A 227764-nucleotide genomic window follows, 5' to 3' on the forward strand; every position below is an offset into this window, starting at 1 on the left:
GTGCGCGGACTGGTCGGTGTGCGACGTCAGCATGGTGAAGACCTTGCTGGCGTTCGAGTCCGACTTGCCGACGGTGATGGAGTCGTCCGACTTGGACTCGAAGGGCTCGGCCTGCTGGTTGTTGGCCACCTGGGCGAGGGCGCCCAGGGAGTCGAACCACGCGGCACCGGTGTTGGCGGCCATGAACTTCTGGCCGGTGGCGAAGTACTGGTCCCACGTCGCGCTCGAGCCGCCGAGCAGCGTGGCGACCTGGGCGCGGTCGGTCGGCAGGCCGGCCTTCTGGAACAGGTCCTTGCGGTAGCAGACGCCCTGCGGGCCGGAGTCGGTGCCGAGGCCGATCAGCTTGCCGGACGCGTCGGTGGCCTGAGCCATCTTCCAGTCGGGCCAGCGCTTGGCGTTGTCCGTCGTCTTGACGTCGGCGAAGAAGTCGGAGGACTTCAGCAGCTCGGGCATCCAGTCGACGTCCGCGGCGACGATGTCGTCGGTCACGGTGCTCGTCGCGATCGCGTTCTTGACCGAGGCGCGCGCGTCGTCGGACTTGGCCGCCTTGTCGCTGACGATCGTGACGTTCGGGTGGTCCTTCATGTACTCGGTGAAGAGGTCGGCGTAGCCGAACTCGTTGAAGGTCTGCACCTTCAGGGTGACCTTGCCGCCGGACGACGCCGTGCTCGCGCTGTTGCTGCTGCTGCCCGTCGAGCATCCGGTCACCGCCAGGGCGATGCCGGTCAGGCCTGCGGCCGCGGCCCACACCGTGCGTGACTTGTGCACTGCTGACTCCCTCGTCGTCTTGACGGCAGCTCTGCCGTCAACCGGTCGTCGTCCGCACCACCCGGCGCGGACGAGGGCTGATGCCCCGTGGACTCGCTCCCACCACCTTGCGGGAGCGTTCCCACGCGCTGCCGGAACCCTCTTGCGTCCCCAGGAGGCTGTCAAGCAGCGATCAGGTGACGTTGCAGTGTGGGAACGCATCCATGCAGGTCAGCGGTTTGTGATACCCAGTGACGTTACCGAATCGTTAGCCCTGCGCAGCCGCGCGGAGATCCCGCGGCCCAGCGCGTGGCACCAATTCCGTAGGAGCGCTTCCAGGATGGCGGAGGAGAGCGCTCCCAAGAGTGAGCCGCCTCGTCGGTGCGTCCGAGGACGCACCGCCCCGGGTGCCCGCGTCGCGCAGAACGAGACGCGACCGGCCCGGATGTGGATCGGCGGGCGCGCCGCGCTAGGTTCCAGACCAGGAGGGTGACCTGACCGGGACGGAGCTCGTCCCCGGCTCACCCCAGGCAGTGGAGGAGGCAGCATGGCCGATCGCCTCGTGCGCGGCGTGGATGCCGCACGCCCGGCCGTCCCCACCCTCGAGCAGGTCGCCGCGAAGGCCGGCGTCTCCCGGTCCACGGCGTCCCGGGCGATCAACGGAGGGCTGCGGGTGTCCCCCGAGGCACTGCTGGCGGTCGAGGCCGCGGTGGCGGACCTCGGGTACTCCCCCAACCGGGCCGCGCGCTCGCTGGTCACCCGACGGACGGACTCGATCGCGCTCGTCGTGCCGGAGCCGGACGAGCGGGTGCTGTCCGACCCCTTCTTCGCCGGCACCCTGAACGGACTGGCGAGCGCGCTCGCGGACACCGAGATCCAGGTGGTGCTCGTGATCGCGCGTCCCGGCCAGAACGAGCGGACCGTCCGCTACCTGCGCAACGGCCACGTCGACGGCGCCATCGTGGTGTCGCACCACCGCGACGACACCCTGGACCGGGCTCTCGTCGAGCTGCGGCTGCCGAGCGTGTTCGTCGGGCGACCGCTGTCCGCGACGCCCGAGGTGGACTCCCGGCTGCAGTACGTCGACACCGACAACGTCCAGGGCGGCCGGATGGCCACGCAGCACCTCCTGGACCGCGGCTGCCGGCGGATCGGCACGATCGCCGGACCCGAGGACATGTCCGCCGGCATCGACCGCCTCATCGGCTGGCGGCAGGCGATGACCGCCGCCGGCCAACGCGACGACGCGGTCGTGCACGGCGACTTCACCATCGTCTCCGGCGCCGAGGCGGCCCGGCGGCTGCTCGCCGAGCACCCGGACGTCGACGGCATCTTCATCGCCTCGGACCTGATGGCCGCCGGCGCGTTGCCCGTGCTGGCGGAGCTCGGCCGGGAGGTGCCCAAGGACGTCGCCGTGGTGGGCTACGACAACCTCGGGGTCGCGGCCTCCACCCAGCCGCCGCTCACCTCGGTCATCCAGCCGGTCGTCGCGATGGCGCGGGCAGCCGGCCTGCGCCTCCTGGACCAGCTGCAGGGGGCGACGCCCACGCCGCCGCTGATCTTCGCCCCCGAGCTGGTGGTGCGCGCCTCGGCGTAGGCAACCGGCCCGGCCAGCACGGGGGTGGCATCGTGGCCCCATGAACCCCTCTCCCTCTCCGCTCGCGACGGCGCGAGCGCAGCTGGCGACAGCCGTGCAGATCCTCGGCTACGACGACGGCATGCACGCCGTCCTGCGCCAACCCCGGCGCGAGCTCCACGTCGCCGTGCCGCTGCGCCGTGACGACGGCCACGTCGAGCTGCTGCACGGCTACCGCGTCCAGCACAACATCTCGCGTGGACCCGGCAAGGGCGGACTGAGGTACGCGCCCGGCGTCGACATCGACGAGGTACGGGCGCTGGCGATGTGGATGACGTGGAAGTGCGCCGTCGTCGAGCTGCCGTACGGCGGCGCCAAGGGCGGCGTCACCATCGACCCGCGCGCGTACTCGCCCTTCGAGCTGGAGCGGGTCACCCGCCGGTACACCAGCGAGATCATGCCGATGATCGGCCCGGAGCGGGACGTGATGGCCCCGGACATCGGGACCGACGAGCAGGTGATGGCCTGGGTGATGGACACCTACTCGGTCAACCGCGGGTTCACCATCCCGGCCGTCACCACCGGCAAGCCCCTGGCCGTCGGCGGGTCGCTCGGCCGCGCCACGGCCACGTCCCGCGGCGTGCTGCACGCCGCGACCGCGACCCTGCGGGACGCCGGCGTGCGGCTCGACGAGGTCAGCGCGGCGATCCAAGGCTTCGGCAAGGTGGGCGCTCCGCTGGCCCGCTTCCTGCACGAGAAGGGCTGCCGCGTCGTCGCGGTGGGCGACGAGCGTGGCGCGATCGTCCGGACCGACGGGCTGGACGTCGCAGCGCTGACCGCACACGTGGCGCGCACCGGTTCGGTGGTCGGGTTCGCCGACGCCGATCCGCTCGACCCCGCGGAGCTGCTGGCGCTCGACGTCGACGTGCTGTTCCCCGCCGCCGTGGAGGGCGTGCTCGACGAGGAGAGCGCCGCGCGGGTCAAGGCGCGGTGGGTGGTCGAGGCCGCGAACGGGCCGACGACGACGGAGGGCGACCGCGTGCTGGCCGACCGAGGGGTGGTGGTGGTGCCCGACATCCTCGCCAACGCGGGCGGCGTCGTCGTCTCCTACTTCGAGTGGGTGCAGGCCAACCAGGCGTACTGGTGGACCGAGCGGGAGATCGAGGAGCGTCTGGAGCACCGCATGCTCGAGGCGTACGCCACGGTGTCCCAGGTGTCCCGTGCCGAGGGCATCTCCCTGCGGGACGCGGCCCTGGTCATCGGCGTCCGGCGCGTGGCCGAGGCGCACCTGATCCGCGGGCTCTACCCCTGACCGAAGCGGGTCAGACGAGGCGGACCGACGGGTCGGCGCGCGCGAGCAGCGCGGTCGACCCGTCGTCGGCCGCGAGCCGCAGGCGGTCCTCGTCGACCGTCACCTGCAACGGCTCTCGGAGCAGGGCGACGAGGGCCTGCTCGGTCGCCGTCGGCCCGGGCTCGCCGGCGAGCAGCGTGGAGACGAGCGGGCCCAGCTGCAACCGGCCGTCCTCGAGCGTCCACGTGCCCCGGACGCTGTTGACGCCCGCCATCCCGTACACCTGACCGTCACCGTCGAAGGTCAGGTGCACGGGGCCTCGCGGTCCGGCGGCGGGCGACGAGTCGTCCAGCTCCACCAGCGTCCACGTGCCACGCAGGTCGATGGTCATGCGCCGATCATGGACCGGGCGGGACGGACCCGCACCGGGGCGTCTCAGCGAAGCGGTCGCTTGTCGGCCCACTCGCCGAGGGCGACGCGCGGACCGGTGAAGAACGGGATCTCCTCGCGCACGTGCAGCCGGGCGTCCACCCCGCGCAACGTGCGCATCAGGTCGACGATCCGGTGCAGCTCCGGCGCCTCGAACGCGAGCAGGAACTCGTAGTCCGACAGGGCGAACGTCGCGACGGTGTTGGCGCGCACGTCCGGGAAGGGGGCGGCGGCGCGGCCGTGCTGCGCGAGCATCCGGCTGCGCTCCTCCTCGGGGAGCACGTACCAGTCGTACGAGCGGACGAAGGGGTAGACCGACACGTAGGCCCCGGGCTCCTCACCGGCCAGGAACGCCGGCACGTGGGAGCGGTTGAACTCCGCCGGTCGGTGCAGGCCCACCACGGACCACACCGGCGTGAGCACGGAACCGAGCTCGCTGGCCCGCAGCCGCTGGTAGGCGCCCTGCACCTGCTCCACCGTCTCCGCGTGCCACCAGACCATCAGGTCGGCGTCGGCGCGCAGCCCGGACACGTCGTACCAGCCGCGGACCGTCAGCTCGGGGTCCGATGCCACGGCCTGCTCCGCGGCGGCGACGAGGGCGGCGCGCTCCTCGTCGTCCGCGGGCAGCGCGTCCTCGAGCGCGAAGACGGCCCACATCGTGTAGCGCAGGCTGGAGTTGACGGTCTCGGCGTCGACGGTGGTCACAAGGTCTCCTCGGTGAGCTGGGTCAGGGTTTCGTGGCGCGCGGCCGGACGGTCAGGACAGCGGGTCCGCCGAGCACGCGGCCGGCACGCCCGACGGCGATCCGGCGCGCTGCAGGCAGCAGCCGGGGCGGCAGATCTCGGACCAGGCGGGCAGCTCGCCGACCGCGGGTCCGGCCTCGGGCAGCCGCCCCGCCGACCGGTCCCGCTCGTGCGCGGCGCGTTCGAGCAGCAGGTCGACGAGCCCCGAGACGAACGGCGCGCGCACGCCGACCGTGTCGGCGCGGACGGCCGTCATGCCGAGCTCCGCCGCCGTCGCGAGCGCCTCGGTGTCCAGGTCGTACACGACCTCCATGTGGTCGGACACGAAGCCGATGGGCGCCAGCACCACGGCGCCGGTCCCCGCCGCGTGCAGTTCGCGCAGGTGGTCGTTCACGTCGGGCTCGAGCCAGGGCTGGTTCGGCGGCCCGGAGCGCGAGCAGAACGCGAGGTCCCAGTCGAGCGGGCGGCCCAGACGCTCGGCCGCTGCCGCGGCGACCACAGCCGCGACGTCGCGGTGCTGGTCGGTGTAGGTGGCGCCGGAGACGGCGGACGCCTCGTCCATCGTCGTCGGGACGGAGTGCGTGACGAAGACGAGGCGCGCATCGCCCGCGTCGGCGGGAAGCTGCCCGAACGCGTCGACCACCGCGTCGGCGGCCGCCTCGGCGAAGCCCGGGTGGTTGAAGTACGCCCGGATCTTGTCCACCTGCAACGGGTGGTCGGCGCCCGGGCCGGCCACCTGGGCGGCGAGCCCGTCGAGGGCCTTCCAGAGGTCCTCGCGGTACTGGCGGCAGCCGGAGTACGACGAGTACGCGCTGGTCACCACCGCCAGCACCCTGCGGGCACCGGCCGAGTACGCCTCCGTCAGCGCGTCGAGCGTGAAGGGTGCCCAGTTCCGGTTCCCCCACACCAGCGGTGTGCTCACCCCGCGCGCGTCGAGCTCGGCACGAAGGGCAGCAAGCAGGGCCTTGTTCTGACCGTTGATCGGGCTGGCGCCGCCGAAGTGGTGGTAGTGCTCGGCCACCTTCTCGAGCCGCGCGTCCGGGATGTTCTTCCCCGCGGTGACGTTCCGCAGGAACGGCATGACGTCGTCGGGACCGTCGGGCCCGCCGAAGGACAGCAGGAGCACGGCGTCGTACGGTGCGAGCGGCTGCGCGGCCGAGGCGTCGGCCTCGGACGGACGGGTCAGGTCAGGCGAGGTGGGCACCCCCCGATCATCGCATCGTCACCCTTGCGCTCCGGCCCGGGCTCTGCCGCCGCGAGATGCTCAGCCCTTGACCGCCCCGCCCAGGCCGGCGCCGCGCAGGAACATCCGCTGGAACAGCAGGAACAGCACGACCGGCAGCAGCGTGGAGATCGCCAGCGCGGCCATCAGCACGCCGAGGTCCGTGGTGGCCTGCAGCGACGGCAGCCGCACCGACAGCGGCTGCAGGTCGGGGTTGCGCAGCACCAGCAGCGGCCACAGGAAGTCCTTCCACGACGCGATGACGGCGAACACCGAGACGACGCCGAGGATCGGCTTGCTCATCGGCAGCACCACCGACCAGAACAGGCGGTACGGACCGGCCCCGTCCACCCGGGCCGCCTCGAACACCTCCCGGGGCAGGTTGTCGAAGAACCGGGTGATCAGCACGACGTTGAACGCGCTCGCGCCGGCCGGCAGCCAGACGGCCCAGAACGAGTTGACCAGCGAGTGCCCGATCAGCGGCGGGTGCAGGATCACCAGGTACAACGGCACCAGCAGCACGACGGCCGGCACGAACAGCGTCGCCAGCACCGCACCGTTGAGCGCCCGCGCCCACGCCGGCCGCAGCACGGACAGCACGTAGCCCGCCGTCGTCGCCACGACGAGCTGCGACGCCCACGACCCCGCCGCCAGCACCACCGTGTTGAGGAAGTACCGACTGACGTGGACGTCGTTCCAGGCAGCGGTGACGTTGCTCCACGCGACGCCGTGCGGGAACAGCGCGAGCGGGTGGGACAGGATGTCCTGGGTCGGCGTGACGGCGAACTTCACGAGCAGCACGAGCGGGCCGAGGCACCACAGGATGAGCAGGCCGAGCAGCACCACGTGCATCCCCTGCCACGGCAGCCGGACCCGCGGCCGGCGCCACTCGACGTCGGAGACGGCGGTGCGGGTGGTCGGCTCGGCGGTGCGGGCGCTCATGTGGTGCTCCAGCGGCGGGTCAGACGGAAGTAGACGACGGACAGCACGGCGAGGACCGCGGCCAGCATCAGCGACAGCGCCGTCGCCTCGCCGTACCGGCCGCCCAGGCTGTTGCCGAAGGCGTAGCGGTAGATCAGCAGCAGGATCGTGACCGTCGCGTTGTTGGGGCCGCCGCCGGTGAACAGGTAGGGCTCGAGGAACACCTGCGCCGTGCCGATCACCTGCAGGATCAGGGTGATGAACAGCACCCCGCGCAGCTGCGGCAGCGTGACGTGCCACACCTTGCCCCAGACGGAGGCTCCGTCGACCTCGGCGGCGTCGTAGAGCTCGGCGGGCACCGAGGTCAGCGCCGCGAGGTAGATGATCACCGTCCCGCCGGCCGCGGCCCACGTCGCCTCGAGCACCAGCGACGGCATCGCCAGCGAGATCGACTGCAGCCAGGGCACCGGGGCGATGCCGACCCAGCCCAGGACGGTGTTGAACACGCCGGTGGGCCGCGGGTCGTAGAAGAACTTCCACAGCAGGACGGCCACCACGGGCGGCACCACGACCGGCAGGTACGCCAGGGCGGAGTACAGCCCCTTGGCGCGACGGACCTCGCTCATCAGCACCGCACCGACCAGCGGTACGGGATAGCCGAACACCAGGGCGAGGAGGGCGAACCACAGGGTGTTGCGGACGGCCATCGGGAGCACCGGGTCCGTCAGCACCCGCTGGAAGTTCGCCAGGCCCACCCAGTGAGTGGTGACCAGGTTGGTCCGCTGCAGGCTCATCACGACGGCCTTGACGATCGGCATCCAGGAGAAGACACCGAACACCACGATCGCCGGCAGGCCGAACACCAGGGCGGACAGCCCGCCGCCGCGGACCCATGTCGCCGGTCCACGACGTGGTCGGCGCCCCTGGTCGGCGGGCGGGCGCGGGATGGGAGCGCGGCGGTCGTCCGTTCGGGCACCGGCCGTGCGGTCGGCCCGCCGGCCGCCGCGGGGACCCGCGGACCGGGGGCGGACCTCGACGACGTCGTCGGTGGTCATGGTGGCGTCCTTCTCGTCTGCGCCGGCCCGCAGGGCGGCGCTGCGGCGGGGGGCGGGCCGGGGGGGGGGGGGGGGGGGGGGGGCCCGGGGGGGGGGGGGCCCGAAGGGGGGCGGGGCGGCGGCGCCCGGCGGGTCGTGCGGGACCGGCCGGGCGCCCGGGCGGTCAGCTGCGGTCGAGCAGGGCCTGACCCTGCGTGTTCGCGTTGGCCAGCAGCTTGTCGATGTCCGCGTTCTTGTCGGTCAGCACGGCCTGGACCACGGGGAACAGCAGGGCGTAGGTGTCCTGCGTGGCATGGCTCGGCTCACCGACCAGCTTCTGGGTGAACATCACGTCCGTGTAGCCCTTCATGTTCTCCAGCGGGACGTTGACGTAGTCCTTGATCCAGCCGAGGGACTTCGTGTACTGGTCCTTGCTGAAGATGGGCAGCACCGGCGTGCCGACGGCCTGGCCGGAGGCCGACTGGGCCTTGGCGTCCGCGACGGCCTGGTCCTGGTCGAGCAGCTTGGACAGGTACCAGAAGTCGATCCACTTGACGGCGGCGTCCTTCTCCGCCGCTGTGGCCTGCACCTTCACCGCTGCGAGCGTGCCGCCACCCAGGGCGCCACCGCCGTTCTCCGTCGGGATGGCCGTCAGGCCGTAGCCCCAGTCCTTGGTCAGGCCCTGGTTCTGCACCAGCGCGGTGTAGATGTCCGAGCCGGACGTGTACATGGCGAGCTGTCCGCCGGCGAACGCCTGGTTGATCTCCGCCCAACCGAGCGTGACGTCGGGGAAGACGGAGTTGTCCTCCCAGCGCAGCGCCTTGAGCCACTCGAGGTGCGCCTTGACCGCCGGGTCGTTCAGCGTGGCGGTGTACTTGCCCTTGCCGTCGGTGGTCTGCACCGTCCCACCGCGCGAGTTCGCCGCCGCCACCAGCTGCCACCCGCCGGCGTTGTCGAGCGCCATCATCCCGTAGCCCGCCACGCCGGTCTTGTCGTGGATGATCTTGGCGTCCTTGCGGACCTCGTCCCAGGTGGTCGGCGGCTTGTCCGGGTCGAGGCCTGCCTTGGTGAACAGGGTGCGGTTGTAGTGCAGCGCCACGCTGTAGAACGACTTGGCGGGCACCGCGTAGAACTTGCCGTCGTCGCCCTTGGCGTTCGAGACGACCGCCTGGTTGAAGTCGTTCGCGTACGGCAGCTGCTTGACCTGGGCGTCGATGTCGGCGAGCTGGCCGTTCTGGATCAGGGTCTTGCCGTCCGTCACGGGGATCTCGAAGACGGTGGGCAGCGTCCCGCCGGCCAGCTGGGCGGCGAACGTCGTGGCGAGCCACTGGTACTCCTGCGGCTGCACGGTGATGTTCGGGTACTTCGCCTCGAACTCCTTGACGCGGGTGTTCAGCGCGTCGACGGCGTCCTGCTTGGCGCCGGGCAGCAGCCCGGCCACCGTGATGGTGACCTTCTGCGGGGCAGCACTGGTCGACGACGCCGACGTGGCGCCCCCTGCCGAGCTGCACGCGGCCAGCAGGCCGAGGCTGACCGCGCCGGCGATGCCGAGCGCGGCGGTGCGTGAGGACCTCATCGTCACTCCTTCTGGGACGGGATGGCGGGAACACGGGTGCTGCATCGGTGGTGCGGGTGGTGCGGTGGTGCGCCCGGCGCGGTGCACCGGGCCTGGTGCGTCGAGCGGTGCGTGGACCAGAGCGGCGGCCGTGGTCCCGCGGTGGTCAGACGACGACCGGAGGTGCGGTGCGCAGCCACGCGGCGGTGTCGCGCGGCAGCCGGCCCGACTCGAGCGGTTCGCTCGAGAGCAGGACGTCGGTGTGCGGCGGCAGCTCCACCGCTGCTGCCCCGAGGTTGACGACGCACGTCACGTCGCCCCGGGCGAACGCGAGCACGTCCGGCGACGACGGCAGCCACGTCAGCGGCCCGTCGCCGAGGCTCGGCTCGCCGTGCCGGAGGCGGATCACCTCGCGGTACAGGTGCAGCATCGACCGCGGGTCGGCCTCCTCCGCCTCGACCGTGAGCGCGCCCCAGTCCGCCGGCTGCGGGAGCCAGGGCTGGTGGGTGGCACCAGGTGGGCTGAACCCGTAGGGCGCCGTGGTCCCGGACCACGGCAGGGGCACCCGGCAGCCGTCGCGCCCGGGGTCGGCTCCCCCGGACCGGAAGTGCATCGGGTCCTGCAGCACCTCCGGCGGGAGGTCCTCGACCTCCGGCAGGCCCAGCTCCTCGCCCTGGTACACGTACCAGGGGCCCGGGAGCGCGGCGGCCAGCAGAGCGGCGGCGCGCGCCCGACGGCGTCCCACGCCGAGGTCCGTCGGGGTACCGAACCGCTTGGCGGCGAACGAGAAGCCGGTGTCGGCCCGTCCGTACCGGGTGACGGGCCGTGTCACGTCGTGGTTCGACAGGACCCACGTCGGTGGCGCACCGACCGAGGCGTGCGCGGCCAGCGTCGAGTCGATGGACTCGCGCAGCGCCGAGGCCTGCCAGGGCCGGGCCATGAAGTCGAAGTTGAAGGCGGTGTGCATCTCGTCGGGCCGCAGGAAGCGGGCGAACCGCTCGGGGTCCGCGAGCCACACCTCACCGACCAGCACACGCGTGTCGGGGTAGGAGTCGGCGACCGCGCGCCACCCCCGGTAGATGTCGTGCAGCTCGTCGCGGTCGACGTGCGGGTGCGCACCGGGTCCAGGGTTCAGCGGGACCTCCGGCAGAGCCGGGTCCTTGACGAGCAGGGCCGCCGAGTCGATCCGGATGCCGGCCGCACCGCGGTCGAACCAGAACCGCAGGATGTCGAGGTGCTCGGCCACCACGTCGGGGTTGGACCAGTTCAGGTCCGGCTGCTGCGGGGTGAACAGGTGCAGGTACCACTCCCCCGGGGTCCCGTCCGGCTGCGTGGTCCGTGTCCAGGTGCTGCCGGCGAAGTCCGAGCGCCAGCGCGTCGGCATGGTGTCCCCGTTCGGACCCTTGCCGGGGTGGAACCAGAACCGCGCCCGCTCGGGCGAGCCGGGCGCCGCGGCCAGCGCGGCCCGGAACCACGCGTGCTGGTCGGAGACGTGGTTGGGGACGACGTCGACGATGGTCCGGATGCCCAGCGCCCGCGCGTCGGCGATCACCTGCTCCGCCTGCTCGAGCGTGCCGAAGGCCGGGTCGATCCGGCGGTAGTCGGCCACGTCGTAGCCGCCGTCGGCCATCGGTGACGCGTACCACGGCGTCACCCAGAGCGCGTCCACCCCCAGGTCGGCCAGGTACGGCAGCCGCGCGCGCAGACCGGTGAGGTCGCCCGTGCCGTCGCCGTCACCGTCGGCAAAGCTGCGTGGGTAGACCTCGTAGATCACCGCGTCCCGCCACCACAGGGCGTCGGGGTGGTGCTGCTGCGGCACAGGGTCCTCGTCTCGTCGGACCCGTTCGGACACCGGGCGCTCGGCCCTCCGGACGGGACGTCATCGTCTCGTCACGGACCATAAATCCGTCGACCGAAATCGCGCAAGAACTCGACACCGACGCAATCAAAACGTGACAGTCCAGCGAACGGGGTGCGCCTCAGCGCGCGTGACGCCGCCGGGACGACGCCGAACGGTCAGCGGGACCGGCAGCGCAGCCGGGACGGGCGGTCAGCGCGCGAGGGCGGCAGACCGCTCGCCCGCGGCGGCCGGCGCGGTCGGGGCCGGGCCGGTGGAGCCCCGCACCACGAGCTCGGGCTCGAACAGCAGCTCGTCGTTCGCCACCGCTGCGCCGCGGATCTGGGCGACCAGCAGGTCGATCGCCGCCCGGCCCATCGCGTCGATCGGCTGCCGCACCGTGGTGAGCGGGGGCTCGGTGCAGTTCATGAACGCCGAGTCGTCGTACCCCACCACCGAGACGTCGTCGGGCACCCGTCGCCCCGACCGCCGGACCGCGCGGATCGCCCCGAGCGCGAGCGGGTCGGACGCGCAGACGATCCCCGTGACGCCGTGCCGCAGCAACCGCGTCGCGGACGCCTGACCGGCCTCGAGGGAGTAGGTCGACCGCACCACCAGGCGGTCGTCCAGGTCGACGCCCAGGCGGGCGGCCACCTCCCGCGCGGCCTGCAGCTTGCGCTCCGACGGCACGTGGTCCGCCGGTCCGAGCAGCAGACCGATCCTCGTGTGGCCCAGCGAGACGAGGTGGCCGAGCGCCTGCTCGACCGCGACCACGTCGTCGCAGGAGACCCTCGGGAACGCGAGCTCCTCGATCGACGCGTTGATTAGGACCACCGGCAGCTTTCGCCCGGACAGCAGGCGGTAGTGGTCGTGGCTCGCGTCCCGCTGGGCGTAGTGACCGCCCGCGAAGACGATGCCCGACACCTGCTGACCGAGCAGCAGGTCGACGTAGTCCTCCTCTGACACACCGCCCGCCGTCTGCGTGCAGAGTACGGGGGTGAAGCCCTGCTGAGCCAGGGCGCCGCCGACGACCTCGGCGAACGCCGGGAAGATGGGGTTCTGCAGCTCCGGCAGCACAAGGCCGACGAGCCGCGCCCGCTCTCCGCGCAGCTTGGTGGGCCGCTCGTAGCCGAGCACGTCCAGCGCCGTGAGGACGGCCTCACGCGTCTGATCCGACACGCCGGGCTTCCCGTTCAGCACCCGGCTGACCGTCGCCTCGGACACACCGACCTTGCGGGCCACCTCTGCCAGACGTCGCGACATGCCGGGATCCTACGCGGATCCGACGCAAGTGGTTTGCAATATCGCGCAAGTGGACGCAAGCCGCTCCTCGACGTGCGAGCCGACCTCGGCGCTCCTACCGTCGTGTTCCGTGACCCCTGCCCCAGGCACCCGTCTGGCGCACCGATACCTCCTGGGCCACGCGCTGGGGCACGGGGGCCAGGCGCATGTGGTCCAGGCGACCGACCTTCGGTTGCACCGACCCGTCGCCGTCAAGCTGTTCCCGCTCGACTCCGCGTCCCCGGACCAGATCCGCCGGTACGCGCAAGAGGCGCGCGTGCTCGCGGGACTGAGCCATCCGGCGCTCGTCGCGCTCCTCGACGTCGGCTCGGACGTCCTGGAGGACGGCAGCTCCGTCGCCTTCCTGGTGATGGAGCTGGTGCCCGGGCCGACGCTCCGGGACGTGCTGCGGGAGGGTGCGCTCGGCCCGACGGTCACGGCGGACGTCGGGCGCCAGCTGGCGCTCGCGCTCGCGCACGCGCACGGTGCCGGGGTGCTGCACCGGGACGTGAAGCCTGCGAACGTGCTGGTAGCGGACCCGCGGCCCGGTGGTGCCACCCACGGTCCCGAGCTACCCGTCGTCCTGGCGGACTTCGGCATCGCCGTGCCGTCGGAGCGGTCGCACAGCGAGGACTCGGCGGCCACCGCGGGCTACCAGAGCCCCGAGCAGGCACTGGGCCGACCGCTGACGGCAGCGACCGACGTCTACTCGCTCGGCCTGGTCCTCATGGAGTGCCTCACCGGCGAGCGGGCGTACCCGGGCGACCCGATCGCGAGCGGCCTCGCGCGGCTCCTTCGCGCGCCCGACGTGCCCACCCGGTTCGGCCGGGACTGGGAGCGGCTGCTGCGCGGCATGACGGAGCTCGAACCTGCGAACCGCCCACCGATCACGGCCGTCGCCGCGGAGCTCCGGGCCTTGCGGTTCGCGCCGGCGGCCGGCTGACCGAGCGGGTACGACGATCTCGACCTCCGGCAGCCGCCGCGAGGCGCCGTACGGCCGTTTGCGCCCGCCGGAACGGGCGACCGGGAGGACCCGGCTCAGACCGCGGCGTGCCGCGGCTCGTGGAGCAACGACGCGCCCTCGACGGACGGCATCGGCTCCGGGTGCGCGATCAGGTCGTCGGCCACCTCGGTAGCCCATGCCCGGACCGCACCCATGTCGCGATGATCACCCTCGCGCGCCCGAGCGCCTGCGATGGCGGCTCGCTCCGTGAACGTGAGCAACGAGCGGTCCAACCGCCCCCGGAAGCTCCTGTGACCGCGGGCCTGGAGCTGGTCCCGCAGTGCGAGGAGCTCGTGCGGCGAGTTCGCCGACGCGGCGGGCTGCACAGCCAGACCCGAGGAGAACAGCCACACCGGGCGCTTCCGCAGCTCCTGGGTCTGGCGGTCGGCGAGGTCGCGCGCCGACGGCATCCAGTGCGCCAGGTAGACCGCGGACCCCAGCACGACCGCGTCGATCCCGTCCAGCGTCGCGACGTCCTCCGGCGCGCGCGTCTCCACGTCGAGACCGCAGTCGGCGAGGACCTCGGCGATCACCTCGCCGATCTCCCACGTCGCGCCATGGCGGGACGCGACCGTAACCAGGACCCTCATCAACCCTCCCCGGGATGCGCTGCGCTTCGTGGCGAGGTGATCCATCGTCTCCTGCGGTGCCCCGCCGTGCGATGGGCCGGAGGTCCCGCGATGGGCGGCCTCACGGCCGCTCGGGCGGGGTCGTGGCGGCGCCGTGCCGCAGCCGGTCCAGCAGCACCCTGAGGGCTGCCAGCTCGTCGGCGTCCAGGGTGCCGCCCAGGAGTCGCTCGATCGACCGCACGTGCCGGCGTCCCACCGCACGCTGCACCTTCAGGCCCTCGTCCGTGAGGTGCACGCCGACCCCTCGTCCGTCGCCCGGCACGGGACGACGCTCGACGAGCCCGGCAGCCACGAGCCTGTCGACGAGGCGGGACAGGCTGGGCTGGCTGAGCAGCGACGCCTCCTGGAGGTCGCGCTGCCGCAACGTGAGGCCCGGCGCCCCCGAGAGCGCGAAGAGGACGTCGTACTCACGGAGCGAGACCTCGTCCCAGATGTCGTCGTCCTGGAGCCGACGGAGAACGGTCACCTGCGTGCGGAACAGCGACTCCCAGGCGTCGGCGACCTCGCGGGTCGTCGCCCGCCGCCCTGCGCGCTCCATCGTCGTCGCCGCTCCCGTCCGCTCCGTGCCACCGCCCACACCCACACCCACACGGGCACCGTCGCAGGCGTACCGGCGCCACGGGCGAGACCACGGAGAGGCCCGCGGCGTCCCATTGTGCCCGCTGGCTACAGTGACCGGATGAGCACGATCCCGGCCGCCGGTCCGACGACGTACCTGCTGGTCGACGGCGAGAACATCGACGCCACGCTCGGTTCGTCGATCCTCGGTGGCCGGCCCAGCCCGGACCAGCGACCGAGGTGGGAGCGCGTCCTGGCGTTCGCCGAGCAGCGCTGGGGTCAGCACGTGCGCGGCCTGTTCTTCCTCAACGCCTCCAGCGGCTCGCTGCCGATGTCGTTCGTGCAGGCGCTGCTGGCCATCGGCTTCCAGCCGATCCCGCTGGCGGGCGACGCCACCGAGAAGGTGGTCGACATCGGCATCAAGCGGATGCTCGACGCGATCGCGGAGCACGGTGGCGACGTCATGCTCGCCAGCCACGACGGCGACTTCGCGCCCGAGGTGCAGCGGCTCGTGGAGGGTGACCGCCGGGTCGGCCTGCTCGCCTTCCGCGAGTTCACCAGCACGGCGCTGGCCTCGTTGACCGCCAAGGGCCTGCAGACGTTCGACCTCGAGCTCGACGTCGCCGCCTTCAACGTGCAGCTGCCGCGCCTGCGGATCATCCCGCTCGACGAGTTCGACCCCACCCGCTACCTCTGACCGGTCGGTCGGCGCACCGGACGGGGACGCTCGCTCGGAGCGGGCGCCGGGCGAGCGCGTGGCGCACTGGCTGCCGTGACGCGCGCGCGGCACAGTGTGGACCGTGCCCGAGGTGACGGTCGCGCTGCTGCGCGCGGTGAACGTCGGCGGCCGGACGGTCCGCAGCGCCGACCTGCGCGCCGCCGCCGCCGAGCTCGGTCATCAGCGGGTGGCGACCTACGCCGCCAGCGGCAACGCGGTGCTGGTCCCGTCGTCCGACTCGAGTCCTGAGACGATCGGCCCGCGCCTGTCGCGGGCCCTGGGCCGGCTGTGCGGCTTCGCCGTGCCCGTGCTGACCAGGAGCGGGACGCAGTGGGACCGGCTGGTCGCGGACGTGCCGTTCACCGACCACGCCGCCGACGACCCCTCCCGGCTGACGGTCGTCTGCTGGGAGGGCACGCCGGACGAGGAGAGCGTCGGGACGTTCGACGCCGCCCGGTACGGCGAGGAGCAGGTCGCCTGGCACGGCGACGAGACGTACGTCTACTACCCGCACGGCATCGGACGGTCCCGGCTGACGCTGGACGTCCTCTCGCGTGCGGCCGGCCGGGTGGGCACCGCGCGCAACTGGCGCACCGTCCTGGCGCTGCAGTCGCTGGTGGACGAGCGTCGCTGACCTGCCGTCGGACGGGTCGAAGGACGGCGCTAGCGTGGGCCTCATGGCGACGCTCTTCACCCGGATCATCGACGGCGAGCTCCCCGGGCGGTTCGTCTGGGCGGACGACCAGGCCGTCGCCTTCGCGACCATCGCGCCGATCACGGACGGCCACGTCCTCGTCGTGCCACGTGCGGAGTACCCCGAGCTGACCGCCGCCCCGGACGACGCGCTGGCGCACCTCATCGCCGTGGCGAAGACCATCGGGCTCGCGCAGCAGGCGGTGTGGGGCGCTCCGCGGGCAGCCGTCCTGGTCGCCGGGTTCGAGGTGCCGCACCTGCACCTCCACGTGCTGCCGGCGTGGGACGAGCGCAGCCTCACGTTCGCCAACGCGCGGACGGACGTGCCCCCGCAGCAGCTCGACGCCTCGGCCGAGGCGCTCCGGGCAGGTCTGCGCACCGCGGGCCACGGCGCTCACGTGCCGGCTGCGCTCGGTTCGCCCGCGCTGGCACAGGCCGGTCGGGTGCCTCGCTAGCGCCCGATGCCCTCCGGGACGGGTCGGCCCCTCGCCGGACGCCGCGGAACGTGCCGGGGACGCAGCGGCGGGCTCGCGGTGCCGGCGCCGTCGGAGATGCCCCGCACCGCCTCTGCCAGGGTGGCCGCCGCGTCGTGCCCCGCCTGCCACCCGAGCTCGCGACGAGCCCGCCCGGTGTCCAGGACCGGCGCCGCGAACGCCATGTCCAGCCAGCCTGGACCGACGGGCACCAGGCGCAGGTGCCAGCCGGCCGCGACCGCTGCCCGTGCGGCGGTCCGGGAGACCTCGACCACACGGTCGGCGCCGACCAGCGGTGCGACGTCCTCCGCGTGCAGCAGCCCGGGCGCCGCCACGTTGAACGGCCCGCTCACCCTGCGGACCACGGCCTCGCGGTAGGCCGCGGCGACGTCGTCGGCGTGCACCACCTGCAGGCGCAGGCCGACCGGCCACGGCAGCACCGGCACGTGGCCCAGTGCACGCTCGGGCAGGAACGGCCCGAAGAAGTACCGGCCGATCTCGCGGCCGGACGCCCGCTGGAAGATCAGCGCGGGCCGCAGCCGGGCGACCGACAGGCTGGGCAGCCGCTGCACGGCCTCGTCCAGCATCCGCTCCACCGCCGCCTTGTCCACGCTGTACGAGGACGACCGCACGCCGTCGGTCGGCCAGTCCTCCGCACGCGGCTCGTCACCCTCGGCGGGCGAGTAGGCGCCGACGGACGACGCCACCACCAGCTGCGGGACCCCGGCGCGCCGCACGGCCTCCAGCACGCGACGCGTCCCGACGACGTTGGTGGCGCGCAGCCGCGCGCGGTCGTGGCTGGGCTGGATCGCCCAGGCCAGGTGGACGACGGCATCGGCCCCGGTGACGACGTCGGTGAGCCGGCGCACGACCGGCTCGTCCGGCCCGGGCGCCCCGAGGTCCACCCCCTGCCACGAGGCGATGTCGTACGGCGCGGGCGGGACCCGGTCAGGGACACGCCGCGCGACGCCCACGACGGAGGTGACGGTGGCATCCGTCGCGAGGCGGCGCAGCAGCGCCGTGCCGACGTTGCCGCTGGCCCCGAGGATGACGACCCTCATGAGCGCTGCCGATCGCCGACCGTGTCCACGCCGCTCCTCCCGGGCCCCGTCCGTCGCGGGCGCCTGCGGACCACGGTGGCACCGGCGGCTCCGCGTCGCATCCGGGCCGGCCACCACCAGGTGTGCCGACGCGTTCGGGACCGACACGACCGACCGCAGACGCTGTGACGCCCCGTCTCCAGCTGTGGAGACGGGGCGTCCACGGGAGGCGTCTCGCCGGCACGAGACGTGGCGCGCTCCTGCACCCTGACGGGCGGTCCGGCTCTCGCCGCGACCCTCGACCCTCGAGCAGGGCCGGCACCCGCTCCCGGCCCGTCTCCTTTCTAGCACCACCTCTGACATCGCGCATAGGGAACGTCCGCCTCGGACCAAGAGACCTTCACGCTCGCAGCGAACGGCACGGTCCTCGGCACGAGGACGGAGCGGTGCAGCACCCGGCATCGACAGAACGGTGACGGTCGGGTCACGATCAGGTCAACCGCGTCACACCGAAGGCCCTGCGGTCGTTAGCGTCTCGCCATGCGTTCGTCGACGCCACTGACCTGGCACTCCATCCTCGGCCGCACGCGATGGCACCGGCGGCGGCGCGCGGGCGGCGTCGTGGTGGCGGCGCTGGTGGTGGGGCTCGTCGGGCTGGCCGGTGGGTGCTCCGCCGACCAGCGCTCCGCGTCGAGCTCCCAGCCGAACAGCGCCGCGCAGGGCGACGCGAACAAGGCGCAGGCCGGTGGCGGCGCCGCCGCGCCCGCGGCGGGTTCGAACGCGGCCTCGGGCGTCGACCGGCAGGTGGTGCAGACGGGTGAGCTGCACCTCACGGTGACGGACCCCGTCGGCACGGTCACGCGGGTGCTCGCCGTCGTCGACCAGGCCGGGGGCCGGGTCGACGCGCACGAGGAGACGGGTCGAGGGCCGGGGACCGCCGGCAGCGCCACGCTCACCGTGCGCGTCCCGGCGGCACAGCTCGAGAAGACCGTGCAGACGCTGCGCGGCCTCGGGGACGTCACCTCCTTCACGCTGCAGGCGACCGACGTCACGGGGACCGCCGAGGACCTGGATGCCCGTATCGATGCGGCGCGGTTGTCCGTCGCCCGCATGCAGGACCTGATGTCGAAGGCCACGACCACGGCCGACCTGATCTCCACCGAGCAGGCGTTGTCGGAGCGTCAGGCAGCCCTCGAGCAGCTCCAGGGTCAGCGCGCGGTGCTGGCCGACCAGGTGGCGCTGTCGACGCTGCGGGTGGTGCTCACGTCCCCCGGGGAGGCACCAGCGCCGAGGATCCAGCTGCACAGCTTCGCCGACGGATGGTCCGCGGGTCTCAAGGCGCTCGGCGCCGTCGCCCGCGGCGCCCTCGTCGCACTCGGAGTGGTGGGCCCGTGGCTCCTCGTGGCCGCACTGGTGGCCGCGGCCGCGATCGCCGTCCGACGTGCGCTGCGTCGGCGCCGCGGAGGAACCACGGCACCGCCTCGTCCGGGCCCGCCCGGGGCGCCCTGGGGTCCCGGGGGTCCGACGAGTCCCGGTGGACCGGCTGTCCCGGCAGTCCCTGCGGCAGCGGTGGCCGGGCCGGCACCCGTGCCCGCGGCGCGTCCGACGGCGCCTGCCCCGGGAGCTCCCGGGGCCGCGCCCCCGCCGCAGGCTCGGCCGGGACAGCCGGTCCAGTAGGAGAGCCTGGACGCTGGGGTCTCAGATGCCGAGACGATCGTCGACCTCGCACAGGCCCGTGGCGCCGTCCGCAGCCTAAGGTCCCACTGGCTGCTGGCCATCCCGTCGTAACGTCCAGGCAAAGCAAGTGCCGGGCCGGGGCTTCCTCCCGGACCGCCTCGCAGCCCCGGCGCCGTGGCGGCAGCCGCCGCCGACCCGCCGGTGCCCCTTTTCGAAGAAGGAGCTGCCGTGAGCGTCACCACGTCCGCATCCCTGGCCGACGTCGCCCTGCCCGAGGGCGTCCGCGCCGCCCTCGAGGCGAGCCCGCGCCTGATCGTGCCGGAGAGCCGTGCCGAGCTCTACGAGCTGGCACTCGGCCCGGCAGGAGGCCCCAGCTTCACGGTGGAGTACGAGGTGGACGGGGCGCCCTACCCGGAGGCCACGGTCACCCGCTGCCGCAACGGCATCGCGGTCAACTACCTCGAGGACTACATGCGTCGGCGCGACCCCGACTGCATGCGCATCGCGGACGACCTGCCCACGGACAAGCCGCGCTACCGCGACGTCTTCGGCGAGGCGTTCGCGCCGGTGAAGGCCGACACCCTCGAGTGGCTCGGCACGCAGGAGCTCGTCGTCGTCCCGTTCAAGGCCGGCGGCCCGGTGTACGGGTACCCGTCCGTGGCGATCGTCCCGGCCAACGCGGCCTTCTTCGCGCTGGTGCTGGTCGACTTGCAGGGCTGGGTGACCTTCGACGAGATCGGGCCGTTCACACCCCGGTCGATCCTGTACGTCGCACCGCCGTTCCGGCACACGCAGTTCGGCGGCCGCCAGGTGGTGGTGCACGACCGCACCGACACGCTGCACGAGGTGTTCGCCTACAACCTGTACCCGGGGCCGAGCGCCAAGAAGGGCGTGTTCTCGGTGCTGCTGGACATCGGCCAGCACGAGGAGTGGATCACCGCCCACGCCTCGTCGGTGAAGGTGACCACGCCGTACGAGAACGAGACCGTGATCATGCACGAGGGCGCCTCGGGCGGCGGCAAGTCCGAGATGTGCCAGGAGATCCGGCGCGAGGACGACGGCCGCATCCTGGTGGGCACCAACGTCGTACGGAACGAGCCGTACCACATCACCCTCGGCGAGACGAGCGCCCTCGCGCCCGTGACGGACGACATGACACTGTGCCACCCGTCGATCCAGAAGGGTGACCACCGGCTGGTCGTCGCGGACGCCGAGGCCGGCTGGTTCGTCCGCGTCGACAACATGACCAGCTACGGCGAGGACCCGGCGTTCGAGCGTGCCGTGATCGAGCCCCAGGAGCCGCTGGTGTTCCTGTCGATCGACGGTGTGGCCGACGCGACCGCGCTGCCGTGGGAGCACACCCTCGACTCGAACGGCAAGCGGTGCCCCAACCCCCGCGTGGTGATCCCCCGCCAGTTCGTCAAGAACGTGGTCAGCGAGCCCAAGAGCGTGGACGTGCGGACGTTCGGCGTCCGGATGCCGCTGTGCACGCGCGAGGCGCCCACCTACGGGGTGATGGGGATGATGCACATCGTCCCGCCGTCGCTCGCCTGGGTGTGGCGGCTGATCGCGCCGCGCGGCGACAAGAACCCGTCGATCGGCGAGAGCGCCAAGGAGAAGTCGGCGATCTCGCACGGCGGGATGGTGGCCGAGGGCGTCGGGTCGTACTGGCCGTTCTCGACGGGGACCAAGGTGGGCTCGGCGAACCTGCTGCTCAAGCAGATCGTCGAGATGGACCACACACGGTACGTGCTGACGCCCAACCAGCACATCGGCGCCTACAAGGTCGGCTTCGCGGCCGAGTGGCTCACGCGTGAGTACCTCGCCCGCCGCGGTGGCGGTCGCATCGGCAAGGACCAGCTGGAGCCGGCGCGCTGCGCGCTGTTCGGCTACCGGCCCCGCGAGATCAAGATCGACGGTCAGCAGATCCGGCCGACGCTGCTCACGCCGGAGTCCCAGTCGCAGGTGGGCGTCGAGGCGTACGACGCCGGGGCGGCCATCCTCACCGGCTTCTTCAAGTCGGAGCTGGAGCAGTTCGCCACGGACGAGCTGGACCCGCTCGGCCGCCGGATCATCGACCTGGTGCTCAACGACGCCTCGGTCGCGGAGTACGAGGCCCTGACACCGCTGTACATCTGAGCTGCCGCACGCACGACGCGCGGTGGGACCGCGGACGGCCGCGCCCCCACAGGGGTGCGGCCGTCCGTCGCGTGCAGGTGCCCGGCGACGCGCCGGAGGGTGGTCCCGGGCCCTGTCGGTGGTCCGACCTACCGTGGCGAGCATGGCAACGAGCACCGTGGACACCGTCCGGTCCGCGCCCGGCCCCGCGCTCACCGTCGCGACGGCACCGGACGCGGGTGCCGTCGACCAGCTGCTGGTGGGCACCGGGTACGTGATCGAGGTGGAGCGCTGGCCCGACGAGCGCCCCGCCGGTCTGTTCCCGGACGACGACCCCGAGTTCCGGGACGCGACGGACGAGGGACTGCTGCGCTGCTACGAGGTCACGCTCGCCACGGCCTCCGGTGCGGAGCTGGCTCGCACGCTCGTCTGGTCCGCCGCCGGGGTGGTCTGCGGTCCGTACACCTCGTGCACCGCGCTGGGCGAAGCCCTCGGCGAGGAGGTCGCGCACGTGCTCGGACGTGCGCTGACGTCCGCCTGAGCGCAGGTCCGCGACCTGCACGAAGCCCTGGGCCGTAGGTCACGCCCGCTCGCAGCGCCCCGCTCCTAGCGTGGAGAACGACAGCAACGACGCTCTCCCTGGGATCGGACCGTGCGCACACTTCTGGATACCCGCACCCACCTCCACACCCCCACCGCTCCGCCCTCCGGGAGCCCCGATCCAGGCAGTCGCAGGCGGCGTCGACCGCTGCTCGGGCTCGCCGTCGGCGCACTGGTAGCGACGTCGCTGGCCGGCTGCGCCTCGTCGGGCAGCGCCGCCGCCGGTCACGGTGGTGAGGCGAGCCTCCGGCTGCCGGACCTGTCCGCTGTCACCATCGCCGGCGGCTTCTCCGGCCGGGTGCTGCTGGTCGCCGGTCTGCTCGTCTGCCTGCTCGGGCTGGCCTTCGGGCTCGTCGCGTTCCTGCAGCTGCGCAAGCTTCCTGTGCACGTGAGCATGCGGGACATCTCCGAGCTGATCTACTCGACCTGCCAGGCGTACCTGCTGCGCCAGGGACGGTTCCTGCTCACGCTCTGGGTGTTCATCGCGGCGGTCATCGTCGTGTACTACCGCGCACTCGTCGGCTTCACGTGGGGCCGCGTCGCGGTGATCATCGGGTTCAGCCTGCTCGGCATGGGCGGCTCGTACGCGGTGGCGTGGTTCGGGATCCGGGTGAACACGTTCGCCAACTCGCGGACCGCGTTCGCGGCGCTGGACGGCAAGCCGCTGCCGGTGCACCGCATCCCGATGAAGTCCGGCATGAGCATCGGCATGGTGCTGATCAGCCTCGAGCTGCTGATGATGCTGGTCATCCTGCTGTTCCTGCCGGCGGACATCGCCGGTGCCTGCTTCATCGGCTTCGCCATCGGTGAGTCGCTCGGCGCCTCCGCGCTGCGCATCGCGGGCGGCATCTTCACCAAGATCGCCGACATCGGCTCCGACCTGATGAAGATCGTCTTCAAGATCAAGGAGGACGACGCCCGCAACCCCGGCGTGATCGCGGACTGCACCGGTGACAACGCGGGCGACTCCGTCGGCCCGTCGGCCGACGGCTTCGAGACCTACGGCGTCACGGGCGTGGCCCTGGTGACGTTCATCCTGCTCGGCGTCGCCGACACCAAGGTCCAGGCGACGCTGCTGGTGTGGATCTTCGCCGTCCGGGCCGTGATGCTCGTCGCCTCGGCCGTCTCGTACCTGGTCAACGACGCGCTGGTGCGGGCGCGCTACCGCGACGCCATCCGGATGGACTTCGAGAAGCCCCTGACGTCGCTCGTGTGGCTCACCTCGGCGGTCAGCATCGTCCTGACCTTCGTCACCACGTGGTTCGTGCTCGGCGACCTGCAGGGACCTGGCGCCGGCGCCTGGTGGAAGCTGGCGACGATCATCTCCTGCGGCACCCTGGCCGGCGCGCTGATCCCCGAGCTGGTCAAGGTGTTCACCTCGACGTCCAGCCGCCACGTGCGCGAGGTGGTGAAGAGCTCCCGCGAGGGCGGTCCGTCGCTGAACATCCTGTCCGGCCTGGTGGCCGGCAACTTCTCCGGCTACTGGCTCGGCATGGCGATCGTCGCCCTGATGAGCGGCGCCTACCTGATCAGCGGGCAGGGCCTCAGCGCCCTCATGACCGCCCCTGCGGTGTTCGCCTTCGGCCTCGTGGCGTTCGGCTTCCTCGGCATGGGTCCGGTGACCATCGCGGTCGACTCCTACGGCCCCGTGACGGACAACGCGCAGAGCGTCTACGAGCTGTCCCTGATCGAAGAGGTCGAGAACGTCGACGCGGAGCTGGCCGCCGACTTCGGCATCGAGCCGAAGTGGGACAGCGCCAAGCAGATGCTGGAGGAGAACGACGGCGCCGGGAACACGTTCAAGGCGACCGCCAAGCCGGTGCTGATTGGCACGGCCGTCGTCGGCGCCACCACCATGATCTTCTCGATCATCATGGCGCTGACCGGCGGCCTGACGAAGGACGTGCAGAACCTGTCCCTGCTGCACCCGCCGTTCCTGCTCGGCCTGATCGCCGGCGGTGCGGTCATCTACTGGTTCACCGGCGCGTCCATCCAGGCCGTGACGACGGGTGCCTACCGGGCGGTCGAGTTCATCAAGAACACGATCCGGCTGGACGGCAGCACGCGTGCCAGCGTGTCCGACTCCCGCAAGGTCGTCGACATCTGCACCCAGTACGCCCAGCAGGGCATGCTCAACATGTTCCTGGCCGTCTTCTTCGTCACCCTCGCGTTCGCCTTCGTGGAGCCGTACTTCTTCATCGGCTACCTGATCTCGATCGCGATCTTCGGGCTGTACCAGGCGATCTTCATGGCCAACGCCGGTGGGGCCTGGGACAACGCCAAGAAGGTCGTCGAGGTCGACCTGCACGCCAAGGGCACCGCGCTGCACGACGCGACGATCGTCGGCGACACCGTCGGCGACCCGTACAAGGACACCTCCTCAGTGGCCCTCAACCCCGTCATCAAGTTCACGACGCTGTTCGGCCTGCTGGCCGTCGAGCTGGGTGTGAGCCTGACCGGGGACGGCAACGGCACGCTGGTGCGCATCCTCGCCGGGGTCTTCTTCCTGGTTTCGGCGTTCTTCGTGCACCGCTCGTTCTACGGGATGCGGATCCGGGCGTCGCTCGACGACGAGCAGCCTGCGGAACCGTCGGCACCGCGCGGCTCTGACGACCGGCCCGAGGCGCGGGACCTGCCGAGCACCACGCGGCCCGCACCGGCGCCGGTGGAGGCACCCGTCGCAGCGGCAGACGGTCAGCAGCTGGTCACCCCGGCCGGCAGTCCGGACGACGCCGCGCTCGCTCACGTCGGTGCGACCGAGACGGCAGGAGGCGACGCACGATGATCACCAAGGTCGCCATCAAGCACGACGCGGCGCTGGTGGACGGCAGCGGCCACGTCGTCGGGCACGACGCGGGCTCCACGCTGGTACGGCGGCTGCTGCGGGTGTTCCCCGGCTCCGAGCTGATCGGACCGGGACCGCGCAGGTGCGCCGGCTTCGACCTGATCCCGCTGGAGTTCGTCGACCCGGTCACCACCGTGGTGATCAGCATGGACGTGCTCGACTCGGTGGACGTGTGGCGGACGCTGCGCCCCGCGGGTGCCGAGCCACGGCTGATGAACTTCCTCTGGTGGCCGACCACCACGTACCCGCACCCGGTGGAGCAGGCCGCGCTGGCGCTGTCCTGCGCGCTCTTCCCCACGTTCGCCAACTCCGAGCGGACGGCGAACGAGGCGCGCGAGGTGGTGTCCCGGTGGACGGTCCAGCCGCTCGCCGAGAAGGCCCGGCTGGCATGGGTCAACCTCGGCTTCCGTCTGGAGCACGTCCGTCCTCGCCACGAGCCTCCGGTGCCGCTGGTGCTGTACCCGGCCATCTACGTCTCGGAGCGCAAGCAGCCACGGCTGTTCCTCGAGGTGGTCGAGCGCGTGCGCGAGCGCACGCCGATCCGCGTCGAGGCCCGGCTGCACGAGTCGCACCTGGTGTCCGAGCTGGCGATGCGCATGTCGGCGCGCGAGTGGATGTGGGTGGGGCCCCTGACGGCCACCCGCGACGGGTACTGGGACGCGCTGTCCCGCACCACGGCGTTCCTCGCGACGGCCACCGAGGAGTCCTACGGCCTGGAGTACGTCGAGGCGCTCGCCGCCGGCGCGGTCGGCATCTTCCCCGACCTGCCGTGGGCGCACGCGCTGCTGCCCAGCGGCTACCCGCTGTTCTACCGCTCCCCCGCCGAGGCGGAGGAGCAGCTCTACCGGGCCGTGACCGACCCGGCGGGGTGCTGGCGGGACATCGACGCCTCGGCGGGCGGCAGCCTGGCGCGGTGGCTGCGCGACCAGCACAGCGACGACCTGTTCGAGAAGGCGATCACCGATCGCGTCCACGAGTGGTTCGGCGTGGGCGCGGCGGTCTGACGGCTGCACGGCAGGGGGCGGTGGGGCCCACGACGGCCCCACCGCCCCCTATCATCGTCACGCGCCGGCCGGCCCCGTGGCCGGTACCCCGAGGAGCGTCGTGACCGATCTCGCGCCACGGGTCCGCCGTGCGCTGCTCGGCCGGCCCTGGTGGGCACAGGCGCTGCTGGTCTACCTGCTCACCCGGATGTTCACCACGGGCGTGCTGCTGATCGCCTGGGAGCAGCAGGGCTTCGGTCCGCCCCACTCCTGGCGGGTGCTGGCGCAGCCGCCGTTCGACCTGTACCTCAGCCGGTGGTGGGACGGCTGGTGGTACCACCAGGTGGCGACCACCGGGTACCCGCACACGCTCCCGCTGGACTTCCGCGGCCGGGTGGACAAGAACACGTGGGCCTTCTTCCCGCTGTACCCGATGCTGGTGCGCGGCCTGATGACGTTGACGGGCGGCAGCTGGGACCTGCTGGCACCGTTGCTGTCGCTGGTCCTCGGCTGTGCGGCTGCCGTCGTCGTGCACCGTCTGGTGACCGAGGGCGCTCCCCGGGCCGTCGCAGCGCGCCCAGGCCTGCCCGTGCTGACCGTCGCCGCCATCGGCCTCTACCCGGCGGCCACCGTGCTGCAGGCGGGCTACACCGAGTCCCTGGCGCTGCTGCTGGTGGCGGGGAGCCTGCTGCTGGTGCTGCGGCGGCAGTACCTGTGGGCCGCCCTCCCGGTCGCCGCGCTGGGCTTCACCCGAGCGGTGGCGCTGCCGATGGCGGTGGTGGTGCTGGTGCACGCGTGGCTGCGCTGGCGCGAGCAGCGCGAGGGGCGCGACCGGCTCGGCGTGCACGAGCTGGTGCGGATCGGCGTGCTGCTGGCCGTCGCGGCGGTCTCGGGGCTCGCCTGGCCGGCGATCTGCGGCTGGGTGACCGGCATCCCGGATGCGTACCTGCTGACCCAGAAGGCCTGGCGGGTGGGGCGTGGGGCCTACCCCTTCGCCGGTTGGGCGCGGCTGGGGATCATGCCGTGGCCCGTGGCGGTGGGGATCGTCCTCATCGTGCTGGGGATGTTCGCCCTGCTGGCGAGCCGCTCGGCGCGGCGGCTCGGTGCGGAGCTGTACGTCTGGAGCGCCGCGTACCTGGTCTACATCCTGTCCGTCGGCGACATCATCTTCAGCCTGGTCCGGTTCTTCCTGCTGGCGTTCCCGTTCGGCGTGGTCGCCCTCGGCGTCGAGACCGGGGACGGTCCACGCGCACGGCGCTGGCCGGTGGTGCTGCTGGGCATCTCCGCGGTGCTGCAGGTCGCCTGGATCTGGACGGTGTGGAAGTACACGCCGCACGAGTTCTCCATCGGCGCTCCCTGACGTCCGCGGCCGGCCTCACGGCACGCCCGGGCGGTACGACGAGCGGGCGCGAGAACCGGATACGCCGGCCGGGCACGACGAGGGGGCGCGACCGGGTACGGCCGCGCCCCCTCGCCCGCCGGTCAGCGCACCGCGCGCTTGACCACCGTGAGGAAGTCCTCGAGCTGGGCGGTCCAGTCGTCGACGACGAGGACCGGGCCGAACTTGGCCAGCTTGCCCGCGTCCGTCCCGCCGGTGGTGACCGCCACGAAGGCGAAGCCACCCGCGTTCGCGGCCACGCCGTCGCCCTCGGTGTCACCGACCAGCACCCCGTTGTGCACCGCACGAGCGGCCGCCCACGCGAGCGCCGCCCGGTCCGGGTAGATGGCGCCGAAGAACGAGTGACCCCAGTCGAACAGACCGAGGTCGTAGCCCGCGCTGGTCAGCTTCACGCGGGTGCGCTGCTTGGAGTTGCCCGTGATCAGCGCGTTGGTCCAGCCGTTGCCGTGCACGGCCGCGAGCGCCTCCTGGACACCCGGCACCGGGTCGCACGCGTTCGCGGGCTGGGCGTACCAGGCCTCCGACAGCTCGACGAAGCGGCGCGTCAGAGGGCCCGCGACCGTGTCCGGCTGGCCCGCGCCCCGGCGCATCTCGTCGAGGATCTGCCAGTCGACCTTGCCGTGCCGCTCCGGGACCGTGACGTCCGTCAGACCGGTGACGTCGCGCAGCGCCTGGGCGAACACGCTCTCGCCGCCCTCGGGGCTGTTGTCCAGCAGCAGGGTCCCGTCCAGGTCCCAGAGCACGATCATCGTCATCGAACCTCTTCCTCTGTCCACGCGCCGGCGGCAGCCGGTCGCGACCGATCACCTGCAGGCCCGGAGGTCAGACCGGAGTGCAGACCACTCCCCATCCGACCACCGGAGCGTGCCGCCGGACCGGGACCATGGCCGCATCTTCGACGGCCCCCGGCTCGCGGACGGCTGCCCCCGCGCCGGCTGGCACGATCGGGTGGTGCGCGCGCTGCTGATCGAGGAGCTCGGGGCCCGGCCCGCCGTCGTGGACGTCCCCGACCCGGTGTGCCCCGACGACGGCGTGGTGCTGCGGGTCGAGGCGACCGGCGTGTGCCGCAGCGACTGGCACGCCTGGCAGGGTCACGACGACTCGGTGGTGCTGCCGCACGTGCCCGGCCACGAGCTGGCCGGCACGGTGGTGACCACCGGTCCGCTGGTGCGCCGGTGGCGCGTCGGGGACCGGGTGACCGTTCCGTTCGTCTGCGCGTGCGGCGTGTGCCCGACGTGCCGCAGCGGTGAGCACCAGGTGTGCCCGCACCAGACGCAGCCCGGTTTCACCCACTGGGGCTCGTTCGCGGAGCTGGTCGCGCTCCACCACGCGGACACGAACCTGGTGCGGCTGCCGAACGGCATGGCGGCGACCACCGCCGCCGGTCTCGGCTGCCGGTTCGCCACCGCCTACCGGGCGCTGACGGTGCACGGCCGGGTGCGGGCCGACGACCAGGTGGTGGTGCTGGGGTGCGGGGGTGTGGGCCTCTCGGCGGTGATGATCGCCCGCTCGCTCGGCGCGCGGGTGGTGGGCGTGGACACCTCGGCCGGCGCGCGCAGGGCGGCTCTCGAGCTGGGGGCCGACGCCGTGCTCGATCCCGGTGACGCCATCCCCGAGGAGGTGGCGAGCCGGCTGGCGGAGCTGACCGGCGGAGGTGCGCACGTGAGCGTCGAGGCACTGGGCGACCCGCGGACCGCCGTCACGAGCGTCCTGGCGTTGCGGCGGCGTGGCCGGCACGTCCAGGTGGGGCTGCTGCTCGGTGCGCACTCGCGGCCGCCGCTGCCCATGGACCGCGTCATCGCCTGGGAGCTCGAGCTGTACGGCAGCCACGGCATGGCGGCCCACGAGTACCCGGCGATGCTGACCGCGATCGCCGACGGGCGACTCTCCCCCGACCGGCTGATCGGGGCCGTCGTGGGCCTGGACCAGGCCGCCGACGCCCTCGCGGCGCTCGGTGAGCCCGGCGCCGCGAGAGTGGGGATGACGGTGGTCGTGCCCTGAGGCGCGCCGGTCCGGGAAGGCTCGGCGGTCGCCGGCTCGGGCTCGGCCACGCGGTGGGCGTGCCGGCTCAGGGCGTTCAGAGCACGGCGGCGGCGACCGGCGGCGTGTGGTCCACCGGGGGGACGTCAGCGTGGGTGGGTGCCGGCTCCGAGCGGCCCGGGCGGACGGCTCGCAGCGCGCCGAGGATGGCGACGAGGTCCACCACCTCCTGGAGCGAGGCGCCGACCACGGCGGGGATGACCCCGAAGGCGGCGACGACCATCAGGCCGACGCTCAGCACGATGCCCATCCAGATCGACTCGAGGGCCACCCGCACGGTGCGCTGCGCGATCGCGACCGCGGACGCCACGCGGCCGAGGTCGTCGAGCATGATCACGACGTCGGCCGACTCGCTCGCGGCCGTGGCGCCCTTGGCCCCCATCGCGACGCCGACGTCCGCCGCCGCCAGCACCGGGGCGTCGTTCACGCCGTCCCCGACCATCATCACCGGGCGGTCCTGCAGGCCCACCACGGCGGAGACCTTGTCCGCCGGCAGCAGACCCGCGCGCACGTCGTCGACGCCGATCGCGGCCGCGACGTGGAGGGCGGTGGGCTCGGCGTCGCCCGTCAGCATGACGACGTGCCGGACGCCGAGGTGGTGGAGCGTCTGCAGCGTGGGTGCCGCGTTGTGGCGGATCTCGTCGGCGACGACGAGCCGGCCGGCGTGGCGGCCGTCGACACCGACGTGCACGGCCAGGCGGCCCGGCGGCAGCTCGGCCGCCAGAACCGTCGTCCCGGTGACCTGCTCGACGTGGCTCGCCTTGCCGACCACCACCTGCCGTCCGTCCACGGTGGCGGTCACACCGGCGGCGGTCGTCTCCGTCACGTCGGACGCGTCGGGGACGTCGAGCCCACGGCTCTGTGCGGCGTCGACCACGGACTGCGCGAGGACGTGCGGCGAGAACTGCTCCGCCGCCGCGGCGAACCGCACCAGGTCGTCGGACGCGGTGCCCAGCACCGGCTCGACCGACTCGACGCGCGGGTGGCCGTAGGTCAGGGTGCCGGTCTTGTCGAGGGCGACCGTGCGGATCCGCGCCATCTGCTCGAGGATCCCGCCGGACTTGATGACGACACCGTTCTTCGCGGCCCGGCTCATGCCGGCGATGAAGGCGACGGGCGCGGCGATCAGCAGGGGGCACGGCGTGGCCACCACGAGCACCTCGGCGAAACGCACCGGGCTGCCGCTCAGCCACCAGGCGACGCCGCCGAGCACCAGCGCGACGGCGGTGAACGGCACGGCGTACCGGTCGGCCAGCCGCACGATCGGCGCCTTCGAGTCGGCCGCCGCCTGCACCAGCTCGATGATCTTCTGGTACTGGCTGTCCTTCGCCTCGACGGTCGCGCGGACCATCGCCACCTGCTGGTCGCTGACCGAGCCGGACAGCACGGCCTCGCCGGCGAGGTGCTCCACCGGGAGCGACTCACCGGTCAGCGAGGACTCGTCGAACGACGCCGTGTCGCCCTCGAGCACGCCGTCCACCGGGACGGCCTCCCCCGGCTTGACCAGCAGCAGGTCGCCGACGCGGACGTCGGTCACGGCCACGTCGGTCAGCTCGCCGTCCGGGCCCACCACGTGGGCGAAGTGCGGGGCGCGGGCGAGGAGGGCGGACACCTCACGGTGCGCGCGTGCCGACGCGTAGTCCTCCAGCGCGGAGCCACCGGTCAGCATGAGGACGACGATCAGCGCCGCCCAGACGTCCCCGACGGCCACGGTGGACACGACGGCGGTGACGGCGAGCACGTCGAGGCCGAAGTTGCCCCGCAGCATGTCCCGCACCATCTGGTAGGCGTGCATCCCGGCGACGACGAGCGCGTAGCCCCCGACCACCCAGCGGGTGGCGGAGGGTGCCGTCAGCGTCAGGACGAGTCCGGCGAGGGCCACGACGAGCGTCGCGGCCACCATCGGGTAGCGGCGCAGCCAGTCCTCGATCTTGGTCATGCGTCCGTGATACCTGAACCAAGGGCAGGTGCGATAGCAAGGATCGGCTGGCCTTGGCGCCCTCCCGGGACGGCCTCCGGGCCGTCTCGCGGGGTCGTCGTGACCGCCACGGAGACGGCCGACCGCCGCACAACCGACACACAGGTGGCTCGGAGAGAACTCTGAGAACGGCTCGGGATGATCCTTGCCATGACGACCTCCACGATGACCCGGACGGCCGGTCCGGCAGCCCGAGGCAGCCGTCCGGCCGCCGCGTCGCGCAGCCGTCAGGCCGCACCCGTACGGGGGCCAGGTGCCCGGTCGGTCCGTGCCGTCATCTGGCTCGGCTCGCTCGCCGTGCTGTGGTTCTGGTGGGCCGGGACCTCGCCGTCCATGGGGAGCACACCCGGCACGGCGATCACGGCGTTCGGCGAGCTCGCCGGACTGATCGCGTCGTTCCTCGTGTGCGCCCAGGTGCTGCTGGTCGCGCGGGTGCCGTGGTTCGAGCGGGCGGTGGGGCTGGACCGGCTGGTGTCCTGGCACCGGTCGCTGGGCACCACCGTGCTGCTGCTGGTGCTGACCCACGTCGGCGCGATGATCCTCGGCGGGATGCTCAGCGACCACAAGACGCCGTGGGCCGAGCTCATGGCGCAGCTGCACACCTACTCGGACATCCTGCCGGCGATCGTGGGGACCGTCGTCTTCCTCGTCGTCGGGCTGACCAGCGCCCGGCTGCTGCGGCGCTACCTCAGCTACGAGTGGTGGTTCGGCATCCACTTCACGATCTACGGCGGGATCTTCCTGACCTTCCTGCACCAGATCTCGTCCGGGGCGCACTTCGTCGGCTCCTGGCCGGCCAAGACCGTGTGGTTCACCATGTACGCCGGCACCGCGCTGGCGATCGTCTGGTGGCGCGTCGGGCTCCCGCTGGTGCAGCACGTGCACCTCGGCCTGACGGTCGAGTCCGTGGTCAACGAGGCCAAGGGCACCACCAGCGTGTGGCTGAAGGGCAGCGGGCTCGATGCGCTGCAGGCCCGTGCCGGGCAGTTCTTCCTGGTGCGGTTCCTCACCCCGGGGCACATCTGGACCGCGCACCCCTACTCCGTGTCGGTGGTCCCGACGAACGAGCGCGTGCGGTTCACCATCGGCGCGTTGGGCGACCACTCCACGGCCGTGCGGCGCATCCGCCCCGGCACGCGGGTGCTGCTCGAGGGGCCCTTCGGGAAGTTCACCGCCGACCGCGCGCGGTCACGGCGCGTGCTGCTGGTCGCCGGCGGCGCCGGCATCGGCCCGGTGCGGGCGCTCGCCGAGGAGCTCGTCTCCCAGGGGCGTGACGTCGTGGTGGTGCACCGCGCCCACGACGCCGAGCGGCTGGCGCTGTCCCGGGAGTTCCCCGACTACGACACCCTGCACTACGTCCCGCTGCCGGGCCGCCGGCGCGACCTCGGGTACGACCCGCTGTCGCCGGCCGTGCTGGGCCGTGTGGTCCCCGACATCCGGCAGCGTGACGTGTTCGTCTGCGGCCCGGCCGCGATGACGGACACCGTCGTCAGGTCGGCACGGGCGCTCGGCGTCCCGCGTGCCGCCATCCACCACGAGGAGCTGAGCCTGTCATGAGCACCCAACCCTGGCGCGGGACCCTGATCTTCGCCGGCACGCTCGCCGCCATCGCGGCGACCGCGGCCGCCCGGTTCTCCGGGTCGGACGGTCTCGCGGCGTCCGGCGCCGTGCACACCGGCACGGGCGGCACCTCGACGGGGCAGTCCGCGGCGGGCACGACCAACGGCTCGACCGGCACGTCGTCGGGCACGTCGGGCTCCTCGAGCGCGACCGGCACCCAGTCCGGCACCACGAGCGGCACCAAGACGATCGTCGGCGCCACCGAGCAGACGCCGTACGGGCCGTTGCAGCTGTCGGTGACCTTCACCAACGGCAAGGTCTCCGCGGTGCAGGCGCTGCAGACGCCAAACCGCCACGGCGAGAGCGTGCAGATCAACGCGTACGCCGTGCCGATCCTGACGAAGGAGGCCATCGCGGCGGGCTCGGCGAACATCGACACGGTGTCCGGTGCCACGTTCACCTCGCAGGCGTACGCGCAGTCGCTGCAGTCGGCGATCGACAAGCTCGGCTGAGCGAGGTGCGTCGCGTCGAGGAGGTGATGGGCCTGCCGATGTCCGTGGACGTCCGGGGGGCCCAGGGACCGGCCGCCGAGGCGGCCCTCGATGCGGCGTTCGCGGTGCTGCACCGGGCCGACGAGCGGTTCAGCACGTACCGGCCGGACAGCGAGCTGCGCCGGCTGGAGCGGGGCGAGGTCGCGGACGACGCCCTGTCGCCGGACATGCGCGAGGTGCTGCAGATAGCGGCGCAGGCGCACGAGGACTCGGCGGGCGTGTTCGACGTGTGCACCCCCGAAGGACGGCTCGACACGAACGGCGTGGTCAAGGGCTGGGCGGCGCAGCGGGCCGCCGACGTGCTGGTCGCCGCCGGACTGCGCGACTTCTGCCTGAACGCCGGAGGCGACGTGGTGACCCGCGGCGAGCCGGAGCCGGGGCGGGCGTGGGACGTCGCGGTGCGGCACCCCGACGACCCGCAGGCGGTGCTCGCCGTGCTGTCGGTGCGCGACGGCGCCGTGGCGACCTCCGGCACCTACGAGCGCGGCGCCCACGTGTGGGACGGTCGCAGCGGCTCCCGGCAGCTGCCCCTGGTGGCGGCGACCGTGGTGGCCGCGGATCTGACGGTCGCCGACGTGCTGGCCACCACCGTGCTCGCGATGGGCGAGGACGGACCCGCGTGGGCGGTCGAGCACGGTGCCGCCACGGTGATCGCCGTGACGACCGACCGGCGCGTGATCACCGCGGCGCCCGCTGCCGTCAGCGGAGCGCCGGCAGCTCGAGCGTGACCTGAGCCCCGCGGCGCTGGTCGTCCCGGGGACCGGCCGCCACGCGGCCGCCGTGCTGCGTGGCGATCTCGGCGACCAGGGCGAGGCCGAGCCCGTAGTGCCGACGACCGTCCGCCGCCGGCCGGTGCGAGGCGAAGCGCTCGAACACCCGGGTGCCGGGGGCGATGCCGGGGCCGTCGTCGAGCACCCGGGCGCGGACCAGGTCGCCGTCCCGCACCACGTCGAGGTCGACGGCGGACTCCGCGTGGTCGAGCGCGTTGTCCACCAGGGCCGTCAGTGCACGACGGACCGACACCCCACCGGCCAGGGCGACCGCCGCCGACTCGCCGGTGGTGCGCAGCGCGATGCCGCGGGCGGAGGCGGAGGCGGCAGCGGCCGCGACGACCTTCGCCGCGACCGCGGCGACGTCCACCGGCTCGGGAGCGACCCGGCGGTCGTCGGCCGCGAGCAGCAGGTCGTCGAACAGCGCGGCGAGGGCGGCGGTGTCGCCGTGCAGACCCGTCACGTCGGCGCGCACCCGTGGTGGCACGTCGGAGACGTCGGCGTCGAGGTGGCGCCCGAGCAGCTGCACCCGCGTGCTCAGGAGCGTCAGCGGCGTCCGCAGCTCGTGGCTCGCATCGGCGACGAACCGGCGCTGGCGCGCCAGGGCGTCGGCCAGCGGGCGGACCGCCCGACGGCCGAACCAGGCACCGGCCACGCCGGCGAGCACCACGCCGGTCCCACCGGCGAAGGCCAGGGCCGTCAGCAGCCGCTCCAGCTCGTCGTGCTTCTCGTTCGGGTCGACTGCGACCTGCACGACGACGCGGTCCCGCTCGACCGTGACGACGGGAACGGGCCCCTCCCCGGTCGCGACCGTGCTGCGCACCTCGTGCCGGCCCTCGGCGACGGCGCTGAGGGCGCCGACGTCCGGCAGTCCCTGCGGAAGGCCCGGGCTCGACGTCATCGAGCCGTCGACCGTCGACATCACCGTGACCCACAGTCCGGGCGGCACGTCCCGGGTGTCGTCGATGCTGTGCGCGACCTGCTCGAGCTTCGCCTCGGCGTCCCGCGCCTGGCCGCGCAGCACCGCGACGAGCACCACGGCCGCCATCAGCACCACGCTGGCGAGCACCACGACGGCGGTCTGCCAGCCGAGGCGCCGGGCGGCACGAGCCACCTCGACGTCCTCGGGGGACCGGCGCGGGCGGGACGCACCGGGGCGGATCGCGACGCCGTCGTCGGGCGCGAGCTCGGCGTCGCTCATGAGGCACCGAGCCGGTACCCGACACCGCGGACCGTCGCGACGACGTCCCGGCTCAGCTTGCGGCGCAGGTAGTAGACGTACGTGTCGACGACGCCCACCTCCCCCGCGTCCGGGAACACGGTGTCGAGCAGCCGCTCACGGTCGTACACGCGGCCCGGGTGACGGGCCAGCACCTCGAGCAGCTCGCTCTCGCGCACCGACAGCGCCACCCGCTCTCCGTCGTCGCGCACCACCTCGTGCGTGGCCGGGTGCAGCGTGCCGCCGAGCACCGGGAGCGTCAGCGCGTCCTCCGTGTGCCTGCGGGTCAGGGCCCGGAGCCGGGCGGCGAGCTCGTCGATGTCGAACGGCTTGCCGAGGTAGTCCTCGGCACCCGCGTCCAGACCCTCCACGCGGTCGGCGGGGTTGCCGAGCGCCGAGAGCACCAGCACGGGGGTGGTGACGCCCCGGCTGCGCAGCCGGCCCAGCAGGTCCAGGCCGTCGATCGCCGGCAGGCCGCGGTCCAGCACCATCACGTCGTAGCTGCGCGTCAGCCCCAGGTGCAGACCGCGCTGCCCGTCCCGGGCGACGTCGACGGAGTAGCCCTCGCCGGTGAGCAGCTCCGCCAGCATGTCGGCCAGGTCGGCGTCGTCCTCCACGACGAGCAGCCGGCGCTCGGTGCCGGGAACGGCAGTCATCTCAGGGCCTCCGGACGGGTACGGATGGGTTGCAGCCAGTGCACCAGCAGGACGGCGGTCAGGGACCCGGCGGCCATCACGGCGGCCAGCACGACGATCTGGAAGCGGCCGGCCTGCAGCGGGGACACCCCGCCGAAGATCGCGCCGACGAACGAGCCGGGGAGCGTCACCAGCCCCGTCGTCTTCGTCTGGTCCACGGTGGGGATCATGGCCGAGTACACCGCGTCGCGGGCGAGCTGGGCGGTGGACTGCGCCGGGCGGGCGCCGAGCGCCAGCCAGCCCTCGACCTCCTCCCAGTGGTCCAGGGTGGCCTGGGTGAAGCGCCGCCCGGTCAGCGTGGCGATCGTCATCGAGTTGCCGACGACGATGCCCCCGATCGCGAGCGTGTACCTCGCGGTGAAGCCGATCGCGCCGGTGAGGAACACGACGCCGAGCGCCAGCAGGATGCCGGCGGCCATCGCGACCGCCACCTGCAGCATGCGGGCCGTGCTCCAGCCGAGCCGGCGCGTGGCCGTGGTCGCCGCGACCGAGAACATCACCAGCAGCGCCGCCGACACCCACAGGCGGCTGGTGATCACCCCGGTCAGCACCAGGCTGATCGCGGCGAGCTGCAGCGCGCCGCGGGCCACCGCTCCGGCCGGTGCCCACGGGAAGCGGACGCCGAACGTGCGCAGCACGGCCGCGGTGACGACCACCAGCAGCCCGATCCCGGCGAGCACCCGCAGGAGCTCCGCCGACGACATGGGGCGAGCCTACGGCGGCCGGCTGTGCCGGCCGTCGAGCCGCACGGCGGCAGCAGCTCACGGCACGAAGCGATAGCCCACCCCGGGCTCGGTGACCAGGTGTCGCGGCCGGGACGGTTCCCGCTCCAGCTTGCGCCGCAGCTGCGCCATGTAGACCCGCAGGTAGTTGCCCTGCTCCTCGAAGCCGTGGCCCCACACCTGCGCCAGCAGCTCCTTCTGCGTCACCAGGCGCCCGGCGTTGTGCACCAGGACCTCGAGCAGGTGCCACTCGGTGGGGGTCAGCCGCACGTCGGCGCCGTCGCGGGTGACCCGGTGGTCGGCGAGGTCGACGGTGAAGGCGTCGGTGGTCACCAGCGGCTCGGCCAGTGGCTCCGGCGTGGCGCGGCGCAGCGCGGCACGGATCCGGGCGAGCAGCTCGTCCATGCCGAACGGCTTGGTGACGTAGTCGTCGGCGCCGGCGTCGAGGGCGTCGACCTTGGCCGCCTGGGACTCGCGGGCCGAGAGCACGATGATCGGCACCTGCGACCAGCCGCGGATGCCGGCCACGACGTCGACGCCGTCGATGTCGGGCAGACCCAGGTCGAGCACGACGACGTCGACCCCGGCCGCCGCGGCGCGCAGGGCGGCGCGTCCGGTAGCGGCCTGCTCGACCTCGTACCGGCGAGCGCGCAGGTTGATCGTCAGGGCGCGCAGGAGCGTCGCGTCGTCGTCGACCACCAGCACCCTCGTCATGCCGTCTCCCCGGGGGTCGGTTCGGCCTGCGGCCCGGCCAGCGGCAGCCGCAGCGTCATGGTCAGCCCGCCGCCCGGCGTCCGCGACGGTGCGAGCGAGCCGCCCAGCGCCTCGGCGAAGCCGTGCGCGATCGCCAGCCCCAGACCGACGCCGGACGACCGGTCGTCCAGCCGGCGGAACGGCTCGAACAGGTGCTGCCACTGGCCCTCGGGCACCCCGGGACCGTGGTCCACCACGCGGAGCTGGACCGCGTCGTCGACCGCCTGGGCCTCCACCCGCACGCGTGAACCCGCGGGCGCGTACCGGCGGGCGTTGTCCACCACGTTGGCCACCACCCGCTCCGCCAGGCCGGGGTCGGTCAGCACCGGCGGCAGCCCCGCGGGCACGTCCACCTGCACCTGCTCGTCGCTGAGCGTCAGCAGCGCGCGGCCCACCACCTCGTCGAGGTCGACCGGCACCCGGTGCACCGCGAGCGCCCCGGCCTGCAGCCGGGACAGGTCCAGCAGGTTGGCCAGGAGGTCGGACAGCCGGTCGGCGCCCTGCTCGACGGCCTCCAGCAGCTCGGCGCGCTCGTCGTCCGACCACTCGACCTCCGAGGACCGCAGGCTGCTCACCGCCGCCTTGATCCCCGCCAGCGGCGTGCGCAGGTCGTGGCCGACGGCCGCGAGCAGCGCGGTGCGGACCTGCTCCCCCTCGGCCAGCTCGCGCGCCCGTGCAGCCTGCTCGGCGAGCACCTGCGCGTCCCACGCGCGCGCGGCCGCCCCGGCAAGGCCGGTGAGCAGGGACCGCTCCGCAGCGAACGGCTCCGGTCCGTAGCCGACCAGCTGCAGGTCCGAGCCGGCGTCGAGCACCAGGTCCGGAGCGCCGGTCGGCGTGGCGCCGACGCGCGCCAGCGGCGCCCCGACGCCCCGCCGCACCAGGGCCATCGTGTCCATCCCCAGCACGCGACGGGCCTCGTCCAGCACGCCGACCACGGAGGCGTCGGACACCGGCTCGGCGGACAGGCGCGAGAGCACCTGCGAGCCGAACCGACTCCGGGCGGCGGCGGCCTGCTCGCGTGCCGCCAGCTGGACGGTGAGCCCGACCACCCCGCCGACCACCACGAACACCGTGAGCTCCACCACGGCGTCCCGGCTGTCCACGGCGAAGGTGTGCCGCGGCGGCACGAAGAACCAGTTCGCCAGCAGGAAGCCGGCCGCCACGGCCAGCGCCGCGGCCTCGAGCCCCCCGACCGCGGCGGCGACCACCACCATCAGCACGTAGAGCATCAGCACGGCGCCGAGCGACAGGCCGGTACCCAGGCGCACCAGCGCCAGCGTGCCGAGCGGACCGCCGATGACCACCAGACCGATGCCGGCCAGGCGCCGGGCCCTGGTGAGCCGCATCCCCGCACGTGGCAGGGCGGACGGCACGGCGCTCATGGCGTCAGCGTGCCACGCCCACCCGGACGGTGAGGGGACCGCGGCCGCCTCCGGCGGGAGGGGTCGCGCACCGTCCGGGCGGGCGTGCTCGGGCCCTGGGGCCCGCCTACGGTGCCGTCGCGGACACCGGCTCGGGTGTCGCCTCGGGGCTGAGCACCCACGGCACGGACGTCACCATCACCCCGGGCTGCACGAGCAGCCGGGCCTTCAGCCGCAGCGCGCTCTGGTTGTGCAGCGCCTGCTGCCACCAGTGCGCCACGACGTACTCCGGCACGAACACCACCACCAGGTCCCGCGGCGAGTCCCGGCGGATGCGGGCGATGTGCTCCAGCACCGGCCGGGTCAGGTCCCGGTACGGGGAGTCGAGCACGGTCAGCGGGATGGGCACGTCACGCTCCGCCCAGTCGGCGAGCAGCGTCGCCGCCTCCTTCTCCTGCGTGCGCACCGTCAGCGCCGTCAGGGTGGACGGCCGGGTGGCCCGGGCGAAGGCGAGGGCGCGCAGCGTCGGCATGGTCAGCCGGGACACCAGGACGATGCCGTGCACCCGGCTGGGCAGCGGCACGCCGCCGGGCGGAGGCGTCAGCGCGCGGTCCACGGACGCGTAGTGCCGGTGCACGCCCTCCATCGCCAGGAAGACGACCGGCATGGCGATCACCACCAGCCACGCGCCGTGCGTGAACTTGGTGACCAGCACGATGACCAGCACGATCGCCGTCACCACGGCTCCCAGCCCGTTCACCAGCCGGGCCCGGACCATCCGCGGCACCTCGTCACGCAGCACGGTGGCGCGGATGGCCGTCGTCCAGTGCTTCACCATGCCGGCCTGGCTCAGGGTGAACGAGACGAAGACCCCGATGATGTACAGCTGGATCAGCCGGGTGGTGCTCGCGTCGAACACCCACAGCAGCAGCCCGGCCAGCAGCGCGAGGATCACGATCCCGTTGCTGAACACCAGCCGGTCGCCGCGGCGGCCGAACTGCCGCGGCAGGTAACCGTCGCCGGACAGGATCGAGGCGAGGATCGGGAACCCGTTGAACGCCGTATTGGCGGCCAGCACCAAGATCGCGGCGGTGAAGGCCTGGACCACGTAGAACGCGATGCTCGACGACCCGAACACCGCCCCGGACAGCTGCGCGATCACCGTGCCCTGGTGGTAGCCGGCCGGCGCGCCCACCAGCTGGGAGGTGTCCTCGGCGATGTGGACGTGGCTGATCATCGCCAGCGCCGTGATGCCGATGAACATCGCGATGGTCAGGCCGCCCATCGCCGCCAGGGTGCTCGCGGCGTTCCGCGGCTTGGGCTCGCGGAAGCTCGGCACGCCGTTGCTCACGGCCTCGACGCCGGTCAGCGCCGTGCACCCGGAGGCGAAGGACCGCAGCGCGATGCCCACCACCAGCAGGGGGCCGAGGGTGGCGGTGGAGTGCACGCTGATCGCCGCCGAGGCCGCGACCGGCGCGTGCCCGGCGAACGTCCTGGCCAGGCCGACACCGATCATCGCGAGCACCGCGACGACGAACCCGTACGTGGGGATCGCGAACGCCGTGCCCGACTCGCGCACACCGCGCAGGTTGATCACCGCGAGCAGCGCGACGAACCCCAGCGTGATCGGCAGCGCGGAGTGCGCCAGCCAGGGGAACGCCGAGACGATGTTGGCCACCCCGGCCGCCACGGACACCGCGACGGTCAGCACGTAGTCGACCATCAGCGCGCTGGCGGCCACCAGCGCCGGCCGCGCGCCGAGGTTGGCGCGGCTGACGGCGTAGGCGCCACCGCCCGTCGGGTACGCGTAGCAGGTCTGCCGGTAGGAGGCGACGACCACGACGAGCAGGACGATGACGGCGAGCGCGATGAACGGGGTCAGGTGCAGCAGCGACGCCCCGCCGACGGACAGCACCAGGAGGATCTCCTCCGTGGCGTAGGCGTTGGAGGAGAGCGGGTCGGAGCAGAACACCGGCAGCGCGATGCGCTTGGGCAGGAGGGTCTCCCCCATCCGCTCGTTGCGCAGCGGGTTGCCGACGAGCAGGCGCTTGGGCGCCGTGAGCAGGCTTGTCACGGCTCAATGGAACGGCGGCCGCGGTGGGCACCCACGGCGTCCTGACGCCGTCTTGACGCCGTCGCGCAGATCCTGACGCCGCCTTGACGGGCCGTGGCGCAACGGCGGGACCATCGGCCCACGGGCTCCGGTGCCATCGGATGCGGAGCGCCGGGCCTGCCAGCACACTCGTGCCACCGCCCACGTCGGACGACCGTCCAGCACCGTGCGGCGCACGAGGGAGGCACCGTGCTCACGCACGCCGTCCGGTTCGACAGCGCCGGGGAACCGCACGCACTGGACGTCGACCCGTCGCCCGACGTCGCCAGGGAGCTGAAGGAGGCACGCCGCGACGGCGGCTTCCTGTGGCTCGAGCTCTGGATGCCCGACGAGGCAGAGATGGCCTCCGTCGCCGAGCCGCTGCAGCTGGACCCGCGTGCCACCCGGGACGCGGTGACAGGCCGTCAGCAGCCGAAGATCCAGCGCTTCGGCGACCACCTCGCCGTGGTGCTGTGGACCCTGGAGCTGACCCGGACCTACCCCACGGTCACCGTCGGTGAGGTGTTCTTGTTCATCGCTCCCGGCGCCCTCGTCACGGTGCGACGCACCCGGGTGCAGGGCGATGCGGTGCGCAGCTCCGACCTGGCCGAGCCGGACGCCCGGGTCCAGGGCGGGGCCCTCGGCGCGGCGTTCGCCGTCATGGCACAGGCGGCCGGTGACTACGCCCGCCTGACCGACAGGATCGAGGACGAGCTGCAGGAGCTGGAGCGCGACGTGTTCGACGACTCCGTCCGCGAGAGCCGCGAACGGATCTACCGGCTCCGCGGGCAGATCGGCAAGGTCGACCGGGCGGTCGCCACCCTGAACGCCTCCCTGAAGGCCAGCGAGGGCCACTTCGAGGAGCTCTCGGTCGACCACGAGGACGTGGGGCCGTGGATCCGGGACCTGATGGACGACCTGGCGGGCACCGCCGTGCTGGCCAACGAGCAGAACCTCACTCTGGACGCGGTGGTGGCCAGCCACGAGAACAACGTGGCCGCCCAGCAGAACGAGGACACGCGCAAGATCTCCGCCATCGCGGCGATGCTGTCCATCCCTGCGGTGACGTCCGGGCTGTTCGGGATGAACTTCAAGGACCTGCCCCTGGTCAACACCACCGGTGCCTGGGCCTGGGTGATGGGCGCCGTGGTGCTGATCGACCTCGGGATGTACGTCGTGTTCAAGCGGCGGCACTGGCTGTAGGGGAAAGTCCGTGACCTGCCCCGGGGTCCCCGGCACGATGGGCGCGTGACCGCGCTCGACGACCCCTGGCTCTCCCCCGCCTGGCCGGAGGTGCGGCTGGTCCAGGTCCCTGCCGCGGCTCTCTCCGCCCTCGCCGCAGGCCGCGCCGACACCGCGGAACGCGCCGTGCCGGGCCTGCACATCGACCCCGAGCTGGCGACCGACCACTGCCGTCGGGTCTGGCAGGTCCGCACCGAGCAGGTCCGGGAGCGGCCCGGGGACGCGTCCTGGGTGACGCGGCTGCTGGTCGACTCCTCCCTCGTGGCCGGCACGAGCGGGGGCGCGGGGTCCGGCAGCGCGGCCGACGGCGGGGCGCCGCCCCCCCGCCCCGCCCCGCCCCGGGCCGCCGGGGGGGCGACGGCGGTCCCGCCGCCCCTGCCGGGACCGCCGTCGGCCGCGCCGGGTTCCACGGGCCGCCCGACGCGCGTGGCATGGTCGAGGTCGGCTACGAGGTGGTGCCGTGGGCGCGCCGTCGGGGTTACGCCCGCGCCGCCCTGGGCGCCCTGCTCGCGGTGGCGCAGCAGCGGGCGGACGTGCAGGTGCTGAGGGCGACGATCAGCGCGGAGAACACCGCCTCACGGGCGCTGGTCGCCTCGTTCGGGCTGGTCGAGGTGGGCGAGCAGTGGGACGACGAGGACGGGCTCGAGACGATCTTCGAGCTGCCCGTCGTCTGACGCCCGCGGCCCGGACGGCGGCCCGGACGATGGCTCAGACCGCGTCGTCCCCGCGCTCGTTGGTCCGCACCCGCACCAGCTCGTCGATGGTCTGCACCCACACCTTGCCGTCACCGATCTTGCCCGTGCGGGCGGCGGCGACGAGCGTGTCCACGACCGTGTCGACCATCTCGTCGCTGACCACCACCTCGAGCCGCACCTTCGGCACGAAGTCGATCTGGTACTCGGCGCCGCGGTACACCTCGGTGTGCCCGCCCTGGCGGCCGTACCCCTGCGCGTCGGACACGGTCAGGCCCCGGACTCCGATGGCGCCGAGCGCCTCGCGGACGTCGGAGACCTTGAACGGCTTGACGATCGCCGTGATGAGCTTCATCAGGAGGTCCTTCCGATGCTGGAGGTGGCAGTGAGCTCGTACGCGGTCTCGGCGTGCTGGCTGGAGTCGAGGCCCTCGTGCTCCTCCTCCGGCGTCACCCGCAGCCCGATGGTGGCGCGCAGCACCCACGCGATCGCGTAGGACGCCGCGAACGCGAACGCCGAGGCGGCCAGCACGCCGAGCAGCTGGCGTCCCACCTGACCGAGGCCCCCACCGAGCAGCAGGCCCTGGTGGGTCACGGCGGGGTTCACCGCGGTGGCGGCGAGCAGACCGACGGCCAGGGTGCCGATCACACCGCCGACGTAGTGCACGGCGACGACGTCGAGCGAGTCGTCGTACCGGAAGCGGAACTTCAGGCGGATGGCGAACAGGCAGACGACGCCCGCGACCACACCGATGAGGATCGCCGGGACCGGTGCGACGAAGCCGGCGGCCGGGGTGATGGCGACGAGCCCGGCAACGGCACCCGTGGCGCCGCCCAGCGTGGTGGCCTTGCCGGTGAGGCGCTTCTCGAGCGCCAGCCAGCCGATCATGCCGCCGACCCCGGACAGGTGGGTGGCCAGCGCCGCGCTCGCCGCCAGGGTGCCCGCCGTCAGCGCCGAGCCGGCGTTGAACCCGATCCAGCCGAACCAGAGCAGGCCGGCACCCAGGAGCGTCAGGGGCAGGTTGTGCGGCGCCATCATCTCCCGCGGCCAGCCCCGCCGCGGGCCCAGCACCAGCGCGAGGGCCAGGGCCGACGCGCCCGAGCAGATCTCCACGACGGTCCCGCCGGCGAAGTCCAGCAGTCCCGCGCGGTGCAGCCAGCCGGTGGGCGACCAGGCCCAGTGCGCGAGCGGCGCGTACACGACCACCGACCAGATCGCCACGAACGTCACGAACGCGCCGAACCGCATGCGGTCCGCCGACGCGCCGCTGATCAGGGCCGCCGTGATGATGGCGAACATCAGCTGGAACGCGACGAAGGCCAGCGGTGGGACGGTCAGCGGGATCCCCGGCACCGCGTCCTGGGCGTGAGCGAGGCCGACGAGGTGCAGCCCGCCGACCAGGCCGCCGCCGGCGTCCGTGTCGAACGCGAGCGAGTAGCCCACGACGACCCAGGTGATCGAGACCACCGCGATCGCGGTGAAGCTCTGCATGATCATCGCGAGCGCGTGCTTCGACCGGACCATGCCGGTGTAGAAGAACGCGAGCCCCGGCGTCATCAGCAGGACGAGCGCGGTGCAGACGATGATCCACGCCGTGTCGCCGGCGTCGACGGGTGCTGCGGTGGTGAGGAGGTGCATCGGGCCATCTCTCTCGCGTGGAGGCGGACCGGTCCGCCGCCGTGGCTACGCCGCGCGCGAGCGTACTGGCTCGCGGCCGTGGTGACGGCGGGTGTCCGTCGCGCGTCCGGGGCGGCCCGAGGACCGCTCGCAGCGACGGTCATGCTGGGGCTGGATTTGGCCGTCCTCTGGCGGTGACGTAAGGTTGTCCAGCCGACGCGGGGTGGAGCAGCTCGGTAGCTCGCTGGGCTCATAACCCAGAGGTCGCAGGTTCAAATCCTGCCCCCGCTACAAGTGAAGTTGCAGGTCAGAGGCCCTCTCGCTCAGATGAGCGAGAGGGCCTCTGACGTTCACGTACGCACCATGTACGCATACTCCCCGCGCGGGCGGTGCGGGGCACCCTGATGCGCATGGGGCTTGCCGCCTCGCATCGAACCGCGACCGTCACCTCCCGATGGTTCTTTGTCGGAATCGCCACCGCGTTCGGTACGAGGCCCAGCGTGGCGAAGTGCTGGACACCTCGCCCTCACGATCGATTCGATGAAGTCATTTCGACGAATGTGGGCAAGCAACAACGAGTCAGCCGCTTGTGGGCCCGCATTCGGGTGGACCTGCTCGCGAGGCCCTAGCGTCTCGGTATGCCTTCGAGGGACCGCCCATTGCCGGCTGCCGTGCACGTCAGCGTGGAACCGCTGCGACCTGTGGAGCAGCTGGGCCTGGCACTCGTGCGGCTGTTCTACGACCCGACGGACCGGCCGTTCTCCATCCAGGTGGACCATCTCCTGAGCTGGCGCGAAGAGCAGCTGTTCCTGCAGCCGCTGCAGGCGCCGGCCGGGCTCATGCCTGTGTCGTACGGCGGGGTGCTGGATCCTGCGGGGAGGCTCGTGCTCGCCGAGTCCCTTCGGACCGACTCCGGTGCCGTACTGAAGCCGACGGCAGCACTCGAGGGTGCCTCACTACGGCGGATCGACCTCGTGAGCGGAGCTGAGTCGCGTCTCGGGTACGCCCGCGAGCTAGGTGGTCCTGCGGCTCTGGTGCCTGCCCCGGGCCCCGATGGCTCGAGCACCGCCATCGCGGAGTCGGTTCGGCGGACGACGCAGGACGCCCGTGGATGGGCTCCCACGACGCTACTGAGTCTGGCCCAGGGGGACGCGCGACCTCAGCCCGTCTTTGAACTCGAGAACACGACCCTCGCTTCTCGGACCGACGACCTGCCGCTGCAGTGGTCACCGGACGGTCAACGGCTGGCGCTTGCCGCGCACGACCTCGACGACGTGTGGCCATCCGTCCAGATCCTCGACCTGTCTTCAGGCGTGCAGATGAAGCATCACGACATGATCTTGATGGGATCGATGTCGTGGTCCCCGGATGGGAACCTCCTGCTGCTGGCGTCCGCTCGGAACGACATCGCTCACGTCCTCCACGTCTCCTCAGGGCGCGTCGAACCGCTCGCCGCCGTTCCGCGACCACGGCCCGAGACTGGGCCCGGGCCGCGGCCCTACGGCTTCCTGACGAATGACCGACTCCTGATCGGAAGCCGTCGTGGAGGCACTCTGACGGCATCCGCTCTGCACCTCGGGACAGGCACCGTAGAGCCTCTCCTGCGCTGGACCGCAGGGCCGGATCCGATGCCGATCTTTGCGCGACACGCGTTGAGCGAGTGGCTCTCCCGTACGGGGCGTCTCCGGCCATAGCAGGAACCTCGCCGCTGCCCTCGTCACGCCATCGTCACTCCCGCAATCAGCTGAAGCGCCGGTTCCGCATGACCTGGAAGGCGTTGAGCGCCTTGTCGTCGGCGTCGTCGAGGGTATGCAGGTACTTCTGGGTGGTCGGGATCTGGGAATGGCCCATACGGGCCGCGACGGACTTGAGGTCCGCCCCCGCCGGCCAGCAGCGGACACCTCGACGATGGTCTCCTCTACCCGGATCGTCCACCACAGCAAGTCGATGTGCCCTGGGCGCAGCGCCGCCAACTCGCCCTACCGCAGCCCCGTCTCGATATGCGTCATCACCAATGCCTTGAACCGGGCTGGGACCTGCTCCGGCCGGGAGGCGAACTCTTAGGGGGTCAACGTCGGGGTCGACTTGGCCACGACCCTCGGCAGCTCGGTGGCCTCGCAGGGATTGGACGCGATCAGTCGGTCGCGTACAGCCCGGACGAAGATCGAATACAGCATCACGCGGTACTTGCCAATCGACCGCGGCGACAGGCCCTTGGCCTACTCGCCGCGCTACAGATGTGCAGGTCAGAAACCCGCTCGCTCAGACGAGCGGAAGGGCCTCTCTCGTCGATGTCGTCATGATGTCAACGAGCGCGCCGAGGCAAGCGGACGAACCTCGGTGGACGGTCGGCGCGATGAGCGCGCCTGCGTCCGGGGCGCGACGAGAGACACTACGCGAGCAGGTCGCTGATGAGACGAGCCATGTTCCCTCCGAGCTGGGCGTAGTGGTCCGTCACGTAGGTCACTCCGGAATGAGTCGACGACCACAGGCTCATGACGTTCAAGGCGAACCACTCCAGCGCGACGCACAGCTCGCCCTCACGGATGACGGCCTCGGCGGGCATCGCCGTCACGCGACCGTCGAGGACGCAACCGATGACCCCGCGCGCAAACTGCAGCGTGCGCCCGTCCGGAAGGGTGAGGACGGCGCTCGCGCCGTTGTCGCCCACCTGGAGGTCGGCTCTGAACAGAGTCGCCAAGAAGGACAGCGGGACGAAGAGATAGGTGCCACGCACGTCTCGCTCGCCACCCATGCCGTGGTACTTGGCAGCCTCCCAGGTGAATGCCTGTACCGGCATCGCGACTCGCTCGCCCGACACCCAGGCGAGCGTCCGGCCGTCTGCTACCGCTATCGCGAACGGATCGCCGACGGGCGCGAGAGCCGGTCCGACGCTCTCGATCGACCCGTCCGCCGACCGTCGGATCCCGGAGAACAGGTAGTCCCAGACCAGCTCCGCATCGTCGAACGTCTGACCGTGGTCGCGCCCGTGGACGTCGCGAAAGACGACATCGGCGTGCGCTCCGCGATAGAACGCGAAGCTGTCGACTCCGCGCACGGCGATCGCCGGTGGCTCCGTCACGCCGTTGACGCGCAACCAGTACTCACGGTTCAGCCGGTTGACCTCGGCAGCATCGTCCGAGAAGAGCGACGGGCCGTTGTCGAGGTCGAGCCGCGACTGCCAGATCGCCAGAGGTCCGCCGCGGTTGACGACGCTCCCCTGCTCGTCGAAGAGCAGCGCCGGGTCGGTGGAGCCGCCCGATCCGGCTGCGCCGGCGAGGACGTGTCCGAGGTTGCGGGCGAAGTAGGCAGTCATGGAGTCGCCGAGAGACATACCCTGCATGAAGACCCTGCTCCGGTCGATCTCGTACTCGGCGGCGAGCCTGTCGATCAGGCCGAGCAGCAGGCGGATGTCGTGGTTCACGTCCGGACTGGCCGCAGGTTCGTTCAGGTAGAGCCCGTTGCTGTTCGGGGTGGTCGCGGCGGGCAGGCTGGCCGCGGAGAGCTCGACCGTCCACAGTCGGCGTGAGCTGGCCGTGGGGAACAGCACGATGAAACCCTCACGGTCCGCGACGTTCACCCAGGACGTGTAGACCGCCTGGCCCCACCCCGTCATCAGCCCTCCGTGCAGGGCGATCACCAGCGGCGTGGGGCGGGTGGGGTCGTAGCTCGGCGGGACGTAGGTGTACCAGACGTCGGTGATCCCGTCGGCGACGACCCCCTGGTGCTCGCGCAGCAGCGCTGGGTACGGCTGCGAGTTGTTGCCGTTCTCGTTCACCACGATCTCGGAGTCCTTGAGCGACTCCGGGAGGTAGTCACGGTTGTCGTCGTCAGGGACGCCCGGCCGCAGGACGGCGGCTCCTGGCATGGTTCGCTCCTTCTGGACTGTGTGCGGCGGAGGGTCCGGCGGTCGACGGAGGGGCGCGGAGCGTCGCCTCAGACGGCGTCGAACTCGACGTCGGGCAGGCCGAAGAACTCGAAGGCCTCGCGGATCGCGAGATCCCAGAAGTCCCACTCGTGCGTGTAGCCCTCGCCGATGAAGAACGTGGCGTCGAGCCCCAGCGTCGCCGCGTGCTCGCGGAAGGGGCGCAGGTCGTTCATGACGTAGTCGTCGTCCGCACCGCTCGCGAAGAGCAACCGAGGAAGGGTTCCGGACGCGGCGCGCTCGTCGATGATGCGCCACACGTTCTCCTCGGACGCGAGGAACGCGGACATCCCTCCGGCGTTCTCGACCATGCCTGCGAAGCGGGCGGACACGGGGTTGTCGGCCGCGAGGTACTCGGGCGTGAGCGTGGCGAAGTCCCGCGGGGATGCGGAGAGGATGGCCGCGGCCCCGAACCGCTCCGGGGCGTTGACCGCGAGCTTGATCGCACCACGCCCACCCATGGAGAGCCCGGCGATGAAGTTGTCCTCCCGGCGAGCGGAGACCGGGAACCACTCGTGCACCATCGGCATGAGCTCACGGAGCACGTAGTCGTACATGTCGTAGCCCAACATGCACCGGCTCCAGTTGGAGTAGTTGCTGTTGAGCCCGCTCGGCATGACGACGGCGACGCCCTTGCGGGCCGCGTACCGCTCGACGTTCGTCTTGCGGACCCAGTCGGTGTGGTCCCCGTAGGTGCCGTGCAGGAGCCACACCACCGGGAGGTCCTGACGTTCCCGGTAGAACTCGGCAGGCTCCAGCGCCCGGGGCATGTCCGGCAGGATCATGCTGAACGCCTGGTTGGTCCGCAGGAACCGGCTCTCGGCGTTCATGGTCAGCAGGGCCATCGATCTCTCCTCGGCATCGTCATCGCTGAGCTGGAGTGCCGACCGCCAGGTCACGCCCGGGCGGCGGCGTCCAGCTGCGCCCACCCTGTCCCGCCAGAGTCGCATGCCGCAGCCGCCGTCTGGCGGCCCGACGCCTGAGGATTGCGCCACCGAGGCGGGTCAGGACCCGCGACCCCCGACGCCACGATGGACGGAAATCACCGTGGTGCGTCCCTGCGCTGCGGACACGTCGACGCCCGGGGGGCTCCATGGAACGGCGACGGGCGCCGATCTGGACGTCACAGTTCAGCACTCTCTTCGGGATCAACTTCGTCATCAACTTCGCTCAGTTCATGACGCTCGCGATGGTCCCGAAGCTGGCCGAATCACTGGGGGCGACGGCGCTCGTCGTGGGAGTCGTCGCCGGCGTGTTCGCCGTCACCTCGCTCGCGGTACGGCCCGCCGTCGGATGGGCCACCCTGAAGGTCCGGCACAACCTTCTTCTGACCGCGACGGTCTCCTTGATCGCCCTCGCCTTCGTCGCCTACGGCGCGTCGACCAGCCTCGCCGTGCTCATCGCCGCGAGGTTGCTGCACGGGGCCGCGATGGGATTCCTCGCCCCGGTCACGCTGGCGATGGCGAGCGATGCGCTGCCGCCGGAACGCATGGCGCAAGGCATCGGTGTCTTCTCCCTCGGTCAGGCCGTGGCAACCGCCCTGGGGCCGTCGGTCGGTCTGTGGCTCGCCGCCTCGCTCGGGTACCGTCCAGCCTTCCTGTGCGGCGCCGCCCTCCTCGCGCTCGCCGCTGCCCTTGCCTGGCGCTTCCCCTCGCGCCGGCCCGAGCCCACGGTCGGTCGAGGCTTCACGTGGCGGTCGTTCATCGCCCTGGAGGCGCTCATCCCCGCTGCAGTGGTCATGCTTCTGGGTGGGGCGTTCTCCGGCGTGAACTCCTTCATCGTGCTGTACGGCGAGTCGCGCCACGTCACGGGCATCGGCCTCTTCTTCACCGTCTACGCCCTGTTCATCGTGATCTCTCGGCCCTTGGCCGGCCGGGTCGGCGACACCCACGGCCTCCGGGTGGTGGTGATCCCGGGGATGGCGGCGTTCGCGCTCTCCTTCGTGGTGATCGCCCACGCGAGGACACTGGCGGGCTTCCTCGTCGCCGGGGCGGTCTCGGCCTTCGGGTACGGGATCTGCCAGCCCGCCATCCAGACGCTCTGCCTGATGTCCGTCGAACCCGGGAGGCGGGGGGTGGCCAGCAACACGAACTACATCGGCGTCGACCTCGCCTACCTCGTCATGCCGATCGTGGCGGGCTCCATCGTCACCGCCCGCGTCGACGCCGGAACCCCGCTCGCGCAGGCGTACTCGACGATGTACCTCACGCTCACCGTCCCGATCGCGCTCGGCCTCCTGGTCTTCCTCCTCTTCGGCCGCAACCTTCGTGGGTGGGGGCCGAAGCGGAGTGCCGGTGCGGAGGTGGCAGGTCTGGGCGTGCAAGACCCGCCAGGACAGCAGCCGGCGCGTGCGTTGCCCGGACCGGTCCAGGTCGCTGACGACACGGAAGGAATCCCGTCATGAGGCCCGTCGCGAACCAAGCCATGCTCATCACCTACCCGGACAGCCTGGGCGGCGACCTCCGCGGCTTGGCCCGGGCGCTGCGCACGCATCTCGCCGGCGCCTTCGGCGGGATCCACGTCCTGCCCTTCTTCCCCTCCTCGGGCGATCGCGGTTTCGCGGTGATCGAGTACGACGTGGTGGACCCGGCATTCGGCACCTGGTCGGACATCGAGGAGCTCGGCCAGGACCACTTCCTCATGGCCGACTTCATGATCAACCACGCCTCGATCCGGTCCCGCGAGTTCCTCGACTACCTGGAGCGGGGCGACGAGTCTCCGTACCGCGACATGTTCATCCACTGGGACGAGTTCTGGCCGGGCGGTGAACCGACGCCTGCCGAGATGGCCGCGCTCTACCGTCGCAAGCCCGGGGGGCCGGTGCTCGAGGTCACGCGCCGGGACGGCACGGTGGTCAGGCTCTGGAACACGTTCTTCGCCGAGCAGGTCGACATCGACCCCTGGCAGCCGGTCACCCAGGCCTACTTCGAGCGCAACCTCGCGATCCTCGCCGAACGGGTCGCGGTGGTTCGTTTCGACGCGTTCGCGTACGCCTCGAAGCGCCCGGGAACCAGCTGCTTCTTCGTGGAGCCGGAGGTCTGGGAGATCCTGGAGATCGGCATGCGACCGCTGCGAGCGCGCGGCACGCAGATGGTGCCCGAGATCCACGAGAACTACCAGATCCAGCTGAAGATGGCCGACCACGGCCATTGGGTGTACGACTTCGCCCTGCCGATGCTGACCCTGCACGCGCTGTTCACCGGTCGGTCCGACCGGCTCCGGCACTGGCTGGAGATCTGTCCTCGCAAACAGTTCACCACGCTCGACACGCATGACGGCATCGGCGTCGTCGACGTGGTGGGCCTGCTCGACGACGAGGAGATCGACCTCGTGGTCGATCGCGTCGAAGCGAACACCGAGGAGCTGCGGAGCCGTTCACCTCGTCCGCCGTCCACCATCACCAAGGGACGGCAGGGAACCCAGCGCTATCAGCTCATGACGTCGTTCTACTCCGCCCTGGGCGAAGACGACCGAGCATTCCTTCTCGCACGCGTGCTCCAGCTCTTCGCACCTGGGATCCCCCAGGTGTACTACGTCGGTGCGCTCTTCGGTGCGAACGATCTGGCGATGCTGGAGGAGGTGGGCGACCTTCGAGCGGCCAACCGCCACAACTTCACCATGGACGAGATCGCCGCCCGCGTGCAGAGGCCGTCCGTCCAGCAGTTCCTCGAGGTGCTGCGGTTCCGCAACGAGTTCCCCGCCTTCGATGGGTCGCTGACCATCGACGAAGAACGGGACGGTGTGCTGGTGCTGACGTGGACGGACGACACCAGCGAGGCGTCCCTGCGCGCCGATCTCACGACGACGTCGTTCCGCATCTGCACTCGTCGCGGCTCCGAACCGACGACCGTCGTGTTCTCCTCGTAGCGCACCGCACGTCATCGATCGCCGTCGGGGCCCTGGCCTCAGACGGGTGCGACCCGATGACGCCCGGGCCGTCAGCTCACGATCGCCGACCGCTCTCCGGAGGCCGGGGGGTGAGCCGCACCTCGCGCTCGAGGTTCGCGGGGGTCCCGAAGGTGGCGTACCGGGACGCAGCCAACGCCAGCCAGAGGTGGTACACGTGGCGCTGGTTCGCCAGGTTGAGGTTGAACTCCTGCTGCAGCCTGTCGAGCCGCTTCTGCACGGTCGAGTGATGGAGCTGCAGCAGGTCGGCGGCTCCACGCACGGACCCGGTCTGCGTCACCGCGGTGACCGTCTGGTCCAACCACGGCATGGTGTCGGAGTTGATCGCGGTCACCACGGGATCCGCGAGCAGCTCCTCGGTGCTGACGTGCAGGAACATCGGGCCCAGAACGCCTAGCCGGTCCCACCGCGTGACCTCGCCCGGTCGAGCGATCCGCAGCACGATGGCGGCCCGCTCCCACGACGTCAGCAGCCCCGCGACGTCGACCTCCGGCCCCACGCCGATCCGCGCGTTCCCGCCGCTGTTGACCTCCGTGTCGTACGGAGCGCGCCGGATGGTGGCGCCGACGGCCACCCCGCACAGGTTCGTGTACGCGTGCAGCCCTCCGGATGGCGTGGCCGGCAGGTGGGCGACGACCTGGTAGGTGCGGCTGCCGTCCAGCTTCAGGGCTGCGAGCAGCTGGTGGCGCCGCTCCGGCGGCACGGGGTCGTTCAGCAGCGCGGTCCACGCCTGCGCCGGGTCTGGCACGAGCGTCTCGATGCGGTTCATCCACCGCCGGACCCCTTGCACCACTCGCTCGAGGATCAGCTCGTGGAGCATGCTCGGTTGGTCCGTCTCCACCCAGACGCGGTCCTGGCCCTCGCCGCCGATCGCCGTCTGCGGCCAGGCTTCCGCCGGTTGGAAGTCGTCGCCCGACGGGAGCCGCTGTCCCCCGGACCCGACACGGAGCGTCAGATGGCGTTCGGGCAGACGCATGCCGGCCCCGCACGAGCTGAGCCCGGCCGCGCCTCGGAGATAGGCCTCCGGGCCGGCCGCGCCGGCATCGAGCGCGTCGAAGTAGTCGTAGACCCGCAGCGCGGCGGAGGCGTCCTCGTCGTGCAGCGCCAACCGCGCGAGCAGGTCTCTCATCGACTCCGCGCCTCCCGCGGTCCGTACCCGAACAGCCGGCCGAGCCAGTTGCGACGGGCCTCGAGCGCGGCTTGCGTCACGGCCGCGTGGGGATACGAGCCGAACCCGTGGAAGCCGCCGCTCCACACGTGCAGCTCGGCCTCTCCCCCGACCCGCCAGATCCTGGAAGCGTAGTCGATGACCTCCGAGCGGAAGATCTCGGCGGAACCCACCTCCAGAAGGGCCGGCGGCAGCCCTGCGAGCGACTGCGCCCGCGCCGGCGCGTTGACCGAAGCCTCGCGAGGGTCGACGCCGTCCAGGAGAAGACGCCAGGCCGTCGTGTTCTCGTCCCGGTTCCACGGACTGTCCGGCACCTGCCGCGCCGAGTCGCCATCGGCGTCCGGGTCGAGCATGGGTGCCAGCAGCAGCTGGCCACGCAACTGCGGACCGCGACGATCCCGGGCGAGCAGCGCCGTTGCGGCCGCGAGCCCGCCACCGGCGCTCATCCCCGCCACGACGAGCGATTCCCGGTCCACACCCAGCGCCGCCGCGTTCTCGTGCACGTACGCCAGGGCCGCGAAGCAGTCCTCGACGGGGACGGGCGCCTTCACCTGCGGGGCAAGGCGGTAGTCGACGGTCACGACGCTCACCCCGAAGTCGTCGATCCACCGGACGAAGTCGGAGGCCGAGTCCCATGGGGTGCCGAGCACCATGCCGCCGCCGTGGACGTACACGATGCACGGGCGAGGCGCGCCGGAGCTCGGCGAGAACACGTGGTGCAGCGGAACGAGATGGCCGTCAGCACCGGGCGCAGCCAGGTCGGCGACGACCAGACCCTGCGCCTCGAGCTCGGCCCGGGCGGCGTCGGAGTGCGCCCGCAGCTCCTCCTGCAAGGAGACGAGCGCCTCGCTCTCGAAGTTCAGGACGTAGACAGGGCCGGCGGCCATCAGCGAGCTCGCCAGCTCGGGGTCGTAGGGCGGCCTGAGCGGCACGTCGGGCGTCATGAGATGTCCCTCCCCGCCGTCAGGCCTTGACGGAACCCTGGAGAAGCGCCGCGCGGAACTGGCGCTGGAAGACGGCGAAGACCAGCAGGGTCGGGATCATCATGAGAAGGGCCGCCGCGCAGAGCATCACCACGTCGGTGGCATGAGCACCCTGGAAGCCCGCCAGAGCGCCACCGACGGTGCGCTTGGCCGGGTCGTCGATCATCACCAGCGTCAGGATGAAGTGGTTCCAGGTCCACAGGAAGCTGAGGATCACCATCGTGGAGATGGCCGCGCGCGCAAGCGGGACCTGGATCTGCAGGAAGGTGCGGACCGGCCCCGCACCGTCCACCTGTGCCGCCTCCTCGATCTCGGCCGGCATCCCGAGAAAGTGCGAGCGCATCCAGAAGACGCCGAAAGGCATCTGGAACGCGGTCAGGGGTAGCGCGACGCTCCACACGGTGTTGGTGAGGTGCAGCTGACTCATCGTCAGGTACAGGGGGGTGATGAGGCTCTCGGTGGGGATGGTCAGCCCGGCGAGGAAGACGACGAACAGCACACCACCGGCCGGGACCCGCAGCCAGGTCAGCGAGTAGGCGGCCATCGTCGAGCACAGCAGCACCAGAGGGACGACGACGGCGACCAAGGTGGCACTCGAGACCATCAGCGTCGGGAAGTGTGCGAGCTGGAACGCCGTCGCGAAGTTCTCCCAGTGCAGGTGGCCGGCGAAGGAGATCCCGGAAGGCAGCGTGTTCGCCGGCGCGAGCGCGACGGAGAACAGCGAGACGAACGGCATCACGGTGAAGACGACCAGCGCCAGGAGAACGACGCCGCCCGCCAGGTTCTCGGTACGGGAGATTCGCATGGCTCAGTCCTTCGCGGCGAGTCGCTGCAGGGGAATGATGACGAGCAGGACCACGCACATGAGGACGATCCCCATGGCCGCCGCGGCGCCGATCTTCTGCTGTCCGAACGCCAACAGGTAGATGTCCACGCCAGGGACCATCGTGGCCCGGTTCGGACCACCCTGCGTCGTCATGAAGACGATGTCGAAGCTGGCGAGGGCCGCGATGACCGTCAGGGTCGCGCAGACGACGAGCTCGCGCCGGATCCCGGGGAGCGTCACCGCGAAGAACTCCTGGAGGGCGTTGGCGCCGTCGATGCGTGCCGCCTCGTAGATCGACTGGTCGATCTTGCTGATGCCGGCGGTGAGCATCATCGTCACCAGGCCGAGCAGCGCCCAGGTCCCGACGAAACCCACCCCCGGCAACGCCGTGACCGGATCTGCGAGCCACGGGCGCGTGACACGGTGCAGGCCGATCGCGGAGAGGACCTGGTTGACCAGCCCCTCGCGCGAGTAGATCCAGCTCCAGCCGATGGCCGCCGCAACGATCGGGATGACCTGCGGCATGAAGAGCAGGGTCCGGGCGAGCCCGGACCCACGCCGCCGGGAGGCGCCACGGGTCAGCACGGCCGCAGCAAGACCGAGCACCAGGGTGACGCCGGTGAAGAAGACCATCAGCTCGAACGAGTGCAGCAAGGCCGTGAGCCGAGCCGGGGAGGAGAACACGTCCACGTAGTTCTTGATGCCGACGAAGGTCGCCACCCCGACGCCGTTCCAGTTGTACAGCGAGTACTGGAACGCCCGTCCGAAAGAACCCAGCACCAACCAGCCGTACAGCCCGAGCGCCGGTGCGATGAACACCAGTGCGACGAGCGCCTGCCGGCGGCGCCTCGGCGTGCCGAACACTCCTCCCCGGCCGCGCATCAGCCCGCCAGCTCCTTCTTGTAACCGGCCTGGACGTTGTCGATGAACTTCTGCGGTGTGTCGGTGCCCAGCACGAGCGCCTGGAGCTCCGGGTTGAGCGTGGAGAGCGTGAACGCCGGCGCGGAGTTGGCGATGAAGTCCACCGCACCGTCGCTGCTGAGGATCGTCTGGAACGCCTTGGTGGTCTGCTGGACCAGGGGGACGTCGGTCTGCGGAACTGGCAGGTCGACCGGGCCGCCCGGAGAGCAGCCGATGACGTCGACGATCATCTTGCGAGCCGTCTTGTCGCTCTGCACCCAGTTGAGGAAGTAGGCCACGACGTCCTTGTGGGCGGCCCCCGCCGGGATGGCGTAGTTGGTGGGAGATGCCATCGCGAACTGCCTGTCGCCGGCCTTCACCGGAGGCATCAGGAAGAAGCCGACGTCATTGCCCATGGCCTTGACCAGGCGTTGCGCCTCCCAGTCGCCCGTCGGGACGAAGAGCGCCTTACCGGCCTGGAAATCACCCATCATCGTGGGGTAGTCCACGGACACGGCGTCCTTGGAGATGATGCCGTTGTGGGTCCATTCCTGGAGCTTCGTGGCCGCCTTGAGCATCCCCGGCTGGTCGAAAGTGGCGCCTGGGCGCTCGTAGATCCAGTCGTTGATGGCCGGCGCGTCACCGTAGGAGTTCTGCAGCTCCTGCAGGAGGAAAGGTGTTCCGGCGTCCTTGGCTGCGAGCGAGATACCCATGAGACCGGCCTTCGCCGCCTTGAGCGCGTCGGCTTCGAACTCGTCGAGGGTGGCCGGGGGATCCGTGATCCCGAGCTGCGCGGCCACCTTCTTGTTGTAGAAGATGCCGGTCACGTTGTACCCGATCCCGACGGCGTAGAGGGAACCGTCGCCGCTCTTGCCGTCGGGGCTCAGCCTCGCCATGCTCAGCAGGCGTTGGGACCACGTGTCCCAGTGATAGGCCTTCGCGTAGGGATCGAGGTTCGCGAGGAGCCCGTCCTTGGCGCTCTGCGCCACGCCCGGCGAGAAGACCAGGCCGGGCGGGTCGGCGCGGGTGAGGATCCGCGACATGTTGGCGTTCAGGTTCTGGTTCGCGTCCGCGACGATGTCGAACGTCACGTTCGGGTGCTGCCGCGTGAACTCCTCGCCGAGCTGCTTGACGGCATCACCCGACTCCGTGCTGGTCATGATCTGGATCTTGACCGGTTCCGAGGGAAGGGCGGTCGACACCGCCGCGGCCGCGGTGCTCGCGCTCGCGCTGGTGCTGGCCGCTCCGGGCGGAGCGCATGCCGTGAGAGCAAGGGCTGCGATCACACCGGCACCCAGAACCAGGGAGTGACGTCGTCGTGGGCCGGACCGGCGCGCTGCCGGGCCGTTCGTGCGGCTCATCTCGTTCTCCTTGACGTCGACCTTGACGCTGACCCGAGATTCTCCCCTCGGGGCGTGCGGACCCCAGAGCCGCAACTCATCCGCACTCGCGCACCCGACGTCCGCCGTGTGGCGGTGTTGGCCTTCCCACCCTCGGGTTCCGCGGTGCACAGCAGTCTTGGCTGTGCCAAACCGGACGCCGTGGCCCGCCTCGCGGTCGACTCAGCGGCGATGTCACCTTCATCGGCGAGCCGCAGGAGAGCGTCACCACACCCAGAGCCGCTGGCGTAGCGTCGCCCCGTGGGTGAGGTCGACGCGTATCTCAGCACGGTGGACGGGGCCGATCACGACGCGCTCGAGCGCGTCATCGCCATCGCCCGAGAGGTGGTGCCCGAGGCCCGCGAGGGCGTCAGCTACGCCATGCCCGCGCTCCTCTACCGCGACAAGGGCCTCATCGCCACGGTCCGCACCAAGAAGTTCCTCTCGCTCTACCCCTACAGCGGCGCGGTCGTCGCGTCGGTCCGCGACGCTCTGAGCGGCTTCGACACCACCAGCGGGAGCATCCACTACTCCGCGCAGCACCCGCTGCCCGAGGACGTCGTCCGACGCATCGTGCAAGCGCGACGAGCGGAGATCGACGCGCGAGCGCGCTAGACGACGGGCCGCCCCGAGACCGACGTCGTGGCCGGTCTCCCCCGCCCCCTGCGGGCCCGCGCCGCCTGGGCGTGCAGCCCCGGTGACACCGCGCGGCGGTCCTGCGCGGGAGCCTCGTGCCGTGTCGGTGGGCGTCTCTAGCATCGCGACATGGACTACAAGATCGAGCTCATCGTCCTGCCCGTGTCCGACGTGGACCGCGCCAAGGAGTTCTACGCCGACAAGGTCGGCTTCGTTGTCGACCACGACCAGCGCGTGAACGACCAGCTGCGGTTCGTCCAGCTGACCCCGCCCGGGTCGGCCTGCTCGATCGCCTTCGGTGAAGGCCTCGTCGACACGCCGCCGGGGTCGGTGCACGGGCTCCAGATCGTCGTGGCCGACGCCGATGCAGCGCACGACGAGCTGTCGGCGCGCGGCGTGCCCGTCAGCGCGGTCGAGGACCTCCCCTGGGGTCGCTTCGTCTACTTCAGCGACCCCGACGGCAACGCCTGGGCCATCCAGCAGCTGCCACACTGGGCGTGATCGCGGTCGCCAGCTCGGCGAATCCGCCGCAGGGCCGTCCGGCGGAGGGCGCCGCCTGCGCCGCCCCGCTCCGCTAGACGCGGGGGACCGAGCTAGCGTCCCGCCGCAGCCTGACCCGCGCCCGCCTCGGAGGCGACCCGCTCCAGGACGCCGAGAGCACCCGACAGCGTCTCGAGCTCGTCGGCGTCCAGCACCGCGAGCAGGCGCGCCACGGCCTCCGCCTGCTCGGCGCGAGCGCTGGCGAGCAATGCGGTCCCGGCCTCCGTGATCTCCACCAGGCTGGACCGGGCGTCGTCCGGGCTCGGTCGGCGCACCACCAGACCACGGTCCTCGAGCGCCCCCACCACTCGGGCGACGGCCGGTGGTGCGAACCGCTCGATGCGCGCCAGGTCGCTGGGTCGCTGCGGTCCACGCCGGTGCAGCGTGGCCAGCGTGGAGAAGTGCCCGACGGCCAGCTCGCCGCTCGCCGGCCGCACCAGCCGGCCGATGCGCAGCAGCGCGGGCGTCAACCGGGCGGCGATCGCCGCACGTTCGTCTGGCACACCGTCCGCCCTGGCCACGTCCGCGACCTCGGGCGTCGTCGGGCGGTCAGAGGCACCGGCTGTCGGCGCAGCCGTCGTCCGGACGTTCACGGCACCCGCCGCACGGTCGCAGCAGCCGCCGCCTGGGCGCGGTCCTCGGACGTGCCGTCGGCCTGCTCGACGACACCGTCCGGCAGCACCAGCTCGTCGTGCACGAATCGCTTGCCACGCATCAGGGACGCCAGCGCCCCGATGAACGACATCACGGCGGCGACGAGGAACACGACCACGAGCCCGTCGTGGAACGGCCCGGAGATGAGGTTGGGGAAGAACTGCTGCCCGGTCAGGGCCGCGCGGTCGGCGGCCGGCAGGCGGTCGAGCACCCCGGTGGGCCCCAGCAGGCTCTGGATCGGGTTGTAGCCGAGGAAGGCCGCGAACAAGCTCCCGACGGGCGGCAGCTGGGCGATCTGCTCGGCGGCCGAGGCCGGGACGCCGTGCGCCAGCAGCCCGGTGCGCAGCGCGCTCGGCAGCGAGCCGGCGAGCCCGACGATCATCAGGGAGAAGAACACCCCGATCGACAGGGACGAGCCGGCGTTCTGGACGGTCGACGCCACCCCGGACGCAGACCCCCGCTCGGTCGCCGGGACGGAGTTCATGATCGCCGTCCGGTTCGGTGCCCCGAACATCCCCGAGCCGATGCCCGAGACCAGCGAGACCAGGGCGAACTGCCAGTACGTGAAGTTCACGGGGAGCATCAGGTACGCGACGAAGGTGGCGGCGACGACCAGCAGGCCCACGGAGGCGAAGCCGCGAGCGCCGAACTTGTCGGACAGGATGCCGGACACCGGACCGGCCACCAGGAAACCGACGGTGATGGGCAGCAGGTAGATGCCGGCCCACAGCGGGGTGTCCTCGTACCGGAACCCGTGCAGGGGCAGCCAGATGCCCTGCAACCAGATGATCAGCATGAACTGCAGCCCACCGCGGCCGATCGCGGCCAGCAGCGACGCCAGGTTCCCCGCGCTGAACGGACGGATGCGGAACAGCCGCAGGTCGAGCATGGGCGCCCGCACCCGCAGCTCGACCAGCACGAAGAGCACCAGCACCACCGCGCCGCCGACCAGTCCGGCCAGCACCCACGGGTTGGTCCAGCCGGTGGTGCGGCCGCCGTACGGCTGGATGCCGTAGGTGATCGCGGCGAGCATCGCGGTGAGCCCGACGAGGAAGGTCAGGTTCCCCGTCCAGTCGATGCGCCCGGGGTTCCGCTCCCCCGTCTCGTGCAGCGACTTGTACGCCCACACGGTGCCGATCAGGCCGATCGGCACCGAGACCAGGAACACCGCACGCCAGTGCACCACCGCGAGGACTCCACCGAGCACCAGGCCGACGAAGCTGCCCGCGATGGCGGCGACCTGGTTCACCCCCATGGCGAACCCGCGGCGGTTGGCCGGGAATGCGTCGGTGAGGATCGCGGACGAGTTGGCGAAGAGCATGGAGCCGCCGACGGCCTGCACGAGGCGCCAGACGATGAGCCACAGCGCGCCGTGCCCACCCGTGAAGGGGTCCACCGAGCACCCGATCGCCGCCACGGTGAACACGACGAAGCCGAGGTTGTAGATGCGTACCCGCCCGTACATGTCCCCGAGCCGGCCGAAGCTGACCACCAGCACCGCGGTGAGCAGCAGGTAGCCCATCAGCATCCACAGCAGGTAGCTGACGTTGCCCGGCTGCAGGGGGTCCAGGCCGATGCCCTTGAAGATGGCCGGCAGCGAGATGAGCACGATGGAGCCGCTGATGGTGGCCATCAGGGTGCCGAGGGTGGTGTTGCTCAGGGCCACCCACTTGTAGCGGGGATGGTCCGCGGCGAGGAACGGCTGACGCATACGGGGGCGATCCTCCGGGGCACGACGACGACTAGTTCACACATGGTAAGTAGTTCGTCGACGCGTCTGTTCCCGGCCCGGACGATCCTTCGCTGGCCACCCGGGGCCCTCCGTCCGGCCCGGGTCAACGAGGCCAGCTGTGGGGCGGGCGGCGGATGCCCACCCCACAGCTGGGGTCGGTCAGCTCACCGGCACGAGCTGCCAGTTCTGCCCGTAGTTGCCGTTCCCGGACACGGTGTACTGCTGGATGGCCGTCGAGTCGGCGACGCTCCCCCCGGTCAGGTCGACCCCCAGTCCGCTGGTCCGGTTGAGGATCTTGTAGTACCCGGAACCGACGGAGACGATCTGCCACTGCTGGTTCCAGTTGCCGGTCCCGCTGATCGTGTACTGCTGCAGCTGGGTTCCGTTCGTCGTCGAGCCGCCGGTGTCGTCGAGCGCCTTCCCGCTCTTGACGTTGATGATGTTGAAGTACCCGCTCCCGGCATCCACCAGCGTCCACTGCTGGTCGGCGTCGCCGTCGTCCACGTACTGGATGGCCTTGGCACCGTCGGCGGTGGATCCGCCGTCGATGCCGAACGGCTTGCCGGTCTGGCGGGACGTGATCTTGTACGTGTGGCCGGCCGTCGGCGTCCCGGAGAGCACAGGGGCTGCGCCGATCGTGCCGGTGAACGTGACGGTCGCACGGGGGGCGAGGGTGTAGGAGAAGGACCCCTTGCCGTTCCAGGTGGTGGTGAAGGTGGTCGAGGCCGAGTTGGTGTTCGTCGCCACGAGGACCTCGTCGCCACCCGGGTTCCGGAACGCCGACGTCACGATCCCGTGCGCGTTGACCGTCGAGGCGATGTGCGTCGCACCGACCTTGACGAACTTCGCCACCTGCGCGAACTGGTAGTAGAAGTTGTTCTTCGTCACCGTGGTGCCATCGATGGCGACCATGCCCTTGCACGTGGTGCACCCACCGAGGTGCGGGCCGCTGGCCGAGGTGAGGGCGATGTTCCACAGCACCGCCCCGCGGGCCCAGTTCTGCGTCGACAGCAGCGTCATGTCAGCAGTCCCGTACGCGATGATGTCGGTGGGACCGGTGTCCGGTGAGCACTCCGTCTCGTACTGGTCCTTCGAGGGATCCTGGCTGTGCAGGACCGTCATGACCGTCGGGTCGCTCGCGTTGTCGTAGCAGTGCCAGGCGAAGCCGGAGAAGTCGCCGGCGGCGCTGCTGGCGAGCAGCTGCTGCGGGTAGGTGGAGAACTCCCAGTTGTGGTCGAACCCGAGGATCTGCGGGCTGAGCCCGGCGTTCGTCAGGGTCGGCTTGAGGTAGCTGTGGACCCACGTGGCCATGTCGCCCGGCGCCCAGTACATGCCGGGATAGTCCGTCGGCGCGTACCACGGTTCGTTCTGCGGAGTGATCGCGAAGATCGGGATCCCGTTGGCCTGGTAGGCGTTGATCCACTTCACGAAGTAGTCCGCCCAGGCCTGGTCGTACTGCGGCAGGAGCGTGGCGTTCACGCCGCCGGAACTGCCGACCATGGACCCGTTGGACTTCATCCAGGCCGGTGCGCTCCACGGGCTCGCGATGATCTTCAGGTTCGGGTTGATAGCCAGCGCGTCCTTGATCACCGGGATGATGCGGCCGGTGTCCTGGCTGCTGAGCGCGAAGTACTGGGTGTAGTTCGTCGAAGGACCGGCGGTGTCGTCCGAGGTCCAGTCCACGCTCGCGGCCGTGAAGTCGCTCGCCGTCATCGGCAGCCGCCACAGCGACATGCCGAGCCCGCTGCTGGTGCTGAAGATGTCGTTCATCAGGGAGCTGTACGTGCTCGGCGCGCTGGCCTTGAGGTTGGCCAGCAGGTACGCCGAGGAGTCCGTGAACGAGGCGCCGAAGCCCGCCATGGTCTGCGAGGTGACGGCGTCGTTGACCGTCACGTTGATGCTGCCGGAGGACACCGCGCCGAGCGTGATCGCGGACTGGGGACTGAGGTTCGCACTGCCGTCGGCGTTCGTCAGGGTGACCGACAAGGTCTCCCCTGTGGCGCCGGCCGGCCCGGCGCCGGCTGCGACGCTCATGCCCAGGGCGGTCAGTGCGGCCGCGCCCAGGACGAGCAGCCGCCCTGGTCTGGCGGAGCTGTGGAGCATGGTGTGGGTCCCTTCTCGTGGTGGGAAGTCGGTCGACGTCCGCCTCGCCGACCGCGGCGCGTTCGCGCCGCCCGACCCGCACCAACCCGCGGGCCGGAGCACAGCTCGAGCCACTGCTAGGGGCGGGCGCCTCCCAGCGACGGCTCGACGAGTCCGTTCGCCCTGGCGACCTTCGCGAACCAGTGGGCGCTGTCCTTCGGGATGCGCGCCTGGGTGGCGTAGTCCACGTAGTGCATGCCGTAGCGGTAGCCGTAGCCCCACGACCACTCGAAGTCGTCCATCAGCGACCAGGGGAAGAAGCCGATCAGCGGGACGCCGTCGTCGATCGCCCGGTGGGCGGCACGGATGTGCGACTCGTAGAAGGAGACGCGTTCGGCGTCGTTGACCCGCCCGTCGGGGTCGACGTAGTCGTGCAGGGCGATGCCGGTCTCGGTCACCATCAGCGGCACGGACGTGTAGTCACGGGCGACCCGCGTGAGCACCGTGTGCAGACCTTCCGGGTGCACCCCGATGCCGACGATGGTCGGGTCCGGGTCGGGCACGCGATGCCAGCCCGGGTGGGCGCCCTCGGCGCTCGCCTGCACCGCGTGCTGCTCGTAGTAGTTGATGCCGAAGAAGTCGAGCGGCTGCGCGATCGTCGCCAGGTCGCCCGCCTGCACGAAGTCGAAGTCCGTCACGGTGCGGAAGTACTCGGCCGCGTCGGGCGGGTAGCTGCCGCGGAACAGCGGGTCGAGGAACATGCGGTTCTCGACCAGGTCGAGGCGGTGTGCGGCTGCCACGTCGTCGTCGGCATCGGATGCCGGGTAGGGCGCGGTCAGGTTGCACGTGATGCCCACCTTCCCGCCGACGCCCTGGTCGCGGAGGCGCTGCACGGCAGTGCCGTGCGCCAGCAGCAGGTGGTGCAAGGCGCGCACGGCGACCGCCTCGTCGCGCAGGCCGGGGGCGTGCAGGCCCTGCGCGTGGCCGACGAACGACGAGCAGTACGGCTCGTTGAGCGTCAGCCAGTACGGGACACGGTCGGCCAGCCGCTCGGCGACGGCGGCGACGTAGTCGCCGAAGCGGTCGGCGGTGTCGCGGTTCGCCCACCCGCCGAGGTCCTGCAGGTACTGCGGCAGGTCCCAGTGGTAGAGCGTCACCACGGGGGTGATGTCGCGGCTCAGCAGCTCGTCGACCAGCCCCTCGTAGAAGTCCAGGCCCTTGGGGTTGACGTTGCCGCCGGCTTCGGGGATCACGCGGGGCCAGGCGATGGAGAACCGGTAGGCGTTGACGCCGAGGTCGTCCAGCAGGTCGAGGTCGTCGCGCCACCGGTGGTAGTGGTCGCAGGCGACGTCTCCGTTGTCGGACCGCAGCACCGCACCCGGGGTGTGCGAGAACGTGTCCCAGATCGACGGGGTTCGGCCGTCCTCGTCGACGGCCCCCTCGATCTGGTAGGCGGCGGTCGCGGTTCCCCACAGGAAGCCGTCGGGGAATCGATTCGTGGTCATGGTTCGTCCAGTCGTGTGTGGGTGTCCGGGTTCAGTCGAAGGCACCGCGTTCGAGGCGCCGGCGACGCCCGATCGCGTCCACGACGACGGCGATCACGAGGATCACGCCGGTGGAGATGTTCTTGATCGCGGCCGGCTGGCCGAGCAGGTCCAGGCCGTTCTGGACCGATCCGACGACCAGCGCCCCGAGCAGGGCCTGGTAGACCCGTCCGCGGCCGCCGAACAGGCTGGTGCCGCCGATCACCGCGGCGGCGATGGCGTTCAGCTGCAGGGTCCCGCCCCCGAGTGCGCTGGAGGCGGAGAACTGCCGCGACGCCTCGAGCACCCCGGCCAGCGCCGCCAGGCCCGAGACGATCACGAAGACGACGACGGTGGTCCGCCGGACCGCGATGCCGGATCGTCGGGCGGCCTCCCTGTTGCCCCCGATCGCGTACACGTGCTGGCCGAACGTGGTCTGCCGCATGAGCACCGTGCCGGCGGCCAGCAGCACGACCAGGATGACGAGCATCCAGGGCACCCCGAAGTAGGAGTTCAGCAGCGCGGCACCGCCGAGAGCGACCACCGCGACGACGAGGACCGTCGTGACGGTGCTTCGCACGGGTGCGACGGCCAGGCCGTACCCGCGGCGGCGCCGCCGGTTGCCGGCGAGCGTCGCGACCGCGACGAGGATCCCCGCCGCGGCCAGGGCCCAGCCCCAGCCGGGCGCCAGGTACGTGGACGCGATCGCCTTGACCAGCGGGTCACGGATCGCGATCTCGCCGCCGGCGCCCACGACCAGCAGCTGCACCCCCTGCCAGACGAGCAGACCGGCCAGCGTGACGATGAAGGACGGGATGCCGAACGTCGTGACGACCGTGCCGTGGATCAGCCCGATGAGGCAGCCGATCAGCAGGGCCAGACCGATCGCAGCCAGTCCCGGCAGGTGCGCGTCGCGCATGGTCAGCGCCAGCACGCCGGCGCTGACGCCGGCGATGGCCCCGACCGACAGGTCGATCTCACCGAGGACGAGAACCATGACCATGCCGATCGACAGCGTCCCGAGCACGCCGATCTGCAGCACGAGGTTCGACAGGTTCCGCGCGGTGAGGAAGTGCGGGTTGAGCAGCTGGAACACCACCCAGACGACGGCCATGCCCGTCAGGACCAGGACCGGTCCGGTCAGGTGCGCAGCCCGGCGGACGGCGCCGGGGACCGTGTCGGAGCGTGCGGGCGGCGCCGCGGTGGGTACCGGCTTCGTGGTGGTCATCACGAGTCCTTCCCGGTGATCTCGGAGCTGCCCGTGATGGCGGCGACCACCTGGTCGGGGGTCGTCTGGGCGGTGACGAAGGTGCCGGCGTTGCGTCCCAGCCGCAGGACGACGATCCGGTCGGCGACGGCGAAGACGTCGGCCATGTTGTGCGAGATCACGACGACCCCGAGGCCGCGGTCGCGCAGGCTGCGCACCAGGCGGTAGACCATCGCCGTCTGGGCGACGCCCAGTGCCGCCGTCGGCTCGTCGAGCAGCACGATGCGCGATCCCCACAGCGCAGCCCGGCTGACGGCCACCGCCTGACGCTGGCCGCCCGACAGGGCCGCCACCGGGGCCTCCAGGCGGGGAAGGTGCGCGGCCAGCTCGGCGATCACCTCACCGGCCGCACGCTCCATCTCCTCGCGGTCGAGGAACGGGCTGCGGCCGCGTCTCACCTCCCGGCCCAGGTAGAGGTTGGCGACGACGTCGAGGTTGTCGCACAACGCCAGGTCCTGGTAGACGGTCTCGATGCCCAGCCGGGTCGCCGCCGCGGGTGAGGTGATCTCGGCCGGCTCACCCGCGACGAGGACGGTGCCGCCGTCGATGCGGTGCGTGCCGGCGATCGCCTTGACCAGCGTGGACTTGCCGGCCCCGTTGTCGCCGACGAGCGCGACGATCTCCCCGGCGTGGACGTCGAGGTCGACGTCGTCCAGGGCGACCACGTGCCCGTAGCGCTTGCAGATCCCCCGCATCTGCAGGACGGGCCGGGCGGCAGCCTCCGACCCGTCCTGCAGCGCCGCGGTCGTCACAGCGGGCACTTGCTCGCCGCCGCGTCGACGCAGATCTTGGCCTTGGTGGTGAAGCCGTCCTTGATGACGGTGTCCGCGATGTTGCTCTTCGTGACCGCCACCGGCTTCAGCAGCACGGACGGGATGTCCCCGGAGCCGTTGTTGACCGACTGGGTCGCGGTCGCCTTGAACGTCGCGTCGTCGCCGGTCGCCAGCGCCAGCGCCAGCTTGGCGGCGGTGGTGGCCTCGTCGTGGATCGACTTGTAGACGGTCATCGACTGGTCGCCCAGGACGATGCTGGTCAGGCCGGAGTCCGTGGCGTCCTGCCCGGTGACCAGCACCTTGCCGTTGAGCTGACGTGCGGTCAGCGCGGTGATCGCCGCGGTGGCGAGCCCGTCGTTCGGCGCCAGGACCGCGTCGACCTTGTCGTTCAGCGTCGTCAGCGCCTGCTCCATGGACCGCTGGCCCGTCGCAGGGTCGAAGCCGGCGGTGTCCGACTCGTAGCCGAGCTTGAGCTTGCCGGAGGCGAAGGCCGGGTCCAGGACCTTGTGGGCACCGGCCTTGAACGCCTTGCCCGGGGCTGAGGTGGTGTCGCCGTTGATCATGACGACGGTCGCGCCGTCCTTGAGGTTGTCCAGCAGGTACTGGCCCTGCAGCTGGCCGACCGTCTCGTTCTCGAACGAGATATACCCGTCGGGCGCGGCGCCCTCGATGTTGCCGTCGTAGGCGAGGACCTTCGCCCCGTCGGCGTGCGCCTTCTCGACGATGGACGCACCGGCCTGCGCGGTGTACGGGCTGATGACGATGACCTTGGCACCGTTGGTCAGTGCCGACTCGGCCTGCTGCAGCTGGGTGTCCGCCGAGCCCTGGGCGTTGTTCGCGATGACCGTGGCGTTCGGGTCGAGCGCCTTGACCGCATCGGTGAAGTACGGCTTGTCCTTGCCCTCGAACCGGTCCGCGCACGTGGAGCAGGGCATCAGGAAGGCGATCTTGACAGCCTGGCCACCACCTCCTGACGTGCTGCCGCCGGCGGTCGTGGGCGGCGGCTGGCTCCCCACGGCGCTGCTGCACGCGGTCAGAGCCGCGAGCGCGAGAGCGGCCACGGAGGCCGCGGCGAGGCGAGATCGCATCGTTGCGATTCCTTTCTGGGAAGGTGAGGAACTGCCGAAGGTCCTGAGCGACGGCTGGCTACAAGCCCCAGCCGTGCTCGATGAAGTGGTCGAGCGGGAGGGTCGCGGCCCCGAGCGCGGCGATCTGCGGGCCGAGCGTCGAGCGCTCGACGACGACCTCCGCCCCGGGCTGCGGCAGGGAGTAGCGGCGGACGGCCGCGCGCAGGTCCCCGAGGAACTCGCTGGCGATCCGGTCGCCGAACCACCCGGCGACAACCACCTGCTGCGGGTTGTAGAGGTTGACCAGGTTCGACAGCGCGAGGCCGAGGTGCTCCACGACGGCGTGCAGCGCCGACTGCGCGCGCTCCTCCCCGTTGCGGTACGCGGCGAAGAGCTCGTCGACACCCTCGGACTCCCGGCCGCGCCACACCTCGTCGCGCCCGCGCCAGCGCTCCAGCACGGCCGATGCGCCGACGAACGTCTCCACGCACCCCTGCGAGCCGCACCGGCACCGCACCCCGTCGAGGCTGATCTTGGTGTGGCCCCACTCCCCGGCGGAGCTGCTCGAGCCGCGGTAGAGCCGGCCGTTGGTGATGATCCCGGCGCCGGCACCGTCACCGATCAGGACGACGACACCGTGCTCGACACCCTTGGCCGAGCCGAACCAGGACTCCGCCTGCGTCGTGGTCTTCGCACCGTTGTCGATCAGCACCGGGAAGCCGAGGAGGCGCGCGAGAGGCGCGAACGTCTCGGTCTCCCACCCGACCACCTGGGCGTGGACGACCGGCTCCGACGCCGGGTCCGGCGATCCAGCGGCGCTCTCCGGGTGCTCGACGATCCCCGGGACACCCAGGCCGAGACCCAGGACCCGTCGTTCGCTGCCGTCGGCCCGCGGACCGAGCTCGGCGCGGATCGACGTCACGTACTCGTCCACCAGCTTGGTCACGTGCGCCGGTGCGATGCGACGGCCCGAGAACTGGTACTCCCGGGCGGCCAGCTTCCGCATCGTCAGGTCGAACGCCTGCACGCTGACCCGCGTCTCGCCGACGTCCGCCCCGAAGACGACCCCGGCCTCCGGGTTGACCGCGATCAGGGTCCGCGGGCGCCCCCCCGGGGAGTCGGACTGGCCGCGCTCGACGACCGTCCCCTCGTTGATCAGCTCGGCGACGAGGTTGGTCACCGTGGCAGGCGACAGCGACGTCTCCTCGCCCAGGGAGGCCCGGCTCGTCTCGCCACCGAACAGCAGGTGACGCAGCAGCAGAGCCCGGTTGGCTCGCCGCACGTCCCGGACGGAGGCCTTGCGCCGCACTGCACTCGGTTCGTTCACGAGTTATTTTTTAGTCTCAACGAACTGCGGTGTCAAGGGGCCGCGAGATCGACCTGCTCCACAACTGAGCCGGACCAGTGGCGCGCCACTCCCCACGTGTCGACCCACCACCGCTCGCAGGTGGGCCGTGGCCAGCGAATACTGCCCGTGTCAGGTCGGCTCTCGCGGCGGGAGGCAGGCAGATGACCTTCGCCGGGGTGTGGCCGTTCGACCGGAAGACGATGATCCGGTACCGGACGCGCGCAGCCGGGCCGTTCCTCCTCGGCGCCCTCGTGGTCGCCTACGCCGTCCTGTGGGGCGTCCGGCACCCGGCCGGCCCGTGGGGGACGTACCTCGGCCAGGCGATCGGCTCCGAGGGCGTGCTGCTGTTCACCCTGGCGCTGGTGCTGATGAGCTCGACCAGCTGGGTCGAGTCGCTGTTCGCCGGCCTGGACCGGGCCGCCATCTGGCACCGCACGTGCGCCATCGCCGGCACCGTGCTGATGCTCGTGCACACCGCGACCACGTCGACCGGCCAGGAGGCACCGAAGGGCAAGAGCCTCGGCGTCATCGGCGCCGTCGGGATCGTCGGACTGGTCCTGTGGGCGATGCTGCCCCGCTGGCGGCAGCTCGTGCCCCCGTTCCTTCGCGCGCCGGTCGAGCGGGTGGCGCAGAGCCCCGGGGGTCGATGGGCCCATCGGTTCCTCAACGGCTACGACCTGTGGCGCAACGTGCACCGCGTCCTCGGGCTGTTCGTCGCGGCGGGCATCGTGCACGCCGTGCTCGACGCGACCGTGTTCGGCGGCGACCCGGTGCTGCGGTGGAGCCTGATCGCCGTCGGCGGGACGGGCCTGGCCTTCTACGTGTACCGCGAGCTGTTCGCCCGGTTCTTCGTGCGGGTGCACCGGTACAAGGTCACGGCCGTCGAGCCGATCCCCGGCCGGGACGCCCAGGTGATCACCCTCGCGCCCCAGGCCAAGCCGTTGCGCTTCGTCGCCGGGCAGTGGGCGATCGTCTCCATCGAGACGAAGCAGGGCTGGTCACGCAACCCGTTCTCCATCTCCAGCTCCGACCGGGCGGGCGACCTGTCGATCACCGTCAAGGGTCTCGGCGACTTCTCCAGCAGCGTCGACGACCTGGTGCGCCCCGGGATGCCGGCGGTGGTCGACGGGCCGCACGGCCGCTTCGACCGGGCGCACGGCACGGCGGAACAGGTGTGGATCGGCGCCGGGGTGGGCATCACCCCGTTCCTGAGCTGGGCCCGTTCGCTGGACGAGCAGCTGGACGCGGACCGCGTCGACTTCTACGTCAGCTCGCGGGGCCGGTCGCCGTTCGCCGGCGAGCTGCAGGGCATCGCGGACGCGCACCAGAACCTGCACCTGCACGTGGTCGACACCGCGGTCGACGGCCACCTGACCGCCGAGCGGGTGCTCGCGCAGGTGCCCGTGCCGCCGCAGCGGCTCAGCGTGTTCCTGTGCGGGCCGCAGCGCATGGTCAAGCAGCTGACCCGCGGCTTCCGGCAGGCGGGAGTGGTACCGGTGAACATCCACCAGGAGTACTTCAGCTGGCGGTGACCGTCGCCGAGCGTCCCGGCTGTCCGGCCGAGGTCGAAGGCGTCAGCGCGCCCCGCGGGGACCCTCCGGGACCGCGGGTTGCTGCCCGAGCCATCGGTACAGGTGCTCGGGCCGACCGGCGGCGCCGTAGCGCAACGTGTAGTCGATGGTCCCGATGTCCATCAGGTAGCGCAGGTAGCGCCGCGCGACCCCCGGACTGATCGCGGCGCTCGTCGCGACCTCCCCGGCCGAGATGTTCGACCGCTCCCGCAGGACCTCCACCACGACCGCGAGCGTCGGTGCGGAGATGTTCTTCGGCAGCGAGTCCACCCCCGCCGAGCGCAGCGTGCCGTACACGCGGTCCACGTTCCGCTGGTCGGCCTCCGCCATCTGCTGCAGGCGCTGACGTGCGGCCGCGTAGGTCTCGAGCCGCTCGCGGAACGTGGCGAAGGTGAAGGGCTTGACCAGGTAGTGCGCGACGCCGAGGTGCATGGCGCGGCGCAGGATGTCGACGTCCTTCGCCGCGGTGATCGCGATGACGTCGACCTCGACACCGGTGGTCGCCCGCAGCCGTCGGAGGGTCTCGACACCGTCGACGTCGGGCAGGTAGACGTCGAGCAGCACCAGGTCGGGTCGGCACTCGGCCACCGCCGCGAGCGCCGCGGCCCCGGTGCTCGCGGTGCCGACCACCTCGAAGCCGGGCACCCGCTCGGTGAACTGGCGGTGCACCGAGACGGCCATGAAGTCGTCGTCGACGATCAGGGTGCGGATCACCCGGCCACCGCCGCCCGCTCCCGGGGACGGATCGGCAGCGTCACGGTGAAGACGGCGCCGTCGGCGTTGTCCACCGCGATGCGACCGCCGAGCCGGTGGACGGCCTGGCTGACCAGGGCGAGGCCGAGCCCCCGTCGGCGGCCGCTGCCGCGCGCCACCTTGGTGGTGAACCCGTCCCGGAAGATCTCGGCGGACACCGCCGGGTCGATCCCCGGGCCGGAGTCGTGGACGCGGAGCTGCAGCTCGGGTCCGTCGAGCCCGATCGACACCTCGACGCGGCCGCCGGGGCCACCCTGCGCCGCCGAGTCGAGGGCGTTGTCCACGAGGTTGCCGAGGATGGTCACCAGGCTCTGCGGGTCGACCAGCCCGGCGGGCACCTCCTCGAGCATGTCCACCCGCAGGGTGACGCCGCGTTCGCTGGCCACCGAAGCCTTGCCGAGCAGCAGCGCGGACACGATCGGCTCCCCGATCCGGCCGACGAGCGCGCCGGCGAGCTCCTGGTGCAGCGAGGAGCTGGCGTTGACGAACCGCACCGCCTCGGCGTAGCGCTCGAGCTCCAGCAGCCCCCCGATCACGTGGAGCCGGTTGGCGAACTCGTGCTCCTGCGCCCGGAGGGCGTCGGCCATGGTGCGGACGTCGGCGAGCTCGTCCCGCAGACCGTCGAGCTCGGTGCGGTCGCGGAGCGTGACGACGGCGCCGACGGACTTCCCGTGCACCTCGACGGGCATCCGGTTCACCACGACCACCCGGTCGCCGACCAGCACCACCTCGTCGAGCCCCTCGACCTTGCCGGTCAGCACGTCACGCAGCCGACCGGGTGCCGCCAGCTCGTCGAGCCGCAGGCCGAGCGCCGACGTGTCGATGCCGATCAGCCGCGTCGCCTCGTCGTTGACCAGCGTGACCCGGCCCGCCGGGTCGATGGTCAGGGCGCCCTCCCGGATGCTGTGCAGCATCGCCTCGCGCTGCTCGAGCAGCGCCGCGATCTCCCGCGGCTCGAGGCCGAACGTCTGCCGCTTGACGCGTCGTGCCAGCAGGAGCGCACCGAGCGCTCCCAGCCCGAGGCCGAGCAGCGGCGGCACCGACGACTCGGGCAGGCGTGCGGCCAGCTCCGAGCTGACGTGCGCCTCGAGCACCCCGACCGAGACCAGTCCGACGACGGTGCCGTCCGGCGCGACGATCGGCACCTTCGCGCGCATCGACCGACCGAGCGAGCCGGTCTCGACACCGGTGAAGGTGTTGCCCGCCAGGACGGACTGCGGGTTCTCGTCCGGGTCTGCCAGCAGCGACGTGCCGATCAGCTGGGGGTTGGGGTGCGAGTACCGGATGCCCCGGCGGTCGGCGACGACGATGAACGCAGCGCCGGTCGCGCGGCGGACCCGTTCGGCGATCGGGTCGATCACGAGGGCCGGCGACGGGCCCGCGAGCGCCGCGACGATCTCCGGCATCGAGGCCACCGTGCGCGCGATCGCGACGGACGACTCGGCCGTCCGGGCGTCGAGCACGCGTCTGGCCTGCACGAACGACACGGCGAAGCCCGCGACGACCGTCAGCAGCAGGATCACGATCTGCAGCGTGAAGATCTGCGTCGACAGCCGATGGCGTTCACCGATGAGTGCCATTGGCGGATGTTAGTCCGGTTCTCGCACTTTGCCCCCGCGACCGAAATGCTCATCAAAGCCCTCATCGATCAGTTGGTGCGATCTACCGACGCAATCTGGACCGTACGTGTGGCGCCGCTCACAGTCGTCGGACCCGGTGATCTCCCGACGAAGCGAGAGGACCGCCTGACATGTCCTTCAGACAGCCCCTTCCCCGAACCGCCGACGAGAGCGCCGCTCCGCGCTCCGTCACCCCCGGCGGGGTCTCCCCGGCCTCGGCACCCCAGGAGCGTTCCCGCATCGAGCTCGTCGGCGTCACGAAGCGATTCGTGTCGCCGACGGGGGTCGCCATGACCGCGCTGCGCGACGTCGACTTCGTCGTCGAGCCCGGTCAGTTCTGCGCCGTCGTCGGCCCGACCGGCTGCGGGAAGTCCACGACGCTCACCATGGTGGCCGGCCTCGACCGGCCCACCGCCGGTGTGGTGCGCGTCGGGGGCGCAGTGGTCGACGGCATCCCCGACCGCACCAGCTTCATGTTCCAGCACGACGCGCTGCTGCCGTGGAAGAGCGTGCTGCAGAACGTCGCGCTCGGGCCCCGGTTCCGCGGCGAGTCGAAGGCGTCCGCCCTCGGTCGCGCGCGGGAGTGGCTGCACGTGGTGGGCCTGTCCGGCTTCGAGGACCACCACCCCCACCAGCTGTCGGGCGGCATGCGCAAGCGCGCGACGCTGGCCGCATCGCTGATCAGCGAGCCGTCGATCCTGCTGATGGACGAGCCGTTCGGGGCCCTCGACGTGCAGACCAAGGCGATCATGTCGAACGAGCTGCTCACGTTGTGGGAGCGGACGAGGCCCTCGGTCATCTTCATCACGCACGACCTCGAGGAGGCCGTGGCGCTCGCCGACCGGGTGGTGGTGATGACCGCCGGTCCCGGCACCGTGAAGGCGGTCTACGACATCGACCTGCCCCGGCCGCGCGGGGCCGTGCAGGAGATCCGGTTCGACAGCCGGTTCCTCGAGCTGCACCAGCGCATCTGGGAGTCGCTGCGCGAGGAGGTCGAGCGCGCGTACGCGAGGACCGGCCGCGCCACCGGCACCGCGCCTGGCACCAGCATCAGCACCGGCACCGAGGGAGGACGGCCGTGAACGAGGCACCGACCATGGGCGACGCCCGGACGCTCGCCGCCATCCGCGCGCAGTCCGTCCAGCCCGCACCGAGCGACGAGGCGTCGATCGCCGAGGCGGCGCGCCGCCGCGTGCGCCGACGCAGGGTTCTGGTCCAGTCCGCGCGACTGGCCGTGGTCGTCGTGGTCGTCGGCGGCTGGCAGCTGTTCACCGACCGCAAGATCGTCGACCCGTTCTTCTTCGGCCAGCCGTCCGGGATCGTGCTCAAGCTGACGGACTGGGTGGAGCACGGCACGGCCTACGGCTCCCTGTGGCTGCAGATCGGCGTGACCATGAAGGAGGCCCTGCTGGGCTTCGCCTACGGCACGCTCGCGGGGATCGTCCTCGGCGTCCTGCTCGGCCAGATCCCCTTCCTGGCGGACGTGATCGGACCCTTCATCAAGGTGCTCAACGCGATCCCCCGCATCGTGCTCGGGTCGATCTTCGTCGTGTGGCTGGGGTTCGGCACCACCTCGAAGGTGCTCCTCGCGGCCGTCCTCGTCTTCTTCGTCGTGTTCTTCAACGCCTTCCAGGGCGTGCGTGAGGTCGACCGCAACCTCGTCGCCAACGTGCGGGTGCTCGGCGCCTCCCGCGCGCAGACCGTCCGGCACGTCGTGCTGCCGTCGGCCGTCGTGTGGATCATCGCGAGCCTGCACGTCGCCTTCGGGTTCGCGATCATCGGGGCGATCGTCGGCGAGTTCCTGGGCGCCCAGCAGGGGCTCGGGCTGGTGATCTCGACGGCGCAGAACAACTTCGACCCGAACGGGATCTTCGCCGCGATGCTGCTGATCGCCGTCGTCGCGCTCACCGCCGAGGGGCTGATCAGCCAGCTCGAGAAGCGCCTGCTCAGCTGGCGCCCGGGCACCCAGGCCGAGGTCGCGGGCCTCTAGCCCCTCCCCCGGCACACAGCTGGGGCGAGCCGTGCCCTGCCACGGCTCTGCCCGTCCGCCTGCCCGCGCACCCTTTCGCCTGCCCGGAACCACCCAGGAGGTGCCCACCCAGACGTGACCGACCGGACCACCTGCACATCAGCTCTCAACGAGGAGAACGAGACATGGCCACACGAGTGCACGCCCGAACGTTGACGGGATTCGTCGCTGTCGCGACGACCATGACCCTCGCCGCCTGCGGCGGCGCCGCGAGCGGGAGCGGGAGCGGGGGCACCACCGGTGCCGCTGCCAGCGCCGGCGCCGGTGGCGCCAGCGCCGCGCCGGTCACCGTCACGATGATGGTCGGCGGGATCGACAAGCAGATCTACCTGCCGTACCAGCTGGCCGAGGGCCTCGGCTACTACAAGAAGTACGGCATCGACATGAAGCTGAGCACCGAGGTGTCCGGCGGCGTCGGGGCCGAGGACGCGGTGGCGTCGGGCCAGGTGAACATGGCCGGTGCGTGGTACGTCCACACGATCGACTTCCAGCAGAAGGGCAAGGACGTCATCAGCGTCGCCCAGCTGAGCGGCGCGCCGGGCGAGCGGGAGATGTGTGCGACGGGCTCGAACATCTCCTCGCCCGCCGACTGGTCGGGCAAGACCGTGGGGGTCACCGACCTCGGCTCCGGCACCGACGACCTCACGCTGTACCTCGCCGCGAAGAGCAGCCTGACCCAGGCGCAGTTCCACCGGCAGGGTGTCGGCGCGGGCAGCACCCTGGTCGCCGCGCTGCAGCACGGCAGCGTCGTCTGCGGCATGACGACCCAGCCGACGGTCAGCGCGCTCGAGACGCAGAAGATCGCGTACTCCGCGATCGACCTGGCCACCACCGACGGGGCCGACAAGTGGCTCGGCGGCGCCTTCCCGTCCGCCGCCGTCCTGGCGAAGGCGGACTGGGTGGCCGCGAACAAGGACACCGTGCAGAAGGTGGTCGACGCGCTCGTGGCGACGATGCACTACATCGCGACCCACAGCGCGGCGGACATCGCGGACCACCTGCCGCCGAACTTCGTGTCCAACGGCCTGGTGACCAAGGACCTCTACGTCAAGGCCCTCGACCAGGACAAGGGGCAGTTCCTGCCCGACGGCATGATGCCGGCCAACGGTCCTGAGACGGTCCTCGCGGTGGAGAAGCTGGCCGGGAAGGTGACCGCACCGGTCGACCTGACGAAGACCTACACCAACGACTTCGTCGTCGCCGCCAACAAGCTGGAGGGCTTCGCCCAGTAGCGGGCGTCCTCGTCAGCGCACGGGTGCGTGCTCCACCGAGAGCTGGGGCACGCACCCGTGGCCCCGGGCGGGGTCGGACCCCGGGGCCAGGACGTCAGCTGCCGGAGTGCCGGTCCAGGAAGGCGTACACGTCGTTCTCGTCGACCCCCGGGAACGTCCCCGTCGGGAGCGGCGCCAGGATCTGCGTGTGCACCACCGCGCTGGGCCAGGAGCGGTCGGCCCACCGCTCGGCCGGCTCGCGGGCGGGCAGGCGGCAGCACCGGGGGTCGGGACAGGTGGAGCGGGTGCGCACCGTCGTCTCCCGCCCGCGGAACCACTTGGCCTGGTCGAACGGCACCCCGAACGTGATGGAGAACTCGCCGAGCGAGGTGGTGCCGGTCTGGGTGGACGCCCAGTAGGTGCCGGCGGGGGTGTCCACGTACTGGTGGTTCTCCGCGCTGCGGTCGCGCCGGCCGAAGGCGGCGCGCGCCGGCCAGTGCCGGCACACGATCTGCCCTGCTGAGGCGCCGGTGCTGTCCGTCGGCAGGGGGAAGCCGTCGTTCTCGTAGCCCTTGTACAGGGCGCCGTCCTCCCCCACCCGCATGAAGTGGACCCGCAGGTCGAGGTGCGAGGTGAGCAGGTTGGTCATCCGTTGCGCCGCCGTCTCGTGGGTCACGCCGAACGCGTCGCGCAGGTCCTCCACCGCCAGGTTCTTGGCCTTCTTGGCGCGCTCGAGGAACGGGACCGCGGCGAACTGCGGCATGAGGCACGCGGCCGCGAAGTAGTTGATCTCGATGCGCTGCCGCAGGAAGTCGGCGTAGCTGGTGGGTCGCTCGTGGCCGAGGACGCGATGGGCGATCGCCTGCAGCGCCAGGGAACGGAGCCCGTGGCCGCCGGGGATCGAGGCGGGCGGCAGGTAGATCCGGCCGTTGGCCAGGTCGGTGACGGTGCGGGTGGAGGGCGGCAGGTCCGGCGTGTGGACGAGCGTGAAGCCGAGGCTCTCGGCCATCTGCGCGACGCTGCGGTGGCTGAGCGCCCCCGTCGTGTAGCCGCTGCGGCGGACCAGGTCCCCGGCGACCTCCTCGATCGGCGGGAGCCAGTTGTCCCGCTGGCGCATCCACCGGTGCAGCACCGTGGTCGCCCGGCGGGCCTCCTCGGGGGTGGCGACCGCGGCGTCCGTCCGGCGGGCCAGCTCCTCGTGCAGGCCGACCAGCGCCTCGAGCACGTCGGTGGGCAGCGTGCGACCGGGGCGGATCTCGGGCAGGCCGAGAGCCGCGTAGGACGCCCGCCGCTGGCCCCGGTCGAGCGCGATCTCCAGCGCCGCGCGGCGTGAGGGCGGTTCGACGGACAGGAACGAGGCCGTCGGCACCCCGAGCGCCGTCGCGATCGCCTGCAGCAGCGTGACGCGGGGCTCACGCCGGCCGTTCTCGACGAGGGAGAGCTGGCTGGGGCTCACCCCCACCGCCGCGCCGAGCTGGTCCAGCGTCATGCCCCGTTCGGTCCGGACGTGCCGGATGCGACGACCCAGCGTGAGCAGGTCGTCGGCCTCCGCCGCCGCGCCCGTCGCCTCCGGCACGGCGATCACCGGGCCGGTCAGGGCGGCCTGGCTGGTCCGGTGGGTGGTGTCGATCGGCATGGCATGACGGTATCGAAAGATCCGCGTTTCTTGCGGTCGCCGGCACGGTTCCACGCGGCTCTGACGGTGCGATCGTCAAGACCGTCCGCGATGTTGCGAGAGAAGGAGCACCCGATGACGTCCCTGGCCGAACCCACCGTGACCGTGAGCGGTCAGCACCTGGCGCAGCGCAACGAGCGCCTGGGCACCTGGGTCGAGGACGTCGCCCGCCTGACCCTCCCCGACCGGGTGGTGTGGTGCGACGGGTCGGCACGGGAGTACCAGGAGCTGTGCGACCTGCTGGTCGACGCCGGGACGTTCGTGCGGCTGAGCCCCGAGCGGCGACCGCGGTCCTTCCTCGCCCGGTCGGCCCCGGGGGACGTGGCCCGGGTGGAGAGCCGGACGTTCATCTGCTCGGAACGGCAGGAGGACGCGGGCCCGACGAACAACTGGCAGGCCCCCGCGCAGATGCGCGCCGAGCTCGAGGGCGTGTTCGCCGGGTCCATGCGGGGCCGGACGATGTACGTGGTGCCGTTCTCCATGGGTCCGGTCGGCTCCCCCCTCGCCGAGATCGGCGTGGAGCTGACCGACTCCCCCTACGTCGTGGTGAGCATGCACCTGATGACCCGCGTCGGGACGGCGGTGCTGGAGCAGCTGGGCTCCGACGGGGACTTCGTGCCCGCCGTGCACAGCGTCGGGATGCCGCTGGTCGACCCCGACGGCGAGCCCCGCGCCGACGTGCCCTGGCCCTGCAACGAGACGAAGTACATCGTCCACTTCCCGGAGAGCCGCGAGATCTGGTCGTTCGGCTCGGGGTACGGCGGCAACGCCCTGCTCGGCAAGAAGTGCTTCGCGCTGCGGATCGCCTCGGTGATGGGCCGCGACGGTGGCTGGCTGGCCGAGCACATGCTCCTGCTGCGGCTGACCAGCCCCGAGGGTCGCGACTACCACCTGGCCGCGGCGTTCCCCTCCGCGTGCGGCAAGACGAACCTGGCGATGGTGCGTCCCACCCTGCCCGGCTGGTCCGCCCAGACGCTGGGCGACGACATCGTCTGGATGCGCCCCGGCCCGGACGGCAGCCTGCGCGCGATCAACCCGGAGGCGGGGTTCTTCGGCGTCGCCCCCGGAACGGGCGAGACCACCAACCCCACCGCGATCGCCATGGTCGCCAGCGACACGATCTTCACCAACGTCGCGCTCACCGACGACGGCGACGTGTGGTGGGAGGGGCTGACCGAGCGGACCCCGGAGCACCTGGTCGACTGGACGGGGCAGGACTGGACCCCCGGCTGCGGCCGGCCGGCCGCCCATCCCAACTCCCGGTTCACCGTCCGCGCGGACCGGTGCCCGGCGATCGCCCCGGACTGGGAGGACCCGGCCGGGGTGCGGGTCGACGCGATCCTGGTCGGGGGCCGGAGGGCCACCAACGTGCCGCTGGTCACTCAGGCCCGGGACTGGGCGCACGGCGTGTTCCTCGGGGCGACCATCTCCTCGGAGCAGACGGCCGCTGCCGAGGGGACGGTCGGCACCCTGCGCCGGGACCCGTTCGCCATGCTGCCGTTCTGCGGCTACCACATGGGCGACCACTGGGCCCACTGGCTCGAGGTGGGAGCCCGGCTCGGGGCCGGGGCGCCGGCGATCTTCGCCGTCAACTGGTTCCGCAAGGGCGCCGACGGCCGGTACCTGTGGCCCGGGTACGGCGAGAACTCGCGGGTGCTCGCGTGGGTCGTGGGGCGGTTGGAGGGGTCGGCGGCTGCCGTGGACTCCCCCGTCGGCCTGCTGCCCGCCCCGGGCGCTCTGGACGTCACCGGGCTCGACGTCGACCCCGACCAGGTGTCCGAGCTGCTCGACGTCGACCCGGCCGCCTGGTTGGCGGAGGCGGACGCCACCGCGCAGTGGTTCGAGACCTTCGGCGACCGGCTGCCGCAGCAGGTCGCGGCCGAGCTGACCGGGCTTCGGCAGCGCCTGGTGCAGCGCCTGTGACGGGCGCGACCCGGTCGGCGGACGGGGCGGACGTCTGACCCTGTGCTCAGTCCTGCGGCGACAGCTCCGCGGTGGCGAGGTGGTCGCGCAGCGCGCCGTCGAGGGTCTCGATGTCGCCTTGCTCGACCAGCTCCGCCAGGTGGCGGTGGTCCCGCAGGATCCGCTCGGCGTTCGGCCCGCTGGCCGCGCGCCGGGCGGTGAGCAGCACCTGCCGCGCGCGCAGCTTGTCGTAGAAGTCGAGCAGCACCGGGTTGCCGCCGGCGACGACGAAGGACCGGTGGAACTCGACGTCCACCTCGACGAACCGCGCGAGGTCGGCCCGGGCGAGCTGTTCCGCCTGGTCGTCGACCAGTGCGGTCAGGGTCGCCGCCAGCGCCCGGCGGTCCGGCTCCGGCAGCGACCGCACCGACGCGTACTCGACGGCGTGCCGCGCCTGCATCACGTGACGGGACTCCTCCGGGCCGATCTGCCGCACCAGGGCGCCGCGTTGCGGGTAGATGGTCACCCAGCCCTCGTCCTGCAGGCGCACCAACGCCGTGCGGACCGGGGTGCGGCTGACCCCCACCCGCGCGGCGAGGTCGTGCTCGCTGAGCATCGACCCCGGCGCGATCTCTCCGTTGGCGATCGCCTGGCGGATCTCCTGGAGCGCCCGCTGCGCGGCGCTCGGCGTCTGCTGCACCACCCCGTGCCCCCTCGTTCCCGCTGCCGGACCCCAGTCTCTCCCACCCGGGTCGCGGGGGTAGTCTGACTGGTATCCCAGTTGGATTCCAGTAGGACGGCGGTCGGATGTCGGAGGCGACGGTGGGCGCGGACGTGTGGACGGGTGCCGGCCCGTGGACGGGACGGGCGCGCGCCTGGACGACGGTCGCTCCGGCCGTGTTCGCGGCGGCCTGGGGCGGCAACCACTTCACGCCGCTGATGCTGATGTACCGGCAGCACGACGGGTACACGACGATGGCAGTGGACCTCGTCTTCGCCGCCTACGTCGCCGGCCTCGTGCCCGGCTTCCTGCTGTCCGGCGCGCTGTCGGACCGGTACGGCCGCAAGCGCGTGATGCTGCCGGCCGTGGTGCTGGGCATCGCCGCGAGCGCGGCCCTGGCCACGGGGGTGCACACGCTGCCGGTGATGTGCCTGGGGCGGCTGCTGTCCGGGCTGAGCGTCGCCGCGGCGATGGTGGTGGGCACCAGCTGGTTGCGGGAGCTGTCGCAGGCCCCGTGGGAGCCGGGAGCGGACGACGGTACGGGCGCCGCACGCGCCTCCGTGACGCTGACGCTGGGGTTCGGTGTGGGCGCCGGGGTGTCGGGTGCGCTCGCGCAGTGGGCGCCCGGACCGTCCGTCCTGCCGTACGTCGTGCACGTGCTGCTGTCGCTCTGGGCACTGGCCGCCCTGGTCGCCGCACCCGAGACCCGGCGGTTCGACGCCGACATCCGCTCCCTGCTGGCTGACCTGCGCGTGCCGGCGGCGTCGCGGCGTCGCTTCCTGCTGGTGCTGACCCCGCTGGCGCCCTGGGTGTTCGCCGGCGCCGCACTGGCGTACGCGGTGCTGCCCGCGCTGCTGCACCGGGCGAGCCACGGCGAGGACGTCGCGGTCGCGGCGGTCCTCGCGCTGGTGACCCTCGGCACCGGCGCGCTGGTGCAGGTGGGCCTGCGGCGGCTGCCGCCGACGCGGCGCGGGCATGCTCCGCACGTCGGCATGGGGGCGATGGCGGTCGGTGCGGCGCTGTGCGCCCGGGCGGCCGTCGCACCGACGTTGTGGCTGGCGGCGGTCGCCGCGGTGGTGCTGGGACTCGGCTACGGGATCTGCATGGTGACCGGCCTGGTGGAGGTGCAGCGGCTGACCGACGAGGAGCACCTCGCGGGGCTGACGGGGGTCTACTACAGCCTCACCTACCTGGGGTTCACGCTGCCCGTCGTGCTGGCCTGGCTGCAACCGTTCGGCGGCTACCCCGTGCTGCTGACCGCCGTCGCGGTGCTGGCCGTGGTGTGCGGGGTGGTCGTCGCCGTCGCGCGGCGGACGGTTCCGGTGCCGGTCTGGCCGGACGAGTCGGCGGCGCCGTGGCTGGAGCGGGTGGGCGCCGAATGACCAGGTCGCCGAGCGGGTCGAGCGGGTGCAGGCGGCTGAGCGGGCACAGGTGGCTGCACCGGCCGCCCGAGGTCGACGAGGCGCAGCTGCTCGCGGCGGCGCGGGACGAGCTGTGTGAGCGCGGGTACGACGGCATCACCCTCAGCGCCGTCGCCGCACGCGCGGGTGCACGCAGCAGCACGGTGCACCGGCGCTGGTGGACGCGCGCGGAGCTGGTGGTCGACGCGCTCGCCGATCCCCGACCGACTGGCGGCGCCGCAGACCTGCCGGACACGGGCTCGTTGGTCGACGACCTGCGCGCCCTGCGGGCGGGCCTGCACGAGGACGCGTTCTGGCGGGCTCTGCCCGGGCTGGTGGCCGACGCCGCCGACTCGCCCGAGCTGATGCCGGCGATCCGCGACCGGCTGGTCCAGCCGCGGGTCGCGCGGCTGCGCGCGGTGCTGCGCCGGGCGGCGGCCCGCGGCGAGCTCGGCGCCGCGGCCGACCCGGACCTGCTGGCCGACGTGCCCGCCGCGATGATCACGTACCGGCTGCTGGTCTCCCGGGAGCCGGTCGACCGCGCGTTCGTCGAGGCGGTCCACGACGGGCTTCTCGCGCGGGCCGCCACCGCGAGCTGCGCCGCACCCTGACGGCACGGGGCCCGGCGGGGCCGCCGGGTCCCGTCTGCCCGGGTCCGGGTTGGGTCCGGGGCCACGCCCGCGACGTCCGGGAACCGTCAGGATCGGCGCCCGGCGGCGACCCCGGTGGATCAATGGTCGTGACGGCCACGGTGGACGTCCGGCCCGCGGGTCGTGGACGGCGAGGGGTGCGCACGCGATGGCGGACCTGGGGTTCCTGGTGCTGACCGCCCTGTGCTTCGTGGTGCTCGGGCTGCTGGTGCGCGGGTTGGAGCGGCGGTGAACGCCGAGACGTGGGTCGCGCTGGCGATCGCCGCCGCGCTGGCCGGCTACCTGCTGTACGCGCTGCTGCACCCGGAGCGGTTCTGATGTCCGCCGGGGCGGCCGCGGTCGGCCAGATCGCGATCGTCGTCGCGGTGCTGGCGGCGGTGCACGTCCCGCTGGGGGACTACATGGCGCGGGCGCTGGAGACTCGCCGGCACCTGCGCGTCGAACGGTGGGTGTACCGGCTGTGCGGCATCGACCCGGACGCCGACCAGCGCTGGGGCGTGTACGCCCGGTCGCTGCTCGCGTTCTCCGGCGTCGGCGTGGTGCTGCTGTACGGGCTGCAGCGCCTGCAGGCGCACCTGCCGCTGTCCCTCGGCACGGGCGCCGTGAACCCCGCGACCGCGTGGAACACCGCCGTCTCGTTCGTCACCAACACCAACTGGCAGTCGTACTCGGGCGAGCAGACCATGGGCCAGCTGGTGCAGATGGCCGGGCTGGCGGTGCAGAACTTCCTGTCCGCGGCGGTGGGCCTGGCGGTGGCCGTCGCGCTGGTGCGCGGGTTCACGCGCAGCCGCACGGACCGGATCGGCAGCTTCTGGGTGGACGTGGTCCGCGCCACCGTCCGGATCCTGCTGCCCCTCGCGGTGATCGCCGCGGTGGTGCTGCTGGCCGGCGGCGTGGTGCAGAACCTCACCGGCGTGCACGACGTGACGACCCTCGCCGGCGGCACGCAGCACCTGGTCGGGGGCCCGGTGGCCTCCCAGGAGGCGATCAAGGAGCTGGGCACCAACGGCGGCGGCTACTTCAACGCCAACAGCGCCCACCCGTTCGAGAACCCGTCGGCGTGGACCGACCTGGTCGAGGTCGTGCTGCTGCTGATGATCCCGTTCTCCCTGCCGCGCACCTTCGGCACCCTGGTGCACGACCGGCGGCAGGGCGCGGCGGTCCTCGCCGTGATGGGCACGCTGTGGGGTGCCGCCGTGGCGGTCGCCACCTGGGTGGAGCTGCGCGGGCCCGGGGCGGTGCCGGCGCTGGCGGGCGCCGCGATGGAGGGCAAGGAGGTCCGGTTCGGGCCGGCCGCCTCGGCGCTGTTCGCGGCGTCGACCACCGGCACCTCGACCGGCGCGGTGAACGCCGCGCACGACTCGCTGACCGCCCTCGGCGGCGGCGTCGCGATGATGAACATGATGCTGGGCGAGGTCTCCCCCGGCGGCGTCGGCACGGGGCTGTACGGGATGCTCGTCGTCGCGGTGCTCGCCGTGTTCCTCGCGGGCCTGATGGTGGGACGCACCCCGGAGTACCTGGGCAAGAAGGTGGGCCGCCGCGAGGTGACCCTCGTCGCGCTGTCGATCCTCACCATGCCGGCGATCGTGCTGGTCGGCGGGGCACTCACGGCGGGGATCCCCGCGCTGCGGTCGGCGGCCGTCAGCGCCGGTGGTCCGCACGGGCTGAGCGAGGTCCTCTACGCCTACGCCTCCGCCGGGAACAACAACGGCTCCGCGTTCGGGGCGTTCACCGCCACCTCCACCTACCAGGAGGTCGCGCTCGGCATCGCCATGCTGATCGGCCGGTTCGTGCCGATCGTGCTGACCCTGGCGCTCGCCGGCTCGTTCGCGTCGCAGCGGACCGTGCCGCCCGGCGCGGGCACGCTGCCCACCCACACACCGGTGTTCGTCGGGCTGCTGGTGGGCGTCGTCGTCATCGTCGCCGGCCTGACCTTCTTCCCCGCGCTCGCGCTCGCACCCTTCGCCGAGGCCCTGTCATGACCGTCACCGCGCTCCCGACCCCCGCTCCCGACCTGCCCAGCACCCGCCCTCCGGCCGGGGCGTTCGAGCCGCGACAGCTGCTCGCGTCCCTGCCGCAGGCGCTGCGCAAGCTCGACCCGCGTCACCAGGTGCGCTCGCCCGTGATGTTCGTCGTGTGGGTCGGCGCCGCGTTGACCACCGTGCTGGCGGTGCTGCACCCCAGCGGCTTCGCGTGGGCCATCACCGTGTGGCTGTGGCTGACGGTGGTGTTCGCCAACCTCGCCGAGGCGGTGGCCGAGGGTCGGGGGCGGGCCCAGGCGGCGTCCCTGCGCCGCACCCGCACGTCCACCACGGCTCACCGGCTGCGCGCGGACGGCACCCTCGAGGACGTCGCCGGGGTGGCGCTGACCGTCGGTGACCGCGTCGTGGTGGCCGCCGGCGAGGTGATCCCAGGCGACGGCGACGTGGTCGAGGGCGTCGCCGCGGTCGACGAGTCCGCGGTGACAGGCGAGTCCGCACCGGTGATCCGCGAGTCCGGCGGGGACCGGTCGGCCGTCACCGGCGGCACCCGGGTGCTGTCCGACCGCATCGTCGTTCGCATCACCGCCAAGCCGGGCGAGACGTTCCTGGACCGGATGATCGCCCTGGTCGAGGGATCGGCCCGGCAACGGACGCCCAACGAGATCGCCCTCACGCTGCTGCTGGCGTCGCTGACGCTGATCTTCCTGCTGGCGGTGGTCACGCTGCAGCCGTTCGCCACGTACTCCGGCCGGCCGCAGTCGATCACCGTGCTCGTCGCCCTGCTGGTGTGCCTGATCCCCACCACCATCGGCGCGCTGCTGTCCGCGATCGGCATCGCCGGCATGGACCGGCTGGTGCAGCGCAACGTGATGGCGCTGTCGGGGCGGGCCGTCGAGGCGGCCGGGGACGTCGACGTGCTGCTGCTGGACAAGACCGGCACCATCACGCTCGGCAACCGGCAGGCGGTCGAGCTGGTGCCCGCGGACGGCGTGGCGGCGGACCGGTTGGCGGACGCCGCGCAGCTGTCGTCCCTGGCGGACGAGACGCCGGAGGGCCGCTCGATCGTCGTGCTCGCCAAGGAGGAGTTCGGGCTGCGCGAGCGGCCGGCCGGTCAGCTGGGGCGGACCACCTTCATCCCGTTCTCGGCGCAGACCCGGATGAGCGGGGTGGACGAGACCGGCCCCGACGGCACCCGGTCCATCCGCAAGGGTGCCGCGAGCGCGGTGATGGCCTGGGTGCGCGAGCACGGCGGCCACCCGACGGCCGACGTGGGCCAGGCGGTGGACGCGATCGCGGGGTCGGGCGGCACGCCGCTGGTGGTCGCCGAGCTGGTGGGCGACGGGCCGGCGCGAGCGCTGGGCGTGGTGCACCTGAAGGACGTGGTGAAGTCCGGCATGCGCGAGCGGTTCGCGCAGCTGCGGGCGATGGGCATCCGGACGGTGATGATCACCGGTGACAACCGGCTGACCGCCGCCGCGATCGCCGACGAGGCGGGGGTCGACGACTTCCTGGCCGAGGCGACCCCCGAGGACAAGCTCGCGCTGATCCGCACCCAGCAGGCCGACGGACGGCTGGTCGCGATGACCGGCGACGGCACCAACGACGCCCCGGCGCTGGCCCAGGCCGACGTGGGGGTGGCCATGAACACCGGCACCTCGGCCGCCAAGGAGGCCGGGAACATGGTCGACCTCGACTCCAACCCGACCAAGCTGATCGAGATCGTCGCGATCGGCAAGCAGCTGCTGATCACCCGCGGGGCGCTGACCACGTTCTCCATCGCCAACGACGTGGCCAAGTACTTCGCGATCATCCCGGCGATGTTCGCCGGCCTGTACCCGCAGCTGCAGGCGCTGAACGTGATGCACCTGCACTCGCCGCAGACCGCCGTGCTGTCGGCGGTGGTGTTCAACGCGCTGATCATCGTGGCGCTGGTGCCGGTGGCCCTGCGCGGGGTGCGGTACACGCCGTCCAGCGCCGCAGCCCTGCTGCGCCGCAACCTGCTGGTGTACGGCGTCGGCGGGATCGTCGTGCCGTTCCTCGGCATCAAGGCGATCGACCTGCTCGTCACGCTGCTGCCCGGCCTGTGACCGGGACGGAACGGGGAATCTGATGACCTCCTGGCTGCGTCAGCTGCTCGCCGGCCTCAAGGTGCTGCTGGTGGCGACGCTCGTGCTCGGCGTCGCCTACCCCCTGCTGGTGCTCGGCATCGGCCGGCTGATGCCCGCCCGCGCCGACGGGTCGCTGGTGCGCGTCGGCGGCACGGTGGTCGGCTCGGCCCTGATCGGCCAGCCGTCCGGCGGCGACCAGTGGTTCCAGCCCCGGCCGTCGGTCGCCGGCGACGGCTACGACCCCCTCGCATCCGGCGGCTCGAACCTCGGCCCGGACGATCCGGGACTTCTGGCCACCGTGCAGCAGCGCCGTGAGCAGGTCGCCGCCCGCGAGGGCGTCGACCCGGCCGCGGTGCCGGCGGACGCCGTGACGGCGTCGGCCTCCGGGCTGGACCCGGACATCTCCCCCGCCTACGCGCGGCTGCAGGTGGCCCGCGTCGCGCGCGTGCGCGGCCTGGACCCCGCGGTGGTGCGCACGCTGGTCGACGCGCACGTCCAGGGGCGCACCCTCGGGGTGCTCGGTGACCCGCACGTCAACGTCCTCGAGCTCAACCTGGCGCTCGCCGCGCTGCCCGCCACTGCGGCAGGGTGAGCACGTGGGCAACGCGGATCGGCGGCGTGGGACGCTGCGGGTCTTCCTCGGCGCGGCTCCCGGCGTCGGCAAGACCTACGCGATGCTCGACGAGGCGCAGCGCCGCCACGAACGGGGTGCCGACGTGGTCGTCGGCCTCGTCGAGACCCACGACCGCCCGCAGACCGCCGCCCAGCTGGCCGGGCTGGAGACTCTTCCCCGGAAGACCATCGCCTACCGCGGCACCAGCTTCGGTGAGCTGGACGTCGACGCGGTCGTGGCCCGCCACCCCGAGGTCGCGCTGATCGACGAGCTGGCGCACACCAACGTGCCCGGCAGCCGCAACGCCAAGCGCTGGCAGGACGTCGAGGAGGTGCTCGACGCCGGCATCGACGTGGTCACCACGGTGAACATCCAGCACCTGGAGTCGCTCAACGACGTGGTCGAGTCGATCACCGGCGTGCACCAGCAGGAGACCGTGCCCGACGAGGTGGTGCGCCGCGCCGACCAGATCGAGCTGGTCGACATGAGCCCGGAGGCGCTGCGCCGACGGTTGGCGCACGGCAACGTCTACCGGCTCGACAAGGTCGACGCGGCGCTGACCCACTACTTCCGCCCCGGCAACCTCACGGCCCTGCGGGAGCTGGCCCTGCTGTGGACCGCCGACCGGGTGGACGACGCCCTCGCCCGCTACCGCGAGGAGCACGACATCGCGGAGCTGTGGCCGGCCCGTGAGCGGCTGGTGGTCGCCGTCACCGGCGGTCCGGAGACGGAGACCCTGGTGCGCCGGGGGGTGCGCATCGCGTCCCGCCCGGCCGGTGGCGAGCTGCTGGTGCTGCACGTGTCCCGCGGCGACGGCCTCGCCGGTGCCGGTCCGGAGGCGCTGGCGCGGCACCGGACGTTCACCGAGAGCCTCGGCGGCACGTGGCACAACGTCGTCGGGGACGACGTCGGGGCGGCGATCCTCGACTTCGCCCGCGCGATGAACGCGACGCAGGTCCTGCTGGGCGCCACCCGCCGCCGCGGCCCCCTCGGCCGGCTGGCACCGGGCGTGGTGCCCCGGGTGATCCGCGGCGCCGGAGACATCGACGTGCTCGTCGTCACCCACGAGCGGGCCGGCGGCGGACGTCCGGTGCGGGCTCGCCGACCGGGACTGTCGGTCCGCCGCGTGGCCACCGCCTGGGCGCTCGCCGTCGCGGGACCGGTCCTGCTCGGCCTCGCCCTGCGGCAGGCCCAGGCCGCGGCGGCCTCCCTGCCGACCGTCCTCATGCTGTTCCTCGCCCTGACGGTCGGCGTCGCGATCGTGGGCGGCGTGGGCCCGGCGCTGTGCGCCGCCGTGCTCAGCGGCCTGCTCAGCAACTACCTCTTCGTCCCACCCGTCGGCACCCTCACCATCACGCAGCCCCAGAACGCCGTGGCCATCGCCGTCCTGATCGCCGTCGCCGTCGCCGTCTCGGCGGTGGTCGACCTCGCGGCCCGGCGCAGCGTGCAGGCCGTCCGTGCCCGCGGAGAGGCGGACACGCTCGGCTCCGTCTCCGCTGCCGTGCTCCGCGGCACCGACGCGGTGCCGGCCATGCTCACCTCGCTGCGCGAGGCCTTCTCCGTCGACGGCGTCACCCTGCTGACACGTCCGGACGAGACCTCCGCCTGGACGGCCGCGCACAGCACGGGACTCGCAGCGGCGGACCCGTCCGAGGCCGACGTCACCTTCGTGCCCGTGCACCCCACGCTCGCGGTCACGCTGCGGGGACGTCCGTTGTCGGCCGAGGACCTCCGGGTCGTCGCCGCGGTCGGTGTGCACGCGGCCGCAGCACTCGAGCGCGACGCCCTGCAGAGCCAGGCCAAGGCCGCGCGACTGGAACGCGAACGGACGGCGACGCGCACCGCGCTGCTCGCGGCCGTCTCCCACGACCTGCGCACCCCCCTGGCCGCGATCAAGGCCGGGGTCACCGCTCTGACCAGCAGCGGCGACATGCTCCCGCCGACCGACCGGGACGCCCTGCTGGACGACCTGACCACCAGCACCGACCGGCTGCAGGCGCTGATCGACAACCTGCTGGACATGAGCCGCCTCGACGCCGGCGCCGTCACGGTCGCCCGCACCCCCGTCGCCCTCGACGAGGTGGTGCTGACGGCGCTCGCCCCGGTCGACGACGAGCGGCTCACCATCGACGTCCCCGAGGACCTCCCCCTGGTCCGCGCCGACGCCGGGCTGCTCGAACGCGCCGTCGCCAACCTCGTGGAGAACGCGCTGCGCTACACCTCGGCCCCCGTGCGCGTCGTCGCCGGTGCGCTCTCCGACTCGGTGGTGCTGAGGGTGGTGGACCAGGGGCCCGGCGTGCCGGACGAGGACAAGCCGGCGATGTTCACCGCGTTCCAGCGCCTGGGAGACAACCCGCGCGGTCACGGCCTGGGCCTCGGGCTGGCAGTGGCCCGGGGCTTCGTCGAGGCGAACGGCGGCACGCTCGAGGCGGAGGACACCCCCGGCGGAGGACTGACGATGGTGGTCACGCTGCCCTTGGAGGCCGGATGACCCGCGTGCTGGTGGTCGAGGACGACCCGGCGCTCGCCCGTGCGCTGGCGATCACCCTGCGTGCCCATCGGTACGACGTCGCCGTCGCCCACACCGGCGCCGACGCGCTCGACGCCGCAGGCGGCGGGCACGTCGAGCTCGTCGTGCTCGATCTGGGGCTGCCCGACCTCGACGGCATGGACGTGCTGCACGCGCTGCGCGGCTGGACGAGCGTGCCGGTGGTGGTGCTGTCCGCCCGGCAGACCGCCGACGACAAGGTCGCCGCCCTGGACGCCGGCGCCGACGACTACCTGACCAAGCCGTTCACCATGGACGAGCTGCTCGCCCGGCTGCGGGTGGCCGTCCGGCACGCCGTCCCCGAGACCGCTCCCGTGGTCGAGACGGCCGCCTTCACCGTCGACATCCCGCATCACCGGGTGATCCGCGACGGCATCGACGTGCGCGTCACGCCCACCGAGTGGCACCTGCTCGAACAGCTCGCCCGCAACGTGGGCAAGGTGGTCGGCCGCCGCGAGCTGCTCACCGAGCTGCGCGGCCCTCATCTCGACCGGCAGACCCACTACCTGCGGGTGTACGTCGCCCAGCTGCGCCGCAAGCTCGAACCCGACCCCGCCCATCCTCGGCACCTGCTCACCGAACCGGGCATCGGCTACCGGCTGGTGCCCTGACCTGCCCCACACCCGGAGGAGCCCGCCGTGGACGTCGCGCTCGAGACCGCCGTGCAGGACCCCGAGGGCGCGGCGAGTCCCGGCCGAGGCCCGGGATCACGGTCCCATCCGCGCGCCGAACCCCGCCCCTAACCTGACGTCATGGGTCACGGGCGCTCGTACCTGGCCGAGCTCGTCCGGATCAACGACACGCTGATCTGGTCGCAGGACCGCACCGACTCCTTCGTCGCCGCGGTCGAGATCATCCGCGACATCATGGGCGCCCGCCTGGCCCCGACCTACCTGCAGGACGAGGCCGGCAACCTGCTGGTGCTGGTGACCGACGACCAGACGCGGGACGCGCTCGGCCCCCACTTCGCGACGATGCCGGCGCACGAGCACGTCCGCCCGCCGTGGATCAACCCGCAGGAGTGGCCGGTGTCCGCGGCCGACCACCTGGCCGACCCCGCATGGGCGCTGCTGCCCGACGACTTCAAGGCGTGGTTCGGCGAGTCCGGCGTGGTGGTGTCGATCCACGCCGACGGCCGGCACCTGGGCGCCGTGCTGCTGTGCTTCGACGGGCCGTGGGCGCTGACGACGACCCGCAAGGAGTTCCTCGCAGCGGCCGGACGCATCCTCGGAAACGCGGTGTACCGGTGGCAGGTCGCCGGACGGGAGCGCGAGCTCGGTGCGCTGGAGGAGCGGCGCCGGCTCAGCGACGAGCTGCACGTCGACCTGTCCCAGCAGCTGGCGGCGCTCGGTCTGCACGCCGGCGTGATGCAGCTGGACGCCGCCGCACGGGACGTCGACCGGCTGGTCGCGGACGTGGACCACCTCGAGCAGCTGGTCTCCACCGCCAACCGGAGCCTGCGGCACCAGATGCTCGGCCTGCGCACCGACGCCGAGATGGTCAAGGGCACCTTCGTCGCGCAGGTGCGCTGCCACCTGGACAACTTCGAGCGGCAGTTCGGCATCCCGGTCACGCTGGAGTGCACCGGCGACGCCGACCAGGTGCCGCTGGCGGTGGCGGCCCAGCTGATCCGGGTCCTGCAGGAGGCGCTGGCGAACGTGCACCTGCACGCGCACGCCGCCGCCGTGACCGTCCGGCTGCTGCCCACCTCGACGCGCATCCGCCTCGAGGTGGAGGACGACGGCAACGGGTTCGACCCGACGTCGGTGCCGGACTCCCGGCTCGGCGTCCGCATCATGTCCGAGCGGATGCAGCAGGTGGACGGTGTGGTGCAGTTCGGCCGGGGCGCCGCCGGCGGGACGCTCGTCACGGCGGAGGCGCCGCTGCGGCGCGCGGGCTCGGCGATGCCGTCCCGCGTCGGGGTGGCGTCATGACGCCCACCACCGTGCTCGTGGTGGACGACCACGCGCTGTTCCGCGACGGTCTGACGGCCCTGATCAGCCGGTGGGACGACTTCGTGGTGGTCGGCACCGCCGCGGACGGCGCCGAGGCGATCCGGCTGGCGCGCACCCTGCGGCCCGGGCTGATCCTCATGGACGTCCGGATGGAGCCGGTCGGCGGGGTCGAGGCGACCGCCGCGATCACCGCCGCCGACCCGGACGTCCGGGTGGTGATGCTCACCATGTCGAGCCTCGGCGAGGACGTCTACCAGGCGCTGCGCAACGGCGCGCACGGCTACCTGAGCAAGGACGAGCGCGCCGACCGGCTGCACGAGTACCTCGCCGGCCTGATGCGCGGCGAAGCCGCGATGTCCTCCACCATCGCGGCGCGGGTGCTCGCCGAGTTCGGCCTGCCGGGCGGCTCCGGCACGCCGGTCCCGCCGCCGCACGAGCGGCTGACCCACCGCGAGCGCGACGTGCTGCGGTTCCTGGTGGACGGGCTCTCCAACGAGGAGATCGCCCAGCAGCTGTTCCTGTCCGAGGCGACGGTGAAGAAGCACCTGGGCAGCATCATGACCAAGCTCCACGTGCGGAACCGCGTGCAGGTGGCGGTGTTCGGGGTGCGGCAGGGCATCGTCCGCTAGGGCGAGCGGTAGCCGATCGGCTACCCCGGCGTACCCGGTCGGTGCTGGTCCGGCCCTCCGCGCCCCCGGTTGACTCGAGGCAGTCACGGTGCGCGCCGACGCGTGCCGTCGGGCTCGAGCGAAGAGGCGCGGATGAGGGCAGTGGTGGTGCACGCGTGGGCACGGTCCGCCGCAGGGGCGGTGGTGCACGCGGACGGCGGGGTCGAGTGGCGCAACGCCCGGCCCGTCGCCGGTGAGGACGACCCGGCGGCGGTGACCGCGGCGCTCGCCCTGGCGGGTGCCGACGGCGAGGTGGTGGGCCTGACGCTGGGTGACGCCGATCCGAGCTGGTCGCTGGCCCGCGGTGCGGCGCGCGCGGTCCGCGTGACCGACGCCCCGATCGCCGACGACGAGGGCACGACGGCCGCCGTGATCGCCGCCGCGGTCCGGTCGGTGGCCGACGTCGACGTCGTCGTGGTCGGCGACAGCGAGGAGCACGCCGGTGTCGCGGCGGCCGTCGGCGCCGCCCTGGGCTGGCCCGTGGTGACGGGCATCGTCTCCGCCGCGCCGTCCGGCGCCGGCATCGAGGCCGTCCGGCCGTCCGGTGACGTGCAGGAGACCTTGCTGGTCCCGTGCCCGGCGGTGCTCGGCGTCGTCGCCGAGGGGGCCGAGGCACGCACGCCCGGGATGAAGGAGCAGCTGGCCGCGCGCAAGCGGCCCGTGCTCACCACCACGCTCGCCGAGCTCGGTGCGCCCGGGCTCGCGGCGCCGTCGACCGTGCAGGTGCGCGGCACCCGGCTGCCGGACCAGGCCACGACCAGGGTGTTCGAGGGCGACGCCGACGAGACGGCGCGGCAGCTGGTCGCCGCACTGCGGGCCGAGGGGGTCCTGTGATGACCGTCGACACGTGGTTGCTGGCTGCGGCCGGCACGCACCTGGACGGCGCCGTCGCCGCCGCCCGGACGCTGGGCGGACGGGTCACCGTGGTGGCCGTCGGACCGCGCACGCTGGCGGAAGCGGCCGCGGCGGCCGCGCCGGACGAGGTCCGCTGGGTGGAGACGCCGGACGGCGAGCCGGCGGAGGCGTGGGCCGCCGCCGTCGGTGCCGAGGTGGGGGCCGCGGCACCACGCGTGGTGCTGTCCCCCACCGATCCGGCCTCCCGGGCGTTGCTCGCCGCGGCGGCCGTCCCGCTCGGCGCCGCCCTGGTCAGCCGCGTGCTCGCGCTGCGCGCGGAGGACGACGCGCTCGTCGTCGACCGCGTCTCGCTCGGTGGCGCCGTGGTGGAGACGCTGGCCGTGTCCGGGCCGCTCGCGGCGGTGCTGGACGACAGCGACGACGCCGCCCCGGCAGCACCACCGGCCCCGGTGACGGCCTGGACACCCGCCGCCGCCCCGGCCGCCGTGCAGGTGAAGCGGGAGCCGGCCCCCGGAGCCGCCGCGGGCGTGCGGGACGCGGCCCGGGTGGTCTCCGTCGGTCGCGGGCTGCGGTCCAAGGACGACCTGGCCGTCGTCGAGCCGCTGCTGGCGGCCCTCGGCGCCGAGCTCGGGTGCTCGATGCCGGTCGCGGACGACCTGGGCTGGGTGCCCAAGGAGCGGTACGTCGGACGGTCCGGGCAGCACATCGCGCCGCGGCTGTACCTGGCGCTCGGCATCTCCGGGATGCCGCAGCACATGGAGGGCGTCCGCGACGCGAAGGTCGTCGCCGCGGTGAACAGCGACCCGGCGGCGCCGATCTTCCGCACCGCGGACTACGGCGTGGTCGGCGACCTCTACGAGGTGGTGCCCGCCCTGGTGCGGGCCCTGGGTGCTCCTCCCGCGTGACGCGGCTCGTCACATCGCAGGTCCCCAGAAGATCTGGAGAGAAGAGGGTCGAGATGTCAGAGCAGTTCGACGTCGAGTACGACGTGGTGGTCGTCGGTGGCGGCGGCTCGGGGCTGTCGGCAGCGGTGCAGGCGGCGCAGGACGGGCTGACGGTCGCGGTGCTGGAGAAGATGCCGCAGCTGGGCGGCAGCTCGGCCTTTGCCGAGGGGCACGCGGCGTTCGAGTCCGACGAGCAGGCCAAGCGCGGCATCCACGTCTCCAAGGACGAGGCGTTCCGCGCCTACCTGGACTACAGCCACTGGCGCGCCGACGCGGCGATCGTCTCCCGGTTCGTCGAGAACGCCGCCACCACCATCGTCAAGATGCGCGAGCTGGGGGCGGTGTACGAGGAGGTCATCGTCACCGCGGAGGACCAGCCCGGTGAGCTGGTGACGTGGCACATCCCGCGCGGTGAGGTGGCGCACGTGCTCGAGCTGATGGAGGCCCGCGCCCGCGAGCTCGGCGTGGAGATCTACCTGCAGACCGCCGCGAACAAGATCCTGATGGCGGACGGCCGCGTGGCCGGCATCGTCGTCACGGACGCCGACGGCGAGCAGGTGCGCATCGGCGCCAAGGCCGTGATCGTCGGCACCGGCGGGTACGCGAAGAACCCCGAGATGATCAACCGCTTCTCCACCTGGGACTGCGGCGACCAGATGATCAACGTCGGCGGCGAGGGCAACACCGGCGACGGCCTGAGCATGATGTTCGAGGTCGGCGCGGTGCCGTGGTCGTCGATCGGCACCATGCTGCTGTTCCCGTTCATGCGCGGGAAGACGGTCACGTCGCACACCAACACCGCGGGCTTCCAGCCGTACCTCTGGGTGAACCGCGAGGGCCGCCGCTGCACCAACGAGATCTGCGGCCTGAACTTCGGCAACGCCGGTGACGTGGTCGCAGGCCTGCCCGGCAGCATGTTCTGGACCATCATCGACACCGCCCAGGTGAACCACCTGGTCACCGACGGGTGCGAGGTGGGCCTGGGTGTCTACGTCCGCACGGGCGAGAAGCTGGTCAACCTGCCCGCCGAGCTCGAGGCCGACGTGGCCGCCGGCACGGTGTTCAAGGCCGACACGCTCGCCGAGCTCGCACCGCAGCTGGGCGTCGACCCGGAGGTGCTCACCACCGAGGTCGCGGCGTACAACCGGGCCTGCGCCGAGGGCAAGGACACCAAGTTCCACAAGGAGAAGTACCTGATCCCGGTGCAGGAGGGCCCGTTCTACGCCATCAAGATGGAGCCCGGGATCATGGTCACGATGGGCGGCATCAAGATCAACGAGAACATGCAGGTGATCGGCGAGGACGGCCAGCCCATCGAGGGCCTGTACTCGGTCGGCTGCGACGCCGGCGGCCTGTTCGGCGACTCGTACATCCTCACCGTCCCCGGCTCGGCGAACGGCTTCGCGCTGACGTCCGGCTGGCTCGCGGCCGACCACGCCGCGGAGACGATCAAGAAGCTCGTCACCGCCTGAGACGGCGGGGTGGGGCCGGTCTCGTCTTCCCCGAGCGGGCCGGCCCCGCCCCGCGCATCCCCCGTGCCCGACGAGCGAGGAGATCGACGATGGACGAGGACGCCGCCGACGTCCTGGTGGTGGGTGCCGGGATCGCCGGCTGCGTGGCCGCCTACCGGCTGGCGCAGGCCGGCCGGTCGGTGGTGCTGCTGGAGCGCGGTGCCGAGCCGGGCTCGAAGAACCTGTCCGGCGGGGTGCTGTACTGCCGGGTGCTGGAGCAGGTGTTCCCCGGGTTCGCCGACCAGGCGCCCGTGGAACGGCGGATCACCCGCAACACCCTGATGTTCCTCAACCCGACCTCCTCGGTCAGCGTCGACTACCGCGACCAGCGGCTGGCGGAGCCGGTGAACGCCGTGACGGTGCTGCGTGCGCGGCTCGACGCGTGGCTGGCCCGGCAGTGCGAGGACGCCGGCGTGATGGTGCTGCCCGGGGTCTGGGTGGACGGCCTGCTGCGCGACGGCGAGCAGGTGGTCGGCGTGCGGGCCGGTGACGACGAGCTGCGCGCGCGCATCGTCATCGCGGCGGACGGGGTGAACTCGTTCGTCGCCCGGTCGGCCGGCATCCGCGGCCCGGAACCGGCGAAGCACCTGGCCGTCGGCGTGAAGTCGGTGGTCGGGCTGCCGCGCGCGGTGATCGACGAGCGGTTCGGGGTCGGCGGTGACGAGGGCGCGGCGTACGCCGTGGTCGGCGACTGCACGCAGGGGGTCGCCGGCGGCGGGTTCCTGTACACCAACGCCGAGTCCCTGTCCGTCGGCGTGGTGCTGCGGCTGGACGACCTGGTGGCCTCCGGCCTGCAGACGTCGGCGATCCACGACGCGTTCCTGGCGCACCCGTCCATCGCCCCGCTGCTGGAGGGCGGTGAGCTGCTGGAGTACGGCTGCCACCTGACCATCGAGGACGGGCCGGCGATGGCCGCGCACGACCTGAGCCGGCCGGGGCTGATGATCGTCGGCGACGCCGCCGGCTTCACACTGAACACCGGCATGACGGTGCGCGGCATGGACCTGGCCGCCGGGTCCGCGATCGCGGCCGCCGCGGCGGCGGACCGGGCGCTGGCGGCCGACGACGTTTCGCGGGCGGCGATGGACGGGTACCTCACCGAGCTCTCCCGCTCGTTCGTCGGGGCCGACCTGGCCACCTATGCCAAGGCACCGGCGTTCCTGGACAGCGCGCTGCTGTACGAGAAGGTCGGGCCGATGCTCGCCGACGTGATGCACGGGGTGTTCGACCTGGACACGAGCCCGCGCCGGCACCTGCGGACCACGGCACGGCGTGCGGTCCGCACGTCCGGCGTTCCGCTGCGGAAGCTGGCGGGCCTGGGTGTCGCCGCGATGAGGGGGTTGTGATGCAGCTCGGCACGGTCCCGGAGCGGCTCGCCCGCAACCGGTACGACCTCGACGAGGGCACGCCGCACATCGAGGTGCACCAGGACGTGGTGCGCCGCACCGGTGCCGCGCCGCTGCTGGTGCGGATCTGCCCGGCGCACGTGTACACCGAGGAGCCGGACGGCACCGTCGGGTTCACCGCGGCGGCGTGCCTGGAGTGCGGGACGTGCCTGGCCGTCGCGCCCGACGGTGCGCTGACCTGGCACTACCCGCGAGGCGGGTTCGGGGTCGCGTACCGGCAGGGCTGACGCGCCGCAGCACGGCGCCCCGGGCCCCGGACGGGCCGCGCGTATCGCCGACGTATCGGCATCCGCATACGACCGGGCAACACGCTGCCGCCTTGACTGCCGGTCATGAGTCACCGGCACCCCGCGCTCGCCCTGGTCGACCACCCCGCACCGGCCGCGTCGCCACCGACACCTCCCGCCGCCACCGGCGTCACCGTCTACGGCTGCACGCCGGACGAGGCCGCCCTGGTCCGGGAGCTCGCGCCCGCGCTCGGCGTACGCCCGACCCTCACTCCGGAGCCCCTCTCCGAGGCGAACGTCGCGCTGGCGCACGGCAACCGGTGCGTCAGCATCGACCACCGGGCACCGGTGGCCAGCCGGACCCTCGTGGCGCTGCGCCGGGCCGGGGTGGAGCACCTGTCCACCCGCAGCATCGGGCTTGACCACGTCGACGTGGCGCGCGCCCGCAGCATCGGCCTGAACGTGCAGAACGTCACGTACGCACCGGACGGCGTCGCCGACTACACGCTGATGCTGATCCTCATGCTGGTGCGGGACGCCCGGCGCATCGTCCGACGGGTCGACGCGCAGGACTACCGGATCGTCGGCGGCCGGCACCGCGAGCTGCGGGACCTGACCGTCGGCGTGGTGGGCACCGGCCGCATCGGCACCGCGGTGGTCGACCGGTTGCGGGCCTTCGGGTGCCACGTGCTCGCCTTCGACCGGCGTCCGACGCCCGGCGTGCCCAGCGTGCGGCTGGACCAGCTGCTGCGCGCCAGCGACGTCGTCACGCTGCACACCTCCCTGACCGCGGACACCCACCACCTGCTCGACCGCGAGCGCCTGGCGCTGCTGAAGCCGGGTGCCCTGCTGGTCAACACCGGTCGCGGTGCGCTGGTCGACACCGCGGCGCTGGTCGACGCGCTCGAGTCGGGCCGGCTCGGCGGCGCCGCGCTGGACGTGCTCGAGGGCGAGGAGCGCCTGTTCTACGCCGACCACCGGGCGGACCCGGGCGGCGGCGACCCCCTGCACCGGCTGGCCGGGCTGCCGAACGTGCTGGTCAGCCCGCACACGGCCTACTACACGGACCGGGCGCTGCGCGCGACGGTCGAGCAGAGCCTGCTCGGCTGCGTGCAGGCCGAGACGGGGGTGCGGCGTGCCTAGGTTGCGGATCGGCATCCTGTTCGGCGGGATGTCCGAGGAGCACGACGTCTCCGTCCGGTCGGCGCGCGAGGTGGCCGCCGCGTTGGACACCGAGCGGTACGAGCCGGTGTGGGTCGGCATCACGCGGGGCGGCACGTGGCGGCTGTGCGCCGGGCCGGACGGCGACTGGGACCAGCGCCCGGCAAGTCCTGCGGTGCTGGTGCCGGACCGCGGCGTGCGGGGCCTGCTGGTGCTGGAGGGCGGCCGGTACCGGACGGTGCGCCTGGACGTGGTGCTGCCCGTGCTGCACGGGAGGTTCGGCGAGGACGGGTCCGTGCAGGGGCTGCTCGAGCTGTCGGGCGTGCCGTACGTCGGTTGCGACGTGGCCGGCTCGGCGCTGTGCATGGACAAGTCGCTCGCGTACGTCGTCGCGCGGGCCGCGGGCGTGGCGACGCCGGACGTCCGCACGGTCGGGCCGGACGACGACGTCGACGCGGAGGCTCTGCCGTACCCCGTCTTCGTCAAGCCGGCCCGCTCCGGCTCGTCGTTCGGCGTGAGCAAGGTCTCGCAGCCGTCGGAGCTGGCCGCCGCCGTGGCGACGGCCCGGCAGTACGACCCGAAGGTGCTGGTCGAGGCGGCGGTGATCGGTCAGGAGGTCGGCTGCGCGGTGCTCGGCACCGGTACGGACCTGGTGGTGGGCGAGGTGGACCGGATCGCGCTGTCGCACGGCTTCTTCCGCATCCACCAGGAGGACCGACCGGAGGCGGGGTCGGAGAACTCGACGCCGATCGTCCCGGCCGACATCCCGGACGAGTCGCGGGACCTGGTCCGACGGACCGCGACGACCGTGTACCGGGCCCTCGGCTGCACGGGACTGGCCCGCGTCGACCTGTTCCTCACCCCGGCCGGCACCGTCGTGCTCAACGAGGTCAACACGCTGCCGGGCCTCACGTCGTACAGCCGCTACCCCCGGATGATGGCGGCGGCCGGCCTGCCGCTCGCCGACGTGCTCGACCGGTTGGTAGACCAGGCCCTGGGGGCCGGTGCCCGATGAGGGACGACTTCGTCTTCGTCGACGAGGCGGTGCCGGGCATCCGGTGGGACGCCAAGTACGCCACCTGGGACAACTTCACCGGCCGGCCCGTCGACGGCTACCTGGCCAACCGCGTCGTCGGCACCCGCGCGCTGTGCGCGGCGCTCGCGGATGCGAAGGCCGGTGCCGCGGCGCTCGGCTTCGGGCTGCTGCTGTGGGACGGCTACCGCCCCCGCCGGGCGGTCGACTGCTTCGTCCGGTGGTCGCGCAGCCCCGAGGACGGCCGCACCAAACGACGGCACTACCCCAACCTCGAGCGGCACCAGATCCTCGAGCAGGGGTACGTCGCCGCCCGCTCGGGTCACAGCCGCGGGGCGACCGTCGACCTGACGCTGTACCAGCTGGCCACCGGCGAGCGCGCCGCGATGGGCGGCGACCACGACCTGATGGACCCGGTGTCCCACCACGGTGCGCCGGGCATCACGCCGGCCGAGGCGGAGAACCGGGAGTGCCTGTGCGCCGTGATGGAGGCCTGCGGGTTCGCGCGGAACCCCTGCGAGTGGTGGCACTACACCCTGCGGGACGAGCCGTACCCCGACACGTACTTCGACTTCCCGGTGGCCTGACGGCGCCCTGACGGAGCGCCTGGGACGGCTGGGCGGCTGGCGAGCGCTGACGGCGCCTCAGCCGGCAGGCGATGGTGCGGCCGGCAGCCGCACCTGCACGCGCAGGCCGCCCTCGGCCCGCGGCGTCAGGGTCAGCGTGCCGTCGTGCGCCCGCGCGATGCTGTCGACGATCGCCAGGCCCAGGCCGACCCCCGCCTGGTCGTCGTGCACCCGCTCGGTGCCCCGCTGGAACGGTTCGGTCAGGGTGGAGACGAGCTCGGGCGCGAGCCGCGGACCGGTGTTCTCCACCGTGAGCACCACCGAGCCGGCGCGGGCCGCCGTGCCGACCTCCACGGTGCCCCGTACGAGGCCCTGACCAGGCACGTTGTGCACGATCGCGTTGTGCAGCAGGTTGGTGACCAGCTGCAGCAGCAGGGCGTGCGAGCCGACCGTGACGGCGGCGTCGCCCGTCGTGGCGACGGTGACGCGCTGCTTCTCCGCCAGCGGCAGCAGCGTCTCGGCGGCCTCCTCGGCCAGCACCGACAGGTCGACGCGCTCGCGCGTGAACGACCGCTGGTTGGCCCGGCTGAGCACCAGCAGCGCCTCGGTCAGGTCGATCGCGCGCGCGTTGACCGTCGCCAGCCGCTCCAGCAGCCGGTCGGTGTCGCGGTCCGGGTCCTTGCGGCCCACGTCGAGGAGCGTGCGGGTGATCGCCAGCGGCGTGCGCAGCTCGTGGGAGGCGTTGGCGGCGAATCGGCGCTGCTCGGCGTCGTGCGCCTCGAGCCGCGCCAGCATCGTGTCGAACGCGTCGGCCAGCCCGTGCAGCTCGTCGTCCGAGCCGGGCAGCTGGATCCGGTGCGACAGGGAGCCGGCCGCCGCCAGCCGGGTCGCCTCGGTGATGCGGGTCAGCGGCGCGAGCATGCGCCCGGCCAGCAGCCAGCCGCCGACCAGGCCGAACACCAGCAGGAAGACGGCGGCCTCGGCCGCCCTCGGCGCGAACGCCCGCCACAGGTCGGACCGCCCGGGGATGAACAGGTTCGGCCCACCGATCCGGCCCGGCACCAGCTCCCGGGGGACGCTCACCGCGTCCGCCGGCACGTACCGGAGCAGGAACAGCAGGACCACGGCCAGCAGCAGCGCGCCGGCGATCATCAGGAAGCCGGCGTAGCTGAGCGTCAGCTTGAGCCGCACGCTCAGCCCGGGTCGCCTACCCACGCGCGTCGCCCGCCGGTGGTGCGTCGATGCGGTAGCCGACGCCCGGCACCGTCGCGATCACCCACGGCTCCCCCAGCCGCTTGCGCAGCGCCGAGACCGTGATCCGCACGGCGTTGGTGAACGGGTCGGCGTTCTCGTCCCAGGCCCGCTCCAGCAGCTCCTCGGCGCTCACCACACCACCGTCTGCCGCAAGCAGCACCTCGAGCACGGCGAACTGCTTGCGGGTCAGCGCCACGTAGCGGCCGTCCCGGTAGACCTCGCGCCGGAACGGGTCCAGCCGCAGGCCGGCGAGCTCCCGCACCGGAGGCCGCAGGTGGGCACGTCGGCGGTCGAGGGCCCGCAGCCGCAGCACCAGCTCCTGCAGCTCGAACGGCTTGGTCAGGTAGTCGTCGGCACCGAGCTCGAAACCGGTGACCTTGTCGTCCAGCCGGTCCGCCGCGGTCAGCATGAGGATCGGGGTTCCGCTGCCGGACGCGACGATGCTCGCGGCGACCTCGTCGCCGGACGGTCCCGGGATGTCCCGGTCGAGGACGGCGATGTCGTAGGAGTTGACGCTGAGCAGCTCCAGGGCGGTGTCGCCGTCGCCGGCGAGGTCCGCGGCGATCGCCTCGAGGCGCAGCCCGTCGCGGATCGCCTCGGCCATGTAGGGCTCGTCCTCGACGACCAGCACACGCACCCACCGGATGCTACGAGCCCGCACATATCGCCGGCGTATCGGCTGGCGCATACAGGGTGACAACGCGCCCGGCCCTGGACTGGCGGCATGGAACGAGTCCGAGCGGTGCGGGGAACGCGACCGGCGGTGCCGGGCACCCGGCCGGCGGTACGACGACCGCGGCGGCGCCGGGTCAGGCGGACGGTCGTCGGCGTGGCAGCCCTGGTGGTGGCGGGCGCTGCCGTGGTCGGCACGCTGGTGCACGACTCCGCCTCCGCGTCAGCCGTGCACGAGCCTGCATCGGCGTCCGCCGTCCACGACTCCCCCTCCCCGGCAGCCGTCCACGACTCGGCGTCAGCGTCGCCGACCCCCACCGGCGAGGCTGCCGCTCCGCGGGACGTGACGCAGGCCGACGGCCTGCTGCCGGCCGGCGCCACCCCGTCGGACACGCGCTACCCGGGCATCGCGAACCTGCGGCCGGACCTGCTCGCCGCCCTGCGCCGCGCGGCCGCGGACGCCGCCGCGGCCGGTGTGCGGCTCGACGTCACCAGCGGCTGGCGCTCCGCCACCTACCAGAACCGACTGCTGAGCGAAGCGGTCGCCACCTACGGCTCCCCGGCGGAGGCCGCCCGGTGGGTCGCCGGTCCGACGACGTCGTCGCACGTCTCCGGCAGCGCCGTCGACGTCGGCCCCTCCGCCGCCGCGTCGTGGCTGGCCCGGCACGGCGCCGCCTACGGGCTGTGCCAGACGTACCGCAACGAGCCCTGGCACTACGAGCTGCGCCCGGCGGCGGTCCGCACCGGGTGTCCCGCGATGTACGCCGACCCGACGCAGGACCCGCGCCTGCAGCAGTGAGCGGGGCCGGCGCGACGTCGCCCGTGCCGTCGTGCCTCAGCCGAGGGTGCGCGACGCGGTGGCGAGCATCTCCCCTGCGGCCGTCGGGTTGACCCGCACGATCATCATCGAGGCGAGCACCATCGCCGTGCAGGCCGTCGCCAGGTCCCGGGCCGCCGCGGCGTCGAGGTCGGGACGGTGGGCCGCCACCCCGGCGCCGATCGCGGCCCGCAGGTCGGCGTGGTACCGGGTCACGACGTGCTGGAGGTCGGCGTCGTGGCCCAGCGACGAGCCGGTCGCGTTCATCAGCAGGCAGCCGTTGGCGGCCAGCTCAGGCAGGCCGCCGAGCATGGCCTCGCGCAGGTCGCGCAGGTAGTCCCCCAGGGCCCCGGGGGCGACGTGGTCCGCCAGCAGGGGCGCCAGACGCGGACGGACCACCTCGTCCAGGTAGCGCTCCACCGCCGCGTCGAACAGCCCCCGCTTGCTGCCGAACGCGTGGTAGAGGCTCGAGCGGTTGAGGCCGGTGGCGTCCTCGAGCTCCGGCACGGCCGTCTCGGAGTACCCCTGCTCCCAGAAGGCACCGAGGGCCGAGCGGGTCACCGCGTCCTCGTCGAACGTGCGCGCGCGCCCCATGGCGTCCTCCCCGGCTGGCTTTTTCTGTACCGACTGTCGCAGTATATAGTGCAACGACCGGTTCAGAACGGGTCGCCCGGCCGCGAGGCCCCTCGGCCGGCCGGTACCGGACAAGGGAGAGCACCGCCATGCACGCCGTCATCCATCACACCTTCGGGGACCCCGCAGCCGTCCTCGCCGTCGAGACCGTCGCCACCCCGGAGCCCGGCCCCGGCGAAGTGCGGGTGCGCCTCCTGGCCTCCCCGATCCACAACCACGACCTGTGGACGGTGCGCGGCACCTACGGCTACAAGCCCGAGCTGCCCGCCCGCGCGGGCACCGAGGCTGTCGGCGTCGTCGACGCGCTCGGTGAGGGGGTCAGCCACCTCCAGGTCGGCCAGCGCGTCGCCACCGGTGGCACGTTCGGCGTCTGGGCCGAGCACTTCACGGCCCCGGCGGCTGGGCTGCTGCCCGTGCCGGACGGTCTGCCGGACGAGGTCGCCGCCCAGCTGGTCGCCATGCCGTTCAGCGCCATCAGCCTCATCGACTTCCTCGACCTGCACGAGGGTGACTGGATGGTGCAGAACGCCGCCAACGGCGCCGTCGGACGCCTCGTGGCCCAGCTCGGCGCCGCACGCGGCGTGCACGTGCTCGGCCTGGTGCGCCGGTCCGCCGCGGTCGACGAGCTGGCCTCCCAGGGCATCACCGACGTGGTGGCCACCGACGCACCCGACTGGCGGGAGCGGGCGGCGGCGACCATCGCCGGTGGGCGCGTCGTCGCCGGGGTCGACTCCGTGGGCGGCACGGCGGCCGGCGACGTGGCGTCGCTGCTGTCGGAGAACGCGACCCTGGCCGTCTTCGGTGCGATGTCCGACCCCACGCTGCAGATCCCGTCCGGCGACGTGATCTTCAAGCAGCTCGTCGTCAAGGGCTTCTGGGGCAGCAAGGTGAGCCGCGACATGGCCGGTGACAAGCGGGCCGCCCTCATGGGTGAGGTCGTGCGGCACGTCGTCAGCGGAGCACTCACGCTGCCCGTCTCGGCCACCTACCCGCTGGCCGAGGTCGCCGCGGCGGCCACTGCGAGCCTCGAGGCCGGCCGCATCGGCAAGGTCCTCCTGCGTCCGTGACGTCGGCACCGGCGGCGATGCGGTGAGGACGCTGCCATGCTCGTCGCGTGACCCGGACGTCGGCGCCCCTCGGTACGTCCTGCGCACCCGACCGGCTGACGGGGCGGCCGGAGCAGGCAGGACGGCGGGGGCGGCCGGGATGGCGGGGGCAGGCGGGACGGCAGGGGCAGGCACACGGCATCGCCGTGGCCGCATGACGGTCGACCTGTTCCGGGCGTCCCACCCGGGCCCCACCGTCGCGGTGTCCGCCCTGGCCGGCGTGCTGGTGGTGACCGCCGGCGCCGGCGTGCGCAGCGTGCTGATCGTCGCGGCCGTGCTCGCCGGCCAGCTGTCCGTCGGGTGGTCCAACGACTGGCTGGACGCCGTACGCGACACCACGGTGGGCCGGACCGACAAGCCTGTCGCCGCCGGGCGGCTGGCGGCCGGGACCGTGCGGGCCGCCGCGCTCAGCGCCGCCGCGGCCTGCGTCGTGCTCTCGCTGCTGCTCGGCTGGGCGGCCGGCGTGGTGCACCTGGCCGCGGTGGCGTCCGCGTGGTCGTACAACCTGCGGCTGAAGCGGACCGCCTGGTCGTGGGCCCCGTACGCCCTCTCGTTCGGCCTGCTGCCGCTCGCGCTCGCGCTGGCCCTTCCGGGCCGGCCGACGGCGGCGTGGTGGGCGGTGGGAGCCGGCGCGCTGCTCGGCACGGGCGCCCACGGGCTCAACGTGCTGCCGGACCTGCTCGACGATGCGGCGACGGGGGTGCGCGGCCTGCCGCACCGGCTCGGCGCCACCCCCACGGCGCTCGGGTCGTCCGCCGTGCTCCTGCTGGCGACGCTGCTGCTGGTGACCGCCCCGCCGGGCAGCGTCTCCACCGCCGACGTGGTGACGCTGGTGCTGGCGACCGTCGTGGTGGTTGCGGGTGCCGTCGTGCCGCTGCGGGATCCGCACAGCCGCCTGCCCTTCGTCGCCGCCATCGCCGTCGCCGCGATCGACGTGGTGCTGCTCGCCGGCTCGCCGTGGACGGTGCGCTGACCCGTCGACCGGCCGGCGGAACGCGGGGGATGTCCCCCGTACCGGCTCGGCGGCGGGCACCCTGCCCTGCGCCACCCGGGACCGGAACGCTGGGACCATGACGAGCATGAGCGTGCCGGCGTCCGCCACCCCTGACGCCGCCCGGCCGCGCGAGCAGCGCGCGGGACCGAACTTCCTCACCGCACCGTTCCACCCCCGGACCTGGCGCGAGCACGGCTACCTGTGGCTGGTGCTGCTGCTCGCGCCGTTCGCCTTCGCCTACGCGGTGCTGGTGCCGTCGCTGGCGGCCGGGCTGGTGGTGACCGTCGTCGGGCTCGGCCTGGTCGGCGCGCTGGTGCTCGCCGCACGCGGCTGGGGCGCGATGTACCGGGGGCTGGCGCGGACGCTGCTCGACCAGGAGGTCGCGGAGCCGCACCGGTTCGTCCGGCCGCGGGGCTTCTGGCGCAGCATCTGGGCGATGCTCGGGGACCTGGACGGCTGGCGGGCGCTGCTGTTCATGCTGGTCGCGTTCCCCGTCGCGATCGCCGGCTGGGTCTCGAGCATCACGTTCCTGGGCTGGGCGGCCGCCGGGCTGACCTACTGGGTGTGGTACCAGTTCCTCCCCCAGCAGCAGGCGTCCGACGGCACGTGGCACCGCGGCGCCCAGTTCGGTACCGACTGGTACGCCGACACGACGAGCCGGCTGGTTCTGGTCGCGGCCGGCGGGTTGCTGCTGCTCCTGGTGTGGCCGTGGGTGCAGCACCTGTTCGCCCTGCTGTTCCGGCTGCTGACGCAGGCTCTGCTGGGTCCGTCCCGCACCAGCGAGCGCGTGGCGGAGCTGCGGGCGTCGCGGGCGGCGTCGGTCGAGGACGCGGACGCCCGGCTGCGGCGCATCGAGCGGGACCTGCACGACGGCACGCAGGCCCGCCTGGTCGCCGTCGCGATGCAGCTCGGCGAGGCGCGCGACCAGCTCAGCTCGGGTGACGCGACCCTCGCGGCCGAGCTGCTGCAGACCGCCCACACCTCCACCAAGGAGGCCCTGACCGAGCTGCGCGAGATCGCTCGAGGCATCCACCCGCCGGCCCTGGACAGCGGCCTGTCGGTGGCGCTGGAGACGCTCGCCGCCCGGTCGCCGATGCCGGTGCAGCTGCGCGTCGACCCGGCGGTGGCCGGTGGTGCACCGCTGACGCCGGCAACCGAGTCGATCGCCTACTACACGGTCGCCGAGCTGCTGACCAACGCCGCCAAGCACTCCGCGGCGCACGTGGTGCGGGTGGACGTGGACCGGGATGCCGACCGCCTGCGGCTGCGCGTGCACGACGACGGTGACGGCGGCGCCGTGGTGGTGCCGGCGGACGGCACCGGCCTGCGCACCGGCCTCGCCGGGCTGGTCGAGCGGGTGCACGCCGTCGACGGCACGTTCGACCTCTCCAGCCCGGTGGGCGGCCCTACGGTGGTCACCGTGACCTTGCCGGCCGGTCCGCAGCGGTGACGCCCACCGACGGCCCGGTGACCACCCGGCCGCTGCGCGTGGTGCTCGCGGAGGACTCCGTGATCCTGCGCGACGGCCTGGTGGCCCTGCTCGCCCGGCGGGGGCACCAGGTGCTCGCCGCCCTCGGCGACGGCGAGACGCTGGTGCGCGAGGTCGACGCCCTGATCGCCACCGGGACGCCGCCGGACGTCGTCGTGGCCGACATCCGCATGCCCCCGAACCACACCGACGAGGGCCTGCGCGCGGCTCTGGCTCTGCGCGCCGCCCATCCGGAGCTCGGCGTGCTCCTGTTCTCGCAGTACGTGGAGACGAGGTACGCCTCGCGGCTGCTCGCCGGGGACGCCCGCGGCGTCGGCTACCTGCTGAAGGACCGCGTGGCCGACGTCGGCGACTTCGTCGACGCGCTGCGCCGCGTCGCGGACGGGCAGACCGTGCTCGACCCCGAGGTGGTCAGCCAGCTGCTCAGCTCCTCGACGGCGCGGGACGACGGCGTCGGACGGCTCACGGCGCGCGAGCGCGAGGTGCTCGAGCTGATGGCGCAGGGCCGCTCCAACGGTGCCATCGCCGAGCAGCTGTTCCTGTCCTACGGCGCCGTGGAGAAGAACGTCGCGGCGATCTTCACCAAGCTCGGCCTCGAGCCCGACGCGGCCGACCACCGGCGCGTGCTGGCGGTGCTGCGGTACCTCGGCGTCTGACCGCTGCGCACGCCCTCAGCAGCCGGGTGGGCGCGAGGCCTCGAGCCCCGCGCCCACCCGGTTCTGCTCACCTGCACGGGACCGGGGGTCGGTCCCGCCGTCCTCAGCCGCGGTGCGGCGCCCGCGTCGTCCAGAGCACCTGGCGCAGGTCCTGGTACTGCGGCTTGGGCTGCAGGTTGTCGTCGAACAGCAGCGCCGCACCCTCACCGGCGAACACCCCGGGGATCCACGAGTTGGAGTCCGCGACGCCCCACACCGTGTAGGAGATGCAGCTGCGCACCGCGAGGCACGCCTGCAGCGTCTGCTTCCAGTAGGACTCCTGCGTGGCCTGCAGCGCAGGAGTCAGCGGGACGTCGGTGTACGACCCCGGCTTGGCCGGGTCCGGCTGGACGAAGGTGCGGACGTCCACCTCGGTCAGCGCGACCTTGAGGCCCAGCGCGGCGAACCGCTGCAGGTTGTTCTGCAGGTCCGGGAACCCGTACTGGGTGTCGAGGTGGCCCTGGAAGCCCACGCCCGCGATCGGCACACCGGCCGCCTGCAGCTGCTGCACGAAGCCGTACACCGCGTTGCTCTTCGCCCCGATGAACTCGAGGTTGTAGTCGTTGTAGAACAGCAGCGCGTGCGGATCGGCCTGGTGCGCCCACCGGAAGGCGTCGGCGATGTAGTCGAGCCCGTTCATGCCGAGCGCCTGGTAGGCCTTGTAGAAGACGTCCTGGCGGGGCGTGCCGTCGTCGTTGAACGCCTCGTTCACCACGTCCCACTGCCAGATGTGGCCGCGGAAGTGGCTGACCTCGTCGACCACGTGCTTGCGCAGCAGGTCGCGCACCTGCTGCGGCGTGAACGTGGTGGTGGTGCCGTCGGTCGACAGCCAGGACGGCAGCTGGTTGTGCCACACCAGCGTGTGGCCGCGCACCAGCTGGTGGTTCTCCTGTGCGGCGGCGACGAGGCGGTCCGCGGCCGCCCAGTCGTACGTGCCCTGGGTCGGCTCGACCAGCTGCCACTTCATGACGTTCTCGGGGGTGACCGTGCTGAACTGCTGGTCGACGATGCGGGTGTAGGCCGCGTCGGACCCGTACAGGTCCATGTTGACGGCCGTGCCGACCTTCAGCCCGGACCGCATGGCGAGGATGCGCAGGCTGGGCTGGGTGCTCAGCACGCTGTGGGCGGAACGGTCGGGGGCGTCGGTGCCACGGACGTCCGATGCGGTCGCGGCGGCGGGCGTCGCGGCGAGGGCGACCGCCGCGAGGGCGGCCGCGAGCAGGGGTTGACGGATGCGCACTGCGTGCTCCTTTGCAGCAGAGGGCTGCGCCCCAGGACATGACGCAGGGGACGCCGCCGGCGTTTCGATAACGTTTTACATCCGGATGTGCCTCGACAGTAGGTGCGGTCCCGACGCCGGTCAACCGGAACGACCAGGCGAGTCATGAGCATCGTGACAGCGCTGTTCGGCGGGTCCGGGGGCGCCGGACGACCACAGGCGTTGTGACCTCAGGCGATGCCCGACAACCCTGCCCCGGCGAGCCACCGCTGCACTCCCCGGGCCGCGACCGCACCGGTGCTGAAGCACCCCTGCAGCAGGTAGCCGCCCGTCGGCGCCTCCCAGTCGAGCATCTCGCCGGCGACGAAGGTGCCCGGCAGCCGGTGCAGCATGAGCTGCTCGTCCACCTCCGACCACGCCACGCCGCCCGCGGTGGAGATCGCCCGGTCGATCGGCATGGTGCCCGTCACCACCACCGGCACGGCCTTGACCAGGGCGGCCGTCACCGCCGGGTCCGTCGGGAGCCCGCCGCCGGCCTCCCACAGCAGCGCCGTGGACACGGCGTCGAGCCCGATGCTGCGGCGCAGCCAGGACGGTGCCGAGTCCTTGGCCCGGCGGCGGGACAGCCGCTGCTCGAGCTCGGTGACCGTCAGGTCGGGCCGCAGGTCGACGTGCAGCACGCACCGCCCGTCGGCGTCCAGCGCCTCGCGGATCGGCACCCCGACGGCATACACCGGTCCACCCTCGAGCCCGGCGGCGGTGACCATCGCGTCCCCCGTTGCCGTGCCCGTCCGCCCGGCCACCGTCAGCGCCACGTGCTTGAGCGGCACGCCGGCGAATCGGTCGGCGAACACGGGCGACCACCCCACCCGCACGCCGACGTTCGCCGGCCGGAGCGCCCGGACCTGCACGCCGCGTCCGGCGAGCAGCGGAACCCAGCCGCCGTCCGAGCCGAGCCGGGGCCACGACGCACCGCCGAGCGCGAGCACGGTGGCATCGGCCCGAACCTCCGTCGGCACGCCGCCGGCGTCGACGAAGCTCAGGTCGCCGTCCCGCGTCCAGCCCGTCCACCGCTCCCGCGTCCGGACCTGCACCCCGAGCCCCGCGAGCCGCGCGAGCCAGGCGCGGACCAGCGGGACGGCCCGGAACGACGCGGGGAACACCCGCCCGCTCGACCCGACGAACGTCGGCTCGCCCAGGTCGGCGCACCACCGGCGGAGCGCGTCGGGGCCGAAGTCCGCCAGCATCGGGTCGAGGCGGTCCGCCGACGGGCCGTACCGGGTGCGGAACCGGTCGAGCGGCTCCGAATGGGTGATGTTGAGGCCTCCGTGGCCCGCCATCAGCAGCTTGCGCGCCACCGACGGCATGCGGTCGTGCACCGTGACGTCGACCCCGGCGGCCGCCAGCCGCTCGGCCGCCATCAGCCCGGCGGGTCCCCCGCCCACGACGTGGACGACCGTCACCGGCGGGGCCAGCGCGGCACGAACCGCGGCGTCCGGGCCGCGTACTCCGGGTACGCCGCGAACCGCCGGGCCAGGCGGACCTCCTCCCACCGGGCCTTCACGGTGAGCAGGACGACGAGGCCCGCGAACGCGAGCGCACGCCGGCCGCTGCCGGTGGCGACGACGTACGAGCCCGAGGCGAGCAGCAGCCCGGTGTAGATCGGGTGCCGCACCACCCGGTACAGGCCCCCGGTGCGCAGCTGCGCGTGCTCGTTGGGGATGGGCACGGCGGTCAGGCCGCGGCCGAGCGCCGTGCCGCCGAGCAGCATGACGACGACGCCCGCGAGCACCCCGAGCAGCCCCAGCAGCCGCAGCCAGGCCGGCACCGGCCAGCCCCAGCCGCCCGGCAGGAACGCGATCAGCGCCAGGAGGAGGAACTGCGCCGCGACCAGCAGCCGGGCCGTGCGCACCTCATCGGCGGAGAAGGTGTCGCCCTCGCCGGGCGGACCGCTGGTCGTCACCGGCTCATGATGCCGGAGCGCCGCGGGTCAGTGGTCCGCGACCGCGTCCTCCAGCCACAGGGCGCGGCGCGGGCACGCCCGCACGGCGCGCCGCGCCTGTCGGGTCGCGGCACCGGGCTCGAGCTGCCCGGCCAGCACCGGGTAGCCCCAGCGGTCCAGCGTGACGCTCCGGTCGGCGAGCTGCGCGCACAGGCCGACGCCGGCGCAAGCCACCGGGTCGACGCGCAGCCGCAGGGCGGTCGTGGCGGCGCGGCTCACCGGCGCACCCCCGGCACCGGGACGTCCGCCCGGGACGAGCCGTCGGTGCAGGGCCCGCCGGCGAGGTGCGCCGCCACGTCCGCCTCGAAGGTCGCGACGGCGGAGGCGACCAGCCGCGTCGCACCGTCCGGGTGGTGGCAGGCGCCGCGGCCCTCCACCGCCCAGGCGTCGTCGAGCACCGCTCCGACGCCGCCGCCACGCCCGTCGGCGAGCGCCCGGAAGGAGTCGGCGAGCGCCGGCAGACCCAGTCGGCACGGGCCGCACTGACGGGCGCTCATCGAGGCGAGGTAGTCGACCAGGTCCGCCGTCGCGCGCAGCCCGCACCGGCCCGGGGCCAAGGGCATCACCACTCCGGCGCCGAGCGTCAGCCCCTCGGCGCGCAGCGCGCGCTCGTCCAGCGGCAGGTGCGCCAGCCGCTCCCAGGGCGCCCACAGGCCTCCGTACCCGCCGAGCAGCACCGCCTCGGGTGCGGACGGCCAGCCGAGACCGCCGAGCAGCTGTCCGAACGTGGTGGACTGCTCCACCTCGACCACCACCCGCTCGGTGCCGAGCACCGAGAGCAGCCGAGTCGTGGACGGGGCGTGACCGCGGGCCAGCAGGGCCAGCCGCGCCAGGGTCTCGACGTTGTGCACCAGCGTCCGGGGTGCCCGGGGGTCGCGGGGTCGGCGGCGGACGGTCGGCAGCGCGGAGCCGCCCTGCACGGCACCGGCGATCGCGCTCGACTCACCGGCGAGGTAGTGCACCGGACCCATCAGCACGTCGACGCGGTGCCGCGCATCGCTCCACCGCCGCTCGTCGAGGGCGGCCAGGACGGCCCGACGCCCGCCGTCGTCGTCACCGTGCAGCCACACGACGGCGCGCTGGGCGCCCAGGGCCTCCGCGGTGAGCATCAGGCCGTCGAGCACCAGGTGCGGACGCTGGCGCAGCAGGGTGCCGTCCTTGCCGGCCACCGGTTCGCTCTCCGCGCCGTTGGCCACGACGGTCAGCGGTCCGACCCCGGCCGCGAGCGCCCGCCACCGCAGAGCGGCGGGCACGTGGGCGCCACCGTGCCCCGTCAGGCCCGTGCGCTCGAGCAGGTCGACGAGCCCGGGGTCGCCGAGCGGCCGGGGGCCCAGCCGGTCGAGGTGCACCGCCAGGGGTTCCGCCGCGACGGGGTGCACCGGGTCGGCAGGGCCGGAGGTGCGCAGCCGCACGTCCCGCAGCAGCAGGCGGTGCGCCCCGTCGGCGGGGGCCCCGACGGTGCCGCCCGGCAGCATCGGGAACGTCGTCAGGCCGCTCATCGCCACGGTCCGCGTCCCACCACGGGGATCTGGCGCGTCGGAGCCGTGTCCCGCGCCGGCTCGTCCCGCGGACCCGCCTCGGGCAGCACGCCGCCGCGCCGGGCGGAGGTGTCCCCCGGCGCCCCGGCAGGCCGCGGCGCCGGCACCCGCTGCAGGTCCCGCGCGAGCTCGCCGACCTCGTCCGCCGGCGTCCGGGCGGCGTAGCGGGTCACCGCGAGCGCGACGACGGCGCACCCCGTGCCGACGTAGAAGCCGCGCAGGGCGACGACGTCGGAGCCGGCCAGCACGCTGTGCGCCCAGACGAGCACGAGCAGCGCCGCCGCGACCTTGTGCACCGGCCACCACAGCCGCCCGACCCGGCCGGCGAACCGGGCGGTCAGGCCCGTGACCAGGCCGGCCCACGCCGCGATCACGCCGAGGCTGACGGGCACCGGTCGGTACCGCGCCGCCATCGGCAGCAGCGCGCCGACCCAGCCGACCTTCGCCCACGGGTCCGTGGCCAGCACCACCACGTGCAGCACGGTGAAGGCCAGGGTGAACGTGGCGATGCTCGCGTGCAGCGCCAGGCGCGTCCGGGCGGAGGGCCGGCGCAGGTGCCGGGCCCAGGGGTGGGCCAGCAGGATCCCGGTGCTCACCAGCAGGAGCAGGAGCATGTAGGACGTCAACCCGGCGGCGCGGCCGAGCACCCAGTGCGCGGTGCGGCCGCCGGCCGCGTCGAGCACCAGCCGACCGACCGCGACCAGGCTCACCGCCGTGGCCACCACCAGGGCGGCGGTGGCGACGCGCAGCAGCGCGGTGCCGGGCTCCGGCGGCCGGTTCACGCGGCGCGCCAGACGACGTAGGGCTCCATGGCCACCGACACCCGGACCTCCCCGGTGTCCGTCACCCAGGCGGCTGCGAGCTCCCGCACGTGCGCCTGCGCCTCCACCTCGACGGCGCCGGCGAGGAACAGCGTCTTGCTCCAGACCTCGGCCCACACCGGGTCGCGGTGCACAACCGTGACCGCCGCCAGGCCGGGGCCGCCCGGCCGGCCGGTACGGGGGTCGACCAGGTGGTGCACCGGCGTGCCGTCCGGCGCCGACCAGCGCCGGCGGCGGATCGAGGACGTCGCGCACGCCCGGTCGGACAGCGAGAGCACCAGCACCGGGTCCGCCCCGCCGTGCGGGTCCTCGACGCCGACCTTCCAGCCGTCGCCCTCCGGCCCGTCGCCGCCGAGCCACTCGTCGCCGCCGGCGTCCACCAGCACGGCGCTGCCGGCACCCGCGAGCGCGCGTGCGGCGCGCCGCACGGCGAACCCCTTGCCGATCCCGCCGAGGTCGATCGGGGAGCCGTCCAGGTGCACGAGCCGACGGTCGGCGCCGTCCTCTCCCGGGAGCACCGCCACCCGCCACTGGGCCGCGGTGCCGGACGTCGGGCTGATCGGCGGGACGGTGGCCGGAACGGCCGTGCCGGCCAGGCCGGTCGCCGGCTCGATCGGGGGAAGCGCCGACGGCACGGTCGTGGACGCCGCCGTCGTCGACCACTCCGGGCGACCGTCCCGCACCCCGGCGCCGGGCGCGCCGACCAGCTGGTCGAACGTGCGGTCGTAGCCCCATGCCACCAGCCGGTCGAGCACCCGCGGGTCGAACAGGCCGCCGGTCGCACGGTGCGCGCGCTCGGCCTCCTCGAGCGCCTCCGCGAGCACCCCGGGCACCAGGTGCCACGACGAGGGCTGCGCGTTGAGCCGGGACAGGGCCGACGTCGCCTCGAACCGCGTCAGGTGCGTGGCGACGGACCGGATCGCGGCGCAGGCCGCCTCGACCGCCCGCGACGCGTCCGGACCGGGGTCGACCACGCGCACCTCCACGTCGCTGGCCATCGACCGGAACGCCGCGCTCAGCTGGTGCGACCCGGCGGTCACCGTCATCAGGACGCCTTGGTGGTGGTGTGCACCGGCGGTGCGGCGACCGGCGCGGGGGCCGGGGCGGCGGGCCGCACCGGTGCCACCGGCCGCGCCGGCGCCTTGGTGGGCGCGGGGGCGGGGGCCGCGGCAGCTGCGGTGCGTGCGGCGGCCTGCTGGTCGAGGGTCGCCTGGAGCGCCACGATGCGCGCACGTGCGTCCTGGATCGCCGCGAGGGCAGCCGTGACCTGCGGGTCCACGGTCGCGGACGCCACGGGCGCCGGCGGCGAGGTCGGCACGGCGGCCGGCTCGTGGGAGGCCGCCCACGCGACGCCGCCGCCGAACCCACCCACGCCGAGCGGTACCAGGCCCAGGGCGGCCAGCCGCCGGGCCTGCCGGGCGCGGTCAGTCATCGGACCCGGAGCCCTCGTGCTCGGGCGCCTCGTGGTCGCCGCTCTCCGCCGGCTCGTGCGTCACGGTCGGGGCGTGCTCGGGCGCCTCGACGACGGCGGGCGCAGGCGCGGGCGCCTCCTCGGTCGGCGCGGGCGCCGTCGTGGCGACCGCCGGGGTCGGCGCCGGCAGCGCCGCCACCGCGGACTGCAGCCCGGCCAGCTGGTCCTGCAGGTCGTGCGCCTCCTGCGTGAGCGCCACCACCTGGGGGTCGGCGCTCGGCTGTGCCACGGCGGACGGGGCCGCCTGCGGCGACCCGGTGGCGGCGTAGGCCGCGGTGAGCACACCGGCGCCGACGAGCGCGACGCCCGCCGTGCCGGCGAGAGCGGTGCGAGCGGTCCAGCGCACGAGGGTCCTCCTTCGTCCGACGGCCCCGGTGGCCTCGTCGAGGAGCAGCGTCGGCGCCGCGCGGTGAGGTGCGCGGCAACCGGCGGCTAAGACTCGGTTAACTCCGCCGGGAGGATCAGGGCGAACCGGGCACCTCGCCCGTCGAGGCCCGGTCCGACCTCCAGCCGCCCGCCCGCGCGCTCGGCGGTGCGCCGCGCGACGTCGACCCCGAGACCCGTGGACCCCGTCCCCGAGCGCCCACGCTGCGTGAGGGCGCCGTCGGCCAGGCCCGGACCGGCGTCGGCCACGGCGACGACGACGACGCCGGGCCCGCGGTGCACCGTCAGCGCCAGCGCGGTCCCGGCGGGCGTGTGCCGCAGCACGTTGTCCACCAGCACGTCGAGCGCGGCGCCGAGCTCGCCCGGGTCCACCCCGACCGTGCTCGGGCCGGGCGGCAGGTCGACCGTCAGAGGACGCCCCTGGTGGACCGCCAGCACCCGCCAGAACGTCGCCCTGCCTTGGACCACCTCCGCGGCGTCGCAGGTCGCGGGGACACGCGGGTCGTGCGTGCGCGCCGCGTGGATGACGGTGTCCACCGCCGCGACCAGACCGTCGACGTGCGTGCCCACCCGTGCCCGCTCGGCGGGGTCGGCGAGCAGGTCGACGTCCAGGCGGAGCGCGGTGATGGGCGTGCGCAACCGGTGCGAGAGGTCGGCGACCAGCTCCCGCTCGTCGGCGAGGAGACCGGCGACGCGGTCGCCCAGTCCGTTGAGCACCGCACCCACCGACTGGATCTCGGCGGGCCCGCTGGGTACCACCCGGGCGGCCAGGTCCCCGGAGCCGAGACGCTCGGCGACGTCCGCCAGGTCCCGCACCGAGCGCGACAGCCGCGCGGCGATCCGGTCGCCGGCGAAGGCCGTGACGGCCAGCAGCGCCAGGCCGACCAGCGCGAGCACGCTCCAGGCGCGCAGCACGCCTGCGGTGAGCAGGGCGTCCGGCACGAAGGTGCGCACCACCGCGGTCCCGGCCGATCCGCCGACCGGCAGCAGCACCTCGACGCCGCCGTCGGTGCGGGCGGTCAGCGCGCGGCCGAGCCCGGCGAGGTCGACGGCCGCGCTCCGGGACGCCGGCGCACCGGCGACGCTGCCGTCGGGCAGGAACACGCTGGTGCGCCGGGCGCCCGCGTTGACCGCGAGCAGGGTCGCCTGCAGGCGGGCCGGGTCCTGCGCGACCACCCCCGCGAACATCGCGACCTGCTGCGCGTCCTGACGCGCGCCGGCCAGCGCTCGCTCGGCGGCGAGCGAGCGCGCCAGCAGCCCGAGCGGCACCAGGAAGGCGACCAGCATGACGGACGTCATCGCCAGGCCGTACCGCACCAGGAGGCCTCTCACGACGGCGGCACCAGCTTGACGCCCACCCCGCGCACCCGGTGCAGGTACACCGGCTCCTCCGCGGTCTCCCCGAGCTTGCGCCGCAGCCAGTGCAGGTGGACGTCCACGGTCTTGTCCGCCCCGCCGTAGGGCTGGTTCCACACCTTGGCCAGGAGCTCGCGCTTGGCCACCACCTCGCCGCTGCGCTCGGCGAGGTACGCGAGCAGGTCGAACTCCTTGGGGCTCAGCTCGAGCGGGGTGCCGTCGAGGGTCGCCGTCCGGGCGCGCACGTCGACCGCCAGCCCGCCCACCACCAGCGGACCCGCCGGACGGCCGTGGTCCGACCGGCGCAGCACGGCCCGGATGCGCGCCTCGAGCTGGTCCGCGGCGAACGGCTTGACGAGGTAGTCGTCGGCGCCGGCGTCGAGCACGGACACGATCCCGGCTCCGTCGTCCCGCGCGCTGATCACGATCACCGGGACGTCGGAGACCGCCCGGATCATCGCCAGCAGGGCGGCACCGTCCAGGTCCGGCAGGCCCAGGTCCAGCAGCACCACGTCCGGCGGGTGGTCCACCAGGCTCTGCAGGCCCTCCAGGGCGTTCGGCGCGGTCATCGTCGAGTGCGCGCGCGCCGACAGGGACCGCACCAGTGCCGTCCGGATCGTCGCGTCGTCCTCGATGATGAGCACGTCCGCCACACCCCGGAACCTAGGCCATCGGCGGCCGGGCACCGCCGCCCGACGCCGCCGCTGCGCGGATCTTGCGCCCTCCTTAACGTTCCCTTGGCCCGCGCGTGGGCCACCATGGACCGTGCCCCGCAGCAGCTCCGGGACCGGACGGCGTCCGGGTCCGCCGACGCCCCCGCACGCCTCCGGGCGCTCCGCGGCGCGGCGCATCGGCGCGCTCGCCGCGTCCGGGTGGCTGCTGGGCGTCGCGGTGACCGGGGTGATCGCCAGCCGTGCGGTCGCCGTGCTGGACACCGAGACCTCCCGGAGCGGCGTGCTGTCCCGCACCGAGGTGGACAGGGCCCTCGTGGCCGCCCGCGCCGCCGCGAGCGCGGCCGCCACCAGGCCCGCACCGACCGGCACCCCGACCGCCTCGCCACCGGTGGCCACCCCGGCCGCCGCACCCGAGGCCACACCCCCCACCGAACGGCCGCTCCCCCCGCCGCCGGCGTCCGCGCCGCCGCGGACGCCGGTCGCCGTGGCGCGGACGTGGACCGTGCCGGGCGGCACCGTCGCCGCCTCGTGCACCGGGGCTGCGATCTCGCTGCTCTACGCGACACCGCTCGACGGGTGGACCGTCGAGGTGGGCGCCGCCGGCCCGGACCACCTCGAGGTCGAGCTGCGGCAGTCCGGCGCGGAGACCAAGGTGACGGCGGTGTGCGGCGGCGGGGTGCCCCAGCAGACGGTCACCCAGGGCACCCCGGACGGGGCGGACGACCACTCCTCGTCCGACGGCTGAGGCCTGCTCCGCCGACGGCCGAGCCGTGCACCGCCGGAGGGGCGAGCAGCCCCGCGCCCGTCAGACGGTGAAGGCGGCGACGCGGGTGCGCAGGTCGGCCGAGAGGCGGGCCAGCTCGGCGACGGAGTCGCCCATCTGCCCCAGCACCTGGGAGGACGTGGACGCCGCGGAAGCGACCGAGGTGATGTTCTGGGCGATCTCCCCCGACCCCGTCGCAGCCTCCGTCACCCCCCGGGACATCTCGTTGGTCGTCGCGGTCTGCTCCTCCACCGCCGAGGCGATCGTCATCTGGTGATCGTTGATCGCCGCCACGATCGACCCGATCTGCCCGATCGAGGACACCGCCCCCGCCGTGTCCGCCTGGATCGTCTCCACCCGACGCGCGATGTCCTCCGTCGCCTTCGCCGTCTCCCGCGCCAGGTCCTTGACCTCCCCGGCCACCACCGCGAACCCCTTGCCCGCCTCCCCCGCCCGCGCCGCCTCGATCGTCGCGTTCAACGCCAACAAGTTCGTCTGCTCCGCGATGGACGTGATCAGCTTGACCACGTTGCCGATCTCCGCACTGGACTCCCCCAGCCGGCCCACCGACTCGTTCGCCGCCGCCGCCACCCCCGTCGCCTGCGAGGCGACCTTCGCCGCCTCCGTCGCCGACTGCGCGATCTCCCGGATGCTCGCCCCCATCTGCTCCGCACCCGCCGCCACCGCCTGCACGTTGCGCGACACCTGCTCCGCCGCCGCGGCCACCACGCCGGCCTGCACGGACGTCTCCTCCGACCCCGACGCCACCTGACCCGACGCCGCCGACAGCTCCTCCGCCGCCGCCGCCACCGCCGCCGCCGTCTCGGCCACCACGCTCAACGTCCCCCGCAACGACCCCTGCGCCGAGGTCAACGCCGCCGCCATCCGACCCACCTCGTCCCGCGAGTCCAGGTGCAGCTCCTTGGTCAGGTCACCGGCCGCCATCGCCTCCAGACCCGCCTTCACCGCATTCACCTTCGCCAGCACCCCACGCAGGACCGCCATCCCCAGGACGATCGCCAGCACGGAGGCCACACCCAGGACGATCCACATGATCCGGATCGCCGACGCCGCCTGCGCGGCCCCCGTGTCGTGCAGAGACTTGGCGAGCTTCGCCAGAGCAGCCGCCTCCGACGTGACGGCCGTGTTCGCGGCGGTGGCCTGGTCCCGCAGCCCGCCCACCGTGTAGGCGAGCGCGCCGGCGCGGTCACCGGTGGTCATCAGGTCGAACATCTTCTGGGAGTCGACCTGGTACGCGGCCATCTCCGTCTCCATGGCCTTGGCGCTCTGGGGGCTCGACGCCATCGGCTCGTACTTGGTCAGCAGCGCCTGCGTGTCCTTGAACCGGCCCTGCAGCTCGGCGATCATCCCAGTCAGATCGGCACCGCTCAGGGCGGGCACCTCCGCGTTGCGGACCCGGTCCCCGGCGAACTGCTGCTGGATGTCGACGATCGCCGTCAACGGCACCGTCGTCCTGTCGTACAGCCGCCCGGACTCCGAGCTCAGGGAGTCCATCCGCTGCACCGACAACCCCGTCAGCCCGGCGGCGACCAGGACGAGCAGGGCGAGGCACAGCCCGATCTTCAGGGCGATCGACGAGTCGGCGGTCAGCCGCTTCAGCAGCGAGCGGGGCGCCGGAGGCACGACGGTGGACATGGCGAGCTCCCTTCGGGCGGCGGACCTTCCGACACTTGGTCCACCGATCGGCGGATACCGGCCCTGGTATAGGGGTAGTCGGTGTGATCTTGGACATGTGCCCAGGTAGCACCGGGTGAAGTTGGACGCGCCCCCGGAGCGGGACGGCTCAGGCCGTCGCAGCGACCCGTCCTGCGACCATCGGCACCACCCGGTCCGCGAGCGCGCGTGCGTCCGCCGGCTCGTGGGTCACCAGCACCACCGGACGCTCACCGTCCAACGCGTGCCGGCGGACCACCTCCTGCAGCAGCGGCCGCGCGGCCTCGTCCAGAGCCGCGAACGGCTCGTCCAGCAGCAGCACGTCCGGTTCGGCGGCCAGTGTGCGAGCGAGCGCAACGGCCTGCGCCTGCCCACCGGACAGCCGGGCCGCGCTCCGGCCGGCGTGGGGCAGCATGCCGACCTGGTCGAGCCACTGCCGCGCCTGCTCCTGGGCCTGCGGACGCGGCACGCCCTGGGCGCGCAGCCCGAAGGCGACGTTCTCGAGCACCGACAGGTGCGGGAACACGCGGTGGTGCTGGAACACCAGGCCGCAGCGGCGCAGCTCGGTGGGCACGTGCACGCGGTGGGCCACGTCGTCCAGCACGTGCGACCCCAGCACGACGCGCCCGTCGTCGAGCCCGACCAGCCCGGCGACGGCCTGCAGGAACGTCGACTTGCCCGCGCCGTTGGGACCGACCAGCGCGACCGTCTCCCCCGGCTGCACGGTCAGCGCCACCTCGAGCGTGAACGCCGGCCGGCGCACCACCACGCGCGCGTCCAGCCTCATGAAGGACCGCCCGTCAGCGCCGAGAGCCATCGCGTGCGCAGGCCGATCAGCACGGCGAGCGAGACGCCGATCAGCACCAGCGACAGGGCGACGGCCTGCGCGGGGTCCTGCTCCATCGCCAGGTAGATCGCCAGCGGCATGGTGCGCGTGGTGCCCGGGTAGTTGCCGGCGAAGGTGATGGTGGCCCCGAACTCGCCGAGCGCGCGGGCGAAGCACAGCACCGCCCCCGCCAGCACGCCGGGCGCCACCAGCGGCAGCGTGATCCGCCGGAACGTGTACCAGCGGGTCGCGCCGAGCGTCGCGGCCGCCTGCTCGTACTGCTCGTCCGCGCTGCGCAGGGCGCCGTCCACCGCCAGGACCAGGAACGGCAGCGCGACGAACGCCTCGGCGATCACCACCGCCGTGGACGTGAACGGCACGGTGATCCCGAACCAGGTGTCCAGGTGCCGTCCCAGCAGGCCACGGCGGCCCAGCAACGTCAGCAGCGCCACGCCGCCGACCACCGGCGGCAGCACCAGCGGCATCGTGGTCACCGCACGCAGCAGTCCGCGGCCCGGCAGCGCGGTGCGGGCGAGCACCCAGGCGAGCGGCACGCCGAGCAGCAGGCACAGCACCGTGGCGGCCGTCGCGGTGCGCAACGACAGCCACAGCGCCTGCAGCACCGGGCCGGACGCGATCAGGCCGCCGAGCCGGCTCCACGGGGCGGTGACCAGCAGGGCGACGAAGGGTCCGACGAGGAACAGCACGCCGACGGCGGCGAGCACCAGCAGCAGCACGGGCGGACGGCTGCGTCGGCGAGGTCGGACGCGCCCCACCACCACAGGTCCCCTCTCTCTGACGGTGCCCGGCCGGCGGCGCCGACCTGCCCGAACTCTCTCAGGCCGCGTCGAACCCCGCGTCGGTGAGCACCTTCTGGCCCTGGGCGGACAGCACCAGGTCGACGAACGCCTGGGCCGCGGCATGGTTGCGGGCCCCGGCGACGGTGGCGATCGGGTAGTCGTTGCGGGCGGTGGACGCCTGCGGGAAGTCGATGCCCTGCACCTTGTCGCCCGCGGACCGCACGTCGGTCCGGTACACCAGCGCCGCGTCGACCTCGCCGAGGATCGCCTTGGTCAGCGTCGCGGTGACGTCCTTCTCGTAGGTGTCCGGCGCCGGGGTGATGCCCGCTGCGGCGAACGCGGTCGCGGCGGCCGACCCGCACGGCACCTCGACGGCGCAGAGCGCGATCTTCAGCTGCGGCTTGGCGAAGTCCGCGAGCCCCGTCACGTGACCGGGGTTGCCGGCCGGCACGACGATCTCCAGCGAGTTGTGCGCGAAGGTGACGGGCCGGTCGGTGACGGTCGAGGCCGCCTTCATCGTCGCGGGGTTGGCGGAGGCGAAGACGTCGGCCGGGGCACCCTGCTCCAGCTGCTGCGCCAACGTCGACGACGCGCCGAAGCTGAAGGTGATGTGCAGACCGGGGTTCTCCGCCATCAGCCGGTCCCCCAGCGCGGTGAAGGTCTGCTGCAGCGAGGCGGCCGCGAACACCACCAGCTGACCGGTCAGCGGGGCCCGGCTGGACGCCGACCTGGTCGGCGTCGTCGACGAGGTGCTGCCGGCCGCTCCGGCGCCCGGACCGGCGGCGCAGGCCGTCAGCAGCAGCCCGACCGCGGTGGCCACCGGAACGGCACGGCCGGCACGGACCGCGCCGCGCCGCGAGCCGGCTGCGGCCGTCGTGCCGCGTCCCGTCGTCCCTCGTCGTGCGCTCATGCCCGCCGCCTCTCGAAACCCGCAACCAGCGGGGTGTCCACCCCGGTCGGACCCGTCCGCGACGCGCCGCCCGGCGACCCGAGCGGCTGCGCCCGCCCAGGCAGAGTCTCGGCGAAGAACCGCGAGTTGTCGTCCTGGTACTGCTGCCAGTCGGCGGGCAGGTCGTCCTCGTAGTAGATCGCGAGCACGGGGCAGACGGGTTCGCAGGCGCCGCAGTCCACGCACTCGTCCGGGTGGATGTACAGCGACCGGCCCCCTTCGTAGATGCAGTCGACGGGGCACTCCGCGACGCACGCGCGGTCCTTCACGTCGATGCACGGCTCGGCGATCACGTAGACCATGTCTCTCCCACTGGCTCTGCGACGGGCTGGACGGAGCGCGCGTGCGACGGACGACGAGGTCCGAAGCGACGGGCGCACGGTCGGTCGGCGCCGCGACACGCCGGACGTGGCGCGACGACCTCCGGACACGATATTTTCACAGCCACACCCGTAGTAAGTTCCCCCCGCACAGATCGTGGCGGATCGAGGAGGATCACGTGGCTCAGCTGGCCACCTCAGGCAGAGTGCTCGAGGGCTGGAACCCGGAGGACGAGCAGCGCTGGGACAGCAAGATCGCCTGGCGGACGCTGGCGGTGAGCACGTACTCGCTGCTGATCGCGTTCTGCGTCTGGTACCTGGTCTCCGCCGTGGCGCCCAAGCTCGACGAGATCGGCTTCACGCTGACCAAGCCGCAGCTGTACTGGCTGGTGGCGATCCCCGGTCTGTCCGGCGGCCTGCTGCGGCTCGTCTACATGTTCCTGCCGCCGGTGCTGGGCACCCGCAAGCTGGTCGGCATCACCTCGCTCCTGCTGGTGATCCCGATGCTCGGGTGGTTCTCGGCGGTCGGCAACCCCAAGACCCCGTACTGGTGGTTGCTGGTGCTGGCGGCGCTCACCGGCATCGGCGGCGGCTGCTTCTCCGGCTACATGCCGTCCACCGGGTACTTCTTCCCCAAGCGGCTGGCCGGTACGGCCCTCGGCCTCCAGGCCGGCCTCGGCAACTTCGGCGTCTCGCTGATCCAGTTCCTCGGTCCCTGGGTGATGGGCTTCGGGCTGTTCGGCCTGCAGATGGTCGGCACGCAGCACGCGCGCAGCGGGCACGTGCTCAACGTGTACAACGCCGCGATCGTGCTGGTGCCGTGGACCGTGCTGGCCGCGATCCTGGCGTTCTGGCTGCTCAAGGACGTGCCGATCAAGGCCAACTTCCGCCAGCAGATCGACATCTTCGGCAACCGCAACACCTGGGTGCTCACCGCCGTCTACATCATGACCTTCGGCGCCTTCTCCGGCTTCGCCGCCCAGCTGGCGCTGATCATCAACAACACGTTCGGCAAGGACTCGCCGTTCGCCACGGGCGGGCACTACGCCGCCTCGACCCTGCCGCTGGGCGGCACGTTCGCCTTCCTGGCGCCGCTGATCGGCTCGCTGGTCCGCGCCGTGTGGGGCCCGCTGTGCGACCGGTTCGGCGGGGCGATCTGGACGTTCGTCGGCGGCGCCGGGATGGTCGTCTCCGCAGCGGTCGCCTCGATCTACCTGTCCCCGCGCACGCCGCACGACTTCTGGCCGTTCCTGTTCGCGATGCTCGTGCTCTTCTTCTTCACCGGCATCGGCAACGCGGGCACGTTCAAGCAGATGCCGATGATCCTGCCGCCCCGCCAGGCCGGCGGCGTCATCGGGTGGACCGCCGCGATCGCGTCGTTCGGACCGTTCTTCGTCGGCGTCGCCCTCACCGCCGTCACGCCGAAGTCGTTCTTCATCGGCGCGACCGTCTACTTCGCCATCTGCACCGCGCTCGTCTGGGTCTTCTACGCGCGGCCCCGGGCCCCGTTCCCCAGCTGACGCGCGCCCGCACCCCGCGTCGGCCTGCGGGCCGTCCGCACCTCACACCGCAGCTCGAGCCGCCAGTTCGGAGACCCCCCATGCCCGCAGGCCCTGCCGTGCCCGCGGCCGGCGCCACCGCCGACCCCGCCGCGCCGATCTACCGCTTCGGCTCGTTCCTGCGCCGCGGCGAGGCGTCGCCGGACGCCCGGCAGCTGTTCCTCACCGGCGGCCGCGAGGCCGACCGGTTCTACCGGGACCGGTGGAGCCACGACAAGGTGGTGCGCTCCACGCACGGCGTGAACTGCACGGGCTCCTGCTCGTGGAACGTGTACGTCAAGGACGGCGTGATCACCTGGGAGTCGCAGGCCACCGACTACCCGAGCACCGGCCCGGACCTGCCGGAGTACGAGCCCCGGGGCTGCCCGCGCGGCGCGTCCTTCTCCTGGTACACGTACTCCCCCACGCGCATCCGGTACCCGTACGTGCGCGGCGTGCTGCTCGACTTCTACCGCGAGGCGAAGGCCCGGCTCGGCGACCCGGTGCTGGCGTGGCGCGACGTGGTGGAGGACCCCGAGAAGGCGCGGGCGTACAAGTCGGCGCGCGGCAAGGGCGGCCTGGTCCGGGCGTCGTGGGACGAGGCGGCCGAGATGGCCGCGGCCGCGCACGTCTACACGATCAAGCGGTACGGGCCGGACCGGCTGGCCGGCTTCTCGGTGATCCCGGCGATGTCGATGGTGTCCTACGGCGCCGGTGCCCGGTTCTACGAGCTGCTGGGCGCCACCATGCTGTCGTTCTACGACTGGTACGCCGACCTGCCGATGGCCTCGCCGCAGGTGTTCGGCGACCAGACCGACGTGCCGGAGTCCGGCGACTGGTTCAACGCGGGCTACCTGGTGATGTGGGGCTCCAACATCCCGGTGACCCGCACACCGGACGCGCACTTCATGACGGAGGCGCGGTACCACGGCCAGAAGGTGGTGGCCGTCTCCCCCGACTACGCCGACAACACCAAGTTCGCCGACGAGTGGCTGCGGATCGCCCCCGGCACCGACGGTGCGCTGGCGGCCGCGATGGGCCACGTGATCCTGTCCGAGTTCCACGTCGGGCAGCGCACGCCGTTCTTCCTCGACTACCTGCGGAAGTTCACCGACAGCCCGTTCCTGGTGCGGCTGAAGGCGCGCGACGGCGCGTTCGTGCCCGGCAAGTTCCTGGTCGCGGCGGACGTGGTGGCCGACGGCGTCGTCGACCCGGCGTCGCCCCTGGTCCGTGACGCCGAGGTGGCCGCCACCGCGAACGCCGCCTTCCGGCCGCTGGTGTGGGACCGCGAGGGCGGCATCGCCGACCCGGGCGGCACGCTGGCGGACCACTACGGCCCCGAGGGTGCCGGTCGGTGGAACCTCGACCTGTCCGGCGTGGACCCGGTGCTCTCGGCGCAGGACCTGCCGGGCGCCGAGCCGGTGGAGCTGCTGCTGCCGCGGTTCGACCTGCCGGGCGGGCCGGGCGACGGGTCGGTCGGCGCGGGCGTGGTGCGCCGCGGCGTCCCGGCGGTGCGCGTCGCCGACGGTGAGTACGTCACCACCGTCTACGACCTGCTGCTGGCGCAGTACGCGGTGCGCCGCGACGGGCTTCCGGGTGAGTGGCCGACGGGGTACGACGACGCGTCGACGCCCGGCACGCCGGCGTGGCAGGCGGAGCTGACCGGTGTCCCGGCAGCCGCCGCCGAGCGCATCGGCCGCGAGTTCGCCCAGAACGCGATCGACACGGGCGGCCGCTCGATGATCGTGATGGGCGCCGGCACCAACCACTTCTTCCACTCCGACGAGATCTACCGGACCTTCCTGGCGCTGACGACGATGTGCGCCACGCAGGGCGTCAACGGCGGCGGCTGGGCGCACTACGTCGGCCAGGAGAAGGTCCGGCCGATCACCGGGTTCGCGCAGTACGCGTTCGCCCTGGACTGGCAGCGGCCGGCCCGGCAGATGATCTCCGCCGGGTTCTTCTACCTGCTCACGGACCAGTGGCGGTACGACGGGACGCCGGTGGCGCGCATCGGCTCACCGCTGGCGGAGGGCTCGCTCGACGGGCTGACGACGGCGGACACCCTGGTCGAGTCGATGAAGCGCGGCTGGATGCCGTCGTTCCCCACGTTCTCCCGGTCCCCGCTGCTGCTGGGGCAGGAGGCCCGCCAGGCGGGCGTCGACCCCAAGGACTGGGTGGTGTCCCAGCTCGAGTCCGGCGACCTGCGCTTCGCCTGCGAGGACCCGGACGACCCGGAGAACTTCCCGCGGGTGCTCACGTCGTGGCGCACCAACCTGCTGGGCTCGTCCGCCAAGGGCGCCGAGTTCTTCTACCGGCACGTGATCGGCTCCGACAGCGCGGTGACGGCGGCCGAGGTCCCGGAGGACCGGCGGCCTGCGCAGATGGTGTGGCGGGACGCGGCCGCCGTCGGCAAGGTCGACCTGCTGCTGACCATGGACTTCCGCAACACGTCCACCACGCTCTACTCCGACATCGTGCTGCCGGCCGCCACCTGGTACGAGAAGAACGACCTCTCGTCCACCGACATGCACCCCTTCGTGCACTCGTTCGACGCGGCGATCGACCCGCCGTGGGAGGCCCGGACCGACTACCAGGCCTTCCAGACGCTGGCGGGCCTGGTCTCCCGGATGGCCGTGCGCCATCTGGGCACGCAGACGGACGTGGTCGCGGCACCCATCTCCCACGACAGCCCGGACGAGCTGGCCAACCCCGGCGGCGTGGTCCCGGACGTCTCGGTGGTGGGTCTGGTGCCCGGCGTGACGATGCCCAAGCTGGTCACCGTCGAGCGCGACTACACCGCGATCCGCGAGAAGTTCGACGCGATCGGGCCGCTGGCGGACGGCGTCGGCATGGTGACCAAGGGGGTGCAGTACCGCCCCGACCAGGAGGTCGCCGAGCTGGGCCGTCGCAACGGCACCGCGGCCGGCGGGGTGGCTGCCGGGCGGCCGCTGGTGGACACCGACGCCAAGGCCGCGGACATGATCCTGGCGCTGTCCGGCACCACCAACGGGCGGCTGGCGGCGCAGGGGTTCGCGGACCTCGAGCGGCGCACCGGGACGGCGTTCACCGACCTGGCCGACGGGTCCAAGGACCGACGCACCACGTTCGCGGACCTGCAGCGCGGCGGACCGCAGCCGGTGGTGACGTCCCCCGAGTGGTCGGGCTCCGAGCACGGCGGGCGGCGGTACAGCGCCTTCGTGATGAACGTCGAGCGGTCCCGGCCGTTCCACACGCTCACCGGCCGGCAGCACTTCTACCTGGACCACGACTGGATGCGCGACCTGGGCGAGCAGCTGCCGATCTTCCGGCCGCCGCTGGACCTGCACCACCTGTACGGGGAGAGCGCGGTCGGTGACACCGGGACGGCGGCCGGCGGCGAGGCGCAGGTGGCGGTCCGCTACCTCACCCCGCACAACAAGTGGTCGATCCACTCCCAGTACTTCGACAACCTGCACATGCTCACGCTCGGCCGAGGCGGCCAGGTGGTGTGGATGAGCCCCGCCGACGCGGAGAAGGTCGGGGTGCGGGACAACGACTGGATCGAGGCGTTCAACCGCAACGGCGTCGTCGTCGCGCGGGCCGTCGTCTCCCACCGCATGCCCGAGGGCACCGTGTTCATGTACCACGCGCAGGAACGGACCATGGGCACCCCGCTGACCGAGACCTCCGGCAAGCGCGGCGGCATCCACAACTCCCTGACCCGCGTGCTGATCAAGCCGACGCACCTGATCGGCGGCTACGCGCAGCAGAGCTACGCGTTCAACTACATCGGCCCGACGGGCAACCAGCGCGACGAGGTCACGCTGATCCGGCGGCGGTCGCAGGAGGTGCAGTTCTGATGAGAGTCATGGCCCAGATCGCCATGGTGATGAACCTCGACAAGTGCATCGGCTGCCACACCTGCTCGGTCACGTGCAAGCAGACGTGGACCAACCGGACCGGCACCGAGTACATGTGGTTCAACAACGTCGAGACGCGCCCCGGCGTCGGCTACCCCCACACGTGGGAGGACCAGGACCGCTGGAAGGGCGGCTGGACGCGCACCCGCTCCGGCCGGCTCAAGCCCCGGTCCGGCGGCCGGGTGGCCCGGTTCGCCAACCTGTTCGCCAACCCGGACCTGCCGGAGATCGTCGACTACTACGAGCCGTGGACGTACGAGTACGACAAGCTGCTCTCGGCGCCGAAGGACTCGAAGGACTTCCCGGTGGCGCGCCCGGTCAGCCAGCTGACCGGCAAGCCGATGGACACCATCGGGTGGGGCCCCAACTGGGACGACGACCTGGGCGGCTCGCCGGAGACGATGCAGCAGGACCCGGTGCTGGCCAAGATCAACACCGAGGTCCGCGCCGAGATCGAGCAGACGTTCATGTTCTACCTGCCGCGGATCTGCGAGCACTGCCTCAACCCGAGCTGCGTCGCGGCGTGCCCGTCCGGCGCGATGTACAAGCGGGCCGAGGACGGCATCGTGCTGGTGGACCAGGACCGGTGCCGCGGCTGGCGGATGTGCGTCTCGTCGTGCCCGTACAAGAAGGTCTACTTCAACCACACCACCGGCAAGGCCGAGAAGTGCACGCTGTGCTACCCGCGCCTCGAGGTCGGGCAGCCCACGGTGTGCTCGGAGACCTGCGTCGGCCGCCTGCGCTACCTCGGCGTGCTGCTGTACGACGCGGACCGCGTCACCGAGGCCGCCTCGGTGGAGGACCCGCAAGACCTCTACATGGCCCAGCGCTCGATCCTGCTCGACCCGTACGACCCGGACGTCGTGGCGGCGGCCCGGGCCGAGGGCGTGCCGGACTCGTGGGTCAAGGCCGCCCAGGACTCCCCGATCTGGGCGCTGATCGACACCTACGAGGTCGCGCTGCCCCTGCACCCGGAGTACCGGACGCTGCCGATGGTCTGGTACGTCCCGCCGCTGTCCCCGGTGGTCGACCGCGTGACCGCCGCCGGCAACGACGGCGAGGACCACAAGGTGCTGCTCACGGCGCTGTCGACCATGCGGATCCCGCTGGAGTACCTGGCCGGCCTGCTCACCGCCGGGGACACCCGGCCGGTGGAGCGGTCGCTGCGTCGGCTGGCCGCGATGCGGTCCTACATGCGCGACCTCGACCTGGGCCGCGAGGGGAACGAGGAGATCGCGGCTGCCGTCGGCATGAGTGGCGAGCGGGTGCAGGCGATGTACCGGCTGCTGGCGATCGCCAAGTACGACGACCGGTACGTCATCCCCACCACGCACCCGGAGACGCCGCGCGGCATCGCCGAGCTGGGCGAGGACGTGACCGGCATGGTCGAGGAGCTGGTCGGCGCGGGTGCCGGGGCGCCGGAGGCGTGCTCCGTGTCGACCTTCCACGGCGGCGGGACCGGGCTGCGGATCACCTCTCGCGGTCGGGCCAGGGCGGCGGCGGACGGGCTCGCACCGACCCCGGGCCGCGTCAACCTGCTCGACTGGAGCGGCGACACCGCCCAGGCCGGGCTGTTCCCGCCGGCCGCCGCGGGGGTGGACGCCTGATGGTCGCCCGCATGGTGCACGCCCCACGGCTGCCGGAGCTCGCGCGGGTCGTCTGCACCCCCGAGCAGCTGCGGACCGTGCACATGACGGTGTCCGTGCTGCTGGACTACCCCGGCGATCGGACGGGCGCCGCACTGGGCGCCGCGCGCGAGTCGATGGCGGGGCTGCCGCCGCTGGTGCAGCAGGACGTGGAGGCCTTCTGCGAGTGGGCCGGTCGCAGCGGGCTGCGGGCCATGGCCGAGCACTACGTCGACACGTTCGACCAGCGCCGTCGCTGCGCGCTGTACCTGAGCTACTACGCCGTGGGCGACACGCGGCAGCGGGGTGCGGCGATCCTCGGGTTCAAGGCGGTGCTGCGCGCGCTCGGCTTCGAGCAGGTGCGCGACGAGCTGGCGGACTACCTGCCCCTGGTGCTGGAGCTGTCGGGGCTGACGGGCGACCGGCTGGTGCTGGAGCTGCTCGCCTCGCACCGGGAGGGCATCGAGGTGATGCGCTCGGCGCTGCGCGGGTACCGCTCCCCCTATGCGCACCTGCTCGACGCGCTGTGCCGCACGCTCCCGCCGGTGGACGCCGCGACGCACGAGCGGTACCAGCGCCTGGTCACCCAGGGACCGCCGGCCGAGATGGTCGGCACCACGTCCGCCTTCGCCGACGCGATGCCCTTCGCACCCGCATTCGCCCTCGCTGACGGGAGCGCCCGCTGATGACCACCGCCGACGTCCTGCTCTGGGTCGCCTACCCCTACATCTGCCTGACGCTGCTGGTCGGCGGCCTGGTGTGGCGGTGGCGCACCGACCAGTTCGGCTGGACCACCCGCTCGTCGCAGCTGTACGAGAAGCCGATCCTGCGGGCGGCCTCCCCGACCTTCCACCTCGGGTTCCTCGCGGTGATCGGCGGACACTTCGTCGGCCTGCTGGTGCCCAAGACGTGGACCGCGGCGGTCGGCATCCCGCAGCACGTCTACCACCTGACCGCGACCATCGGCGGGTCCGTCGCGGCGCTGGCGACCGTGCTCGGCCTGGCCGGGCTGCTGTACCGCCGGTTCGCCGTGCGATCGGTCACGCTGGCGACCACCACGCGCGACAAGGTGATGTACGCGCTGCTGGTGCTGCCGGTGGCGCTGGGCACGTGGGCGACCGTCGCCAACCAGGTGCTCGGCGGGCCGGAGGGCTACGACTACCGCGAGACGATCAGCCCCTGGCTCCGCTCGGTGCTCACGTTCTCCCCCGAGCCGCAGCTGATGACGACGGTCCCGCTGTCGTTCCGGCTGCACGTCCTGGCCGGCTTCGCGCTGTTCGCGATCTGGCCCTTCACGCGCCTGGTGCACGCCGTCACCATCCCGGTGCAGTACCCGACGCGCCCGTACATCGTCTACCGCGCCCGTCGGGCCTCGGTGTCCGCCGCGGCGGGCCGCCGGGGCTGGGCACCCGTGCAGCGGTCCGCCGACCGCGACGGCGCCCGTTCCCGCGGAGCATGAGCACAATGGAACGCACGCCGGTTCCGCGGGACGACCGATCCGCCGAGCCGAAGCCACCCCATGACAGGATCGACGTCGAGATGAGCACGCTCGCAGCGCCGGACGCGCCGGACGGCCCGGCCACCCCGCAGACGCTGATGCGCGCCCTCGAGGCGCTGTCCCCCGCCCAGCACACCCTGCTGCGCGAGGTGGCCCGGTACACCGAGCCGGTCACCGTCACCGAGCTCGCCGTCGGCATGGGCCTGCACCCCAACTCCGTGCGCGAGTCGATGGCGGCCCTGCTCGACGCCGGCCTGGTGGCCCGGGGCCGCCGCCCGGCCGTCGGTCGCGGCCGCCCGTCGTGGACGTACCGGTCGGTCGCCCCCGCCCAGCCGTCGGCGCTGGCCCGCGAGTTCGCGGACGTCTGCGCCGCCGTCGCGGACCACCTCGCCGACACGGTGCCGGACCCGGAGGCGGCGGCGCGGGACATCGGATCGCGCTGGGCCCGACGGATGATCGACGTGGCCGGACCGCCGGCGGGCAAGAACGGCCAGCCGCTGGACGAGCCGCAGCGCATCGACGTGCACGGCGGCCGGCTGCGGCTGCTGCTCAGCTCGCTGGGCTACGGCGCCCTGTCCGAGGAGACCCCCGGTCGGCTGACGCTGCACCAGTGCCCGCTGCGGATCGAGGGCCAGGTGCCCAGCCCGCTGGTCTGCCAGATGCACCGCGGGCTGATCGACGCGGTGCTGCAGCGGGTGTCGCACGGCAACGTGGAGGCCGAGCTGACCCCGTTCGCGGGGCCGGACCACTGCACGGTGGCGCTGCACCTGACCAAGCGGGACGCCGCCAGCGCCTGACGACAGGTTCCCCGGCCGTGGCCGGGGCGCGCACCGGCGGGTCGTCAGGCGGCGGGTCGTCAGGCGGCGGGTCGTCAGCCGGTGACCTGCAGGACGCCGTGCGCACCCTTCTCGGCCAGGCTCATCTCGTGGTTGACCAGGGCGTAGCGGCCCGCGGCCGGCGGCACCAGCTCGACGAACCCGCCCTCGGCCGGCAGCAGGGACAGCACCTGCGCGCCCGTGCTGCCGGTGGTGGTCCCGTCGGTGGCCGTGCCGTGGTGGACCCGGTAGGCGCCCTCCGTCCAGACGGTGTCGAACTGGGTGCCGACGACGTGGAACGACAGCGCCGCGTTGGGACCCGCGTCCAGCACCCACAGGCGCACGCGCTGGCCGACCGTGGCCGTCAGCGGGTGGGCGTCGTACTGGAAGGCGCGGCCGTTGAACGCCACGACGTCCGGCACCAGCCCGGCGATCTTGGTGGCGTCCGCCGGCTGACCGTTCGCGCCGAGGTACAGCTCGGACTGGATCACCACGTAGGAGCGGTCCACCTGCTCCAGCCCGTCCGGCTCGATGACGACCGCCCCGAACATGCCGTTGGCGATGTGGCTGGACATCGGCATGGTCGCGCAGTGGTACATCCAGATGCCGGCACGGTTCGCCGTGAACGTGTAGTCGAGGCTCTGACCAGGCTCGAGGGTGCGCATCGGCTGGTCCGGGGCCACCTCGCCGGCGTGGAAGTCGATCGAGTGGCCCATCGTCCCGTGGTTCACCAGCGTGATGTGGAACGTGTCGCCGACGCGGCCGTGCAGGATCGGGCCCGGCGTCGTGCCGTTGTACGTCCACACCTCTCGGGTGCGCCCGGCGGTCAGCGGGTCCTGCTGCTGGGTGATGGTGAAGGTGTACGAGTGGTCGGTCGACGGGTCGAGCGGTGGCAGCTGCGCGGGGTAGGCCGGCAGCGCAGCGGCCTCGGCCTGCAGGTCGGCCATGGTGGGGGCGGCGGTGGTCCCGTCGGTCGCACCCATCCCGGGCATGGCTGAGCCGGACGACGAGCCGGCCGACGAACCCGACGTACCCGGCGTCCCGACCGCGACGACGTGCACCACCATGCCCAGCTGCCGATGACCCGGCAGCGAGCACCAGCCCTCGAGGTCGCCGCTGATCATGCCGACGTCCAGCACCGCCGTGGCACCGGGCGCCAGAGGCTCCAGGGCCGCACCGTTGGCGAACACCAGGTCGTGCCGCTGGTCGCCGCTGTTGACCAGGGTGACACGCAGCCGGTCGCCGACGGGCACCTGGATGGTCGACGGGGTGAACGACATGCCGCGGACGTGCAGCGTCACCTCCGTCGTGTGACCGGTCGGGGTGACCGCCGTCGCCCCGGCGCCCGCCGCGCCCGCCGTCGCCGCCGGCGTCATCGTCATCCCACCGCCGGCCAGGCCGGTCGCAGGCCGCGCGAGCAGCACCGCCAGCGCGACGCCGACCACGATCACCACGCCGACCACGGCCATCGCCGCCCGGGACGTCGGCGTGCCCTCGCGACCCGGCAGCTGCCGGGGTCCGGTGGGACGGGACTGCTCAGACATCGGCTCCTCCGAGACTCTCCTGCGTGGCCCGTCGCGCCTTGGCCTGCCGCACCCCGGAGAGGGCGAACAGGACGACGTCGAGCGCGTACGCACCCAGCACCAGCAGCCACCAGGCGGTCCGCAGCGCACCGGCACCCGCTCCGGTCACAGCGATCAGCAGCAGGGCGCTGCTGCGCAGCACCACGCGCAGCGGCCAGACGGTCTCCAGCACGCCCATGCCCTGGCGGACGGCCTCCGGCCCACCACCCACCACCACCGGCATCAGGTAGGTCAGCGCGCCGACGAACACCTGCGCCAGCCCACCGGCCCCGAGCACCGCGAGCCACGGCAGGTCGGCGTCGCGCAGCGCGGACGCGTCGGCGGCACGGAACGCGTTCACGGCGATGGCCAGCACGGCGACCAGCGCCCAGCCGATGCCGGCGGTCATGGTCCACGTCGCATAGGCGCGCGGCGCCTTGCCCAGCGCCGCGCGCACCAGTGGCACAGCCACGCCGACCAGCAGCCCGACCAGCACCACCAGCAGCCCGATGCCGATGCCCGGCATGAGTCCGGCCGTCGCCGCCGTCGCGGCCAGCAGCACGCCGCCGGCCACCCACGGCAGCACGCCGATCGCGTCGTCCACCGCCCGGGGGTCCATGCGGGTGCGCAGCATGGTCGGACCGAGGGTGACCAGCGTCCCGGCGATCGACAGGCCCAGCCAGCCGCCCACGTTGACCAGGGCGTGCGCCAGCGTCAGGTCGTCGCGGGCGTGCAGCAGCCACGCCGGCGCCGTGCGGGCGAACATCGAGACGGTGAGGAAGCCGGCGAGCACGCAGCCGATCACCAGGAAGCCGGCGGCCACCACGTAGTACCGGATCACCACGGCGAACCGGGAGGCCAGGGCGGTGCGGCCCGCGCGCAGCAGGGCGAGCCCGTGCCAGCCGATCACCACACCGACCAGCCCCGCCGCGGTGACGGTGCCCCACGTGCTGGCCGTCCACATCGCCGCGACCAGGCCGATCAGCACCACGTTGAACGCCACGCTGCGGGCGGTGGCGTCCCGGCCGGACCGCCGGTCTTCCGGCGGCAGGTGCAGCAGCGCGCGGGTGAAGTACCAGGACCACTGCAGGATGCCGTTGGTCAGCACCCCGAGGGCGCCGACGTGGATCATGCTCCACAGCGGCTGCGGCAGCGCCGCAGGGTGCAGCAGCCCGACGGCGGTCACCGCGAGGGTGGCCAGCAGCCAGCCGGTGGTCCAGCGGTCCGTCCGGGGCCGTCGGGTCGGGCGCCGTACCGGGGTGGCCGGACGGCCCAGCCCGATGCCGCCGGTCGGTCCGGCCCCTTCGGGCGTCGCGCTCATGCGACCACCTCGCGGTCCTCGTCGGCCGCGCCGGTGCGGGCCGGGACCCGCGCTCGTCGTCCGCCCACGGTCACCAGCACCACCGTGCTGCCCAGGAACGCGAGCAGCGCCACCACGCTGAGCGAGCCGCCGAGCTGCCAGGCGCCGACCGACGTCCGGGCGTCCGCCACCAGCCGGATCGCCAGCCCGGCGTGCAGCATCGCCCACACCGCCCACATCACCGGGTGGTACGGCAGCGGCCGCCGGGCGACCGCCGGCACGATCACCGGCGCGTGCGCCACCACCATCGACATGACGAACCCGATGGTCAGCGCGTGGACCACCGCGTCGTACCCGAAGCCGGCGAACACGGGCCCGTGCACCATCCAGACGAGCGCCGGCACCATCGCCCACCCGTAGCCGGCGAGCATGCACGCGCCCATGAAGCGGGTCAGGCCGCTGCTGCGGACGGTGCGCCGGGCGACGTCGTGCAGCCCGACGTCCACCATGAGCACGCCGAGCGCCAGCCCGAGCAGCGGGTACCCCCACGTGGGGGTCACGACGGTGGCGACCAGGGCGACCAGCAGCAGGCACGACTCGGCGAGGATCCGCGGCTCGGTGGCCGACGTCATGAACGCCACCCGGGCCAGCTCCAGCCGCTCCCCGACGATGGTGAGCACCATCAATGCGGCCCACCACGGCACGATCGTCGCCACCTCGTACCCGCGCGCCCACAGGGCCACCCCGCCCAGCCCGGCGACGGCACCGACCAGCTGCACCAGCACCGCCACGGACTGCTGCCGCCGCCAGACGGTCAGGTAGATCGCCGCGAACAGGGCCATCGAGGCGACCCAGGCCCCACCGGGCAGCGCCCGGCCCCACGGGACGTGCAGCGGGGTGGACTGGGCGACGAGCAGCAGAGCACCGAGGCCGCCGGCCGCCGGGGCCGCGAACGCCCACCCGGAGCGCGGCTGGGACTGCAGGGCGACGGCCCGCTCCAGCATGATGGCGGTGCCGAGGAACCCGTAGATCATGAGGATGCCGTGGGACGACGCGAGGTGCTCCGAGTGCACGGGCGCGGTCACGCCGAGGCGCAGCAGGGCGGCGTCCAGCCCGGACAGCGCCGCGACCAGGACCAGCACCAGCACGGCGAGCCGACCGCGGGGCACGCGCCCCGTGGGAACGCCCGTCGCTCGCGCGTCCAGCCGGCTCTTTGTCACGGATCTAACCGTAGTAAGTTGACGGCCGGCCCAGTGCCGCGTCGACGGCAAGGAGACTGAGGCGATGCTCACATCCCAGCCGGCCGTGGCGCTCCCCCCGCTGGTCGAGCCCGGGCCACCCCTCGACGGGGTCGAGGTGCAGCGCACCGCCCGGCAGAGCCGGTTGCCGGAGCTCGGCGAGCTCGGTCAGCGGCGCCTCGCGGCCGCCCGCGTGCTGGTGATCGGCGCCGGCGGGCTCGGCGCACCAGCCCTGCTGTACCTCGCGGCGGCGGGCGTCGGCACCATCGGCATCGTCGACGACGACGAGGTCTCCCTGACCGACCTGCACCGCCAGGTGATCCACGCGACCGCGGCGGTCGGTGAGCCGAAGGTCGCCAGCGCCGCCCGCCGGCTGGCGGAGCTCGCCCCCGACGTCGTCGTCGAGGCCCATCGCGTGCGACTGGACGAGGCCAACGCCCGCACGCTGCTGACCGGTTACGACCTGGTGCTGGACGGCACCGACACGTTCGCCACCCGGTACCTGATCTCCGACACCTGCGCCGAGCTCGGCGTGCCGCTGGTGTGGGCGTCCGTGCTCCGCTTCGACGCCCAGGTGTCGGTGTTCTGGTCGCGGCCGCCCGCCGGCATCGCCCCCGTCACGCTGCGCGACCTGTTCCCGGAGCCACCGGCGCCGGGGTCGGTGCCGTCGTGCGCCGAGGCCGGGGTGCTCGGGGCGCTGTGCGGGATGGTCGGCTCGATGATGGCGACCGAGGCGCTCAAGCTGATCATCGGTGCGGGGCAGGTGCTGCTGGGCCGGGTGGCCGTGGTCGACGCGCTCGGCATGCGGGTGCGGGAGGTGCCGCTGCTGCCGCGGGCGGCGCGCGGGCCGGCGGATGTGGCGGGGGCGGCTGCGGGCGCGTCGCCGACGGAGGTGACCGAGCGGCTCGCCGTCGGAATGCACCCCGTGCCGTTCACCGCTGGGGCAACCGGGGACCCGCGTGGGCCCGCCACCACGCGGCCGGCCACGGTGTCCGGCGACCTGTCTCTGGAGGAGTACCGGGCGCTGGCCGGTGCCGACCCTGCCCCGGTGCTGCTCGACGTGCGGGAACCGTCCGAGTTCGCCGTGGACGCGCTTCCCGGTGCGGTCAACGTGCCGGTGTCCGCCCTGGTGCAGGCCTCGCGGCACGGGCCGGACGTGGTGCACGCGCTGCTGACCGAGGCCGGTGCCGATCCCGACGCGCTGCTGGTCGCCTACTGCGCGGTCGGCGCGCGGTCGGCACGGGCCGTCCAGCTTCTGGTGGCCACCGACCACCGGGCCCGGACGCTGGCGCCGGCCGCGGTCACGGCGATCCGCGCCGAGGTCGCTGCGGCCGGGCGGAGCTCCCGGTGAGCGGTCTGGTCCCGGTCGCCGAGCACCTGGCGCGCGTGCTGGCCGTCACCCCGACGCTGCCAGCCGAGCGCGTGCCCCTCGCGCAGGCGGCGGGGCGCCGGGTCGCCGAGGACGTGCACGCCCTCGTCCCGGTCCCGCCGTGGGACGCGTCGGCGATGGACGGCTACGCACTGCGCCACGCCGACGTCGCCGGCATGGCGGCCCAAGGCGAGGCCGGGGGTGCGGACGACGACGGCGTCACGCTCGACGTCGTCGCCGACGTGCCGGCCGGGTCGGACCTCGACCCGCACCTGGCCGCCGGCCAGGCGGTCCGCATCATGACCGGCGCGACCCTGCCGACCGACGCCGACACCGTCGTGCAGCTGGAGCACACCGACCGCACGGACACGCTCGCCGCCCTGCCGCCCACCGTCACGGTGCTGCGCGCACCGAGCAGAGGCATGCACGTGCGGCGCACCGGCGAGGACAAGGCCGTCGGCGACCTGGTGGTCCCTGCGGGGACGCTCGCGCGCGCCACCGTGCTGTCGGCGCTCGCGTCGACCGGGCACGGCAGCGTGCTGGTGACCCGGACGCCGCGCGTCGTCGTGATCGCCACCGGCAGCGAGCTCGTCGCGCCGGGCGAGCCGCTGCCGCGCGGGCACATCCCCGACTCCAACAGCCTGCTGGTGTCCGGGCTGGTGGCCGAGGCGGGCGGCGAGGTCGTCGCCGCCGCGCGGGTGCACGACGACCCGGCGGCGCTGGCGTCCGCCCTCGATCGGGCCGTCGGCCTGGAACCCGATGCGGTGATCCTGACCGGCGGCGTGAGCGCCGGGGCGTTCGACCCGGTCAAGCAGCTGTTCACCGGCTCGTCGGACGTGGAGTTCACCAAGGTCGCCATGCAGCCGGGCAAGCCGCAGGCGTTCGGCACGCTGCCGGGCGGGGCGCTGCTGCTGGCGCTGCCCGGCAACCCGGTCAGCGTGTGGGTGTCGTTCCACGTGTTCGTCCGCCCGGCGCTGCTGACCATGCAGGGTGCGGAGCCGTCGGCCGTGCAGCCGGCGCCGGTGCGCGCCCGCGCGGCGACGTCGTGGCGCACGCCGGCCGGCCGCACCCAGTACCTGCCCGTCCGGGTCGCACCGGCCGCGGAGGGCTGGTCCGTCGAGCCGGCAGCCCGGCGCGGGTCGGCATCGCACCTGGTCGGCAGCCTCGCGGCGGCCGACGGGTATGCGATCGTGCCCGCGAAGACCGAGCAGGTGCAGGCCGGTGACCTGGTGGACGTCGTGCTGACGGACCGGCGCTGAGGACCGAGATCGCTGAGGACCGAGAAGGAGCCATGGACGCACTGACCCACCTCGACGGCGCCGGCCACGCCCGGATGGTCGACGTGACGGAGAAGACGCCGACGGTCCGCTCGGCCACGGCCAGCGGATTCGTGCACTGCAGCCCGACGGTGGTTGCCGCGCTGCGCGACGATGCCGTGCCGAAGGGCGACGCGTTCGCCGTCGCCCGCATCGCCGGCATCGCCGGCGCCAAGCGCTGCGCCGAGCTGCTGCCGCTCGCGCACGTGATCGGCGTGCACGGCGCCAGCGTCGACCTCGAGCTGACCGACGAGGGCGTGCGGATCAGCGCGACCGTCCGCACGGCGGACCGCACCGGCGTGGAGATGGAGGCGTTCACCGCGGTGTCCGTGGCGGCGCTCGCGCTGGTCGACATGGTCAAGGCGCTGGACCGGGGTGTGTGGTTCGGCGACGTGCGGCTCGAGGCGAAGACCGGGGGCAAGTCCGGCGAGTGGCACCGGCAGCCGTGACCGCTCCCCTGCCGGCCGGCTCGATCCAGGCGGGCCCGATCCAGGCCGTGGTGCTGACCGGTGGCCGCGGGTCGCGGCTCGGTGGCGCCGCCAAGGCGGAGCTCGACCTCGGCGACGGCCCGCTCATCGCCCGACTGCTCGACGCCCTGGTCGCGGCGGGAGTTGGGGAGGCCGTCGTCGTCGGGCCCCCGCCGTCGCACGTGCCGGACGCCCTGCGCGTCCGCGTGACACGCGAGGACCCGCCGTTCGGCGGTCCGGCGGCGGCGGTGCAGGCGGCGATCCCCCTGCTGGACGCCCCGTGGGTGCTGCTGCTCGCCTGCGACCTGCCACGGTCCGGCGACGTGGTGCGGCTGCTGCTGGACCGCTGGGCCGGGGGCACGGGCGGGCGCGACGGCTTGGTGCTGGTGGACGACGAGCAGCAGCCGCAGTGGCTGGCCGGCGTCTACGCGCGGGAGGCGCTGGCCGCGGCGTTGCGCGCAGCGACGTCTGAGGCGACCCTCGCAGGGCGGCGCGGCGTTCGGATGGGCGACGTGGTGCGGCGCCTGCAGCTGGAGCCGGTGGCGGACCCGTCGGGAGCATCGCGCGACGTGGACACTCCGGAGGACGTGGAGTGGTGGCGGCGCCGCGCCGGCGACGGTGGGGCGGGGCCGACGACGAACGAGAGGACGACCGTGGAGCACAGCGGCAAGGCCGGACGGGTTCCGGCAGGGGCGCTCGGCGACTGGCTCGCCGAGCTGCAGGGGCTGCTCGGCATCGAGGACCGGATCAACGTGGACGCGGTGCTGGACGTGGCGCGGGACGTGGCGCATGGCGTCGCGCGGCCGGCGGCGCCGCTCAGCACCTTCGCGCTCGGCCTCGCGTTGGGTCGCTCGGCAGCGACCGGGGTGCCGGTCGACGAGGAGCTGGAGCGCCTGGCGGCCTTGGTGCAGCGCCGAGCGCTGGAGCACGCGGCCGAGCCCTCCGCCGAGCCTTCCACCGAGCAGGGCACCGAGTGAGCACCACCACGACCACGGCCACGGTCCGGCTGTTCGCCGCCGCCGCCGAGGCGGTCGGCGCCGAACAGCTCGAGATGCCGGTCGGCACCGTGCAGGACGTCGTCGACGCCCTGGTCGCGGCCGGCGGCCCCGACACCGCGACGGTCCTCGGCCGGTGCTCCTTCCTGGTCGCGGGCCTGCGCGCCGACGGTCCCCGCGTCCCCGTGCCGGCGGGCGCGGTGGTCGACGTCCTCCCGCCCTTCGCCGGGGGCTGAGTGACGGCTCGTGACGTCGGCTGACGCACACGACTAGCGGGGCAGCGACTGGCACTCTGCACGCATGGACGACGCACCACCGGCAGCGTGGGAACCGATCCGCGAGCGGGCTCGCACGCTTCCTCAAAACGCTCGTGCGGTCTTCGCGCTCGCGGTGGCCGAGCAGCTCGTACGACGCAGCCGACCCGAGCAGGACCCGCTTCGAGCCGCTCTTGCGGTCGGATGGCAGGCAGTCAAGGACGAAGGCGTGGGTTGGCAGGCGGTTCAGGAGCAGCTGGGTCAGCGCGCCGATCTCGATGAGGACGACGTAGCAGCCGTCTGGTACGCCCTCGGTGCCGTCGGCGGTTCGGCGGACGATGCCGAGTGGGCAGCTCAACGCTGCGTGGACGCAGCATTCGAACGGATCAGCTACTACCTCGAGGGCGCCACCCTGGCTCGCCCGCTCGAGGTCGACACGGCCGATCCCGTGGTCCAGGCCGAGCTCCGCTGGCAGACGATGGCGCTGGATCTACTCGAGAACGAGGGTGCAACGAGCGCTGTGGTCAGCCGTCTTCGGGCGTAGCCGGATGGTCGAGGTAGCCCAGATCGTGGGCGGTGCAGCGGTCAGCCGCCGATCGCGTTCATGCCGCGGGCCGGCTGGAGGAAGCCGGGGTCGTTGATGCCGTGGCCCGGCAGCTTGCCGTGCACGCATCGACGCAGCACCGCGTCGATCCCGTCGTCCGTGCCCTCGTCGTCGCGCCCGCCCGCACCCGGCTCGCCCCGCAGCACCGCCCGCAGGTCCAGCTCCGAGGTGGCGAACAGGCAGCTGCGCAGCTGACCGTCGGCCGTCAGCCGCAGCCGGTCGCACGCGCCGCAGAACGGTGCCGTCACGGCCGCGATCACCCCGACCCGGTCGGGACCGCCGTCCAGCAGGAACGTCTCGGCCGGCGCACCGCCACGGCCCGGCAGCGGGGTGAGCGTCCACCGCTCCCCCAGCGCCGCGAGCATCTCGTCGCGCGTCACCATGCGCCCGCGGTCCCAGGTGTGGCCGGCGTCCAGCGGCATCTGCTCGATGAACCGCATCTGGGCGCCGTGGGAGACCGCGAACTCGACCAGGTCCACCAGCTCGTCGTCGTTCACCCCGCGCATCGCCACCGCGTTGAGCTTGAGCGGCCGCAACGGGGAGGCCGCCGCTGCCGCGATCCCCTCGAGGACGTCGTCGAGCCTGTCCCGCCTGGTCAGGGCGTGGAACCGGTCGGGACGCAGCGTGTCCAGGCTGATGTTCAGCCGGTGCAGACCGGCCGCGACCAGGTCGTCGAGCACGGTGCCGAGCCGGATGCCGTTGGTGGTCATCGCCACCTGCACCGGGTCACCGGACGGCCCACGCAGGGCCGACAGCCGCGCCACCAGGTCCACCAGGTCAGGCCGCAGCAGCGGTTCACCGCCGGTCAGCCGGAACGTGGTGATCCCGTCCTGCGCGCACACGCGCGCCACCCGGACGATCTCGTCGGCCGACAGGATGCTGGGGCCGGCCAGCCAGGCCATGCCCTCGGCCGGCATGCAGTACGTGCAGCGCAGCGAGCACCGGTCGGTGAGCGAGATCCGCAGGTCGCGGTGCACGCGCCCGAACGTGTCGACCAACGGGTCACCCCGTCGTCCCGACAGCGCCCCGGGCATCGCCTCGACGGCCGGCCGCGGAGCCCCGATCGTCACCGGGACCGCCGTCCGCAACGGGCCGGTCACGTCAGATCCCCACCCACGACGTGCGACCGTCCACCTCGGACTGCCGCTTCCACACGGGCAGCTCGGCCTTGATCCGCTCCACCAGCTCGCGGGACACCTCGTACGCCTGAGCCCGGTGGGCGGTCGCGACGCAGGCCACCAGGGCGAGGTCGCCGACGGCCAGTGCGCCGATCCGATGGCTGACCGCGACCCGCGCGCCGCCGGCCTCCGCCGCCTCGGCGAGCTCGGCGAGGATGCGCTCGGCATCCGGGTGCGCGCTGTACTCGATGCCGGTCACCTCGCCCTCGGCGCCCGGGTCGTGGTCGCGCACCTGGCCGACGAAGGTCACGACGGCTCCGCACGCCGGGTCCTGCACGGCGGCCAGGTGCTCGGCGAGGTCCAGCGGGTCGCTGCTGACGCGCGCGAGCGCCGCCATCAGTGGTCGCCGCCGCGCAGCTGGTCGAGCACGTGAGGCACCAGCGGCACCAGCACCTCCAGGGACTCGCGGACGGCGGCGGGTGAACCCGGCAGGTTCACCACCACCGAGTGTCCGGCCGTTCCCGCGATGCCGCGCGACAGGGCCGCCGTCGGCGTGCTGAGCAGACCGCGCGCGCGGATCACCTCCGCGACGCCTGGCAGCTCGAGGTCGAGCACGGCGCGGGTGCCCTCCGGCGTGCGGTCGCGCGGGCCGACGCCCGTCCCGCCGAGGGTGAGCACCAGGTCGGCACCGTCCGTCAGCGCCTGCACCAGCGCCGCCCGGACGGGCTCCTCACCGTCCGGCACCACGCGCGGCGCGTCCACCTGCCAGCCGGCGGCGGTCAGCACCTCGGCGGCCGCAGGCCCGGACAGGTCCGCACGGAGCCCGGCGGCCGAGCGGTCGGAGACGGTGATCACCACGGCCCGTCGTTGCGCCTGGTCGGCGTGGGTGTGGTGGCCTCCGGCAACGCTGGGGCCGGCGGCGTGGGCGTGGTGTCCGGCGGTGCCGGCGCCGTGCGCAGCGGCCTCCGTCGGGTCCGGTCGCGGCATCGGGCCAATATAACGGACGATGGTAGTTTCTAAACCGTGACGCCAGGGGACGATGCGAGCACCAGCGCCGCGCTGGCCTCGCCGGCCCGGCGTCGGGTGCTCGACGCGGTGCGCGCCGCGACCGAGCCGCCGACGGCGCAGCAGCTCGCCGGTGAGCTCGACCTGCACGTCACCACGGTCCGCTTCCACCTGGACCAGCTCGAGCAGCTGCACCTGGTGGAGCGCACCGCCGGGCGCACGGGACGGCGCGGCCGGCCCAGCGTGCACTACCGCGCGGCCACCCTCGGCCCGGATGCGGCGCGAGACCAGATGATCGCGGCGCTCGCCGAGGCGCTGGCCGCAAGCGGGGCCGCCGCTCGGCGCGAGTCCGCAGCAGCCGGCCGCCGCTGGGCCGACGCACTGCCGGTCCCGGACGGCGGCGCCGACGTGGCGGTCGCGGAGGCGTTCGAGCGCCTCGGCTTCGACCCGCAGGTGTCCGGCGACCAGATCCGGCTGCGGGCGTGCCCGTTCCGGGACGCCGCGAGCCGGCACCCGGAGGTCGTGTGCCAGGTGCACAGCGGGCTGGCCGAGCGCATCGTCGAGCAGGTCGCCGGGGACGCGGTGGACGTGCGGCTGGCGCCGTTCGTCGAGCCGGGCCTGTGCGTCCTGACCCTCGCACCGAAGGGAAGGCTCCATGCCGTCTGACGCCGCCTCGTCCGACCCGTCCGCACCGGCCCGGGACGACTGGGACCCGCGCGCCCCCGAGGTGCTGGACGACCAGGTCGCCGCGTACGACGCGATGCGGTCGCGCTGCCCCGTCGCGCACAGCGACTACCTGGGCTGGTCCCTGTTCCGGCACGCCGACGTGCTGCGCGTCATCGAGGATCCCGACACCTTCTCCAGCGCCGTGTCCACGCACCTCAACGTGCCCAACGGGATGGACCCCCCGCAGCACACGGTGTTCCGCGAGCTGGTGGACCGGTACTTCACGCAGGAGCTGGTGGACGGGTTCGAGGCGGCCTGCCGTCGCGTGGTGCGCGAGCTCCTCGAGAGCCTGCCGGCCCGGGGCTCGTCCGACGGGGCCGCGTGGGACGTCGCCGACTTCGCGGAGCTGTTCGCACTCCGCGCTCAGTCCGCGTATCTCGGCTGGCCCGACCGGCTGCACGGACCGCTGCGGGCCTGGACGGCGCGCAACCGCGAGGCGACCCTGCGGCGGGACCGGGCGGCGATGGCCGACGTGGCCGAGGACTTCGACGGCTACATCACCCAGCTGCTGGACGAGCGCCGCGCGCTCGGCGGTGCCGCGCCACGGGACCTGACCACCCGGCTGCTGACCGAGCGCGTCGACGGACGCCCGCTGGCCAGGGCGGAGCTGGTCTCGATCGTCCGCAACTGGACCGTCGGCGAGCTGAGCACCATCTCCGCGTCCGTCGGAATCGTGGTGCACCTGCTCGCCACCCGCCCACAGGTGCAGCAGGACCTGCGCCGCGACCCCGGCCTGATCCCCGCCGCGATGGACGAGCTGCTGCGCGTGCACCCGCCGCTGATCGCCAACCGACGTGTGGTGACCGCGCCCACCGAGCTCGGCGGCCACGCCTTCGAGCCGGGCGACCGGCTGACCGTGATGTGGGCGTCGGCCGACCGGGACGAGGCCGTGTTCGGCGATCCCGACGAGGTGCGGCTGGACCGCCCGCCGCAGGACAACCTGCTGTACGGCGCGGGGATCCACGTGTGCCCCGGCGCACCGCTGGCTCGCCTCGAGCTGCGCGTGGTGACGGAGGAGCTGCTCGCCGCGACCGGCTCGCTCGAGCCGGACCCCGAGCGGGCGCCGCAGCGGGCCGCGTACCCGGGCAGCGGGTTCGTGTCGCTGTCGGTGCTGGTGCGCTGAGACCCGTCGCCGGGCCCGCAGCGCGTGACGGACGACTCGTCGTCCGCGCGAATAAGCCGGAGTAGCATCCTCTCTATTCCGGGCGGCCGGCAGGGCAGCCCCTTCCACGTCGGCCCGGTCGGCGTGGGTCAGTCCACCGAGGAGCACCACGTGAGCGAGCCCATCGAGATCCTGCCCAGCGCCCCCGCACCCGCCGGCCATTCCTGCGGCTGCGGCGGCCACGACGAGGCCGTCCCGGTGCTCGACGTGCGCACCATCCCGCACGCAATCCGCCACGCCGCCGTGTTCGGCGCGTTCGACGCCATCGCCCCGGGTGGCTCGATGGTGATCGTCGCCCCGCACGCCCCGCTGCCGATGCTGTCCCAGCTCTCCGAGCGCGCGCCGATCGACGTCGAGTTCCTGGTCGAGGGCCCCACGGAGTGGCACGTGCGTCTCACCCGGCTGGCCGCCGCCGCCGTGTGAGCCGGACGGGTGCCGGTCCGGCCCTCCCCGAGCCGGCCCGGCACCCTTCGTCATCACGCAAGGCCCTCGACGACCCACCGTCGAAGGAGGCCCTCGAAGGAGGCCCGGCATGAGCGGTGTCGTACGGATCAAGCGGGTCTACGACGACCCGGCGCCCGAGGACGGCTACCGCGTGCTGGTCGACCGCCTCTGGCCACGCGGCGTCAGCCGCGAGCGCGCCGCCGTCGGCACCTGGCTCAAGCAGATCGCCCCCAGCGCGGAGCTGCGCACCTGGTGGGACCACGACCCCGCCCGCCTCGACGAGTTCACCGCCCGCTACCGCGCGGAGCTGGACGCGAACCCCGCGCTCGACGAGCTGCACCGGCTGCTGCACGACCACCCGGTGGTCACCCTCGTCTACTCCGCACGGGACCCGCACCTCAACCAGGCGCAGGTGCTGCGCGACTACCTCGCGGCCCGCAGCGGGACGACCGGCCGGGGCGGCGAGAGCCGGTAGCGGCCGACGCGCTGCGGGGCTACGCCGGGTCGGGGCCGGGCACGTCGCGGGTCGGCTGCTCGCCCCCGGTCGGCTGCTCGCCCGCGGTCGGCTTCTCCGTCGCCGCGAGCGACGCGAGGATCTGCTGGATCGCCGCGTCCTGCGCCAGCAGGTGGGCCTGGATCTGCCGCGCCTCCTCGAGGACCGCCGAGGCGTCGTTGTAGGTGGCGAGCGAGCGCTCGTCGGCCGCCGCGGCCTGCACGTTCTGGCCCACGATGATGATGGGCAGCAGCACCAGCTGCAGGAACGTCTGGGCGATCCACGCGACGATCACCAGCTTGTCGCCGGACCTGAACGCCGACGGCGCGCTGACCAGGGCCAGCACCGTGAACACGTACGCGGTCCACATGGTGCCGACGATCAGCGTGATCCGCAGACCGACCCGCGCGTTGAACCGCCCCACGAGCCCGCTGCCGTGCACCTGGGCGGCGGCCGCGGCCACCTTCGGCGGCCCGGCCTGCTGGCGGCGGGCGATGTGCGGGTGCGGGATGTACTCGAAGAGGTCCGGCATGGCGCGAGTATCGCGGCGCGCGGCAACGGAGCCGGGCAGGCACGGCGCAGGCGCGCGTGGGAAGGTCGGACAGGCGTCCGCGGTGGTCGCCAGGCACCGACGGGAGCGCGTCATGCAGGGTCCCACGCACAGCCCGACGCCGGCAGCGTCGCCGTCAGTCCCGCGACCGGGCTCGGCCGGCTGGATGCGTCCCCTGGGCCGCACCGGCATCACCGTCTCGGCGGTGTGCGCCGGCGGCAGCCCGCTCGGCAGCATGCCGGCGCTGTACGGGCGGGACGTCAGCCGGGACGAGGGGATCGCGACGGTCCGGGCGCTGCTGGACAGCCCGATCCGCACCATCGACACGTCCAACGGGTACAGCGACGGCGAGAGCGAGCGGCGCATCGGCACCGCTCTGGCCCAGGTCGGTGGCAAGCCGGCCGACGTGGTGGTGATCACCAAGGTCGACGCCGACGGCCGGGACTACTCCGGCGACCGGGTGCGCGCCTCGGTGGCCGAGAGCATGCAGCGCCTCGGCCTGGACCACCTGCCGCTGGTGCACCTGCACGACCCGGAGGCCTTCGAGTTCGCCGAGCTGACCGCGCCGGGCGGTGCGGTGGACGCTCTGGTGGGCCTCAGGGAGTCCGGCGCGGTCGGCTCGATCGGCCTGGCCGGCGGGCGGGTGCAGGAGATGGCGCGGTACCTGGCCCTCGGGGTGTTCGACGTGCTGCTGGTGCACAACCGCTGGACGCTGCTGGACCGCAGCGCCGCGGACCTGCTGGCCGAGGCCGAGCGGCGCGGCATGGGCCTGATCAACGCCGCGGTGTACGGCGGCGGCATCCTGGCCGGCGGCGGGTCGGGCGGGTCTGGCGGCACCGGCCCGGCGCGGTACGGGTACCGGCCGGCACCGCCGGAGATCCTGCAGGCGGTCGAGGCGATGCGCCAGGTGTGCGAACGGCACGGCACCGACCTGCGGACCGCGGCGCTGCAGTTCTCGCTGCGCGACCCCCGGTTCGCCACCACCGTCGTCGGCATGAGCCGGCCCGAGCGCGTGGCGGCGACGGTGTCCGCCGCGCAGCAGGAGCTGCCGGAGGAGATCTGGGAGGAGCTCGAGTCGTTGCTGCCGCCGTCGCGCGTCTGGCTGGACGCCCCGCTCTGAGCAGTCGCGGCCGGGCGGGCCGGCCAGCGGCGGTCAGCCGCGGGGGGTGAGCCGCAACGGCGGCAGCACCGGAGCGGGCAGCGGCGCGTGCGGGTGGTCGGCGACGTGGCCGAACCGGGACCCGTCGTCGCCCGGCAGCGCACCCGCGTCGGGCTCGGCCCCGATCTCCGCCTGCCACTGCGCCCGCGCCTGCACCACGTCCTCGTGCGAGCGCCCGACGAAGTTCCACCACATGACGATGCGCTCCCCCAGCGGCTCGCCGCCCAGCAGCAGCAGCCGCACCGGAGCGTCACCGGCCGCCACGGTGAGGTGCGTCCGACCCGGCGGCAGGTAGAGCAGCTGGTCGGCCCGCCCCTGCGCACCCGCCACCTGCACCTCACCCCGGTCCACCAGCACCCCGTGCTCGAAGTCCGGGTCGACGACGAACGTGTGCCGCGAGCCGGCGTCGAGCAGCAGCTCGGCACCGACCAGCGGGGAGAACGTCGGCACCGGTGACACCTCACCGGCCAGCGCACCGAGGAACACCCGCACCGTCACCCCGTCGAGCCGCAGCGCCGGCGGCGCGTAGTGCTGGAACGCCGGCGCCGTGTCGCGGTGCACCGCGGGCAGCGCGGTCCACAGCTGCACGCCGTGCAGCAGCGTGGTGCGCGCCGTCGAGTCCTCGGAGTGGCTGATGCCGTGCCCGGCCGTCATCAGGTTGAGCTGACCGGGTCTGACCAGGACGTGCGTGCCGAGGCTGTCGCGGTGCTCGATCTCGCCGGAGAACAGCCAGCTGACCGTCTGCAGCCCGGTGTGCGGGTGCGGCGGCACGCGCATCCCGCCGGTCACCGACACGTCGTCGGGGCCGTAGTGGTCGAGGAAGCACCACGCACCGATCAGCGATCGGGCGCGCTGCGGCAGCGTGCGGCGCACGGTCATGGCCCGGACGCCGCCGAGCGGCACGTCGCGCGGCTCGAGCACCTGCACGGCGTCCGTCGCGCCGGCGCCGTCGCACACCGTCTCGGTCGGCGCCTGCTCGAGGTTCGTCATGCGCCCATCGTCACCCCGGGGCGCCGACGACGGCAGGGGCGTCCCGCCGCGCCGCTTCTCGGACGGATTCCGGCAGCGCGTCACGGGGCCCCGACCAGGTGAGGATGTGCGCATGACCCCAGACGACTCCCCTGCCCCTACCCCGCGTCCCCGGCTGCGCGTCGGGATGGTGGGCTACGCGTTCATGGGTCGGGCGCACTCGCACGCCTGGCGCACCGCGCCCCGGTTCTTCGAGCTGCCGATGCTGCCGGAGCTGACCGTGCTGGCCGGGCGCGACGCCGCAGCCGCGCGGGCCGCGGCGGACACGCTCGGGTGGCGCGACGTCGAGACGGACTGGCGGGCCCTCGTCGCGCGTGACGACGTCGACCTCGTGGACGTCTGCACCCCGGGCGACACGCACGCGGAGATCGCCATCGCCGCGCTCGAGGCCGGCAAGCACGTGCTGTGCGAGAAGCCGCTGGCCAACTCGGTGGCGGAGGCGGAGGCGATGACGGCGGCCGCCGCGCGCGCCGCCGAGCGCGGGGTCGTCGCGATGGTCGGCTACAGCTACCGCCGGGTGCCGGCGATCCAGCTCGCCCGCCAGCTGGTGGCCGAGGGCCGCATCGGGACGGTGCGGCACGTGCGCGCCCAGTACCTGCAGGACTGGCTGGCGGACCCGCAGGCGCCGCTGTCGTGGCGGCTGGACCGGCAGAAGGCCGGGTCGGGTGCGCTCGGGGACATCGGCGCGCACATCGTGGACCTGACGCAGTTCATCACCGGTGACCGCCTGACCGAGCTGACGGCGATGCTCGAGACGTTCGTCAGCGAGCGCCCGGTGGCCACCGGCACCTCAGCGCTGGGCGGGACCGCCGGCACCGAGCGGGGACCGGTGACGGTGGACGACGCCGCCGTGTTCATGGGGCGCCTGGGCAACGGCGCCCTGGCGACGTTCGAGGCGACCCGCTTCGCGTGGGGACGACGCAACTCGATCCGCCTGGACATCGACGGGACCGACGGCGCGCTGGCGTTCGACTTCGAGGACATGAACGCCCTGCAGGTGTTCGACGCGCACGAGGACCCACGCACCGCCGGCTTCCGGCGCATCCAGGTGACCCAGCCGGTGCACCCGTACACCGGCAGCTGGTGGCCGGCCGGGCACGGGCTGGGGTACGAGCACGCGTTCACCCACCAGGTGGTCGACCTGGTGCGGGGCATCGCGGCCGGGCAGCAGCCGGAGCCGACGTTCGCGGACGGGCTGCAGGTGCAGCGGGTGCTCGCGGCGGTGGAGCGCTCGGCTCAAGGCCGCACGTGGGAGCGCGTCGAGGAGGACTGACGAGGCCGGTGCGGCGAAGCCGTCCCCCAGGGGACTCCGTCGGCGAAACGGAGGCCCCTTCCGCTTGACGCCGGACGGGGCACCGTGTGCAGAGTGCTGCTGGCGGCTCTCGCCGTCTCCCGCTCGTCCTCGAGGAGCACCCATGCGCGTCGGCATCCACCTCATGCGGTTCGACAGCGTCACCCCCGCCGACCTGCGCGGCGAGCTCGCGCGGACCGTCGAGACGGCGGACGCGGGCGGCGTCGCCTGGATCTCGGTGATGGACCACTACTTCCAGATGATGCGCGCCGGCTTCCCGGCCCAGGACCCGATGCTCGAGGCGTACACGACGCTGGGCTACCTCGCGGGGCACACCGAGCGGGCCGAGCTGGGCGTGCTGGTCACCGGGGTGACCTACCGGTACCCGGGGCTGCTGGCGAAGATCGTCGCCACGCTCGACGTGCTCAGCGGCGGCCGTGCCGCGCTCGGCATCGGCGCCGCCTGGTACGAGGAGGAGCACGCGGCGCTCGGCGTGCCGTTCCCGCCGCTGTCCGAGCGGTTCGAGCGCCTCGAGGAGACGGTGCAGATCGCCCGGCAGATGTGGGACCCGTCCGACGAGGGCCCGTACACCGGTCGGTACTACCAGCTGGACCGCACGCTGTGCTCCCCGCTGCCGCTGCACCGGCCGGAGATCATGATCGGCGGCTCCGGCGAGAAGAAGACCTTGCGGCTCGTGGCCCAGTACGGCGACGCGTGCAACCTGTTCGGGGCGACCCCGGACGAGGTGGCGCACAAGCTCGAGGTGCTGCGCGGGCACTGCGCCGACGTCGGCCGCGACCCCGCCGAGATCCGCGTGACGGTGCTCAACGCCGGTGACGAGCTGCTGAACGGGGACGTCGACGGCTTCGTCGAGACGATGCGCCCGTTCGCGGACCTCGGGGTGGAGACGGTGATCCTGCGGCCGCCCGCCACGTCGCTGCACGCCTGGGTGCGCGACGCCGTCGTGCCGGCGGTCGAGCCGCTCTCCGAGCTGGGCTGATCCCGTTCCCGTCTCCGCCCGCGGGGCTCATGCCGCCCAGGTGGCGCGGTACTCGCTCGGCGACGTGTGCAGGTGCCGGCTGAACGCCGCCCGCAGGCCTGCTCCGGTACCGAACCCGCAGCGGGCCGCCACCGCGTCGACCGTCAGCTCCGTGCGCTCGAGCAGCTCCTGGGCGCGGCGCAGCCGCTCCCGCACCAGCCACTGCCCGGGGTTGCGCCCGTAGACGTCGAGGAACCGGCGGGTCAGCTGCCGCTCGCTGAGGTGGGCGCGCGCCGCCAGGTCGCGCACCCGGATCGGCTCGCCGAGGTGGCGCAGCGCCCAGTCCGCGACGTCCGCGACCGTCGACGCCGCGACGTCCGGCACCGGGCCCAGCATGTACTGCGCCTGGTCGGCGGCCCGGTGCGGCGGGGTCACCATGCGGCGCGCCAGCTCGTTGGCCACCGCCGTGCCGTGGTCCTGCCGGACCAGCTCGATGCACAGGTCGATGCCAGCAGCCGTGCCGGCCGAGGTGTGGATGCCGTCGTCCTGCGTGTACAGCACGCTCGCGTCGACCCGCACGCGCGGGAAGCGGCGCGCCAGCTCGTCGGCGTGCATCCAGTGCGTGGTCGCCCGGCGGCCGTCCAGCAGACCGGCCTGCGCCAGCACGAAGGCGCCCGAGCAGATCGACGCGATGCGGGCACCCCGACGGTGGGCCTCGCGCACGGCCTCGACCAGGGCCGGCGGTTGCTGCTCGTGGACGTCGGTGCACGCCGGCACGATCACCGTGTCCGCCGTGACCAGCTGCTCCAGCCCGGCGTCGCCCCCGACGACGAAGCCGGGGCCGACGGCAGCCCCCGGTTCGGTGGCGCAGACCTGCAGCCGGTACCACGGGTCGACCAGGTCCGGGCGCGCGACGCCGAAGACCTCGCACGGCACCGCGATCTCGAAGATCGGCGCGCCGGGCATCACCGCGAGCGCGACGCGATGTGCGTCTGTTCTGTTGCGCATGACGGCGATGGTGCCACTTCTCAGCACGGCCGGCGGACCGGTGCGATGACGTCATGACGGACGGCACCATCGGCCTCGCCCACGGCGTCGCGCTGTACTCCTGCGCGGTGCTCGGTGCCGGCGTCCTGGTGCTGCCCGGCCAGGCCGCCTCGCTCGCCGGCCCGGCATCCCTGGTGGCATGGGGGTTCAGCGCCCTGCTGGGCCTCGCACTGGCGTTCACCTTCGCCGCCCTCGCGGTCCGCCACCCCGACGCCGGCGGGGTCGCGACGTTCACGGCCGCCGCGTTCGGGCCCACGCTCGGCGGCGTCACGGGGTGGTGGTACCTGGTCGCCGGCTCGGTCGGGCAGACCGTGGTGGCGCTGACCGCCGGGTACTACGTGACGGCCGCGGTGGGCGTGTCGCAGCGTTGGTCACCGGCAGTCGCCGCCGTGGTCCTCGCCTGCGCCGTGGTGGTCAACCTCCGCGGGCTGCGGACCGGTGCGCGGGTGCAGGTGGCGCTCGCGCTCGGTGTCGCGGCGATCCTGGTCACGGTGGTGCTGGTGGCGCTGCCGCAGGTGCACCGCGCGGAGCTGACGCCGTTCGCGCCTGCGAGCGTCGGCGGCGTCGGCCGCGCCGTCGTGGTGCTGTTCTTCGCCTTCGCCGGCTGGGAGGCCGTCGCGCACCTGTCCGGTGAGTTCCGCGACGTCCGGCGGACGCTGCCCGCCGCGACGCTGATCACCGTCGTGGTGGTCACGGTGCTGTACCTCGGCGTCGCCCTCGCCGTCGTCGGCACCCGTGCCTACGGGACGCCGGACCTCGACCGCATCGCGCTCGGCACCGTGCTGCAGCGAGGTCTCGGCCTGTCGGCCCTGCACGTCGTCGCCGTCGCGGCGGTGGTGATCTGCGTCGGCACGATCAACGCCTACGTCGCGTCCGTCTCACGCCTCGGCTACGCGCTGGCTCGTGACGGGTGGGCACCTGCGGCGCTCGAACGCCGCAACCGCCACGGTGCGCCGGCGAACGCGATCCTCGTGGTCGCGGGCATCGGGACCGTCGGGCTGGCGGGCGCGGCGCTGCTCGGCTGGGGCACCGGCGGCATCGTCGTGATCCCGTCGGTGCTGGTGCTCGCCACGTACCTGGTCGCGTCGGCGGCCGCCGTCCGCCTGCTGACCGGCGCGCGGCGGCTCGTCGCCGTGGTCGCGGTGGTCCTCCTCCTGCTCGCCGTGCCGTACGTGGGACGAGGGTTGGCGATCCCGTTGCTGGTCGCGGCCGTCGCCGCCGTCGTCCACCGCGCGCGCCGACGGCCGGACGGGGCAGCCGGACGGGTCAGTGCACGGTGAACGTCTTGCTGTCGCTCATCCGCGGACCCGGTGCCTCACCCCCGGACGGGTCGTCCTCCGTGGCGACCACCGTGTACGTCCCCGGCGCCAGCGGGACGCTGAACGAGTACGGCGCGAACGTCTGCCCCTCGGCGGTGTGCGCCACCCCGGACGTCACCACGGCACCCGTCGGCCCGAGCACCTGCCACGGCAGGGTCGCCTCGAACACCGCCGCCTGACCGCTGACGGTGACCGGCGACGTCGTCGACGCACCCTGACGCGGCGCGTCGATCTGCACCCAGGCCTGCACGTCGAGGGCCGGCTCACGCACCTGCGGCGCGGTCCAGACGACGGCGCCCCACAGCTCCCCCGCCGGCTGGCCGGCGATGGTCAGCAGCACCGAGCCGGACGGGTCGCCGGTCGCCGCCGTGACGGTGTGCACCAGCTGCTGGATCATCAGCGCGGCACCGGCGGAGCCGATCGACGCGGTCCGGGCGTCGGCGCTGAGGTCGACGACCGTGGGGTTGCCGGGCGTGACGCCCAGCACCCGCGTGGCCTTGTTCCACGGGCTGGTGTAGTCCGGGTCGTCCGGGCCGGCGATCATCCGCTCGACGGCGCTGCGCACCGGTTCGCCGATCAGGTCGTGCCGCTCGGGGATCAGCCGCAGGCCGGTGCGGGTGTCGATCATGAAGTAGATGGGCACGTCCGCCGTCGTGACGGTCGGCGTCGGCGTGGGGGTGGGCGTCGGCGTCAGGCTCGGGGTCGGGACAGGGCTCGGCGGCGACGTCGTGACGGTGGGAGCCGGGACGGTCGACGGCGACGCGCCAGGACCGGCCGTCTGGTTCTGGCACCCGGCCAGCAGCGCGCCGACGAGGGCGACCATCGCACCGGCCGCGAGGAGGGGGAAGGACGAGGGCCTCGTCAGCGTCGACATGGCGCGCTCCTGCAGCGACCCCGGGCCCTGCGACGGGGCCCGCCGCGGGGCCACTGTCTGGTTCGAGCGTCCCACCGCGACGCCCTCAGGACCACGGACCGAAGGTCCTCACCGGGCCCTTCGGCCCTGGACGCGAGCCCGCACCGGCGGTCGGCTGGTCGGGCACCCGCTGCACCAGCAGCGTGGAACCCTGCCAGGTCGAGCACAGCCGAGGAGCGCACGATGAAGACCGCCGACGCCGCCGCCGAGTTCCTCTCCCAGCGCCGCATCGCGGTGACGGGGGTGTCGCGGACGCCGGCCAGCCACGGCGCGAACGTCGTCTACAAGACCCTGCGCGACAAGGGCTACGAGGTCGTCGCGGTCAACCCGAACGCCACCACGGTGGAGGGTGACCCGTGCTACCCCGACCTCGCCTCGGTGCCCGGCGGGGTGGACGCGGTGGTGATCGCCACGGGTCCGGACCACGCGGACGAGACCATGCGGCAGGCGGTGGATGCCGGCATCGGGCACGTGTGGATGCACCGGTCGGTGGACAAGGGAAGCGTCTCCGCCACGGCGACCGCGCTGGGGCGGTCGCACGGCATCACGGTGATCGACGGCGGCTGCCCGCTGATGTACGGCCCGGCGTCCGACCCCGGGCACCGGTTCATGTGCCGGCTGTTCACGCTGACCGGGCGCGTGCCCCGCAAGGTCTGACCGCCCGGCCCCGCGCCGGCCGGCGCCTCACACCTGCGCCGTCGCCCAGCGCGCACCGGAGTCGGACACCATCTCCACCGACGTGACCTGACCCGTCGCCGGCCAGGGCACCACCCAGCTCCCGCCGCCGGACCCGTCGAGCGCCCACGTGCCGGCCGCCTGCCGCGAGCCGTCGGCCAGCACCAGCCAGCACGAGTACCGCTGACCGGCGTGGCCGCCGCTGACGCTGACGACCAGCACCTGCCCGGCGTCCGACCAGCTGCGCTGCACCGACCCGACGGCGTCGCCCGTGGCGGTGCGCAGCGGGGCGCCGACCGCCACCTGCTGCGCGCTCGTCCCCCGTCCGACCACCGCCGATCCGGCGGCACCGACGCCGATGCCCACCACCAGCGCGGCGGCGACCAGCAGGGCGGTCCGCCGCGAGGGTCCGCGATGCCGACGGACCCCGGTGGGCCGCGCGGCCTGCACGCTGCCGCCGAGTCCGGTCGCCACCAGCACGCGCTGCGAGAACCCTGCCGGCGGCTCGACCCGCGGCGCCGCGACCAGCACGTGCTCCACGGCGTCGGCGATCTCCGCGTACCGGCTGCGGCACGTCTCGCACCCGCCGAGGTGGCGCGTCAGCCCGTCCCGGGGCCGCTCGTCGACCTGCCCGAGGGCGAGGTCCGTCAGCGCCTCGTCGCCCAGGTGCGGCTGCTGCTCAGTCACGCTCCGCCTCCATCGCCTCGCGCACCCGACGCAGGCCGGTCCGGATGCGCGTCTTCGCCGTCCCGAGGGGGATGCCCTCGGACACGCTGATCTCGTTGGCAGTCCGCCCGCCGATCACGGCGAGCACCACGGCGCGCGCCTGCTCGGGCGGCAGCGCCCGCAGCCGGGCGACGGCGGCGTCCCGTTCGGCGGACCGCACCACCTCGTCCTCCGGCGCGGGCGCCTGCAAGGTGGCGGTGATCATCTCCTCGAGCACCGACGCGTCCACCGGGGTGGCCCGGCGGGCCCGCATCGCGTCGATGGCCGCGTTCCGGGTGATGGTCAGCAGCCAGGTCAGCACCGAGGCGCGCCGCACGTCGTAGGTGCCGGCGGCCCGCCAGGCCCGGACGAACACCTCCTGGCTGACGTCCTGGGCCAGCCCCGTGTCGTGGGTGATCGACACCGCCAGGCCGAACACCGCCGACTGGAACCGCCGGACGAACGCGACGGCGGCCGCGTCGTCGTCCACCGCGAGGCCGGCGACCAGCGCGGCGTCCGCCGCGCGATCGGCACCGGAGAAGAGCTGCACGTCCTCATGTACGGCCTCGGGGCCGGCAAGGATTGCGCGCCGTCGCAATCCGCCGGCCCACGCCGCACGTATCACCCTCGACGGCCGCCCACCGGAGGACGGCCCGCTCGGACCACCTGGAGGGGCCATGAACGCACGATCCCGCGTCTGGACGTTGGGGGCGAGCCTGCTGCTGGCGGGGACGCTCGCGGCGTGTGGCGGCTCGTCGTCGGGCGGAGGGACCGGCGCCTACGGCGGCGCCGCGACCAGCGCACCGGCCATGGGCTCCTCGGCGTCGGCCGGTGGGGGCGCGTACGGGTCGGGCGCGTCGGGCGGGTCGACCAGCGCCACCGCGGTCACCGTGATGACGGCCAGCTCGAGCCTCGGCACGATCCTGGTGGACGGCAGCGGCCGCACCCTCTACCTGTTCACCAAGGACTCCCCGAACACCTCGACGTGCACGGGCGGCTGCCTCGCGGCGTGGCCGCCGCTGCTCGGCACGGCCACGGCCGGCACCGGGGTCGACTCCTCGCTGCTCGGCACGCTGACGCGGCCCGACGGCAAGACGCAGGTCTCGTACAAGGGCATGCCGTTGTACTACTGGGCCCAGGACTCGGCGCCGGGCCAGACGAACGGCCAGGGTGTGCAAGGCGTCTGGTGGGTGGTCAGCCCGCAGGGCACGCCGATCACCACCAAGTGACGCCGCGGTGGTGACGACGAGAGGCACGCAGAGCCGCGCCGCGGTGACGACGGACGCATCGGACCGCGCCGGGGTCACCGCGTCGGGCACGCCGGGGCGCGGCACCACGCGCGCGCTGCTCGGCACCCTCGCCGCCGGCGCAGCCGTGTCGTCGGCGCTGGGCCTCTACGCCCGCCTCCACGTGCCCACCGGCCGCACGCTGACGACGCTCGGGTTCACCGACCTGCTCCACATGAAGGCGTGGCTGACCACCGCCGCCCTCGTGCTGGCCGCGGGTCAGGTGCTGAGCGCCCTGCGCCTCTACGGCCGGCTCGGTGGTCGCCGGCGCGGCTCGTCAGGACCACCAGCCGCACCGGCACCGGCCTGGGTGCACCGGCTGCACCGGTCCGGCGGCGCGCTCGCCGTGCTGCTGACGCTCCCGGTGGCGTTCCAGTGCGCGTGGTCGCTCGGGTTCGGCACGTACAGCCTCCGCGTGCTGGTCCACTCCGTGCTCGGCTGCGTGCTGTACGGCGTGTTCGTGGCGAAGATGCTCGCGCTGCGCCTGCGACGCCCGCCGGCCTGGCTGATCCCGTGGCTCGGCGGCTCGCTGGTGCTGGCGCTGGTGGGGCTGTGGGTGACCTCGTCGCTGTGGTTCTTCAGCCACGGCGGCGCGGGCTACTGACCCCGCCACCGGGCACCGACCCGACGGAGCCGTCCAGGTGCACCACCTGCGCGTCGAACCATGCCGCCTCGCGCTCGTCGTGCGTCACCAGCAGCACGGTCCGCCCGGCGCAGCGGTCCCGGACCCACGCCATGGTCACCGGCTTCACGGCCTGGTCCAGGCCGGTGAACGGCTCGTCCAGCACCACCAGCTCGGCGTCGGCGAGCACGGCCCGCACGATCGCCACCCGCCGACGCTGACCGCCGGACAGCTCGCGCACGGGCGCGTGCACCGCCGCGTCGTCGAGCCCCACGGCCGCGAGCGCCTCGAGCACCGCACCGCGGTCCGCCCCGCGCGCCAGCACCAGCCGCACGTTGTCCACCGCGGACAGCTGCGGGCACAGCCGGTCCTCCTGGAACACCGCCGACCGCGGCCGCCCGTCCAGCCCCTCGACCGCCCCGGCGTCCGGCCGGTCGAGGCCCAGCAGCAACCGGGCGACCGTCGTCTTGCCGGACCCGTTGGGCCCCATCAGCGCCGTGACCCCGCCGCGTCTCAGCGACAGGTCCAGCCCGTCGAGCACCACGTGGTCACCGAACCGCCGCGTGACCCCGCGGAGCCCGATCCCGCCGGTCCCGCTCACGCCGCACCGCCCCAGCGCCGCTGCGCGGCGGTCAGCCCCAGCCGCACCAGCCGCTCGAAGGCGACGCTCAGCGCCACCACCACGAGGGTCCAGGCGAACAGGTCCGGGGTCGAGAGGAAGATCTTCGCCTGGTACATCCGCTCGCCGATGCTGCCCGTCGGCAGCCCGATCACCTCGGCGGCGATCCCGCTCTTCCACGCCAGGCCGACGCCGGTCTCGCAGCCGGCGACGACGAACGGCAGCACCGCCGGCACGTCGATGGCCCGCACGCGGCGCAGCCGGGGCAGCCGGTACACCGTCGCCATCTCCAGCAGCGCGGCGTCCCGGTGGGCGATCCCCTCGAGGGTGTTGGTGTAGACGATCGGCACCACCATCAGCGCGGAGATCACCAGCGCCAGCCGTCCGGTGCCCGTCACCAGGATCACCAGGATGATGAAGCTGACCACCGGGGTGGCTCGCACGGTGCTGATCAGCGGTGCCAGCAGCGCCGCGACCAGGGGCACCGCCGCCGCGACGGCCGCCAGGCACACCGCGACGAGCGCGCCGATCGCGAAGCCCGCACCGATCCGCAGCAGCGAGTGCCCGGCCGTCGTCCAGAACCCCGCGGTCCGCACCAGCTCGGCCAGCCGGCCCACCACCTCGACCGGCGAGGCCAGCACGATCTGCTGACCGACCGCGGCGGCGACCAGCTGCCACACGGCGAGCCAGAACACCAGCACGCCGACGGTGCGCAGCGCACGCCCCGACCGCCGGGGGCGCGCTGCGACCGGCCGCTCAGCGCTGGTAGTAGAAGTCATCACCCGGCAGCGCGCCGCCCACCGAGGCGGGGTCGGCGTCGAACAGGACCTTGAGGTAGCCGCTCAGCGCGTTGCGCAGGTCGACACCCTCGAGGTCGACGACGTGGCTGGCGGGGATCGCGGCGACCGCCACGGCGGCGGACGGGACGATGCCGGCCTGCACGATCAGCGGCGCCGCCTGGTCGGGGTGCTCGTTGGTGAACGTGGTGGACAGCTTGTAGTCGTCGAGGAACTGCTTGAGCGCCGCGGCGTGCTCGGTGGCGAACGCCTTGCGCACCACCAGCACGCCGGTGACCAGCTGCGACGTGCCGCTGGTGACCTTGTTCCACTCGTCGGACAGCTGCACCACGGTGCGGATGCCCGGGTGGCTCGAGGTCAGCACCGTCGCGAAGGGCTGCGGCAGCATCCCGACGGCGCCCGGCGTGGCGGCCAGCACCGCGGCGACCTCGGTCGGCTCCGACCGGTAGTCGACCTTCACGTCGGTGCCGGGCACCAGCCCCTCCTGCTTCAGCAGGTAGTCCAGCACGTACTCCGGCGAGGCACCCTTGCCGGACGTCACCACGGTCTTGCCCCGCAGGTCGGCGAGGCCGTGCACCGCCGTCCCGTTCTCCACCACGTCCAGCACGCCGAGCGTGTTCACCGCCGCGACCTGCACGGCACCCTTGGTCTTGGCGTAGAGCACCGCCGCGAGGTTGGACGGCAGCAGCGCCACGTCCACCGACCCCTGCGCCACCAGCGGCACCACCTGGTCGGGGGTGCTGTACATGGTGACCTTGTAGTCCTCGGCGGTGGTGCCGGCGGTCGCGTCGCTCATCAGCTTGACCAGGCCCATCGTCGTCGGGCCCTTGAGCGAGGCGATCCGGACGGTGGTGCGCTCCGCTGGCGTCGCGGAGGCCGTGGCCGCCGTGGTCGCCGGGGTGGACGCCGCCGCCTGGGTGCCGCCGGCACAGCCGGCGAGCAGCGCGGCGACGGCGAGCAGCGGGACGACGAGAGACGACCGGCGCATGGCCTCAGCCCTTCCGGGTCGGGGTGGTCACCGGCTCACGCCGGAACGGTTCGTAGGCGGTGTGCAGCGCGTGGTGGGCCGCCGGGGAGTTCGGCTCCCCGTAGGTCTCCTCGTACAGGCGCAGCACGTCCGGGTTCTCCTGGGACTTGCGGTAGCGGGACGTCTGGTCGATGTTCACCAGCACCTGCTGCCGGGCCGCCATCACACCGACCTCGGACGGGACCGGGTGCCCGGCGCCGTTGATGCAGCCGCCGGGGCACGCCATGACCTCGACCATGTCGTAGCCGGTGTCCTCGCCGGCGACGATGCGGCGGACCAGCGGCTCGGCGTTGTTCAGGCCGCTGATCACCGCGACGCGCACGGTGGCGTCGCCGGCCTGGACGGTGGCCTCCTTGAAGCCCTCGAACCCGCGGACCTCCTCGAACTCCAGGCCCTCCACCAGCGGTTCGCCGGTGAGCTTCTCCACCGCCATCCGCAGGGCCGCCTCGGCCACGCCGCCGGACGCGCCGAACAGCACGCCCGCGCCGCTGACCAGGGAGTACGGCGCATCGAACTCGCCGGGGACGATGTCCTGCTTCTCCAGCCGGAGCATCTTGGCCATCTCGAGGAACTCCGTGGTGGTCAGCACGGCGTCCACGTCGCGGATGCCCTCGGGGGCGAACTCCGGGCGCGCGGCCTCGTACTTCTTGGCCAGGCACGGCACGATCGAGACGACGTAGAGGTCGTCCAGGTCGATCCCGGCGCGGAACGCGTAGTGCCGCTTCACCGTCGCGCCCATCATCTGCTGCGGCGACTTGCAGCTGGACAGGTGGGGGATCATCTCCGGCCAGCGCCGCTCGACCAGGTTCACCCAGCCGGGGCAGCAGGAGGTGAACAGCGGGGTGACGCCGCCACCGGTGAGCCGGCCGAGCAGCTCGGTGGTCTCCTCCATGATCGTCAGGTCGGCGGCGAAGGCGAAGTCGAACGCCTTGTCGAAGCCGATCTTGCGCATCATCCCGGCGATGAACGCCGACGCCTGGTCGAACGGGATGCCGAACTCGGCCGCGATCACGCTGCGGACGGCGGGGGCGACGAACCCGACCACCGTCTTGGTCGGGTCGTTGATCGCCGTGAACACCCCGCCGCGCTCGCGCACGTAGTCCAGGGCGCCGCACGGGCACGCCCGCACGCACTGGCCGCAGGACACGCAGTCGGTCTGGTCCAGCGGCAGGCCGTTGTGGGTGCCCACCGTCAGGCGTCCGTTCTCGAACTGGAACGCCAGGACGCCGGGGCCCTCGATCTCGGCGCAGGCGGCGACGCAGCGGCCGCAGCTGATGCACTTGTTGTTGTCCCGGACGATGAACGGGTGGTCGCGCACCACCGGCTCGTAGGGGCGCACGTGCAGCGGTGCGGCGAAGGTGACGGAGTGGGCGGTGGCCTGACGGCGCAGGTCGCAGTCGTTCTGCTTGCCGCAGCCGCAGCTCAGGCAGCGCGCCGCCTCGGCACGGGCCTGCTCCTCCGTGAGGGTCTGCTCGACCTCGTCGAAGGTGCGGATGCGGCTGGCCACCGGCAGCTCGTCGGGGTGCACGCGCACGCGGCGCTCGCGCACCTCGAACTCGTCGCGCGGCAGGTCCTCCAGCGAGCCGCGGCTGCAGGAGTAGTCGTCCTGGCTGGGACGGACGTAGCCGCGGGTGAGGAACTCGTCGATCGCGGTGGCAGCGCGCCGACCGGCGGCGACGGCCTGGATCACCGTGGCGGGGCCGGTGGCGCAGTCGCCGCCGGCGAAGATCTTCGACTCCGACGTCTCCATGGTGCGGCCGTCGATGTCGATGTCGCCCCAGGCGTTCAGGCGCACCGGCAGGTCGTTGTAGAGGAAGCCGGTGTCGGTGCTCTGGCCGATGGCACCGATCACGGTGTCGGCCTCGATGATCGTGTCGCTGCCCTCGACCGGCACGGGGCGACGCCGGCCGGAACGGTCGGGCTCGCCGAGCTCCATGCGCAGGCAGTGCAGCTGCTTGACGCCGCCGGCCTGCGTGATGCGGGTGGGCGCCGCAAGGAACGTCATCTCGACGCCCTCGTCGATCGCAGCCTCGACCTCCGCGGCCTCGGCCGGCATCTCGTCCCGGGTGCGCCGGTACAGCAGCCGCACCTTCTCGGCGCCGGCGCGCAGCGCCGTGCGGGCGCAGTCGATCGCGGTGTTGCCGCCGCCGATCACCACGACGGTGCGGCCCAGCGGCACCTCGACGCCCTTGGTGACCTCCTCGAGGTACTGGATGCCGAGCCAGACGCCGTCGAGGTTCTCCCCGTCCAGGCGCAGCGGCGTGGCCCGCCACGAGCCGATGGCCAGGTACACCGCGTCGAAGTCGCGCTTGAGGTCCTCGAGCTGCAGCTGGGCACCCAGCGCCTTGCCCGTGACGATCGTGACGCCCAGCGCCTCGATCACGCTGATCTCACGGTCGAGCGTGCGCTTGGGCAGGCGGTACTCCGGGATGCCGTAGCGCATCATGCCGCCGGGTCGGTCCTGCTTCTCGAACACGGTGACCGCGTGGCCGGCGATCGCCGCGTAGTAGGCGGCGGACAGGCCCGACGGACCCGCGCCGATGACGGCGATCCGCTTGCCGGACGGCGCCGCGACCCGCGGCACCCACGGCAGGCTGCGGCTCATGTCCCAGTCGGCGGCGAACCGCTTGACGTTGTTGATGGCGACGGGCTCGTCCACCAGGCTGCGCCGGCACTCGGCCTCGCAGGGGTGGGGGCACACGCGGCCGCACACCGACGGGAACGGGTTGCGGTCCTTGATCACGCGGACGGCGGCCTCGTAGTTGCCGTCGGCGACGTGCGCCAGGTACGTCTGGATGTCCACGTTCGCCGGGCACGTCTGCACGCACGGGGCGACGCAGTCGGCGTTGTGGTCGCACAGCAGCTGCTGGAGCCGGACCTTGCGGTACGCCTCGAGGCGCGGGGTGTGCGTGGTGATCACCATGCCGGGACGCACCGGAGTCAGGCACGCCTTCACGTCGCGGGGGTTGGTCTCTCCCACCTCGACGACGCACAGGCCGCAGCTGCCGTTGGACCGCTTCAGGCGGATGTCGTGACAGAGCGACGGGACCTCGATGTTCTCCTTGTCCAGGGCCTGCAGGATGGTCAGCCCGCCGAACACCTGGGTCTCGCGCCCGTTGACCGTGATGGTGATGCGGTCGTCGTCCGAGAGCTCGCGCATGCCGTGACCTCCGTTGGCCAGGACCTGCGTGCACCGCGTCCTCGCGCTGCCCGCCGTCGCCTGTTTCCGGACCGGCTCCGGTGCCGGTTCGGGTTCTGCTGCGACGGTACGGCGGGCCGCTGCCGAGGTCGTCGGACTTCGGACCTAGGGCAGCACGGGGCCCCGGTGCCGCTGGGCGGCCCGGGGCCTCGTCACCGACGGACGTCAGTGGGTCTGCTCGGCGACCTTCCGGCGGACCTCCTCCATGTCGAGCGCGCGCGCCTGGGCGATCAGGTCGTCGAGGGCCGGGCCGGGCAGCGCGCCCGCGTCCTCGAACAGCAGCACACCGTCGCGGTAGATCATCAGCGTCGGGATCGCGCTGATGCCCAGACGACCGGCGAGCGCGTGCTCGGCCTCGGTGTCCAGCTTCGCGAACGTGATGTCCGGGTTCTTCTCGGAGGCCTTGCTGAACACCGGCGCGAACATGCGGCAGGGTGCGCACCAGGAGGCCCAGCAGTCGACGAGGACGATGCCCTCGGCGTCGACGGTGGGCTGGAACGTGTCAGCGGTGAGGTCGACGGTCGCCACGGTGGCCGCCTCAGCGCGTCGTGACGGTGCGCCGCACGGTGGACAGGCCGAACAGCCGGTACAGCGGGCAGAACCCCACTGCGCTCGTCACGGCCAGCACCGCGGCGACCACCAGCAGCACGACACCGAGAGTGGTGCCGGCTCCGGCCAGGAGCGCTGCGACGACCAGGACCACGGCGGCGACCAGCCGCACGACGCGGTCCGACGAACCCATGTTGCGACTCACAGTGCGCCTCCGATGCGACGAGCAGGTCGCCGCCCGGCCCGGAAGGCCGTGCCGTCACGCCCTGTCAACGGTTCGTAGCATACCCCCCGGGGTATGGTGACGGAAAGCTCACGACACACGAGGAGGGGCAGTGCCCGAGATCGACCTCGCCGCCTTCGCTGCGGCTCACGCCGACGGCACGCTGGTGATCGACGTCCGCGAACCGCAGGAGTACGTCGGCGGGCACGTGCCCGGTGCCCGGCTGCTGCCGATGGCGGACGTGCCGCTGCGCAGCGCGGAGCTGCCGCGTCGCGAACGCGTGCTGGTGGTGTGCGAGAGCGGCAACCGCGCCCGCTCCGTCGTCGGGCGGCTGCGCGCCGAGGGTGTCGACGCGCTCTCGTTGCGCGGCGGCACCGCCGCCTGGCGCGCCGCAGGTCGGCCGTTGGTCACGGGCCCACGCGCCAACCGCGGCTGACCCCGCCGCGGTGCACCGGGCGGGGTCAGCGGGTCGCGGGGTCCGTGCGGACGGCCGGTGGACTCAGCCCAGGTGGGTGCCCTCCGGCACGTACCGCGGGGCGCCCTCGTCGGCCAGCGTGACCTCGCCGGTGGCGACCACGCCGCGGGCGAACGTCCAGTCGCCGTGCACCGTCAGCGACCGGGCGTCGCGCAGGGACGGGGCACCGGCCGGGAAGTGGGCGTCGAACGCGGTGATCGTCTTGTAGTGCTTCGAGTCGAGGTCGACCAGCGGCGCCGGCTCGGTGACCAGGTCCAGCGTCGCCGCCTCGGACAGCTCGTAGGCGTCCGAGCGCAGCAGCAGCAGGTCGTTGGTCGTCTTCACCGGCAGGAAGCGGGAACGCGGGACGACGATGGCGGTGGCGCCCTCGAACACCTCGATCGCGGCGCCCATGGCGGACTCGACCTGGATCACCTGCGGGGACGACGGGTCCGTCGGGTCCACCGTCTTGGAGTTGCGGATCATCGGCAGGCCGAGCACCCCGTGCCGCTCGTTGAGCGTGCGCCGCAGCGCCGCCAGGTCGAACCACAGGTTGTTGGTGTGGAAGTACGGGTGCCGGTGCTCGTCGGTGAAGTAGTCCATCTCCTCCGGCGCCGTCTGCGCGGTGTCGCGCAGCACCAGGCGACCGTCCGAGCGGCGGATCGCCAGGTGGCCGCCCTTGCGGTCGGCGGCGGTGCGGCGGCACAGCTCGGCGGCGTAGGGGGCGCCCGACTCGGCGAACCAGCCGGCGATGCGCGGGTCCGGCGCGGCACCGAGGTTGTCGGAGTTGGACACCGACGCGTACGCGAACCCGGCGTCGAGCAGGGCGTCGAGCACCCCGGACGCCTCGATCGCGGTGTAGAGGTCGCCGTGGCCGGGCGGGCACCACTCGAGCGACGGGTCGGCCGGCCACGAGACGGGCGTCAGGTCGTCGGCGCGCAGCTTGGGCTCGCGGTTCTGCAGGAAGTCCAGCGGCAGCTCGCCGACCTTGAGGTCGGGGTACGCCGCCAGGGCGTCCAGGCTGTCCTGCTGGGTGCGGAACGAGTTCATCAGGATCAGCGGCAGGCGGGCGCCGTACCGGGCGCGGGCGGTGCGCACCTGCCGGGCGATCACGTCGAGGAAGCTCAGTCCCTCGCGCACCGGCAGCAGCGACTTGGCCCGGTCCATGCCCATCGAGGTGCCCAGGCCGCCGTTGAGCTTGATGATCGCGGTGCGCGCCAGGGCGTCGCGGGCGTCCGTCGGCGGCACCTGCACGGACTCCAGGCTGGGCGGGTCCAGCAGCGGGGTGATGTCGTCCTCGCGGATCAGCCCGGTCGCACCGGCCTCCAGGTCGCGGTAGTACCCGGCGAACACGTCGACCGCCGCGGGAGCGACGCCAGCCGCACGCATCTTCTCCACGGCCAGCCGCAGACCCTCGTCGCTCATCTCAGCCCTTCCGCAACCCCTCGCGGTGCCGACCGGCACCGGCCACCGAGCAGTATCGCCTGGCCAGCCGTGGAAGGGGCGATCGGGGACGGCCCTCGACCCGGCCGCTAGGTTGGGCCACGCCCGGGCGGACGCACGGTCCCGGGCGGTCGGAGCGAGGTGAAGGAGGACGACGATGGCCGGGTACGCGCACAACATCGCCCTGGTTGCTCACGACAACAAGAAGGTGGAGCTGCTGCGCTGGGCGGAGTTCAACCGCGGCACGCTCTCGCACCACCACCTGTACGCCACCGGCACCACCGGCACCATGCTCGAGTACGAGCTGGGGCTGCCGGTGACGCGGCTGCTGTCCGGCCCGGTGGGCGGCGACCAGCAGATCGGCGCCAAGATCGCCGAGGGCGCCATCGACATGCTCGTCTTCTTCTGGGACCCGCTGGAGCCCCAGCCGCACGACCCGGACGTCAAGGCCCTGCTGCGCATCGGCGCGGTGTGGAACGTGCCGATGGCGTGCAACGTCGCCACCGCGGACATGCTGATCTCGTCCCCGCTGCTGTCCACCGACTGGAACACGAACCGGCCGGACATCACGCCGCGCGGGTGGGAGGGTTCGGCGCCGGTCGCCTGAACCGGCCGAGCGGGCCAAGGGGGCCGAGCACGCCGAGCGGGCCGACGGGAAAACGCGCGCCCACATTGTGAGCACGCGCACAAGTGAAAGGGCGGCGGCGGGACGTGTTCACGTCCCCACCGCCGCCCTTCTGCAGTCGCGCCCCCTGGCGCGCCACATTGGGCCTACCGGCTTACACGGTCGAGCGACCGCGACCCACCAGCCAACCGATCAGGCTGATGACCAGCAGGGCGATTCCGATCCACAGCAGGATCTTCGCTGCGGTGACGGCGACGCCAAGAACGATCATCACGACGCCGACGATGATGAGAATGAGCCACAGAGCCATGGGACAGCTCCCTTCGCTGAGCGGACGGCGGCGGTAAGCCACCTGGGAAAGATCGTCACCCGGCTTTCACAGGTTCGCATCCGGAACGATTCGGACGGCCCGCGCCCGGGGCCTGCGGAGACGTGTTCCGCCGGTTCGCACGGCCCGCCCGACATGCCTGCGCGGGCCCTCGTCCCCAGATGCGGGGGCCTGTGGGCCGAGTGATGGTGGAGGCATGACCACCTCCGCAGACCCGGGCTCGACGCACGGCCCCGACGACACCGACGCGGACCCCGGCACGCTGAACCCGCGCTCCGGAGCGGCCGCTCGGGACGAGTCGTCGAGCGAGTACCAGGACACCGACGCCGACCCGAACAACCTCAACCCGCGGGACCTGCGCGAGGGGGCGAGCGACGATGGCTGACGGCTTCCCCGCACAGCAGCAGCAGCCGCCGGGCCACACCGACCCGATGGTGCCCGACCCGGACCACGGCGAGCAGAGCTACACCGGCTCGGACAAGCTGGTGGGCAAGCGCGCCTTCGTCACCGGTGGCGACTCCGGCATCGGGCGGGCCGTGGCCATCGCGTTCGCCCGCGAGGGTGCCGACGTGGCGATCGGGTACCTCCCCGAAGAGCAGGACGACGCCGAGGAGACCCGCGACTGGGTGCAGAAGGCGGGCCGCACGTGCGTGCTGGTGCCGGCCGACCTGACCGACGAGCAGCAGGCGCGCGAGTCGGTGCGCACCGCGGTGTCCGGGCTCGGTGGGCTGGACGTCCTGGTCAACAACGCCGGGTACCAGATGGCCCGGCGCGAGTCGATGGCGGACATCACCACGGAGGACCTGGACCGCACCATGCGGACCAACCTGTACGCGATGTTCTGGGTGACGCAGACGGCGCTGGAGCACCTGAGCAGCGGCGGCTCGATCATCAACACGACGTCGATCCAGGCGTACCAGCCGTCGACGTCGCTGCTCGACTACGCGTCGACCAAGGCCGCGATCGCCAACTTCACGGTGAACCTCGCCTCGGAGGTCGGGTCGAAGGGCATCCGCGTGAACGCCGTCGCGCCCGGGCCAATCTGGACGCCGCTGCAGCCGGCGACGCAGCCCGTCGAGAAGCTGGAGAAGTTCGGCAGCGACACCCCGATGGGCCGGGCCGGGATGCCGGCCGAGGTGGCGCCGGCGTACGTGTTCCTCGCGGCGGACTCCACCGCGTCGTACGTCTCGGGAACGGTGCTGGGCGTGACCGGCGGCAAGCCGGTGTTCTGACCGCGCGCAACGGCCGGGTGGACGTGCGGGTCCCCCGGCCGCTCGGCGGTCGTCGGTTTGGGTGGTCGTGAATTCGGCCGATCGGGGAGGTTCGGATGCGCGTACAGCGAGGGGTGAGCAGTGCGGGCCGGGTGGTGGTCACCGGTGGTGCCGGGTTCCTGGGCAGCCACCTGTGCACCGAGCTGCTGGACCGGGGCGCCGAGGTGGTGTGCCTGGACAGCTTCCTCACCGGCTCGCCAGCCAACGTCGCGCACCTGATCGACAACCCGCGGTTCCACCTGACGCGCTGCGACGTCACCGACTTCGTGCACGTGCCCGGCCCGGTGGACGCCGTGCTGCACTTCGCCTCCCCCGCCTCGCCGGTGGACTACCTGCAGCTGCCCATCGAGACGCTGAAGGTCGGGTCCATCGGCACCGGGCACGCGCTGGGGCTGGCGAAGGACAAGGGCGCGCGGTTCCTGATCGCCTCGACGTCAGAGGTGTACGGGGACCCGCAGGTGCACCCGCAGCGCGAGGACTACTGGGGGCACGTGAACCCCGTCGGGCCGCGCGGCGTGTACGACGAGGCGAAGCGCTACGGCGAGGCGCTGACCACCGCGTACCGCAGCGCGCACGGTGTGGACACGGCGATCGTCCGCATCTTCAACACCTACGGCCCGCGCATGCGCCCGCACGACGGGCGGGCGATCCCCACGTTCATCCGGCAGGCGCTGGCCGGCGAGCCCGTGACGGTGGCCGGGGACGGCAGCCAGACGCGGTCCGTCTGCTACGTGGACGACCTGGTGCGCGGCGTGCTGGGACTGCTGGACAGCGGGCACCCAGGTCCGATGAACATCGGCAACCCGCGAGAGCTCACCGTGCGGCAGATCGCGGAGGACGTGGTGGCGGCGACCGGTTCGCGGTCCCGAATCGACTTCATCCCGCGGCCGGTGGACGACCCGGAGGTGCGGCGCCCGGACACGGGCCTGGCCACCGAGGTGCTCGGGTGGGCGCCCGAGGTCGAGTGGGAGGAGGGCCTCGAGCGGACAGTGGGCTGGTTCACCACCGCGCTGAGCCGCACGGCATGAATTGCAGGTCCGGTGAACTAATCGTCCGGTGATTTGACGGGGTGCTCGCATGGGAGCGCTTCCGTTGACACCGGTCGAGGCCTTTCTGATACTGGCGGCAGGCGCCTCGCGCGCCGCGGCACCATCAATGCAGATGGTCGCTACTTACCAGCCGGAAAGGCGGTCGCACGTGCGATCACGTGGTGAGAACCTGCGTCAAGAGAGCGCTCCCAGGCGCCGGGTAGCAGTCGTGGGGGTGACGTTCCTCGGGCTGGCGCTCAGCACCGGCCTGGCCGCGGCGCCGGCAGTCGCGGCCGACCCGCACCAGGGCGGCAGCGCGGCGGACCTCGGCGCGAACGTCGTCGTCTTCACGCCGTCGATGTCGACGGCGGACATCCGGGCCCGCGCCCAGGTGATCTACGCCCAGCAGTCCGACAGCGAGATGGGCACCGGCCGCTACGCCCTGCTGTTCGAGCCCGGCACCTACGGCTCGGCGAGCGACCCGCTGGACATCCCGGTCGGCTACTACACCGAGGTGGCCGGTCTGGGCCAGGACCCGTCGGCCGTCACCATCAACGGCGGCGTCACCGCCATCGGCAAGAACGGCTCGGGGTCGCTGGACATCTTCTGGCGGTCCGTCTCCAACCTGACCATCCACGTGGTGGCCACCGCCGACGGCTGCCACACCGGCAACGAGATGTGGGCCGTGTCGCAGGCCGCGCCGATGCGGCGGGTGGACGTGAAGGACTACACGACCTTCATGCCGTACTGCGAGAACCCCAACTACGCGTCGGGCGGGTTCGTCGCCGACTCGTTCCTCGAGGGCGGTGCGCTGAACGGCTCCCAGCAGCAGTTCTACGTGCGCAACACCAACCTGGGCGGCGGCTGGTCCAACTACGTGTGGAACCAGGTGTTCTCCGGTGACGTCAACGCCCCCGCGCAGGACTTCGGCAACGGCGCCGCGTACACCACGCTGACGACGACGCCGGTGAGCAAGGAGAAGCCGTACCTCTACACCGACACGGCGGGCGGCTGGAACGTCTTCGTGCCGTCGGTGCAGCACGACTCCGTGGGCACGACGTGGGCCAACGGCCACACGCCCGGCACCTCGGTGCCGCTGAACCGGTTCTTCGTCGCGACCCCGTCGGACTCCGCCAGCACCATCAACGCGGCGCTGGCCCGCGGCCTGAACCTGCTGCTCACGCCCGGCGTCTACGACGTCAGCTCGCCGATCAAGGTGAAGCGCGCCGGCACCGTGGTGCTGGGCCTGGGCATGGCGACACTGACGGCGACCAACGGCAACACCGTGCTGACCACCGCCGACGTGCCGGGCATCGACATCGCCGGGATCACCGTCGACGCCGGTGCGGTGAACTCGCCGGTGCTGGTGCAGATCGGCACCAAGAGCGGCAACAACGGCCGCCCGCACGACGGTGCCGCCGACCCGGTCGCCCTGCAGGACGTGTTCTTCCGCATCGGCGGACCGCACGTCGGCAAGGCGAACCTGGCGCTCGAGGTGAACACCGACCACGCCGTGCTCGACGACCTGTGGGTGTGGCGCGCCGACCACGGCGTGCCCGGCTCGGTGGGCTGGACCGTCAACACCGCCGACACCGGCCTGGTGGTCAACGGCGACGACGTCACCGCGACCGGCCTCTTCGTCGAGCACTTCCAGAAGTACAACGTGATCTGGAACGGCAACGGCGGAAAGGTGCTCTTCTTCCAGAACGAGCTGCCCTACGACCCGCCGACGCAGGCCGACTACCAGCACGACGGCATTCTGGGATATGCGGCGTTCAAGGTGGCCGACTCGGTTTCCACCTTTGCCGGGTACGGCATGGGCAGCTACATCTACACGAACGTGAACCCCGACATCCACGTGTCGCACGCGTTCGAGGTGCCCGTGAACGACGGCGTGCGGCTGCACGACCTGCTGACCATCAACCTCAGCGGGCCGGGGACGATCGACCACGTGGTGAACGACACCGGCGGGCCGGTCAGCGACGCCAACAAGGACGTCGCGAGCCAGGTGGTCAGCTTCCCGTGAGATGGATGATCGCTCGGCACTGATCGACGCGGCGGCCCCGGGAGCGGATGCTCCTGGGGCCGCCGCCTGGTCCTGCGGGGAATATGTTGCCTTCACAGGCTCGGATATCGACTCCCACGGTCACTTGCCGCACGTCGCCAGCGGATTCAGACCCTTTACGCGACACCCCGAGGCCCCACCACCTCGCGGACGCAAACCGGGACCAGCGCGCCGGGTGGCGTTGCAATAGCAGATCGCCGCCACAGGGCGCCTGCCTCCCCGTGACGCCAGCGTCGGCTAGGGTCGCCCTCATGCAAGTCGCGGACGCCAACTGGATGCTTTCGAGCGCGGTTCAGTCCGGTGCAGCACTGATTGCCATCGTGGGTGGCCTGCTCGGCTCCCGCTACGTGGCTCTCAACGCGGAGCAAGGCGCCGCACGTAGACGACTGCGCGAAGCCTCCGATCGGCTCTCCGCAGCCCAGGACCGTGAGGCCAAAGCCGGAGCAGAAGCGACCCGCTTGGTCACAAAGATCCTCCTAGACGACGACGAGCGGTACCTATGGATCTACGAACATGACGGAAGCCCCACGCTCGACGAGGTCATTCAAGACGTCCCCGAAGAGTACCGCAGCGCTCTTGAAAAGCACCTGCTGCTGATCGAAAGGGAACTCAGTGAAGCCAGGCGGGTTCTGCCGGAGTTGATTCCCCACACCAGCGAGCAGGAAACCTGGCCCGTGTTCCGTGCCGCCCACAAGCTATCCTTCGAGCACGAGGGCGTGTGGCAATGGACGTACACGTTCCTTTCGGACGCCCGCGCAAGCTCGGCACGCAGGGCGGCGGGTGGTTGGTCCGCTGTCACCGATGGTCTCGTCTCGGCCCTCCGCTCGCAGACCGGGACAATCGGCACCTCAACCGATTCCCGTAGACTTGGCCAGGCTAGAGATCAGCAAGAAGAAGCGAATCGATATGCCTCCAGGCTCCAAGGAGAAGTGGCGGCAGCCCAGGCTCAGCTTGATGCCACCCAACAGCCCAAGGGATTCGGCGTCGCCCTCGGCGTCCTCGCATACATAGCGTTCGTGGACATCGCCATTCCACTCTCGCTGATGGTTGAAGGTGTCACTGCTCTGTCGTTCCACGCGCGACTCTCTGTCGCATGCCTCTTTGGCTCAGGCGTCCTGGTTCTGTTTGTGTACCTCTTCGCTTACAGCCGCTTCCTGAAGCGGAGCGATTAGCGGCGCCGTTACCCGAACCCACGTCGACAAGCGGCAGCGCTTGAGAAGATGGCGCCGCACACAACCGGCAGTCGGCGTTTACTTGCGCCCACTCCGTGGTTCTGGCCTGCCCTGCCCCGGCAGATCGTTACCCGCGTCATCCCTTGAGAGCCGGTCGGGGCGCATTCCGGGATGCAACCCGGTTCCCGAATCGATCGACACGGCCGCCATGACGGCAATGCCGAAGCACCCTCAAGGCACAGGGTCCTCTGGTATCGAGGTGCGGACTCGGTTCAAGAACACCGAATCGCTCGACAGGCCCCGCGGTGCGTTGCCACGGGCATAGCATCCGGAACATGACACTTCGTCCGCATCGCCACTACATCCACTGGATCCTCGAGCCACCACACGACCACCGCATTGGCTTCCAGTGGTACACGGAGAGCGCCTCCGTTGCATTCATGCTCGAAACACTCAGCACACACGCTGAGATTGCATCGGTTGGTCGCGCCCGTTTCGCAGGTACGACTGCGCAGAAGAACGCCCTCTGGCGCGAGTTCAGAAACTACATGAGGCAGGCGCTAAGCAATTTTCAAGCAGCACAGGGAGTTCCGAACAGGTCCGCGGGACTTCTCTACTACTACGCCGCGCTGAACTTTGCCAAGGCTGAACTCTTGGACTCAAACGCCCCTGCCCTAGTTGATCGCCGAATTGGCCATGGGCTCAGCTTTAGCCCGACAAGGGCCAAGACGGTCGCGGGCGATACATTGAGCGTGACTACTGGAGTGTTTCCGCTGCTCTATCAACGGAGGACGGGCATTCAGCTTCCTATCGGTACGAAACTACCAGTGAAGCGTCTTCTCCAGCAGGTCCCAGAGCTATCGTCGCAAGTCGACGCCGTTGGGCTCGGCACCTCTCACATCGGAGGTGTCATGCAAATGCTCGCTTGGGACGATCGCGAAGCGTGGTCATTACTGGCCTGCCCCGAGCCCAACCCTCTCAAGTCGTTCGGAGGCGTTACGGCAACCCTCTTCAATCGATTCTTCGAGGAAGTCGCCGAGCCGCAAGAGTGGCGCGACCACTTCGGGGTGAGTCGGAGGTGGCCATGGGACGTTAGTTTCTACGAGTCAAGGCGCAAGGTCCCCGTGGGACGCACCCACGACGAACCGGAGGGCGCAAGAGAACTCAGCGCGGATATCCGCCAGATTCTCGGAATGCGCACGAGCGAGGACTATGATGCGTGGCTTGCACCGAGCCTGTACAAGACACGGATGCTGCCCATGCCGCCTTCAATGGCGCGGTACGCCCTGACATATTACGCTTCATCGCTCGTTAGGTACAAGCCGCAGATGTTCGACCCAGCCAGCCATCCAGAGCAGGCGTACCTGTTTGATGCCGTCTCCAGGGAAGTCGCCCTGCCGATGCTCACCGATGTTCTAGCGGCGATCGTTGGTCAACCTGTCTACTTCTACAGCACCGGAGGGCTCCGACTGTAGAAATTGAACTGCCAAGGGGCCAGGGATAGTCCGTCGAGCCGATCAGGCCTGAATAATCTCGCGTCACAATTCTCGCCAAGTCTCTCAGGCATCGGCACGCGCGTGATCCGCCCGTTCGGATGTCGCCCGTATCGGCCGTGGACCGAATTCAGGATGAGGGGTCCGCAGTTCCGCGACTGACAGTTGCCGGAGGGCCGTCGCAAGCGTCTCGGCCCGGCTGATCGACTCAAGACCGGTATCGATCTGATCGGCGTGAGGGTCACCGGGGTTGGTCGGATCGCCGTGCCAGAGGACGGTGTGGATCTGCTCGTCGATGGCGGGGCCCCACTGTTGGGGTGGGGTGGGGCCGAAGAGGAGGACCGACGGGGTGCCGAGGGCCGTCGCTAGGTGGGCTACTCCGGTGTCGCCGCAGATCAGGAGGGCGGCGCTAGCGACGAGGTCGGCTAGGGCCGGGATGGTGAGGGTGCCGGCGCGGGTCTCGATGAGGTGAGCCGCCGGTGCCGAATCTCCGGTGAGCTGGGAGCGGGCGTCCGTCACGACGCCGGTGGCCAGGTCCACCTCGTCGGGACCACCGGTAACGAGCACGCGGCGGCCCTCCGAGGCGAGGGCGGCCGCGACGGCGGACCAGCGGTCGGGCGGCCATCGTCGGGAGCCCGATGACGCGCCCGGGTGAAGCAGGACGGCGCCCGCGTCGTCGTCGGTACCCCCGGGCGGCAGCGTCAGGCGGAGGTCCTCACGGCCGCACTCCCCACCCGCCCAGGAGACCAGGCGGCACCAGCGGTCGACCTCGTGCTCGTCGGCGCGCCACACCGGGCCGTCCGGGAAGCCGTCGGCCGCGAATGCGACCAGGCGCGACGGGCGGGTGGCGGCCAGCACCGCGTGGCTCTGCGGCCCGCGGCCGTGCAGGTTCACCGCGAGGTGGCCACCACCGGCCAGCTCCGGCGGCAGCACCAGCGGGTCCAGCCCTGTAGCGGGCACCACCTCGTCGACCACACCGAGGTCGCGCAGCCACGTGCCGATCCCCACGGGCCCGGCGAGCCACAGCCGACGGTTCGGCCAGGCTCGTCGGACACCCCGCAGCGCAGCGACACCGGTGAGGGCGTCGCCCAGCCCGAGGGCCCGCAGCACCAGCACGTCGCCGGACGTCTCGGCCGAGCCAGCCCCGACAGCCCCGGCCGCAGCACTCTCCGCCGCCACCGCCGTCGTCACGACGTCGTCGGGCGCCACGCCGCTCACGGCCAGGAGCTCTCCCCCGACGCCATCACCAGCATCTCCCGGATCTCCGAACCGACCGGCTGGCGCAGGGCGGTCAGCACGGCGCCGGCCGTCGCCGCCGGGTCGTTGAGCTGGGCGTCGGGCCCGGGGCGGTACTGCTCGGTGCGGCCGTCGAAGAACGCCGTCTTCATGCCGCCCGGGATCAGCAGGGTGACGCCGACGCGGCCGGCGAGCTCGGCCGCGAGCGCGTGCGTGAAGCCCCGGACGGCGAACTTGGACGCGCAGTAGGCGGTGGCGTCGCTGAAGCCGCGCAGCGCGAGCGTGGAGCCGACCGTGACGATGGTGCCGTGCGTGCGCTCCAGCGACGGCAGGGCGGCGCGGATCACCGCGACGGTGCCGAACAGGTTGACGCGGACCACGTTCTCCCAGGTGGCGGGGTCGATGTCGAGCAGGCGGCCCGGTGCGTCGATGCCGGCGGCGGTCACCACGGCGGACACGTCCCCCACCTGGTCGAGCAGCTGCTGGACGGCGTCGGCCGCCGCGGCCGGGTCGGCCAGGTCCACCTGGACGTGGGGCACGTCGGCGGCCGGGGCGGCGCGGTCGAGCACCACGGGGGTGCCCCCGGCGGCGCGGACAGCCTCCACCACGGCGGCGCCCAGTCCGCTGGCACCGCCTGTGACCAGGACAGTTCCCAGCTCGCGGGGCTGGAGGGGGGTGGTGGGCTGCACGTCGGTCGCGGTCACGCGGTCTCCTTCATGGGGTGGGGTTCTTCGGGGCGCGTCGCGGAGCGGCGCAGGATCGAGGTGGTGGAGCGGCCGTCCAGGTAGGGCAGCAGGACGATGCGGCCGCCGTGGCTCTGCACGACGTCGGCCTCCGGCAGCAGGCGCTCGTCGTAGTCGCCGCCCTTGACCCACACGTCGGGCCGCAGGTGCTCCAGCGCGGCGCGGGGGTCGTCCTCGTCGAAGACGAGCACGGCGTCCACGCAGTCCAGGGCGGCCAGGACGCGGGCGCGGTCGGCGGCGGTGACCACCGGGCGGCCGGGACCCTTGAGGCGGCCGACGGAGTCGTCGGAGTTCATCAGCACGACGAGCGCGTCGCCCAGCCGCCGGGCGGCCTGCAGGGTGGCGACGTGGCCGGCGTGGACGATGTCGAAGCAGCCGCCGGTCGCCACCAGGGTGCGGCCACCGGCGCGGAGGGCGGCAGCCGTCTGGCGGAGCCGGGCGGGAGACGCCGCGGCACCGTCTGACGGGACCTCCGGCGGCTCGGCGTCGGGCGCTTCGTCTGCTGCCGACGACCGCGGCCGGTCGTGCGAGCGCCGGAACGCCTCGGCACCGCCGGCCTCGACCCACTCGCTGGCGTCGAGCACGGCCGCCGTGACGGCGTCGGTGACGGTGGCGCCGGCCGCCAGGGCCGCGACGGCGGAGGCGGCGAACCGGTCCCCCGCCCCGCACGGGTCGCCACCGGACGCGGCGGGCGCTGGGACGTAGCGGACGTCCCGGCCGGTGGCGACGAACGCGCCGTCCGGGCCGGCCGTGACGGCGACGCCGCGGGCCTGCCAGGTGTCGAGCAAGGCCGATGCGCGGACGTCCGGCGGTGCCGACGCCTCGGGCCGACCGGCACCGCGGAGCGCACCGGCCGCCTCGGCGGCGTTGGGGGTGACCAGCGTGGCGCCGGGGACCGGCGCACCACCGCGCGGGTGCGGGTCCCACACCAGCACGCCGGTGGCGGCCGCCCTGGTCAGCAGCGTGCGCAGGTGCTCGTCGCGCGTGACGCCGGCGCCGTAGTCGGAGACCAGCACCGCGTCGGCCTGTGCCAGCACCGCGGCCACGTCGTCCACCGGGACCTCGCCCGGGGTCCCCGGACCGCCGTCGTCCACGCGCACCAGGGACTGCGCCTGGCTGCGGACGCGGGTCTTGGTGCGGGTGCCGCCCTGGTGCGGCAGGGCGAGCAGGTCCACCCGGCCGGCGAGCCCTGCGGTGAGCCGGTGACCGGCCTCGTCGACGGCCACCGGTGCCACCAGCGTGACACGGGCACCGGACCCGGCGCAGAGCAGCGCCGCGAGGCCGGCACCGCCGGGGCTCTCCCGGATGCCCGTCACGTCGAGCACCGGCGCGGGGCCGTCCGGGGACAGGCGCTCCACCGTGCCGTCGACGTCGCGGTCCAGCATCACGTCGCCGACCACCACCACGTGCGGACGTCGCGTCATGCCGTCATCCCGATCTGCCGGTTCGGCGCCGGCTCCGGCTCCAGCTCCGGCCGGTCGTCCCGCAGGGCCAGCTCCGAGTCCAGCGCCGCGCACAACGCGTGCACGGCGACCAGGTGCACCGCCTGGACCGCGGCCGTCGAGGGGGCGTCCACGCACAGCGCGTCGTCCGACGCGGACGCCAGCGGGTTGGGGCCACGGCCCGTCATCGACCACACCGTCACGTCCCCCACCTCGCGGGCCCGCTGCGCGGCGTGCAGCACGTTGGGGCTGCGGCCGGAGGTGGACATCAGCACCAGCACGTCGCCGGGCCGGGCGTGGGCCTCCACCTGGCGGGCGAACATCTCCGCGACGCCGTAGTCGTTGACCAGGGCGGTCATCGAGGAGGTCTCCGCCGAGAGGCAGATGGCGGACAGCGGGCGGCGCTCGCCGAGGAACCGGCCCACCAGCTCGGAGGTCAGGTGCTGGGCCTCCGCGGCACTGCCCCCGTTGCCGGCCGCCAGCAGGCGGCCGCCGGCCGAGAGGCGGTCGGCCAGCGTCGCGCCCCAGGCTTCGACGGTGGACGCCTGGCGGCGCAGGCCGCGCAGCGCGCGGCGCAGCTCCTCGTCGTGCTCGTCGATCCAGCTGCGGGCGGTCATCCGGCCACCCCCTCCTGTGCGGACCAGCCCTGGCCGGCCCAGGCCTGTCCGTTCCATCCCTGCCCGTTCCAGCCCTGTCCGGACCAGCCGGCCTGGGCGAGCATCGACTGGTAGACCAGCTCGGTGTCCTGCGCGACGCGGGTCCACGAGTAGCGGGTCAGCGCCCGACGACGGGCCGCCCGGCCCAACGAGCGGCGCAGCCCGGCGTCCGGCAGCAGCCGACGCAGCGCCGCAGCCAGGGCCGACGGGTCCCGCGGCGGCACCAGCAGGCCCGTCACGCCGTCCACCACGGAGTCGAGCAGGCCGCCGACGGCGCTGCCGACCAGCGGCACGCCGCACGCCGCGGCCTCGAGCGGCACGATGCCGAACGGCTCGTACCAGGGGGTGGCCACCACGGCGTCGACGGCGGAGATCACGCCCGGCACGTCGGCGTGGCTGACCCGGCCCAGGAACTGGACGCGGTCCGCGACGCCGAGCCGCTGCGCCAGCGACACCAGGCGCACGGCCTCCGGGTCCTCGTCGAGGTGCGCCTGGTCCGGGCCGCCGGCGATCAGCAGCTCGGCACCCGGCACGTCGACCAGCGCCTCGATGGCGGTGTCGACGCCCTTGCGCTCCACCAGCCGGCCGATGCTGAGCAGCCGGTACGGCTGGCGCTGGGGCGGCAGGGTGGCGCTCGGCGCGACCGGCCGGAAGTGCGCGACGTCCACCCCGCACGGCACCACCCGGATGCCGGTGTCCGGCACGCCGAGGCGCACCAGCTCGGTCACCTCGTCCGTGCAGGTGGCGATCACGGCGTCGACGCGGCGGCCGATGGTCGCCTCGGCCTCGACGCGGCCGGCGGGGCTGGTGTCCTTGTCCCGCTGGTGGCGGCGCTTCACGCTGCCGAGGGCGTGGAACGTCTGCGCGACGGGCACGCCGGCGCCGGCGGCGGCCTGGACGGCAGCCAGGCCCGACATCCAGAAGTGGCCGTGCACCACGTCCGGGGCGCCGTGCCGGGCCCAGTCGTCGGCCAACCACAGCCCGAACTCGCGCATGTACGGCAGCAGCTCGTCCTTCGGCACCTCCTGCGGCGGTCCGGCGGGGACGTGCACCACCTCGACGCCCGGGTCCATCTGCACCCGCTCGGGCTGCTCGTTGCCGTCGCGCCGGGTGTAGACGGTCACCTCGTGGCCCGCCTCCACCAGCGCGCCGGACAGCGCGGCGACGTGCACGTTCTGACCGCCCGCGTCCACACCCCCGATCACCGCGAGCGGGCTCGCGTGCTCGGACACCATCGCGATCCTCATCCCGTCACCCCCTTCAGCAGCTCGTCCCAGTCGGACAGGAAGCGCGCGAGACCGAACCGGTCCAGCGCGAACGTGCGGGCGGCGGCGCCGCGGTCGCGGGCCTCCGCCGGGTCGGCCAGCCACCGCTGCAGCGCGGCGACCAGCACGGCGGGGTCGGCGCTGACCACGCCGGCGTCGGGCGGCACCGCCTCGGGTGCGGCGGTCGTAGCGAGGGCCGCGACCGGCATGCCGAGGGTCATCGCCTCGATCAGGGACAGGCCCAGGCTGGTCCAGCGGTAGGGGTGCAGGTAGGCGCGGGCGCCGGCCATCGCGGCGTGCAGCCGGGCCTGCGGCAGGTCGTGCAGGTGGCCGACGAGGGACGGCTCCCGCTCGGCCAGCGGCGCCGTGCCCATGCCGTACACCTCGACCGGCAGGCGGCTCGCGACGTCCAGCAGCACGTCGGTGCCGGCCACCCGCCAGCGGCGCACCGGCTCGTTGACCACAGCGGCCACCCGCTCCCGCTCCCCGGTCCACAGCGGGCCGGGGTCGGGGATGCCGTGCTCGATCACGGTGACCGGTGCGGAGCCGTTGTCCCAGGTCAGGGCGTTGAACGGGGTGACGTGGACCAGCGGGAGGTCGGTGCGGTCCGCCAGGTGGTGGCGGGTCGCGACGGCCGGGCCTGCGGGGGTGTTGTGCTCGACGTAGACGGCCGGCACGTCGACACCGGCCCGCAGGCCGGTCCACCGCTCCAGCAGCTGCAGCTCGGCGGGTCGCTGCAGCACGACGACGTCCACCAGCTCGTCGCGCAGCGCGTCCACGTGAACCTCCCGGACGGAGGCGGGCCAGTCCCACGACTGCGCGCGGCCGCGGCCGTCGGGCGACCGCTCGTCGTCCACCGGGACCACGTAGTCGTGGGGCCCCTGGACGAACGACGTCATCCACGAGCCGTGCACGTGCCAGGCGAGCACCCTCATACGTGCACCTCCTCGGTGGGCCCGGTCAGCCGGCTCATCCCCGTCAGCCGGGTCAGCTCGGTCAGCGCCGTCAGCGGCAGCGGCACACCCGCGAGCGCGTCGACGGCCATGACCACGACGTGCGGGTCGACGTCCAGGCACGGGTGGCCCGGCACGGGGCACTGCCGCGCCCGCGAGCCGACGCACGGCGCGTCCTGGTCGCCGAGCAGCACGGTGGGCACCCCCCACGGCGCCCACCGGTCGGCGGGCACGACGGGGGCGAACAGGGACACGACGGGGGTCCCGACGGCGGCCGCGAGGTGGGCCGGTCCGGTGTTGCCCACCACGACGGCGTCCGCGCCGGCCAGCACGGCGGCGAGCTGCGCGAGGTCGGTGCGGCCGGACACGTCGGTCACCTCGGCCGGGTCGGCCACGCCGGCGGCGACGGTGGCGCCGAGGTCCCGCTCCCCCGGCCCGCCGGTGACCACCACGTGCCGACCCGCGGCGGTGAGCGCACCGACCAGGCGGGCGGCGTGCTGCGGTGCGGGGGCGCGGGACGGCACCGAGGCGCCCGGGTGCAGCACCACGTAGGGCCGCACCGGAAGCAGTGCGGAGACGTCCGGCAGCGGGTGCCGCACCGCGAGCGCGCCGTCGTCGTCCGGCGCCAGCGAGCCGCCCGCCGCGCGCGCCAGGTCCAGCGCCGCCTCCACCTCGTGCAGCCCCGCGGGCCGGTGGTGGCGGACGTCCAGCAGCGAGCCCGGGTAGTCCTCGCTGGTGGCGGCGATCTGGGCGATGCCGGCCAGGCGCAGCAGCAGCGCGGTGGGCAGCGGGCTCTGGTGGAAGGACGTGAAGACGACGGCACGGTCGTAGGCCGCGGCGCGCAAGCCGCTGACCAGGGCGTCCACGGCCGGGGCGGCCACCGGCGGCGGCACGAAACCGCTCCACGGGGCATCGAACACGTGCACCTGGTCGACGCCCGGCAGCAGCCGGGCCGCCTGGGCACCGGCAGGCGAGACGAGCAGGTCGACGTGATCGGCGAGCGCGCCCAGCGCCCGCACCGCCGGCCCGGTGAGCAGCACGTCGCCGTCGCTGTCGAGGCGGACGGCCAGCAGCCGGGTCATCGGGTCACCGCCAGGTGCCGGGCCAGCGGCACGTCGGGCCGCAGCAGCCGGACGGCACCGCGCAGGTCCTCGGCGACGACCTCGGCGTGCTGCACCTCCTCGGGGCGGGTGATCGGCGTGGGGACGAGCACCGCACGGGCCCCCGCCGCGACGGCGGCCTCGACGTCCGTCCCGATGTCCCCCACCACGGCGCACTCCCACGGCGCCACGCCCAGGCGCCGCGCGGCGTCGAGCACGAGCCCCGCACCGGGCTTGCGGCAGGTGCACCCCGCGTCGGGGCGGTGCGGGCAGACCACGACGGTGTCGAACGGCCCCAGCAGCTCGACGACGCGCCGCTGGACGGCGTCCAGCTGCGCCGCCGTCAGCAGCCCCCGGCTGACCCCGGACTGGTTGGTCACCATGCCGACCAGCACGCCGGCGGCGCGCAGGGCGTCCAGCGCCTCGCGCGCTCCCGGCACCGGCTGCACGGCGTCCGGGTTGCTGTTGTAGGGCACGTCCTCGACCAGCGTGCCGTCGCGGTCGAACAGCACCGCGCGCACCGGCGGCCGCCACGGCGGCACCTCGTCACCACGCACCGCCAGCTCACCGGCCACGCGGTGCCGGACGGCGGCGAACGGGATCACGGCAGAGGTCCACGTCATGCGGCGCCACTCCGGCAGCCACTCGGCGTCGCCCGGCCGCGGACCGCCGGACAGCCGGAGACGGAGGAAGTCGGCGGTCAGCGCCGCCGAGGCCAGGCCGGCCAGCGCGGCGGTGCGGGGACGCCGGGCGGCCAGCGCCGCGGTCGCGGCGGCGGCAGCCCCCACCGTCGCGGCGTGCCACGCGAAGCGGCCCCGGCCGGTCTCGGCCAGGTCGCGCCAGCCAGGTCCGTGCAGCGCGCGCATCAGCACGTCGTCGCGCGCACCGGCCTGCACCCGCACGCTGACGCCGTCGTCGGCCGGCCGCACGGGATGGTGCGTGACGCGATCTCCGGCCAGCAGCTCCCAGCCGCCCTGCCGCACGCGCAGCGCCAGGTCGGCGTCCTCGCGGTAGGCGCGCGGGAACCGCTCGTCGAACCCGTCGACGCCCGCAAGCGCCGTGCGGCGGTACGCCATGTCCGCGGTCGCCCAGCGGGCGTGCTCGAGGCCGGCGGTGTTCCGCTCCCAGTCCGTCGGCGGCCGGTCGGTGGGCAGCGGCACGTGCAGGCGAGCCTGCGTCCCGGCGACGGTGGCCTGGGCGTCGGCGGACCGCAGGTCGGCCAGGAACGCCTCGCCCCAGCCGGCCGGCAGCCGCACGTCGTCGTCCAGGAACAGCACCCAGTCGGTGCGCACGGTGCGCCACCCGGCGTTGCGGGCGGCGGCCGGGCCCCGGCCACCGGTGCGGACCAGTGCCGGTGCGGGCAGCTGTCCGGTGGGGCCGGGCAGGGTCAGCGGGGCCTCGTCCTCCAGCGGACGGTCGTCGACGACCACCACCTGCACGGGTGGGTCCCCGGCGAAGACCTGCGCCGCGAGGTCGACCAGCAGGGCGTGCAGCGACGGCCGGCCGATCGTCGGGATCACCACCGCCCAGCTGGGACGCACCGTCGGCCCGTCGAACGCGGGCGGCGTGCCGTCGCCGCTCACGCCGGCGCCCCGTGCTGCGCGAACACCTCCGACCGCCGCACCAGGTGCGGGCCGAGCACCAGCAGGTCCACCGGTGCCGAGCCGAACAGCTCCAGGGCGTCGCGCGGGTCGTCCACCATCGGCCGTCCGGCCGTGTTGAGGCTCGTGTTGATCACCACCGGCAGGCCGGTGCGCTGCTCGAACTCCCGCAACGTCGCGCCGAGGCGCGGCTGGGCGGCGGGGTCGACCGTCTGGATGCGGGCCGTGCCGTCCACGTGCACCGCGGCCGGGATGCGGTCCACCCAGCCGGGGTCCACCCGGTGCACGAACAGCATGTACGGGCTGGGGATCGGGCCGTCGGAGAAGATCTCCGCCGCTCGGTCCTGCAGCACCATCGGCGCCACCGGGCGGAACTGCTCGCGCCCCTTGACGTCGTTGAGCCGCTCGAGGTTCTCGGCGAACCCGGGGTGCGCCAGCAGCGACCGGTGGCCGAGGGCACGCGGGCCGAACTCGCTGCGGCCGTCGAACCAGGCGATCACGCCGTTGGAGGCGAGCACGTCGGCCACCTCGCCCGCCAGGTCGTCCGGCGTGCTGAACGGCACCTTCGCGGTGCGCAGCCAGGCGCCGAGCTCGTCGTCGGACCACTCGCGGCCCAGCGCCGCACCCGGCATCGGCCGGACCGGCTCACCCAGCTCGGCCGCCACCTGCAGCGCGGCGCCCAGCGACGTGCCGGCGTCGCCGGCGGCCGGCTGCACCCACACCTGCTCGAACCCGCTCTCCCGCCAGATCCGCGAGTTCGCCACGCAGTTCAGCGCGATGCCGCCGGCCATGGTCAGCGCCGTGTCGCCGGTGCGCTCGTGCAGCCAGCGGGCCAGCTCGACGAGCACCTCCTCGAGGCGCGCCTGCACGGAGGCGGCGAGGTCGGCGTGCGCACCGCCCCACGTGCCGTCGTCCACCCGCGCCGGCGCCCACCGCGACCAGTCCGGCACGGGCGCGACGAACCCGCCGTCGCCGGTGGTCCGCACGATCTCGCGCAGCTCGTCCAGGAACCGCGGCTGGCCGTAGGAGGCGAGGGCCATCACCTTGTACTCGTCCGACGAGCGCAGGAAGCCCAGGTGCTCTGTCAGCGACTCGTACAGCAGGCCCAGGGAGTGCGGCAGCTCCTGGGTGGCGAGCACCTCGATACGGCCGTCCTCGTACCGGCCGGCCAGGTGCGACGCGCGCTCGCCGCGCCCGTCGAGCACCAGCACGCTGCTGGTGGGGAACGGGGACGCGAGCGCCGCCGAGGCGGCGTGCGCCACGTGGTGCGGCACGTACCGCAGGCGACCCTCGTCGATGCCCGGCAACGAGCTGTGCAGGAAGCCCGCGACGTGCTCGGCGTAGGTGGTGCGCAGGTGGTCCCAGGGGTCGTGGAGGCCCAGGTCCTCGGCCGACTTCGACAGCGCCGGGTCGAAGCTGTAGGCCACCACGTCGACGTCCTCCGGGCGGATCCCGCCCGCCTCGAGCACCCAGCGCATCGACAGCTCGGGCAGCTCCCAGGCCGAGAACGGCACCGGCCGCTTGCCGTGCTTGCGCCGGCTGAAGCGCTCCTCCTCGGCGGCGGCCACCACGGCGCCGTCCACCACGAGGGCTGCCGACGGGTCGTGATAGATCGCGTTGATCCCCAGGATTCGCATCAGTGGCCGACCTTTCCAAGAGGGGCGAGAGTCGTCCTCGGCGGGGTCACCTTCCCGGCGTCACCCGCCCAGCCAGGGTGAGTCGCTTCTCGGCGGCTCGCACCTTGAACCGCTTCTCCCATGTGCCGGGAGCCCTGATCGGAGACGAGATGACCACGCTCGACGACGCCCTGACCAGCACGTCTACGCCGGCGACCGATGCTGCCCACCGGTCCGTGACCCTCGCGGAGCACTGGCTGGACGGCGCCGCGGTGCCGGCGCGCGGGTCCCGCCGGCTGCTTCGGAGCTCGCCGGTCGACGGTTCCCGCGTGGGCTCCGTGACCGTGGCGGACGACGACGAGGTGGCCGCCGCCGTCACCGGGGCCGCCGCCGCGTTCGACGCCTGGCGGCGCACGCCACCGGCCGACCGGGCCGCCTGTCTGACCGCCGCGGCCGCCGCCGTCCGCGACCACGCCGAGCAGCTCGGCGCCGCCCTGACGGCCGACACCGGCCGGCTGCTGCGCACGTCGATCGAGTCCGCTCGCGTGGCGGCCGACCTGCTCACCGAGGCCGCCACCACGGGCCTGGGCCCGGCCGGCCGCACGCTCGCCGGTGCACCGGCCGCGCTCGACGTGGTGCGCCGCGAGCCGCACGGCGTCGTCGCGGTCCTCACGCCGTGGAACGACCCGCTGCCGGCGGCCGCCGGCCTGCTCGCCGCGGCCCTGGTGACCGGCAACACGGTGGTGCACAAGCCGTCCGAGCGCAGCCCGCACGCCGGGTGGCTGCTGGGCCGGCTGGTCGCCGAGCAGCTGCCGGCTGGCGTGCTGCAGGTGCTCGCGGGTGACGGGTCCACCGGCGCGGCCCTCGTCGCCGACGCGCGGGTCGCTCTGATCGCGCACATCGGCAGCTCGGCCACCGGCCGGGCGATCGCCGCGGTTGCGGGCGCCCGCGGTGCGCGGCTGCTGCTGGAGAACGGCGGCAAGGACGCGCTGGTGGTCGACGAGGACGTGGACCCGGCCTGGGCCGCGGCGCAGATCGCCCTCGGGGCCTTCACCAACACCGGTCAGTTGTGCACCTCGGTGGAGCGTGTCTACCTGCACGAGCGCGTGGCCGACGCGGTGCTGGACGAGCTGGTGCGGCTGGCCGACGCCCAGACGGTGGGCGACCCGGACGACGAGGGCACCGAGCTGGGGCCGCTGGTCGACGAGCTGCAGCTCGCGGTGGTGGCGGCGCACGTCGACGCCGCCGTCGCGGCCGGCGCCCGGTGCCTGACCGGTGGACGTCGCCTCGACCGACCCGGCGCCTGGTACCCGGCGACCGTGCTGGACGGCTGCACCGAGGAGATGGACGTCCTGGCCACCGAGACGTTCGGGCCGGTGGCGGCCGTGCGGCGCGCCCCCGACTTCGACACCGCGCTGGCGTGGGCGGGCAGCGGCCGGTACGGCCTGGCCGCCACCGTGCTGACCGGCAGCCTCGAGCACGCGCTGCGCGCGGCGGACCGGCTGGACGTCGGCACGGTCAAGGTGAACGCGGTGTTCGGCGGCGCACCGGGTGGTTCGGCGGACCCGCGCCGGGACAGCGGACAGGGTGCCGGGTACGGTCCGGACCTGCTCGCGGCGATGACCAGGCTGAAGGCCGTGCACCTCGAGGCGCCGCCACGCTGACGCGCCCGGTGGGTCGGGCGGGGCCGCCGGGCACGGCTACCCTGCTCGGGTGGTGGGCACGGGTCAGGACTCCGGAGGGCTGCGGGGCCGCATCCTCGAGGCCACGCGGCAGCTGCTGATCGAGGGCCGCGACCCGCGGGCCGTCAGCATCGCCCGCGTCTGCGCACGGGCGGCGTGCACGCCACCGTCGCTGTACCACTACTTCGCCACCAAGGACGTCCTGCTCGGCGAGGTGTGCGACGGCGTGATGCGCGAGTTCATGTCCGGGCTGCAGCTGCAGGTCCGCACCATCACCGACCCGCTCGAGGAGCTCGCCGCCCGCGGCACCGCCTACCTCGAGTGGGGGCTGGCCAACCCGGGCGAGTACCGCGTGCTGTTCGACCGCCCCAGCTGGGCGGTCGCCGGGGAGCAGCGCCCGGCGGACACCGGCAACGGCCTCGCCGAGCTGGTGGACAACGTGGTGCGGTGCCGCCTCGCCGGCCAGCTGTCCACCGACCGCGACCCCTTCATCCAGGCGCTCGCGCTGTGGGGCGAGGTGCACGGGCTCACGATGCTGGCGATCGCCAACCCCGGCATCCCGCCGCACGTGCTGCACGGCGCGCTGCAGGCGTCGCAGGCGTGGCAGCTGGGGGTCAGCCCGCGGGCGTGACGCAGCCGGCGGTCAGGGCGTGACGACGAGCTTGCCCCGCACGTGCCCGTCGCGCAGCCGCGCGTACGCCTCGCGCACCGCGTCCAGCTCCAGCGGGTAGCGGCCCGCGATCGGCACCCGCACCCGTCCGGCGGCCACCAGATCGAGCACGTGCGCGACGTCCTGCGACGTCGCGTGCGCACCGCCGGTGGACACCGCGCCCTGCAGCCGGTCCGGGGGCGCGGCGATCGAGGCGATGCGCTCCACCGGCACCCCGAGCTCGATGCCGGCCGTGACGTACTCGGCCCCGTGCAGGTCCAGCACGGCGGTCACCGGCCCCGGTGCCGCGGCGCGCACCCGGTCGACGAGCCCGTCGCCGTGGGCCACGGGCACCACCCCGAGGTCCCGCAGCAGCGGGTGGTTCGCCTCGCCGGCCACGCCGACCACGTGCACGCCGAGGTCCACCGCCAGCTGGGCGGCGATCAGCCCCACACCGCCGGCGGCGGCACTGAGCAGCAGCACGTCCCCGGGTCCCACGCCCACCGCGTCGAGGCCCGCGACCGCCGCCCGGCTCGCCACTTGCAGCGCGCCGGCCACCACCGGGTCGACCCCGGCCGGCACCGGCAGCACCGCATCGGTCACGTCCAGCACCAGCACGTCCGCCAGCGCCCCCTCGGGCACCTGGGCGCAGACGGTGTCGCGGACCGCGAACCCGTCGATCCCCGCGCCGACCTGGTCCACCACCCCGGACACGTCGTGCCCCACGCCCCGCGAGCCGTCCGGCCCCGACCCGCGCGCGAACAGGCCGCCGAACGCCTTCCAGTCGGCCGGGTTCAGCCCGGCGGCCGTCACGCGGATGCGCAGCTGACCCGGACCGGCCACCGGGTCAGGTCCCTCGACCAGCCGGAGCACCTCCGGTCCGCCGTAGACGTCGTAGCGGATGCTGCGGGCCATCAGCGCTCCTCGGTCCGCCCGGCCAGCCAGCCGCGCAGCCGGTCCGGACGGTTGGTGATCACGGCGTCCACCCCGAGCGCCTGGGCCTCGGCCCACATCCACGGCTCGTCGAGCGTCCACACCATCACCTGCCGGCCGGCGGCGTGCTGCGCCTCGACCAGGTCAGGGTGCGTCTGCAGCAGCCGGCCTTCGGGGTTGCACGTCATCACCCCGAGCCGCGAGCAGAGCGCGTCGAGCGCCGCGAGGTGCGGTGCGCCGTCGGGGCCCACCGGCAGGTCCTCCACCAGCAGCCCGCGGTGCAGCTGCGGGGCCACCTCGCGCAGGGCGGCGACGCTGTCGGGCTCGAAGCTCTGCCCGACCACCCGCGGCAGCAGCCCCGCCTCCGCGAGCGGGCCCAGCAGCAGCCGCACGCGGTCGGCCGTCCACACGCCCTTCAGTTCCAGCAGCAGGTCGGTACGGGGGTGGCGGACCAGCAGGTCGACCACCTCGGCCAGCACCGGCACCCGCTGACCGGCGTAGGCGGGGGCGAACCAGGAGCCGGCGTCCAGGGCGCGCACCTGGTCCAGGGTCAGCGAGTCCACCCGGCCGGTGCCGTCGGTGGTGGCGTCCACCTCGTCGTCGTGGATCACCACGGCGTGCCCGTCGGCCGTCAGCTGCACGTCCAGCTCGATCGCGTCGACCCCCGCCGCGCACGCCGCCTCGAACGCCGCCAGCGTGTTCTGCGGCGCCACCGAGCTGTTGCCCCGGTGCCCGATCACCCTCATGCCCACACCCCTCGCTCCCGCAGCACCTGCGCCAGCAGGTCCGCCCGGTCGCTGACCAGGCCGTCCACCCCCAGCTCGAGCAGCCGCCGCATCTCCTCCGGCTCGTTCACCGTCCACACGTGCACCTGCAGCCCGGCCCGGTGCGCGGCGGCAACCGTGCGCCGGTCCACCACCGTCACCCGCCCCTGCGCCACCGGCACCTGCAGGCAGTCCACCGACCGCACCGCGCGCCGCAGGCCGCCGGCCGGCAGCCCGGTGCGCGCGCCGACGACGAACGCCGCCACCTCGCTGGTCGCCGCCGACGTCGCCACCGGCCGGGAGAGCCCGGCCAGCGTCGCCAGCCGCCGCCGCACCGAGAACGACGCGATGCACACCCGGTCGTGCGACGCCGTGCGCTCCACCGCCGCGACGACGGGTCCCACGGCCGACGCGGCCTTCACGTCGATGTTCACCCGCACGTCAGGGGTCAGCCCGAGCACGTCCTCGAGCAGCGGGACCGGCTCGGCACCGCCGATCCGCGCCTCCCGCACCCGGGACCACGGCAGGTCCCGCACGCGCCCGTGCGCGTCGGTGGTGCGGTCGAGGGTCTCGTCGTGCAGCGCGACGGCCACGCCGTCGCTCGTCGCGTGCGCGTCCGTCTCCACGTAGCGGAACCCCAGGTCGACGGCTGCCGCGAAGGCGGCCAGCGAGTTCTCCAGCCCCTCCCGGGAGAACCCGCGGTGCGCCAGCGCGACGAACCCGCTCGGGTCCGCGAGGTAGCCGGTGCGTGACGTCTCGCCCCGCTGCCCGGGGCCGCCGCGACCCTCGGTGCGCGTCACCGGCGCGCCCGTTCGTCGAGGAACCGCGTCATCGCGGCGAGGTAGGCCGTCCGCGGCGCGTCCGCCGACAGCGCCAGGTCGTGCACGGCGCCGGGGAACGACCGCACGGTGACGTCCCGCCCCAGACCGGGCGCCCGACGGCTGATCGCCCGCACGTCCAGCACGGTGTCCTGCTCGTCCAGCGCCGGGTTGTCGGCGCGGTCGGGGCCGGACATCGCGGCGTGCCCCACCAGCACCGGGCAGCCGATCTCCAGCCCGCGCGACACGCGGGCCTGCGCCGACAGCACCGCCGCGAGCCACCCGGCGCGGACCGGCACGCCGTCCGGCCGCTTGAGGGTGGTGTCGAACTCCCACCGCCCACCGTTCGCCGCGAGCAGGTGGCTCGCGTACACCGACGGCCCCGAGGAGACGACGGTCAGCGGCGCCGTGCGGGCCAGCACGCGCAGCACCCGGTCGGTCACCCGCGGCACCCACGACCGTCCCAGCGCGAGGAACGGGCTGTTCAGCACCAGCGCGTCCGGCCCGCCGTGCACCCGGTGCGCGTGCGCCCACAGCGCCGCGACCAGGCCACCCATCGAGTGCGCGTGCACCGCCACCGGCACCGCCGGGTGCAGCCCGCGGGCCACCGCGACGGCGGCGCCGAGGTCGGCGGCCTGCTCCCGCACGTCGTCCAGGTAGTGCGGCACCTCCTCCGGCCGCCACGACCGGCCGGCGCGCCGGACGTCCACCGCGAGGAACGCCCAGCCGGCGTCCTCGACTGCCGCTGCCAGGTGCTCGGCGAAGAAGTAGTCGTTGTAGCCGTGCAGGTGCACCACCACCCCGCGCGGCGGTCGCCCGCGTCGCAGCCGGCCGGCCGGCGCCCGCCGCACGACGGTCAGCACGGGGTCGGTCCGGCCCGCGGCCGCGGAGGCGAGCGGCCGCCCCGGCGCGGGCGGACCGGCGGGCAGCCGCGTGGCGACGAAGCCGTCCAGCTGCTCGTCGTCCACCCAGTGCAGGCCGCCCGCCGCGGCATCGACCGCCGGCGACCACAGCAGGGTCCGCAGCCTCATCTCACGCCCGCTGGTCGGCCGTCGGGACGTCGCCCACCGCCACGTCGTGCCGGCCGTCCACGCCGCGCCCGCGCGGGAACCGCACCAGGAGCAGCAGCCCGAGGCCGAGCGCCAGCACCACCACGATGCCGAGGATCCCCCAGTACTGGGCGCCGCCCCAGGCGATGGCCAGGGAGAACGCCATCGGCGCCAGGAAGCTCGCCGCCCGGCCGGTGGTCGCGTACAGCCCGAACGCCTCGGCCTCGCGCCCCGCGTCCGTCAGCCGCGCCAGCAGCCCGCGGCTCGCGGACTGCGTGGGGCCGACGCACGACGACAGCACCAGACCGGCCACCCAGAACGCCGTCTGCCCCTGGTCGTGCAGCACGAACACCGCGACCGCCGCCAGCACCAGCACGACGAGCGACACCGTGATCACGCGCCGCGGCCCGAACCTGTCGTCCAACCAGCCGGCGCCGATGGTGCTGATCCCCGCGACCACGTTCGCGGCGATGGCGAACACGATCACCTGCGACGAGGTGAACCCGAACGTGCCGGAGGCCAGCACGGCGCCGAAGGTGAACACCCCGGCGAGCCCGTCCCGGTACACCGCGCTGGCCACCAGGTACCCGAGCGTCGACCGACGCGTGCGCCACAGGTGCGCGACGTCGTGACCGAGCTTGCGGTACGCGCCGAGCGCGCCGATCGCCCGCGGGTCCGGGCGGGCGTGCTCCGGCACCGCCACCAGCACGGGCACGGCGAACACCGCCATCCAGACGGCGGACACCGCGACTGCGGCACGGATGTTCCAGCCGTCGGCCGACGTCACGCCGAACCAGCCGACGTCCGGGTTGATGAACCCGACGAACAGCACGATCAGCAGCACGATCCCGCCGACATAGCCGGAGCCCCAGCCGATGCCGCTGACCCGGCCGACCGTGGCCGGCGTGGTGATCTGCAGCAGCAGCGCGTTGTACGCCACCGACGCCAGCTCGAAGAAGACGTTGCCGACGGCGAGCAGCACCACGCCGAGCAGCACCGCGTGCGACCGCGCACCGTCGTGCGGGTGCACCAGCACCATCGCCGCCATCGCGGCCACCGTCACCGCGGTGTTCGCGCCGAGCCACACCTTGCGCCGGCCGGACGCGTCCGAGAGCGCGCCGAGGGCCGGTGCGAGCAGCGCCACGAGCACCCCCGCGAGGGTCAGCCCCCAGCCGAGCCACTGCGAGTGCAGCGCCGTGGTGGCGGTGACGTCGGCCCCCGGCTCGACGAACACCTTCGACGTCAGCCAGACGGTGAACACGAACGTGGTCACCACGGCGTTGAACGCCGCCGACCCCCAGTCCCAGGCCGCCCAGGCCAGGACCCGGCCGGTGGTCAGGCGCGCGGCACGGACGGGCGGCGTGGAGGTCGGGCCGGGGCCGAGATCGTCGTCGATCACGGCCGGCCGCAGTCGTCGGTCACGGCCGGATGGTACGGCGGCACGACGACCACCGCGCTGCGGCCGCGCAGGCGCGCGGGTGAACACTGCACGAACGCTCACCGGTGGACGGCCGGCACCGACCCGGCGCCGGCCGTCCACCCGTCAGCTGCCCAGCCGCGCCTGCGCGTCGATCGCGGCCTGGATCGCCGCGTCCAGCCGGGACTGCGCGGCGCCGTACGCCGCGAAGTCGTTCGCCGCGAGTGCCGCCTGACCGTCCTTCATCGCCTGGCTGGCCGCCTGCAGCGCCGACTGCAGGTCGGCCCGCGCCGACGCGTCCCCGCCGGTGGAGGAGCCGCTCGGCGCCGGCGTCGGGCTGGTGGTCGGCGTCGACGTGCCGGACGGGGCCGGCGACGGGGTGCCGCTCGGGCTCGGCGACGGGCTCGGCGTCCCACCGGACCCGGCGTCACCGGCCTGGGCGCCGGAGTCGCCGCCGAACACCTGGTTCAGCGCCTCGTCCAGCGTCTCGGCGAACCCGATCTTGTTGCCGAACGACACCAGCACGCGCTGCAGCAGCGGGAACGTGGTGCCGCTCGACGCCTGCACGTACACGGGCTGCACGTAGAGCAGTCCCCCGCCCACCGGCAGCGTCAGCAGGTTGCCGCGCAGCACGCTCGAGTCGCCACGGCCCAGGATGTTCAGCTCGTTCGACACGGTGGCGTCCGCCGTGAAGGCCGAGTTGGCCTGTCCCGGTCCGGGCACCGTCGAGTCGCGCGGCAGCGTCAGCAGCCGCAACGTGCCGTAGTCCGGCGACGGTTTGCCGGCGACGTTGCCCGCCTCGGCGTCGGCCGCCAGGTACCCCGTCAGCACCTCGCGCGCGGTGGAGCCGGCCGGGATGAACGTCGACATCAGCGAGAAGTTGGCCTGCTTCTGGTCCGGCATCTGCAGGGTGAGGTAGTACGGCGGCTGGTCCACCTTCTCGGTGGTGGTGGTCGGGTCCAGCGGGTTGGCCCAGAAGTCGTTGCCGGAGAAGAACTGCCCGGCGTCCGTCACGTGGTACTTGGCGAGCAGCGTGCGCTGCACCTTGAACAGGTCCTCCGGGTACCGGATGTGGCTCATCAGCGCGCCGCTGATGTCCGAGATCGGCTTGATCGACGTCGGGAACACCTTCGACCACGCCTTGAGCACCGGGTCCTGCGTGTCCCAGGTGTACAGGTCCACCGACCCGTCGTAGGCGTCGACCGTCGCCTTCACCGAGTTGCGGATGTAGTTCACCGTCTTCGGCTGCAGCGCCTGCACGTTGGAGCTGGTCTGGGTGACCGAGTCGGTGGTCGCGTCGGAGAGCGACTGGCTGGCGCTGTACGGGTACTGGTCCGAGGTGGTGTAGCCGTCGATGATCCACTTCACGCGGCCGTCGATCACCGCCGGGTACACCCGGCCGTCCAGCTCGAGGTAGGGCGCCACCTTGGCCACGCGGTCCCGCGGGTTGCGGTCGTAGAGGATCTGCGACTGCGGGGTGACGCGGTTGGAGAACAGGATCTGCTCGTCCCCGAACTTGATCGCGTACATGATCTTGTTCCACAGGTTGCCGATGCTCGGCCCCGCGGAGACCGTCTGCGTGGGGAACCGCGTGTTCAACGAGCCGGATCCACCCGTGTCGTCCGGGTAGTCGAACTCCCACCCGGCAGAGCCGTCGGGACCGCCGACGATCGAGTACGGCGGGGACGTCTCCCCGAAGTAGATGCGCGGCTCGTACGGGCCGATGTCACCGCTGGACGGGATGCCACCCTCCCAGAACGCGGGCTGGCCGTTGGCGCCGCGCGTGTTGCCGTAGGCCGCCACCACGCCGTACCCGTGCGTGTACACGGTGGTGTTGTTCACCCAGTTCTTCTGGGAGTCGCTCAGCCCGGCCAGGTCGAGCTCGCGGACGGCGATCACCGTGTCGCGGCTCTGCCCGTTGACCGTGTACCGGTCCACCGACAGCGTCTGCGGGAAGTCGTAGAACCCGCGGATCTGCTGCAGCTGCTTGAACGACGGCGACACCAGCTGCGGGTCCAGCAGCCGGATCGAGTTGGTCGTCTCCGCGTCGGAGCGCAGCGCGCCCGCCTCGGCCGTCACCTTGGCGGGGTACTCGCTCGTCTTGACGTCCGTCAGCCCGTACGCCTGCCGCGTCGAGTCGATGTTGCGCTGGATGTACTCCTTCTCGGCGTCCTGCTGGTTGGGCTGCACCTGGAAGCGCTGCACGATCGCCGGGTAGATGCCGCCGACGACGATGGCGGACAGCAGCATCAGCGCGACGCCGATGCCGGGCAGCCGCCAGTTGCCGGTGACCGCGGAGTAGACGAACGCGGCGGCGACGACGAGGGCGGCGACGGTGAGGATCGCCTTGGACGGCATCACCGCGTGCACGTCGGTGAAGGTGGCGCCGGCGAACTTCTGCCCGGCGCTGTTCTTCATCAGCAAGGAGTACCGGTCCAGCCAGTAGCTCGCGGCGATCAGCACCAGCAGCAGCGCGGCCAGCACCGACAGGTGCACGCGCGCGGCGCGCGTGGTCCGGTTGCCCTTCGCGGCAGGGCCCAGCCGCAGGCCGCCGTACAGGTAGTGCGTCGCCAGGGCGCCGATCCCGGACAGGATCACCACGGCCATCAGGAACGACACCGTGAACCGCAGCAGCGGCAGCGTGAACATGTAGAAGCCGAGGTCCAGGTGGAACTGCGGGTCGGTGGTGCCCACGCGCTGCGCGTGCATCGCCAGCTGCACGGTGTCCCAGCGCTGCGCCGCGGCCCCACCGGCGAACAGGCCCAGCAGCACCGGTCCGACCAGCATCACCAGCCGGCGCAGCGGCTCGATCGCCTCGCGGTACTGGTCGAGGCTCGTCTGCTCGGGCGTCGACGGCGCGTACACCGGACGCGCGTGGTAGGCGAACCGCAGGCTGCCCGCCACCGCGACGGCCATCACGGCGAACCCCGCGACGAACAGCACGGCCCGGGTGCCCCACTCGGTCCACAGCACCCGCAGGTAGCCGAGCTGGTCGAACCACAGGGCCTCGGTCCACACGTGCGACAGGATCACGACGACGATCGCGATGCCGGCGAGGATCGCCAGGGTGGGCAGCAGTGGTCCGCGTCGACGCCGCGCGGGACGGGGGCGGGGGCGGGGCGGTGAGGCGAACATCCGGCGGTGGTCCTCGTCGTGTGAGCGGTCCGGCCTCCTGGCCGGGTGGCCCACGAAGGGGCCAGCCGGTGAACGCGCCGGTCGGGGCCCAGGTTCCCACACCGATGCGACGATGAGGCCATGGCGGACGCACACCAGGCAGCGGGCGACGCGCCCGACGACGCACCGGCCGCGAGCGCGGCACCCGCACCCGGCGCACCGGTAGCAGACGACGACGCCACGACGAGCGGCGCAGGCTCCGTCGCGGCCCGCACCGCGCTGAGCTCCGCGGTCCGGGAGATCGAGCTGCACGTCGCGCGCGCGGGGTGGGACGCGCCCGTCCGGGTGTTCGCCCTGGTGCGCACCCAGCAGGCGCTCGCCGCCGAGCCGACGCTCGCCGACCAGCTCGAGCCGGACGTGCTCGCCGCCGCCCGCACCAACCCCTGGCACCTGACGTCCGTCGAGCAGGAGGGCCTGCCGGCCGCGGCGGACGTCGAGCAGCTGCTGGGCCAGCTGTCGTGGCCGTCGACGGTGGACGGTGCGGCGCTCACCGTGGAGCGCGTGGTGCTCCCGCCGGCCGCCGAGGCGCAGATGCCGGCCGACCCGGACGCGGCGGTCGCCTACCTGATGAGCCACCCGGACCGGCAGGACGTCCGGATCGCCGTCGGCGTGCTGCGCGACGGTGCCGCGTGGTGCGCCGTGCGCACCCGCGCGCACGACTCGGACGACCAGGTGGGCGGCGGTCCCGACGTGGTGCCCGGCCTGGTCGCGGCGCTGCGCTCGACGCTCGACTGACCGTCCAGCGGGCGCCGGTCAGCGGGTGCAGGTGGGCAGCGAACCGCCCGCACCCTTGCCGATCGCGGTCATCGCCGCCACCGCGTCGGACAGCGTCGCCACCTTGACCACGTGCAGGCCGACGGGGACGTGGCCCACCACCTCGTCGCAGTTCGACGCCGGGGCCAGGAACCAGTCGGCACCGTCGCGCCGGGCGCCCACCAGCTTCTGCCGGATGCCACCGATCGGCCCGACCTCCCCGGTGACGTCCATCGTCCCCGTGCCGGCGATCTTGGCGCCGTTCGCCTCGTCGGCCGGCGTGAGCTTGTCGACGATGCCGAGGGCGAACATCGTCCCCGCGCTCGGCCCGCCGATCCCGTCGATGCTGATGTCCACCTTGACGGGGAACGTGAACGTCGGGTCGATCATCACGCCGATCAGCGCGCGGCCGTCGGGGCGCTTCGACGTCACGATCGGCACCTGCACGTCGGCACCGTCGCGCCGCACGGTCAGCGTGACCGTGCTGCCGGGCGTCACGGCCTCCAGCTTGCGCACCAGCGTCTGGTAGTCGGCCAGAGTCGTGCCGTCCAGCTGCTCCAGCACGTCCCCCTTGTGCAGCTTGGTCGCGGCGTCGGTGCCGTCCTGCGTGCCGGCGACGGTCAGCGTCGCCGGCACGGTGTAGCCGAGCTGCGTGAGCGCGGCGACGGTCGCGTTCTCCTGGGAGCTGGTCATCTCCTGGGAGTTCGCCGCGTCGATCTGCTGCTGCGTCTGCCCCTTGGGGACCACCGCCTCGGCCGGGTCGACGACGGACGTCGGGTCGAACCAGCCGCGCAGCACACCGGCCAGGGACGACGGGTACCCCGGCCCGCCGGTGCCGGACACGGTGGTCAGGCGCAGCTGCCCGGTGGACGGGTACGTCGGGGCACCGGAGATCCGGATCAGGGGCGTGCCGTTCTGGGACCCCAGCACGTCGCGCGTCGGTCCCGGGCTGGTCACGGCGTAGGGGACCGGGATCACCACCGCGACCGCGATCAGCACGGCCGTCAGCAGCATGCCGCCGGACAGCAGCACGGAGCGCGGCTCGACGGGTCGGCGCGGCTCGACGGCCGCCGCCGCACCCTCGTCGGACGCCGGCGCGATCTCGTCGGGTCGGGGCTCGGGGCTGGCGAACACCCGCCGATCATCGCGCACGCGTCTGGGACCCGCGTTCGGACGAGGGCCACCGGCCGAGCACGGGACGCCCGCCGGTGACCCGGCGCTGCGCCGTGAGCGAACCCGCTGCTCCGCGGGGTGCCGGCCCTCGTTCGGCCGCGACGGCGACGGTTACCGTGGAGCCGCGACCCCCACGACGGCAGCCGCACCGACCGCGACAGGCGGACCCAGGTGCGTGCGACGCGTCGGCCGCCGACCGTCCAGGAGGACCCATGAGCCTGCAGACGCCGGACCCGGCCGTGCCGGGTGAGCAGCCCGACTGGGAGCAGGTGCTCCGCTCGATGCTGGGCCCGGCCGCCGACGAGGCGATCGCCCAGCTGCGCGCGGCAGGCATCGACCCCGCCGCGATGGCCTCGGGATCCGGCCTGCCGCAGGACCCCGCCGCCCTGCAGCAGGTGTTCAGCCAGGTGCAGCGGATGTTCGCCGAGTCCGGTGACGAGCCGGTCAACTGGTCGATGGCCCACGAGCTCGCCCGGCAGCAGGCCTCCCTGGGCGGCGACCCGTCCGTCAGCCGCGCCGAGACCGACCAGGTGGCCCAGGCGTTCTCGGTGGCCGAGCTGTGGCTCGACGCCGCCACCGACCTGCCGCCCACCGGGGCGACGGGCCGCGCGTGGAGCCGCGCCGAGTGGGTCGAGGCGACGCTGCCGACGTGGCGCACCCTGACCGAACCCGTCGCGTCCTCCCTGTCCACCGCGCTGGTGCAGGCGCTGGGCTCGTCGCTGCCCGAGGGCTTCGCCGAGGAGCTCGGGGCGCCCGGCGGACCGGGCGGGGCGTTCGGCGGGCTGCACCCGGGGGCGCTGAGCGGCCTGCTGGGCGACGGCACCGGCGGGCCGGTCGACATGAGCCAGCTGCTGCGCCGCCTCGGCTCGGCCGTGTTCGGCCTCCAGGTCGGTCAGGCCTCCGGCACCCTGTCCCGCGAGGTGTTCGGCGCCACCGACATCGGCCTGCCCCTGCTCCAGCAGCCGGTGCCCGTGCTGGTGCCGCACAACGTGGCGGAGTTCGGTGAGGGCCTCGAGGTGCCGGCGGACGAGGTGCGCCTGTTCCTGGCGCTGCGCGAGGCGGCGGCGACGCGCCTGTTCACGCACGTCCCCTGGCTGCGCGCGCACCTGTTCGGCCTGGTGGAGGCCTATGCGCGGGGCATCGCCATCGACGCCGACGAGCTCGGTGAGGCGGTCCGTTCGGTGGACCCGACCGACCCGCAGGCGCTGCAGGAGGCGCTGACCGGCGGCATATTCGTGCCGCAGAACACGCCCGAGCAGGCTGCGGCTCTCGAGCGCCTCGAGACCTCGCTGGCGCTGGTCGAGGGGTGGGTCGACGAGGTGACCGCCCAGGCGGCGCTCCCCCACCTGCCGCACGCGGTGCCGCTGCGGGAGATGCTGCGTCGCCGTCGGGCCTCCGGCGGACCGGCCGAGCAGACGTTCGCCAGCCTCGTCGGCCTCGAGCTGCGCCCCCGACGGCTGCGCGACGCCGCAACCCTGTGGGCCGCCATCGACGCCGAGCGTGGCCAGTCGGGGCGGGACGCCGTCTGGCAGCACCCCGACCTGATGCCCGCCACCGCCGACCTGGACGACCCCTCCGGCTACGCCGCCCGGCGGCGGGCCGCGATCGACGAGGGCGCCGAGCTGGACCGGGCGCTCGCCGAGATCCTGGGCGAGGAGCCGCCGCAGGACGACGACCGGGCCTGAGCCGATCCGGCCGGCGGCTCAGGCGGGTCGACCGTCCTCCTCGACGTCGTCGTCCACCCCGTCCGGCCCGTCGTCCGGTGCGTCCGACCACGGACCCGACGGCGAGGGCACGGCCGCCGGCCGCACCCCCTCCCGGTCCACCGCGTGCGCGTACCCCTCGAGGAAGCCGCGCGCCCGCTCGGTGTGCGGGTAGCGCTCCAGCTCGGCCCAGAACTCCGGGCCGTGACCCGGGTGCAGCAGGTGCGTCAGCTCGTGCAGCAGCACGTAGTCGGTCACCCAGCGCGGCATGCCGCGGATGCGGTCCGAGATGCGGATCGTGCCGTCCGTCGGCGTGCACGACCCCCAGCGGCGCCCCTGCTGGGTCGACCACCGGACCGACGACGGCACCGCACGGCCGCCGAGGTACCGCGCCGACAGGTCCGCCGCCCGGGACAGCAGCTCGTCGTCGGACGGCCGACGACGCTTCTCCTGCGCCGCCAGGCGCGCCACCATGCGGCCCACCCACTCGGCCTCCTGCGCCCGGGTGAACCGGGCCGGGATGGCGACGATGGTGCGTCCGTCCTCCCGCCAGGCCGTCACCGTCCGGGCACGGCGGCGCGAGCGGCGGACCTCGACCGACGGGTCGTGCGCGGGCGGCACAGGCCGCACCGTAGCGCGGCACGGTGACACCACGGCAGATCCACGGTGCGACAGGCGGCCGCGCAGGCTCCGCACGCACGGAGCGCCTGGCCACTACTGTGAGCGCGGGCGCGCCGGCACGGCGCCGACCCTGTCGCCGGCCGGCATGCTCCGGTCGGGCGAACCACACCGAGGAGGGACCTGAATGGCCGAGACGTACGCGGGTGAGTTCTACTGCGTGAAGTGCAAGGAGAAGCGGCAGGCGGAGGGCGACGTCGTCGTCTCCGAGTCCGGTCGCAAGATGGCCAAGGCCATCTGCCCGGTCTGCGGCACCAAGCTGAACCGGATCCTGGGCAAGGCCTGACCCTCACGTCCCGACCGAAGGGCACCGTCGCCAGCGGGTGACGGTGCCCTTCGTCGTCCCCGGCCCCTCGTCGTTCCGACTGTGCGTGGTCCCCCACCCCGCGGACGGCCCTCGGCCCCTGTGGACGGCCCGCCGCCCGGTGCCGACCGCGACTGGCACAGTGGCCGCCCGACGGCGGACGAGGAGGGACCATGAGGCTGCGGCCCGGGCTGCGCGTGCTGACCCGCACGGACGGCGAGGTCCAGGTCGGCACCGACCCGCGGTGGGCGGTCCGCCTCGACGGGTTGACCGAGCGGGAGACCGCTGCGGTGCTGGCGCTCGGCGCCGGTGCCGACTCCGACCAGCTGGCCGCGGACACCGGAGCCCGGCTCGGCCGGCTCGCGACGCTGCTGCGCGACGCCGGCCTGGCGGCGCCGGACCGCCGCTCGCCCGCCGTCGTCGGCCCCGCTGTAGCCGATGCGACGGTGTGCGGGCTGCTGCGACCGGACGGGGACGGCGCCCGGGTGGTCGACGCGAGGCGCGCCGCCGTCGTCGGCGTCGTGGGGCTGGGCCCGATCGGTCTGGCGACGGCGGGGACGCTGGCGGCCGCCGGCGTGGGGACCGTCCTGGTCGACGACGCGAGCCCGGTCCGCTCGGTGGACGTCGGCGTGTGCGGCTACCGCTGGTCCGACGTCGGGTCGGTGCGGGAACAGGCCGCGGCCCGGGTGCTGCGGGACATCGCGCCGGACGTCCGCACCGACTCCTCGGCCGAGCCGGACGTGGTGGTGGTCGTCGAGCACGGCGCCGCGGATCCCGCCCGCACCGAGCTGCTGCTCGGGACGGGCACGGTGCACCTGCCCGTGCTGGTGCGGGAGGCGGACGCCGTCGTCGGTCCCCTCGTCGTGCCCGGTACCGGACCGTGCCTGCGCTGCCTGGACCTGCACCGTGCCGACGCGGACCCCTGCTGGCCCCGGCTCGTCGCCCAGCTCGTCGGTGCACCGCCCGCCGCCGAGGTCGGTGCGATGGCCGCCGTCTGCGCCGGGCTCGCCGCCGCCGCCGTGCTCCGGGCGGTCGACGACCCCCCGACACGCACCCGGCTGCGGACCGGAACGACGGTCGAGGTCGGCCTCCCGGACGTCCTGCCCCGGACACGCACGTGGGAGGTGCACCCGGACTGCGGGTGCACCTCCCACGGCTCTGCTGCCGTCGCCGGCTGAGCGCCCCCTGCGCGCCCAGCCGTCCCGTCCGCGAGACAGGGACGCGAGGCCGATGCGCGGAGCAGGGTCAGGCCGCCGGCTTCGCCTCCTTGCGCGGACGGCCGCGCCCGCGCTTGACGGCGACGACCTGGCCGGCGACGAAGACCTCGCCGCCCCAGACGCCCCACGGCTCGGCACGTTCGATCGCACCGGCGAGGCAGCCGTCCAGCAGGGGGCAGGTCCGGCAGAGCGCCTTGGCGCGCTCCACCTCTGCCGTCCGCTCGGCGAACCACAGCTCCGGGTCGTTCGAGCGGCAGGGGATCAGCTCGGCGACGAGCTGGTCGAGGGTGTCGGGCGCGGTTGCGCCGGGCGGCCACGGGCCGGAACCCCCGTTGTTCACGGTGTCGAGCAGCGTGGTGAGCCGCACGATGTCCTCCTACGTCCTTGCTGGTGAGCGTTGTGCTGCGACGGTGCGGACCTGCGCCGTGCGCTCACCGGACGTCCGGAGAGACGAGAAAGGCCGCGGGTCCGAGTTCCGGACTCCGCGGCCTGTGCCGACCTCACGGTCGGATCAGGTCATGCGAGTCCCGGGACGGGGATCGGTGGTGGCGCCACGGACGACGCCGACGTACGTCGAGAGGCCGGCGGGCACAGTGCGCCCCTGGAACGTGCGGGACGTGGCCGCGGGGATGCGCACGCGCAGCTGCTCGCAACGCTCGGATGCGATTCGCATCAGCTTCATTAGTGGCCACCTCCTCCCACGATCCGGGCTGCGACCTGCACGGTCGCGCCCTCCGACAAGGACCCGTTCACCTTAGGCGGGCCTTCGTGGACGTCACAACCCTTTTTCCGGGCTTCGTGCCAGACGTTCTCGAGAGGGCCGCCGAGGGGTCGGCGGCCGTACCGTCGGCCAGAGCGTCCGCGATCACGGCGAGGACGTCCCGGCCGTAGCGCACCAGCTGGTTCTGACCGAAGCCAGGGATGCGGGTCAGCGCCTCCGGGTCGGCCGGGCGGTGCCGGGCCAGCTCCGCCAGGACACGGTCGGTCAGCACCTTCGACGGCTCCTTGCCGTCCGCCGCCGCCCGCCCGGCACGCCACCGCTCGAGCCGTGCGAGGGTGCGGGCCGCCGCCGGGTCCTCGTCGGACGCCCTGCCGTCCGCGGCCCCGCTCTCGCCGCCGGCCGGCCAGAGCGCGTCGAGAAACTGCGAGCGGCTGCGGGTCGCGCGCGAACCCGGGGTGCGGGCCTTGGCCCAGGACAGCTCGAGGCGGTCCCGGGCGCGGGTCACCCCGACGTACAGCAGCCGGCGCTCCTCCTCGCGAGCCGCGTCGGTCTCGGCCAGGGAGATCGGCAGCAGCCCCTCGCTGAGCCCGACCAGGAACACGACGTCCCACTCCAGGCCCTTCGCCGCGTGCAGGGACGCGAGTGTCACGCCGTCGGTGGTCGGTGCCTGCTGGGCCGCCGCGCGCTCGTCGAGCTCGGCCACCAGGTCGGCCAGCGTGGCCGGTCTGCCCTCGGCTGCGGCAGCCACCTCGTCCGCCAGCCCGACGAGCGCCTGCATCGCGTCCCACCGCTCGCGGACCTGACCGCGCTCGGCCGGGGGTGCCGGCGCCCACCCGGCGGAGAGCAGCACGTCGCGCACCAGCTGCGGCATCGGGACGTCAGCCTCAGCCGACCGAGCGGCGCCGCGCAGCAGCAGCACCGCCTGGCGCACGTCCTGCCGCGAGAAGAACCGGTCGCCGCCGCGCAGCTGGTAGCCGATGCCCAGCCGGGACAGCGCGTCCTCGAACGCCTCCGACTGCACGTTGGTCCGGAACAGGACCGCCATGCGGGACGCCGGCGTACCCGCCGCGACCAGGCGGGCCACCCGTTGCGCGACGCCGGCGGCCTCCGCCTCGTCGTCCGCGTAGGTCGTCCACTGCACGGCGGGACCGTCGGGACGCTGCGCGACCAGGTGCAGCGGGGCGTGACCGGGTCGCTTCGGAGCGGTGGCCAGGACGGCGTTGGCGAGCCGCACCACCTGTGGGGTGGAGCGGTAGTCCCGGACCAGGTCGATCCGGGTGGCTCCCGGGTGCGCCTGGGCGAACTCCAGCAGGTGCCGGGGGCTCGCGCCGGCGAAGGAGTAGATCGTCTGGCTCGGGTCGCCGACCACGCACACGTCGTGCCGACCCCCGAGCCACTGGTCCAGCAGGTACTGCTGCAGCGGGCTGACGTCCTGGTACTCGTCGACCACGAAGTGCCGGTACTGCGCGCGCACCTGCTCGGCGACCTCGCCGCGCTGGGCCAGCATCGCCGCGGTGAGCAGCAGCACGTCCTCGAAGTCGATGACGCCGCGGGCCTCCTTGGCGTCCTCGTAGGCGGACATCAGGCGGGGCACGTCCTGCTGGTCGACCCCGCCGGGGGCTGGCCGCCCGGCCGCGCGCGCCGCCGCGACGTAGTCGTCGGACGGGACCAGGCTGACCTTCGCCCACTCGATCTCCGCGGCGAGGTCACGGATCGCGAGCCGGTCGACACCCTCGAGCTCCGCCCGCCGGGCCGCCTCCGCCACCACGGGCGCCTTCTGCTCGAGCAGCCGGGGCGGGGCACCGCCCACCACGCGCGGCCAGAAGAAGCCGAGCTGCCGCAGCGCGGCCGAGTGGAACGTGCGCGCCTGCACGCCGCCCGCGCCGAGGGCGCGCAGCCGCAGCCGCATCTCCCCCGCGGCGCGCGCGGTGAACGTCACGGCCAGCACGCCCGCCGGACGGTACTGCCCCGTGCGCACGCCGTAGGCGATGCGGTGCGTGATCGCCCTGGTCTTGCCCGTGCCGGCGCCCGCCAGCACGCACACCGGCCCCGTCAGGGCGGTGGCGACGGCACGCTGCTCGGGGTCGAGCGCGGCCAGCAGGTCGTCGGCGGACATCGGGCACATCCTCCCAGCCGGCACCGACACGGTGGCGGCCGACCGGTGGACGGCGGGAACACGGCACCGCGGTGCGACGTTGCGCCCCACGGCCGGCAGAGCGACCGCAGCAGAACGACCGCGACCGGCGGCTGCACGGACCACGACGCAGCACGAGACGCAGCACGACGAACCGACGAGGACCCAGAGGACCCATGAGCGACACCCGGACGTCCGAGCTCCCGCAGCAGCCGCTGACCATGTACACCACCACGTGGTGCGGGTACTGCCGCCGGCTCAAGAGCCAGCTCGACGCCGCCGGCATCGACTACTCCGAGGTGGACGTCGAGCAGGTGCCCGACGCCGCAGCCTTCGTCGAGTCCGTCAACGAGGGCAACCGGACGGTGCCGACCGTCGTCTTCCCGGACGGCACCGCCGCCACCAACCCGTCGCTCGCCCAGGTGCGGGAGCGGCTCGGCGTCTGACCGCCGGGGCTGCGCTCAGTCCGAGGTCGGCACCGGGGCGCCGTACCAGTCCTCGATCAGGGCGTGCGCGATCGACGCCGGGCTGGGCAGCACCAGGTCACCGGTGGCGACGGCGGCGGCGAGCTCGTCGCGGCTGAACCAGCGGGCCTCCGTCAGCTCGACCCCGTCGACCACGACGTCGGTGCTGAGGGCGTGGGCGCGGAAGCCCAGCATCAGCGACGCGGGGAACGGCCACGGCTGGCTGCCGGCGTACTCCACGTCGCCCACCAGGACGGTCGTCTCCTCCGCGACCTCGCGACGGACCGCGTGCTCGACCGACTCGCCCGCCTCGACGAAGCCCGCGAGCGTGGAGAACCGGTGCGGCGCCCAGGCGGCGGCGTGGCCGAGCAGCAGCCGGTCCGACTCGTCCACCACCGCCATGATCACGGCGGGATCCGTGCGCGGGTAGTGCTCCGAGCCGTCGACTGTGCACCGGCGGGTCCAGCCGGCCGCGGTGCTCGTCGTCGGCGCCCCGCAGCGCGGGCAGCGCGGGTGACGGGCGTGCCATGCGTCGAGCGCGACGGCGGTGGTCGCCAGGCCGGCGTCGGCGTCGGACAGCTCCGCACCGATCGCGCGCAGCGCGACCCAGCGCAGGCCCGGGAGGGGTTCGGGGACGGGCTCGGCCTCGACGTCGGACGAGGCGGCGGGTTCGGTGCCGGCGGCGGACGACGGGACCGTCGACGACGTCGAGCCCGAGGACGGGGACGGCGACGAGGAGGTGCCGTTCGTCAGGCCGGTGCTCGCCGCGATCGCGGCGTCGGCGGCCGCACCGCTGTCCCGGCGGGGCCGGTGCACCAGCACGTCGGAGGGCGCTCCGGACCGGGGGGCGCTGTGCTCCGGTCGGACGCGACGGGCCAGCAGGTCCCCGTCGTCGTCCCGGCCGAGGAACAGCCAGCCGCCGTCGCCGGGCTCGGCGTCCGCCGGCTCCGCATCTTCCGGCCCCCCGCCCGCCGGCCTCCGGACCCCCGTCTGCGCGTCGGCCGGCTGGGTGCCGCGCGGTGCGGCATCGGCCGCTCGGGCCACCGCCTCCGCCGTGCGGGGGTCCAGGAACGCCAGGCGCACCATGCCGCCTGCCCGGCGACCCCACCCCTCACCGACCAGTGGGTCCGCGTCTCCCGCCGGCGACCGCATCACCACCGAGCCGTCCCGGACCAGGAGCACCCGGGTGCTGCCGTCCGCCCGGGCTCGCCTGATCAGCTCCTCGTCGGCACGGGCGACGGCGGTGCGGTCGACCGAGGCGCGCGAGAGGGGCAGGTCGTCGGAGATCATGCGCCGACCGTACGCGGCGATCGGTCCGCGCCCCGACGGCGGGCCCTCGTCTGCCGGCCCGCCGTCGGGTGGCACGGCCTCGCGTGCCGCCGACGCCGGACACGCCGCGTCAGGCGCCCGGGACCGCCACGAACCCGACCTACTCTGACCACGTGCCTCGCTCGCCCCTCGCCCTCGCAGCCCTCGCGACCGTCGCGGTCCCCGGCCTCGACGCGGTCGACGTGCGCCGACCGCTGAACGGTGGTTCCGAGTTCGACGTGGCGATGGTGATCGACTCCGCCGCGCGCCGCTGGGTGGTGCGCTGCCCCGTCGGCGCCGCGTCCGGGGCGGCCCTCGAGGCCGAGGTGGCGCTGCTCGAGCGCCTCGGCGCTCAGGTCGACGCGGGTGCGCTGCCGTTCGACGTGCCGCGCCCGGAGGGGTTCGCGCACCTGCCCGAGGGTGGCCGCGCCTGCGTGCACCCGCTGGTCAAGGGCCGTCCGCTGCGCCTGGAGTCGCTGCGGCCCGGTCCCGGCCTCGCCGCGTCGCTGGGCCGGGCGATCGGCGCCTTGCACGAGCTGCCGACCTCGGTCGTCGAGGACGCCGGGATGCCCGTCTACGAGGCCGGGGCGTACCGGGAGCGACGGCAGGCGGAGGTCGACGAGGCGGCACGTACGGGCAAGGTCCCCGCGAGCCTGCTGCGCCGGTGGGAGGCGAAGCTCGAGGACGTGTCGCTGTGGCGGTTCCGGCCCACGGTGGTGCACGGCGACCTGACCAGCGAGCACGTCCTGGTGGCCGACGACGACGTCAGCGGGGTCCTCGACTGGGGCGAGGCGATGGTGGCCGACCCGGCCGACGACCTCGCGTGGCTGCTGGTCGCCGCTCCGCAGGACGCGGTGGACTCGATCCTCGAGGCCTACCAGCTGCGGCGCACCGAGCTGATCGACCCGAACCTCGCCGAGCGCGCGCTGCTGGCCGGCGAGCTGGCGCTGGCGCGGTGGCTGCTGGTGGGCGTGCGCTCGCACGACGACGAGGTGGTGGCCGATGCAGTGGCGATGCTCCTGGACCTCGAGGAGCACCTCCGCGTGCAGGAGGAGCAGGAGTCGGCCGCCGAGGCGGTCTAGGGCCGACCGGCTCGTCAGACGGTGACCCGGCCCGTCACACGGTGACACCACGGAGCATCGCAGCGATCTCCTCCTCCTCCATCAGCCGCTCCGGCCACACCGTCTGCTCCGCGCCCACGTAGCAGAAGGCCGCACGCACCGACTCCAGCGGCGTTCCCGTCCAGCGCGACCACGCGAGCCGGTACACCGCCAGCTGCAGCTCGCGGTGCGCCCGCTCGGCCGGGTCGGTCGGTGGCGCTCCCGTCTTCCAGTCGACCACCACCACGGCGTGCGGGTCGCCGGGTGCGTCGGGGTCCGGGAACACCGCGTCGATGCGGCTGCGCAGTACGTAGCCGTCCACCGACATCTGCACGTCCACCTCGACCGCCAGCGGCGTCCGGTACGCCCACGGCGAGCGCAGGAACGCCGCACGCAGCGCCACGAGGTCGGCATCGACCGCCACCGAGTCGTCGTCGGCACCGGGCAGGGCGTCGAGGTCCACGAGCGAAGCAGACCCGAACCAGCCCTCGACCCAGGCGTGGAAGGCGGTGCCGCGGCGGGCCTGCGGGGCGGGGGCCGACGGTACCGGGCGGCGCAGCTCGGCCGCGAAGCCCGTCGCGTCGGCGTCGAGGCGCACGAGCGCCGACGCGGACAGGTGCGACGGCAGCTCCACGGGTCCGTCCGGCTCCCGAGCGGCGGACCGCTCGGCGAGCAGCCGGTCGGCGAGCAGGTCCCATGCGGTGCCGGCACCGTCGGGCGGGCCGGCGGCCGCGGCGCCGGAGGCGGCGGCGCGCACGGCGTCCGCCGCCTCCTCCAGCACCACCCGTCGCCGACCGTCGTCCCCGAACGGGTCCGCCGGCCACTGCGTGGTCGCCACCACGTCGTCACGCGGGTTGGCCGCGCCCGCCTCGGGCGGCGCCTCCCAGCCGGCCTCCGAGACCGCCCCCGCCTCGAGCAGCTCGGCGAGGAACGGGGAGACGGCCCGGGGCCGGGTCGCGGTGCCCCACCAAGCACCCGTCAGCAGCAGGTCCGTCCGCGCACGGGTCAGCGCGACGTAGGCCAGCCGCCGCTCCTCGGCCAGCTCGTGCCGACCTGCGTCCAGCCGGAACTCCAGACGCCGCCGGTCCAGGTCCTGCGGGCTCGTGGCACCGGCGTAGCGGAACGCGGGCAGGTCGTCGCGGTCACCTCGCAGCGGGTACGGCAGCGTGCCGAGCCCCGTCAGCCAGCCCGAGCTCGTCGGGCCGTCGGCCCCGCTTGCCAGCACGGGAAGCACGCCGTCCACCAGGCCCGGGACGGCGACGACGTCCCACTCGAGCCCCTTGGCGGCGTGCACGGTGATCAGCTGGACGGCGTCCGGGTCCGGCTCGCTCACCGGCAGCTCGAGACCGTCCTCCCGTGCGTCGGCCGCCTCGAGCCAGGCGAGGAAACCTCCGAGGGTGGGCAGCTCGGCGGAGCGGGCGAACTCGCCGGCCACGCGGGCGAAGGAGTCGAGGTGCAGCCGGGCACGGGCCGGGCCGACGCCCGGTCGGGACGCCACCTCGATGTCGAGGCCGAGCAGGCGTTCCGTCTCCGCCACCAGCTCCGGCAGCGGCAGGTAGGTGTGCCGGCGGACCTCACGCAGCACGGCGGCGAGGCCCATCAGCCGCGTCCGGCCGACCTCGGTCAGCGCGCGCCCGTCGTGGCTGCGCCATCCCGGTGCGGGGAGGTCGTCGAGAGCGTCGACGATGCTGCGCTCGTCCACCACGTCCCGCTCGCGGGAGCCGTCGTCGGCCGACCGCGACCTGCCCGGACCGCGGGCGGCGAGCTCACGCGCCCAGGCCGCGAGCGCGTGCAGGTCCGCAGCGCCGAGCCGGGTACGGGCCCCGGTGAGCAGCCGCATCAGGGCGTCCCCGCGCGACGGGTCGTGGGCCGCCTGCAGCGCCGCGACCAGGTCGACCACCTCCGGTGTGGAGAGCAGCCCCCCGAGACCGACCACCTCGACGGGCAGCCCTGCCGCTCGCAGGGCGGGTGCCAGGGCCTCGAACTGCGAGCGCTTGCGGCACAGGACGGCGGCGGTGACGCGGCGGCCGTCCTGGCTCGCCGGACGCCACCGCTCGGCGACGAACCGTGCGACCGCCGACGCCTCCTCCTCCACCGTGGCGCACATCAACGCGGAGACGTGACCGGGCCCCGCGCCGGGCCGGGCGCCGAGCACCGGGACCTCCACGGGGTGCACGCGAGCGGCGGCGGCAGCCCGCAGCGGACGGGCCACGAGGTTCGCCGCGTCGAGGATCGCCCGGTCGTTGCGCCACGACGTGGAGAGCTGGTGCACGTCGGCCGGCCGCCGGACGCCGTCGTCCACCACCGGGAACGAGGTGGGGAACCGTTCCAGGCCGCCGGCGCTGGCCCCCCGCCAGCCGTAGATGGACTGGTGCGGGTCCCCGACCGCCGTCACGGGGTGACCGTCGCCGAACAGCGCTCGCAGCAGCTCCAGCTGCGCGTGGGACGTGTCCTGGTACTCGTCGAGCAGCACCACGCGGTACCGGTCCCGCTCGGTGCTCGCGACGGCGGGCACCTCGGCCGCCAGCCTGGCGGCCAGCGCGACCTGGTCACCGAAGTCGATGACGTCTCCGGCGCGCTTGCGGTCCCGGTAGGCGGCCACCACGTCGAGCAGCCGCAGCCGCTCCTGCAGCGAGCCGATCAGGGTGCGGAGCTCCTGCTTCAGCGGCCGCGGCGGATCCCCGGCAGGTGTCGACGTCAGCCCGTCGACGATCCGCTCGATCCCGCGCCGGGCGTCCGCCACCGTCACCAGGTGCTCGTCGAGCGCCCCCGACAGCTCGAGCACCGCGTCCACCACGGTGGACGTCGCCTTGTCCGTGTCGAGGTCGCCCGACCACGACTCGACGACGTCGGCCGCCAGCTGCCACTGGGCTGCCTCACCCAGCAGCCGCGCCCCGGGCTCGAGACCGAGACGAAGGGCGTGCTCGCCGACCAGCCCCGCGGCGTAGGCGTGGTAGGTCGAGACCGTCGGCCGGCTGAGGGCACCGAGGGGGTCGTCGGGGTCGTGCAGGCCGAGCAGCTCCGCACCGGGCAGCTCGAGCCGAGCCGACCGGGCGCTGCGCACCAGCGCCCGCAGCCGCCGACGGACGCGGTCCTCCAGCTCACCGGCCGCCTTCCGGGTGAAGGTGAGCCCGAGGACCTGCTCGGGCGCTACCAGGCCGTTGGCCAGCAGCCAGACGACGCGCGCCGCCATCGTCTCCGTCTTGCCGGAGCCCGCCCCGGCCACGACCAGCGCCGGGCGCAACGGCGACTCGATCACCCGCTGCTGCTCCGCCGTCGGCGGTTCCTTGTCGAGCAGCGCGGCGATCCGCACCGCGGACAGCACGCTCATCCGGCCACCACCTGCTGGCCCTCGTCGCGCAGCGGGCACGAGCGGCGCACCGGGCACCGGTCGCACATCGCGTTGTGCGTCGCGGGGAACCGCGCGGCGGCCATCGCACCGGCCACCTCGTCGATCATCGTCCGAGCCCAGCTCGGGCCGTCCGTCTCCGGGCCGATCGGCGGCTGCACCCGCTGGGCCGCCTTCTTGCCGCTGCCCAGGTACACCAGCCGGGCGTCGGCGCTGGACGTGCCGGGGGCCAGCTCCTCGAACGCGCCGCTCTCCACCGCCAGCTGGTAGGCGCCCAGCTGGGGGTTCGTCTCCGCCTCAGACTGCGGCGGCGGCGTACGACCCGTCTTGAGGTCGATCACCCGCACCGCACCGTCGGCCGCTCGCTCCACCCGGTCGGCCGAACCCCGCACCAGGGCCCGCTCGGTGGCCAGGGTGAACTCCGCCTCGACCAGCAGCGGCTCCCCCGCGGTCTGCACGTAGTCGGCCAACCGGTCCACCATCTGCTCGGCCCGCCGTCGCGCCGCGCGTGCCGGCCAGCCGTCGCCGAGCCCCAGCTCGGACCACCGGCGGTCGAGCGTCTCCCGCAGCTCGGTCCTGGTCCCGCGGGGCAGCTCCTGAGCGATGGCGTGCACCAGCGTGCCGAGCGTCTGCTGGCCCGAGTCGGCGGGTGTGCCGCCCGCCGCCTCCAGCGCCCAGCGCAGCGTGCAGCGTTGCGCCGCCTCGATGCGCGACGGCGAGACCGGGACGCGGGTGCCCTCATCCCACAGCGGCGCGTCGGACGACGGCTGCGCGAGCCCCGACCACTCCGCCGGGTCGGCGCCCTCGACCCCGGCGGCCGCCAGACGTGCGAGCGTGCGTGCGGCGGCCCGGTCCGGCCGCCCGTGCGCGACCGAGGCCACGAGCGACGCCCGCAGCGAGGCCACCAGCCCGCGCAGGTCCAACGGCGCCGGTGCGGTGGTGCGGCGCTCGGCGCCGTCCTCCGACTCGGGCGGCTGGACCAGGTCGAGGAAGGGCGAGGGCTGCTGGTCCGTGTCCGCGACGGCCGTCACCAGCAGCCGTCGGCGCGCGCGCGAGCACGCGACCGTGAACGAGCGCAGCTCGTCGGCCAGCACCGCCGCACGTGCCTGCACGGGGTCGCCACGACCGTCCGACGGCCCCGCACGCCCGTCGAGCAGGTCCACCAGCGCCGCCGCGCCGAGCATGCTGTCCCGCAGCCGCAGGTCGGGCCACACGCCCTCCTGCACGCCCGTGACGGCCACCACGTCCCACTCGCGGCCGGCCGCGCCGGCGGGGGTCAGCACGCTGACCGCCTGGTGCCGGGCGCGTGCGGCCAGCGAGTCGACGGGCAGGTCCTGCCCTTCCAGCCACGTGACGAACGCCCCCGGCGGCGCCTGCGGGTTGCGGTCGACGAACGTCTCGGCCGCGCGGAACAGGGCCAGCACGGCGTCGAGGTCCCGGTCCGCCCGCTGTCCCGAGGCGCCACCCGACAGGGCCGCACGCCGCCACGCCTCGGCGACGTGCGCGGCGTCCCACACCGCCCACAGCACCCCCTGCGCGTCCGCGCCGTCCCGCAGTGCCGCATCGCGCCCCGCGGCCAGCACGGAGCCCAGCCGCCGCAACGGGCCGGCGGCCGTCGGCGGCAGCCCCGCGGTCATGGTCTGCTCCGCCGCGGCCTCGACCAGCAGCGCGTCGCTGCTGCGGCCGCCACCGCCGGCCAGCTCGACGGCACGCAGGGCGCGTCGGACCCGTCGCAGGCCCACGGCATCGAGGCCGATCAACGGCGAGCACAGCAGGCGAGCGGCCAGCGGCGCGTCGAGCGCCGTCACGCTGCAGGCGACCCCCATCGCGTCGAGCAGGGGACGGACCGCGGGCTCGTCGCGCAGCGCCACCTGCGACCCGAGCACGCTGACCGGGACCCCGGCGGCGGCCAGCGCCCGACGCAGCCGCGTGACACCGTCCCCGGACCGCGCGACCACCGCCATCCGGTCCCAGCCGAGCCCCTCCTCGAGCCGCGCACTGCGCAGCGCATGGGCCACCAGCGCCGCCTCCTGCGCCTCGCTCGGCAGCACCGCCACCCGCACCGAGCCGACCGGTGCCGCCGGCGGGGTGGTCGCGCGTCGGTGCTGCGCGGTGCCGACCGTGCCGACCCGCTCGGCGACCCGAGCCGTCACCTCCCGAAGGGCACCGCCCTGCCGCCATGCCGTCGTCAGCGCCAGCACGCGCGCACCCAGCTCGCCCGGACCGTCACCGGCGACCGCCGCCCGGGACACCAGCGCCGGGTCGGCCCCCCGGAACGTCTGCACCGCGGCGTCGGGGTCGGCGAGCAGCAGCAGCCGGGCACCGTCCTCCGCCAGCACGCGCAGCAGCCGTGCGGTGGCCGCGGTCGACTCCTGGTGGTCGTCGACGACGACGAGGCCCCACCGCGGCCGTGGCACGCGAGGCACCTCCTCCACCCAGGTCTCGAGCGCGTGCACCGCCTCGTCGACCACCACGGCGGGGTCGAGCCGGGCACCGACGTCCGGTGTCGACGTCCGCAGCGCCATCACCGCGAGGTACTCCTCGTAGACCCGCGCCGCGGCGCACCACTCCGGCCGTCCGTGGCGCCTGCCGAGCAGCGCGAGCTCGTCGGGCGCGAGCCCGCGCTCCGCGGCACGCATCAGCAGGTCGCGCAGCTCGTCACGGAACGCCCGCCGGCCGAGCGCCTCGACGGGGACGTCGGCCGGCCACCCGACCTCGGCCCCGTCGCCCTCGGCGTGGCCGGCAAGGAGCTCGGCGAGGACCAAGTCCTGCTCGGCCCCCGACACCAGCGCGGGCGGCGGCTCGCCGAGCGCGACGGCGCGTGCGCGCAGCACCGCGAACGCCACCGCGGCCGGCGTCTGCACCAGCGGACGTCCCGCGGTGTGCGGCCAGCGGGCCGCGAGCCGGTCCCGCAGGTCACCCGCGAGCCGGCGGCTCGCGGCCAGCACCAGCACGTCGTCGGCCCGGGCGCCGCGCCGAGCCGTCTCGACCACCGCCTCCAGCGCGACGGTCGTCTTCCCGGTACCCGGCGCGCCGAGCACGAGCAGGGCGCGCTCGCCGCCCGCCACCGCCTCGACCGCAGCACGCTGGGCGTCGTCGAGGGCGACCGGCCTGCCGGGTCCGTCCTGCGGGACGTCGGCCAGCGTCGGCCGCGCCAGCACCGGACCCGCGACGGACGTGCTCGATCGGCCGGCCGCCGTGCCCGTCGTCCCACGGGCGCCCGACCTACCGACGCCCGCCGGTGCGCGGAGCACGGGAGGGGCGGACGGGCTGTCGGGCACGGCCAGATCCCACCACGTCCCACCGACATGCCGACGCACCACCGCCGCAGCCGACCCGTCGCTCGGCGGCGCTGACAGGCGCCGAGCACCCTCTTGCGGGCACGCTCACCCGGCGGCCACCGGGTCGCCCGGCCGCGCGCTGGCTACCATCACCGGATGAGCGCCGTCCCGCCCGTCGACGGGGACTCGGCCGCCTCCGTGCCGGCACCGCCGGCGGGCCGCGCCGCGGGTCCGCGGATGCGCCGCGACCAGCGTCGCGACCAGCTGCTGACCATCGCGCAGCAGCTGTTCGCCAGCGAGGGCTACCACCACGTGTCGATGGACGACATCGCCGACCGCGCGCTGGTCAGCAAGCCCGTGCTGTACCGGCACTTCCCGTCCAAGCTCGACCTCTACCTGGCGGTGGTGGACGCGTGCGGCGAGGACCTGCTGACCACCATGGACCGCGCCCTGGAACCGGTGCAGCAGGGGCAGGCGACGGACGGTCGCGACGTCGTCGCCGCCATCGTGCGGGCGTACATCTCCTTCGTCGAGGTCGCGGGCGAGGCGTCCAGCCTGCTCTTCGAGTCCGACGTCACCCGCGACCCCGGCGTCCGGGCCCGGGTCGAACGGGCCTCCGTCTCCACCGGCACCCGCATCGCCGAGGCTCTGCAGCAGGCCGCCGGTCTCGGTCCCGCGGAGGCCGCGACCGTGTCCGTCGCCCTGGTGACGATGGCGCAGGGCGCGGCGGTGCACCGCCTGCGCCATGCTGGCACCCTGACGGCGGAAGCCACCACGGACCTCGTCTCGCGGCTGGCCTGGGGCGGCGTGGGCGGCCTGATCACGGACGTCGCGCGGTCCGCCGGGAGCACGGCGCCGACCAGGGTAGGGACGACGGATGCGGCGACCCCCGGTGCCGAGCCCGCCGGGGCCGCCGACCCGGGTCACCCACCCGCCACCACCTAGGATCGACCGGTGGTGGCGCGTCAGCGCCCTGGGAGGCCACCCCGCCCCGTCCCACCCCGCGACAGGGACGACGGGGACGACGACGGTGGGCTCCCGCACCGGACAGGAGGAGGAACGGTGGACATCACGATCGGCGTGCAGAACCTGCCCCGGGAGATCACGCTCGAGTCCGACCAGACGTCGGACGAGGTCGCCGCCGCCGTGGCCGCCGCGCTCGCCGGCAAGGCGGCTCTGGAGCTGGTGGACAGCAAGGGACGACGGGTCATCGTGCCGACCGCGACCCTCGGCTACGTCGAGATCGGCGCGGAGTCCCGGCCGCGGGTCGGCTTCGGGACCATCTGACGTCAGCGCACGACGGCTGCGCCGACCCGCTCAGGCGGTGAGGCGCAGCCGGTTCATCCTCCGGGTGTGCTCGGCCGTCAGCTCGCCGAGCACCGCGGCGCTCTCGCCGGCTCGGGGCCGTGCGTTCGTCGTCGTCGGCTCCGCCCCTGCGGACTCGGTCCCGTGCCCGCTGCGCGCCGCGTGCAGCAGCCGCTCCAGCGCGGGCCGCTGCGCCAGCAGCCGCTGCACCACGCTGAGCGACTCGCCGACCAGCCGCCGCCCCCACAGCGCCAGCCGAGCCGCCAGGACGGTGTCCTGCGCGGACGCGGCGTCCAGCTCCGCGGCCGCCAGCTCGGCGGGCGAACCGGCTCCGAGCACCTCGAGCACGAGGGTGCGCGAACGCTCGTCCAGCCCCTCGGCGGCGAGCCGGCAGAAGTCGTCCGCGACGCCGTAGCCGACGTACGCGGTCAGCAGGCGCTCCCACCACGACCCCGGCGCGGTCCGGGCGTCGAAGTCGTCCAGCACGTGCTCGTGCCGGGCCATGGCCGCCACCGGGTCGGCACCGAGCTCCGCGATGCGGCCGAGCACGCGGTCACGGCCCTGCACGCACTCGGCGGCGCACCGGCTCAGCGCCAGGCGCTGCTCGATCGAGGGTGCCGCCTGGGAATCCGCGGCGAGGCGGACGAACTCGGTGTGCGCCACCTGGGCGACGAGACCCAGCAGCTCCACCGCATCGGCGGCCTCCGTCCCGTCGGGGGCGCCCGTCCCGGCGTCGGCGGCCTGCTGCGCGGCGGACGTCTGCGGGGCGGGGACGGCTGCGTCGGCGGTCATCCTTGGAGGGTAACGCCCGGCGCACCAGGCGGCGCCACCGGGGTCCGGTAGACTCGCGCCCGTACATCGGTTGCCCGGTCGTCTTGCATCTCGGGTCCACCCCTGCGAGGTGGCCCACCTCCCCGGCCCCGGTCCGCACGGACCGGACGTCGTGCGCGAGGCGGAATTCACGATCGGCTGCCGGCCAACCCGCGTGGCGCCGCCGCCGCGTCCGGGGTGCCAGGCGAGACGCCGTGGCCGCCCGGCCGCCGCCCGCCGCCACCCTCGCAGTGAAGGGTCCACGTGACCACCACCGACCAGCCGCTGGCTGACACCATGCTCACCGCCGCGGACGCCGTGGCGACCCCCGTCGGGGCGTACTCCCGGGCCGCCGCCTCCGTGCAGGCCGTCGACGCCTCGTTCGCCGACTTCGACATCCGCCCCGAGACCGTCGCCGCGCTCGCGTCGCACGGCATCACGCACCCGTTCCCCATCCAGGCGATGACCCTGCCGGTCGCCCTGGCGAAGCACGACATCATCGGCCAGGCCAAGACCGGCACGGGCAAGACCCTCGGCTTCGGCATCCCGCTCCTCGAGCACGTGATCGCGCCCGACGAGGACGGCTACGCCGAGCTGTCCGCCCCCGGCAAGCCGCAGGCGCTCGTCGTCGTCCCCACCCGCGAGCTCGCCGTGCAGGTGGCGGGCGACCTGGCCATGGCGGCCGCGACCCGCAAGGTGCGCATCGTCCAGGTGTACGGCGGCCGCGCCTACGAGCCGCAGGTCGAGGCGCTCGCCCGCGGTGCCGAGGTCGTCGTCGGCACGCCCGGCCGCATGATCGACCTGCTCAACCAGCGCAGCCTGATCCTGTCCCACGCGCGCACCGTGGTCCTCGACGAGGCCGACGAGATGCTGGACCTCGGCTTCCTGCCGGACGTCGAGCGGTTGCTGTCCGCCACCCCGGCGACGCGCCACACCATGCTGTTCTCGGCCACCATGCCGGGCGCCGTGGTCGCGATGGCCCGCCGCTACATGAGCCAGCCGACGCACATCCGCGCCAGCGACCCGGACGACGACTCCAAGACCGTCAAGAACATCCACCAGGTCGCCTACCGCGCCCACGCCCTGGACAAGGTGGAGCTGCTCGCCCGCATCCTGCAGGCCCGCGGCCGCGGCCTGACCATCGTCTTCGCGCGGACCAAGCGGACCGCCGCCAAGGTGGCGGACGAGCTGAACGAGCGCGGCTTCGCCGCGGGCGCCATCCACGGCGACCTCGGCCAGGGTGCCCGTGAGCAGGCCCTGCGCGCCTTCCGGCACGGCAAGGTGGACGTGCTGGTCGCCACCGACGTCGCCGCTCGCGGCATCGACGTCGAGGACGTCACGCACGTCGTCAACTACCAGTGCCCTGAGGACGAGAAGATCTACCTGCACCGCACCGGCCGCACGGGCCGCGCGGGGCACAAGGGCACGGCCGTCACGTTCGTCGACTGGGACGACGTGCCGCGCTGGGGCCTGATCGACAAGGCGCTCGAGCTCGGCATCCCCGAGCCGGTGGAGACCTACTCCTCCTCGCCGCACGTGCGCGAGGACCTGGACATCCCGGAGGGGATCACAGGGCGGCTGCCGAAGTCGCAGCAGACCCGCGAGGGCCTGGCGGCGGAGGTGCTCGAGGACCTGGGTGAGACCGGTAAGCACGGCGGTGCGCCGAAGCACGACGGACCTCGCGGCCGCGGCCGTGGCGAGGGTGGCCGCGGCGAACGGACCCGGCAGCGCTCCGGCGGCCGGTCCGAGGGCCGCTCCGAGGGCCGGCCCCAGGGACGTGGTGACGACGACCGCGCCCGCACGTCGGACGCCGCACCTGCCGCTGAGGGCGCAGCCCCAGTGAGCGGCGACGCGACGTCCGCCGACGGCACGCGCAAGCGTCGGTCGCGCAACCGTCGGCGCACGCGTGGCGGCCGCCCCGTCGAGGGCGCCGCGGGCGCCACGGCGGAGGCCGGCTCCGAGGGCTGAGCCGGACCGCGTCCCGAACGACGAACGGGCCGCCGCTCGCACCTTCTCGTGCGGCGGCGGCCCGTCGTCGTCGCGGCTCCGGCGGGACGCGGCCGTCCGGTCGGACGCCGTGGTCCGGTCAGACCTGCCGGGCGAACGTCAGCACGGCGTCGGCGAGCAGCTGCGCCGCGATCGCCGCGAGCAGCAGCCCCGCGATCCGGCTGACCAGCATGGTCCCCGAGTCGCCGAGCACCCGGTGGATCGCGTTGGCGAAGCGCATCGCCAGGTAGAGGCAGATGTGCACGCCGACCACGGCCAGCGCGATGGCGATCCAGTCGCCGGCGGTGCGCGCCTGCTGCGCGAACACCATCGTCGCGACGATCGCACCGGGGCCGGCGAGCAGCGGGGTGCCCAGCGGCACCATGGCGATGTTGCCGCGCGCCACGTCGGGCGCCGGCTCGTCGTCCATCTTCCCGGTCAGCAGCTCCATCGCGACCACGAGGAGCAGCAGCCCCCCGGCGGCCTGCAGCGCCGGCAGCGACACGTGCAGGTACGTAAGCAGCTGCTGGCCGAACAGCGCGAAGCCGACGATCACGCCGAACGCGACGAGGATCGCCTGCCGGGCCGCCCGCACGCGCTGCGCGCGGTTCATCGCGCCGGTCAGCACCAGGAAGATGGGCACGGTCCCGGGCGGGTCCATGATCACGAACAGCGTGACGAACGCCGACAGCAGCAGCTGGACGTTCAGCACCGCCCTCACGGCCGGACCACCGGCATGCTCCCGCGCTCCTCGATCGCGGCCAGCACCGCCGGGTCGGTGAGGTTCTCCCCCAGCACGTTCGGCTTGCCGGCACCGTGGTAGTCGCTCGACCCGGTGACCAGCAGACCGAGCGCGTCCGCCAGCGCCCGCAGGCGGTCGCGCTGCGCCGGGCTGTGGTCCCGGTGGTCCACCTCGAGCGCCACCAGGCCCGCGTCGGCGAGCTCCTCGATGACGTCGTCCGCCACCACCCGGCCCCGGCCGTCGGCGCCGGGGTGGGCGAACACCGGCACACCGCCGGCGGCCACGACGGCCCGCACCGCATCGACGGCCGTCGGCGCCGCGTACCCGACGTAGTACGGGCCCCGGGCGGACAGCAGGTCGACGAAGGCGGCGGACCGGTCGGGCACCACGCCCAGCTCGACCAGGGCGTCCGCGATGTGCGGCCGGCCGACCGCCACGGCGTCCTTGGCCTGCAGCAGCACGTCGGCCCAGGTCACCGGCACCCCGCCGGCCGCGAGCCGCGCCACCATCCGCTCCGCCCGGTGCTCCCGGGAGTCCCGCGTCCGGGCCAGCACGTCGGCGAGCACCGGCGCCGTGGGGTCCTGCAGGTAGCTGAGCAGGTGCACGCTGACACCCCCCGCGAGCGCCGACACCTCGGTGCCCCGCACCAGCGCGACCCCCGCGCGCTCCGCCTCGTGCGCCGCCTCGGCCCAGCCGCTCGTCGTGTCGTGGTCCGTCAGCGCCACCACGTCGAGGCCCGCCGCGCGCGCGTCGCGGACCACCTGCGACGGTGAGCCGGTGCCGTCCGAGGCCGACGAGTGCGTGTGGAGGTCGATGCGCACGTCGGAGCGGGTCACGCGGACACGGTAGTGCCCGGATCCGACGCCTCCGCCCTGCCGTGGTGCTGATCGGCCGGGACGCCGCTGCTGCGCCGCACCACAAGGGACGTTCGGACCACGCGCACCGCGCGCGACGGGGGGTGGACTGAGGACGTCACAGCGTGAGGCGCGCCGAGGGAGCCGCGCGGTGCGCCTGGCGCTCCGAGCGCGAGGCGGTGGCACCTGTGAGCATCCGCACCCCCCTGACCCTGGCGTCGATCGAGCCCGACGCCGGCCTTCGAGCCGCCCTGGCGCTCGACCCGCCGGGGGTGGTGGCGACCGTCACGGACTCGGGGATCAAGGGTCGCGGCGGTGCGGGCTTCCCCACCGGGCGCAAGTGGGCCCTCGCCGCCGGTGCGCCGGCGCCGGACGGGGTCCGCTACGTCGTCTGCAACGCCGACGAGGGCGAGCCGTCCACGTTCAAGGACCGCGTGCTGCTGGACGAGCTGCCGGACCTCGTCGTCGAGGGCATGACCATCGCCGCCTACGCGATCGGTGCGCACGAGGGCATCTGCTACCTGCGCGGGGAGTACGTCTACCTGCTCGACGGCCTCGAGGCGTGCCTCGCCCGCCGGCGGGAGGCCGGGCTGCTCGGCGACGACGTGCTGGGCTCCGGCTTCTCCTTCGACGTTCGGGTGTTCCTCGGCGCAGGCGCGTACGTCTGCGGCGAGGAGACGGCGCTGATCGAGAGCCTCGAGGGCCGTCGCGGCGAGGCGCGCAGCCGGCCACCGTTCCCCGTGGTGCGCGGGTACAACGGGGCGCCGACCGTGGTGAACAACGTGGAGACGTTCGCCTGGACGGCGGCGATCCTCGCGCGCGGCGCCGACTGGTTCGCGGCGATCGGCACCGACCGCTCCACCGGTCCCAAGCTGCTCAGCGTGTCCGGCGACGTGCAGCACCCCGGCATCTACGAGTTCCCGCTCGGCGTGCCGATCGCCACCGTGCTGGAGGCGGCCGGTGGTGCGGACGCCAAGGCGGTGATCGTCGGCGGCGCGGCCGGCACCTGCGTCCCCCGCCGCGACTTCGGCCGGGCCATCAGCTACGAGGACGTGTCCACCGGCGGCGCCGTCATCGTCCTCGGCCCCTGGCGGGACCTGCTCGAGGTGGCCGAGAACCTGCAGTGGTTCTTCGTCAACGAGTCGTGCGGCCAGTGCACCCCCTGCCGGGTCGGCAGCCTGAAGCTCCTCGAGGGCATCCGCCGGCTGCGCCGTGGCGAGTGCACGCGGCAGGAGCTGGCGGACCTGGTCAGCCTGGGCGGGACGATGCAGATCGCGTCCAAGTGCGGGCTGGGGCAGGCCGCACCGAACGTGTTCCTGTCCCTGGTCAGGAGCCTGGAGCAGGAGATGCTCAGCCACATCCCGGCCGGCGCACGGTGAGGGGACGACGATGACCACCACCACGACAACCAGCACCGCGACGAGCACGGACACCGTGCGCGTCGTCGTCGACGGCGTCCCCGTCGAGGTCCCCGTCGGCTCATCGATCCTCGACGCCGCCCACCTCGCGGGCCGCCGCATCCCCACCCTGTGCCACCACCCGGACCTGCCGGACGTCGGCATCTGCCGGGTCTGCCTCGTCGAGGTGGTCGGCCAGCGCGCGCTGCAGGCGTCGTGCGCGTACCCGATCACCGAGCCCGTCGAGATCCGCACCTACAGCCGCCGGGTGCGCCAGGCCCGCCAGACGGTGGTCGACCTGATGCTCGCCGAGCACTACGGCTCCTGCCAGACGTGCGGTCGCAACGGCGCCTGCGAGCTGCAGGACCTGGCCGCCGAGTACGGCTCCGACCACTACCGGTTCGGCCGGCAGACCGAGCCGACCCGGCCGTTCGACCTGGTCGGCCCGTCGATCGTGCGGGACATGAACAAGTGCGTGCACTGCACGCGCTGCATCCGCACGTGCGCGCAGGTGCAGGGCGTGGGTGCGCTCGGCGTGATCGGCCGCGGCAGCTCGACGACCATGTCCCCGTACCTGACGCTGCCGATCTCCGACGTCGTCTGCATCAACTGCGGCCAGTGCATCGACCGCTGCCCCACCGGCGCGTTGCAGGAGCACGACGACACCGAGGCGGTGTGGCGGGCGATCGAGGACCCGACCAAGCACGTGGTGATCCAGACGGCACCGGCCCCGCGCGCCGCGATGGGCGAGGAGTTCGGCCTGCCGCCGGGCACGCCGGTGACGTGGCAGCTGAACACGGCGCTGCGCGGGATCGGCTTCGACAGGGTGTTCGACACCAACTTCGCCGCGGACCTGACGATCATCGAGGAGGGCACGGAGCTGCTGCTCCGCCTGTACGAGAACCTCGTCCTCGACGACCACAGCCGGCCGCTGCCCCAGTTCACCTCCTGCAGCCCGGGCTGGATCAAGTACCTCGAGCACCGGTACCCCGAGGCGATCGGCAACCTGTCCAGCTGCAAGAGCCCTCAGCAGATGTTCGGCGCGGTGATCAAGGGGTTCTACGCCGCACGGGCGGGTGTGGACCCCGCCGATGTCGTCTCCGTGTCGCTGATGCCGTGCACGGCGAAGAAGTTCGAGGCGGCCCGGCCGGAGATGGCGGACTCGGGCTACCGCGACGTCGACGTCTCGCTGACCACGCGCGAGCTGGCCCGGATGATCCGCGAGTGCGGCATCCGGCTGCCGGACCTGCCGGAGTCGGACTTCGACGACCCGTTCGGCACGGCATCGGGGTCCGGCGTGATCTTCGGGGCGACCGGCGGGGTGATGGAGGCGGCGCTGCGCACCGTCGTCGAGCTGGTGACGGGCCGGCCGGTCGAGGAGCTGTTCGACCACGCCGACATCACGCCGGTGCGCGGCTTCGAGGACACCCGGTACACCGAGATCACGCTCCCCGACCAGCTGGGACCGGTCCCGGCGATCCTCGCCGGGAAGATCCCGGACTTCGACTGGCTGCGCGGTGTGACGCTGCGGCTCGGCGTGGTGCACGGGACGGGCAATGCCCGGAAGGTGATGGAGGACATCGCCGCCGGCGGCCTGTTCAGCACGTGCCACTTCATCGAGTTCATGGGCTGCCCGGGCGGCTGCCTGGGCGGCGGCGGGCAGCCCTTGCCGACCGACGCGACCATCCGGGCGGCGCGGGCACGCGCCATCTACGCGGAGGACGCGCACTACGGCGAGACGGGTCGGGCCCGCAAGAGCCACGAGAACCCCGCGGTGCTGCGGCTGTACGACGAGCTGCTCACCGACGGTCCCAACGGGCCGACGGCCCACCACCTGCTGCACACCACCTACACGCCGCGCGGCAGCTTCATCACCGCCGGTGCGACGAGCAGGCGGAGCACGACGAGGGAGGCGTCCCGATGACCGGCATCCCGGCCGACGTGCTGGAGCGTGAGGCCGACCTGGTCGGCGCGATCGACCGGCTGGTGGCGCAGCACGGCGCCCGACGCAGCTCCCTGCTGCCGATCCTCGAGGCGCTGCGCGAGCAACGGCGGCAGATCAGCGACGTCGCGATGCAGGTGGTCGCCGACCGCCTCGGCCTCCCGCCGGTGGAGGTCCAGGGCGTGGTGACCTTCTACCACTTCCTGGGCACCGAGCCGACGGGCCGGCACGTCGTGCACCTGTGCCGGACCATCTCCTGCGCGATGGCGGGCATGGGCGCGATCGCGGAGCGGCTGGAGAACGAGCTCGGCATCCGGTTCGGCGAGACGACGGACGACGGCCTGGTCACGCTCGCGTGGGCCAACTGCATCGGCATGTGCGACCGCCCGCCGGCGATCCTGCTGGACCGGCAGGCGATCGGCCGGGTGACGCCGGACGACGCGTGCGAGCTGGTGGCACGGCTCCGGGCCGCGGCCTCGGACGGCACGGCCGGTGGGACGCCGGTGGGAAACTGGTCGGGTGACCGAGGACCTGACCCCAGAGACGACGACTCCCGCTGACCACCCCGCCGACCAGCCGCTGCAGGACCGCGGCGGCAACCGTTCGCTGCGCCCGTCGTCGGCGGAGTTCCTCCGGTTCGTCACGTCCGGCTGGGCTCCCCGTCCGGCCAGCACGGTCACCCGCGCCGCCGTCGCGGACCTCACCCCGGCGCGCCGCACGGCGCTGGCCGACGCCTTCGCCGGCCAGCGCCTCGTCGTCCCCGCGGGCCGCCCCCAGGTCCGGTCCAACGACACCGACTTCCGCTTCCGCCCGCACGCCGCGTTCGCCCACCTGACAGGCCTGGGCATGGAGCAGGAGCCCGAGGCCGTGCTCGTGCTGCACCCGGTCGAGGACGGCACCGGGGAGAGCGGCGGGAGCCACCGGCCCGTGCTGTACCTGCGTCCCCTGTCAGGCCGGGACAGCGAGGAGTTCTTCGCCGACAGCGCGCGCGGCGAGTTCTGGGTGGGCGCCCGGCCGACCCTCGAGGACATGGCGACGCTGACCGGCATCCCCACGGCCCACCTCGACGACCTGCGCGACGCGCTCGCCAAGGACGCCGGCACCGACGGCGTGCTGCTGGCCGTGGTGCCGGACGTCGACCAGGCCGTCTCCGAGATCGTCGAGGAGATCCGCGCCGACGAGGCCGCGGGCAAGCGACGCGACGAGCGGCTGGCCGAGGCGCTCTCGGAGCTGCGCCTGGTCAAGGACGCGCACGAGGTCGAGCAGATGCGCGAGGCCGTCGCCACGACGATCGCCGGGTTCGAGAAGGTGGTGCGGCAGCTGCCCGCGGCCACCACGCACCGGCGCGGCGAGCGCGTGGTCGAGGGCACGTTCATCGGGCACGCGCGCCAGGAGGGGAACGACGTCGGCTACGCGACGATCGCCGCCGCCGGCGAGCACGCGACCACGCTGCACTGGACCGACAACGACGGCACCGTGCGCCCGGGCCAGCTGCTGCTGCTCGACGCCGGCGTCGAGATCGACTCGCTCTACACGGCCGACGTCACGCGGACGCTGCCGGTCGACGGCCGCTTCACGGACGCGCAGCGCAAGGTCTACCAGGCGGTGCTCGACGCGGCCGACGCCGCCTTCGCCGTCGTGCGCCCGGGCATCCGGTTCCGCGAGGTGCACGGCGCCGCCATGGAGGTGATCGCCGACCGGCTCGCGTCCTGGGGGCTGCTGCCGGTCAGCGCCGCCGAGTCGCTGCGGCCGGACGCCCAGTTCCACCGGCGCTGGATGGTGCACGGCACCAGCCACCACCTCGGCATCGACGTCCACGACTGCGCGCAGGCGCGCGTCGAGATGTACCTCGACGGCGTCGTCCAGGCCGGGATGGTGTTCACCATCGAGCCCGGGCTCTACTTCAAGTCGGACGACCTGCTGGTCCCCGAGGAGCTGCGCGGCATCGGCGTCCGCATCGAGGACGACGTCCTGGTGACCGCGGACGGTGCCGAGAACCTGTCGGCGGCCCTGCCCCGTGACCCCGACGCCGTGGAGGCGTGGATGGCCGGCCTGCTGGCCTGAACCGGCCGGTCAGGCCGTCGGCCCACCCGGTCCGGACGGCGCGCCCGGTCCGGACGGCGCCGCCGGCTCACCGGCGTGCGGCGGAGCCGACGGACCCGTCGGCGAGGCGGGCGGCACCGGCGGTGCGGGTGGTGCGGTCGGCGGCACGTCGGGCCGCGCCGGGTAGGTCGCGGTGGGGTCCGACGGCGGCGGCCCCATCGGTCGGCTCGTCTCCACCCCCCGGTCCGGCCACCCGGACCGGACGCCCCCGATCGAGGCGAGCAGCTGGCGCGCCTTGCCGGCGTGCTCCGCCGCGCACAGCACCGAGTACGACGTCGCGACGATCTGGCTCGACGAGGTGAAGTCGCGCCGGCCCCGCGAGAACGAGTAGGTGATCACCGAGAACAGCAGCCCGAAGGCGCCGCCGAACAGGATCGCCGGCAGGAACAGGCTCGAGGCGCTCGACGAGAACATCGTGAGGATCAGCCCGACGAACAGCCCGAACCACGCCCCTGAGGCGAACCCGCCGAGCGCCACCGACGGGTAGGACAGCCGCCGCAGCACCCGCTCCACCATCTGCAGGTCGGTGCCGACGATCGTCACGTGCTGCACGGGGAACTGCGAGTCGGCGAGGTGGTCCACCGCCCGCTGCGCCTCGAGGTAGGTGCCGTAGGACGCGACGGTCTCACCCTTGGGGAGCGTCGGTGTGCTCGGGAGCCGGTTCGGGCGGGTGAACGACATGCATCGATCCTGGCCCACGCTGCGGGGATGTGCCTAGGGCAGCCCGGCACGCCCGGTGCCGTGCGGAGGCGCACCGCTTAGGCTCACCTGCGTGAGCGCCGCCGGGACCCGCGTCTTCGTCGCACGGCTCGCGGGCACCATGGTGTTCGACCCCCTCGGGGACCAGGTCGGCCGGGTCCGCGACGTCGTCGTCCTGGTGCGCCCGAAAGGGGCGGCGCGCGCGGTCGGGCTGGTCGTCGAGGTGCCGGGACGGCGGCGCATCTTCCTGCCGCTCACGCGGGTGACGGCGATCGACCCCGGTCAGGTGATCTCCACCGGCCTGCTCAACATGCGCCGCTTCGAGCAGCGCGCTGCCGAGACGCTGGTCGTGGGTGAGCTGCTGGACCGGACGGTGGACCTCGTCGACGGCTCGGGCGCGGTGCTGATCGAGGACGCCGCGATCGAGCGGCAGCGCAACGGCGACTGGTTGGTCACCCAGCTGTTCGTCCGGCGCGCCCGCCACGGTGGAGGGCTGCTGCGCCGCCGCGGCGAGACGATGCTCGTCGGCGCCGACCAGGTCAGGGGTCTCACCCGCTCCACGGAGGCCCAGGGCGCAGCCCTGCTCCTGGCCCAGTACGTCGACCTCAAGCCCGCCGACCTGGCGGACGTCCTGCACGACCTGACCACCGCACGCCGGCTCGAGGTGGCCGCGGCGCTGGACGACGAGCGCCTCGCCGACGTGCTCGAGGAGCTGCCGGAGGACGACCAGGTCGAGATCCTCCAGGTCCTCGACGTGACCCGCGCGGCGGACGTGCTCGAGGCGATGCAGCCCGACGACGCCGCGGACCTGCTCGGCGAGCTGCCGGACGCGCAGCAGGCCGAGCTGCTGGACCTGATGCAGCCCGAGGAGGCGCGCGACGTCCGACGGCTGCTCGCCTACGAGGACAACACGGCCGGCGGTCTGATGACCACCGAACCGGTGATCCTCGGGCCCGAGACGCCGATCGCCGCCGCCCTCGCGCACGTCCGACGGCAGGACCTCAACCCGGCGCTGGCGTCGATCGTCTTCGTCGCCCGCCCGCCGCTCGAGACGCCGACCGGCCGGTTCATCGGCGTGGTGCACCTGCAGCGGATGCTGCGCGAACCGCCGCACCAGGCGATCGGGGCGATCGTCGACACCGACATCGAGCCCGTGACCGCGGACGCGCCGCTGCTCAGCGTCACCCGGGAGCTCGCCACCTACAACCTGCTGGTGCTGCCGGTGGTCGACGCCGAGCGCCGGCTGCTGGGGGCCGTGTCCGTGGACGACGTGCTGGACCACCTGCTGCCGGAGGACTGGCGCGAGGTCGACGACGAGGCGACGGGTGAGCAGCATGGCTGAGCGCCGGCTCGACACCCCGCGCGAGCAGGGCCGCACGTGGCGGCCTGCGCTCGACCCGGATGCCGTGGGCCGCGGTGCGGAGGCGTTCGCCCGGTTCATGGGCACCGGGCGCTTCCTGCTCTACATGACGGCCTTCATCATCGTGTGGGTCATCCTCAACGTCGTCGGGCTGGTCGGCCGCTGGGACCCGTACCCGTTCATCCTGCTCAACCTCTGCTTCTCCGTTCAGGCGTCCTACGCGGCGCCGCTGATCCTGCTCGCGCAGAACCGGCAGGACGACCGCGACCGGGTCGCCCTCGAGCAGGACCGGCAGCAGGCGGAGCGGAGCCTGGCGGACACCGAGTTCCTCGCACGCGAGATGGCGGCGCTGCGCATCGCGCTGTCGGAGGTCGCCACCCGGGACTTCGTGCGCTCCGAGCTCAGGGCCCTGCTGGAGGACCTGACCGAGCGGGAGCCGGAGACCGGTCCGGCCGCAGCGGCCGACGACGCACGCGCCACCCCGCAGGCCTGACCCGGCGGGGGGACCAGCGTCACAACGGCCGGACGGGCCACCGCACCTACGATTGCCCCATGCCGACCGACACCCCGCCCACCGCCACGCCTCCTGCCACCGACGGGCTCGAGGAAGCGATCCGGGCGGCGCTCGCGCGCGTGCAGGACCCGGAGATCCACCGGCCGATCACCGAGCTGGGCATGGTGCGCTCGCTCGAGCTGGACGGCGGCCGCGTCGTGGTCGGCATCGACCTGACCGTGCCGGGCTGCCCGTTGAAGGACACGCTGCAGCGGGACGTCACGGCCGCGGTCGCCGCGGTGCCGGGCGTGGACGAGGTGGTGGTCCAGCTCGGGTCGATGACGGCCGAGCAGCGTGCCGAGCTGCGCTCCCGGCTGCGTGGCGGCGCCGGCGAGCCCGTCATCCCGTTCGCCCAGCCGGGCTCGCTGACCAGGGTGATCGCCGTGGCGTCCGGCAAGGGCGGCGTCGGCAAGTCCTCCGTGACGGCCAACCTCGCGGTGGCGATGGCCCGCCAGGGGCTGTCCGTCGGCGTGGTGGACGCCGACATCTACGG

General features: G+C 73.4%; 208 protein-coding genes and 1 tRNA gene (2 of these 209 only partly in view). 102 read left to right on the forward strand and 107 right to left on the reverse strand.

Annotated features, from left to right (window positions below):
* On the reverse strand, positions 1–768 hold the 5' portion of the coding sequence (locus tag N0B34_RS01070; protein ID WP_263729336.1) for an ABC transporter substrate-binding protein. It extends 531 nt beyond the left edge of the window; 768 of the gene's 1299 nt are visible here — the first part of the coding sequence; its start codon is at positions 766–768; its stop codon lies beyond the left edge, outside the window.
* A gap of 526 nt (positions 769–1294) precedes the next feature.
* Here N0B34_RS01070 and N0B34_RS01075 point away from each other — a divergent pair.
* Together N0B34_RS01075 and N0B34_RS01080 are read left to right on the forward strand one after the other, a co-directional pair.
* Complete coding sequence (locus N0B34_RS01075; protein WP_263729338.1) at positions 1295–2344, forward strand: LacI family DNA-binding transcriptional regulator; 1050 nt, start codon at positions 1295–1297, stop codon at positions 2342–2344.
* Between the two features lie 40 nt (positions 2345–2384).
* On the forward strand, positions 2385–3635 hold the full coding sequence (locus tag N0B34_RS01080) for a Glu/Leu/Phe/Val family dehydrogenase (protein WP_263729339.1): 1251 nt from the start codon (positions 2385–2387) through the stop codon (positions 3633–3635).
* A gap of 10 nt (positions 3636–3645) precedes the next feature.
* On the opposite strand, the gene N0B34_RS01085 is transcribed toward N0B34_RS01080, so the two are convergent.
* The 8 genes from N0B34_RS01085 to N0B34_RS01120 all read right to left on the reverse strand — a co-directional run bounded on the left by N0B34_RS01085 (position 3646) and on the right by N0B34_RS01120 (position 12618).
* A complete protein-coding gene (locus N0B34_RS01085) occupies positions 3646–4005 on the reverse strand; it encodes an META domain-containing protein (protein ID WP_263729340.1) in 360 nt (119 codons plus the stop codon).
* Between the two features lie 44 nt (positions 4006–4049).
* Positions 4050–4748 carry a hydrogen peroxide-dependent heme synthase gene (gene hemQ, locus N0B34_RS01090; protein WP_318529949.1) on the reverse strand — a complete coding sequence of 233 codons (699 nt, stop codon included), beginning with the start codon at positions 4746–4748 and terminating at the stop codon, positions 4050–4052.
* A 51-nt stretch (positions 4749–4799) separates the two neighbouring features.
* The gene (locus N0B34_RS01095) at positions 4800–5990 is read right to left on the reverse strand and encodes a ferrochelatase (protein ID WP_263729341.1); all 1191 of its coding nucleotides are present in this window, start codon (positions 5988–5990) and stop codon (positions 4800–4802) included.
* 60 nt (positions 5991–6050) lie between these two features.
* Positions 6051–6950 carry a carbohydrate ABC transporter permease gene (locus tag N0B34_RS01100; RefSeq protein WP_263729342.1) on the reverse strand — a complete coding sequence of 300 codons (900 nt, stop codon included), beginning with the start codon at positions 6948–6950 and terminating at the stop codon, positions 6051–6053.
* A complete protein-coding gene (locus tag N0B34_RS01105; protein ID WP_263729343.1) occupies positions 6947–7984 on the reverse strand; it encodes a carbohydrate ABC transporter permease in 1038 nt (345 codons plus the stop codon). Before N0B34_RS01105 ends, N0B34_RS01100 begins: the two co-directional genes overlap by 4 nt.
* A 163-nt stretch (positions 7985–8147) precedes the next feature.
* A complete protein-coding gene (locus N0B34_RS01110) occupies positions 8148–9539 on the reverse strand; it encodes an ABC transporter substrate-binding protein (protein ID WP_263729344.1) in 1392 nt (463 codons plus the stop codon).
* 145 nt (positions 9540–9684) lie between these two features.
* Positions 9685–11337: a glycoside hydrolase family 13 protein gene (locus tag N0B34_RS01115; RefSeq protein WP_263729345.1), complete on the reverse strand. Its 1653-nt coding sequence runs from the start codon at positions 11335–11337 to the stop codon at positions 9685–9687.
* A gap of 231 nt (positions 11338–11568) precedes the next feature.
* Positions 11569–12618: a LacI family DNA-binding transcriptional regulator gene (locus N0B34_RS01120; protein WP_263729346.1), complete on the reverse strand. Its 1050-nt coding sequence runs from the start codon at positions 12616–12618 to the stop codon at positions 11569–11571.
* Between the two features lie 109 nt (positions 12619–12727).
* Here N0B34_RS01120 and N0B34_RS01125 point away from each other — a divergent pair, with 109 nt between their 5' ends.
* The gene (locus tag N0B34_RS01125; protein ID WP_263729347.1) at positions 12728–13579 is read left to right on the forward strand and encodes a serine/threonine-protein kinase; all 852 of its coding nucleotides are present in this window, start codon (positions 12728–12730) and stop codon (positions 13577–13579) included.
* Positions 13580–13674: 95 nt separating this feature from the next.
* Here N0B34_RS01125 and N0B34_RS01130 read toward each other — a convergent pair whose 3' ends face one another.
* Together N0B34_RS01130 and N0B34_RS01135 are read right to left on the reverse strand one after the other, a co-directional pair.
* Positions 13675–14229 (reverse strand): flavodoxin domain-containing protein, encoded by a 555-nt coding sequence (locus tag N0B34_RS01130; protein ID WP_263729348.1) that lies wholly within the window; start codon positions 14227–14229, stop codon positions 13675–13677.
* A gap of 100 nt (positions 14230–14329) precedes the next feature.
* Positions 14330–14857 (reverse strand): MarR family winged helix-turn-helix transcriptional regulator, encoded by a 528-nt coding sequence (locus N0B34_RS01135; protein WP_318529950.1) that lies wholly within the window; start codon positions 14855–14857, stop codon positions 14330–14332.
* Positions 14858–14947: 90 nt separating this feature from the next.
* Between N0B34_RS01135 and N0B34_RS01140 the strand changes: the two genes are divergently transcribed.
* From N0B34_RS01140 to N0B34_RS01150, 3 genes are all read left to right on the forward strand, one after another.
* Positions 14948–15523: an NYN domain-containing protein gene (locus tag N0B34_RS01140; RefSeq protein ID WP_263729349.1), complete on the forward strand. Its 576-nt coding sequence runs from the start codon at positions 14948–14950 to the stop codon at positions 15521–15523.
* A 103-nt stretch (positions 15524–15626) separates the two neighbouring features.
* Positions 15627–16178, forward strand: coding sequence for a DUF1697 domain-containing protein (locus tag N0B34_RS01145; protein WP_263729350.1), 552 nt, complete (start codon positions 15627–15629; stop codon positions 16176–16178).
* A 43-nt stretch (positions 16179–16221) separates the two neighbouring features.
* Positions 16222–16692, forward strand: a complete 471-nt coding sequence (locus N0B34_RS01150) for an HIT family protein (RefSeq protein ID WP_263729351.1) — start codon at positions 16222–16224, stop codon at positions 16690–16692.
* Here the strand turns inward: N0B34_RS01150 and N0B34_RS01155 are convergent.
* On the reverse strand, positions 16689–17771 hold the full coding sequence (locus N0B34_RS01155) for an NAD-dependent epimerase/dehydratase family protein (protein ID WP_263729352.1): 1083 nt from the start codon (positions 17769–17771) through the stop codon (positions 16689–16691). The two genes, N0B34_RS01150 and N0B34_RS01155, sit on opposite strands and share 4 nt — an antisense overlap.
* A gap of 519 nt (positions 17772–18290) precedes the next feature.
* Here N0B34_RS01155 and N0B34_RS01160 point away from each other — a divergent pair.
* The 6 genes from N0B34_RS01160 (at position 18291) to N0B34_RS01185 (ending at position 27333) form a co-directional block, all read left to right on the forward strand.
* Positions 18291–19427 (forward strand): DUF4349 domain-containing protein, encoded by a 1137-nt coding sequence (locus tag N0B34_RS01160; protein WP_263729353.1) that lies wholly within the window; start codon positions 18291–18293, stop codon positions 19425–19427.
* A 228-nt stretch (positions 19428–19655) separates the two neighbouring features.
* Positions 19656–21566, forward strand: coding sequence for a DUF4914 family protein (locus N0B34_RS01165; RefSeq protein WP_263729354.1), 1911 nt, complete (start codon positions 19656–19658; stop codon positions 21564–21566).
* Between the two features lie 142 nt (positions 21567–21708).
* Positions 21709–22086, forward strand: coding sequence for a hypothetical protein (locus N0B34_RS01170; RefSeq protein ID WP_263729355.1), 378 nt, complete (start codon positions 21709–21711; stop codon positions 22084–22086).
* Positions 22087–22197: 111 nt separating this feature from the next.
* A complete protein-coding gene (locus N0B34_RS01175) occupies positions 22198–24930 on the forward strand; it encodes a sodium-translocating pyrophosphatase (RefSeq protein WP_263729356.1) in 2733 nt (910 codons plus the stop codon).
* Positions 24927–25994 carry a glycosyltransferase family 1 protein gene (locus tag N0B34_RS01180; protein WP_263729357.1) on the forward strand — a complete coding sequence of 356 codons (1068 nt, stop codon included), beginning with the start codon at positions 24927–24929 and terminating at the stop codon, positions 25992–25994. The genes N0B34_RS01175 and N0B34_RS01180 overlap by 4 nt, the downstream gene beginning before the upstream one ends.
* A 100-nt stretch (positions 25995–26094) precedes the next feature.
* Complete coding sequence (locus N0B34_RS01185; RefSeq protein WP_263729358.1) at positions 26095–27333, forward strand: hypothetical protein; 1239 nt, start codon at positions 26095–26097, stop codon at positions 27331–27333.
* A 122-nt stretch (positions 27334–27455) separates the two neighbouring features.
* On the opposite strand, the gene N0B34_RS01190 is transcribed toward N0B34_RS01185, so the two are convergent.
* The gene (locus N0B34_RS01190) at positions 27456–28127 is read right to left on the reverse strand and encodes an HAD family hydrolase (protein ID WP_263729359.1); all 672 of its coding nucleotides are present in this window, start codon (positions 28125–28127) and stop codon (positions 27456–27458) included.
* Positions 28128–28323: 196 nt separating this feature from the next.
* Here N0B34_RS01190 and N0B34_RS01195 point away from each other — a divergent pair, with 196 nt between their 5' ends.
* Positions 28324–29373: a zinc-binding dehydrogenase gene (locus tag N0B34_RS01195; RefSeq protein WP_263729361.1), complete on the forward strand. Its 1050-nt coding sequence runs from the start codon at positions 28324–28326 to the stop codon at positions 29371–29373.
* A 76-nt stretch (positions 29374–29449) separates the two neighbouring features.
* Here the strand turns inward: N0B34_RS01195 and N0B34_RS01200 are convergent, their stop codons facing one another.
* Positions 29450–31351, reverse strand: coding sequence for a heavy metal translocating P-type ATPase (locus tag N0B34_RS01200; RefSeq protein ID WP_263729363.1), 1902 nt, complete (start codon positions 31349–31351; stop codon positions 29450–29452).
* Positions 31352–31540: 189 nt separating this feature from the next.
* On the opposite strand from N0B34_RS01200, the gene N0B34_RS01205 reads away from it, so the two are divergent.
* From N0B34_RS01205 to N0B34_RS01215, 3 genes are read left to right on the forward strand one after another with little or no spacing between them, the layout of a single operon-like run.
* Positions 31541–32947 carry a ferric reductase-like transmembrane domain-containing protein gene (locus tag N0B34_RS01205; RefSeq protein ID WP_263729365.1) on the forward strand — a complete coding sequence of 469 codons (1407 nt, stop codon included), beginning with the start codon at positions 31541–31543 and terminating at the stop codon, positions 32945–32947.
* The gene (locus tag N0B34_RS01210; RefSeq protein WP_263729366.1) at positions 32944–33462 is read left to right on the forward strand and encodes an FMN-binding protein; all 519 of its coding nucleotides are present in this window, start codon (positions 32944–32946) and stop codon (positions 33460–33462) included. Before N0B34_RS01205 ends, N0B34_RS01210 begins: the two co-directional genes overlap by 4 nt.
* Positions 33463–33467: 5 nt before the next feature.
* Positions 33468–34229 carry an FAD:protein FMN transferase gene (locus N0B34_RS01215; protein ID WP_263729367.1) on the forward strand — a complete coding sequence of 254 codons (762 nt, stop codon included), beginning with the start codon at positions 33468–33470 and terminating at the stop codon, positions 34227–34229.
* Here N0B34_RS01215 and N0B34_RS01220 read toward each other — a convergent pair.
* From N0B34_RS01220 to N0B34_RS01245, 6 genes are all read right to left on the reverse strand, one after another.
* On the reverse strand, positions 34201–35472 hold the full coding sequence (locus N0B34_RS01220; RefSeq protein ID WP_263729368.1) for a sensor histidine kinase: 1272 nt from the start codon (positions 35470–35472) through the stop codon (positions 34201–34203). The genes N0B34_RS01215 and N0B34_RS01220 overlap by 29 nt on opposite strands.
* Positions 35469–36146 carry a response regulator transcription factor gene (locus N0B34_RS01225; RefSeq protein ID WP_263729372.1) on the reverse strand — a complete coding sequence of 226 codons (678 nt, stop codon included), beginning with the start codon at positions 36144–36146 and terminating at the stop codon, positions 35469–35471. The genes N0B34_RS01220 and N0B34_RS01225 overlap by 4 nt, the downstream gene beginning before the upstream one ends.
* Positions 36143–36889: an ABC transporter permease gene (locus N0B34_RS01230; protein WP_263729373.1), complete on the reverse strand. Its 747-nt coding sequence runs from the start codon at positions 36887–36889 to the stop codon at positions 36143–36145. Before N0B34_RS01230 ends, N0B34_RS01225 begins: the two co-directional genes overlap by 4 nt.
* 57 nt (positions 36890–36946) lie before the next feature.
* A complete protein-coding gene (locus tag N0B34_RS01235; protein ID WP_263729374.1) occupies positions 36947–37621 on the reverse strand; it encodes a response regulator in 675 nt (224 codons plus the stop codon).
* Positions 37618–39042 carry a sensor histidine kinase gene (locus N0B34_RS01240; RefSeq protein ID WP_263729375.1) on the reverse strand — a complete coding sequence of 475 codons (1425 nt, stop codon included), beginning with the start codon at positions 39040–39042 and terminating at the stop codon, positions 37618–37620. The genes N0B34_RS01235 and N0B34_RS01240 overlap by 4 nt, the downstream gene beginning before the upstream one ends.
* A gap of 106 nt (positions 39043–39148) precedes the next feature.
* On the reverse strand, positions 39149–41095 hold the full coding sequence (locus N0B34_RS01245) for an APC family permease (protein ID WP_263729376.1): 1947 nt from the start codon (positions 41093–41095) through the stop codon (positions 39149–39151).
* Positions 41096–41323: 228 nt separating this feature from the next.
* On the opposite strand from N0B34_RS01245, the gene N0B34_RS01250 reads away from it, so the two are divergent.
* Both N0B34_RS01250 and N0B34_RS18080 read left to right on the forward strand, forming a co-directional pair.
* Positions 41324–42316 (forward strand): CorA family divalent cation transporter, encoded by a 993-nt coding sequence (locus tag N0B34_RS01250; protein ID WP_263729378.1) that lies wholly within the window; start codon positions 41324–41326, stop codon positions 42314–42316.
* 470 nt (positions 42317–42786) lie between these two features.
* Positions 42787–43029, forward strand: coding sequence for a GNAT family N-acetyltransferase (locus N0B34_RS18080; protein WP_412175683.1), 243 nt, complete (start codon positions 42787–42789; stop codon positions 43027–43029).
* Positions 43030–43063: 34 nt separating this feature from the next.
* Here N0B34_RS18080 and N0B34_RS01260 read toward each other — a convergent pair whose 3' ends face one another.
* Complete coding sequence (locus N0B34_RS01260; RefSeq protein ID WP_263729379.1) at positions 43064–43402, reverse strand: P-II family nitrogen regulator; 339 nt, start codon at positions 43400–43402, stop codon at positions 43064–43066.
* Complete coding sequence (locus N0B34_RS01265) at positions 43402–44685, reverse strand: ammonium transporter (RefSeq protein ID WP_263729381.1); 1284 nt, start codon at positions 44683–44685, stop codon at positions 43402–43404. Before N0B34_RS01265 ends, N0B34_RS01260 begins: the two co-directional genes overlap by 1 nt.
* 196 nt (positions 44686–44881) lie before the next feature.
* Between N0B34_RS01265 and N0B34_RS01270 the strand changes: the two genes are divergently transcribed.
* Positions 44882–44955: transfer RNA gene (locus N0B34_RS01270), tRNA-Met, on the forward strand.
* 347 nt (positions 44956–45302) lie between these two features.
* Positions 45303–46358: a WD40 repeat domain-containing protein gene (locus N0B34_RS01275; RefSeq protein WP_263729383.1), complete on the forward strand. Its 1056-nt coding sequence runs from the start codon at positions 45303–45305 to the stop codon at positions 46356–46358.
* Between the two features lie 698 nt (positions 46359–47056).
* Here the strand turns inward: N0B34_RS01275 and N0B34_RS01280 are convergent.
* Together N0B34_RS01280 and N0B34_RS01285 are read right to left on the reverse strand one after the other, a co-directional pair.
* Entirely contained in the window at positions 47057–48532 is a 1476-nt protein-coding gene (locus N0B34_RS01280) for an alpha/beta hydrolase family esterase (RefSeq protein WP_263729384.1), read from the reverse strand.
* Between the two features lie 68 nt (positions 48533–48600).
* A complete protein-coding gene (locus N0B34_RS01285; RefSeq protein ID WP_263729385.1) occupies positions 48601–49434 on the reverse strand; it encodes an alpha/beta hydrolase in 834 nt (277 codons plus the stop codon).
* A 248-nt stretch (positions 49435–49682) separates the two neighbouring features.
* Between N0B34_RS01285 and N0B34_RS01290 the strand changes: the two genes are divergently transcribed.
* Both N0B34_RS01290 and gtfA read left to right on the forward strand, forming a co-directional pair.
* Positions 49683–50993: an MFS transporter gene (locus N0B34_RS01290; protein WP_263729386.1), complete on the forward strand. Its 1311-nt coding sequence runs from the start codon at positions 49683–49685 to the stop codon at positions 50991–50993.
* On the forward strand, positions 50990–52456 hold the full coding sequence (gene gtfA / locus N0B34_RS01295) for a sucrose phosphorylase (protein ID WP_263729387.1): 1467 nt from the start codon (positions 50990–50992) through the stop codon (positions 52454–52456). The genes N0B34_RS01290 and gtfA overlap by 4 nt, the downstream gene beginning before the upstream one ends.
* Positions 52457–52532: 76 nt before the next feature.
* Here the strand turns inward: gtfA and N0B34_RS01300 are convergent, their stop codons facing one another.
* Genes N0B34_RS01300 through N0B34_RS01320 form a run of 5 tightly spaced genes read right to left on the reverse strand, consistent with a single transcriptional unit; the run spans position 52533 to position 57733 of the window.
* Positions 52533–53624: a helix-turn-helix domain-containing protein gene (locus N0B34_RS01300; RefSeq protein WP_263729388.1), complete on the reverse strand. Its 1092-nt coding sequence runs from the start codon at positions 53622–53624 to the stop codon at positions 52533–52535.
* A complete protein-coding gene (locus N0B34_RS01305; RefSeq protein WP_263729389.1) occupies positions 53621–54607 on the reverse strand; it encodes an alpha/beta hydrolase in 987 nt (328 codons plus the stop codon). Before N0B34_RS01305 ends, N0B34_RS01300 begins: the two co-directional genes overlap by 4 nt.
* Positions 54608–54626: 19 nt before the next feature.
* Positions 54627–55451 carry a carbohydrate ABC transporter permease gene (locus N0B34_RS01310; RefSeq protein ID WP_263729390.1) on the reverse strand — a complete coding sequence of 275 codons (825 nt, stop codon included), beginning with the start codon at positions 55449–55451 and terminating at the stop codon, positions 54627–54629.
* Positions 55452–55454: 3 nt separating this feature from the next.
* The gene (locus N0B34_RS01315) at positions 55455–56354 is read right to left on the reverse strand and encodes a carbohydrate ABC transporter permease (RefSeq protein WP_263729391.1); all 900 of its coding nucleotides are present in this window, start codon (positions 56352–56354) and stop codon (positions 55455–55457) included.
* The gene (locus tag N0B34_RS01320; protein ID WP_263729392.1) at positions 56354–57733 is read right to left on the reverse strand and encodes an ABC transporter substrate-binding protein; all 1380 of its coding nucleotides are present in this window, start codon (positions 57731–57733) and stop codon (positions 56354–56356) included. The genes N0B34_RS01315 and N0B34_RS01320 overlap by 1 nt, the downstream gene beginning before the upstream one ends.
* 279 nt (positions 57734–58012) lie before the next feature.
* Between N0B34_RS01320 and N0B34_RS01325 the strand changes: the two genes are divergently transcribed.
* Positions 58013–58366: an iron chaperone gene (locus tag N0B34_RS01325; RefSeq protein ID WP_263729393.1), complete on the forward strand. Its 354-nt coding sequence runs from the start codon at positions 58013–58015 to the stop codon at positions 58364–58366.
* 150 nt (positions 58367–58516) lie between these two features.
* Entirely contained in the window at positions 58517–58888 is a 372-nt protein-coding gene (locus tag N0B34_RS01330; protein ID WP_263729394.1) for a glyoxalase superfamily protein, read from the forward strand.
* Between the two features lie 92 nt (positions 58889–58980).
* Here N0B34_RS01330 and N0B34_RS01335 read toward each other — a convergent pair whose 3' ends face one another.
* The 8 genes from N0B34_RS01335 to N0B34_RS01370 all read right to left on the reverse strand — a co-directional run bounded on the left by N0B34_RS01335 (position 58981) and on the right by N0B34_RS01370 (position 69352).
* Positions 58981–59430, reverse strand: a complete 450-nt coding sequence (locus N0B34_RS01335) for a MarR family winged helix-turn-helix transcriptional regulator (protein WP_263729395.1) — start codon at positions 59428–59430, stop codon at positions 58981–58983.
* 86 nt (positions 59431–59516) lie between these two features.
* Positions 59517–61292, reverse strand: a complete 1776-nt coding sequence (locus N0B34_RS01340) for an MFS transporter (RefSeq protein WP_263729396.1) — start codon at positions 61290–61292, stop codon at positions 59517–59519.
* Between the two features lie 180 nt (positions 61293–61472).
* Complete coding sequence (locus tag N0B34_RS01345; protein WP_263729397.1) at positions 61473–63416, reverse strand: RICIN domain-containing protein; 1944 nt, start codon at positions 63414–63416, stop codon at positions 61473–61475.
* Between the two features lie 116 nt (positions 63417–63532).
* A complete protein-coding gene (locus N0B34_RS01350) occupies positions 63533–64900 on the reverse strand; it encodes a GH1 family beta-glucosidase (protein WP_263729399.1) in 1368 nt (455 codons plus the stop codon).
* Between the two features lie 31 nt (positions 64901–64931).
* Entirely contained in the window at positions 64932–66146 is a 1215-nt protein-coding gene (locus N0B34_RS01355; RefSeq protein ID WP_263729400.1) for a sugar ABC transporter permease, read from the reverse strand.
* The gene (locus N0B34_RS01360) at positions 66146–66946 is read right to left on the reverse strand and encodes an ATP-binding cassette domain-containing protein (protein WP_263729401.1); all 801 of its coding nucleotides are present in this window, start codon (positions 66944–66946) and stop codon (positions 66146–66148) included. Before N0B34_RS01360 ends, N0B34_RS01355 begins: the two co-directional genes overlap by 1 nt.
* A complete protein-coding gene (locus N0B34_RS01365; protein ID WP_263729403.1) occupies positions 66934–68046 on the reverse strand; it encodes a sugar ABC transporter substrate-binding protein in 1113 nt (370 codons plus the stop codon). The genes N0B34_RS01360 and N0B34_RS01365 overlap by 13 nt, the downstream gene beginning before the upstream one ends.
* 58 nt (positions 68047–68104) lie before the next feature.
* Positions 68105–69352 carry an ROK family transcriptional regulator gene (locus N0B34_RS01370; RefSeq protein WP_263729404.1) on the reverse strand — a complete coding sequence of 416 codons (1248 nt, stop codon included), beginning with the start codon at positions 69350–69352 and terminating at the stop codon, positions 68105–68107.
* Positions 69353–69534: 182 nt separating this feature from the next.
* Here N0B34_RS01370 and N0B34_RS01375 point away from each other — a divergent pair, with 182 nt between their 5' ends.
* Positions 69535–70905: a hypothetical protein gene (locus tag N0B34_RS01375; protein ID WP_263729405.1), complete on the forward strand. Its 1371-nt coding sequence runs from the start codon at positions 69535–69537 to the stop codon at positions 70903–70905.
* Between the two features lie 42 nt (positions 70906–70947).
* Here N0B34_RS01375 and N0B34_RS01380 read toward each other — a convergent pair whose 3' ends face one another.
* Together N0B34_RS01380 and N0B34_RS01385 are read right to left on the reverse strand one after the other, a co-directional pair.
* A complete protein-coding gene (locus tag N0B34_RS01380; RefSeq protein ID WP_263729406.1) occupies positions 70948–71658 on the reverse strand; it encodes a response regulator in 711 nt (236 codons plus the stop codon).
* On the reverse strand, positions 71655–73277 hold the full coding sequence (locus N0B34_RS01385) for a sensor histidine kinase (RefSeq protein WP_263729407.1): 1623 nt from the start codon (positions 73275–73277) through the stop codon (positions 71655–71657). The genes N0B34_RS01380 and N0B34_RS01385 overlap by 4 nt, the downstream gene beginning before the upstream one ends.
* Positions 73278–73447: 170 nt before the next feature.
* Here N0B34_RS01385 and N0B34_RS01390 point away from each other — a divergent pair, with 170 nt between their 5' ends.
* From N0B34_RS01390 to N0B34_RS01400, 3 genes are all read left to right on the forward strand, one after another.
* Positions 73448–74398, forward strand: coding sequence for an ABC transporter ATP-binding protein (locus tag N0B34_RS01390; RefSeq protein ID WP_263729408.1), 951 nt, complete (start codon positions 73448–73450; stop codon positions 74396–74398).
* Positions 74395–75306, forward strand: a complete 912-nt coding sequence (locus N0B34_RS01395; RefSeq protein WP_263729409.1) for an ABC transporter permease — start codon at positions 74395–74397, stop codon at positions 75304–75306. Before N0B34_RS01390 ends, N0B34_RS01395 begins: the two co-directional genes overlap by 4 nt.
* A 164-nt stretch (positions 75307–75470) precedes the next feature.
* Positions 75471–76577, forward strand: a complete 1107-nt coding sequence (locus N0B34_RS01400; RefSeq protein ID WP_263729410.1) for an ABC transporter substrate-binding protein — start codon at positions 75471–75473, stop codon at positions 76575–76577.
* 94 nt (positions 76578–76671) lie between these two features.
* Here the strand turns inward: N0B34_RS01400 and N0B34_RS01405 are convergent, their stop codons facing one another.
* The gene (locus N0B34_RS01405) at positions 76672–78192 is read right to left on the reverse strand and encodes a helix-turn-helix domain-containing protein (protein WP_412175684.1); all 1521 of its coding nucleotides are present in this window, start codon (positions 78190–78192) and stop codon (positions 76672–76674) included.
* A gap of 114 nt (positions 78193–78306) precedes the next feature.
* Between N0B34_RS01405 and N0B34_RS01410 the strand changes: the two genes are divergently transcribed.
* Complete coding sequence (locus N0B34_RS01410) at positions 78307–80154, forward strand: phosphoenolpyruvate carboxykinase (GTP) (RefSeq protein ID WP_263729412.1); 1848 nt, start codon at positions 78307–78309, stop codon at positions 80152–80154.
* Positions 80155–80200: 46 nt separating this feature from the next.
* Here the strand turns inward: N0B34_RS01410 and N0B34_RS01415 are convergent, their stop codons facing one another.
* Positions 80201–80836, reverse strand: a complete 636-nt coding sequence (locus tag N0B34_RS01415) for a GntR family transcriptional regulator (protein ID WP_263729413.1) — start codon at positions 80834–80836, stop codon at positions 80201–80203.
* Positions 80837–80940: 104 nt separating this feature from the next.
* Between N0B34_RS01415 and N0B34_RS01420 the strand changes: the two genes are divergently transcribed.
* From N0B34_RS01420 to vanX, 18 genes are all read left to right on the forward strand, one after another.
* Positions 80941–82236, forward strand: a complete 1296-nt coding sequence (locus N0B34_RS01420; protein WP_263729414.1) for an MFS transporter — start codon at positions 80941–80943, stop codon at positions 82234–82236.
* Complete coding sequence (locus tag N0B34_RS01425; RefSeq protein ID WP_263729416.1) at positions 82233–82865, forward strand: TetR/AcrR family transcriptional regulator; 633 nt, start codon at positions 82233–82235, stop codon at positions 82863–82865. The genes N0B34_RS01420 and N0B34_RS01425 overlap by 4 nt, the downstream gene beginning before the upstream one ends.
* A gap of 267 nt (positions 82866–83132) precedes the next feature.
* Positions 83133–83222 (forward strand): K(+)-transporting ATPase subunit F, encoded by a 90-nt coding sequence (gene kdpF / locus N0B34_RS01430; protein WP_263729417.1) that lies wholly within the window; start codon positions 83133–83135, stop codon positions 83220–83222.
* Positions 83222–84886, forward strand: coding sequence for a potassium-transporting ATPase subunit KdpA (gene kdpA / locus N0B34_RS01435; RefSeq protein WP_263729418.1), 1665 nt, complete (start codon positions 83222–83224; stop codon positions 84884–84886). Before kdpF ends, kdpA begins: the two co-directional genes overlap by 1 nt.
* Positions 84883–86973 carry a potassium-transporting ATPase subunit KdpB gene (gene kdpB / locus N0B34_RS01440; protein ID WP_263729419.1) on the forward strand — a complete coding sequence of 697 codons (2091 nt, stop codon included), beginning with the start codon at positions 84883–84885 and terminating at the stop codon, positions 86971–86973. Before kdpA ends, kdpB begins: the two co-directional genes overlap by 4 nt.
* A 22-nt stretch (positions 86974–86995) precedes the next feature.
* Positions 86996–87586 (forward strand): potassium-transporting ATPase subunit KdpC, encoded by a 591-nt coding sequence (gene kdpC / locus N0B34_RS01445; RefSeq protein ID WP_263729420.1) that lies wholly within the window; start codon positions 86996–86998, stop codon positions 87584–87586.
* Positions 87587–87590: 4 nt separating this feature from the next.
* Positions 87591–90098 (forward strand): ATP-binding protein, encoded by a 2508-nt coding sequence (locus tag N0B34_RS01450; protein WP_263729421.1) that lies wholly within the window; start codon positions 87591–87593, stop codon positions 90096–90098.
* A complete protein-coding gene (locus N0B34_RS01455) occupies positions 90095–90766 on the forward strand; it encodes a response regulator (protein ID WP_263729422.1) in 672 nt (223 codons plus the stop codon). Before N0B34_RS01450 ends, N0B34_RS01455 begins: the two co-directional genes overlap by 4 nt.
* A gap of 141 nt (positions 90767–90907) precedes the next feature.
* Positions 90908–92089 (forward strand): sensor histidine kinase, encoded by a 1182-nt coding sequence (locus tag N0B34_RS01460; RefSeq protein ID WP_263729423.1) that lies wholly within the window; start codon positions 90908–90910, stop codon positions 92087–92089.
* Positions 92086–92739, forward strand: coding sequence for a response regulator (locus N0B34_RS01465; protein WP_263729424.1), 654 nt, complete (start codon positions 92086–92088; stop codon positions 92737–92739). Before N0B34_RS01460 ends, N0B34_RS01465 begins: the two co-directional genes overlap by 4 nt.
* A gap of 132 nt (positions 92740–92871) precedes the next feature.
* Positions 92872–93612 carry a hypothetical protein gene (locus tag N0B34_RS01470; RefSeq protein WP_263729425.1) on the forward strand — a complete coding sequence of 247 codons (741 nt, stop codon included), beginning with the start codon at positions 92872–92874 and terminating at the stop codon, positions 93610–93612.
* Positions 93612–94538, forward strand: a complete 927-nt coding sequence (locus tag N0B34_RS01475) for an electron transfer flavoprotein subunit alpha/FixB family protein (protein ID WP_263729426.1) — start codon at positions 93612–93614, stop codon at positions 94536–94538. The genes N0B34_RS01470 and N0B34_RS01475 overlap by 1 nt, the downstream gene beginning before the upstream one ends.
* Before the next feature lie 53 nt (positions 94539–94591).
* The gene (locus N0B34_RS01480) at positions 94592–96049 is read left to right on the forward strand and encodes an FAD-dependent oxidoreductase (RefSeq protein ID WP_263729427.1); all 1458 of its coding nucleotides are present in this window, start codon (positions 94592–94594) and stop codon (positions 96047–96049) included.
* 89 nt (positions 96050–96138) lie between these two features.
* A complete protein-coding gene (locus N0B34_RS01485) occupies positions 96139–97434 on the forward strand; it encodes an FAD-dependent oxidoreductase (protein ID WP_263729428.1) in 1296 nt (431 codons plus the stop codon).
* Positions 97434–97721, forward strand: coding sequence for a ferredoxin family protein (locus N0B34_RS01490; RefSeq protein ID WP_263729429.1), 288 nt, complete (start codon positions 97434–97436; stop codon positions 97719–97721). The genes N0B34_RS01485 and N0B34_RS01490 overlap by 1 nt, the downstream gene beginning before the upstream one ends.
* 105 nt (positions 97722–97826) lie before the next feature.
* The gene (locus N0B34_RS01495) at positions 97827–98864 is read left to right on the forward strand and encodes an NAD(P)-dependent oxidoreductase (RefSeq protein WP_263729431.1); all 1038 of its coding nucleotides are present in this window, start codon (positions 97827–97829) and stop codon (positions 98862–98864) included.
* Positions 98857–99897, forward strand: a complete 1041-nt coding sequence (gene vanA, locus N0B34_RS01500; protein WP_263729432.1) for a D-alanine--(R)-lactate ligase — start codon at positions 98857–98859, stop codon at positions 99895–99897. Before N0B34_RS01495 ends, vanA begins: the two co-directional genes overlap by 8 nt.
* The gene (gene vanX, locus N0B34_RS01505) at positions 99894–100502 is read left to right on the forward strand and encodes a D-Ala-D-Ala dipeptidase VanX (protein WP_263729434.1); all 609 of its coding nucleotides are present in this window, start codon (positions 99894–99896) and stop codon (positions 100500–100502) included. Before vanA ends, vanX begins: the two co-directional genes overlap by 4 nt.
* Before the next feature lie 57 nt (positions 100503–100559).
* Here vanX and N0B34_RS01510 read toward each other — a convergent pair whose 3' ends face one another.
* Both N0B34_RS01510 and N0B34_RS01515 read right to left on the reverse strand, forming a co-directional pair.
* The gene (locus tag N0B34_RS01510) at positions 100560–101696 is read right to left on the reverse strand and encodes a sensor histidine kinase (protein ID WP_263729435.1); all 1137 of its coding nucleotides are present in this window, start codon (positions 101694–101696) and stop codon (positions 100560–100562) included.
* Positions 101689–102372 (reverse strand): response regulator transcription factor, encoded by a 684-nt coding sequence (locus N0B34_RS01515; RefSeq protein WP_263729436.1) that lies wholly within the window; start codon positions 102370–102372, stop codon positions 101689–101691. The genes N0B34_RS01510 and N0B34_RS01515 overlap by 8 nt, the downstream gene beginning before the upstream one ends.
* A 192-nt stretch (positions 102373–102564) precedes the next feature.
* Here N0B34_RS01515 and N0B34_RS01520 point away from each other — a divergent pair, with 192 nt between their 5' ends.
* On the forward strand, positions 102565–103206 hold the full coding sequence (locus N0B34_RS01520) for a D-alanyl-D-alanine carboxypeptidase family protein (RefSeq protein ID WP_263729438.1): 642 nt from the start codon (positions 102565–102567) through the stop codon (positions 103204–103206).
* Positions 103207–103242: 36 nt separating this feature from the next.
* Here N0B34_RS01520 and N0B34_RS01525 read toward each other — a convergent pair whose 3' ends face one another.
* The gene (locus tag N0B34_RS01525; protein ID WP_263729439.1) at positions 103243–103818 is read right to left on the reverse strand and encodes a TetR/AcrR family transcriptional regulator; all 576 of its coding nucleotides are present in this window, start codon (positions 103816–103818) and stop codon (positions 103243–103245) included.
* A gap of 128 nt (positions 103819–103946) precedes the next feature.
* On the opposite strand from N0B34_RS01525, the gene N0B34_RS01530 reads away from it, so the two are divergent.
* From N0B34_RS01530 to N0B34_RS01545, 4 genes are all read left to right on the forward strand, one after another.
* Entirely contained in the window at positions 103947–104924 is a 978-nt protein-coding gene (locus tag N0B34_RS01530; protein ID WP_263729440.1) for a zinc-binding dehydrogenase, read from the forward strand.
* A 193-nt stretch (positions 104925–105117) separates the two neighbouring features.
* The gene (locus tag N0B34_RS01535) at positions 105118–105936 is read left to right on the forward strand and encodes a UbiA family prenyltransferase (RefSeq protein ID WP_263729441.1); all 819 of its coding nucleotides are present in this window, start codon (positions 105118–105120) and stop codon (positions 105934–105936) included.
* A 97-nt stretch (positions 105937–106033) separates the two neighbouring features.
* Positions 106034–107407 (forward strand): sensor histidine kinase, encoded by a 1374-nt coding sequence (locus N0B34_RS01540; protein ID WP_263729442.1) that lies wholly within the window; start codon positions 106034–106036, stop codon positions 107405–107407.
* A 32-nt stretch (positions 107408–107439) separates the two neighbouring features.
* The gene (locus N0B34_RS01545; RefSeq protein ID WP_263729874.1) at positions 107440–108102 is read left to right on the forward strand and encodes a response regulator transcription factor; all 663 of its coding nucleotides are present in this window, start codon (positions 107440–107442) and stop codon (positions 108100–108102) included.
* A 103-nt stretch (positions 108103–108205) separates the two neighbouring features.
* On the opposite strand, the gene N0B34_RS01550 is transcribed toward N0B34_RS01545, so the two are convergent.
* From N0B34_RS01550 to N0B34_RS01600, 11 genes are all read right to left on the reverse strand, one after another.
* Positions 108206–109381: an endo-1,4-beta-xylanase gene (locus N0B34_RS01550; RefSeq protein ID WP_263729443.1), complete on the reverse strand. Its 1176-nt coding sequence runs from the start codon at positions 109379–109381 to the stop codon at positions 108206–108208.
* A gap of 209 nt (positions 109382–109590) precedes the next feature.
* Positions 109591–110823 carry an NAD(P)/FAD-dependent oxidoreductase gene (locus N0B34_RS01555; protein WP_263729444.1) on the reverse strand — a complete coding sequence of 411 codons (1233 nt, stop codon included), beginning with the start codon at positions 110821–110823 and terminating at the stop codon, positions 109591–109593.
* Positions 110820–111323 carry a methyltransferase family protein gene (locus tag N0B34_RS01560; protein WP_263729445.1) on the reverse strand — a complete coding sequence of 168 codons (504 nt, stop codon included), beginning with the start codon at positions 111321–111323 and terminating at the stop codon, positions 110820–110822. Before N0B34_RS01560 ends, N0B34_RS01555 begins: the two co-directional genes overlap by 4 nt.
* Before the next feature lie 27 nt (positions 111324–111350).
* The gene (locus tag N0B34_RS01565; protein WP_263729446.1) at positions 111351–111581 is read right to left on the reverse strand and encodes a ferredoxin; all 231 of its coding nucleotides are present in this window, start codon (positions 111579–111581) and stop codon (positions 111351–111353) included.
* On the reverse strand, positions 111578–112861 hold the full coding sequence (locus N0B34_RS01570) for an NADH-ubiquinone oxidoreductase-F iron-sulfur binding region domain-containing protein (protein ID WP_263729447.1): 1284 nt from the start codon (positions 112859–112861) through the stop codon (positions 111578–111580). Before N0B34_RS01570 ends, N0B34_RS01565 begins: the two co-directional genes overlap by 4 nt.
* Positions 112858–113682 carry a ferric reductase-like transmembrane domain-containing protein gene (locus N0B34_RS01575; protein WP_263729448.1) on the reverse strand — a complete coding sequence of 275 codons (825 nt, stop codon included), beginning with the start codon at positions 113680–113682 and terminating at the stop codon, positions 112858–112860. The genes N0B34_RS01570 and N0B34_RS01575 overlap by 4 nt, the downstream gene beginning before the upstream one ends.
* Positions 113679–114767 carry an FAD:protein FMN transferase gene (locus tag N0B34_RS01580; protein ID WP_263729449.1) on the reverse strand — a complete coding sequence of 363 codons (1089 nt, stop codon included), beginning with the start codon at positions 114765–114767 and terminating at the stop codon, positions 113679–113681. Before N0B34_RS01580 ends, N0B34_RS01575 begins: the two co-directional genes overlap by 4 nt.
* Positions 114767–115153, reverse strand: coding sequence for a hypothetical protein (locus N0B34_RS01585; protein WP_263729450.1), 387 nt, complete (start codon positions 115151–115153; stop codon positions 114767–114769). Before N0B34_RS01585 ends, N0B34_RS01580 begins: the two co-directional genes overlap by 1 nt.
* The gene (locus N0B34_RS01590; RefSeq protein ID WP_263729451.1) at positions 115146–115538 is read right to left on the reverse strand and encodes a hypothetical protein; all 393 of its coding nucleotides are present in this window, start codon (positions 115536–115538) and stop codon (positions 115146–115148) included. The genes N0B34_RS01585 and N0B34_RS01590 overlap by 8 nt, the downstream gene beginning before the upstream one ends.
* An 86-nt stretch (positions 115539–115624) precedes the next feature.
* Positions 115625–116908: a sensor histidine kinase gene (locus N0B34_RS01595; protein ID WP_263729452.1), complete on the reverse strand. Its 1284-nt coding sequence runs from the start codon at positions 116906–116908 to the stop codon at positions 115625–115627.
* On the reverse strand, positions 116905–117585 hold the full coding sequence (locus N0B34_RS01600) for a response regulator transcription factor (protein ID WP_263729453.1): 681 nt from the start codon (positions 117583–117585) through the stop codon (positions 116905–116907). The genes N0B34_RS01595 and N0B34_RS01600 overlap by 4 nt, the downstream gene beginning before the upstream one ends.
* A 112-nt stretch (positions 117586–117697) precedes the next feature.
* On the opposite strand from N0B34_RS01600, the gene N0B34_RS01605 reads away from it, so the two are divergent.
* Positions 117698–118351, forward strand: coding sequence for a hypothetical protein (locus tag N0B34_RS01605; RefSeq protein ID WP_263729454.1), 654 nt, complete (start codon positions 117698–117700; stop codon positions 118349–118351).
* A 60-nt stretch (positions 118352–118411) separates the two neighbouring features.
* On the opposite strand, the gene N0B34_RS01610 is transcribed toward N0B34_RS01605, so the two are convergent.
* From N0B34_RS01610 to fdxA, 5 genes are all read right to left on the reverse strand, one after another.
* Complete coding sequence (locus tag N0B34_RS01610; protein WP_263729455.1) at positions 118412–120025, reverse strand: methyl-accepting chemotaxis protein; 1614 nt, start codon at positions 120023–120025, stop codon at positions 118412–118414.
* A gap of 148 nt (positions 120026–120173) precedes the next feature.
* Entirely contained in the window at positions 120174–120830 is a 657-nt protein-coding gene (locus N0B34_RS01615; protein WP_263729456.1) for a sulfate/molybdate ABC transporter ATP-binding protein, read from the reverse strand.
* On the reverse strand, positions 120827–121606 hold the full coding sequence (modB, locus tag N0B34_RS01620; RefSeq protein WP_263729457.1) for a molybdate ABC transporter permease subunit: 780 nt from the start codon (positions 121604–121606) through the stop codon (positions 120827–120829). The genes N0B34_RS01615 and modB overlap by 4 nt, the downstream gene beginning before the upstream one ends.
* Before the next feature lie 100 nt (positions 121607–121706).
* Positions 121707–122579, reverse strand: a complete 873-nt coding sequence (gene modA / locus N0B34_RS01625) for a molybdate ABC transporter substrate-binding protein (protein ID WP_263729459.1) — start codon at positions 122577–122579, stop codon at positions 121707–121709.
* Positions 122576–122920, reverse strand: a complete 345-nt coding sequence (gene fdxA, locus N0B34_RS01630) for a ferredoxin (protein WP_263729460.1) — start codon at positions 122918–122920, stop codon at positions 122576–122578. Before fdxA ends, modA begins: the two co-directional genes overlap by 4 nt.
* Before the next feature lie 197 nt (positions 122921–123117).
* Between fdxA and N0B34_RS01635 the strand changes: the two genes are divergently transcribed.
* From N0B34_RS01635 to N0B34_RS01660, 6 genes are all read left to right on the forward strand, one after another.
* Positions 123118–124458, forward strand: coding sequence for a nitrate/nitrite transporter (locus N0B34_RS01635; RefSeq protein ID WP_263729461.1), 1341 nt, complete (start codon positions 123118–123120; stop codon positions 124456–124458).
* Between the two features lie 80 nt (positions 124459–124538).
* A complete protein-coding gene (locus tag N0B34_RS01640) occupies positions 124539–128318 on the forward strand; it encodes a nitrate reductase subunit alpha (protein WP_263729462.1) in 3780 nt (1259 codons plus the stop codon).
* Positions 128318–129985 carry a nitrate reductase subunit beta gene (gene narH / locus N0B34_RS01645; protein WP_263729463.1) on the forward strand — a complete coding sequence of 556 codons (1668 nt, stop codon included), beginning with the start codon at positions 128318–128320 and terminating at the stop codon, positions 129983–129985. The genes N0B34_RS01640 and narH overlap by 1 nt, the downstream gene beginning before the upstream one ends.
* An 11-nt stretch (positions 129986–129996) precedes the next feature.
* Complete coding sequence (narJ, locus tag N0B34_RS01650) at positions 129997–130689, forward strand: nitrate reductase molybdenum cofactor assembly chaperone (RefSeq protein ID WP_263729464.1); 693 nt, start codon at positions 129997–129999, stop codon at positions 130687–130689.
* Positions 130689–131462, forward strand: coding sequence for a respiratory nitrate reductase subunit gamma (gene narI / locus N0B34_RS01655; RefSeq protein WP_263729465.1), 774 nt, complete (start codon positions 130689–130691; stop codon positions 131460–131462). Before narJ ends, narI begins: the two co-directional genes overlap by 1 nt.
* A gap of 80 nt (positions 131463–131542) precedes the next feature.
* Positions 131543–132298 (forward strand): helix-turn-helix transcriptional regulator, encoded by a 756-nt coding sequence (locus tag N0B34_RS01660; RefSeq protein WP_263729466.1) that lies wholly within the window; start codon positions 131543–131545, stop codon positions 132296–132298.
* A 74-nt stretch (positions 132299–132372) separates the two neighbouring features.
* On the opposite strand, the gene N0B34_RS01665 is transcribed toward N0B34_RS01660, so the two are convergent.
* Genes N0B34_RS01665 through N0B34_RS01675 form a run of 3 tightly spaced genes read right to left on the reverse strand, consistent with a single transcriptional unit; the run spans position 132373 to position 136398 of the window.
* Positions 132373–133860, reverse strand: a complete 1488-nt coding sequence (locus N0B34_RS01665; protein ID WP_263729467.1) for a multicopper oxidase domain-containing protein — start codon at positions 133858–133860, stop codon at positions 132373–132375.
* The gene (locus N0B34_RS01670; protein WP_263729468.1) at positions 133853–135199 is read right to left on the reverse strand and encodes a hypothetical protein; all 1347 of its coding nucleotides are present in this window, start codon (positions 135197–135199) and stop codon (positions 133853–133855) included. The genes N0B34_RS01665 and N0B34_RS01670 overlap by 8 nt, the downstream gene beginning before the upstream one ends.
* Positions 135196–136398 (reverse strand): hypothetical protein, encoded by a 1203-nt coding sequence (locus tag N0B34_RS01675; protein ID WP_263729470.1) that lies wholly within the window; start codon positions 136396–136398, stop codon positions 135196–135198. The genes N0B34_RS01670 and N0B34_RS01675 overlap by 4 nt, the downstream gene beginning before the upstream one ends.
* 64 nt (positions 136399–136462) lie before the next feature.
* Here N0B34_RS01675 and N0B34_RS01680 point away from each other — a divergent pair, with 64 nt between their 5' ends.
* From N0B34_RS01680 to N0B34_RS01705, 6 genes are all read left to right on the forward strand, one after another.
* Positions 136463–137767, forward strand: a complete 1305-nt coding sequence (locus N0B34_RS01680; RefSeq protein ID WP_263729471.1) for a ThiF family adenylyltransferase — start codon at positions 136463–136465, stop codon at positions 137765–137767.
* On the forward strand, positions 137764–139044 hold the full coding sequence (gene glp, locus N0B34_RS01685; protein WP_263729472.1) for a gephyrin-like molybdotransferase Glp: 1281 nt from the start codon (positions 137764–137766) through the stop codon (positions 139042–139044). The genes N0B34_RS01680 and glp overlap by 4 nt, the downstream gene beginning before the upstream one ends.
* A gap of 32 nt (positions 139045–139076) precedes the next feature.
* Entirely contained in the window at positions 139077–139550 is a 474-nt protein-coding gene (gene moaC / locus N0B34_RS01690) for a cyclic pyranopterin monophosphate synthase MoaC (RefSeq protein WP_263729474.1), read from the forward strand.
* Positions 139547–140545, forward strand: coding sequence for an NTP transferase domain-containing protein (locus tag N0B34_RS01695; RefSeq protein ID WP_263729475.1), 999 nt, complete (start codon positions 139547–139549; stop codon positions 140543–140545). Before moaC ends, N0B34_RS01695 begins: the two co-directional genes overlap by 4 nt.
* Positions 140542–140799, forward strand: coding sequence for a MoaD/ThiS family protein (locus N0B34_RS01700; protein WP_263729476.1), 258 nt, complete (start codon positions 140542–140544; stop codon positions 140797–140799). The genes N0B34_RS01695 and N0B34_RS01700 overlap by 4 nt, the downstream gene beginning before the upstream one ends.
* Positions 140800–140953: 154 nt before the next feature.
* Positions 140954–141361, forward strand: a complete 408-nt coding sequence (locus tag N0B34_RS01705; protein WP_263729477.1) for a hypothetical protein — start codon at positions 140954–140956, stop codon at positions 141359–141361.
* Positions 141362–141402: 41 nt separating this feature from the next.
* Here the strand turns inward: N0B34_RS01705 and moaA are convergent, their stop codons facing one another.
* The 3 genes from moaA to N0B34_RS01720 form a co-directional block, all read right to left on the reverse strand.
* Positions 141403–142455 carry a GTP 3',8-cyclase MoaA gene (gene moaA, locus N0B34_RS01710; RefSeq protein ID WP_263729875.1) on the reverse strand — a complete coding sequence of 351 codons (1053 nt, stop codon included), beginning with the start codon at positions 142453–142455 and terminating at the stop codon, positions 141403–141405.
* Positions 142456–142522: 67 nt separating this feature from the next.
* Entirely contained in the window at positions 142523–142936 is a 414-nt protein-coding gene (locus N0B34_RS01715; protein WP_263729478.1) for a molybdenum cofactor biosynthesis protein MoaE, read from the reverse strand.
* Positions 142936–143526, reverse strand: a complete 591-nt coding sequence (locus tag N0B34_RS01720; protein WP_318529951.1) for a MogA/MoaB family molybdenum cofactor biosynthesis protein — start codon at positions 143524–143526, stop codon at positions 142936–142938. The genes N0B34_RS01715 and N0B34_RS01720 overlap by 1 nt, the downstream gene beginning before the upstream one ends.
* 36 nt (positions 143527–143562) lie before the next feature.
* On the opposite strand from N0B34_RS01720, the gene N0B34_RS01725 reads away from it, so the two are divergent.
* From N0B34_RS01725 to N0B34_RS01740, 4 genes are all read left to right on the forward strand, one after another.
* On the forward strand, positions 143563–144210 hold the full coding sequence (locus N0B34_RS01725) for a helix-turn-helix transcriptional regulator (RefSeq protein ID WP_263729479.1): 648 nt from the start codon (positions 143563–143565) through the stop codon (positions 144208–144210).
* Positions 144200–145393: a cytochrome P450 gene (locus N0B34_RS01730; RefSeq protein ID WP_263729480.1), complete on the forward strand. Its 1194-nt coding sequence runs from the start codon at positions 144200–144202 to the stop codon at positions 145391–145393. Before N0B34_RS01725 ends, N0B34_RS01730 begins: the two co-directional genes overlap by 11 nt.
* 150 nt (positions 145394–145543) lie before the next feature.
* Entirely contained in the window at positions 145544–145855 is a 312-nt protein-coding gene (locus N0B34_RS01735; RefSeq protein WP_263729481.1) for a DUF2249 domain-containing protein, read from the forward strand.
* A 109-nt stretch (positions 145856–145964) separates the two neighbouring features.
* Positions 145965–146351: a DUF488 domain-containing protein gene (locus tag N0B34_RS01740; protein ID WP_263729482.1), complete on the forward strand. Its 387-nt coding sequence runs from the start codon at positions 145965–145967 to the stop codon at positions 146349–146351.
* A gap of 19 nt (positions 146352–146370) precedes the next feature.
* Here N0B34_RS01740 and N0B34_RS01745 read toward each other — a convergent pair whose 3' ends face one another.
* A complete protein-coding gene (locus tag N0B34_RS01745) occupies positions 146371–146901 on the reverse strand; it encodes a DUF1003 domain-containing protein (protein WP_263729483.1) in 531 nt (176 codons plus the stop codon).
* Between the two features lie 112 nt (positions 146902–147013).
* On the opposite strand from N0B34_RS01745, the gene N0B34_RS01750 reads away from it, so the two are divergent.
* The gene (locus N0B34_RS01750; protein ID WP_263729484.1) at positions 147014–148039 is read left to right on the forward strand and encodes an aldo/keto reductase; all 1026 of its coding nucleotides are present in this window, start codon (positions 147014–147016) and stop codon (positions 148037–148039) included.
* Positions 148040–148072: 33 nt separating this feature from the next.
* Here N0B34_RS01750 and N0B34_RS01755 read toward each other — a convergent pair whose 3' ends face one another.
* Positions 148073–149068 (reverse strand): pirin family protein, encoded by a 996-nt coding sequence (locus tag N0B34_RS01755; RefSeq protein ID WP_263729485.1) that lies wholly within the window; start codon positions 149066–149068, stop codon positions 148073–148075.
* A 112-nt stretch (positions 149069–149180) separates the two neighbouring features.
* Here N0B34_RS01755 and N0B34_RS01760 point away from each other — a divergent pair, with 112 nt between their 5' ends.
* Positions 149181–150380: a Gfo/Idh/MocA family protein gene (locus tag N0B34_RS01760; RefSeq protein WP_263729486.1), complete on the forward strand. Its 1200-nt coding sequence runs from the start codon at positions 149181–149183 to the stop codon at positions 150378–150380.
* Positions 150381–150522: 142 nt separating this feature from the next.
* Positions 150523–151398, forward strand: coding sequence for an LLM class F420-dependent oxidoreductase (locus N0B34_RS01765; RefSeq protein ID WP_263729487.1), 876 nt, complete (start codon positions 150523–150525; stop codon positions 151396–151398).
* Between the two features lie 27 nt (positions 151399–151425).
* On the opposite strand, the gene N0B34_RS01770 is transcribed toward N0B34_RS01765, so the two are convergent.
* A complete protein-coding gene (locus tag N0B34_RS01770) occupies positions 151426–152385 on the reverse strand; it encodes a GlxA family transcriptional regulator (RefSeq protein ID WP_263729488.1) in 960 nt (319 codons plus the stop codon).
* Between the two features lie 53 nt (positions 152386–152438).
* Between N0B34_RS01770 and N0B34_RS01775 the strand changes: the two genes are divergently transcribed.
* Complete coding sequence (locus tag N0B34_RS01775; protein WP_263729489.1) at positions 152439–153704, forward strand: APC family permease; 1266 nt, start codon at positions 152439–152441, stop codon at positions 153702–153704.
* Here the strand turns inward: N0B34_RS01775 and N0B34_RS01780 are convergent.
* A complete protein-coding gene (locus N0B34_RS01780) occupies positions 153691–154617 on the reverse strand; it encodes a Gmad2 immunoglobulin-like domain-containing protein (protein WP_263729490.1) in 927 nt (308 codons plus the stop codon). The genes N0B34_RS01775 and N0B34_RS01780 overlap by 14 nt on opposite strands.
* A gap of 222 nt (positions 154618–154839) precedes the next feature.
* Between N0B34_RS01780 and N0B34_RS01785 the strand changes: the two genes are divergently transcribed.
* Positions 154840–155313, forward strand: coding sequence for a CoA-binding protein (locus N0B34_RS01785; RefSeq protein ID WP_263729491.1), 474 nt, complete (start codon positions 154840–154842; stop codon positions 155311–155313).
* A 27-nt stretch (positions 155314–155340) separates the two neighbouring features.
* On the opposite strand, the gene N0B34_RS01790 is transcribed toward N0B34_RS01785, so the two are convergent.
* Entirely contained in the window at positions 155341–156018 is a 678-nt protein-coding gene (locus N0B34_RS01790; protein ID WP_263729492.1) for a hypothetical protein, read from the reverse strand.
* Entirely contained in the window at positions 156011–156586 is a 576-nt protein-coding gene (locus tag N0B34_RS01795; protein ID WP_263729493.1) for an RNA polymerase sigma factor, read from the reverse strand. Before N0B34_RS01795 ends, N0B34_RS01790 begins: the two co-directional genes overlap by 8 nt.
* 127 nt (positions 156587–156713) lie before the next feature.
* On the opposite strand from N0B34_RS01795, the gene N0B34_RS01800 reads away from it, so the two are divergent.
* Together N0B34_RS01800 and N0B34_RS01805 are read left to right on the forward strand one after the other, a co-directional pair.
* Entirely contained in the window at positions 156714–157265 is a 552-nt protein-coding gene (locus N0B34_RS01800) for a hypothetical protein (protein WP_263729494.1), read from the forward strand.
* A 43-nt stretch (positions 157266–157308) separates the two neighbouring features.
* Positions 157309–157926 carry a DUF6529 family protein gene (locus tag N0B34_RS01805; protein ID WP_263729495.1) on the forward strand — a complete coding sequence of 206 codons (618 nt, stop codon included), beginning with the start codon at positions 157309–157311 and terminating at the stop codon, positions 157924–157926.
* Here N0B34_RS01805 and N0B34_RS01810 read toward each other — a convergent pair.
* From N0B34_RS01810 to N0B34_RS01835, 6 genes are all read right to left on the reverse strand, one after another.
* Positions 157901–158545: an ATP-binding cassette domain-containing protein gene (locus tag N0B34_RS01810; protein ID WP_263729497.1), complete on the reverse strand. Its 645-nt coding sequence runs from the start codon at positions 158543–158545 to the stop codon at positions 157901–157903. The genes N0B34_RS01805 and N0B34_RS01810 overlap by 26 nt on opposite strands.
* The gene (locus tag N0B34_RS01815; RefSeq protein ID WP_263729498.1) at positions 158542–159342 is read right to left on the reverse strand and encodes an ABC transporter permease; all 801 of its coding nucleotides are present in this window, start codon (positions 159340–159342) and stop codon (positions 158542–158544) included. The genes N0B34_RS01810 and N0B34_RS01815 overlap by 4 nt, the downstream gene beginning before the upstream one ends.
* The gene (locus N0B34_RS01820; protein ID WP_263729499.1) at positions 159320–160348 is read right to left on the reverse strand and encodes an ABC transporter substrate-binding protein; all 1029 of its coding nucleotides are present in this window, start codon (positions 160346–160348) and stop codon (positions 159320–159322) included. The genes N0B34_RS01815 and N0B34_RS01820 overlap by 23 nt, the downstream gene beginning before the upstream one ends.
* A 4-nt stretch (positions 160349–160352) precedes the next feature.
* On the reverse strand, positions 160353–163547 hold the full coding sequence (locus tag N0B34_RS01825) for an NAD(P)-binding protein (RefSeq protein ID WP_263729501.1): 3195 nt from the start codon (positions 163545–163547) through the stop codon (positions 160353–160355).
* 204 nt (positions 163548–163751) lie between these two features.
* Positions 163752–164114 carry a thioredoxin family protein gene (locus tag N0B34_RS01830; RefSeq protein ID WP_263729502.1) on the reverse strand — a complete coding sequence of 121 codons (363 nt, stop codon included), beginning with the start codon at positions 164112–164114 and terminating at the stop codon, positions 163752–163754.
* A gap of 10 nt (positions 164115–164124) precedes the next feature.
* A complete protein-coding gene (locus N0B34_RS01835; RefSeq protein WP_263729503.1) occupies positions 164125–164328 on the reverse strand; it encodes a YgaP-like transmembrane domain in 204 nt (67 codons plus the stop codon).
* Between the two features lie 142 nt (positions 164329–164470).
* Here N0B34_RS01835 and N0B34_RS01840 point away from each other — a divergent pair, with 142 nt between their 5' ends.
* The gene (locus N0B34_RS01840) at positions 164471–164794 is read left to right on the forward strand and encodes a rhodanese-like domain-containing protein (RefSeq protein ID WP_263729504.1); all 324 of its coding nucleotides are present in this window, start codon (positions 164471–164473) and stop codon (positions 164792–164794) included.
* A gap of 63 nt (positions 164795–164857) precedes the next feature.
* Here the strand turns inward: N0B34_RS01840 and N0B34_RS01845 are convergent, their stop codons facing one another.
* A complete protein-coding gene (locus N0B34_RS01845; protein ID WP_263729505.1) occupies positions 164858–166237 on the reverse strand; it encodes a UTP--glucose-1-phosphate uridylyltransferase in 1380 nt (459 codons plus the stop codon).
* A gap of 175 nt (positions 166238–166412) precedes the next feature.
* Between N0B34_RS01845 and N0B34_RS01850 the strand changes: the two genes are divergently transcribed.
* Positions 166413–166862, forward strand: a complete 450-nt coding sequence (locus N0B34_RS01850; RefSeq protein ID WP_263729506.1) for a methylglyoxal synthase — start codon at positions 166413–166415, stop codon at positions 166860–166862.
* Positions 166863–167034: 172 nt separating this feature from the next.
* Here N0B34_RS01850 and N0B34_RS01855 read toward each other — a convergent pair whose 3' ends face one another.
* Entirely contained in the window at positions 167035–167190 is a 156-nt protein-coding gene (locus tag N0B34_RS01855; RefSeq protein WP_263729507.1) for a hypothetical protein, read from the reverse strand.
* Between the two features lie 214 nt (positions 167191–167404).
* On the opposite strand from N0B34_RS01855, the gene N0B34_RS01860 reads away from it, so the two are divergent.
* The 6 genes from N0B34_RS01860 (at position 167405) to N0B34_RS01885 (ending at position 174219) form a co-directional block, all read left to right on the forward strand.
* Complete coding sequence (locus N0B34_RS01860) at positions 167405–167593, forward strand: hypothetical protein (RefSeq protein ID WP_263729509.1); 189 nt, start codon at positions 167405–167407, stop codon at positions 167591–167593.
* A complete protein-coding gene (locus N0B34_RS01865; RefSeq protein WP_263729510.1) occupies positions 167586–168440 on the forward strand; it encodes an SDR family oxidoreductase in 855 nt (284 codons plus the stop codon). The genes N0B34_RS01860 and N0B34_RS01865 overlap by 8 nt, the downstream gene beginning before the upstream one ends.
* 95 nt (positions 168441–168535) lie before the next feature.
* Complete coding sequence (locus N0B34_RS01870; RefSeq protein WP_263729511.1) at positions 168536–169507, forward strand: UDP-glucuronic acid decarboxylase family protein; 972 nt, start codon at positions 168536–168538, stop codon at positions 169505–169507.
* Positions 169508–169742: 235 nt separating this feature from the next.
* Positions 169743–171533: a glycoside hydrolase family 55 protein gene (locus N0B34_RS01875; RefSeq protein ID WP_263729512.1), complete on the forward strand. Its 1791-nt coding sequence runs from the start codon at positions 169743–169745 to the stop codon at positions 171531–171533.
* A gap of 290 nt (positions 171534–171823) precedes the next feature.
* A complete protein-coding gene (locus tag N0B34_RS01880) occupies positions 171824–172744 on the forward strand; it encodes a hypothetical protein (protein WP_263729513.1) in 921 nt (306 codons plus the stop codon).
* A 335-nt stretch (positions 172745–173079) separates the two neighbouring features.
* The gene (locus N0B34_RS01885) at positions 173080–174219 is read left to right on the forward strand and encodes a YaaC family protein (protein ID WP_263729514.1); all 1140 of its coding nucleotides are present in this window, start codon (positions 173080–173082) and stop codon (positions 174217–174219) included.
* Between the two features lie 84 nt (positions 174220–174303).
* Here N0B34_RS01885 and N0B34_RS01890 read toward each other — a convergent pair whose 3' ends face one another.
* The 9 genes from N0B34_RS01890 to N0B34_RS01930 all read right to left on the reverse strand — a co-directional run bounded on the left by N0B34_RS01890 (position 174304) and on the right by N0B34_RS01930 (position 184870).
* On the reverse strand, positions 174304–175245 hold the full coding sequence (locus tag N0B34_RS01890) for a glycosyltransferase family 9 protein (RefSeq protein ID WP_263729516.1): 942 nt from the start codon (positions 175243–175245) through the stop codon (positions 174304–174306).
* A gap of 206 nt (positions 175246–175451) precedes the next feature.
* The gene (locus N0B34_RS01895; protein WP_263729517.1) at positions 175452–176177 is read right to left on the reverse strand and encodes an SDR family oxidoreductase; all 726 of its coding nucleotides are present in this window, start codon (positions 176175–176177) and stop codon (positions 175452–175454) included.
* A complete protein-coding gene (locus N0B34_RS01900) occupies positions 176174–177640 on the reverse strand; it encodes a PfkB family carbohydrate kinase (protein ID WP_263729518.1) in 1467 nt (488 codons plus the stop codon). The genes N0B34_RS01895 and N0B34_RS01900 overlap by 4 nt, the downstream gene beginning before the upstream one ends.
* Complete coding sequence (locus N0B34_RS01905) at positions 177637–178275, reverse strand: SIS domain-containing protein (protein WP_263729519.1); 639 nt, start codon at positions 178273–178275, stop codon at positions 177637–177639. The genes N0B34_RS01900 and N0B34_RS01905 overlap by 4 nt, the downstream gene beginning before the upstream one ends.
* Positions 178272–179561 carry a glycosyltransferase gene (locus tag N0B34_RS01910; protein WP_263729520.1) on the reverse strand — a complete coding sequence of 430 codons (1290 nt, stop codon included), beginning with the start codon at positions 179559–179561 and terminating at the stop codon, positions 178272–178274. Before N0B34_RS01910 ends, N0B34_RS01905 begins: the two co-directional genes overlap by 4 nt.
* Entirely contained in the window at positions 179558–180514 is a 957-nt protein-coding gene (locus N0B34_RS01915) for a glycosyltransferase (RefSeq protein ID WP_263729522.1), read from the reverse strand. The genes N0B34_RS01910 and N0B34_RS01915 overlap by 4 nt, the downstream gene beginning before the upstream one ends.
* Positions 180511–181614, reverse strand: a complete 1104-nt coding sequence (locus N0B34_RS01920; RefSeq protein WP_263729523.1) for a glycosyltransferase family 9 protein — start codon at positions 181612–181614, stop codon at positions 180511–180513. Before N0B34_RS01920 ends, N0B34_RS01915 begins: the two co-directional genes overlap by 4 nt.
* Positions 181611–183215: an HAD-IIIA family hydrolase gene (locus N0B34_RS01925; protein WP_263729524.1), complete on the reverse strand. Its 1605-nt coding sequence runs from the start codon at positions 183213–183215 to the stop codon at positions 181611–181613. The genes N0B34_RS01920 and N0B34_RS01925 overlap by 4 nt, the downstream gene beginning before the upstream one ends.
* Complete coding sequence (locus tag N0B34_RS01930) at positions 183212–184870, reverse strand: carbamoyltransferase (RefSeq protein WP_263729525.1); 1659 nt, start codon at positions 184868–184870, stop codon at positions 183212–183214. Before N0B34_RS01930 ends, N0B34_RS01925 begins: the two co-directional genes overlap by 4 nt.
* A gap of 149 nt (positions 184871–185019) precedes the next feature.
* On the opposite strand from N0B34_RS01930, the gene N0B34_RS01935 reads away from it, so the two are divergent.
* Complete coding sequence (locus tag N0B34_RS01935; RefSeq protein ID WP_263729526.1) at positions 185020–186513, forward strand: aldehyde dehydrogenase family protein; 1494 nt, start codon at positions 185020–185022, stop codon at positions 186511–186513.
* Between the two features lie 49 nt (positions 186514–186562).
* Positions 186563–187162, forward strand: coding sequence for a TetR/AcrR family transcriptional regulator (locus N0B34_RS01940; protein WP_263729527.1), 600 nt, complete (start codon positions 186563–186565; stop codon positions 187160–187162).
* Positions 187163–187174: 12 nt separating this feature from the next.
* On the opposite strand, the gene N0B34_RS01945 is transcribed toward N0B34_RS01940, so the two are convergent.
* The 6 genes from N0B34_RS01945 to N0B34_RS01970 all read right to left on the reverse strand — a co-directional run bounded on the left by N0B34_RS01945 (position 187175) and on the right by N0B34_RS01970 (position 195296).
* The gene (locus N0B34_RS01945) at positions 187175–188095 is read right to left on the reverse strand and encodes an NADP-dependent oxidoreductase (RefSeq protein WP_263729528.1); all 921 of its coding nucleotides are present in this window, start codon (positions 188093–188095) and stop codon (positions 187175–187177) included.
* The gene (locus tag N0B34_RS01950; RefSeq protein WP_263729529.1) at positions 188095–188859 is read right to left on the reverse strand and encodes a glycerophosphodiester phosphodiesterase; all 765 of its coding nucleotides are present in this window, start codon (positions 188857–188859) and stop codon (positions 188095–188097) included. Before N0B34_RS01950 ends, N0B34_RS01945 begins: the two co-directional genes overlap by 1 nt.
* On the reverse strand, positions 188856–189677 hold the full coding sequence (locus N0B34_RS01955) for a glycerophosphodiester phosphodiesterase (RefSeq protein WP_318529952.1): 822 nt from the start codon (positions 189675–189677) through the stop codon (positions 188856–188858). The genes N0B34_RS01950 and N0B34_RS01955 overlap by 4 nt, the downstream gene beginning before the upstream one ends.
* The gene (locus N0B34_RS01960) at positions 189674–190726 is read right to left on the reverse strand and encodes an alpha/beta fold hydrolase (protein WP_263729530.1); all 1053 of its coding nucleotides are present in this window, start codon (positions 190724–190726) and stop codon (positions 189674–189676) included. Before N0B34_RS01960 ends, N0B34_RS01955 begins: the two co-directional genes overlap by 4 nt.
* Before the next feature lies 1 nt (position 190727).
* Positions 190728–192143 carry an MFS transporter gene (locus N0B34_RS01965; protein ID WP_263729531.1) on the reverse strand — a complete coding sequence of 472 codons (1416 nt, stop codon included), beginning with the start codon at positions 192141–192143 and terminating at the stop codon, positions 190728–190730.
* 144 nt (positions 192144–192287) lie between these two features.
* A complete protein-coding gene (locus tag N0B34_RS01970) occupies positions 192288–195296 on the reverse strand; it encodes a UPF0182 family protein (RefSeq protein WP_263729532.1) in 3009 nt (1002 codons plus the stop codon).
* Positions 195297–195416: 120 nt separating this feature from the next.
* Between N0B34_RS01970 and N0B34_RS01975 the strand changes: the two genes are divergently transcribed.
* Positions 195417–196070, forward strand: coding sequence for a PPA1309 family protein (locus tag N0B34_RS01975; RefSeq protein ID WP_263729534.1), 654 nt, complete (start codon positions 195417–195419; stop codon positions 196068–196070).
* A gap of 18 nt (positions 196071–196088) precedes the next feature.
* Here the strand turns inward: N0B34_RS01975 and N0B34_RS01980 are convergent, their stop codons facing one another.
* A complete protein-coding gene (locus tag N0B34_RS01980) occupies positions 196089–197222 on the reverse strand; it encodes a PDZ domain-containing protein (RefSeq protein WP_263729535.1) in 1134 nt (377 codons plus the stop codon).
* Positions 197223–197473: 251 nt separating this feature from the next.
* On the opposite strand from N0B34_RS01980, the gene N0B34_RS01985 reads away from it, so the two are divergent.
* Positions 197474–198946, forward strand: a complete 1473-nt coding sequence (locus tag N0B34_RS01985) for a zinc-dependent metalloprotease (protein ID WP_263729537.1) — start codon at positions 197474–197476, stop codon at positions 198944–198946.
* A gap of 18 nt (positions 198947–198964) precedes the next feature.
* Here the strand turns inward: N0B34_RS01985 and N0B34_RS01990 are convergent, their stop codons facing one another.
* On the reverse strand, positions 198965–199585 hold the full coding sequence (locus tag N0B34_RS01990) for a M48 family metallopeptidase (RefSeq protein ID WP_263729538.1): 621 nt from the start codon (positions 199583–199585) through the stop codon (positions 198965–198967).
* 184 nt (positions 199586–199769) lie between these two features.
* Here N0B34_RS01990 and N0B34_RS01995 point away from each other — a divergent pair, with 184 nt between their 5' ends.
* Both N0B34_RS01995 and N0B34_RS02000 read left to right on the forward strand, forming a co-directional pair.
* Positions 199770–199928 carry a DUF5679 domain-containing protein gene (locus N0B34_RS01995; RefSeq protein ID WP_263729539.1) on the forward strand — a complete coding sequence of 53 codons (159 nt, stop codon included), beginning with the start codon at positions 199770–199772 and terminating at the stop codon, positions 199926–199928.
* Between the two features lie 191 nt (positions 199929–200119).
* Positions 200120–201124, forward strand: a complete 1005-nt coding sequence (locus N0B34_RS02000; protein ID WP_263729540.1) for a ThiF family adenylyltransferase — start codon at positions 200120–200122, stop codon at positions 201122–201124.
* Between the two features lie 67 nt (positions 201125–201191).
* Here N0B34_RS02000 and N0B34_RS02005 read toward each other — a convergent pair whose 3' ends face one another.
* The 3 genes from N0B34_RS02005 to N0B34_RS02015 form a co-directional block, all read right to left on the reverse strand.
* Positions 201192–201530, reverse strand: coding sequence for a WhiB family transcriptional regulator (locus N0B34_RS02005; protein WP_291757739.1), 339 nt, complete (start codon positions 201528–201530; stop codon positions 201192–201194).
* 144 nt (positions 201531–201674) lie between these two features.
* Positions 201675–201836 (reverse strand): hypothetical protein, encoded by a 162-nt coding sequence (locus tag N0B34_RS02010; RefSeq protein ID WP_263729541.1) that lies wholly within the window; start codon positions 201834–201836, stop codon positions 201675–201677.
* Positions 201837–201912: 76 nt separating this feature from the next.
* Positions 201913–204000: an ATP-dependent helicase gene (locus tag N0B34_RS02015; protein ID WP_263729542.1), complete on the reverse strand. Its 2088-nt coding sequence runs from the start codon at positions 203998–204000 to the stop codon at positions 201913–201915.
* A gap of 194 nt (positions 204001–204194) precedes the next feature.
* Here N0B34_RS02015 and N0B34_RS02020 point away from each other — a divergent pair, with 194 nt between their 5' ends.
* Positions 204195–204464 (forward strand): mycoredoxin, encoded by a 270-nt coding sequence (locus N0B34_RS02020; RefSeq protein WP_263729543.1) that lies wholly within the window; start codon positions 204195–204197, stop codon positions 204462–204464.
* Positions 204465–204479: 15 nt separating this feature from the next.
* On the opposite strand, the gene nudC is transcribed toward N0B34_RS02020, so the two are convergent.
* Entirely contained in the window at positions 204480–205772 is a 1293-nt protein-coding gene (nudC, locus tag N0B34_RS18030) for an NAD(+) diphosphatase (protein ID WP_318529953.1), read from the reverse strand.
* A 152-nt stretch (positions 205773–205924) separates the two neighbouring features.
* On the opposite strand from nudC, the gene N0B34_RS02030 reads away from it, so the two are divergent.
* Positions 205925–206872 (forward strand): phosphotransferase, encoded by a 948-nt coding sequence (locus tag N0B34_RS02030; RefSeq protein WP_263729544.1) that lies wholly within the window; start codon positions 205925–205927, stop codon positions 206870–206872.
* A gap of 34 nt (positions 206873–206906) precedes the next feature.
* On the opposite strand, the gene N0B34_RS02035 is transcribed toward N0B34_RS02030, so the two are convergent.
* Both N0B34_RS02035 and N0B34_RS02040 read right to left on the reverse strand, forming a co-directional pair.
* Positions 206907–210221 carry an ATP-dependent DNA helicase gene (locus N0B34_RS02035; protein ID WP_263729545.1) on the reverse strand — a complete coding sequence of 1105 codons (3315 nt, stop codon included), beginning with the start codon at positions 210219–210221 and terminating at the stop codon, positions 206907–206909.
* The gene (locus N0B34_RS02040) at positions 210218–213520 is read right to left on the reverse strand and encodes an ATP-dependent DNA helicase (RefSeq protein WP_318529954.1); all 3303 of its coding nucleotides are present in this window, start codon (positions 213518–213520) and stop codon (positions 210218–210220) included. The genes N0B34_RS02035 and N0B34_RS02040 overlap by 4 nt, the downstream gene beginning before the upstream one ends.
* A gap of 156 nt (positions 213521–213676) precedes the next feature.
* Here N0B34_RS02040 and N0B34_RS02045 point away from each other — a divergent pair, with 156 nt between their 5' ends.
* Both N0B34_RS02045 and N0B34_RS02050 read left to right on the forward strand, forming a co-directional pair.
* Positions 213677–214465 (forward strand): TetR/AcrR family transcriptional regulator, encoded by a 789-nt coding sequence (locus tag N0B34_RS02045; RefSeq protein WP_263729546.1) that lies wholly within the window; start codon positions 213677–213679, stop codon positions 214463–214465.
* Between the two features lie 117 nt (positions 214466–214582).
* Positions 214583–214807 carry a DUF3107 domain-containing protein gene (locus N0B34_RS02050; protein ID WP_263729547.1) on the forward strand — a complete coding sequence of 75 codons (225 nt, stop codon included), beginning with the start codon at positions 214583–214585 and terminating at the stop codon, positions 214805–214807.
* A gap of 30 nt (positions 214808–214837) precedes the next feature.
* Here the strand turns inward: N0B34_RS02050 and N0B34_RS02055 are convergent, their stop codons facing one another.
* Positions 214838–215617 (reverse strand): ferritin-like domain-containing protein, encoded by a 780-nt coding sequence (locus N0B34_RS02055; protein ID WP_263729548.1) that lies wholly within the window; start codon positions 215615–215617, stop codon positions 214838–214840.
* Between the two features lie 315 nt (positions 215618–215932).
* On the opposite strand from N0B34_RS02055, the gene N0B34_RS02060 reads away from it, so the two are divergent.
* The gene (locus tag N0B34_RS02060) at positions 215933–217603 is read left to right on the forward strand and encodes a DEAD/DEAH box helicase (protein ID WP_263729880.1); all 1671 of its coding nucleotides are present in this window, start codon (positions 215933–215935) and stop codon (positions 217601–217603) included.
* Between the two features lie 118 nt (positions 217604–217721).
* Here N0B34_RS02060 and N0B34_RS02065 read toward each other — a convergent pair whose 3' ends face one another.
* Together N0B34_RS02065 and N0B34_RS02070 are read right to left on the reverse strand one after the other, a co-directional pair.
* Positions 217722–218342 (reverse strand): MarC family protein, encoded by a 621-nt coding sequence (locus N0B34_RS02065; RefSeq protein WP_263729549.1) that lies wholly within the window; start codon positions 218340–218342, stop codon positions 217722–217724.
* Positions 218339–219184 (reverse strand): PHP domain-containing protein, encoded by an 846-nt coding sequence (locus N0B34_RS02070; RefSeq protein ID WP_263729881.1) that lies wholly within the window; start codon positions 219182–219184, stop codon positions 218339–218341. The genes N0B34_RS02065 and N0B34_RS02070 overlap by 4 nt, the downstream gene beginning before the upstream one ends.
* Before the next feature lie 158 nt (positions 219185–219342).
* Between N0B34_RS02070 and N0B34_RS02075 the strand changes: the two genes are divergently transcribed.
* Genes N0B34_RS02075 through N0B34_RS02090 form a run of 4 tightly spaced genes read left to right on the forward strand, consistent with a single transcriptional unit; the run spans position 219343 to position 224620 of the window.
* Positions 219343–220596 carry an NADH-quinone oxidoreductase subunit F gene (locus tag N0B34_RS02075; protein WP_263729550.1) on the forward strand — a complete coding sequence of 418 codons (1254 nt, stop codon included), beginning with the start codon at positions 219343–219345 and terminating at the stop codon, positions 220594–220596.
* A gap of 10 nt (positions 220597–220606) precedes the next feature.
* Positions 220607–222538 carry a [FeFe] hydrogenase, group A gene (locus N0B34_RS02080; RefSeq protein ID WP_263729551.1) on the forward strand — a complete coding sequence of 644 codons (1932 nt, stop codon included), beginning with the start codon at positions 220607–220609 and terminating at the stop codon, positions 222536–222538.
* Positions 222535–223116, forward strand: coding sequence for a complex I 24 kDa subunit family protein (locus tag N0B34_RS02085; protein WP_263729552.1), 582 nt, complete (start codon positions 222535–222537; stop codon positions 223114–223116). The genes N0B34_RS02080 and N0B34_RS02085 overlap by 4 nt, the downstream gene beginning before the upstream one ends.
* Entirely contained in the window at positions 223076–224620 is a 1545-nt protein-coding gene (locus N0B34_RS02090; protein ID WP_263729553.1) for an aminopeptidase P family protein, read from the forward strand. The genes N0B34_RS02085 and N0B34_RS02090 overlap by 41 nt, the downstream gene beginning before the upstream one ends.
* Before the next feature lie 9 nt (positions 224621–224629).
* On the opposite strand, the gene N0B34_RS02095 is transcribed toward N0B34_RS02090, so the two are convergent.
* Positions 224630–225340 carry a general stress protein gene (locus N0B34_RS02095; protein WP_263729554.1) on the reverse strand — a complete coding sequence of 237 codons (711 nt, stop codon included), beginning with the start codon at positions 225338–225340 and terminating at the stop codon, positions 224630–224632.
* A gap of 91 nt (positions 225341–225431) precedes the next feature.
* On the opposite strand from N0B34_RS02095, the gene N0B34_RS02100 reads away from it, so the two are divergent.
* The 3 genes in view from N0B34_RS02100 to N0B34_RS02110 are tightly spaced (at most 59 nt apart) and all read left to right on the forward strand, a layout consistent with a single transcriptional unit that may run on beyond the window.
* On the forward strand, positions 225432–226700 hold the full coding sequence (locus N0B34_RS02100; protein WP_263729555.1) for a magnesium transporter MgtE N-terminal domain-containing protein: 1269 nt from the start codon (positions 225432–225434) through the stop codon (positions 226698–226700).
* Positions 226693–227211, forward strand: coding sequence for a DUF1003 domain-containing protein (locus N0B34_RS02105; RefSeq protein WP_263729556.1), 519 nt, complete (start codon positions 226693–226695; stop codon positions 227209–227211). The genes N0B34_RS02100 and N0B34_RS02105 overlap by 8 nt, the downstream gene beginning before the upstream one ends.
* Before the next feature lie 59 nt (positions 227212–227270).
* Positions 227271–227764 carry the beginning of an Mrp/NBP35 family ATP-binding protein gene (locus tag N0B34_RS02110; RefSeq protein WP_263729557.1) on the forward strand. 673 nt of this gene lie beyond the right edge of the window, so 494 of the gene's 1167 nt are visible here — the first part of the coding sequence; the start codon lies at positions 227271–227273; the stop codon falls past the right edge of the window.

The organism is Cellulomonas sp. SG140 (assembly GCF_025770785.1).
Classification (GTDB): domain Bacteria; phylum Actinomycetota; class Actinomycetes; order Actinomycetales; family Cellulomonadaceae; genus Cellulomonas.

What these genes read in the sequence shown, in the direction of transcription:
- N0B34_RS01740 (WP_263729482.1), top strand. Translation starts at nt 145,965, where the DNA reads ATGAGCGGTGTCGTACGGATCAAGCGGGTCTACGACGACCCGGCGCCC.
- N0B34_RS01260 (WP_263729379.1), bottom strand. Translation starts at nt 43,402, where the DNA reads ATGAAGCTCATCACGGCGATCGTCAAGCCGTTCAAGGTCTCCGACGTC.
- N0B34_RS01140 (WP_263729349.1), top strand. Translation starts at nt 14,948, where the DNA reads ATGAGCACGATCCCGGCCGCCGGTCCGACGACGTACCTGCTGGTCGAC.
- N0B34_RS02060 (WP_263729880.1), top strand. Translation starts at nt 215,933, where the DNA reads ATGCTCACCGCCGCGGACGCCGTGGCGACCCCCGTCGGGGCGTACTCC.
- N0B34_RS01760 (WP_263729486.1), top strand. Translation starts at nt 149,181, where the DNA reads ATGACCCCAGACGACTCCCCTGCCCCTACCCCGCGTCCCCGGCTGCGC.
- N0B34_RS02000 (WP_263729540.1), top strand. Translation starts at nt 200,120, where the DNA reads ATGAGGCTGCGGCCCGGGCTGCGCGTGCTGACCCGCACGGACGGCGAG.
- N0B34_RS01160 (WP_263729353.1), top strand. Translation starts at nt 18,291, where the DNA reads ATGCGTTCGTCGACGCCACTGACCTGGCACTCCATCCTCGGCCGCACG.
- N0B34_RS01120 (WP_263729346.1), bottom strand. Translation starts at nt 12,618, where the DNA reads ATGTCGCGACGTCTGGCAGAGGTGGCCCGCAAGGTCGGTGTGTCCGAG.
- N0B34_RS01220 (WP_263729368.1), bottom strand. Translation starts at nt 35,472, where the DNA reads ATGAGCGACGCCGAGCTCGCGCCCGACGACGGCGTCGCGATCCGCCCC.
- N0B34_RS01275 (WP_263729383.1), top strand. Translation starts at nt 45,303, where the DNA reads ATGCCTTCGAGGGACCGCCCATTGCCGGCTGCCGTGCACGTCAGCGTG.
- N0B34_RS01835 (WP_263729503.1), bottom strand. Translation starts at nt 164,328, where the DNA reads ATGGGTTCGTCGGACCGCGTCGTGCGGCTGGTCGCCGCCGTGGTCCTG.
- kdpB (WP_263729419.1), top strand. Translation starts at nt 84,883, where the DNA reads ATGACCGTCACCGCGCTCCCGACCCCCGCTCCCGACCTGCCCAGCACC.
- N0B34_RS01610 (WP_263729455.1), bottom strand. Translation starts at nt 120,025, where the DNA reads ATGTCCACCGTCGTGCCTCCGGCGCCCCGCTCGCTGCTGAAGCGGCTG.
- N0B34_RS01975 (WP_263729534.1), top strand. Translation starts at nt 195,417, where the DNA reads ATGGCGGACGCACACCAGGCAGCGGGCGACGCGCCCGACGACGCACCG.
- N0B34_RS01340 (WP_263729396.1), bottom strand. Translation starts at nt 61,292, where the DNA reads ATGCGTCAGCCGTTCCTCGCCGCGGACCATCCCCGCTACAAGTGGGTG.
- N0B34_RS01615 (WP_263729456.1), bottom strand. Translation starts at nt 120,830, where the DNA reads ATGAGGCTGGACGCGCGCGTGGTGGTGCGCCGGCCGGCGTTCACGCTC.
- N0B34_RS02035 (WP_263729545.1), bottom strand. Translation starts at nt 210,221, where the DNA reads ATGAGCGTGCTGTCCGCGGTGCGGATCGCCGCGCTGCTCGACAAGGAA.
- N0B34_RS01130 (WP_263729348.1), bottom strand. Translation starts at nt 14,229, where the DNA reads ATGAGGGTCCTGGTTACGGTCGCGTCCCGCCATGGCGCGACGTGGGAG.
- N0B34_RS01075 (WP_263729338.1), top strand. Translation starts at nt 1,295, where the DNA reads ATGGCCGATCGCCTCGTGCGCGGCGTGGATGCCGCACGCCCGGCCGTC.
- N0B34_RS01315 (WP_263729391.1), bottom strand. Translation starts at nt 56,354, where the DNA reads ATGCGCGGCCGGGGAGGAGTGTTCGGCACGCCGAGGCGCCGCCGGCAG.
- N0B34_RS01265 (WP_263729381.1), bottom strand. Translation starts at nt 44,685, where the DNA reads ATGCACCTCCTCACCACCGCAGCACCCGTCGACGCCGGCGACACGGCG.
- N0B34_RS01775 (WP_263729489.1), top strand. Translation starts at nt 152,439, where the DNA reads ATGACGGACGGCACCATCGGCCTCGCCCACGGCGTCGCGCTGTACTCC.
- N0B34_RS01860 (WP_263729509.1), top strand. Translation starts at nt 167,405, where the DNA reads ATGACCACCTCCGCAGACCCGGGCTCGACGCACGGCCCCGACGACACC.
- N0B34_RS01945 (WP_263729528.1), bottom strand. Translation starts at nt 188,095, where the DNA reads ATGGCCCGCAGCATCCGCTACGACGTCTACGGCGGACCGGAGGTGCTC.
- N0B34_RS01105 (WP_263729343.1), bottom strand. Translation starts at nt 7,984, where the DNA reads ATGACCACCGACGACGTCGTCGAGGTCCGCCCCCGGTCCGCGGGTCCC.
- N0B34_RS01880 (WP_263729513.1), top strand. Translation starts at nt 171,824, where the DNA reads ATGCAAGTCGCGGACGCCAACTGGATGCTTTCGAGCGCGGTTCAGTCC.
- N0B34_RS01785 (WP_263729491.1), top strand. Translation starts at nt 154,840, where the DNA reads ATGAAGACCGCCGACGCCGCCGCCGAGTTCCTCTCCCAGCGCCGCATC.
- N0B34_RS01385 (WP_263729407.1), bottom strand. Translation starts at nt 73,277, where the DNA reads ATGGCACTCATCGGTGAACGCCATCGGCTGTCGACGCAGATCTTCACG.
- N0B34_RS01200 (WP_263729363.1), bottom strand. Translation starts at nt 31,351, where the DNA reads ATGACCAAGATCGAGGACTGGCTGCGCCGCTACCCGATGGTGGCCGCG.
- N0B34_RS01110 (WP_263729344.1), bottom strand. Translation starts at nt 9,539, where the DNA reads ATGAGGTCCTCACGCACCGCCGCGCTCGGCATCGCCGGCGCGGTCAGC.
- narI (WP_263729465.1), top strand. Translation starts at nt 130,689, where the DNA reads ATGACCACCGCCGACGTCCTGCTCTGGGTCGCCTACCCCTACATCTGC.
- N0B34_RS02080 (WP_263729551.1), top strand. Translation starts at nt 220,607, where the DNA reads ATGACCACCACCACGACAACCAGCACCGCGACGAGCACGGACACCGTG.
- N0B34_RS01280 (WP_263729384.1), bottom strand. Translation starts at nt 48,532, where the DNA reads ATGCCAGGAGCCGCCGTCCTGCGGCCGGGCGTCCCTGACGACGACAAC.
- N0B34_RS01985 (WP_263729537.1), top strand. Translation starts at nt 197,474, where the DNA reads ATGAGCCTGCAGACGCCGGACCCGGCCGTGCCGGGTGAGCAGCCCGAC.
- N0B34_RS01330 (WP_263729394.1), top strand. Translation starts at nt 58,517, where the DNA reads ATGGACTACAAGATCGAGCTCATCGTCCTGCCCGTGTCCGACGTGGAC.
- N0B34_RS01490 (WP_263729429.1), top strand. Translation starts at nt 97,434, where the DNA reads ATGCAGCTCGGCACGGTCCCGGAGCGGCTCGCCCGCAACCGGTACGAC.
- N0B34_RS01865 (WP_263729510.1), top strand. Translation starts at nt 167,586, where the DNA reads ATGGCTGACGGCTTCCCCGCACAGCAGCAGCAGCCGCCGGGCCACACC.
- kdpA (WP_263729418.1), top strand. Translation starts at nt 83,222, where the DNA reads ATGTCCGCCGGGGCGGCCGCGGTCGGCCAGATCGCGATCGTCGTCGCG.
- N0B34_RS01815 (WP_263729498.1), bottom strand. Translation starts at nt 159,342, where the DNA reads ATGACTTCTACTACCAGCGCTGAGCGGCCGGTCGCAGCGCGCCCCCGG.
- N0B34_RS01885 (WP_263729514.1), top strand. Translation starts at nt 173,080, where the DNA reads ATGACACTTCGTCCGCATCGCCACTACATCCACTGGATCCTCGAGCCA.
- N0B34_RS18080 (WP_412175683.1), top strand. Translation starts at nt 42,787, where the DNA reads ATGGTCGAGGTCGGCTACGAGGTGGTGCCGTGGGCGCGCCGTCGGGGT.
- N0B34_RS01190 (WP_263729359.1), bottom strand. Translation starts at nt 28,127, where the DNA reads ATGACGATGATCGTGCTCTGGGACCTGGACGGGACCCTGCTGCTGGAC.
- N0B34_RS01525 (WP_263729439.1), bottom strand. Translation starts at nt 103,818, where the DNA reads ATGGGGCGCGCGCGCACGTTCGACGAGGACGCGGTGACCCGCTCGGCC.
- N0B34_RS01745 (WP_263729483.1), bottom strand. Translation starts at nt 146,901, where the DNA reads ATGCCGGACCTCTTCGAGTACATCCCGCACCCGCACATCGCCCGCCGC.
- N0B34_RS01845 (WP_263729505.1), bottom strand. Translation starts at nt 166,237, where the DNA reads ATGAGCGACGAGGGTCTGCGGCTGGCCGTGGAGAAGATGCGTGCGGCT.
- N0B34_RS01540 (WP_263729442.1), top strand. Translation starts at nt 106,034, where the DNA reads ATGACGAGCATGAGCGTGCCGGCGTCCGCCACCCCTGACGCCGCCCGG.
- N0B34_RS01570 (WP_263729447.1), bottom strand. Translation starts at nt 112,861, where the DNA reads ATGAGCGGCCTGACGACGTTCCCGATGCTGCCGGGCGGCACCGTCGGG.
- N0B34_RS01665 (WP_263729467.1), bottom strand. Translation starts at nt 133,860, where the DNA reads ATGTCTGAGCAGTCCCGTCCCACCGGACCCCGGCAGCTGCCGGGTCGC.
- N0B34_RS02085 (WP_263729552.1), top strand. Translation starts at nt 222,535, where the DNA reads ATGACCGGCATCCCGGCCGACGTGCTGGAGCGTGAGGCCGACCTGGTC.
- N0B34_RS01580 (WP_263729449.1), bottom strand. Translation starts at nt 114,767, where the DNA reads ATGACGGTGACCGCCGGGTCGCACCAGCTGAGCGCGGCGTTCCGGTCG.
- N0B34_RS01480 (WP_263729427.1), top strand. Translation starts at nt 94,592, where the DNA reads ATGTCAGAGCAGTTCGACGTCGAGTACGACGTGGTGGTCGTCGGTGGC.
- N0B34_RS01350 (WP_263729399.1), bottom strand. Translation starts at nt 64,900, where the DNA reads ATGACCACGAATCGATTCCCCGACGGCTTCCTGTGGGGAACCGCGACC.
- N0B34_RS01290 (WP_263729386.1), top strand. Translation starts at nt 49,683, where the DNA reads ATGGAACGGCGACGGGCGCCGATCTGGACGTCACAGTTCAGCACTCTC.
- N0B34_RS01720 (WP_318529951.1), bottom strand. Translation starts at nt 143,526, where the DNA reads ATGCCGCGACCGGACCCGACGGAGGCCGCTGCGCACGGCGCCGGCACC.
- N0B34_RS01475 (WP_263729426.1), top strand. Translation starts at nt 93,612, where the DNA reads ATGACCGTCGACACGTGGTTGCTGGCTGCGGCCGGCACGCACCTGGAC.
- N0B34_RS01905 (WP_263729519.1), bottom strand. Translation starts at nt 178,275, where the DNA reads ATGACCGCCCGCAGCTGGATCGACGAGCACGACGAGGAGCTGCGCCGC.
- N0B34_RS01155 (WP_263729352.1), bottom strand. Translation starts at nt 17,771, where the DNA reads ATGAGGGTCGTCATCCTCGGGGCCAGCGGCAACGTCGGCACGGCGCTG.
- vanX (WP_263729434.1), top strand. Translation starts at nt 99,894, where the DNA reads ATGAGGGACGACTTCGTCTTCGTCGACGAGGCGGTGCCGGGCATCCGG.
- narH (WP_263729463.1), top strand. Translation starts at nt 128,318, where the DNA reads ATGAGAGTCATGGCCCAGATCGCCATGGTGATGAACCTCGACAAGTGC.
- N0B34_RS01460 (WP_263729423.1), top strand. Translation starts at nt 90,908, where the DNA reads ATGGGTCACGGGCGCTCGTACCTGGCCGAGCTCGTCCGGATCAACGAC.
- N0B34_RS01170 (WP_263729355.1), top strand. Translation starts at nt 21,709, where the DNA reads ATGGCAACGAGCACCGTGGACACCGTCCGGTCCGCGCCCGGCCCCGCG.
- N0B34_RS01960 (WP_263729530.1), bottom strand. Translation starts at nt 190,726, where the DNA reads ATGAGGCTGCGGACCCTGCTGTGGTCGCCGGCGGTCGATGCCGCGGCG.
- N0B34_RS02015 (WP_263729542.1), bottom strand. Translation starts at nt 204,000, where the DNA reads ATGTCCGCCGACGACCTGCTGGCCGCGCTCGACCCCGAGCAGCGTGCC.
- N0B34_RS01915 (WP_263729522.1), bottom strand. Translation starts at nt 180,514, where the DNA reads ATGAGGGTGCTCGCCTGGCACGTGCACGGCTCGTGGATGACGTCGTTC.
- gtfA (WP_263729387.1), top strand. Translation starts at nt 50,990, where the DNA reads ATGAGGCCCGTCGCGAACCAAGCCATGCTCATCACCTACCCGGACAGC.
- N0B34_RS01910 (WP_263729520.1), bottom strand. Translation starts at nt 179,561, where the DNA reads ATGAGGATCGCGATGGTGTCCGAGCACGCGAGCCCGCTCGCGGTGATC.
- N0B34_RS01305 (WP_263729389.1), bottom strand. Translation starts at nt 54,607, where the DNA reads ATGACGCCCGACGTGCCGCTCAGGCCGCCCTACGACCCCGAGCTGGCG.
- fdxA (WP_263729460.1), bottom strand. Translation starts at nt 122,920, where the DNA reads ATGGTCTACGTGATCGCCGAGCCGTGCATCGACGTGAAGGACCGCGCG.
- N0B34_RS01405 (WP_412175684.1), bottom strand. Translation starts at nt 78,192, where the DNA reads ATGCCGATCGACACCACCCACCGGACCAGCCAGGCCGCCCTGACCGGC.
- N0B34_RS01080 (WP_263729339.1), top strand. Translation starts at nt 2,385, where the DNA reads ATGAACCCCTCTCCCTCTCCGCTCGCGACGGCGCGAGCGCAGCTGGCG.
- N0B34_RS01345 (WP_263729397.1), bottom strand. Translation starts at nt 63,416, where the DNA reads ATGCTCCACAGCTCCGCCAGACCAGGGCGGCTGCTCGTCCTGGGCGCG.
- narJ (WP_263729464.1), top strand. Translation starts at nt 129,997, where the DNA reads ATGGTGCACGCCCCACGGCTGCCGGAGCTCGCGCGGGTCGTCTGCACC.
- N0B34_RS01995 (WP_263729539.1), top strand. Translation starts at nt 199,770, where the DNA reads ATGGCCGAGACGTACGCGGGTGAGTTCTACTGCGTGAAGTGCAAGGAG.
- N0B34_RS01750 (WP_263729484.1), top strand. Translation starts at nt 147,014, where the DNA reads ATGCAGGGTCCCACGCACAGCCCGACGCCGGCAGCGTCGCCGTCAGTC.
- nudC (WP_318529953.1), bottom strand. Translation starts at nt 205,772, where the DNA reads ATGATCTCCGACGACCTGCCCCTCTCGCGCGCCTCGGTCGACCGCACC.
- N0B34_RS01425 (WP_263729416.1), top strand. Translation starts at nt 82,233, where the DNA reads ATGACCAGGTCGCCGAGCGGGTCGAGCGGGTGCAGGCGGCTGAGCGGG.
- N0B34_RS01935 (WP_263729526.1), top strand. Translation starts at nt 185,020, where the DNA reads ATGACCACGCTCGACGACGCCCTGACCAGCACGTCTACGCCGGCGACC.
- N0B34_RS01225 (WP_263729372.1), bottom strand. Translation starts at nt 36,146, where the DNA reads ATGACTGCCGTTCCCGGCACCGAGCGCCGGCTGCTCGTCGTGGAGGAC.
- N0B34_RS01100 (WP_263729342.1), bottom strand. Translation starts at nt 6,950, where the DNA reads ATGAGCGCCCGCACCGCCGAGCCGACCACCCGCACCGCCGTCTCCGAC.
- N0B34_RS01420 (WP_263729414.1), top strand. Translation starts at nt 80,941, where the DNA reads ATGTCGGAGGCGACGGTGGGCGCGGACGTGTGGACGGGTGCCGGCCCG.
- N0B34_RS01920 (WP_263729523.1), bottom strand. Translation starts at nt 181,614, where the DNA reads ATGACCCGGCTGCTGGCCGTCCGCCTCGACAGCGACGGCGACGTGCTG.
- moaA (WP_263729875.1), bottom strand. Translation starts at nt 142,455, where the DNA reads ATGCCCGGGGCGCTGTCGGGACGACGGGGTGACCCGTTGGTCGACACG.
- N0B34_RS01765 (WP_263729487.1), top strand. Translation starts at nt 150,523, where the DNA reads ATGCGCGTCGGCATCCACCTCATGCGGTTCGACAGCGTCACCCCCGCC.
- N0B34_RS01465 (WP_263729424.1), top strand. Translation starts at nt 92,086, where the DNA reads ATGACGCCCACCACCGTGCTCGTGGTGGACGACCACGCGCTGTTCCGC.
- N0B34_RS01300 (WP_263729388.1), bottom strand. Translation starts at nt 53,624, where the DNA reads ATGAGAGACCTGCTCGCGCGGTTGGCGCTGCACGACGAGGACGCCTCC.
- N0B34_RS01930 (WP_263729525.1), bottom strand. Translation starts at nt 184,870, where the DNA reads ATGCGAATCCTGGGGATCAACGCGATCTATCACGACCCGTCGGCAGCC.
- N0B34_RS01310 (WP_263729390.1), bottom strand. Translation starts at nt 55,451, where the DNA reads ATGCGAATCTCCCGTACCGAGAACCTGGCGGGCGGCGTCGTTCTCCTG.
- N0B34_RS02045 (WP_263729546.1), top strand. Translation starts at nt 213,677, where the DNA reads ATGAGCGCCGTCCCGCCCGTCGACGGGGACTCGGCCGCCTCCGTGCCG.
- kdpC (WP_263729420.1), top strand. Translation starts at nt 86,996, where the DNA reads ATGACCTCCTGGCTGCGTCAGCTGCTCGCCGGCCTCAAGGTGCTGCTG.
- N0B34_RS01355 (WP_263729400.1), bottom strand. Translation starts at nt 66,146, where the DNA reads ATGACCACCACGAAGCCGGTACCCACCGCGGCGCCGCCCGCACGCTCC.
- N0B34_RS01400 (WP_263729410.1), top strand. Translation starts at nt 75,471, where the DNA reads ATGGCCACACGAGTGCACGCCCGAACGTTGACGGGATTCGTCGCTGTC.
- N0B34_RS02020 (WP_263729543.1), top strand. Translation starts at nt 204,195, where the DNA reads ATGAGCGACACCCGGACGTCCGAGCTCCCGCAGCAGCCGCTGACCATG.
- N0B34_RS01210 (WP_263729366.1), top strand. Translation starts at nt 32,944, where the DNA reads ATGAGCACCCAACCCTGGCGCGGGACCCTGATCTTCGCCGGCACGCTC.
- N0B34_RS01530 (WP_263729440.1), top strand. Translation starts at nt 103,947, where the DNA reads ATGCACGCCGTCATCCATCACACCTTCGGGGACCCCGCAGCCGTCCTC.
- N0B34_RS01640 (WP_263729462.1), top strand. Translation starts at nt 124,539, where the DNA reads ATGCCCGCAGGCCCTGCCGTGCCCGCGGCCGGCGCCACCGCCGACCCC.
- N0B34_RS01410 (WP_263729412.1), top strand. Translation starts at nt 78,307, where the DNA reads ATGACGTCCCTGGCCGAACCCACCGTGACCGTGAGCGGTCAGCACCTG.
- N0B34_RS01950 (WP_263729529.1), bottom strand. Translation starts at nt 188,859, where the DNA reads ATGAGGGTGATCGGGCACCGGGGCAACAGCTCGGTGGCGCCGCAGAAC.
- N0B34_RS01715 (WP_263729478.1), bottom strand. Translation starts at nt 142,936, where the DNA reads ATGGCGGCGCTCGCGCGCGTCAGCAGCGACCCGCTGGACCTCGCCGAG.
- N0B34_RS01150 (WP_263729351.1), top strand. Translation starts at nt 16,222, where the DNA reads ATGGCGACGCTCTTCACCCGGATCATCGACGGCGAGCTCCCCGGGCGG.
- modA (WP_263729459.1), bottom strand. Translation starts at nt 122,579, where the DNA reads ATGAGCGCACGACGAGGGACGACGGGACGCGGCACGACGGCCGCAGCC.
- N0B34_RS02010 (WP_263729541.1), bottom strand. Translation starts at nt 201,836, where the DNA reads ATGCGAATCGCATCCGAGCGTTGCGAGCAGCTGCGCGTGCGCATCCCC.
- N0B34_RS01485 (WP_263729428.1), top strand. Translation starts at nt 96,139, where the DNA reads ATGGACGAGGACGCCGCCGACGTCCTGGTGGTGGGTGCCGGGATCGCC.
- N0B34_RS02055 (WP_263729548.1), bottom strand. Translation starts at nt 215,617, where the DNA reads ATGACCGCCGACGCAGCCGTCCCCGCCCCGCAGACGTCCGCCGCGCAG.
- N0B34_RS01240 (WP_263729375.1), bottom strand. Translation starts at nt 39,042, where the DNA reads ATGAGCGCCGTGCCGTCCGCCCTGCCACGTGCGGGGATGCGGCTCACC.
- N0B34_RS01230 (WP_263729373.1), bottom strand. Translation starts at nt 36,889, where the DNA reads ATGTCGTCGGCGGAGCTCCTGCGGGTGCTCGCCGGGATCGGGCTGCTG.
- N0B34_RS01800 (WP_263729494.1), top strand. Translation starts at nt 156,714, where the DNA reads ATGAACGCACGATCCCGCGTCTGGACGTTGGGGGCGAGCCTGCTGCTG.
- N0B34_RS01585 (WP_263729450.1), bottom strand. Translation starts at nt 115,153, where the DNA reads ATGACTGACCGCGCCCGGCAGGCCCGGCGGCTGGCCGCCCTGGGCCTG.
- N0B34_RS01470 (WP_263729425.1), top strand. Translation starts at nt 92,872, where the DNA reads ATGAGGGCAGTGGTGGTGCACGCGTGGGCACGGTCCGCCGCAGGGGCG.
- N0B34_RS01870 (WP_263729511.1), top strand. Translation starts at nt 168,536, where the DNA reads ATGCGCGTACAGCGAGGGGTGAGCAGTGCGGGCCGGGTGGTGGTCACC.
- N0B34_RS01455 (WP_263729422.1), top strand. Translation starts at nt 90,095, where the DNA reads ATGACCCGCGTGCTGGTGGTCGAGGACGACCCGGCGCTCGCCCGTGCG.
- N0B34_RS01320 (WP_263729392.1), bottom strand. Translation starts at nt 57,733, where the DNA reads ATGAGCCGCACGAACGGCCCGGCAGCGCGCCGGTCCGGCCCACGACGA.
- N0B34_RS01285 (WP_263729385.1), bottom strand. Translation starts at nt 49,434, where the DNA reads ATGGCCCTGCTGACCATGAACGCCGAGAGCCGGTTCCTGCGGACCAAC.
- N0B34_RS01825 (WP_263729501.1), bottom strand. Translation starts at nt 163,547, where the DNA reads ATGCGCGAGCTCTCGGACGACGACCGCATCACCATCACGGTCAACGGG.
- N0B34_RS01770 (WP_263729488.1), bottom strand. Translation starts at nt 152,385, where the DNA reads ATGCGCAACAGAACAGACGCACATCGCGTCGCGCTCGCGGTGATGCCC.
- N0B34_RS01535 (WP_263729441.1), top strand. Translation starts at nt 105,118, where the DNA reads ATGACGGTCGACCTGTTCCGGGCGTCCCACCCGGGCCCCACCGTCGCG.
- N0B34_RS01730 (WP_263729480.1), top strand. Translation starts at nt 144,200, where the DNA reads ATGCCGTCTGACGCCGCCTCGTCCGACCCGTCCGCACCGGCCCGGGAC.
- N0B34_RS01365 (WP_263729403.1), bottom strand. Translation starts at nt 68,046, where the DNA reads ATGCGATCTCGCCTCGCCGCGGCCTCCGTGGCCGCTCTCGCGCTCGCG.
- N0B34_RS01780 (WP_263729490.1), bottom strand. Translation starts at nt 154,617, where the DNA reads ATGTCGACGCTGACGAGGCCCTCGTCCTTCCCCCTCCTCGCGGCCGGT.
- N0B34_RS01820 (WP_263729499.1), bottom strand. Translation starts at nt 160,348, where the DNA reads ATGCGCCGGTCGTCTCTCGTCGTCCCGCTGCTCGCCGTCGCCGCGCTG.
- N0B34_RS01670 (WP_263729468.1), bottom strand. Translation starts at nt 135,199, where the DNA reads ATGAGCGCGACGCCCGAAGGGGCCGGACCGACCGGCGGCATCGGGCTG.
- N0B34_RS01660 (WP_263729466.1), top strand. Translation starts at nt 131,543, where the DNA reads ATGAGCACGCTCGCAGCGCCGGACGCGCCGGACGGCCCGGCCACCCCG.
- N0B34_RS01495 (WP_263729431.1), top strand. Translation starts at nt 97,827, where the DNA reads ATGAGTCACCGGCACCCCGCGCTCGCCCTGGTCGACCACCCCGCACCG.
- N0B34_RS01850 (WP_263729506.1), top strand. Translation starts at nt 166,413, where the DNA reads ATGGCCGGGTACGCGCACAACATCGCCCTGGTTGCTCACGACAACAAG.
- N0B34_RS01375 (WP_263729405.1), top strand. Translation starts at nt 69,535, where the DNA reads ATGACCTTCGCCGGGGTGTGGCCGTTCGACCGGAAGACGATGATCCGG.
- N0B34_RS01390 (WP_263729408.1), top strand. Translation starts at nt 73,448, where the DNA reads ATGTCCTTCAGACAGCCCCTTCCCCGAACCGCCGACGAGAGCGCCGCT.
- N0B34_RS01900 (WP_263729518.1), bottom strand. Translation starts at nt 177,640, where the DNA reads ATGACGCGACGTCCGCACGTGGTGGTGGTCGGCGACGTGATGCTGGAC.
- N0B34_RS02105 (WP_263729556.1), top strand. Translation starts at nt 226,693, where the DNA reads ATGGCTGAGCGCCGGCTCGACACCCCGCGCGAGCAGGGCCGCACGTGG.
- N0B34_RS01755 (WP_263729485.1), bottom strand. Translation starts at nt 149,068, where the DNA reads ATGACGAACCTCGAGCAGGCGCCGACCGAGACGGTGTGCGACGGCGCC.
- N0B34_RS01855 (WP_263729507.1), bottom strand. Translation starts at nt 167,190, where the DNA reads ATGGCTCTGTGGCTCATTCTCATCATCGTCGGCGTCGTGATGATCGTT.
- N0B34_RS01680 (WP_263729471.1), top strand. Translation starts at nt 136,463, where the DNA reads ATGCTCACATCCCAGCCGGCCGTGGCGCTCCCCCCGCTGGTCGAGCCC.
- N0B34_RS02095 (WP_263729554.1), bottom strand. Translation starts at nt 225,340, where the DNA reads ATGTCGTTCACCCGCCCGAACCGGCTCCCGAGCACACCGACGCTCCCC.
- moaC (WP_263729474.1), top strand. Translation starts at nt 139,077, where the DNA reads ATGGACGCACTGACCCACCTCGACGGCGCCGGCCACGCCCGGATGGTC.
- N0B34_RS01970 (WP_263729532.1), bottom strand. Translation starts at nt 195,296, where the DNA reads ATGTTCGCCTCACCGCCCCGCCCCCGCCCCCGTCCCGCGCGGCGTCGA.
- N0B34_RS01180 (WP_263729357.1), top strand. Translation starts at nt 24,927, where the DNA reads ATGATCACCAAGGTCGCCATCAAGCACGACGCGGCGCTGGTGGACGGC.
- N0B34_RS01085 (WP_263729340.1), bottom strand. Translation starts at nt 4,005, where the DNA reads ATGACCATCGACCTGCGTGGCACGTGGACGCTGGTGGAGCTGGACGAC.
- N0B34_RS01235 (WP_263729374.1), bottom strand. Translation starts at nt 37,621, where the DNA reads ATGACGAGGGTGCTGGTGGTCGACGACGACGCGACGCTCCTGCGCGCC.
- N0B34_RS01205 (WP_263729365.1), top strand. Translation starts at nt 31,541, where the DNA reads ATGACGACCTCCACGATGACCCGGACGGCCGGTCCGGCAGCCCGAGGC.